Source organism: Rhizobium sp. BK602, assembly GCF_014195095.1.
Taxonomy (GTDB): Bacteria; Pseudomonadota; Alphaproteobacteria; order Rhizobiales; family Rhizobiaceae; genus Rhizobium.
The window spans coordinates 57,672-285,352 of record NZ_JACIBC010000003.1; the positions used below are offsets into that span (position 1 = coordinate 57,672).

Genomic DNA, 227,681 nt, shown 5'->3' on the forward strand with positions numbered 1-227,681 from the left:
CAACCCGATCTTCGTCGCCGTCAGCGAGGCGATGCTGGCCTGGCTGAAGGCCTATCATACGGAGATGCTCATCTGGACGGGCAAGGAAAAGTTTACCCTTGTCGAGCATGAGGAGATTCTGGAGCGGCTTGCGGCCAATGACGCGGACGGCGCGGAAGCCGCCGTGCTGAAGCATCTGGAACGGTCACGGGCGCTATACACCAAATAACGAATGTTTCTTTCGCATTGCAGCATTGCCGTCGCGCAATTTTCAGCGCCGGTTCAGCTTCATGCAATACCTCGTGGCTGAATGTTGCTGGAGGTTTCCGGCTCGGCCTGTCCGAATTCGCCGGCCATGTGCCGCCGTCCGGACATCGGAAGAAAGAGGTGTGTGATGGCTAGATTCAATCATCGGAACATGGCGCTCGTTCTCGCGCTGGTCATGACGGCAATTGCCATCATGACCTACAACATCCTGTCTCTCGCCTTGCGGCATCATCACGCGATGATGCACGACATTCATCATGTCATCGCGGCGCTCATCCTGTGTGGCGCCTTCTACGGCGTTATTCGCTATATGCAGGCCCTGCCGGACGAAGACGAGTAGAGTTCAGGAAAGCCACAGAAAGCTAACTCCGGCTCTCGACCGGGCCGGCGCCCCGCATCGATCAGTTGCGCCTTGCCGGCCTCGTGGGAGCGAAAGACGAGGTAACGAAGATATGGCGGATGTTTGTACGCAGGGCGTCGATACGGGCTTCGTGGCCCTCGGCTATGCCAAGATAGCCATACTTGGCGTGGTTCAGGGCCTGACCGAGCTGTTGCCGGTGTCGTCGACCGCCCATATGCGGCTCGTTCCGGCCTTGCTCGGATGGCAGGACCCAGGCTCCGCCTTCTCCGCGGCGATGCAGCTTGCCGCCCTGGCCGCCATCGTCTCCTATTTCTGGAGCGACGTGCGTTCCGTCACCGTCGGCTCGGTGGATGCCATACGGCATGGGGACTGGCGCTCGCCATCGCTGCTGCTGGCGCTTGCCATCGTGATTGCGACGGTTCCGATCGTCATCGCCGGCCTGTTGCTGTCCTCGACCCTGAATGCCTGCGGGACCTCCCTGCGCAGCCTCTGGGTCATTGGTGTCGCCTGTCTGGTCATGGCGCTTCTTCTGGCCCTGGCGGAGCTTTCCAGCCGGCACCGCAAGGATACCGGGCAAATGCGCATCATGGATGCGGTGATCGTCGGCATTGCCCAGGTCGGCGCTCTGATCCCCGGGGTATCGCGCTCCGGCTCGACACTGACGGCCGCTCTTTTCCTCGGTCTCAAGCGTGAGGAGGCGGCCCGTTTCTCGTTTCTCCTCGGGCTGCCGGCGATTGCGCTCGCAGGCTTGCGGGAGCTCTTCGTGCTCTACAAGGCGCATATCCCGGCCGAAGCATGGTCGGTGCTTGCGGTGGGTCTGATCGTTGGCGCGATCTCGTCCTTCGTGACGATCTGGGGTCTGATGCGCTTTCTGGAGCGTTTCTCCACCTGGCCTTTCGTCATCTACCGTGCCGGCCTCGGCGTGGTCATCCTGTTTGGTGTGCTTGCCCTCGGCTGGAATTGAGCTTCCCCATCCGGCCATAGCGCATGAAAATGCTGGACAGGCCCATGACCGCTGCCGACCGAAAGCGTGTCGGCGGCTGCGACAGCGCCGGCGAGATACTGTTTGGCGACGGCAACGGCCTCCGCCAACGTCGCGCCCTTGGCGAGCTCAGCGGCCAGGGCGCTGGACAGAGTGCAGCCGGTGCCATGCGTGTTCTTCGTCGGGATGCGGCTTGCCTCGAACCAGGTCAAACCGGTCGAGCTGGCCAACACATCCGGGCTTTCGCCGCCTTCAAGATGTCCCCCCTTGATCAGGACGGCCAGTGGGCCGAGCCGCAATAGCGCTTTTGCTTGACGAGCCATTGTCTCGCGGTCCGTGGCTTCTGGCTCATGCAGAAGTGCAGCGGCTTCGGGCAGATTGGGTGTCAGCAAGGCCGCAAGCGGCAGAAGCCGTCGGGTCAGCACATCGACGGCATTTGCCGCGAGCAGCGGTGAGCCGCCTTTGGCGATCATCACCGGATCGAGCACGATGGGAATATCTCGATGCGGCACCAACGCATCCGCGACGACTTCGGCGATTTCGGCAGTTGCGATCATGCCGATCTTGACGGCATCGACGCGCACATCGGCAAAAATCGCCCTGATCTGCTCGGCAACGAACTGCGCCGGCACCGCATGAACGCCGGAAACCCCCTGTGTGTTCTGGGCCGTCAGCGCGGTCAACGCTGCCATGCCATAGACGCCGCGCGCCGAAAAAGCCTTCAGGTCGGCCTGGATGCCGGCGCCACCGGAAGGATCGGAGCCGGCGATGGAAAGAACGTTTCTGATCATGGCCGTGCCTTTCTGATTGCTATCGCGATCTCGGCTGTCGCCGCTCGAGGATCGGGCTTGCCGCATATGGCGGAGACCACGGCGATGCCGTCGGCACCGGCCGAAAAAGCACCTGCCGCATGTTCGGCTTTCAGGCCGCCGATCGCGACGGAGGGAACCGGGCAGAGATCGATGATGCGGGACAGGCCGGCCATGCCGATCGGCTGCTTGTGATCCGGTTTCGTCGCCGTTGCGAAGACGGGGCCGATGCCGGCATAATCGACGATGGCGGGATCGATCGCGGCGGCAAGCTCCGGCGTTTCCACGGAAAGGCCGAGGATCATATCGGGGCCGATCAAGTGGCGGGCGGTTTGCACGTCCATGTCTTCCTGCCCGATATGCAGGCCGTCGGCACCGATCGTAACCGCTGTCTCGACATCGTCGTTGACGATGAGGCGAACACCGGTGCCGGCGAGTACCGCCTTCAGCGCGCGGCCGGTTTCGATCATGCTTGCCGTCGTGGCCCGCTTGTCGCGCAATTGCACGATGGTCGCACCGCCGGCGACAGCGGCGCGCGCTGTCTCCACCATGCCGATATCGGCGCAAAGCGCCGGATCGAGGACGAGATAAAGCGAAAGATCGAAGGTTTTCATGCCGGGATTATCCTTGCGTGCGCGTCGAGCGCTGTTCCATCGAGTGCCGCCAGCGCGTCGAGAAAGTGCCAGGAAAACGAGCCGGGTCCGGCCGCCTCGTTGCCCGCTCGCTCGCCGGCGACGGCGAAGACGGCAAGGGCCGCAACCGTGGCCTCGAGCGGGCTTTGCGGTCTTGTCGCGGCGAAGGCGCCGATGAGGCAGGTCAGCGCGCAACCGAGCGCGGTCACCTTTGGCATCAGGACCGATCCGCCTTCGATCCGCCATGCCTTGTTTCCGTCAGTGACGAAATCCGTCTCGCCCGTGACCGCGACGACCGCCTGATACTGGCTGGCCAGGTGCCAGGCCGAGTCTGCCGCCAGTTCGACGGGGTCCCGGCTGTCGACGCCCTGGCCACGGCTGACGCCGCCGGCAAGCGCGATGATTTCCGAGGCGTTACCCCGGATGATCGTTGGTCTCAGTTCCAGAAGTTCAATGACCGCTTTTCGCCGATAGGCGGTGGCATAGTGGGCGACGGGATCGAGAACCCATGGCTTGTCCGCCTTAGTCGCGGCCCGCGCTGCCACCTTCATACCGGCCAGCCAGGCGGGCGACAAGGTGCCGATATTGATGGTCAAGGCGCTGGAGATCGTCGCGAATTCGCCGGCCTCCTCTTCGCTGTGAACCATCGCGGGCGAGGCGCCGGCGGCCAGCATCACATTGGCGGCGATGTTCATCGCCACGAAATTGGTGATGCATTGCACCAGCGGTGGGTCGGCCCGCATGGCGGCGAGCAGAGAGCCGGGAGTGATCTGGTTTTGCATAGTGCCCCTTTCGGGCGGGGCAGGACGCGAAGGGGCGGCACCGGTAGCAAGGCCCCGAGCGACTCCCTCCGCCAGCATTATCTGGTTCAGGTTCGAAGGGTTCTTCTCAGCCCGTCACGCGACGGGCGCCCCTGTCTCTCAATCACCACCCTTCTCGCAGAGAACGGCTCACCTGTCATCCGAAAATCGTCGGGCGCGTTTCGATGGGCGGCGATCGAGACAGGCGCGAGTGCCCGGCAAGCTCGATAATCTATGCGTGAATTGCATGGGTGGAGTGATGTCTTAGCTATGCAAATCACAACGGTTTCGCACTATATCCAACCCATCGAAGCGGACGGAGCGCCAAGCACGGCAGCCCAGCTTCGAATGCCCAAGAAAGGGGATCATCATGAACGTAGCACGCTCTTTCAACAATTGGCTCAAGTATCGTCAGACGGTCTCCGAGCTGGGCCGTATGTCTACCCGCGAACTGCATGACCTCGGTATCGGCCGTAGCGAAATCCGCAACGTCGCCCGGGCTGCCGTCGCCCGCTAACGGCCGCACACGCCGATCTGTACCCATGCCTGCAAGCGCCTGCTTTCCCAGCGGGCGCTTTTGTTTTGTGCAGCTGCCTGATGGGCCTTGGTATTCACAGCGGAGGCATGCAGTGGTCAGCCTCCCGCTTTTCGCATAACGCATAGCTGCCCTGCAAATAAATGCCTATCAAGTGAGCAGTTCTAGTGTATAGTCATATCCATCGAAGCGATGCACCTCCTCCCGCATCCTTCGCTTTGCAGGCGCTCTTCTCCTCCTCCCAAGGTCGCCTGCGGGAACAGCAGCACTCCTCCTCCCAGCTGCTGTTCGGTTCTTCTAGAAAGCCTGCCGCACCTCCTCCCGCGGCAGGCTTTTTCGTTTTTGCCGAGAAGAATCCGCTTGCCGTCGCAGTATTGATGTTCCTGGGTTTGAGAAGACTGCGACTGCGCACAGCCCGGTCGCGACGCCGCTCGAATTTTGACGACAATGTGTTCTCGCCCTCTCGCAAAAACCCATCATGCCCCCTATGTGCGGACGGTAGAACGCGCTAGATCGAGCGGTGCGACGCAATCGTACCCGCCGGATATCAGGAGTTTGAGCATGACCGATTCTGCCGATTACACGCCACCGAAGATCTGGGTCTGGAACAAGGGCAACGGTGGCCAGTTCGCCAACATCAACCGCCCGATCGCCGGGCCGACGCATGAAAAGGAATTGCCCGTCGGGCGTCATCCTCTTCAGCTCTATTCGCTGGGTACACCGAACGGCGTGAAGGTCACCATCCTGCTCGAGGAACTGTTGGCGCTCGGCTATAGCGGCGCCGAATACGACGCCTGGCTGATCAAGATCGGTGAAGGTGACCAGTTCGGAAGCGGTTTTGTCGATGTCAATCCGAATTCCAAGATACCGGCCTTGCTCGACCGCAGCGGCCCAACGCCGATCCGGGTCTTCGAATCCGGTTCGATCCTGACCTATCTCGCCGAGAAGTTCGGCGCTTTCCTGCCGACCGAGCAGCCGGCTCGCGCCGAATGCCTGTCCTGGCTGTTCTGGCAGATGGGCAGCGCGCCCTATCTTGGCGGCGGTTTCGGTCACTTCTATGCCTATGCGCCGACGAAAATCGAATATGCGATCGACCGCTTCGCCATGGAAGTCAAGCGTCAGCTCGACGTTCTCGATCGTCGTCTCGCCGAAAGCGAATATCTGGCCGGCAAGGACTATACCATCGCCGATATCGCCGTCTGGCCCTGGTATGGCGGTCTCGTGAAGGGCTGGCAGTATGGCGCGGCCGAATTCCTGCAGGTACAGGATTACAAGAACGTGCAGCGCTGGGCCGATGCGATCTTCGCGCGGCCGGCCGTCAAGCGCGGCCGGAAGGTCAATCGCCTGTCCGGCGATCCCGCCGACCAGCTGCATGAGCGTCACGACGCCAGCGATTTCGACACCAAGACCCAGGACAAGGTCGCGGTCGCGGGCTGAGCGCATCATCTCCAGACGCATCTTCGAGCCCGTCGCCGTCAAGGCGGCGGGCTTTTCGTATCCGCTTTCGTGCCGGCTCTTCGGTCGCCACGTCAGCCTCGCTCCATCTTGTCTTGCCTAATGTCGATCGCCAGCCGTCGCCATCGCGATGGCTCCATGGGGATCGATGCGCTCGTCCTGAGCGATTCATTTCCGGCACGGCAAGGGGAATGCTTAACATGCTGAACATCTCGGACGATCACGTCTCCATCCAGGCCCTGAACGGGGAGGGAGGAAGTGCGCGTGCATCCGAGAGCGTGGGCCGGCATGATCGAGCGTTTCTCGATTGCCTGATTTCCGGCGGAGACGAGAGGCTGGATTGCGACCCGGTGACCGGCCTCAACATGTATGGCCATGGACCGTCGCCCCGGCCGCTCGATCTCGCCTTCGGTTCCTCGACCGCATCGACCATTTCCGCTGCGGCTTTCGACGTCGTCGGCGCCTATTACGATCGGTTGCAGCGCGATCTGGATATCCATCCCGCCGCCGACATCTACGCGCGGGAAATGGCGCGCATGCGCGCCGATCTCCTGCATCTGCTCGGCCTCGACGCCGGCGAGCGGCGGATCGATGCGGTCATGGCGACCTCCGGCACCGACATCCATCTTTTCGCGGCGTCACTTCTGGCGCGCGAGAATGATCAAACCCTGATGACCATCACGCTGATGGGCAACGAGACCGGGAGCGGGGTCATGGCCGCCGCCGCCGGCCGGCATTTCATGACCCGTGTCAGCAGCGAGCGGCTGGTCGCAAAGGGCGAGGAACTGAGCCCCGGCCATGCGACGCGAAACACCACTGTCCCGGCGCGCCATGCCGACGGCACGTTGCGAAGCGAGGAGGAGGTCGAGCAGGAATTGCGCGGGCTCATCGAGCTTGCCCGTGCCGCCGGCCTTCGATGCCTTCTGGTCGTCACGGATGTGTCCAAGACCGGCCTGCTGGCGCCGGGTCTCGAAACGGTCTTCCGCCTGCAGGCACGCTTCGGCGCCATGCTTGACATCATGATCGACGCCTGCCAGTTCAGACTTTCCGCCGCCACGATCCGCGCCTATCTCGATCGCGGTTTCCTGGTGGCGCTGACGGGATCGAAATTCCTGGCCGGCCCGATTTTCAGCGGCGCGCTGCTGTGCCCGCCGCAATGGTCGGCGCGGCTGAAGCGGAAGCAACTGCCGGCGGCCCTTGCGGATTACTGCGCGAAGGACGATTGGCCGGAGGGTTGGACAGCCCGCGAAGCGCTGCCGCGCCGCGCCAATTTCGGGCTGCTTCTGCGCTGGAAGGCGGCTCTGTTCGAACTCGAGCGCTTTGCCGGTCTACCGCAAGACAAGGTGAGAGCCGTGCTTTCGACATTTGCGGGAGCGGTTAACGCCCGCCTCAAGCAAGACGGCGCTTTCGAGCCACTCGATACACGGGTGCTGGATCGGATGTGTTTGCGTCCGCGGAGCGATGCGACGCATTGGGACGACATACCATCGATCTTCTCATTCTACCTCCGCGATCCTCATCGAGGCGGCTTTTTGCCTGCGGCGGAAACGGCTGATGTCTACAAGGCGCTTGCCATGGAAGAGCCCGGCGTGGCGCCGGTGCGCCTCGGCCAGCCCGTTCGCTGCGCCGATTTCGGCGATATGCCGGCCAGCGCCTTGAGGATATGTCTCAGCGCGCCATTGATCGTGCAAGCGAGTGAGAGTGCCGAAGCACTCGACAGCCTGGTCTCCGATGCGATGGCAGCGCTGGACCGGACAGCCCACGTCGCTGCGCAATTGGCCTGCGGACCAGTCGCAATCCACGCTTCGGGTTCCTGAGGCACGGACGCTGGAGCGGTTCAGCTTTCCACGGAAACTCTGAACCGCACTTTTCCTGAAATTGCTCTAGCCGTTCGCCTCGAATCCCGCAAACTCGCTTCTGACGATGCCGTGGCGCTGCAGCTTGTCGTAGAAGGTCTTGCGGGGAATGCCGAGCGCCTCGATGGTGCGGCGGACGTCGCCCGCATTTTGTGCGAGCGTTTCGCGAATGAGGTCGGCCTCGTAGCGCTCGACGCGGGCAGGGAGCGGCAGCGTCGTGTCGCTGGCTGGTGGCTCGCTCGGCGCCTGGGTGACCGCTGTTTCCAGACCGAGCACGAAGCGTTCGGCAAAGTGAGACAGCTCGCGCACATTGCCCGGCCAGCTATGCTGCAGCAAGTGGCGGCGCACGGCTGCGGACATGGTCGGCACATCGCGCCTGAAGCGGCTGGCGGCCCGCTCGGCGAAATAGCCGAAGAGCAGGGGAATATCGTCTCGCCGTTCGCGCAGCGGCGGGATGGAGATGGTGACGACGTTGAGGCGGTAATAAAGATCCTCGCGGAAATCGCCGCGCTGCTGCGGATCACCAAGATCGACCTTGGCGGCGGCGACGACGCGAAGGTCGACCGGACGCACCTCGTTGGTGCCAAGCGGCGTCACCTCGCGCATTTCCAGCACGCGCAGCATCTGCACTTGAATGGCGGGCGGCATGCTCTCGATCTCGTCGAGAAATAGCGTTCCGGCGCTGGCATGTTCGATGCGGCCGACGCGCTTCTTCTGCGCGCCGGTGAAGGCACCGGGTTCGTGGCCGAAAAGCTCGCTCTCGATGACGGTTTCCGGCAAGGCACCGCAATTGAGCGCGACGAAATTGCCCTTCGCCCGCCGGCTCCAGCGATGCAGCAGGCCTGCGACCACTTCCTTGCCACTGCCGGTCTCGCCGGTCACCAGCACATCGACATCTGTATCGGCGATCTGCCGCAGCGTATGGCGCAGCCGCTCCATCGCCGGCGTCTGGCCGATCAGCGGCAGGTCGCCCTGCGCCTGTTCGGCCGCGATGCGAAGCGACCGGTTTTCCAGAACGAGGCGGCGTTTTTCCGCCGCGCGCCGTACGCTCTGCACCAGGCGGTCGGTGGCAAAGGGCTTTGCGATGAAATCATAGGCGCCGTCCTGAATGGCTTTGACCGCCATCGGAATATCGCCATGGCCGGTGACGAGGATCACAGGCAGATCGGCGTCCCGTTCCTTGACGCGATCAAAGAGCTGCTGTCCGTCCATCTGCGGCATGCGGATATCGGAGACGATGACGCCGGCAAAGCCGGGCTCCAGCGCCGCGAGCGCGTCCAGCGGCGTGGAAAAGGCCGAGACGGCGAAGCCGGCAAGCTCGAGCGTCTGCTTTGTGGCCTTCAGCAGTTCCTTGTCGTCATCGATGAGAAGGACTGGGGACGCGTCGCTCATGACATTGCCTTGCGCAGGTGGATGGTGAAACGGGTGCCGCTTTCGCTGCTTTCGACGTCGATACGGCCGCCATAATCGGCGACGATATCCTTGGAAATGACCAGACCCAGGCCAAGACCCTGTTCTTTCGAGGTATTGAAGGGCGTGAACAGCGATTGCAGAATGGCGGCGGGGATGCCGGGGCCGTTATCGGCGACGATCACTTCGACGCCGTCATCCGTTTCCCGCGCCGACACCTCGACTTTGGCGTTGTCGCGCCCCTCCAGCGCCTCCAGCGCGTTCTGGAACAGATTGATCAGCACCTGCTCGAGACGGATGCGCGTGCCGATGACCGTAAGTCCGACCGGCGGGAGGTCAATCACCAGAGCGTCCAGCCGCCCCGCAAACCGGCTCCTGAGCAGGACGACCGCGCCTTCGATGACGCTTCGGAGTTCCACCGGCTTCGGCGCGCTGCGGCCCTTGCGGGCGAAGGCCTTCAACTCCTCGGTGATCGTGCCGATCCGCTCGGTGAGGGCAGCGATGGAGGATAGGTTTTCCTTGGCCGGTTGAAGCTGCGACCTGTCCAGGAAGATATGGGCGTTGTCGGCATAGGCGCGGATCGTGGCGACCGGCTGATTGATCTCATGGGCGACACCGGCGGCGACCTGGCCGAGAATGGCGAGGCGGTTGGCCTGCACCAGTTCCTGCTGCACGACCTGCAGCTTCGCCTCCGTCGTCCGATGATCGGCGATCTCCGCCTCCAGGCGATCGCGGGCCTGGCTCAGATCCTCGGTTCGCTCAAGCACGCGCCGTTCCAGCTCCTCGCGCGCAAGCCGGCTGATGGCGATCTGCATGGCCGAGACGTGGCGGCGCCAGAGCAGGAAGGCGGCGATCGCGAGGATCGGCACGAGCGCGGTCAACGTCAGGAAACGGGTCTCGCGAACGGCCGAAGCAATCGCCTGATCGGTCGGAACGAGATAGGTCAGCCGCCAGGGCGTCGACGGAATGGACGTCGTCAGCTGCAGATATTCGGCAGCGCTGCTGCCGGGCAGTATGGCCCGCACGATCGAGGCATCCGGGCCGACAGGCTCGGGCCGCGAGATCGGCAACGGCGCCAGGGGCGCATCGCCGAATTGCCGGCTTCTGCGGATGGCGGCGAGATCGGCGGATGCCAACGGCTCCGCCGTCATGAAACGCCACGAGGGAATGCTGGTGATCAGCACGATGCCGTGCTCGTCGGTGACATAGGCGGGACGGCCGGTCTCGCTCCAGTCGGCCTCCAACTGGTCGAATTCCATTTTCACCACGACGACGCCCAGCGGCGAGGCGGCATCGCCCACACGACGGGAAATGTAGAGGCCGGGACGATTGCTGACATTGCCGAGCGCGAAATGCTCGGCGGCTCCCCATTCCATCGCCCGGCTGAAATAGTCACGGAAGGAATAGTCGTTGCCGACGAAGCTCAAGGGTTCGCGCCAATTGCTCGAGGCGATTGCGATGCCGTCTTTTCCGGTGACGTAGAGCACCGAGGCCTTGGTGCCTGAAACGAGGCTTTCCAGTTTCCGGTCGACGGTGTTGACGGCTTCGCCCTTGGAGGCGAGCGCATTCTGCACCTGCAGATCGTCCGCCAAGAGCAGCGGCAGGGCGCGCGGCCGCTCCAGGACCGCTCGCAACAGCGCGACCTTCAGGTTCGCATCGGTATGACCCTGCACCTGCAGCGTCTCCATCGCCTTGATGCGGCCGTAAAGGCTTGCACCATAAAGCGCGGCCGCAATGATGACGGCGCAGAAAAACGCGAAGACAAGCCAGACGCGGCGGGAGCGCCGGCCCAGTTGCTCTGGCGTTGAAAATTGTTCCGTAACCGGCCGTTGCAGCATGCGCATATTGTGCATGATTTCGCGCGCGCTGCAAATCAATCTGTGCGGATAATCGCACAAATCTCTGGCCGCAATCATACCCATTAGAAAAGAGCGTTTTGAATCAGTGCGTTGCAATTCGCACTGCATTTGGCACGCATGTTGCAACGACGAGCCGAACAGTCGGAGGCTGTTAAGGTTTAGTCTTTGCCCGGAGGGCCGAGAGATCGGTTGGGCACAACGGAGGACATCATGATTGCTCCCATCGCTGCCGCCGAGACTCGCGGCAAACTTCCCTTTTACCGGCACCTCTATGTGCAGGTTCTCACCGCTATCGCCGCCGGCATCCTGCTCGGCCATTATTATCCGCAGCTCGGCACATCGCTGCAGCCGCTCGGCGATGCCTTCATCAAGCTGGTCCGCATGGTCATCGCGCCGGTCATCTTCCTGACCGTTACGACCGGCATCGCCGGCATGTCGGATCTGAAGAAATTCGGCCGTGTCGTCGGCAAGGCCTTCATCTACTTCCTGACCTTCTCGACGCTGGCGCTGATCGTCGGCCTGATCGTGTCGAATGTCGTGCAGCCGGGCGCCGGCATGCATATCGATCCCGCGACGCTCGATACCAAGGCGGTCAACAATTATGCCGCCCAGGCCCATGATGCCTCCGTCGTCGGCTTCCTGATGAACATCATTCCGGACACCATCGTCGGCGCCTTCGCCAAGGGCGACATCCTGCAGGTGCTGTTCTTCTCGGTCGTCTTCGGCATCGCGCTGGGCGCTGTCGGTGAACGCGGCCGCCCGGTCGTCGACTTCCTGCAGGCGCTGACCACGCCGATCTTCCGCATGGTTTCGATCCTGATGAAGTTCGCGCCGATCGGCGCCTTCGGTGCCATGGCCTTCACCATCGGCAAGTACGGCATCGGCACGATCGCCAATCTGGCTTTCCTGATCGGCACCTTCTATCTGACGTCGATCTTCTTCGTGCTCGTCGTGCTCGGCGCGGTCGCGCGCTACAACGGCTTCTCGATCCTGGCCCTGATCCGCTACATCAAGGAAGAGCTGCTGCTGGTCCTCGGCACCTCCTCTTCGGAAGCGGCGCTGCCGGGTCTGATGAACAAGATGGAACGCGCCGGCTGCAAGCGCTCCGTCGTCGGCCTCGTCATCCCGACGGGTTATTCCTTCAACCTCGACGGCACCAACATCTACATGACGCTGGCCGCGCTCTTCATCGCGCAGGCGACCGACACGCCGCTGTCCTTCGCCGACCAGATCCTGTTGCTGCTGGTGGCGATGCTGAGCTCCAAGGGTGCCGCGGGCATCACCGGCGCCGGCTTCATCACGCTGGCCGCCACGCTCGCTGTTGTGCCTTCGGTTCCGATCGCCGGCATGGCGCTGATCCTCGGCATCGACCGCTTCATGTCGGAATGCCGCGCGCTCACCAACTTCGTCGGCAACGCGGTCGCGACCATCGTCGTTGCCCGTTGGGAAAACGAACTCGATCAGGCGAAGTTTGCCGACGCCATGGCGGGCAGATTGACCTCGGACATCGAGACGCCCGCGCTGCAGGCTGCCGAATAAGGCCGACAACTGCTTTCCGACCGCTTGAAACGGCCTCCCAACGGGGGCCGTTTTCAATTTCAGCGCCCCGATAGTGGCCATGTTGCGCCAGGAGCGACTTCTCAGCCTCCGACGATCCATTGCGATTGCTCGAAGGCAGGAACAAAACCGACAGGATTTCGTTCCGCTCGCGGGAGGATGGGGCCGCGGCTTCGACAATTCGGGAGAACGAGCATGACCATAACCGCACAGGATATCGCTGCCATACTCGGTCCGGTCGACCAGACCTTGATGGCCGCTCTGTCTGCGACCGGCGCGACGCCCGGTGAGCTCGCCGAGGCCTGGGCTTGGGTCAACAGCGATGAGGCCTTGATCGGCGAGGGCCGAAGCCTGCCACGCGGCAAGGTGGCCGAGCTGGTGGAGCTGCTTTCCGCCGACGAGGATGACGAATACGAGATGTAGACGAAAATATCGACGGGATCATCGGAACCGTTCGGCGCTTTGTTTGTTGTCGTATCAGGCCCTCGGAAGGGGCATCGCGACAGCGGGGAAATGGGCGCCGCCCGACGCTGACGCGTCACCGGTCGCACACGGCGTCCGACGATGGAGGAACCGATGAAAGTTCGCGACGCCATGACGCATGATGTGCGCATGACCAATCCCGACGAGACGATCCTGCAGGCCGCTCAGGCTATGGCGGATCTCGACGCGGGCATCCTGCCCGTCGCCGACCATGACCATCTGGTCGGCATGATCACCGATCGCGATATCGCCATTCGGGCCGTTGCCATGGGCAAGGGACCGGAAGCCAAGGTGCGTGACGTGATGACCTCGGACGTCAAATATTGCTTCGACGACGAAGAGATCGATGATGTCTGCCGCAACATGGGCGACATCCAGGTCCGGCGGTTGCCGGTGCTGAATCATAGCAAGCGGTTGGTCGGCATCCTGTCGCTCGGCGATATCGCCGTCGCCCATGCCAATGGCAGTGCCGGCGAGGCGTTGAGCGGTATTTCGCGCCGTGGCGGAGAACATAACCAGACGGTATGAGCCGGTATCGTGCATCGCCGCTTGTCGAACGCATGGGAACGTCTCCGTAGCACGACATGGATCGCCGGGTACGCGCTCGCGGCCCGGCGATCTCTCTCATGATGCCATCAGCTGGCTTGCGCGCGACCGCTCATTGCCAGCCGCAGCGGGATGCGCGTTGCCGCCACCGCAGGCAAGGCACCGCCGACGGCGCCGATCACCAACGACAGCCAGACCGCCTTCATGACAAGTGGAAGAGACAGGGCGAGCTGAAAGCCGATCCTGGTGCGGTCCTGGCTCATCGTGGATGCGGCCCAACCATCGAGCACGAGGTAGGAGAAGGCGATGCCGAGGGCACAGCCGAGGCAGGTGAGGGCCATTGCCTCGATCCACGTACCGGCAAAGGCCGCGCGCCGGCTGAACCCGATCGCCCGGACGGTGGCGATCTCGGTGCTGCGGTCGGATACGGAGCTGAACATGGTGGTCATGGCGCCGATGACGGCGCCGACGGCCATGGTGATCGCCAGCGGCCAGCCGAGAAGCAGGACCAGCCTCGACGTATGTTCGGCGAGTCCCGCGAAATAATCCTGTTCCGAGCGCAAGGTGAGCCCGATCTGCGGCATGCCTGCCGCCAGGGCCTGCAGCGCCGGCAGGGCTTCCGGCGTCGCAAGCTTGAGCCGGACGCTCTGGATGAGATTGGGCCGGTTGAACAGGGTCCGCACCACCTCGATATCCGCCAGCATCTCCGATTCGAAGACCGATCCGCCGGCATCGAAGATGCCGACGACGGTCCATTTCGATGTGCCGAGAGCGAGCTGCTTGCCGATCTCCAGCCCCTCATAATCGAGGCTCAGCCGGCGGCCGACGACGATTTCGGCTGCGCCGGGATGGAACATCCGGCCTTGCGTGATGCGCATGTCCAGGCGCACGGCGAGGCCGAATGGACCGATGCCGCGCAGCGACAGTGTCGAGAGCATGCCGTTGCCCTTCTCCGCGACCTCGACCGGCATGACCATCTCCGGCGATATCACCCGGGCGCCCGTCCGATCGATTGCAATAGCGGCGGCGCCGTCGAGGAAATGGAGCTGGGAGGGCTCGATCCGGCTGGTAAGCTCGGTTGCAGCTCCTTTGCCGAGGCCGATGGCAATGTCCCTCGAACCGGCCTGCAGGGATGTCCGGAATCCGTTGGACATCGCCAGGAAGCCGAGAAGGACGATGACGACCATCGCCACGGAAAGCACCAGGGAAAGCGAGATCCACAGTCGCCGGCGGATCGATTTCAGATTGGAGAGGGTCAGAGCGAGGGACTGACGCAGGATCGTGCTCATATCTTATCTTTCTCTCAAAACGGCACTTGGCGGGATGCGCATGGCGTTGAATGCCGGTGCTGCACCCGTTGCCAAGGCCAGCAGGGCGGCGAGGGCGACGGCTTCGACAATGACCTGGGGCGTCAGCATCAGGTCGGGCACGATGGTGCGAAGCGGTTCGCGCAGCATCGAGATCGCCGTGTAGGCGAACCCGAGAGCGAGGCAGAGGCCGGCGGCAAACAGGGCGAAGGTCTCCAGCAGCACCGCGCCGAGAATCGAGCGCCGCGAAAAGCCGAGCACCTTCAGCACGCCGATCTCCCTTGTTCGCTCGCGAATGGCGAAGAACATGGTGTTGGCGACGATCATCAGGATGGTAACGAAGGCAACGCCGACCACCAGGCGCACGATGGTCGCGACATCGGCGAACTGCGCGACGAAGGCTCGCATGAATTCGGTCTCGGTCCGCGTCCGGGTCTCGAAGGCGGAATTGGCGAAGAGCCCATCGACCGCTCCGATGACATCGTCGGCGCGGACATCCTTCTTTGGCACGATGCCGAAGGCGCTCACCGTGTCGCGATCGGCGTCGCGATCGGCGTCGATGTAATCATAGCGCGCCATGACGAAATGCGTGTCGGCGGACTGCTTGCCGTCCAATATGCCGACGATCTCGAATTCGAAGTCCGAACCGCCGCCCGCCTTGATAAAATTCGACGCATGCAGCGTGATCGTTTGACCGGTCGCCCAGCCTTCCTGGGCGGCGATGCTGCGGCCGACGATGGCGCCGTTGCGCAGTTCACCGAAGCGGGCGAGGGCGGTGGCGGGGATGTCGTATTGATCGTCGATGAAGGCGGCGAAAGTCTGCGGCTCCACGGCCGTCAAGCCGAGGAAGTTCGTCGGGTCTCGGTAAGTCGCGCGGCTGCGCGCCATGTAGGTTGCAGCAGCTATGCCGGGCAGAGCCTGGATCTTGTCGTAGTAGCTGATCGGCAGGGGGAGTGCGTCGCCGACCTTGTTGGTGACGATTAGCCGCTCCGAGACCACGGCGCCGCCGAGGAAGCCGCGTTCGAAGCTCGTGAGTACAAGCTGGATGGAAAAGGCGATGGCGATGCTGGCGATCAGGAGCAGGCTGCGCACCGGTTTGCGTGCGATGGTCCGTTTGAGGAGAGTGAAGCGGTTCATGGGCTTACGCAGCCTCCCGTTCAACGAATTTGCCCTTGTCCAGCCGCAGGATACGCTTGGCGGAACGCGCGGCGCGGTCGTCATGCGTGACCATGATGATGGTCTTGCCGAGGTCCGCGTTGAGGATGCGCAGCATGGCGAGTACGTCCTCGGCGGAGTCTCGATCGAGATCGCCTGTGGGTTCGTCGCAGAGGAGCAGTTTCGGATCGCTTGCCAGCGCCCTTGCAATCCCGATGCGCTGTTGCTGTCCGCCAGAAAGTTCGGAGGGCAGGTGCTTGCGTCGGTCGGCAAGGCCGACGAGCGACAGGATCGTTTCGACCCGTTCGCGACGCTGGCGGGCGGTGAGCTTCGTCAGAAGCAGGGGAAGCTCGACATTCTGTTCGGCCGTCAGCATCGGCATCAGATTGTAGAACTGGAACACGAAGCCGACATTGGCGCCGCGCCATTTCGCGAGCGCGCTTTCGCTCATATGGCTGATGCGTGCATGCCCGAAGCCGATATCGCCACCATCGGGACGGTCGATGCCGCCGATGAGATTCAGCAGCGTCGATTTACCGGAGCCGGAAGGGCCGATGATCGCGACGAAATCGCCGGCATCGATGCTCATGTTCAGTTCGGAGAAGATCGTCACGACATTGCTGCCGATCCGGTAGTTCTTGCGCAGATCGCGGATCGAAATGCCGTCGTCTTGCATGGGTGTTTCACTGTCCATCTGTCGCTCCTTTTTCGTTTGTGCTCGTTTCGAGATCGGCGGTGTTGAGAGTGACTTTCGCCGCCATGTTCGGGAGTAGGCCCGTAGGGGGTGCCGTGAATTCAAGCCGGGCGGTCACTGTGCCTTTCTGCAGCGATGCCGCCGGCACGATCGTGCGTACCCGCATCCTCAAGGGCCGGTCGGGGAAAGCATCGAGCACGGCTGTTGCCGTCTGACCGGGCTTGATCCGTACGGCATTGGATTGTGCGACATCGACGTCGATCACCAGGGAGGCCGGGTCGAGAAGGATTGCGATCCCGTCGCGTGGTCCGCCGCCGTCCGTGCCAGAGGCAACCATATCTCCGAGGCCGACCAGCCGGTTGACGACGATGCCGTCGAAGGGTGCGACAATCCGGTGGAGAGCCATGTTTCTCTCCTGCGTCGCCACCTGCAGGCGGGCGGTTTCGGCCGATTGGCGGGCGACATCGAGATCGCTGGTCAGCTGCAGAACGGCGAGGTTGTCGCTGTCGAGGCTGCTGACCGATGCCGCGCCGCGTTCGGAAAGCAGCCGCGTGCGCTCCAGGGTCTTGCGGGCTTGCGCGAGAGATACCTCTCCGCGGCGCACGGATGCCTCTGCACCCATCGCCTGCGACCGGGCAATCCTGAGTTCGATCTCGTCCGTCGTCGTATCCAGGCCTGCAATCAGCTGTCCGGCGATGAAACGGTCGCCGACATCCAGCGGCAGCTCGCTCACCTTGCCGCCGATCTCCGGCCTGAGCGTGATCATCCTTTCGGCGATGACATAGCCGGAACCGATCACGGTTCGGTTTGCCGTGGGTGCGGGAGCGAGGTCGCGTGGCATCGATGCGGTTGCCGGCGCTGCCTGTGGCACCGAAGCGACATGCTCGGCCGTATCCTTCGAAAGCCCGTTGATGATCATGGGCGACGTATAGGCGGCCAGAGCGGATCCCACGGCCACGACCGCCAGCATCGTCCGGCGCCGGGGAAGGCGATGGGCTGCCAAAGGTGCGGCCGGCGGTATTTCGTTGCGCTCGATCGACAGTGAGCGAAGCCGGTTCGCGATAGTCGCTTCTGCATTCATGGCTGGTCTCCAGGCGTTGACGGCGTGATTTTCCGCCGCCGGGGCGCCCGGTGCGACCTGGATCGCGATTTAGGACGTCCCGGATCGCGATCTGGATCGCCGGATGCCGCGAGTCAGGCCATAGTGACGGCGGATATGACCGTTCAAGGAAGGTTCCATGCTGTTCGTGCCATTGCCGTTCGTCGTTGCGCTGCTGCTTCTGCTGTTATTTGCGGTCGTGGCGCGGCGCGATGATGAATTGGCGGCGAACCGGCCCTTCCTTGCCCTGCTTCTGCTGTGCGCGGTGCAATCGGTTCTCGTCGGCCTGCGCCTGGGGTATGGCCTGCAGTGGTTCGGTTATGTCGCGCTCGTCATTCCGACGGTCATGCCGCCATTGATCTATGCCGGCGTACGCAAGCTGGGCGCGGATACGCCGAGACGAGGCCCCGCGCTCGTTGCTTTCTACAGCTTTCCCGCCATCGTCATCGCGGTGCTGGCCTTCGCCTGGCGGGAGGCCATCGATATCGCGATGATCCTTATTCAGATCACCTATGCCCTGGCCCTGCTATGGCTCTTGCGCGCCGGTCCCGACATATTGCGCCTGGCGCCTTTCGAAGCGGCGCAACCGGCTCATCGCGCGGTGGTCTTCGCCGCTGCCGCCCTATGCTTCTCGGCCGTGATCGATGCTGCCGTGCTGTTTGATTTCGGGTGGAATCGCGGCACGCATGTCGGCCTGATCGTCAGCGTCGCCAATGTCGTCGGCCTATTCGTACTCGGCACGGCCGCGGCCGCCGCCAGCCGCAATTCGGCGGCCGGCGAGATGGCGGAGATGCCGCCTGCGATCGATACGGCCGAAGACAGGGATACGGCTGCGAGGATTCATGAGCTGATGCAGGAAAAGAGGCTGTACCGGGATGTCAATCTCACCCTCGAGCGTCTGGCTCGCAAGGCCGCCATCCCGTCACGCCGCATCTCGGCGGCCATCAACCGGACCACGGCCAAGAACGTCTCGCAATATGTCAACGACTACAGGATTGCCGAAGCCTGCCGCCTGCTTGCCGAAACGGATCTGTCGGTCACCGAGATCATGCTCGAATCCGGCTTCCAGACCAAATCCAACTTCAACCGCGAATTCCGCCGCGTCACCGATATGACGCCGGTCGCCTGGCGGGAAAAATGCGCCTATTCCGCAAATTCCGTGTAGCACTTGCGCCGGGACTGCTTACTATCCGACGTCGCTCACCCGCCCGTATTCTCACACCCGGACATCTTCATGACCCTTGCTATTTCCGCCGATGACATCGACCAGACCGCGCTGCTTTCGGAACTGCGGCGCTGGGTGGAGATCGAAACCCATACACCGGACGCCGAGGCCGTGAACCGGCTGGTCGATCGTGTCGAGGCGTTAGCCAGGGAAGCCGGCCTGGTGACCGAGCGCACTCCCGGAACATTGGGTTTCGGCGATATTCTGGCGGTGCGTTCCCCACGCCCCGCCGGCAGCAACCAGAAAAGCACGCTCATTCTAGCCCATCTGGACACGGTTCATGCGGCCGGCACGATCAAGAACCAGCTGCCCTGGCGCCAAGAGGGCGACCGCCTCTATGGGCCTGGCATCTACGATATGAAATCCGGCGCGCTGATGGCGCTGGAGGCGATGAAGCTCGCGGTCAAACACGGCTCGAAGCTTCCTGTCGATCTGCTGTTCATGCCCGACGAGGAAATGGGCAGCGTCAGCTCCCGCGCGCTGATCGAAGACTACGCCCGCAATGCCGGCTCTGCGCTGGTGGTCGAGCCGGCCCGCGATGGCGGCAAGATCGTCGTCGCGCGCAAGGGCGTGGCCATGTACGACATCGTCCTGCGCGGCCGCGCCTCCCATGCCGGCACCAGACCTCAGGATGGCCGCAGCGCCATCCGCGCCGCGGCAAGGCTGGTGCTGGAACTCGAGGCGCTCAACGATCCCGATCGCGGCGTCACCGTGACGGTCGGCACGATCCAGGGCGGAACGGGACGCAACACCGTACCGGCCGAATGCCGGATGCAGGTGGATGTGCGCCTGCCGGACGCCGGGGCGGCGACGGAGATCCTCGGCAGGATCGAGGCGATGAAGCCGGTCGATCCGGATATTTCCATCGAGATCAGCGGCAGCTTCAACCGGCCGCCATTCGCACAATCGGAAGAGGGCAAGCGGCTCTTCGACCATACCGCCGGCATCGCCGCCGAACTCGGGATCACGCTGGTCGGCGTCAGCACCGGCGGCGGTTCGGACGGCAATTTTACTGCGGCACTCGGCGTTCCGACACTCGATGGGCTGGGTGCCGACGGTGCCGGCGCGCATACGTTCGACGAATATATCTATGTCAGCAGCATCGCGCCGCGGACAGCGCTGCTCGCCAATCTGATGCTGACGCTTGGCTGACGAAGGCTTGCTTCGTCCTTTGTCACGATGAGACGCGATGCCCGGCGCACCAAAGCCCTTGCGGACCTGTCTCAGCGTGAGTTCGGCCAGGTCGTTAACCCTTCACCGCGCCGGCCGTCATGCCCGCCACGATCTGCCGGTTGAAGAAGATGAAAACGATCAGCGGAGGGATGGTGACGAGCAGGATGTTCATGAAGAGCAGATTGTACTGGCTCGTATACATGCTCTGGAAGTTATAGAGCGTGAGCTGCACGGTGACGTTCTCCTTGCCGGGCAGATAGTAGAGCGGATTGGTGAAGTCGTTGAAGATCGCGATCGACTGTACGACGATGTTGGTGACCGTCACCGGCTTCAATAGCGGCAGGATGACCCGGAAGAAGATCTGCCATGGCTTGGCACCGTCGATCCGCGCGGCTTCATCGAGGTCGCGCGGGATCGTCGCGATGAAGGAGCGGTAGAGCAGCGTGGAGAAGGAAAGATTGTAGGCGACCTGGATCAGGATCATGCCGGTGATGGTCTTGAACAGGCCGAGTTCCTGCAGCAGCCCGATGGTCGGTACGACGGCGGGCGGCATCATCAGCCCCATGAACAGCGCCACCGACGCGACGGCATTCCAGCCCGTCCTGCGCCGCTGCATGATATAGCCGACCATGGCCGACAGCAGGATCAGGATCGCGACCGAGACGATGGTGATCAGCGTGGAGTTGAAATAGGCGAGAACGAGCTGATAATCGCGCGCCTTGAACACCGCGACCAGATTGTCCCACAGCAGCCATTGTTCCGGCAGGCCGAAATTCAGCCGGGAAGCTTCGGATTTCGATTTTGCCGCCTGCAGCAGGACGAAAACGAAGGGCAGGACGAAGATCACCATGGCGACGGCCAGCGAGATCACTCCGACGATATAGGGCCGCATCTTTCTCATTCTTCGACCTCGCGCCGGTTGAACCACAGGGTAAGGGGCAGGATGATGATGGCAATCAGCGCAAACAGGATGACGTTGCCGGCGGTCGACAGGCCGTAGAAGCCGGCCTGGTACTGCTTGTAGATGACCGAGGCGATGACGTCGGATGAAAAGCCCGGTCCGCCGCGTGTCATGGCCCAGATGAGATCGAATGACCGGAGCCCGCCAATCAGCGAGAGGGTGACGACGGTGACGGTAGCCGGGCGCACCAGCGGCAAGGTTATGCACCAGAATTGCTGGAAGCGCGTCGCGCCGTCGATGCGGGCCGCTTCGTAATAATCCGGACTGATCGCGGTTATGCCGGCGATGAAGATCAGCGTGGCGAGACCGACGCCTTTCCAGAGGTCGACGAGCGCCACGGAAAAGAGCGCCAGTGCCGGATTGGTGAGCCATCCCGGACCGGGGATGCCAAGGGTTTCGAGCGCGACATTGATGATGCCCCGCGTCGGATGCATCATCACCGTGAAGGTGATGCCGATGCCGATGGTCGAGACCAGCACGGGAAAGAAGACAACCGTGCGCAGGAAACCTCGGGCGAAGATATTGCCGGTGAGAAGCACGGCCAGCAGCAGGCCGCAGACCGTCTTCAGCCCCGAGGTCGTGACGGCATAGATCAGCGTGTTCACCAGGCCCTGGACGAGGAAGGGTTCGGAAAAGAACTGCCGGAAGTTCTCCAGTCCGATGAATTCCGCCGTCGTAAGATCCCAGCGCGTCAGGCTGAACCACAGCGACGAGATCGTGGGCACGAGGAACAGCACGCCGTAGATGGCGGCGGCCGGAAGGAAGAACCACAAGGGGTAGGGCGATTTATGCGAGCGTCGGCTTGTCTCGGTCATGGCTCCCTCTGCGTTCGGGTGAAGCCTCGCCTTCGAAAGGCGAGGCCGGTATTCCCGAAGAGGGCTACCAGTTGGGGATACCGAGCTGTTTTGCCTGCTTGCGGACGTCATCATCATAGAGTGCTGCGGCATCCGCCGGCTGGCGAATGCCGGAGCCGACCTCGACGGTGATCTGTTCCAGTGACGGTCCCTTGATGGGCGAGGAAAATTCCAATGCCGGCGTCGTCAGGCCTTTCGTCTCGAAATAGGGAAGCATGTCCTTGACCGAGGGCGGCACGTCGGCGGGCAGGGGGCAGCCATCGACCAGGGATGGACCCTGCACGGTATTGGTCGCCATCATGATCTTGCAGCCTTCGATGCTGCCGACGAAATCCGCGAACTTCTTCGCTTCCTCGACATGCTTGCTGGCGACGGGGATGTAGACGGCCGCTGGCATCCAGACGGTCAGGCCGTTCTTCGAGGCGTCGTCTCCGGGCTGGGCAAAAAAGCCGACGTCGCCGAGATTGTCGGCGTAGTCCTGCTTGAGAGCACCGATCGCGAAGGTCAGCATCGGATAATGCGCCGCCTCGCCCGTCGCCACCATTCTCAGCCCGTCATCATAGCTGGCGGCGCCGAAATCGTCATTCATCAGACCGGCGTCATGCACCTCCTTCAGATGCTCGAAGCCCTTCATCGCCGCCGGCGTCGTGGCGTATTTGACTTTGTTGCTGGTGTAGTCCTCGGCGAAATTCGGCACGGCGGCATTGAGATTGTAATAGTCGGCGAGAACGAAAAGCTGCGATGTCCAAGTGTCGCGATAGGTCTGTGCGACCGCCACCTTGCCGGCTGCCTTCACCTTTTCGTTGTTGGCCATGAACTCGGCCCAAGTCTTGGGAACGGAGAGCCCGAGTTCCTGATAGATCTTCCTGTTGTAGAGGATGCCGCCTCCCTGGGCCGTGCCGAAAGGAACGCCGTAAACCTTGCCCTCGGCGCGCACCACCGCCTTGAAGCTCTCGTTCACGTTCGCCTGCGACGGCAGCCCGCTCAAATCGACCAGCGTCTGCCCCGGCTTGAGTGCCTGCATCAGCGAGCCGGAATTGTAGAGGAACACATCGGTCATCTCGCCGGTCGCAAGGCGCGTCTTGATGATGTTGTCGCCTTCGCCGCCGCCCGGCCGCTGTTCGATGTCGATCGACACATCCGGGTCCTTCTTCTCATAGGCTGCAACAAGCGCCTCGGCGGCCGCGACCGTGTCGGGACTGTTGTCGATCAGAAAGGAAAGCTTGGTTTCCGCTTGTGACGGGCCTGCTGCGATCAATGCCACGAGCGCCGATGCGCCTGCGAGAATGACGCCGATATGCTTTGTCATGACGTTCCTCCTCCGAACGATGAGACATGGACTCCAGTGTGCGGCTTAGAACTCGGGAAGCGTGAAGACGATCTCGTGCGTTCCCGAACCCAGAACCTCCTCCCCGAGGATCTGTTTTCCGGCGATGGATGCATTGCGATGCCGTTGCCCCGGCTTGAAGCGCCCGGTGCAGCCTTCCGGCAGCGTCAGCCTGTAGCGTATCTCGTTGCCGTGGCACTCCCACGCGGCTTCGATACGACCCTGACGCACATCATGATAGGCACTGACCGGCGAGATCGCCGGAATGGGTGCGGGATCGACGATCACCTCGGCAAAGCCCGGCGCCTGCGGGCTCGGTGAAATGCCGGCGACGCTTTCGAACAGCCATTGGCAGACCGCGCCATAGGCATAGTGGTTATAGCTGTTCATGTCGGGATCGTAGATTGTGCCGTCGGGCGCCAGCGCATCCCAGCGCTCCCAGATCGTCGTTGCACCCTGTGCCACCTGATAGAGCCAGCCCGGCACATCCTGTTGAAGGAAGACCTTTTCGGCGAGATCGTCCATGCCGAGTTTCGTCAGTGCCGGCAGCAGGGCAGGCGTGCCGATGAAGCCGGTACCGATCTTGTAGTCGGCATCGATCACCACCTGTCGGAAATGCCGCTTGGCCGCGTCCCGATGCTCGGCGGGAATGAGATCGTACAGGAAGGCAAGCGCATAGGATGTCTGGTCGTTATGGGCAAGGCGACCCGAAGGCGCAATGAATTCATTCGCGAATGCCTGCCGGATCTGTTCGGCGCGTGCCTTCATGCGCTCTTCGAGTGGGCGATCGCCGAGGATGGCAGCGATTTTGGCCAGAAGATCGCTTGAAATAAAGTGATAGAGCGTTGCCGCGCAATCGTCCGCGATGGTCGGGCGCGGCTTGCGGTTGTCGCCGATCGGCTGCAGCCAGTCGCCGAAGGTGAAGCCGCGATCGCCCCAATGCGAGGGCGGGCGCACGAGCGGGCCGTCCGAGATCGACCAGACGAAATCCACCCAGCGCACCATGGCGTCCAGGCATTCGGAGAGAACCGCGCGATCGGCATAATGCGTGTAAAGCACCCAGGGGATGACGACGATCGCGTCGCCCCAGCCGGTGGAGCCGGCAAAGCCGGGGAAGTTTTCCGGATGCAGGCGCGTCGGGTCCGGCGAAAAATGCGACACCGCGCCATCCGGGCGCTGGTCCGCCATCACGTCGCGCAGATATTTCCGGAGGAACGACTGGCTGTCGGTCAGCCAGCAGGCGGTTGCGGCAAACACCTGGGCGTCGCCGGTCCAGCCGAGGCGCTCGTCGCGCTGCGGGCAATCCGTGGGTACCTCGATGAAGTTGGCGCGCTGCGACCAGATGGTATTCTCGACCAGCCGGTTGACGAGAGCATTGCCCGAAGTGAAGTTGCCGGCAGGCTTGGGAACCGACGAAATCGGCACCGAGGCGATCTCGACGATTTTCGCATCGCCCTCGATCGTTATCCGGGCATAGCGGAAACCCTGGAAGGTGAAAGAGGGCGCGTAGGTTTCATCGCCGCTGCCGCGCAGCGTATAGATCGTGTGCGCCGGGGCGGTACGATAGTTGCGGTTGTCGAAATAGCGATCCGGTCCCAGAACCTCGGAATGCTCGACGCGCACTTCGGCGCCAGCCGAGCCGCGAACCGTATAGCGTACATAGCCGCCGGCATTCTGGCCGAAATCATAGATCGTCCGGCCTTCCGCGTCGGTCCATGTCTCGATCGGGGCGATGGGCTGCAGTTCCTTGACAGGCGCCGTCTCGTGGGCAACGAGCAATCCCTTGTCGAAGGCGAGCTTCTCGGTTCCGTGGGTTTCCGAAAGCGTCTCCCGGCGGGCATCGTAGATTTCGCCGAAATAGATACCGGATTTGCGGATCGGCAGCAGGCCGCTGCGCCAGCTCGTATCGGTGGCAAGAACGACGCCGGCCGGTCCGACCATATCGGCGATCGCCGCGGTCCTGTCGCCCCAGCAATCGGGAATGGCCTTCCACATCAGCGGCGAGCGATACCAGCCGTCGGCAAGCCAGATTTCGATGCGGTTTTTGCCTGACGTGAGGAGATCTGTCACGTCATAGCGCTGATAGGCGATGCGGTCGTCGTAATTCGTCCAGCCAGGCGTCAGCAAATCGTCACCGACGCGCCTGCCATTGATGAAGCAGCGATAGAGGCCCTGCGCCGAGATGAAAAGCTCGATGGGCGCCGTCGGGCCGTCAAGTTGGAAGGTCTTGGCGATGAAACTTGCCGTCGTTCCCTGACCGCCATCCGAAAGCGGCGCGATCATCTCGCCGGCCCATTCGCGCGATATCCGCTCACTCCTGATGGCCGATGGCTGAAAGTTCATCAAATCCTCCCATTTGTGTAGAACGTTCTCCGTATAACGTTCTACATTTTTCTCGGCCACGCAATAGAAAATTTGCTATCCTTCTGTCATGGTGGATTTGCATGGGGTCGCGTGACTCGCTGGGGAAGTCTGGGAATTTATGTCGGTCGACAATCAAAAGAAGCCCGAACGGGCCGAAAGGGTGACCATCCGAACGGTTGCTGCTCATGCTGGCGTATCGGTCGCCGCAGTCTCGAAGGTGATGCGCAATGCCTATGGGGTGAGCGAGGGCCTGCGCGCCAAAGTGACTGGGTCGATCGAGCAGCTGGGATATCGCCCGTCGCGGGCGGCGCGCGGACTGCGCGGGCGCACCTTCACCATCGGCTTGCTCCTCGTCGATATCCGCAATCCCTTCCTGCCGGAAGTCATCGATGGGGTGAATGCGGTTCTCGCGCCCTCGCACTATCAGGCGATGATCGGCGTCGGCGAAGCGCGGATGCAGCTCGAGACGTCGCTTATCGAGTCGATGATCGACTACAAGATGGATGGTCTTATTCTTGTCGCGCCTCGCCTGCCATCAGAGATCATCGCAAATTTCGCCGCGCAGATTCCGATTGTCGCGGTCGGTTATCACGATCCGGCGGCGGAAGCCTTCGATACGATCAATACGGATGATCAACTTGGGGCCGAGATCGCCGTCGAGGCGCTCGTCGAGTGCGGTTATGGCAGCATCGAAATGCTGAGCGCGTTCAAGCACGAAGGTCACAAGGTGTCCGTCGTCCGGCAGCGCGAAATCGGATATCGCCGCGCCATGCAGCGCGCCGGATTTGGCCCCGCCGCGCGCATCAATAATATCCCCGTGGAATCCCCCATGCGCGAAGAGGCCATGCGTACGTTCCTGATGCGGCCGGACAAGCCGCGCGCCGTTTTCTGCTGGAGCGATCTGGATGCCATTACGGTGCTGAGCATGGCCAGCGAAGTGGGAGTTAGGGTGCCCGAGGAATTGGCGGTCGTTGGCTATGACAATTCTTCGGTCGCAGCCCTTGGCCTCGTCAATCTCGCCAGCATCGATCAATCCGGAAGGGAGCTTGGCCAAGCCGCCACGCGCGCACTCCTGACCCGGATCGAGGGGCGCCGTCAGCCGGAACATGTCTTGCTGTCGCCGTCGCTGGTGCGCCGGCGCAGCCTGATGGCTTGAAGGGCTACATCCGGTTCAGGCCGTCAGTGCGGCGATGTGATCCCTGGCATAGGTTTCGAGCGAGCGGGCCGGGGTGCCGGTCAGCCTCTCCACGGCATCCGTCACGGCGGCAGTCCAGCCCTCGCGGACTGGATAGAAGATCGACGCCAGCATGAGCGCGTAATCCTCCGGAACGCCGGCGCCGATCAGGATGTCGACGAAGGCACCGTCGTCGATGGCCCTGTAGGCGATTGGCTTGCCGATGACGTCAGAGAGGATCTTTGCGGCGTCGGCATAGCTCAATGGCTCTGGACCGGTCAGGTTGAAGGATTGACCGTCGAACGCCGAGGTCGTGAGAGCCGCCGCGGCGCTTGCTGCAATGTCGCGCGCGTCGATGAAGCTCGACTTGCCGTCGCCTGCCGGAAGGGCGATCTCGCCGTGATCGATCCCGACCTTCCAGAACGTATGGAAATTGTCGGAAAACCAGTTCGGCCGCAGGATGACATAGGGCGTGCCGGACTTTTCCAGCGCCAGTTCCACCTGCCGATAGGGAATGGAATCATCCGCATCGACGCCAAACACGCTCTGGAACACGACTTTGACTTTCCGTGCCGCGGCGGCCTCGATCACCGGCAGGAGCAATCCCTTCGAATCCGCATAACCGGCCGGCAACAGGACATAGGCACGGTCGACACCGTCGAATGCCTGGGAAAATGTAGAGCGATCGGCATAATCGAAGGCAACGCCTTCCGCACCGCCGATGGGCTTGCCGGCGCGCGACGCCGCCTTCACCTTTTCTCCCTTTGCCAGAAGCGCTTCGACGAGCGGTCTGCCGACATTGCCGGACGCGCCGAGAACGAGAATCTTGCCTGTCATGCCCAATCTCCTTAGTATCTATTGGAAACCATGTAACGGCTGTATACATAGCTGCCTTCAGAAAACCGCAAAAGAGAGCACTTTTTCATCACCTGGTTTCACGCGGGAAACCAGGTGATCGAAGACGGGAAAGGAAACGATGAACTCGGCCTATGACGTCTATGAGGACAAATGCCCGACACGCCAGATGCTCGAGCGCCTGGCCGATAAATGGACGCTTCTGATCCTCGACCGGCTTGAGAGCGGTCCGATCCGCTTCAACCGTCTGCGTCGGGACATCAAGGGTATCTCACAGAAGGTGCTGTCGCAGACCTTGAAGAAACTGGAACGCGACGGCCTGATTTCACGCCGGGTCTTCGCGACCGTGCCGGTCACGGTCGAATATGATCTGACCCCGCTCGGGCGGACGCTGACGGAGACCGTGCGCTCTCTGGCCCATTGGGCCGAACATCATATGGACGCCATTCTGGCGTCGCAGTCAGCCTATGACGCCGCCGTCCTCTGACGGACTTATGGCTCGAAGCGGCTGATTTCGAGCCCGCTGCCCACAGGCAACAAGATGCTCGTTATGCCCGCCTTGGCGCGGATGGCGCGACCATAGGCCTGCACGTCCTCGTTTCCGGGACGGATCATGTTGTCGGCGATGATGATGGCGCCGGGATTGAGCTTCGGATAGAAGGCCTCCAGGCAGGGCACGTAAAGATCCTTCCACAGATCGACCAGCACCAAATCCAGGCCGACGGAAAGTTCCGAGATCATCTGAACGGCATCGCCGACCTTGAAATCTATATGGTCGGCAAGTCCCGCTTTCGCAGCCATTTCCTGGGCATGAGCGGACTTGTAGCCATGCAGCTCCATGGTGATCAGCCGGCCGCCGGTGGCGCGGGCGGCTTCCGCCAGCCAGATGCCGGAATAGCCGAAGGATGTGCCGAGTTCGAGGATGTTCGGTGCGTCGAGGCTCCTGGCGATGATGTTGAGGAGGCGGCCGGTTTGCGGCCCGACAGCGCGCATCCGGCGATCCTGCCCACCGTCGCGTCCGCCCGGCGGCGTCTCGCGCGGCTTGTTCTGCTCCTCGCGGATCAGCGCGTGGTATTCTTCGAGCACTGCCAAGATATTAGCGTCCATATCCAATCCTTTATCTTCAGCGAACACACAGCCCTGCAGGCCTATGCTTGCCGTCACAACGGCGAGCGAAATACGCTTTTGAGACGCTCGACACCGCCGACGATAGGAGCGAATTTTATGGCCGTCGAGCCGGGAAAGGAATGCTCCGCCGATGTCACCGCAATGTGATCGTCTCGCCAGCCCGATCAGATCGCGCCGTCGACGATCACCATCGGGCTGCCGCGCGAACAGGTCTCGACACGGGCGTCGATCTTGTAGATATCGCGCAGCATCTCGGTGGTAATGACCGAAGACGTGTCGCCGCTCGCCGCCATCTTGCCATTGGCGATGACGATCGTGTTCTCGCAGTAGCGCAGCGCATGGTTGAGGTCGTGCAGCGCGATCAGCACGATCATGCCGTCCCGCTTGGCGAGATCGGAAATGAAGCTCAGCACTTCGATCTGCCGATGGAGATCGAGCGCCGAGGTCGGTTCGTCCATCAGCAGGACTTCCGGCCGCCGGATCAGCGCCTGTGCCAGCGACACCAGCTGGCGCTGGCCGCCGGAAAGTTCGCCAAGGCCGCGAAAGGCGAGGTTTTCGATGCGCAATGCCTTCAGGATGGCATCGATCTCCGCCAGTTCGTCATCGGCGACACGCCAGCCGCTGCCCTGCTTGGCGGAGAGCAGCACCGATTCGTAGACGGTCAGAACGGCATTGGCGCCGGTGTCCTGCGGCATGTAGCAGATCGCGCGGGGACCTCGTGCCGTGTCGGAAAGTTCGACCAGCCCAGGTCCCTTGATCAGTCCGGCGATGCGCTTGAACAGGGTGGACTTGCCGGCGGCGTTCGGGCCGATGATCGCGGTGACGCTGCCGCTGGCGAGATCGCTCATGGTCACATCGGACAGCACCTTCGCCTTGCCGTAGGAGGCGCCGATATTGTCGAGTGCGAGGGCTACCATGCACGCCTCCTGTTGCTGAAGATCAGAACGAAGAAGAAGGGAACGCCGACCAGCGCGGTGATCACTCCGATCGGCAGGATGGCGCCGGGGATGAGGATCTTGCTGATGACGGAGGTGGCCGACAACAGAAGCGCGCCGCAGATGACCGAGGCGGGCAGGAAGAAGCGTTGATCTTCGCCGACGATCATGCGGGCCATGTGCGGGCCGACCAGGCCGACGAAGCCGATAGTGCCGACGAAGGAGACCGGGATTGCCGCGAGCAGGCTTACCAGCAGCATTGTCCTCAGGCGCAAGCCACGTACATTGACGCCCATGCTGGCCGCCTTGTCGTCGCCGAGGCGCAGCGCCGTCAGCGCCCAGGCATCCCTCATGAACAGAGGTACGACCACGACAAGCATGGCGGCGATGGTCGCGACCTTCGGCCAAGTGGCCTTGGTGAAGCTTCCCATGGTCCAGAACACCACTGCGGCAAGCGCCTGTTCCGAGGCCAGATATTCGAGCAGCGACAGCGCCGCATTGAAGCTGAAGACGAGGGCGATGCCGAGCAGCACGATCGTCTCGACGCTGACGCCGCGCATCGTCGAGGCGAAATGGATGAACAGCGCCGCCGCCATCGCCATCAGGAAGGCGTTGACCGGCACCATGTATTCGACGGCGCCCGGATAGAGCGCCACGCCGCCGACAAGGGCAAGGGCCGCGCCGAAGCTCGCCGCCGCCGAAATGCCGAGCGTGAAGGGACTGGCCAGCGGATTGGCGAGGATCGTCTGCATCTCGGCGCCGGCCACCGACAGCGAGGCACCGACGACGACCGCCATCAGCGCGATCGGCATGCGGATGTCCCAGATAACGACGCGCAACTGGAGTGCCGCCCCCGCCGGATCGAAGATCGCGGACAGAACCTGTTGCAGCGTGTAGTTTGCCGGCCCCAGCGCCATGTCGAGCGCAATGCTCATGCACATGAGGACGGCGAGGAAGACTAGCACGACGAGGCGACGGAAGACGCGGGAGCGATATTGTTCGCCTCCGGTCACGATTGCTTGAACGGTCCCAACGGACATCGCGGCTTGTCCTTCGGCAAATGCGATAATCGACCGTGATCGGCGCCCGGCGCCGAAAGCGTCGCCGAGGCTTGAAGCATGGTCTTGCGAAAACTGAGATCGTCTATGCTTTTATGAGTAAAGCAGTCAAGTTCATTCTGGCGGCGGGCGGCAATATGCCGGATCAATTCGCCGTGGGGATCAGAAGTCGGCGACCTTGCCCCAGACCGAGCCGTTCAGGCGATCCGGATAATAGGGCTTCGGATCGACGATCGGCTCCGCGCCGGTGACGAGATCGGCGACGAGATGGCCAGCGCCGGGGCCAATGCCGAAGCCATGCCCGCTAAAGCCAGCGGCCAGAATCAGGCCGGGCAGTGCGGGTATCTCGCCGATTGCCGGAACGCCGTCGGGCGTGCTGTCGATATAGCCGGCCCAAGCCGCCGTGACCGGGGTATGGACGAGCGCCGGCAGCAGCGCGCGGGCCCGTTCCAGCGTCAGATCGATCTGGGTGCGATCCGGACGCGGATCGAGAATGCGGTTGCGCTCCATCGGCGTCGGCCGGTCGAGCCGCCAGCGCGACAGGGTTTCATGTCCGCCCCTCACACCCTCCAGCCCGCCCGGCGCCAGGCTGCGCCGGCGCTTGATGAACATCGGCACGAAATGACGCGCGAAACGCAGCTGCTGCGGGGTGGGATCGACACGGGCGCGGCCGCTGATGGCGAGCGTATAGCCGCCGTCAGCGCGGCGCGTTGCCGAAACCGCGGCGGTGTGCAACGCCGCCGGCAGGCCCTCGGCGCCGGGGCCGACCGAGAGGATCGACGAGCGGATCGCGGCTTGCGGGAAACGAATACCAAGCTGGCGGCAGAAGGAGGATGCCCAGGCGCCGCCGGCCATGATGACGGTCCGTGTGCGGATCGTGCCCGCCTCGGTGACCACGCCGCTGACATGGCCGCCCTCGATCTCCAGCCCGCGTGCCGCGCACATCTGATGGACGCTGCTGCCGAGCGCCATGACAGCGCGGGAGACGACAGGGGCTGCCCGCGACGGATCGGCGGTGCCGTCCGTCGGCGAGAAGACGCCGCCTTTCCACTGCCGCCCCGTTGCCACCCCGAACTCGCTCGCCTTCTTGCCATCAAGCATATGGGTGGTGACGCCGACCCCGCGCGCGAACTCGCCCCAGCGGGCCCAGCCGGCAAGCTCGGCATCGTCATTGCTGAGATAGAGCAGGCCGCAGCGGCGAAAGCCGGTATCCTCGCCGCTGTCCTTGCCAAAATCCTCCCAAAGCGCCAGGCTCTTGGTGGAGATCGGCAGTTCGCGGGCATCGCGGTTCTGCTGCCGGCACCAGCCCCAATTGCGGCTCGACTGTTCGGCACCGATCCGCCCCTTCTCGATAAGGGCCACTTTCAGGCCGCGCCGGGCGAGATAGTAGGCGGTGAAAACGCCGACTATGCCGCCGCCGATCACCACCGCATCCGCCCGTTCCGGCAGGCTGGGCGTGGTTTCAATGTGCAGAAGGGGGGCAGGCATGGCTTTCTCCGGTTTCAGACAGGCATTCTAGTCGAGCTTTCACCACGCAAATGCTGCAAATCGCCCGAAGACAGCATTTCCTTTGGTGGTGCCCATCTATCACGGACGCTTGTGCTAAGGTCAGGATTTTATGAGGTTATATCGTCATAACCACAACCGATTCCGCTTGCTAACCGAGGCTTTCCGCCTAAAATGACGGAAGATTATTCCGTCAAGGCGGCGTGCCGCTGCCGACAAGAGGAGAGCACGCCGATGAAGCTCGACCGGATCGACATCAAGATTCTTTACGAATTGCAGAAGAACGGCCGCATCACCAATGTCGAGCTGGCCGAACTCGTCAATTTGTCGCCCAGCCCCTGCCTGATGCGGGTCAAGAAGCTGCAATCCGAAGGCTATATCGCCGGCTATTCGGCGCAGATCAACATCGCCAAGCTCGGCCAGACGCTTACCGTTTTTACCGAGGTGACGCTCAAGAACCACCGCCAGATCGATTTCGCCCGCTTCCTGGCGGCGGTCGAGAAGGTGGATTCGGTCGTGGAATGCCATCTCGTCTCCGGTGGCTACGATTATCTGGTGAAGTTCGTGACCGCCGGGATTGCCGAATATCAGACGACGATGGAACGGCTGATCGACATGGAGATCGGCATCGACAAATATTTCAGCTTCGTCGTGCTGAAATCGCCGATCGTCAAGGCGCATATGCCGCTGACCAGCCTGTTTCCGGTCTGACGCCTTGGCGGGTTGGTGTTCGCGAAACGCATTTCAGCGCTTCGCGAAAGCTTGCATCAGCTCCGGGTCCTGCTGAAGGCCGTCGAGCCAACCGGTGTCGAGCTTGGGCACCGAGGAGAACAACAGCTTGGAATAGGGATGCTTGGCGCCGTCGGCGAGGTCGGCGGAGGCCAGCTGCTCGATTTTTTCGCCGCCATACATGACGATGATCTCGTCGCAGATCGCCTGCACGGTCGACAGGTCGTGGCTGATGAAGATGTAGGACAGGCCGAGTTCGCGCTGCAATTCCTTGAGCAGGTCGATGATGGCGGCAGCGACCACCGTATCGAGGGCCGAAGTGATTTCGTCGCACAGAATAAGCTTGGGTTCGGCTGCCAGCGCGCGCGCCAGGTTGATGCGCTGCTTCTGGCCACCGGATAATTCGGGTGCGCGGCGATGCTTCAGGGCTTTCGGCAGATGGACCATGTCGAGCAATTGCTCGATACGCGCCTCGCGCTGCTTGCCGCCGAGATTGTGATAGAAGCCGAGCGGCCGCCCAAGGATATCGCCGATCGACTTGGCCGGATTGAGTGCCGTGTCGGCGAACTGGAAGACGATCTGCAATTTGCGCAGCTCTTCGCGCTGGCGCTTGCGGGCGTCGGCGGCGAGCTGCCTGCCATCGAAGATGACGTCGCCAGAAACCGGTGGCAAGATCCCGGCGATGGCCCGGGCGAGCGTGGACTTGCCGCAGCCGGATTCGCCGATAACGCCAAGATTGCGGCCGGTCTCGAGCCTGAGGCTGACGGATTTCAGGGCGGTCGCCATCGGCAGGCCGTTCGGCTGGATCGGGCCGTAACCGGCGACGATGTCGGTGACCTCCAGGAGCGCCGGCGTCTTATGCTGTTCGACCGCCGCCGGGGAGGCATAGAGCTTGGGCTCGAACGCGCCGAGCAACTGGCGCGTATAGGGGTGCGAGGGTGCCGAAAGGATCTGCTCGGTCGTGCCGATCTCCTGGATCTCGCCACCTTTCAGGACAACGATCCGATCTGCCACCTGGGCGACGACCGCGAGATCGTGCGACACGTAGACGCCGGCGATGCCGCCCTTCTTCATCACCGACTTGAAGGCCCGGAGAACCTCGATCTGCGTCGTCACGTCGAGCGCAGTCGTCGGCTCGTCGAAGATCACCAGTTTCGGGTCGCCGATCAGGGCCATCGCGGCCGAAAGACGCTGCAGCTGGCCGCCGGACACTTGGTGCGGATAGCGCGAGCCGATCGTCTCCGGGTTGGGAAGGCTCAGTGCCTTGAAGAGCTCGACGGCGCGCGCCTTGGCTTCTTCCGCGGGCATGAGATCGTGGATGCGGGTGATTTCGATCACCTGTTCCATGATGGTCTGGGCCGGGTTAAAGGCGGCGGCGGCGCTCTGCGGGATATAGGCGACCTCGGTGCCGCGAATGCGGGCGCGCGCCTTTTCCGGCAGGCTTGCCATGTCCTTGCCGGCAAGCAGAACCTCGCCGCCGCTGATCCGACATCCGGTGCGCGCATGCCCCATCAGGGTCAGCGCGATCGTGGTCTTGCCCGAGCCGCTTTCGCCGATCAGGGCGACGATCTCGCCTTCCTCGATATCGAAGCTGACGCCACGGATGATCTCGACGAGGCGGCCCGCATCGGTTTTGGCTTCGACCTTCAGGTCGCGAATTTCGACGAGCTTGGCCATCAATTGCTCCGGTCTCGGATTTTCTGGGGCAGGTTGTCGATCAGCAGGTTGACGCTGATCGTCAGGCTGGCGATCGCGATGCTTGGGAAGATCACCGCCGGCGCACCGAAGGGCAGGCCGCCGATGTTTTCACGCACCAGTGCGCCCCAGTCCGCGTTCGGCGGCTGCACGCCAAGCCCGAGGAAGGAGAGACCCGACAGGAGCAACACGATGAACACGAAGCGCAGGCCGAGATCGGCCATGACCGGCCCCAGGATATTGGGAAGGATTTCCGAGCGGATGAGGTAGAGCGCGCCTTCGCCGCGTGCGCGGGCGACCGTAATGAAATCCATCGTGTTGATGTTGACCGAGAGCGCTCGCGAGAAGCGGTAGGCGCCGGGCGTATAGATGATGGCGAGCGTCATGATCAGCACCGGGATCGAGGAGCCGATGCCGGCGACGACGACGAGGCCGAACAGCTTGCTCGGAATGGAGTTCAAGGCATCGAGAAAACGGCTGAGCGCGCTGTCGAACCAGCCGCCGATGACGGCCGCGATCATGCCGAGCGCGACACCGGTGAAGCAGGAGATGCAGACGGCCGCCAGCGAGATGCCGACGGTATAGCGCGCGCCCATCAGGATGCGCGAGAAGATGTCACGGCCGAGATAATCGGTGCCCAGCCAGAACTTCGCCGAGATCGGCCCGAAATAGTCGAAATCGACGATTTCGCCGATCGGGTAGGGGGTGAGCAGCGGGGCAAAGATGGCGACAAGAGCCCAGGCAAGGATCACGGCAAGGCCGATCATGCCGACGATGTTGAAGCGGAAGCCGAGCTTGCGGGGTGTGAACGCGGTAAGAGCCATGGTCAGCGCAGCCTCGGATTGGATATGATGGCGATGATGTCGGCAATGGTGATCAGGAGCAGATAGACCAGGCAGAAGATCATGGCGCAGGTCTGGATCAGCGGCAGGTCGCGGGTGGCGACCGCATCCACCATCAGCTTTGCGATGCCCGGATAGTTGAAGATCGTCTCGACGATGATCACGCCGCCGAGCAGATAGGACAGCGACAGTGCGACCGCATTGACGATCGGGCCGAGCGCATTGGGAAGCGCATGCTTCAGCACCATGCGCGGCCGCGAGGCGCCCTTCAGCAGCGCCATTTCCACATAGGGCGTGTTCAGCGTCTCGATGACGGCGGCGCGCGTCATGCGGATCATCTGCGCCGAGATCACGAAGCTCAGCGTTATCACCGGCATCGCGAAGACGCGCAGCATCTGCGAGAAGGAGTGAATTTCATTGGCGAAGGCAAGCGCCGGCAGCCATTTCAGATAGACGGCAAAGAGCAGCACCGCCGATGTCGCGACCATGAATTCCGGCACCGAAATGACGCCGATGGAGATCACCGTGACGATGCGGTCATAAAGCGAACCGCGCAGCATAGCGGCCGTAATGCCGAGCGTCAGCGCGATTGGCACGGAAAACAGCGTTGTTGCCGCTGCGAGCTTCAGCGAATTTCCGAGCCTGGAGCCGATCAGCTCCGCGATCGGCATATTGTTGGCGTAGGAAATGCCAAGATCGCCGGTGGCAAGGCCGGCAAGCCAGCGGAGGAACCGCAGGATGGCCGGATCGTTGAGGTGCATCGCGGCGCGCAGGCCCGCGACCGCTTCCGGGGTCGCGGCCTGGCCGAGCAGAATTTGCGCAACGTCGCCCGGCAGCATTTCTGTTGCCGCGAATACCGTGAAGGACACGATGAGCAGCGTGATCAGGGCCACGATCACACGGCCGAGCACGAGAGAAAGAACGTGGCGGTTCATATCAGATCCCCATCGTGAGAACGAATGTGCCGATGATACGGCAATGTACCCGACAAGTGGCGTCGAAACACCACCGGTCGGGTACGAAGGCGGGGATCAGGCATCAAGCCAGACATATTCCGCGAAGGCATAGCCCATCATGCCGCCGAGCGGATTGGCTTCCAGGCCGTGCAGCTTCGAGGAGATCGCATCGACGTTGGAAATATAGGCGGGAATGGCCGTGCCGGCCTCTTCCGCGATCATCGCCTGCATGTCGCCGTAGATCGCCTTGCGCTTGGCCTGGTCGAGCGAGCCGCGTGCTTCCAGCAACATGCTGTCGAACTTCTCGGACTTGTACTGGCTCTCGTTCCAGGGGGCCTGTGAGGAATAGAGCAGCGAGAAGAGGATGTCCGGCGTCGGGCGCGGGTTGATATTGCCGAAATGCATCGGCGCCTTCAGCCAGTAGTTCGACCAGTAGCCGTCGGACGGTACGCGCTGCACGTCGAACTTCATGCCGATTTCCGCGCCGGCCTGCTGCAGCACCATCGCCATGTCGATCGACGATGTGGCCGCGTCGGAGGCGACGACCGGGACGGACTGGCCGAACAGGCCGGATTTCTGCAGATGGAACTTGGCCTTGTCCGGATCGTAGGCCTTCGGCTTCAGATCGGCATTGTGATAGATGTTGGACGGCGGCACCGGCTGGTCGTTGCCGATTTCGGCAAGGCCGCGCAGGGCCGATTTCTGGATGATCTCACGGTTCAGCAGATATTTGACGCCGGTCACGAAGTCCTTGCTGTTGCCGGGGCTCATGTCCAGACGCATGTTGAGGTCGGTGTAATTGCCCGAGGTGGTCTTCGACAGCGTCACGCCCGGCTGGCCATCCAGAAGCCGCATGGAGCGCGGATTGATGGAGGCGGCGAGCTGGATGTCGCCGGAGAGCAGCGCATTGACGCGCGCCGAATCGTCGGCGATCGCGAAGAACTCGAAGGAGTCGAGGTGCGGGCCGCCCTGCTTCCAATAGTTCTTGTTCTTGACGGCGACGGAACGGACACCGGGTTCGAAGGTCTCGCAGACGAAGGCGCCGGTGCCGTTGGCCTTGCTGAAGTCCGTGGTGCCGTCAGCGACGATCATGAAATGATGCATGGCCAGAATCGTCGGCAGGTCGGCATTCGGCGCAGCGAGCGTGATTTCGACCGTAAGCGGATCGACGGCCTTGAAATCGGTCATCTGCTTGGCGATGGCATTGACCTTGGAGCCGACGGCCGGGTCGAGATGGCGCTTCAGCGAATAGACGACGTCGGCCGAAGACAGGCTCTTGCCGCTATGGAAGGTGACGCCCTTGCGCAGCTTGACGGTCCAGACCTTGGCATCGGCGCTTGCGATGCTTTCGGCCAGCTCCATCTGGGTGACGCCATCCTTGTCGAGGAAGGAGAGGCGATTGTAGAAGGCGCAGCAGCGGACATAGTCCGTCGACAGCGACGCCTTGGCCGGATCGAGCGTGTCGGCGGTCGACGATGACCAGCCGGCCGCCTTCAGCGTACCGCCCGAAACCGGGGTGGCCGCAAGAGCCGACGAGGCGCGTCCGAAGATCGCGCCGCCGGCAGCCGCCGCAATGCCGCCTGCCAGCAGCATCTGCAGAAGATCGCGGCGGGTCGCGCCACGGCGAATGGCATTCTCGACCATGGCATCGTCTGCGCTGGTCCAATTCGTGATCTTGTCGTTCATTGCGTTCCCCTTTTTGTTAAGGTTGGTTTGGCGTCCCGTCTTTTGCTGCGGGATCAACACGGAATGTCGCTTGTCAGGCGGCCTTGACTGCCTCCACTGCGTCGGCAAGCCCGGCCATGGAGGTGAAATGGTAATCGGGCTTGGTGAACTCCTTCGGCTCGATCGTGCCGCCATAGCCCTTCTGGGCGTGACGCCGCTCGATCCAGCAATTGGTCATGCCGAGCTGCCGCGAGATGCCGATGTCGTGATACTGGCTCTGTGCCACATGCAGGATGTCGTCCTTCGATGCGCCTTCCTTGCCGACAAAGGCGAAGACCTGCTCGAAGAAAGCCGGATCGGGCTTTTCCGTGCCGGTATCGTCGGCGGTGAATGCGGCATAAAACGGGTTGCCGAGTTCCTTGGAGAAATGCTCGAAGGCCCAGCGGCGCGCGTTCGTCATGGCGATCAGCTTGTAGCGCTTCGACAGGCGATTGAGGGCTTCGGCGCTGTCGGGAAAACCTTTCCAGTTCTTGCAGGAATCGCGCAGGCGCTCGCCATAGGCCCGCTCCGCCGGCAGGCCCAATTTCGGGGCAATGGCCAGATAGACGCGAAGCAGATCGTCGGGAAAGAGACCGGCATCGTCCGAATAGCGTTCAGCGCGATAAAGGGCGAGCGCTTCCTCGCCATCGACGGCAACACCGGCCTCGCCGGCGATCTCAGCCAGGCAATCCTTGATGCCGCCCTCGAAGTCGATCAGGGTTCCCACGACGTCAAAGGTGAAATATTTGAAGTGCGCTAAGTTCTTAGCCAAGTCTCTGTCCTCGAATGGTGCAATCGGTACCGATTGCGCGGCTGAATGCAGAAGAAAATGCTGTTCCGATCCTGCCGAGGTTTTTCTTATATCTCCCTGAAATCCCGGTTTTTCGGGGATTAAGGGCCTTCAGCACGCTCAGTTTCGCAGTTAAGGCTCGCTGGATTCTCTGAAAGGAAGAGCCGTGGCGGCACAAAATTGCGAATATGGAGGCAAAGCGGTATTTCACCCGTGCCGCCTGCTGACCGATATCGGACGGGTTGGCGGCATCGGGGATCAAGCCGAACTCAGGCGAGCGCCGCACGCACATCCGGATCATTCAGTGTCTGGTCGAGCGTCTTCAGGGTTCGCTCGATAATCGCATCGATTTCCGCTTCGGTGCAGCAAAGCGGCGGCGCATAGCCGAGCACGCCATTGCCGAAGGCGCGGATCACGAGCCCATTGTTCCAGGCGCGATCGAAGATCCTCCGCGAAGGATCGGCCGCGGCCGGCAGGGGCGTCTTGCGCTCCTTGTCGATGACCAGTTCGATGGCGGCAAGCATGCCGCGGCCGCGCACGTCGCCGACCAGCGGATGTGATGACAACGATTGAAGGCCGGCCATCAGCCGCGCGCCCGCCTTGATACCGTTTTCCAGGAGACCGCTCTCATAAAGGCGCAGAACCTCGAGGCCGACAGCCGCGCTGACCGGATGGGCCGAATAAGTATAGCCATGACCGATCGCCGCGGCACCCGCGCCATCGGCGATCGTCTGATAGACCTTCTCCGACAGGAAGACGGCGCCCATCGGCACGTAGCCGGAGGTCAATCCCTTGGCGGTGGTCATCAGATCGGGAACGATGCCGTCGTCCGAACAAGCGAATAGCGGGCCGGTGCGGCCGAAGCCGGTGATGACTTCATCGGCGACGAACAGGATGTCGAGTTCGGCGCAGGTGTCGCGCATCGCCTTCATCCATCCGGCCGGCGGCACGAGTACGCCGCCGGAACCCTGGATCGGTTCGGCATAGAAGGCCGCCACGCGCTCGGCGCCGATCTCCTCGACCTTGGCACGCAGGGCGGCGACCGATGCGGCGATGATCGCCTGCGGATCGGTGCCGACGGGGTTGCGGTAGGCGTAGTGCGTCGGAATCTTATGCTGCCAGTCGAGCGGCATGCCGAATCCGGCATGGAAGACGGGAAGCGCGGTCAGACCGGCGCCCACGGTGGAGGAGCCGTGATAGCCCTGCTCGAGCGAGATGAACTGATCCTTCGCGGGCTTGCCCAGCGAATGATAGTAATAGCGGATGAAGCGCACCGTGCTGTCAACGGCGTCGGAGCCGCCCAGCGTGAAATAGACATGATTGAGATCGCCAGGCGCCCGCTCGGCCAGTTCGGCGGCGAGCCGGATGGCCGGCTCGGAACCGAGGCTGAAATAGCCGGTCGCATAGGGCAGCTCGCGCATCTGGCGGGCGGCAGCCTCCACGATGCTCTCATGGCCATAGCCGGCATTGACGCACCAGAGGCCGGCGAAGCCGTCGAGCATCTGGTGGCCCGATGCATCGGTGACGGTCGCGCCCTTGGCGGATTTCAGCACGCGGACGCCGGCCTGCTCATGGCCGCGATAGGAGGCGACGGGGTGAACGAGGTGGGCACGATCGAGTTCGACGAGGGAATTGCTCAGCATGATGTCTCTCTTCAGCCCAAAGCCTGGCTGGCCAGGGCAAATGTGTGAACGCTGGAAACGGATGAGGACGTCGCGGGACTGCGGCGCATGGAAATGCCGCCGCCGACATGGGCGAGGCCATGATCCAGAAGGAAGGGGGCAAGGCCGGTCTCAGTGCCGGTATCGACGCGCATGAAGACGCCGGGCCGGGCCGAAAACAGGAAGGCGAGCAGGTCCTGGGCCGCGCGGGTCGTTTCCGCGATGACCGGTCCGCAGAGTTCGCCGCGTCCGAAGGGCCGCCAGGCGGCATAGCCATGAATGACGCCGGCTTCGCGCTGAACCGCCAGCCGGCCGGCCTGGAAGAGAGCCTTGATGAGCTGGGCGCGGTCGGCGCGATAGGCGATGCGGTCGAGGGCCGCGATCTCGTCAAGATCGGCCTCCGTTGCCCATTCGACCGCCTCCGGGGCGGTGCAGGCGGCGAGTGTTCCCTGATGCTGGACGATCGTGCCCGTCTTCCTGAAACCGAGGCTTTCATAGAGCGGCAAGCCGTCCGCCGTTGCCACCAGGCGGCATTCGCGCTGGCCGACGATGTCGAGGGCGGCCTGCATGATGCGCCGGCCAATGCCGCGCCCGCGCATCGATTCATCGACGATCACCATATTGATGGTGGCAACCTCGTCGCCATAAGGGGTGACGAAGATCGTCGCGACCACCTTGTCGTTCTCGATCGCCACGAGGCCGTTGCTGAGTTCGAGCAGCATCTGCCATTCTTCCAGCCGATGCGGCCATCCTGCCTGGCGTGACAGCGCCAGCGCCGATTCAAGGTGAGACTGGTCGAGGGGCCGAAGGTCGATCGCGGTTGCCTGCACAGGCTGTGTCTCCCGTCCGTTGCTTTTCTTTTTTGATAGACCCGCAACGGAAGAAGATCGTCCCGACGACGGCGCCGCGACGGTATCTTTCACCGTCCGTCGCCATGCTCGCCGCATCTTATGCCGGCTGTTCGGTCCGGAAAGGGCGTGTTTGGAGCCTTTATCGTCCCTTTTTCGGCAATATGCGCGGGTTTGACGCGCAACTCTCTGCCAAAGCGGCATATGGATACAAAACTTTCTGCTTCCCGGCGGTGCAAATGCGGTGAACCGATGGGGAAAGGCTGCCTATGATGGTGTCATCAACAGCGCCAGCGCGCCACCCTGTGAGGATCTAAAGACATGACGACCTTCCGGCCGAAATACATCACCTTCGATTGCTACGGCACTCTGACGAATTTCCAGATGGCCGAGGCTGCCCAGAAGATTTACGGCGAACAACTCGACCAGCCGCGCATGGCGCAATTCATCAAGAATTTCGCCGCCTACCGGCTGGATGAGATTCTGGGGGACTGGAAACCCTATAATGAAGTGATCCACAATGCCGTCGAGCGCACCTGCCGCAAGAACGGCGTCACCTTCCGCGACGAGGATGCCCGTTCGATCTACGACACCGTGCCGAGCTGGGGGCCACATGCGGACGTGCCGGCGGGGCTTGCCAAGGTCGCCAAGGAAATTCCGCTGGTCATCCTGTCGAACGCGATGAACGAGCAGATCATGCACAATGTCGAAAAGCTCGGCGCACCTTTCCACGCTGTCTTCACGGCGCAGCAGGCCAATGCCTACAAGCCGCGCTTCAAGGCCTTCGAATATATGTTCGACATGCTCGGCTGCAATCCGGAAGACGTGCTGCATTGCTCTTCGTCCTTCCGCTATGACCTGATGTCGGCCTATGATCTCGGCATCAAGCACAAGGTCTGGGTCAACCGCGGACATGAACCGGCCAATCCCTACTACGAATATACGGAAATCAAGGATATTTCCGGCCTGCCCGGCGTCGTCGGGCTCTGACGGGGAGACCGCCATGCAATTCAAGTCCTATTGGCACGACACCGCCCCCCGCTTTGAAAAGCAGAGCACCGCGCCGGTCGAAGGTCACTACGATGTCGCGGTAATCGGCGGCGGCTTCAGTGGACTGGGGGCAGCACGCCAGCTTGCCAAGGCGGGCGCCAGGGTCGTCGTGCTGGAGGCGGGCACGGTCGGCTGCGGCGCATCCGGCCGCAATGGCGGTCACCTCAACAATGGCATCGCCCATAGCTTCATCGCCGCCAAGGAAGAGCTCGGGGTCGAACGGGCGAAGGCGCTCTATCGCGCCTTCGACGATGCCGTCGATACGGTCGAGCGGATCATTGCCGAGGAAGGCATAGACTGCAATTTCCGCCGCGCCGGCAAGCTGAAGCTTGCATCGAAACCGGCGCATTTCGACAGCATTGCCCGCAATTTCGAGGCGGTCCATCGCGAGATCGACTCGGATACCGCGCTGCTGACGGCCGCCGACCTCAAGGGCGAAATCGGATCGTCATCCTTCCATGGCGCGATGCTCTCCAAGAAGAGCGCCATGATGCATATGGGCCGCTATGTGGTTGGCCTTGCCGAGGCGGCGGTGCGCAGTGGTGCGGTGATCCATGAGAATGCCGCCGTGACCGACCGGAAGGTCAATGGCGGACGGCATGAATTGACGACTGCGCGCGGCAAGCTGACGGCGGACAACGTGTTTCTGGCAACCGGCGCCTATACGCCCAGCATTTTCAGCTATTTTCGCCGCCGTATCATCTCGGTCGGCAGCTTCATCATCGCGACGCGTCCGCTGACCGAGGCTGAAGTGGCTGCAACCATGCCCGGCAACCGCACCTGCGTCACCTCGCTCAATATCGGCAATTATTTCCGGCTTGCTCCGGACAATCGCCTGATCTTCGGCGGCCGAGCGCGGTTTTCGGCGACGTCGGACCAGCAATCCGATGCCAAGAGCGGTGAAATCCTGCGCGCCAGCCTGGCGGAAATCTTCCCGCATCTGGCCAAGATCGAGATCGACTATTGCTGGGGCGGTCTGGTCGACATGACGAAGGACCGCTTCCCGCGCGCCGGCTATGTCGACGGGCTGTGGTACGCGATGGGCTATTCCGGCCATGGCGCGCAGATGGCGACCCATATGGGCATGATGATCGCCGATGCCATCCTCGGCAAGGCCGACCGAAACCCGGTCAAGGATCTCGCCTGGCCGGCGGTCCCCGGTCATTTCGGCAAGCCCTGGTTCCTGCCGCTGGTCGGCGCCTATTACAAGACGCTCGACCGGTTCCAATAGTCGGAGATTTCCAAAATCATGCCGCTGCCGGGATGCGGGCAATGACCTTGATCTCGAAGTCGAAGCCAGCGAGCCAGTTCACGCCGATTGCGGTCCAGTTCGGATAGGGCGGCTCGCTGAAAACCGTCTGTTTGACGGCCATGATTGTCGGAAACTGGTTCTCAGGATCGGTGTGGAATGTCGTGACATCCACAATATCATCAAGCGTGCAACCTGCCGCGCCCAGCGTCGCCTTGAGGTTTTCGAAGGCCAATTGCACCTGGCGTTCGAAATCCGGTTCGGGCGTTCCGTCTGAACGGCTGCCGACTTGCCCCGACACGAACAGAAGATCACCGGACCGAATGGCGGCTGAATAGCCGTGCTCTTCATAAAGGGCATGCCGGTCGGCAGGGAAGATTGCTTGGCGTTTGGTCATTGCTGCTCTTTCTTCATCGACGTTAATGGGCGCCAGACAAGTGCGGCGCGAACTGTGGGCTTCACAGGCTGCAGCATCATCTGATATACGGAACGTATGTGAAATATCCATATACGCTCCGTATGTCAAATTCATATACGAGGCGTATATGAATTTGAGGACAAAATGGCGAAACGACGTGTCGAGACGATGGAGGAGAATCGCGCCAAGCTGATCGCGGCCGCGCGAAAGGCCTTCGCTGAAAAAGGGTATTCGGCCGCCTCGATGGATGAACTGACCGCCGAAGTCGGCCTGACTCGGGGCGCGCTCTACCATAATTTCGGCGACAAGCGTGGGCTTCTGGCGGCTGTTGTCGATCAGATCGACTCGGAAATGGCGTCACGCGCCCAAGAGATCGGCGTGCTCGCGGATGATGATTGGAAGGGTCTGCTTGCCGAAGGCGCGGCCTATATCGAGATGGCGCTTGTTCCGGAGGTCCAGCGCATCGTTCTGCTTGACGGACCGGCAGTACTGGGCGATCCGTCGAAATGGCCCAGTCAAAGCAGCTGCCTTCGGGCAACCAAGCAGACGGTGGAACGTCTCATTGCCCAAAAGACCCTAAAGCCGGTCGATGCGGAGGCGGCCGCCCGGCTTCTCAGCGGCGCGGCACTCAATGCCGCTCTCTGGGTCGCGGCCAGCGACGAGCCGCGGCATGTGCTGCCTAAGGCCGTCGAGACCTTCCAAGCCTTAGCTTCGGGCCTTCTTATGAAGGCGTGAATTCGTGACGGCGCGGAAGCCGCCACGATGTTTGTGCTGCACGTCGATAAGGGCGCGGCTTTCGCCGTCGCCCTTTCCAGCCGCCATGTCAGGCAAGTCCGCCGATGTGGAAGGTCTTGATTTCGAGATATTCCTCGATGCCGAGCTGCGAGCCTTCGCGGCCGAGACCGGATTGCTTGACGCCGCCGAAGGGGGCGACTTCCGTGGAGATCGCGCCGGTGTTCAGGCCCACCATGCCGAATTCCAGCGCTTCGCCGACTGCCCAGGAGCGCTTGAGGCTCTGGGTGTAGAAATAGGCCGCCAGTCCGAAGGGGGTGCCGTTGGCGATGGCGATCGCTTCCTCGTCGGTCTTGAAGCGGAAGAGGGGGGCGACCGGCCCGAAGGTTTCTTCGCTCGCCAGTAGCATATCAGTGGTGGCACCCGACAGGACGACCGGAGCGGCATATTGGCGGCCGTCCGGCAGGCTCGAAGCCGTCGCGATGATCTTGGCGCCCTTTTCGACCGCATCACTGACGTGGCGCTCGATCTTGTCGATGGCGGCGGCATTGATCATCGGGCCGATATCGACGCCCGCCTGCGTACCCGGACCGACCTTCATGGCGGAAACACGGGCAGACAGCTTTGCGGCAAAGGCATCGTACACGCCGTCCTGCACCAGGATGCGGTTGGAGCAGACGCAGGTCTGGCCGCCATTGCGGAATTTCGAGGCGATGGCACCTTCGACGGCAAGGTCGAGATCGGCGTCGTCGAAAACGATGAAGGGGGCATTGCCGCCGAGCTCGAGGCTGAGCCGCTTGATACTGTCGGCTGCGCCACGCATCAGAAGCGAGCCGACGCGGGTGGAGCCGGTGAAGGAAATCTTGCGGACCGTTTCGTTGCGCAGCAACTCGTTGCCGATCTCGGTCGGCAGGCCGGTGACGATGTTGATGACGCCGGCGGGAATGCCGGCGCGTTCGGCGAGCACACCCAGCGCCAGCGCCGAATAAGGCGTGAAATCGGATGGCTTGATGACGACGGTGCAGCCGGCGGCCAGTGCCGGAGCGACCTTGCGGGTGATCATCGCGTTCGGAAAATTCCAGGGCGTGATGATGCCGCAGACGCCGACCGGTTCCTTCAGCACGACGATGCGCCGGTCCGGGGTCGGCGAGGGGATGGTACCGCCGTTGATGCGGCGAGCTTCCTCGGCAAACCATTTGACGAAGGAGGCGCCGTAACGGATCTCGCCACGTGCCTCGGCGAGCGGCTTGCCCTGTTCCGTCGTCAGGATCAGGCCGAGATCGTCGCAATGCTCGATCATCAGATCGTGCCAGGCTTCCAGCAGTTTCGCCCGTTCGGCATGGGTCTTGGCGCGCCAGGCGGGAAAGGCGGCGTTCGCGGCCTCGATCGCGGCGCGGGTCTCCGTCCCGTCCATATCGGGAACCGTGCCCATCACCGTTTGCGTGGCCGGGTCGATGACGTCGACGGTCTTGCCGGAGCCGGCATTGCGCCAGATTCCGTCGATGAGGCCCTGCTGGCGAAACAGGCTCTTGTCCTTGAGGTCGATCATGATGGTCGTTTCCTTGTCTGTCAGGCGAGTGCGTTCAGCACGGCATGGGTGATGGTGTCGGTCTTGTCCTTGCCCGGCACCGTGCCGATCCCGCTCTCGGTCGCGGCGGCAATGGCGCGCATGATGGCATCGGCGGCGGTCTTTTCGCCGAGGTGCTCCAGCATCATGGCGCCAGACCAGATTGCTGCGATCGGATTGGCGATGCCGAGATGGGCGATATCGGGCGCGGAGCCATGCACCGGCTCGAACATCGACGGCGCATTGCGGTCTGGGTTGAGATTGGCGGAGGCGGCGAAACCGAGGCCGCCCTGGATGGCAGCGCCAAGGTCGGTCAGGATATCGCCGAACAGGTTTGAGGCGACGATGACGTCGAGGCTTTCCGGCGCCATCACCATGCGCGCCGCCATGGCGTCGATATGGTAACTGGTCACGGTGACATCGGGATATTCCCTGGCGAGCCGGGCGGTGATCTCGTCCCAGAACACCATCGAATATTTCTGCGCATTCGACTTGGTGACGGAGGCGAGCTTGCCGCGGCGCGCGCGGGCCTGTTCGAAACCGAAGCGCAGGATGCGCTCGACGCCGGTCCTCGTGAAGATCGAGGTTTCGACGGCGACTTCATTCTGTGTGCCCTGATGCACGCGCCCGCCGGCGCCGGAATATTCGCCCTCGGTATTCTCGCGAATGCAGAGAATATCGAAGTCGCGGGCCTTCAGCGGCCCCTCGACGCCCGGCAGCAGCCGGTGCGGGCGGATATTGGCATATTGCTCGAAGGCCTTGCGGATCGGCAGAAGCAGGCCGTGCAGCGAAACGGAATCAGGCACCTCCGCCGGCCAGCCGACCGCGCCGAGCAGGATGGCATCGAAGCCGCGCAAGGTCTCGATGCCGTCAACCGGCATCATCGCGCCGGTTTCCTTGTAGTAGGCGCAGGACCATGGGAAGCTGGTCGGCTGAAGCCCGAAGCCAGCGGTTGCGGCCACCTTTTCCAGCACCTGCCATGCCGCTGAAATGACGTCCTTGCCGATGCCGTCACCGGGGATGAGAGCGATGCTGTAGGTCTTCATGGTCTTTCCTTAGATGTTGATCAGCACGGACTTGCTGCGGCGATTGGCGAGATAGGCGTCGCGGCCGAGATCCTTGCCGATGCCGGAGCTTTTGTAGCCGCCGGTTGGCAGGATATGGTCGCGTGAGCGCCCGTAGCGATTGACCCAGACAGTTCCCGCCTGAAGTTGACGCGTGACGCGGACGGCGCGGGAAAGATCGCGCGTGAACAGCCCCGCCGCAAGCCCATAGGTCGGATGATCGGCTAGGGCGAGCGCTTCATCTTCCGTTTCGAAGGTCTGTAGCGTCAATACTGGCCCGAAAATCTCCTCGGTGACCGCCGGCGATGCCTGGTCGACGCCGGCAAGCAACGTCGGGGCATAGAAATAACCCGGCCGGTCGAGCCGCGAGCCGCCGGTCAGGCATTCCGCGCCAGCGTCGATCGCGGCCTGAACGAGGCGGTCGATCCGCCCGATCTGGCGCTCCGAGATGATTGGCGAATATTGGCTGTTCTGGTCCCAGGTCGGGCCGGGCTTGATGTTGCGCATATGCGCGAGGATCGCTTCCGCCAGAGGCTCGGCGATCGAGCGCTCGGCAATCAGCCGCGAGCCCGCGACGCATGCTTGGCCGGCATTGGACAGAATGTTGCGGGCAATCGCGTCGGCGGCCAGATCGAGATCGGCGTCGGCGAAGACGACCTGCGGGCTCTTGCCGCCAAGCTCCAGCGTCATCGGCTTAACGCCGGTGCGGGCGATATTCTCCATGATCGCCGAGCCGGCGCCTGTGGAACCGGTGAAGCTGATCTTGCCGATGCCGGGATGGCCGGTGATCGCAGCGCCCGTCGTCGGGCCGTCGCCGAGAACGATGTTGATGAGGCCGGCGGGGATACCGGCGCGCACCGACAGTTCCGCCATATAGAGGGTCGAAAACGGTGTCATTTCGGACGGTTTCAGCACGATGGCGTTGCCGGCCGCAAGCGCCGGACCGATCTTCCAGCCGGCCATGGAAATCGGAAAGTTCCACGGTGTGATCGCGCCGACCACGCCATAGGGTTCGGTCATGATCATGCCGAGGCTGTTGGCGTCGGTCGGCACGAGGTCGCTGCCTTCCTTGTCGGCAAATTCGGCGAAGAAGCGGATCTGTTCGGCGGTGATCGCGATATCGCCAGCGATGAGGTGCGCGACCGGGCGGGTCGAGGATATGGCTTCCAGGCGCGCCAGCGTCACGGCCTCTGCTTCCATGAGGTCCGACCAGCGCACCAGGGCCTTGGTCCGCTCACGCGGGCGAAGATTGGCCCAGCCACTCGTCTTCAGCGCCCTGTTGGCCGCTTCGACAGCCTGATCGACGATATCCTTCCCCGCGATCGGGCAGTCTGCGAAAGCGGCGCCGTCCGACGGACGATGCATGGTCATTTCGCCGCTTGCCGCGATATAGCGGCCATCGATGAAATGTCCGCGTGGGAGGTCGAGCGAATCTGGGTCGAAACTGAGGGTCATGACTGGTCCTTACCGCCGGGTGCGGCTAGAGTATCGCCTGGCGGCTGGCAGTTTCGGTCGAGTGCTGGCGATGTCGCGACGGAATATCCCGTTTGCCGCCATTGTTTCAGCGCAAGATTCGGTGCGTCAGAGAACGGCGCGCAGGGCGGTCAGGAACGGCGCGACAAATCGGGAGGCGGGGCGGGCATCGTTGGTCGCCGCCAGCATCTGCATGGTGAGGCGCGGCTCGAAGGGGCGGGCCGTCAGACCGTCGAAACCGTGCCAGGCACCCAGACCATCAACGAGGGCGATGCCGAGCCCTTCGCGCACCAGGGGAACCGCGCCGACGGAGGAGGCGATCTGGATGGCGACGTCGCGCTGGCGACCGTAGCTGGCAAAGGCCTTGTCCATCGCCGCGCCGATCTCCGCATGACCGCCATAGGAAATCAACGGCAGGCCTTCCAGGTCGGCCGGTCCGACGCTTGCTTTCGATGCCAGCGGATCGTCCGTCCGCATGACGGCCATGATCGGTATTTCGCTGAGGATTTCGCTTCGAACGGTCGGCGCATCGATCAAGGACAAGGTCACCGCGAGATCGATGTCACCCAGAAGCAGCGCTTCGGCTATCTCGCGCTTGGGCAGGGCATGGAGATGCAGCTTGACCTCCGGATGCTGCCTGCGGAACCGCGACAATGCCTTGGGCAAGGCGGAGTAGGTGACGGGAAAACTGACGCCGAGTCTCAGCAAGCCGATCTTGCGCGCGCCGATATCCCTGGCCAGTGACTTCAGTGCTTCGATCTCGCGAAATACCCGGTCTGCATCGGCAAACAGCAGGTTCGCCTCCATGGTCGGCACCAGCCGCCCGCCGATCCTGTCGAATAGCGTATAGCCGAGCTGATCTTCCAGATGATGCAGGAACTTGCTGGCCGCGGGCTGTGATATGCCGAGGGAGTTGGCGGCGGCGGTCAGCGTCCCGTCGCGCATGATGGCCCGGAAGATTTCTAACTGGCGTGGGTTCATCGATCGACTTTCAAGTTATGGAAGTCATAACCAATTGCCTCAGGCTGTCAAACGCCATAGCGCTCCCGCATCTGGGCGAAGATGGCATGCATCTCATCGGCGACGTCCGCTTTTTCCGACGGCTGAGACGCAACCGCCTCGAAGATCCTGTGCTTGAGGAAAAACCGCCAACCAACTGGAACATTGGCAAGAAAATCCGTCAGTAGGGCGTAGCGTTCTTCCGTCCAAACCGTCTCGAAAGCGATCCGCTCGGCGGCATAGGTGACAGGATCGCTCCTGAGCGGACGGCTCTTCCTCAGCAGGGTCGTTGCCTCTTCGTCGACCGCGCCATCGCGCATCACGACGCCGTAATCCCGGCGCGCGCATTCCGGCGAAACCGCACCGCGGCGCACATCTGCGGCAACGCTTGCGGCCGGCCGTTCGAATGGATCGCCATAGCCGCCGGCTCCCGGCCCGATGACGCGGATCACGTCGCCCGGATGGCAATGCACGATGTCGGTGTTGCCGAGCGACACTTCGTCCGCGCGGCCGGGATTGCGCAGGAAGCGCGATATCGTGCCGGCATGGCCGCCGCTGAGCCCCCAGGAGGGCATGACGGAGCGATTGCGGTTGCGGGCGGTCACCACGGTTTCGGGCGCCGAGACCTGAAACTCCATCACCGCCGACAGGCCACCGCGATAGCGGCCGGGCCCGCCGGTATCCTTCTCCAATCCGTAGCGCAGGAAACGGATCGGTACTTCCGCCTCGCTGATTTCGATCGGCGTGTTGCGCAGGAAACCGGTGGCGCCGCCGGCACCATCGTTTCCGTCGCAGATCGGCGTTCCGCCGCCACCGCCGCCCACCGGGCCGATCGATGCCATGACGGGCCTTCCGTTCCGGGCACTGGTCTTCACGTTCATGATGGCGTTACCGCCGGGAGAGGCGACCGGCATCAGCGCGGGGATCGCTTTCGCAAAGGCGCCGACCGTGACGATCTGGGTCATGGCGCAGGTCAGCGAACGCATGCCGACGGCGGCGGGGCGCTGGCAATTGACGATGCTGCCTTCCGGCAGCACCGCCCGCGCCGGCCGGAGCGTTCCGGCGTTGAGCAGCAGGGAATTGTCGAGCGTGAACAGGACATAGGTAAGCCCCACCATGACCAGCGGATGGCGCTCGCGCCCTCCCGTGGGCATGTTCAGCGACGATCCCAGTTGCGGGTCGCTGCCGGTATAGTCGAGTTCGATCTCGTCATCGCGGATGCGCAGGGTCAGTGCAACACGGCAAGGCTTGCCGCCGACCGAATCCTCGTCGGCATAATCGGCGAAGAAATAGTCCCCGTCCGGGATGCGCCGGAGAATGGCGCGCGTCTGTTCCTCGGCATAATCGAGGATCTGGCCGACGCCATCGATGAAATCGTCAAGACCGAAGCGGGCGACGATATCCTTCAGCTTGCGCTCACCGATGTTGACGGAAGCGATCTGGGCGTTGAGGTCACCGATATTCTGATCCGGCAGGCGAACATTGGCGCGGATAGTGCGCAGCACGAAATCGTTGAGCACGCCGTTCTGGACGAGCTTGACCGGCGGAATGCGCAATCCTTCCTGCTCGATCTCGGTGAGCGAGCGCGACAGCGAGGCCGGCACGGCCCCGCCGACATCGGTATTGTGGATATGACCGACGACGAAGCAGGCGATCTCGCCGCCATGAAACACCGGCTTCCAGATATGGATATCGGGCGAATGGGTCGCGACGAAGCCGTCATAGGGGTCGTTGGTGATGCAGATGTCGCCGTCGGCATAATCGTCGAACATGGCGAGCAACGGGCCGTAGTCGATGCCGCTATACCAAGGGGCGCCGAACTGGCGCGGGCTTGCGAAGGCGAGCCCCTCGCGCGTCACCACCTGGCAGGAGAAATCCTCGGTTTCCTTGACGAAGGCGGAATGGGCCGTGCGCATCAGCGTGAACGCCATGGCATCGGCGGCGGCGGCACAGAAGTTGGCGAGAACTTTCAGATTTCTGCGATCGATCGCCATGTCAGGCCTCCGCGCGGGTGATGACGAGATTGCCGAACCGGTCGACATCGACGGCAAAGCCGGGCGGCACCACCGTCGTCGTGTCGTCCTGGGCGATGATCGCCGGCCCGCTTAAGTGATGTCCGGCGGCGAGGTCGTCGCGATGATAGATGGCGGTTGAAGTGGGCCGGCCATCGAACCATGCGTCGACCGACAGGCGGGGCCGGGCCGGTTCGGATGTGGGCGTGCGCTCGCCGAGATAGGGCTTCGGCGTCGCGCCCGATATGGTCAGGCGCAGATTGATCATCTGCACCGGCTGATCGGCCGAAGCATGGCCGAAAAGCCGTTCATGCTCGGCATGGAAGGCATTGGCGATCGCATCGGCATCGCTCTCTTCCAGCCACTCGCCCCGCAACGCGACATCGATTTCATAGGACTGGCCCTGATAGCGCATGTCGGCAAAGACCTGGACACGAGCCGGGCCGGAGAAGCCCTGTTTTTGCCGCAGCCAATGCTCGGCCTCGGCTTTCAGCTCCCGGTAGGGGGCTGCCGTGCCGGCCATCGCCTCCGGTGTCACGTCGCAATAGACGGTGCGGATGAAGTCGTTCTTCAGATCGGCGATGAGGCCGCCGAGTGCGGAAACGACGCCGGGGGTCGGCGGAACCACGACGCCCTTCATGTCCAGTTCGCGGGCGAGGAAGCAGGCGAGCATGGCGCCGGCGCCACCAAAGGCGAAGAGATGGAAATCACGCGGATCGATCCCGAAGCGGGAGATCAGGCCGCTGACCTCGGCATACATGCCCGAGACGGAGATATCGATGATGTCGCTCGCCGTCGCTTCGATCGTGCTGGCGAGCGCAGTGGCCAGCGGGGCGATCGCCGCGCGCGCGGCTGCCCGGTCGACCTCAACCGCGCCGTAACCGAGCGGCATGTGGCCGATCAGATTGCAGGCCGCGACCGCGTCGGTGACGGTTGCTCGCGTGCCGCCGCGGCCGTAGCAGGCAGGTCCGGGCGTCGAGCCGGCGCTTTCCGGTCCCACCTGAAGCATGCCGAAGCCATCCACCCAGGCGACGGAGCCGCCGCCCTGTCCGACGGAGCTGACCGAGACGGAGGGAATGTGGATCTGGAAGTCTCCGATCAGCTCGCCGACGCCATATTGCGGCAAGCCGTCGATGATGACGGCGACATCGGCGCTGGTGCCGCCGATGTCGAGGCTGAGGATGCGGTCGAAACCGCTTGCCTTGGCGAGATAGCCGGCGCCGATGACACCGGAGGCGGTCCCCGACAGGATCATCTGCACGCAGTCGGCCCTTGCCTGGTCGATGCCCATCACGCCGCCATTGCTCTTGGTGATGAGGAGGGGGCAGGCCAGCCCTTCCTGCCGGAGCACCGTCTCGAAACGGTCGAGATAGCGGGAAACGCGCGGCTGCACGTAACCGCTGATGACCGCCGTAATGGTGCGCTCGTACTCCCGGATGATCGGCCAGGTCTGCGCGGAGGAGAAGACCGGCAGACCGGGCGCGAGCCTCTCGATCGCCGCCTTGGCCGCAAGCTCGTTGGCGGGATTGCGATAGGCGTTGAGGAAGGCGATGACGATGCCCTTGCAACCGGCCGCCTGTGCCGCGCGCAGTGCCGTTTTGATATCTTCGTCGCGGGGCGCTGCGAGGATGTCGCCGGTCGCCAGCGTTCGCTCGTCGATCCCGAAGACGCGATCGCGTGCGATCAGCGGCTCGGGACGGACCGAATAGAGATTGTGTATCTGCGGTATCTTCAGGCGCGCGATCTGCAGCACGTCCTCGAAATTGCGCGTGGTGAACAAGGCAAGGTCATGGCCGTTGCGCTGGATGACCGTATTGACGCCGACCGTCGTGCCATGGGTGAAATAATCGACTTCGGCGGGATCGAGGCCGTCCCGCGCCTTCAGTGTCGAAAGGCCCGCCGTTATTTCCGCTCCCGGCTCATCGGGACGGGAGAAGACCTTGAGAGTGGTGATGCGCCCGTCCGTTTCGTCAAACACCGCGAAATCGGTGAAAGAGCCGCCGACGTCCACGCCGATGCGATAGCCCATGTGCTGTTCCCTCGTGCTGTTGCCGCAGAGAATGGCAAGGTCTCATCGCCGCTGCCAGCAACAAGACGAGGGCCGTCCATAACCTGCGGTTATGGACGCTCATCGGGCTTGCGGATGCTCATATAATATTCCGGATGCGGGACCGGCGTGTAACCGGCCTTGGCGTAGACGCCATGGGCATCCCGAGTCGCCAGCATCCAGGAACTGATCGTCTTCAGCTCGGGATGGCTGCGGATCGCCTGCGCGAGAAAGGTCGCGAGCCCTTGGCCACGGTGTGCGGGCAGCGTGAAGACATCGCGCAGATAGGCGAAGACGGCAAGATCGGTGACGATGCGTGCGAAGGTGGCAAGCTCGCCGTTCCGCGCATAGATCGCGACCGGCAGCGAGCCGGCCAGCGCCCGCTCGAAAAGGGCGCGGTCAAGACCACGCGCCCAGTAGGAATCGTCCGCCAGATAGGCGTGAATCCGGTCGATATCGAGCCGGGCACGATCCGTGCTCAGTGTGTAGCCCTTATGCTCGGCCTCGAAGATCGGCAGGCTCGCAAGATCGGTCATCCGGTGACGGTAACATAGATCTTGCGGACGGTCTCGATCGTTCGCCAGACGCCCTTGAAGCCCGGCTTCATGACGAAACTGTCGCCGGCACGATAGGTGACCGGCTGCCCGCCGTCCTCGGTCAGTTCGATGACACCCTGGAGGATATGGCAGAATTCGAAGGTCTCGCCCTTGATCGAGCGGGTCTCGCCCGGTGTCGCCTCCCAGACGCCCGTATTGACCGTTCCGTCACGGGCATTGTCCTGCGCCCAGGTCTTGAAGGACGGGTCCCCGGAGATCAGCCGCTCGGGCAGGGCCTTGGACTGCTTCGGTTCGAATGTCGGGTTCGGGTCGATGGTTTTCAGCAGCGACATGGAGTTCCTTTCTGGATGTTGATCAGTAGCCGCGTCCGCGGTCGACGAGACCGACCGGGTCGAGCCCGGCCTCATGGCGGCGAATATTGGCGATGACGGTGTGAGCGGCGGTTTCCGGCTGGGTAACGCTGGCAATATGCGGCGTCAGAATGATGCCTGGATGGTGCCAAAGCGGATGGTCCGATGGCAGCGGTTCCGGGTCCGTGACGTCGAGCACCGCGCCGCTCAGATGGCCGCTGTCGAGCGCTTCGATCAGGGCTTCCGTATCGAGTTGCTGACCGCGGCCGGCATGGACCAGCCCAGCCCCTTGCGGCAGCATCCTGAAGAGATCGGCATTCAGGATGCCGCGGGTCTCAGCTGTTAGGGGCAGGAGGCAAACGAGAATATCGGTGCCCGCCAGAAACGCCGGCAATTGCTCCTCGCCGTGGTAGCAGGCAACGCCATCGAGCTGGCGCGGCGAACGGCTCCATCCGCGCAGCGGAAAGCCGAAGGGGCGCAGCCGTTCGAGGACGGCAAGGCCGAGATTGCCGAGGCCAAGGACGCCGACCTGTCGATCTGGCGCCTGGTGGATCGGCCGCGAGGCCCATTTGCCGGCTCTCTGCTGTTGCAGATATCCAGTGAGGTCGCGATGCAGCGCAAGCACGCCGAGCGTCACATATTCCTGCATCATCCGGGTAATGCCGTCCTCGACCATGCGAACCAGCTTGACCTTCTGAGGCAAGGCGGCGAGCGAGAACTGGTCGACGCCCGCGCCGATCGAGAACAGGATTTCGAGATTGCGATAGCGGTCGATGTCGGCGGGCGCCGTCCAGGTGATGAGATATTTGACCTGCGCAGGGTCGATCTCGGCGGGATTGGTGACGAAGGGGAGAGCGGGCAGTTCGCGCGCAAAGGCGGCGGCGAAGATCTTCGCCCGCTCCGCATCGGAATTGAACAAAAAGGCCATGGCGTTCCCTTGTACTTGCTTTAACTATCCTGCCGATCGGCCCCGGCAGGATACATCGAACGAAGGTCGATCGACCGCATATCGAACTGTTTTTGTTACACTGGGCAATGCCGGCGCGGCGCTACCGGGCCAGACGGGCTCCGAGCGCTTCGATCATCGCGACGCAGGCCGAGAGTTCGTCCGCCAGGATGAATTCATTGGCCTTGTGCGCCCGCCCAATATCGCCGGGGCCGCAGATGATAGCCTCCATCCCCGCCGCCTGGTAAAGCCCGGCTTCGGTGCCGTAGCTGACGGCGGCAAGCGGCGTCTTGCCCGTCAGCTCTTCCATCAGCAAGGCAAGCGGCGCATTGGCGGCAAGGGACAGGGCCGGATAGCTGCCCGTCATCTCCCAATGCGTCGACAAGCCCTTGTCCCGAAGAACGTCCAGCCGGCCTTCGATATCCGCAAGCAGGCTGCGCGGATCGACACCGGCGATTGCCCGAGCCTCGACTTCGATGGCGCAGCGTTCGGGAATGACATTGACGGCCTGTCCGCCCTGAATGGTGCCGACCTGCAGGGAAGAGTAGGGCGGCTCGAAATTTGCGTCGAACGGTCCCGCCGTGAGCCGTTCGGCGGCGGCGACCGCATGGGCGAGAATATCCGCCATGGCGTGAATGGCATTGAGGCCGAGATCGGGTCGCGACGAGTGGCCGGCGCGGCCGCCAAGCTCGATCCTTGCCGCCGCTTTTCCCTTATGGGCGCGGATGGCGCGCAGTTCGCTCGGCTCGCCGATGATGCATCCGGCGGGCGTCGCGCAAAGATCGGGAATTCTGGCGATCAGGTGCGGCACGCCGCGGCATCCGGCCTCTTCGTCATAGGAAAAGGCGAGATGCAGCGGCCGCGCAAGGGGACGCCGGGCAATGGTAGGCAGCACCGCCAGCACGCAGGCCAGAAAGCCCTTCATGTCGCTCGTGCCGCGCCCGACGAGCTTTGGCCCTTCGCGCCGCAGGCGGAAAGGATCACTGTCCCATCCCGGCTCGTTTGCCGCTACCACGTCCATATGGCCGGAGAGCAGGTATCCGGGGCGATCCGCCGGCCCGATAGTGGCAAAAAGGTTGGAGCGATCCCCCTCGGGACCGGCAAGAATATGGACGCTGGCCCCGGCGCGCTCCAGATAATCGGCAATCCAGCCGACGATTTCGCCGTTCGCGGAACCGACCACGGAAGGAAAGCCGACCAGCGTTTCCAGGATCTCTTCTGCGTTCATCCCGCTCATCACAGCATCCCCGGTTTTCCAAGGTCGGTTCCGTCGATCATGCGTTCATAGCGGAATGGCTTCGGATCGACGCAAGGCTTGTCGCCGCGAATGAGATCGGCGGCGAGCATGCCGCCAGCCGGGCCGATCCCGAAACCGTGACCGCTATAACCGGCGGAAATGAACAGGCCGGGCCGCGAAGCAACCGAAGAGATCACCGGTATCGCGTCCGGCGTGGAATCCACCATGCCGCCCCAGCTCTGCGCCGCGCGAATGCCGGCTAGCACGGGATAGGTCGCGACCAGCCGGTCCAGGCCGCGTTTCACCAGATGCGCATCCGGCTCCGGATCGAGCGTGCGGATACGCTCGAAGGGAGAAATGCTGTCCGCCTTCCAGCGCGTCAGCGCCTCCGGCCCTTCGAAGAACTGACGGCCAAGCGCGAAAGTCAGGCCCTTTCGCCGGATCTGGAACGTGCGCCAGAATTCGCGGGCCTGCAGCAAGCCGTAAGGCGTGATCTGCAATTGGCCGAGGCCGCTGAGGCCGACGGTATAGCCGCCATCCAGACGCCGGCGCATCGTGACGTCCTGCATGGCGATGCCGCCCTCGGTCACCGCCGGTGCGGCGGTGGTGTAGAAGGAGGTGGATTTGACACAGGCCTGCAGGAAGCGCAGACCGTGATGACGCAGGAACATGCCGCTCCAGGCACCGCCGGCGACGAGGACGGCCGAGGCGCGGATCCTGCCTTTTTCCGTGACGACGCCGCTGATACGCCCAGCCTCCACATCCAGCTCACGGGCGGCGCAGTTCTGCAAGAGGACGACGCCGAGCCGCTGCGCGGCCCGAGCCAGGGCCGGCACGGCAAGTTCGGGCTCGGCACGCCCATCCGTCGGAGAATAGACGCCGCCGCCCCACTGACGGCTGTTGCCCTTCAGCATCGAACTGCATTCGGCTGAGGTCAGCATGCGGGTATCGACGCCGAAATCCCTCGCGATCCGTCCCCAGCGCTCCCAGGTGTCGAGATCCGCCTTGCGGGTGGTCGCATAGATAAGGCCGGTGCGGCGAAAACCGGTTTCCTCGCCAAGCTCCGCATTGAGATTTTCCCACCGGCGCACGGCAAGTTGCGCCAGCGGCAGCTCGCGCGGATCGCGGTTTTGCTGGCGGCACCAGCCCCAATTGCGGCTCGATTGTTCGCCGGCTATCGTTCCTTTTTCGACGATAACGACGGAACTGCCGCGCCGGGCAAGTTCGTAAGCCGCCGCGACACCGGCCATGCCGCCACCGAGGACAACGACATCGGCTGATTTCGGAAAGTCCGGATTGCTGGCCACGCGGCCGACGGGAGGAGACATCGATCAATCTCTGGAGCGAATGGAGGAAATCACGTCCCTGACATGCGACGCTTATCGTCAGAATAAAGCCATGCCTGCCGTCCGCTTGCCGAAAGTTCGGCCGCTTTGGTGGAATCTTTCGAATTTGCAGGGATCTCAAGCTTATTCTGTTGCGTAACCGAGGCTACAACCGAAACGGGGCGTCGATGCCCGCGACCATCCGAAAATGCCCGGTGAGCGGATCGGCATTTCGGATCATGAGGACGACACATGGCAGGAGAGGAGACAGTTATGGCCAGATCCGATTCGATCCAGCTGGATTCCTTCGAGTTGAGCATGGGCGAGATAAAGGACGCCGATCTCGACGCGCTGCATGCGCTCTCCCTCTCGGTGGGCTGGCCGCATCGGGCAGAGGACTGGCAGATCGTCCGCGAGCTGGGGCGGGGTATCGTGGCGCATGATGCCATCGGCCGGGTGCTTGGGTCCGCCATGCTATTCGACTTCGCACCGGACTTCAGCATCTTCGGCATGGTCATCACCTCGCCAAGGCTGCAGATGCTCGGAACCGGCCGCTGGATGATGGAGCACATCATCGCCCAAAGCGGATCGCGGGCGCTTGGCCTGAACGCGACCCGGTCGGCCAAACGCCTCTATGAATCGTTTGGATTTCGCGCCGAAAAGATTGTGTATCAGTGCAATGGCGAGGCGGTTCAGCCGCCTGCCGTCCCTCTGCCGTCGGGGGCGTCGCTGCGCTTGATCGAAGAAACCGACCTTACCGAGATCGCTACGCTCGATCTGGCGGCCTATGGTGCCGACCGCAGGCCGGTCTTTGCACGCCTTCTCACGGTTTCGAAGGGAGTGGCATTGATCCGGGACGGGAAGATTGCAGCCTTTTCCCTGTGTCGCCGGTTCGGACGCGGTCACGTGATCGGCCCGGTAGTGGCATCCAGGGACGAGGACGCGATCGCCGTGACGCGTCCGCATGTCGCCGATCACGCCGGCAGCTTCCTGCGGCTCGACACGCGCCAGCAGAACGGCGCCTTTCCGCAGTTCCTGATGCAATCGGGATTGCCGATCTACGACACCGTCACCAGCATGTCGCTACGCCGCAACTGGCTGCGCGGCGACGGCAATCCGCCGACGGACGGGCTGCCGTTGACCTATGGGCTAGTCAGCCAGGCGCTCGGGTAGCAGGCACCCATCCGCAACGTTGCCGGCGAGAAATTCTTCGCCGGTTCGAACGAACTCCCGTTCGACGCGTTGAGCGAGGTGCGAATGCTCAAGGAGAAATCTGATGAAAAAGCTCGCTCTCATCGTCGCCGCAGCCTCGCTGGCCATCGCGGCTCCGGCGGCGGATGCCGCATCGGCGCATCGTTCTCATAAACAACCGCAGCAGACGGCGGCCGAACCAAGGGAACGCCTCGGTACACTCTCCTGCCAGGTCGCCGGAGGCGTTGGAATGGTGATCGGCTCCAACAAGTCGGTCGATTGCCTGTTCAAACGCAGCTCTGGACCGGCGGAGCGCTATACCGGGTCCATCGGCAAGCTCGGCCTCGATATCGGCATATCCGGAAAATCCTATCTGAGTTGGGTGGTCTATAACCTACATGCCGCGCGGGCCGGCGATGGCGCTTTGGCCGGCAGTTATGTGGGCGCGTCTGCGGGCGCTGCCGTCGGTGTCGGTCTGGGCGCCAATGCCCTTGTTGGCGGCAATTCAAAGAACTTCGGCCTGCAGCCGTTAAGCGGCGAGGCGGGGACAGGGCTGAACGTCGCCGCCGGCGTCTCGCGGCTGCAATTGCGTCCCGTCATGCGATAGCATCCTATAGCAGATCGGAAATCTTTTCTCGCCGCGCGCCTCGGACTGCGCGCGGCGGCTGTGGAAGAGGTCGTACACCACGTCAGAAACGGGTAAAATCATCGCGCCCTCACTCTCCAGATTCCTTCCAATAGGCTGGGACCTTGCTTACTAAGCATCCGTGACTATATTGGCCGGGCGCTCGGCTGCGTCTGTTTAGGTCGAGATAGCTCTTGGCTGCAATAGCTGCCTTCACCCGGCATTTGGCTTGCCGGTGGACTTTGGAAGGAGAAATTTCATGTCCATTACTCCCAGCGACCTCAATAGCTCGAAAGCATCGGTCGTTCCTCATTCTGAAATCGGTACTGCCGTCAGGCGTTCCCGCGAGGCGATCGGATACACGATCGACGATCTTTCCGAGACCTGTGGTCTCACCAGCGAGGAGATCGCCGAAATCGAGCTCGGTGCCGATACCGATCCGGCAAAACTTCGGCGGATCGCCGCGGCCTTGCAGGTTGCTCCCTCAACCTTTCTGGTCATGTGAAGATGCGGCGCACCCGTTCGGGTGCGCCACCTCCCGATTGTTTGGTGAAGCCCCCATCGCTCCAAGGGCGACCGGGCCGATATGATGACCTCGTCCCCGGCCCATCCATTGCCCTCCTTTTTGACGATCTACGCGATTTTGCCCCGCTGCCACAAAAGGGCGTTCAAAGCGGGCTTGTGCGCCTTGTCAGGTCCGCCTGCATCTGTTCGAGAAGCTGCCCGATCATCTGCTTGAATTCGTCCGTTGCCAGGCTCTCCGGGTAGGAGACCGCGACGCCGATAATCTCCCCACTGTCGGGGTCACGCATGGCGATACCCTGCGAGCAAGCGCCCGGCATGGTTTCGTTGCAAGAATAGGAGCGGCTCGTTTCCCGTATCGTTTGAATGAGATGCTCGAGCGCCATATGGCTGAGCGGGCTGTTCGGCGATACGAAAGGCAGCGGATCAGCGATACGGCGTCGCCACTCCTCATCGCTTAGCAAAGCCAGCATGGCGCGGCCGCTGGAGGTCGCATGCGGCGGCACGCGATAGCCCGGGATGGTTGAAATTGCCAGCGGGCTGGAGCCGCGGACGATACGCAGCACGACCATGTCGGTACCGTCGAATACAGTAATGTAGCCCGTATGCCCGCCGACCCGGCAGATATCTTCCAATCGTTTCTGGATCATATCCAGGAAGTTGTGATTGGTGCGACAGATTTGTCCGAGTTCGAAGAGCCGGAGGCCGGGGGAGTATAATCTGCGCGTCGGCTCGAATTCCAGAATTCCGCTCTCTCGCAATGTGCGCATGACACGGGAGATCGTCGCTTTCGGGCGCCCAAGTCGGCGCGTCAGTTCGGCCTGCGTCAGAGCTGGCTCTTTCAGCGAAAAGCAAGCCAGAATGGCGACGGCATCCTCAAGGGAGCTCATTGGTCGATCCTCGAAGGCGAGGGATCATCGTTCCATTATTGGAACACAATGTCAAATATGAGACTTAGACTGGACTTTACAACCAAAAGCTCGTAAAATATACAAATCTAGAGCGAAAGTTAGCGGCTTGACACGCATTAGGCGAATGGCTTCTTTCAGAATAAGATATGTAAAATAGTGTTACGGCCCTAATTGAGCCAAAATAAATGTCTCTGTGTGGCGGGAATTATTTGGAAAGCACTGTATCACGGTTGTGCAGATTCGCTGAATAGGGCGGGTTTGGTGCCCAATTTTTAGGAAATTTTGGCATGCGGCAGATGAACAAAAGCTTTCGCGCCGGCATCAATAGCGGCAACATCGTTGCAGCCACTCCCGTTGATGTTTCCACCCATCCTCAACAGCATTTGACGACACCGGAAGATGCCTTGGTCGGTGGATTGGGGGATTTCATTGTCGAGACCGATACCGCAACGACCAGGCACGGTGAGGTCAAGCGCGCCGCGGCACGCGTGAACAGCACGAGGATCGAGCGAATCGGCAGGGTCACCGCCAGGCGTTTTCGCGAAATGCTAGAAATTGGCGCTGATCCGACGGGCGCCGACGTCCCCGGCTTTGCGCCGGTCCAGATCGCCATCCGAGCCAGTGGCGACTATCTTGTCGTCGATACCATCGAAAAGGCCATCGAGTGCCTGACGGAGCTCTGGCCGGGCCGAAAGGGCGAGGCCTTCGAGGAGGCTCTCCAGGCTTGCATCGACGGGATCAATCACCGGATTCCGCCGGAAGACGTCCGACAAGCCTTCATCAATGCCGCCAATGAGGCAGGCATCCGCATTCTTCTCTGACACCCAGCCGTCTTTTCCGATCGGGGAAGGGCAGGTCCACGCGTTATAGTGACGGACGCGTGCAGATCGTCAATTGTCCTGACGCATGCAGGACATGGGTTTGGCCGCCGAGCAGGGGAAGTTTCCTCCAAGAGGAGGCCCGACCATTGCTCCGAGCAATTGACCGGACCTCCCGCCATCGCAATTTGGCGGTTGCGACAGCGGCCCAGATGTGAACCGCCTATGGCGGGCAGTCCATGCCGGAAACGACAGCAGAGGTCTGATTGCGTCCGGTGGACCAGATCCGCACCCTTGGATATTGACCGGCCTGTCGATATCGCTGCGCGAACCGAAGCATGGCACGGCTTATCGACAGCCGAAATATTCCAGGCTTGGTGATCCAACCATTACGGGGCGAAACGCTGATTGTGTGTTCAGGCGGGCGATTCTTAAACCCGACGATCAAAGTGACTGAGGGGAGGCTCAACGACCCAAAAAAGTGGTCCGCCCCGTTGAGCCTCCGGCTACTGCGACTCTTGATCCGCAACAGCCAGGCAAGCCTGACGACCGAGGCAAGGCCGGTCTATTTGAAAAGCGACAGCACCAGCCCGATGACGTCAGAATATGGGCCGGTCGCCGCAAATGGCGGAGCTTTGGAAAAATACGATGCCGCTGGAGAAGCTCAAATCCCGGATCCAGCGCCTTGCTCAAATCGCAATTGCGGTTTCCTCTTTTGCGGTGCGGATCACCATCATGGTCACGAAGCGCAAGGCGGCCTTCATTGCACCTTGACGAAGGCTTATGTGCCCTTCCTCGTCCCAGAGCCAATTCGAGGCCGGATCTGTCGCCTCGACCGGTATTCCCGATTCGTTCTCTTCGTGTTGTTTGGCGGCAAATCAACGCGATTCTCTCTGATCGCCCGCCCGGCGCGACACAAAATGTCTGAAAGAGAACATTGCGAAGCAGCGCGATGAAGAACAGCGCAGCACGGTTGCGGAATATCAAATCAGTGATCGCTCTATAAGTACAGCAACCAGTATTTTTCAATACAAATTGCGACACGACTATACAGATAAAACATCCATGGTGAAAATATTTATTCGAATGTTCGTATTTACACATATAATCAAGTCTATATTATGGCCGCGACGTCAACTTGCTGAAGTTGCATGTTAATCCGTGAATACCTTGAGGAGAATATAGAATGTTTAAGCTACTTGGATCTGCTGCATTCCTTGCCGCAATCGGTCTGGCGAATGCGGGCTATGCCGCGGATCTCTCGGTTTCGACTCCTCCGCAGGCACCGATTGAATCGCCGGTCTTCACATGGACCGGTTTCTACGTCGGTGTGAACGGTGGCGGCGCCTTTGGGGGCAAGGATGATTTTGGACTGCATTCCGGCGATGTCTTTCTCGGCAAGTTCGGCAAGCTCGAGGGGTCCGGTTTCTTCGGCGGTGGCCAGATCGGCTACAACTACCAGGTCGATCAGAACTGGGTGATCGGTCTCGAAACCGATTTCCAGGGTGGCAACATTCGCGACTCCCTCAGCAACGATGGCGCACACGCAACCTCGAAGGTCAATTGGTTCGGCACTCTGCGGCCGCGCGTCGGCTATGCCTATGACAACACGCTGTTCTACGGCACCGGCGGTCTTGCCTATGGCCACATCGACTACAAGGCCTCACTCGAGGGCGTGGGCAGTTTCGATGAAAGCAAAACCAAAGCCGGCTGGGTACTCGGCGCCGGCGTCGAGCACGCCTTCACGGATCATCTGACCGCGAAGCTCGAGTACCAGTATGTGGACTTTGGAAAGTTCAATGCAGGGGGAGATGATCTTTGGAGCAAGGCAACCGTCGACTTCCACAGCATCCGCGTGGGGTTGAACTATAAGTTCTGACAAGTGGCTCGTCTTAGAGAGAGGACAGTAACATGGCGTTGATCAATATTGATCTCATCAATAACGGTACGACTACCATCGACAGCAGCAATGCTGGCACCAGTTCCGATACCATTCAGCTCGGACTTGTCTCCAACGGCACCGTGATTGTCGATGGTGTCGATGTAACCCTCAGCAGCCTGGTCGGCGGTGGCGTGATCACGAGCACGACGATCGAGGCCATCAATGGCGCAAACGTAACGATCGATGCCGGCCTGGCGGGTGTCGCGGCCGGTTCGACCTTCACCTATGCTATCGGCGCCAACTCCAGCATCGAAGTCGATGCAAGCCTGGTCAACGTTGGCTTGCTGAACGGTGTGACCGTCGACTTCGCAGATGCCAATGGCACGGGCACCTTCATCTACGATTCCGGCCTGATCAACTTGAACCTTTCGACACCGCCGAATGTCATCAACGTTCAAACGGGCGACAAGATCGAGGTCGTGGGGTCCAACTATATCGGACAGGTCGGCAATACCGTGACCTTCTATACGGACGCGCTGCATCTGCTGCCCGTCGGCTCTTATACGATACCCGCCGGCGTTACCTATACATATGATGGCGGCACCGATACGCTCACCTTCACGAGTTGCTTCCTGCGCGGTACGCTCATCCGGACGCCCGAAGGGGATGTGCCTGTCGAGGATCTGCGCGTCGGCGATCTTGTCGTGACCCACAAGGGGGTTTCGGAAATCAAGTGGGTCGGCCGGCGGCGGATCGATCCCAAGGCCGTCGACAAGCCGCGCGATACATTGCCGGTGCGCATGAAGGCGGGTTCGATTGCGGAGAATGTGCCGGAGCGCGATCTTTTCATCTCTCCGGATCATTGCATGTTCCTCGAGGAAGCGCTCATCCCAGCGAAATTCCTCATCAACGGGACCACGATCACGCAGGAAACCGGTCTCGCTCCCTTCGAGTATTATCATATCGAACTGGAGCAGCACAGCGTCGTTCTGGCGGAAGGCGCTCAGACCGAAACCTATCTTGACCTTGGCGGACGCCTGTCCTTCCTGGAACCGGGCATCCTGCGCTTCGGCGCGAATTCGGCGACGCGCACCTGGAATGACTGGTGCTATCCGCCGGTCTATGCCGGTCCGGTTCTGGAAAAGGCGCGTGATCTCCTCAACGCACGCGCCGAGGAGCTGGGCTACATCATCGAAGACGCCAAGGCCTCCTAAGACCGCTGTAACATGGAGCGGACGGCCTTTGGTCGTCCGCTCGATCCGATGAATGGAGGTTCGAGGCGGCGTCCAGCATTCAAGTCTTCGTATAATGGCGAAGCTTTGTTCGGTGTGGCATCCCGCCCGTTTCTTTTGTTACAGGGGCCTGGGAGTGGTGAATGCGTTCTGAAGGTGTTGGATCACCCTATTCACTCGATGCCTCCGGCATCGACGAAAAATCTCTAGTTGAAAAATTTGCCGGCAAGTCCGTCTTTTACGACGGTGTTTTCAAGGGCGACTACAGCCTTGCGATCGTCAATCGACACGTCGCGCGCGCACTGATCAATCTCGGCGTCAATCTGGTCTGCCACACACCCGAACATGATTGGCAGACCGATGCCCGCCTCGTCGCTTCGCCGGATATTCTGCATCATATGCGCGAGGACTATCCTGCCAACGAGCGTTTCGACATCCATTTGAGGAACACCTGGCCGCCGGCGACCCATGATATGCTTGGTGACGTCAACGCCTATATCGCCTTCGCATGGGAAGAGCTCGAGTTTCCGCAATATCTCGTCGACAGCTTCAACCGTGACCTCGATCTCGTCATGGTAACGGCAAACTTCATCAAGGAAGGCTTCATCCGTTCCGGAGTGACGATTCCGATCGAAGTCATCGGCGCCGGCTGTGACCATATCTCCAAGGCCAGCAGTCAGTTGCCGCCCCGGCTGCCGGACAATGGGCGCAAACGTATCCTGCATGTGTCCTCCTGCTTCCCGCGCAAAGGCATCGACGTTCTGGTCGAGGCCTTTCTGCGCAGTTTTCGGCGGGATGATCCGGTGGAGCTGGTGATCAAGACTTTTGCCAATCCGGACACCATCCTGCCATCCGTGCTGGCGCAAGTGCAGGATAGGCTCGCCGACGCGGCACCGATCACCGTTATCGACCAGTTTTATGACGAAGAGCAGCTTCGCGCTCTATATCGTTCTTCCGCCATGGTGGTGGCGCCCAGTCGGGGCGAGGGGTTCGGCCTGCCTTTGGCCGAGGCGATGTTGCTCGATGTTCCCGTTGTGACGACCAATTACAGCGGCCATCTCGATTTCTGCCGACCCGAGACGGCCTGGCTGGTGGATTATCACATGGCGGCATCGCAGGCGCATGTGGCCGGTTCCTACAGCATGTGGGCGGAGCCGTCCGTCGAACATCTGGGTTTGCAGATGCGGGCGGTGCTCGACCATCCCAAGGAAGCGCAGGCGCGCAGCGCTCAGGCACAGAAGCTGCTCGCCCATCATTTCACCTGGCATCTGGTGGCGGTCCGTGCCCTGGCAGCCTTGGCCAAGCCCGCGCGTCTTGCCGCCGAGGCCAAGCTCGACTGGACGCTGGATGTCGTTTCCTCCTGGCAGCAGCAATGCGGCATCGCCACCTATTCGCAGCATCTTTATTCGCAGCCGGCCTTTGCGAACAAGGTGGATCACATCTTTGCGCGCCGCATCATGAACGATGCCCTGCCGGAACAGGCACCCGAGGAGGCCGATGCCTCGCCTCGCGGCATATCGCGCCTCTGGGGCTATGATCTCGCATCCCTGAAGCGGTTTGCCGGGCGATTGGAGCAGGGGCACGCGGATGTCTTGTGGATGCAGCATCATCCCGGCCATTTTTCGACTCCGGACATGGAGTTGCTGGCGCAGGTCCTGCCATCGACGAAATATCGGCTGCGCGCCCTGACGATGCATAGCGTAAAAGAGGCGATGCGTGGTGGTTCGTTGCGATGGACGAAGGCCTTCGACATCGTCTTCGTGCATTCGGCCGAAGATGCCGGAACGCTGTCGGCGGCGGGACATCCGAATGCGGTTGTCATTCCGCATGGCGTCCTTCTGGAGCCGAAGAATGCACCGAGGCCGGATCAGTCGCATTTTACGATCGGCTCCTTCGGTTTCCTGATGCCGCACAAGAATATCGATCGTCTCGTCCTCGCCTTCGCCGAAGCGCACAGCTACGATCCGCGCCTGCGGTTGAAGCTGCTCAACTGCATGGTGACCAATGATGAATCGCGCGCGGCGCGGGCAACCGTGGAAAACCTGATCGAATATCTCGGGCTTTCGGACTATGTGACCGCGCGCTTCGATTTCATTCCGGAGGAAGAACTGCGCCGCGAGCTCATGAGCTGCGATTTGCTTTCCTTCCTTTACGGCCATTCCACCGAAACGGCGACAGGTGCAGCCCGCATCGCGATGAGCGTGAACAGGCCGCTCTTGTGTTCCCGCTCGCCGGTGCTGCGCGACATGTGGCCAATCAGCCATGTCGTCAAAAGCACCGAGGTCGAATGCATTGCCGAGGCTCTGCTGAGCCTCGCCCAGAACCCGCTGCTGCTGCAGATGCGCGATAACGAACGCATCCAGGCAGCCGAATGGTATTCCTATCCGCGCACCGCCGCGCGGCATGTTGTTGCGATCGAACAAATGTTAGGGGGCAATATTGACAGTCGCCGAGTTGCATAGACAGCCCTTGAACGTCCTTCCCAGGGACATCTTCTCCTTGCCGGCCGAATCCTTCGTTGATGCCTGGGCAAAGGCATTGGATCTGACGGAAAGCGATCTGACGCCGGACGACAGGCTTTCGCTTGCGGATGCCATTCGGGGCGGCACCAATCGACTGCGTGTCGTCGATGCCTTGAAGGCGCGACGCCCCGTGCCGTCAGCGCTCAACGAACGCTCCGGCATTCAGGCGCTGCGCCGGGAGCCGGATCAGTTCGCCATATTGGAGAACTTCATCCGGTTCGCGCCAGGCGATGATCCAACCTTTCTGCGCTATGCCTTTTCGCGCATCTGCGGCCGTGATCCGTCATCGGCGGAGCGTCTTGGATTGGAATTCGACCTGCGACGCGGGGTCACGACGCGAGCAGCCGTGGTCAAGAAGATCGTCGCTCTCGCCCGTCGCGATGGCCAGACAGCCTTCTGGGACACGCTGCTACCCGAGGAGGAGAACGAGGTTCGCGGTGGCCTGGATTCATCCAACGCCCGAATTACGCCGGCTGGCATGTCGGTCAGCATGGAAGGACAGCCAACGGCGATCTTTGTGCGCGAGGTCGAAAATGTCGGATGGATGATCGCGCCTGACCTGCTGCGTCAACCGCTTCAGATCCAAAATGGCAACTGGAATGTACATTCCGGCTGGCTCCTGACCGGTCCCAAACGCAGCTTCGCGGAAGGGGAGTGGCTGTTGGACCTGGATCTAATCCAGGCGGCGAATGCCAAGCTGGATGTCGAAGTGGTGGCGAATTCCGGCCTGGATTTCCTGCAACATCTCACTTTGACGGGCTCGTTTTCGGGAACGCTGTCCATTGCCATCAAACGCGAGCACCGGTTCATCGAACTGCGTATACGGGTGCACGAGCGTAGCCCGGAGGATTCCTGGCTGCGCCCTCGCAACATTTCCATGCGGCAAGCGTCATGAGGCGAGAACTCCGATTGGCAACCACACTCCTGCGCGTCGGCCAGACGGCGGAGCCCGCATCCGATATCACGATCAATGCGCTGGAGGCCGCCGACGCCGCCCGCGACCGTCGCGACTGGGCCAATGCGGCGTTCTATTATCATGAGGCGCTCGAGCAGGATCCAGCGCGGTCGCCTCTGTTCGTCCAGCTTGGTCACGCCTATAAGGAGCTCGGGGATTATGACGCAGCGTTGGAGGCTTATCGGCACTTCCTCGACAGGGAGCCGCACGACGCCGACATCCATCTGCAGCTCGGCCATCTCCATAACCGGATGAACGATCCGGAGGCGGCGCTCGAGTGGTATAATCGCGCGCAAGCCTTGGCGCCGGACGATGCCGAGATCGCCCGGCATGTCGATGTGGCGGGCCTGCGCCTGTCTCGCTTCGGTATTGAGCGCAAGCGGCAAAAGGCCCTGGAACTCGTGCAGTCGGGCCAGTGGCAACAGGCGCGGGATATCCTGCGCAATTTGGTCGCCGTCGACGGGGAGATCGACCTGATCGCCGTTTACGCGAATGTGACCAAGGAGGCCGGAGATTTTGAGGAAGCGCTACAGCTCTACGAAGTCTATCGCGACTATGCCCAGGCCAACGATCCGAAATCTCTCGGCGATGTCGAGATACAGCTCGGACATCTCTATAAGGTCAAGCGCGATCTGAGTTCCGCCTTGCAGCATTATATTCGCGCCCGAGATGCCGAATTCCGCCTCTACGGTCATATCGCCGCAAACTCCATCCCCGAGCGCGAAATTCAGGCATGCATGGGTGAAATCTATACCTGCTTCTGGCGGGCGGACTGACAAGCATGGCCGGCGAAAGCCGGCCATTTCTCATCGAGATCAGCCATTATCATGGTCTCGTATTGCGGTCAGCAGCAGCCAGCCAAGCAGATAGGCGAGGCTTGTCGCGAGGAAGACGACCAAAATGTTCTTGAGCGCCAAGGGCAGCTCGGCCTCGTCAGGCAAATGCGGCGGCACCACCACTTCGAGATAGAGCTGTTGCCGGCGCGCGTCGGCTCTCGCCACTTCGAGTGCATCGAGAGCGGTGACCAGCGACTTGTTGGCGAATTCCCGCATCAGCGCCAAGCTCTCGTAATCCGCTATTCTCGGAGCGATCGAGCTGTCGGTCCCGACCATCTTGCCGCGCTCCGTTTCGATCTGCTGTTCGAGCGCGGTGATCTGGCTGGTCAGGTACGGTATCGAATTGCTATCCGGCGCGGTCTTGCGCGTTTGCTCGAGACGAGCGCGTGTCGTCGCCAGTTGGGCGGAGAGCTGAGTGATGAGTTCGACCATCGAAGTGGAACTGGCGTTCGGATCGATCATCAGTTCCTTGTTGCGAAAGATCGTGATCTTTTTCTGCGTATCGATAACCTGCTGCTGCGCTTCCTTTACCTCATTATCGGCAAACTGGACGGCGTCGTTGCGGGCTCGATCGTTCATGCGCAGGAGCAAATTGCCGCCAAGCGCAATCAGCGTGTTGTTCAGATCGTAGGCATCATGGGCGTGAAAGGCGGTGGTGCGCAAGACTGTAATGCCGGTCGTGTCGTTATGGATGACGTCGACGCGGCCGGAGTAGTAGCGATAGAGTTCCTCCTCGCTATTGTTCTCCCAGAAGCGCGGATAACGCATCAGCCAATCGGCCTGCGGACTCCCGAAAATCGCCCGTACGGGCAGTTGCTCGCCGAGCTCCTTCAGCGCTTCGCGAGACCGCATATATTCCTGAACGGAGAAGGTATCGTCCTGCGAGCGGGTTATGCCGCTATTCTGGAGCAGGGAACCGAAGGCGTTCGAAGAGGGCGGCGCGGCCATGCGAACGACGAAAGACGATTCCGAGACGAAGATGGGGGCTGCGAAAAACGCATAATAGACACTCGTCGCCAAGGTCGGAACCAGGACGACAAGCCCGAAAATATAGCGCTGCATGGAGCGCTTTCGGCGCTTGCCGGGTCTTGCCTGCCCAAAGGCTATCGGCGCGATCTCTCGATTGAAGGGCCGCCGACGCTGCTTTTCGGCGGGTTCGGCGGTCCGCGCTTCCGGAGTTATGAGAGCCATGGCAGCACCTTTCCATTTGATTGCTTGCGCACGCGGCCGGACATAGGCCCACGATGTGCCGTAATTGTCCGAAGCTGGCGTAAAGAACATTGAGCGGCGCGCCTCCGCCGGTATCGTGAAACAGCCCGCCGGCATTGGACGGGTGACGACAGGGAGGCCGACGCGTGAATCGGATGCAAAGTGAAGCTCATGGTCATGGGCAATTCGTCACCGGATTGAAAATCCAGGCTCGCGTTCTCGGCGCCATGATCATGCGCGAAGTGGTCTCGCGCTACGGCCGAGAGAATATCGGCTTTCTTTGGCTTCTCCTTGAGCCGATGATCCTGACCGGAGGCGTCATGCTGATGTGGACGCTCCTGAAGCATGAGGCGCATGGGCTCACGCTCGTCGCTTTCGTTCTCAGCGGATATATGCCGCTGACACTCTGGCGTCACGTGACCGGCCATGCCGTCTCCTGCCTTCGACAGAACTTGCCCTTGATGTATCACCGCCAGATTCGCCTGCCCGATGCGCTCATTTCCAGAGGACTTCTCGAAGTCGGTGGCACGACGGCGGCCCTGGTCGTCGTCTACACCATCGTACGGCTCGCCGGCTTCATGGAGCCCTACAAGGATATGGGCCTGTTGCTGGCGGGCTGGCTGTTCATGGCGTGGTTCTCCTTTTCCGTGGGCCTGATCTTCGCTGCCGCGTCCGAACGCTTCGAGTTCGTGGAGAAGCTGGTTCAACCAATGCAATATCTCATGCTGCCGATTTCCGGCATGTTCTTCATGGTCGCCTGGTTGCCGAGCGGTGCGCAGAAGCTCGCGCTTTATGTCCCGCTCGTTCATTGCTTCGAGATGTTCCGCGCCGGCGTATTCGGGGATACTGTGAAGGTCTATTATGACGTCGGCTACCTTCTCAAGAGCTGCCTCTTCACCACCGCCATAGGACTTTACCTGGTCAACCTCGCACGCCATCATGTGAAGTTCGAATAGAGCTTCCGGGCTCGCATGCCGGGTCGCATCACTGCTTGGCATAATGTTGCACCTGATTCTGGAATTCGAATGAGCGCAGCAGCGTTTCTCGCAGCTCCTTGCGATTGGTCAGGGCGTAGTGATTGAGGAATGTCAGGGCTGATTCCGGTTCTCTTCCCAGTATCCAGCGAAAAGCGGCAACGACATCATGCGATTCGATCGGATCGCCCAGAGGACTATGGCCGGGATTCTGGATCTTTGCGTAGAGATAGGGCAGGGCGCCGTGCAGGATATCGAGACTGAACCGCTGCAGGTTCGGCTTCGACAAGGCGGTCTTGCAGAACGCATCCATCAGACCGGAGTAATTGGTGAGCGTCGAGACAAGATCGCACGAGCGCGCCAGACCTTTGAAACCACCATTGGCGTGGAAGTTTACCGCCGTTTCCTTCCAGATATCCGCGGCGTAGTGCATTGGCGCCGGGCCGTACAGAGCCGCATCATCAGAATAAAGGGGACCTGACGGCGTCAGTACGCGACTGTTTTTGATGCGCGCAAGGCAGAAGTCGATCAGCATGCGGCAGATCGGATAGCGCATCTGCCAGCGGCAGAAGTCCAGCATGTAGGTATTGCTGTCGATCAGGGTCCCACGATAGTCGGCGGTGGGCGGGACATCGAGGAAGATGACATTCGTCTTCGGCAATTGCGATGTCAGGAAGTCGCAGAATTCCTGCAGGGCACGGGTTACCAGCTCCCAGAATTCGCCACTGCCGAAAGGAACGACCTTGAAAAGGCTGAAGGCCTCCAACTGCTGGTTCGGTCGGGCATCGAGCAGTTCGTATGGAACCGTCAGCAGGCTTTTTCTATAACGCATGACAGACACCCGCGACGTGCGGGAGAAGTCGACCACAAGCGTCTGGGGAGCGGCCTCTTTCAGCCTTTCACGGAAGCCCCTCCGAGCCTCGAACAGCAGCTTCTTTTTGATGGGCTCGGGCCAGCTCTCGATGCCTTTGATGCTGACAGGCTTCTCCTCCATGAAGCTGGCAACGTTTATTCCATAGCAGAAGAAACCAACCCTGCTTTCAGGAAAGGCATATTTTACGAATTCCTCACTTGGGCATGAGCCATAATAGGCGATGACGCTCATGCGATTGACCCGTTCATTTGAGTGATCCCCCGATCAAATGCCTGTAAACCACCGCTCCCGATGAACCCCGACGGAGTTGATGATCAGACGGCGGCCTCCTTCACGCTGTTAGGCTTGGCTTTCGACTTGACCGCCTTCTCGGACGCCTCTGCCTTTGCTGGCGCGGCCTGTTTCGCCACGAGCTCCACGCCAAAGGCCTGAACACGCTCGCGCACCTGGCTGAAGCGATCTTCGTGAACCGCGAGAATGTTGGCGACCTTGCCGATGGAAAAATCGATATCGAGCTCGGACGGCGTATTCACGCGGGTGAGCTGATCGCGGTGACTGCTCCAGATATTGTAGCCTCGTTCGGTCAGTTGCCGGAAAATGGCGCCGGGCGTCGTCTTCGACAGAACGGCGAGCATGTCGCGGTTGATCTCCATCAGCAATGTCGGCTTGTGCGCGGCGATGGTCTGCTGCGCTCCCTGGAGGAACAGGCCTTCCGCTCCTTCGATGTCCACTTTCATGGCATCCGGCCGCATATCTCCGATGACCCGATCGAGCGTTTCGACCTTTGCGACCCGACCGATATTCTTGTCGCGACTATCGGTGACAAGCCGTGTCGCGCCGGCATTGTTGGTGTCCTCGGCATCGTTGAGCTGCAGCTCTCCGGGCGTATCGGCAAGGGCAAGCTGCCGGACGCTGACGTGATCCGCCCAGCCGTTTTCATGGATGGAGCGGTTGAAGAGATCCCATAGTTTCGGCAGTGGCTCGAAGGCGACTATCTTGCCCTTGAAGGAAGGGCGCGCCGCCACCGAAAGCGAATAATAGCCGACATTGCCGCCGACATCGATGAACTGCCCATCGTCCGGTACGATCGACTTGATGAGGCCGATGTCGAATTTCTCATATTCGCCGCTCATGATCCCGAAGGAGATATGATATTGCCGGAGATCCAGATACAATTTGAAATTGTATTTCGTCTCGAAAAGCACGACGATCGTTTTCGGAATGAAATTGTTGAAAAGCAGTTCGCCGTGGCGATTGTGAAATTCCGCCGAGGTCAGGAAGCGCCTGCGATGCTCCTCCAGCGGGATATCCGTGAGCTGAAGAAGATTGCGCGCAATGGCATCCCGTTCGTCTTCGTTGAGCGAACGACCGAGGATGAACTTATAGCAATTTTCAATGTCGTAATAACTGGTCACGTTGCTGGCCCTTCCTCCTGTTGGCGATGTCAAAACGGTCTGTTCCCTTATGTGGACATCGCCTTTTGCTGATGTGATATTTGTGTTCACGAGATTGCTCCGATTGGCATGGTTAGGGCGCGGCGCGGGGCACGCTGCGCGGAATAGCGGCGGGCGGCGACGTCGCTTTCGATCAAGGCCTCGAGGTCGCCGAAATGCATGTCCCAACGGTGTGCGACGCTGCCCCTGTTGCGTCGCGGCGGTGAAGTCGTGATCGCATCCACCGCCGCGCGCCAGTTGAGGCCATCGAGCGGGTCGAGAAAGATGGCATCATCTATCCCAGCCGCCTCGCGATGCGATGCGATATTGGAGGCGATGACTGGCGTGCGCAGCGCCAGAGCTTCGGTGATCGGCATGCCGTATCCCTCGGCGAAGGAAGGCGCGAGCAGCGCCGCGGCGCCGGAAACGAGCCGTGCAAGAGCGGCATCTTCCAGCCCCGGCACTTCGATCACCAGCCCCGGCAAGGCAGGGCAGCGCTCGAGCATTGCCAGTATGTGGCTGTTCTCCCATCCTCTCTTGCCGACGATGACGAGGCGAGGCGCCTTCGGCCCATCGCGCTCCGCCAGATATTGCCAGAGACGCAGCAGCAATATGTGGTTCTTGCGCGGCTCGATGGTGCCGAGCGTGACGAAATAGGGGGTCCGTGGTCGCGCCATGTCCTGTGGGCTGTCCAGGAAGCACTGTTCGACACCAGGCGGCAGCACGGCAATCGAGGGCGGCGTCCTATTGCGTTCCTGGGCATAGGTGCGAAGGGCGCGGGCGGTCACCTGAGAATTGCAGAGGACGAGTGCGGCATGCTGAAGCACCGTATCCATCCTGCGGCGATGCCGCTCCGGCTCCTCGGGCCGGACGAACTCCGGATGGGAAAGCGGGATCAGGTCGTGCACGTAGAATATGCCGTTTCGCCCAGTTTCCTTGAGCCAGGAAAATGCCGAGGTCCGCTCCAGCCTGCTGTGGGACACATGCATGAAGGAGGTGCCATGCGGCACTCTCGGCCGATCGGCGAAATGGGTGGTCACCATATGGGCGAATTTGCGCAGCTTGTGCGAACGGCTTTTGCCGCCCTGCATGGCCGTATCCGCCTGCCAGTGAATTTTGCCGTCGATGGCGGCGAATATCTTTTCCAGAAGCGCGGCCTGGGAGACGGACAGTTCCGTCGTAGCCCAGCGGTTGTTGAGAGTGGAAATCAGCTTGTCCGCCCGATCCGTCCCCACCGACACCGCGCCACGATAACCGGTCTCGATGAAGGGCGGAGTTTCCATAAGCTGCAGCGCATCCGATGACGCGGTCCGCTTCCGCCGTTCGTTGAGCCACAGCGCATAGTGGAGCTCGTAGCGATCAATACCGGTCGGTGTCGGGCAATGCGCCCGCTCCACAAGCCGGGAAATATCCATGACAACAGCATTCATCGCAGTCTTTTCACTCCGGACATATGGATCAGATGCGCAAGCCAACGGCGTTTGGATGGGTTGGGGGCTATGCCCTGGCGTGCGCGATACAGTTCGGCAACGACGTCCTCCACCTCGCAAGGCAGATCGGCGATATTCGACCAGTAGCTCGGGTAGAGAATGAGCGTGCCGGCCACGAGCGCATCGAGACTAAGAAGCCGCTTGCGCCGAAGCGAAACGACCGCATCGTTGGTCAGGCCCCAGCCGGCATAGAATGGCAGGCCGTAGCACCATACCGGCCGCTCCCTGAGGAGCGCCTCGAAGCCGATCTGCGAGGTCGCCACATGGACCTCGTCGACGGTGTTAAGAAGCTCGTTCAGATCGACATTTCCAACAATGAGGTCGGCAGTGCCGTGCCGCCGCCGGATGTCGGAATGATGGATGGAATTGGCGGCGAGCAGATCCGGATGCTGCTTGTAGATGATGAAGGCTTCAGGACGCGACCGCCGCACCGCTCTCAGCAACTCGCCATCGGAATCGTGACTTGCCATGCCGAGCTTGAGAGATGCGTCGTTCGGAACCTGACCCGCCACCAGAACGATGCTGCGCCCGTCCGCTTGTGCGCGATAGTCGGGCGATGATTGCGCCGGTAAATTATATTTGGTGATGCCCATCGCGACGATCGCCTGGCGAAGCCTCTTGGCCCGTTCAAGCAGCGCGGCGTCGAATTCGGCGGTTCGCAGAATAGTCTCAAGCCCGCTCGGCTTGGAAGCGTCGAAATAGATCCCCTCCCTGTCGAAGCAGAGGGATGACGGCGGGATGAGCGCCGTGCCGAGGCCGGCGGAGCGAATGAAACCATCTTCGACCCGGACGATCTGCCGTCTTCTTCCCTGCTTCCACAGAGTGCTTTCATCGGGTGACGCGCCGTTGCCCCACAACACGATCTTGTCTGCCCGCTGGATCTGGGCGACCGTCGGCCTGCGGGAAAACTGGATCCGTGAGGAGGGGCCGGACAGATAGCGCTTGAGAACGGAGCGCTTATGCAGGGAGAAATTGACGCAGAGATAATTGCCGGAAAGCGAGGCGGCGCGATGGCGCCATTGCAACAGCCGTTCGATCGCTTGTTCCGCCGCAATCGGCTCGCGCGTCACCGGATCGACATAGAGCGAATATTGAAGAAGCATCGCGTGAGCGAGTTCGTCGATATCGACGCTGCGGGTACGGCGGGCACGGGCGGCCGTTGCGACGGGGCCGGTCGCCCGATCCTCCGTCAGGCCCCAACCGGCATAGGCAGGCATGCCGAAGGTGACGACGGTCATGCCGCGCAACAAGGCGTCCAGGCCGAGCTGGCTCGAGACAGTCCAGACCTCGTCGACACTATCCAGGGCCGAATGCGGAGAGATGGCACCGTCGATGAGCTGCACATGGTTTTCATGTGCATGCGATGCAAGATAGCCTTTCGCGCGGCCGGCAACCACGTCGGGATGGCTTTTGATGATGATATCCGCATTGCTCTCGGCGCGCGCCGCGCGCCACATGGCCTCGAAGGTTCCGGCATCGGCGCCCGAGCCGGCAACGGAGTGATCGCCCACCACCTGGTCCACCAGAAGGATACGCTTGCGACGGGTACGGCGAAGCGGGATGCCGCTCTCGGGCAGGTGATTATATTTAGAAAGCCGCTCCCGGACGATCCACTCGCGCAGCATCCTTGCGCGTGCGAGATCCGCGCCGGCCGCGCCAGCTTGCAGCAATGTTTCCAGTCGCGACGGCGTGCGAGCGGAGAAATGAATGCCAAGATCATCGGCGACCAGGGATACGGAAGGAGCTCCGGCCTTGCCAAGGCCGACGGAGCGCAGAAAACCGTCCTCCAGGGTCCAGTAGGGGAGCGCGCGCATTTGCGCATAGCGATGCGCAAGACGCGCAAGCGGCTTGTGACCCCAGCCGACCACACCATCGGCGGTCCCCCTCGCAAGTTCGATCGGACGAAGCGATGCGCAAAGCGTCGGACCGATCAGCGGGAAGCGCAGGCGCGTCGGCAGGAATACGAGCAATCGGGCATCCGCGGGTGGGAGCCAGGGCGCGCGCCGATCCGGCTCCGCCGGCGGGAGCCGCTTCTCGTCGGGAAAAATCGTGAAATCCGAAAACATCCGCAAATCCCCCGACCCCAACTACGATCTGCCTGGAACGCCGACATCCGGCTGGTCCAGCAAAATGGCCTGGTCCGGGCGCAGGAAGACGACTGGCTTCGCATCATTGGAAGGAAATTGCAGCGCGATACGCTCGACGACACGCTCGGCGGTGCCCTCGACATAGTTGCGGAGATAGAAGCTGCCATTGATCAGGCTCAGCCGGTACATGTGGCGAATGAATTGCAGCACCCGCTCCTTTTGCGGTGCGACCGGATTCTGCCAGAAGTCGTCTATGGCGGAGGCCGACAGGACATCGGTCTTGGGCAATGTCGCCAACCCTTCGGCACCGTAAAAGGTGTCGCCGAGCGCCAGTAGCGGCTTTCCGTGATTGAGCGCGAGCAGGCCGGATGTGCTGTTGACGGTGACGAGGCCGAGCGAATGGCGGATCAGAAGGCCGATCGATCCATCGTCGAGGACGTGCACGCGCTCCTCGCATTTGCTGAGCAGGGCCAGCTGTTTCACGAAGGGCCGATAGCTCTTGTGGCCGCGATCCATGGGATGGATCTTGAAAACCAGATGATGCTTCGCATCGGCGCCTCGGGCGAAGGATCTGACCGTCTCGATGATCAGCCGCTCCATCGTCCAGCCGCGACCGTTGCTGAGAAGCTGCTGGTCGTCATGGACCTGCAGGGCGACGACGAAATAGCGACCTTCGAGGTTTTCGATGAGATCGACCGTCAGATTGTTGTTTCTCGGATAGTAGCGCAGCTTGCGATAGAAATTGCGCGCCCAGAGGATCGTTTCCGAGGTGATGGCACGATCGCGATGATGTTCGTTGCCGAAAAAGAAGGGAGCTCCCAGCGCTTTCGCGACGTAATAGACGACGCCGTCCATCGCCATCGAGCGGAAGAGGTTGCCCCTGACCATTTCCGCCGGCTCCAGCGGTATGTCTGTATCGGCATCCGTCGGTATCTCGGTGCGCAGCGGCGAACGGGCATTGTTCCCGCCCCATTCGCAGGAAATGAAATGAGGGCGGGCATAGCCTTCCTCGAAGCAGAGCACCGGTATGCCCAGCCGGCCCGCGACATCGATGGCCTTGCGGTGGTAAGGGCGGCAGTCGCCGAAGAGAACGATCACCAGAGGCGCGCCCCGCTCGATGAAGGCTTTCAGCCAATCGGCCCAGGCATCGGTTGAACCGCAGAAATTCAACGCGCCCTTGCGATGGGAGAACAGCCAGTCGCCGCCGTTGAAATTGACCTTCAGCGTGTCGTAGCCACGGGTGGACAGGGTCTTGGCGAGCGTATCGAAGAAAGGACCGACCGGCCCCTGCAGGAGAAGAACGAGGGGTTTGGCCGCCGACGCTCTGCCAATGGGCACGCGGGTCCGGTCGACCGACCTGAAGCTCTTGTGATCGCGCAGATTGACGAAATTGCTGCCACGGTCAGAGATACCTCCGAACTTTCCCATTCCGAATTCCTTGAACAGCAATGCAGGAGCAGCGGCGAAGTAATTGGCATTTATTGCCGCCACATTCCGCCCGCGCCATACCGATCACGCCGCCAAAGTATTAATTGCGACAGGAGGCTAGGTATTTGAATTCATAAGGAGAAAAACGCTGCCGTCTGAGAAATATATTTGACTTTAGAAAGATATATGGGAATCTTTCGCGCAACGGCATGTCTTGTTTGGCGCTGTACAGGCGTCAGAGACGATGAGGCGACATATGCGAGATGGGAGGCTCTCTAACGTCTTGGTGATGGCTCCGAAAAACTACGGATATGTCTTCTCTATTCTCTATGAGAGAGATTTGGTGACACTCAAATGGCCCGCATAGAGAACAACAAGGAGTTCACCGACTTCGTCACGCTCGTGAATATGCGCGCGTCGGTTACCGAAACCCGCGGGCGTTTGAGTTGGGCGGTGGCATTGGCGCGGCGGCTGCGATCGAATCTGTTGCTGCTGCTCATGGTCGTGATTCCCGGATTGCTCGGGGCCGGCTATTACGCCTTCATCTGCTCCGATCAATATATCTCCGAGACGCAATTCGTGGTTCGCAGTCCCAACCGCAACGCGGCGGGATTGCTGAGCGGCTTCCTGCAAAGCACCGGCTTCGTGCGCGCACAGGACGACAGCTATATTGTCAGCGAATTCATCAAGTCGCGCGCCGCTGTCGATGAACTGGCCGAGAAAAACGGGCTGAAGGAGATCCTGTCGCGTCCGGAGGCGGATTTCCTCAATCGCTATCCCCTTCCATGGCACGAGGCGAACAACGAGGAACTGTTCCAGCACTACAAGGATTTCGTCAGTGTCGAAACCAATAGCGGCAGTGGTGTAACGACGCTCGAAGTCTATGCTTTCCGGGCAGAGGATGCCTATAACCTGGCAAACGCGCTGGTTCAGCATGCCGAGGAACTGATCAACCGCCTCAATGATCGGGCGCGGCAGGATGCCATCCGCTATACTCAGGTCGAGATGGCCGACAGCGAGGCGCGGCTGGCGGCGATGCAGAAGCGGCTGACGGATTTCCGCAACCGGGAAACGCTGATTGATCCAAGCAAACAGTCCGCCGCGGCACTCGACCTGATCGCCAGGCTCTCCGACGACGTCGCCGACAACAAGGCGCGGCTCGCCGCGCTCGAGGCTCAAGCGCCCCAAAGCCCGCAAGTGGAAGCGTTAAGGACGCGCGTCACCGCGATGGAGCGGCAGGTCAGTGACGAACGGGCGCGGATCGTGGGGAGCGACAGCTCCATGGCGCCGCGCATCGCTCAATATGAACAGCTTTTGCTGGAAAGGGAAATGGCGGCCAAGATGCTTTCATCGGCGACCACGTCGCTGGAAAATGCCAAGATCGATGCGCAGCGCCAGCAGCTCTATCTCGAGCGAATTGCCAATCCGAACCTACCCGACCATCCTCTCTATCCCAAACGGATCAGGTCCTTCCTGTTGTTCCTGGCCATATGCGGAGCCTGCTACTGGATCGTCCGGTTCTTCATCAATCAAGTTCTTGAACACGCGGCGTCGCAATGAACAGCATTCCGGCCAGCCTCGCAGAATTTACACCGCCGAAGGAGCCGAAGCGTGACGACTCCGAGGGCATCGTCGGTGTGTTCGACCTCGTCAAGGAGTACGAGGTCAATGGACGCATGCGTCGCGTGTTGGATGGCATCAGCTTCAAGATCGCGCGGGGAGAGAAGATTGCCGTTCTCGGCCATAACGGCGCCGGTAAATCCACGCTGGTGCGCCTGATCGCCGGGATAGAGGAACCGACGTCCGGCAGGGTCGTCCGCAGCATGTCCATGTCCTGGCCGATTGCGCTGAGCGGCGGCTTCGGCGGCTCGATGACCGGCTTCGACTGCATGCGGTTTCTATCGCGCATCTACGACAAGCCCTTCGACGAGATCAGGGACGTGGTGGAGGATTTCAGCGACCTCGGCAAATATCTGCGCATGCCGCTCAAGACCTATTCGTCGGGCATGCGGGCGCGATTAGCCTTTGGCATGTCGCTCGCCATCGATTTCGATTGCTATCTTATCGACGAGGTGATCGCCGTCGGCGACAAGCGCTTTCAGACGCGCTCGTTCCAGGAGCTTTTCGTGAAGCGGAAGGATCGCTCGATGATCGTCGTCGGGCATAACTTAAATGTGATCGGCGACATCTGCACCTCAGCCCTGGTTTTGAAAAACGGCCGCGGGCGTGTATTCGACGATATCGAATATGCATTTCGCATCTATTCGACCTTGTGATCGAATCGTTTCGGGAATGATCGACGTTCAAAACAGGGCCTGGTGGTTAAGGCCTTCGTGCATTTTCCCACAATGACACAATAACGGTCCGCCGATGGTTATCGGTCGAATGGCGATGCGTCGGCAATGGAAGTTCATTTGCGCGGCACACAAGCTGTTCATGATCGATTTCAATTGATTCTTCTAAATTAGAATAACTTAAATAATTTGGCATTATGAACTGTTGCTCAAGGCAAGTCTTGTCTACGGAGCGCGACTCTAGGGATGTATCTTGATCAATCGGTCGATAACTGGTCACGATGCAGATTTGATCTTGTAATTTAGCAGTTCATTCTGCAACCATAAACACTTGTCCGCGATATGAACTCAAAGCGGATAGACGTTTTTTGTCCTATGTCGTCTTAACGAAAAGTTCACGTCTTGCGGGAGCGTCGGGGTGGCGCAAATCTGTATAAGATTGTCATTATATGTACTGTTCGGACGAAATATGCTGTGCTAATTTAACTGCGCTTAATGTAATTTAAGCTGAATGATTATGCCGCGTTAGGACGAATGAAGGAGTGCGCCTATGGCCTCACCCTTAAATGGAATGCGCGAAATCTGGCCTAAATGAAAATCGAGTGCTTGCAGATGTTGGGGTGCAACTATAGATTTTGAGTAGGGTGGCAGATGACTATGTTGGGAAGAGTTGTCGAGCAATGCGTAGGCACCTTTGAGGTGTATTCTCGTGATGCGATTGTTCGCAATCTCGATGTTCTTGAACCGAATTGGAAATGGGCGGTGCCGTCCGATTCCACTGGGGATTATTCGTTTAAATTCAGCAAGCAGCCGCTGCAGTCGGCATCCATCGTCAGTGCCGAGCACTCCGGTGGGCTTGAGGGTGTGGGCAAGCATGACATGCCTCGCGTCAGCATCGTTTTCGTCCTGGCGGGAGAGGTCGAGGTGCAGGACCGGCGGACACGCAAGACGGTGCGCATTTCCGCCAATAGTGTCGCAAGCATCAGCGACCGGATGGGAAAACGGCTCGAGATCAAGCCACGGAGCTCCTGGTTGATGTTTCAGGTGCCGGAAGCGGTGCTGCGACAGCATTTCGAAGAGCTGACCGGCCGGCCATATGTGCAGGAATTCGCCCTGTCTCCGGTGAGTTTTCGCCAGGGTGGCGCGCAGGGTCTTTATCAGACTTTGCGGCAAGCCGAAAAAGACCTGACGTCGGCTCGGCCGGCGGAAAGGGTGATGCTGGCAAAGGCTTATAATGAGCTGGTGCTGGTCAAGCTTTTCGCCAAGCTGCCGCATAATCTGTCCGATGCCTTCAGTCGCGGCGCATTGGAAACGGCGCCCCGCCAGCTCCTGCGGGCCGAAGCCTTCATGCGCGACAATCTGCACAATGCGATCATGCTGGAAGACCTCGCCAATGCGGCGAGCTGCAGCCCCAGGGCGCTTCAGCGCATGTTCCGGACCTATCGCGGGGACACGCCGATGGGGATATTGTGCAACTATCGGCTTGCAGCCGCACATGGTGCTATCAAAGGTGGTCAGGCTGAGAGTATAACTGATCTCGCGATGAGTCTGCAGTTCTCGAATCCGGGACGTTTCTCGGTTTTGTACAAGCATGCATATGGTTTCAGTCCCTCGTCGATCCTCCGCTTTACACGGGAACGGAGCGATGAGGCGGGAACGGCATGATGCTTCATTTGCGCTAATACAACTACAATCGCCTTGTGCCGTTCAGGATGGGTAATGCAGCTAAAAGTTGGGATTTTTTTTGTTCTCGCATGCTTTTTGACAGGCTGCGCGTTACCTGAGTCTGGTCCAAAGACCGCACGGGTTCTGGAGGAGGCGTCCAAACAGGCCGCCCCCCCATTTGCATTGATCGACGTCACGTCGCAGTCGATGGTCAGAAATATGGAACGGCCGCGGCCAAGCCTCGCCGGCTATTTTGGGCAAGGGCCGCGCGATCCTGGTTTGCGAATCGCCGTGGGAGACGTGGTCTCGGTTAGTCTCTGGGAGGCGCCGCCAGGCAGCCTGTTCGGGACGGCTGCCAGCGTTTCCGGCCAACAACAGGCGACCGGAAGTTCGGTGACCATTCCGCCTCAAGTCGTCAGCAGCGACAAGACGATCGGCATTCCCTATGTGGGCCGCATCAATGCGGTCGGTCGCACGCCGGCGCAGGTGGAAAGCCTGGTGGTTGCCGCACTGGCCGGAAAGGCGGTGCAGCCGCAGGCGCTGGTGACCGTGCAACAGAGCACGGCCAACACCGTGACGGTGACCGGTGAAGTGGCTGGCGGCGCGCGGGTGACGCTGTCGCCGGCGGGCGACCGTATATTGGATGTGATCGCAATGGCGGGTGGCTTGCGTGCCGGCGTCAACGAGAGCGTCGTCTATTTGACGCGCAAGGGCGCGACGATGGCGATGCCCTTCGACGCGATCGTGCAGTCGCCGCGCGACAATATCAGACTGCGTCCGGAGGACGTCGTGACGGTGGTGCGCGAACCGAAGACCTATACGATCCTTGGTGCTACGGGCCAGAATGGCGAAGTGGCCTTCAGTTCCCAGCGCGTCACCATGTCGAACGCCGTGGCGCGCGCAGGAGGGTTGCTGGACAGCCGCGCCGATGTGGCCGGTGTGTTCCTGCTGCGTTACGAGCCGCTCGACATCGCGCGGCGCATCCTACCGCCGAGCAATCCGCTTCTGCGTAGGGGAGGCGCGGTTCCGCTCGTCTATCGCTTCAATCTGAAGAATGCGTCGACATTGCTGGTCATGCAGAATTTCGAGATTCAGCCGCGCGACGTCATCTACGTTTCCAACGCCAACTCGGTCGACCTGCAGAAGTTCATGGGCATATTCCAGGGTATCAGTTCGCCGGCGCTGTCGGCCACGTCGATTGGCATAAGCGCAGCCGCAGTGAATTGATGAAGACGCGTGGTATTCGGTTCGCGCATGAAGGAGGTAAAATGCGTGTAGGAGCGGAAAGGGGCTATCGGTATGATGTTAGGCTTGCAGACTGCTCTGCGTGCAAATCGATTGTGGAGAGCTGATATGGGTTCGACACAGCTCCTTCATCTCCATGAACTCATGGCGTTTGATCGGCACCAAGCCGAGGCTGCGATCATGGAGCGCGTGACCAGCGCCTATCTTGGCGATCATACGGCTTTGGTGCGCGCACTTGGCCGCTACAAGCTATATATCGATACGCGAGACAGGGGCTTTGGCTCGCACCTCATTCTCGATGGCTTCTGGGAAATCTGGCTTACGCTGTTTTGCGCCCGCAATGTCAAGCGTGGCATGACCGTCGTCGATGTCGGTGCCAATTTCGGATATTATTCCGTGCTTTTGGCCGAGCTTGCCGGAGATGACGGTCATCTGATCGCAGTCGAACCCAACCCTCATGCGGTGGACTTCCTGCGCCGCAGCGTCGATCTCAACGGTTTTTCCAGACGAGCGCGGATCGAGAGTGTTGCGGTGGGCGCCGCCGACGGCGAGGCGTCACTCTATATTCCCCATAGCGAGCCGAAGAACGCATCGATCGTGTCCGATGCGTTCACTCCGCGCGCCGAAAACGGCAGGGTGGTCAAGGTTCCGGTCACGACGCTCGACCGGTTGTGCAATGCCTCCGAGCGGGTCGATTTCATCAAGATCGATGCCGAGGGGGCGGAGGAAGCCATAGTCGAGGGAATGCGTGAGACGATCGACCGCCACCGACCGATCATCGTCGTCGAATTCAATGCCGGCCGCTATGCCGACGCCGGCGGATTTCTCGATCGGTTGGCCGCCATTTATGGCTCGATCCGACGGCTCGATTTCAGCGGCGAGTCGCTGCCCGTGTCGCGGGAAGAATTGCTGAGCGTGCATGGGGGTGACGATTCACTTCTTGTCCTGTCCCGCGACAAGCCGGCTTGAACCCGAGGTCGTAGTCCAGATCAGTCAAGAGTAAAGGGAGACGAGAGTGGGACAGACGATTCTTTATGACGGTCTCAATCTTTCCCTGAAGAAGGGCACGGGTGTCGCGACCTACACCCGAAGCCTCATGTCGACCGCGCGCGCACTCGGCTATCAGACCGGCGTCGTGCATGGCATTCAGGGAAATATTCCGCGTGATCCGATGCTGCGCGAAGTCGTGCTGTTCGATGACAGCAGCGAACGTGCGACGGGGCCGTTATTCATGGCGCGCCGCTGGTTGCGCCGTCGCCTCGCCGCTCCCTTCGGCGTGAAACCCGTTCCCATTCCGCTGAACGGCACCGTCATCTTGAAATCGCTGCAGGCGCAGCTTGGCGAATCCGGGTTGCTTTACGCATCGAACGACCTGTTCAATCTCGCCCGCCACCATTTCAAACGCTATGGCAGCAATCTCTCGTTAAGCTTTGAAAATCAACCGGATCTCCTGCACTGCACCTATCCGATGCCTCTGGCGGCGAAGAAAGCGCAGAACATTTACACGATCCATGATCTCGTGCCGCTGCGCCTGCCTTATCTGACCGAGGACGACAAGCGCTATTACTACAAGATGCTGCGGTCCCTGGCGCGCCGGGCGGATCACATCATCACGGTCTCCGAAACCTCCCGCGCCGACATCATCAAGGTGCTGGGTGTGGATGAGAAGCGCGTGAGCAACACCTATCAGGCGGTTCATGTACCGGATAAATTGCGGGAGAAACCGCCGGAAGTCGTCGCCGATGAGATTGCTGGCATCTTCCATCTCGACTGGAAAGGCTATTTCCTGTTCTTCGGCGCCTTCGAGCCGAAGAAGAATATCTCGCGCCTGGTCGAGGCCTATCTTGCGAGCAAAGTGGATCTGCCGCTGATCATCGTCGGCGCGCCGGGCTGGAAAGGCAGCGAGACACAGCAATTGATCGATGACGAACGCTTTCGTTTCTTTCGGCGCGCCGAGGACCGCATCCTTCCGCAGCGTCAGATCCAGCGTTTCGATTTTGTCTCCTACCCCTTGCTCATCAGCCTGATCAGGGGCGCGCGGGCGGTGCTGTTTCCTTCGCTCTACGAGGGCTTCGGATTGCCGGTGCTGGAATCCATGCAATTGGGAACTCCGGTTCTCAGTTCGACCGAAGGATCCATTCCCGAGATCGCCGGCGAGGCGGCTTTGCTTGTCGATCCCTACAATACGGACGAAATGCGCAAGGCGATCTCGAGCCTTGCTCAGGACGAAGGGCTTTGCGCGCATCTGGCTGAGGTGGGGCCGAAACAGGCGGACCGTTTTTCCACCGACCGGTATCACCAGAGGGTCGGCGAGCTCTATGATACTGTCTTTCACGGATAGATCGGGGAGGCTTCTATCATGACGATCCTCTTTGCTTTCGGCATGCCCGGCGTGATGTCGTCCTGGGGCGTGGCCGCACTTCACGCGGCGGCGCGCGAGGCATTCGGCGACTACACCGTCATTTCGACCGATACGATCGAGGAGCTGAGGACGCATGTGCAAAACAGGACGAAAGCGCATGCCGTTTTCGTCTCCCAGTTCCCGGAGGCGAGGCTGACGGAGCTGATCCTGCGCGTGAACTTGCCCTTCATACTCTTCCTCGAAAACCCGGTGGACGCGGTTTCCTATCTGGCGCGCAGTACCGAGCAGGAGGACCTCGCACTGGTGCGAGCCGTTTCAGCGAGCCTTGCCTGTCTCGAACCCTTTGCCCATGCCCCTTCGGCGCTGATCATGCGCCGCAACGATGCCGGCGAAGGAAGCGGCATTGATGCGTTGCTGAAGAGAATTGACGAGCATTTCAATATCGATCTGACCGTCGACCAGATAACCAACGCCATGCAGCATGTCGGCATGACGGTATCCGAGGAAAAGCTGCTGGCGCCAAAGCTGGAAGAGGCTGCCGCGGCCGTGATTGCCGGATATGCGCCGCCCCAGGAAGACGGAAGCGAATTGAGCGAGGCTCTGCATGAGACGATCAGGAAGGTGCTTCTTCCCTTCGAGATCGGACGTGCCGACGCTGCAAGACACGCTGTCTCCTGGCCCCGCGGCACATTCCTTTCCGGCGACAAGCCCGGGGAGAGCCTGGATAATTCCATCGATCTGACCGGCGGCGCACGCTGCCTCGTCTATGGGCCCTATTTTCATCTTCCGCCCGGCCACTGGAATGCGCGGCTGTTCTTCGACATCGACGAGGACTGCTACGGTCAGATCTTCACCATAGAAATTCACTCCGCCGATTTGCTTGGCAAGCTCAGGGTCTGCCCGGAGGGGACAGGTTCCTTCGAGGCGACGGTTCCAATCGAAATCGTCGATCCGCGCAATCCGATCGAGATTCGTCTGCTGATGGATACAGGCGCCATCGAGGGGCGCTTGTCGGGCTGGGGCGTCGAATGGCAGCGCGCGGCATAGCCGAACATCCATTCCCTTGGCGCGGATCGCGCCTGTTTCTTTGCTCAATATTTCTCCGGGTCCGGAATTTTGTAAATCAATGTTTCCCGCCGGAAAAATTGCGCGCTTAGCCCGCGAAAAGCCTTCTTTTGGAAAGGACTTTGTATAAAAGTCTAGAAAATGGAAGGAAGTTCATGAGTTTTACCACCGCGTCCGATATTTTGATCGTCGATGACGATCACGAAATTCGTGCGCTCCTCAGCCGATACCTCGAGGAGCAGGGTTTTCGTGTCTCGACGGCAAGCGACCTGCGCGGTTGCAACGATGCCCTCAACCGGCGCACGCCCGATCTTCTTGTCCTCGACGTCATGCTGCCCGACGGCTCGGGCCTGGATCTGTGCCGCGATCTCAGAAACCGTCGCCCGCGCGTTCCCGTCATTCTGCTGACCGCGCTGAAGGAGGATATCGACCGGATTCTCGGACTTGAGATCGGGGCGGACGACTATCTGGGCAAGCCGTTCAACCCGAGAGAGCTGGCGGCGCGCATTCGAGCCGTTCTTCGCCGGGTAAACGAGGATTCATCGCCGGAGCCCGAGCAGCGGCGTTTTCTGTTCGCCGATATGACGCTTGATCCGCAGCTTCGCCGCGTCACCAGGGATGACGGCGAGATCATTGCGCTGACGGGCGCTGAATTCGATTTGCTCAAGGCGTTTCTCGAGCGGGCGGGCCGGTTGCTCTCGCGTGACCAGTTGCTGGATTTGACCCAGGGCCGAGATCGCGATCCGGCGGACCGTTCGATCGACGTGTTGATGAGCCGGCTGCGCCGCAAGCTGGGGGAGACGGCCGAAGATCCGATCTTCCGAACGATCCGCAACAGTGGATATCAGCTTGTCGTTCCGGTCACCGCCGTTAAGGGCGATCCATGAAATCGCTGGGCGCACGTCTGGCGCTGCTTTTGCTGACCGCCATCGTCTTGGTCGTCATCACCTCGTCTTTCGCGGCGAGCCTGGTGATGCGAGGGCCGCGACCCGACATGGCGATGGAGCCGGTGGCGCGCCAGCTGTCCATGTTGGCGACCTTTGCGGAAAAGGACAGAGATGCGGCGATCGCCAGCGGCCTGGATATTATCGCCATGCCAGTGGCCGGCCCAAGCGACGAGCATCTTTCCGGAGTTTTGATGGATGCACTGAAACGTGTCTCCGAGGCGCGCCAGGCGATGATTTCGCGTCCGCCGACCGGAGAGGCGATCGCCTCCCTCCGGCTCTCCGACGGCAAGTGGATGGTCATGCGGATGCCGGAATTCGGCCCGCCGCCCGGGGGATGGAGGATCCTCATGGGCTGGCTGGGCCTTATCATCATCGGCAGCGTGCTGGTCTCCATATTTGCCGCCTCGAAGATCATGATGCCGCTGCGCATGCTGGAGCGGGCCGTGGCGGAGATCCGGCCGGACGGGACCCTGCCGCATGTTCCGGAAACCGGGCCGGGCGAGATTCGCGCCACCGCCCAGGCGCTCAACGGGCTGTCAGCAAGGGTAAAGGCCGCAACGGAAAGCCGGATGCGGCTTGTGGCCGCCGCCGGGCACGATCTCCGAACGCCGATGACCCGCATGCGGCTGCGCGCCGAATTCATCAAGGATGACGAGGATCGGCTGAAATGGCTTGCCGATCTCGAGGAACTCGACAGAATCGCCGACAGCGCCATCGGATTGGTGCGCGAGGAGATCTCCACGGACGGCCTGCAATGCGTGCGGCTGGATACGATCGTTGCCGATATCGTGCGGGAACTCTCGGCAATCGGTATGAACGTCAGGAGTGACGAGCTGCAGGCGGCATCGATTTCGGCCGGCCCCCTGGCGGTGACGCGGGCATTGCGCAATCTTCTCATCAACGCGGCAACGCATGGGGAATCGGCGACCGTTTCCGTCGCCCGCTTCGGCGACCGCGCCGTCGTCAGAATTATCGATACCGGGCCGGGCATACCCGAGGAGCGGCTGAATCAGGTCTTCGAGCCCTTCTTCCGCATCGATATCGCCCGGCAACGGTCCTTTCCAGGCGCCGGCCTTGGAATGGCCATCGCCAAGGAAATCATTTCGAGGTTCGAAGGCGAAATCGTCGTGCGCAATCGTGAGCCACGGGGTCTGGAACAGCTGATCACCTTCAAGAGCCCTGGCAGAGGTGCGGCCGCATGAGTTTTGTCGGCTAATGTCTTAGTTGATAGCCGTATATCGGCGGTCATACTGTTTCAATCTGAACTATAATATTGCACTTTGCAGGATAATTCGCTTGCCGCAGGCAAGAGAAACTGCTTGAATTTGTTTTCCATAACAACTTTGCAATTCTTACTAAATATATCTGGCAAAACGGCAATGTCGGGACAATAAATTTCTCGAAAATGCCTTCTTTCGGAAACATTCGGAAATATTTGAGCGGCCGGTTCATGTAGAATTGATCTCGGTCGCAAGCTTTGCTCGAGCAAGCTTTTGACCGCCCCCGCATACCGGCTTCGCCATGACGCCCCCCAACACGGATGGCGAAGCCGGATCATCCTCCCAAATCCGACTATATTTTCAGGCCGCAATTGCTGCTGCGTGTTTTCCTGTCTCGTGATAGCGAGGTCGGCGCCGGTGAAGCATCGATGGCCAGCGGTAGCGATTTAGACACTTGTGGAGATCATTCTAGTCACGCCGGGTAATCGTCCGCGCCGAGTCCCACCTGCGCGAGATAGCCCTCCAATATCTCCAGCTTGCCAGTCGGCAAAATCGCGCCGATGTAGCCGTCCGGACGCACCAGCATCCAATCGCCGGCTGACAGGGCATAGGTATCGCGAAGGTGGCTACCATCGTCGATCATGTCTCCGTGCGGCCCGACGATATGAACACGCATGTTCGGACGAGGCGACGGCATGGAGCCGCGCCCGACTTCGTAGCCGACCAACGTCCAGTGCGTCCCTTTGAGCAAATCGAACAACCGTGTTGATTGACCGGCCGCGCCGCGGATTGGCGCATCGGGCGCGCGGTCGCCCGCAGATGGGCGGCCGATGCGCCGAGGCTGTTCCAACGCCAGCGAGGATCCGGGATAGCCGATATCCAGTTGATGCACTTCGCGGCCACGACGCATCTCGCCCTGCTTTTGAGCGTCGAGAAGTTTTGTCGCCAGGCCCAGCATCGCCGCGGCAACCGGCCGGCGCTCCTCCTCATAGCTGTCGAGGAGGGTATCGGGCGCTCCATTGGCGACGGCTGCGAGCTTCCAGCCCAGATTATAGGCGTCCTGCACGCTGGTATTGAGACCCTGGCCGCCGGTCGGCGGATGGATGTGCGCCGCGTCCCCGACGAGGAAGACACGGCCGATCCGGTATCGATCGGCCAGCCGCGCATTCATGGTGTAAGCCGATGACCAGGACACCGACTGGATATGAATATCGTCGCGGTTGGCGCGCGCCGCCACCATGGCCGCCAGCCCTTCGGCCGACAGGTCGATATCGCCATCAAGGGGAATCGGTCCCTGTATCTGGAACATTTCGGTCCCGGCGAGCGGGCAGAGGGAAATCTGCCGCGCCATGTCGCCATCGCTGAATCGGTGCCAGACATCACGCGTCAAGCCTGTGAGGACGACATCGGCCACGACGGCGCGAACGCCGAGCGTCTTGCCGGGAAAGTCGATACCGAGGGCATGGCGCACAAAGCTGCGGCCTCCATCTGCGCCGACAAGCCAGCGCACGCGGAGGGCTTCTTCGCCGCCGTTGCCGGCAAGACGCGCCGTCACGCCGCCCGAATCCTGCTCGAACCCAACCAGTTCGCAGCCGAATTCCGGCCGATGGCCAAGTTCGAGCAGACGCTCGCGCATCACAGCCTCGGTCAGGAATTGCGGCAGCATCAGCGGCAACTGATAGGGCTCGGCTGAAGTCGTGTCCGCATGCTCCATGACTTCAGCGTCGGTGTAGCTGCCATGGTGATCATATTTGCGCTCGGGCGGATAGGCTCCACCGGCAGCGACGATCCGGTCGAGAATGCCTAGATCCTCGAAGATCTCCTGGGTTCGTGGCTGAATGCCCTTGCCACGCGACCCATGAAATGGATGGGCCATCTTCTCGATCAGGCGGAAGGAAATCCCTCTTCGTGCCAGGTCGATCGCCAGAGCGAGCCCTGCCGCGCCGGCGCCGCAAATCAGCACGTCGGCTGCAAATTTCTCTGTCATGTTCGTCTCCATATGTGTAATATGCACATATTAAAATGGAGATGGCCTGACGTCAATGAAAAAGGTGCAAAATACACATATCAGCAGACAGCTGCGCGAGCTCCATGGTGCGCTGCTCGAAATCGTTGGTGTCATGAACCGGCCGCAGCGAGACGAGGCGATGGTTCGCGAGGCGGGGATATCCCTCGACCGGGCGCTGTTCCCACTATTGGTCCTTGTTGAGCGTCTCGGTCCCATCGGTGTTGTCGAACTGGCCGACCGTGTCGGGCGTGATTACACCACCGTCAGCCGCCAGGTTTCGAAGCTGGAAAGCCTCGGGTTGGTCGACCGGCAGGAAAGTGCCGTCGACCGCCGCATCCGCGAGGCTGTCATCACCGAGAAAGGCAAGGCGATGACCGATCGTGTCGACGAGGCGCGCGAGAGGATCGCATTGTCCATTTTCGCCACATGGGACGAACGGGATGTCGAGGACCTCGTGCGGCTGATGCGCCGGTTTGCCGACGACATCAAGGGCGACACACCGGCTGATCCGATAGAATGACGGCTTTGGCCGGACGCCTCGCGACAGGATCAGTCTCTCGAAAGAGCCGCGACGGGATCGAGCCTGGAGGCGTTGCGCGCCGGCAGGTAGCCGAAGGTGAGGCCGATCATGCATGAGCAGGTGAAGGCGAGCGCGATCGAGCTTATCGAATAGACGAGGGCAAAGTTCGAGCTGAGCCGGTTGAAGGCGAAGCCGAAACCGAGCGCCGTGGCGATGCCGAGCGCGCCGCCGAGCAGGCAGACCAGCACGGCTTCGATCAGGAACTGTTGCAATATATCCTGCCGGCGGGCGCCGACGGCCATGCGCACGCCGATCTCGGCAATGCGCTCGGAAACCGAAACCAGCATGATGTTCATCACGCCGATGCCGCCGACGAGCAGCGAGATGACGGCGATGGCGGAAACAAGCAGGGTCATCGTCTGGATCGTGCTGGTGATCGCCTGGCGGATGTCGTCGGTGTTGAGAACGAAGAAATCCTTGGTCTTGTGGCGATGTTCCAGGAATTGCGTGACCGCCGCCTCGGCGACGGCGCTTTCGGCATCATCGCTGACGCGCACTGTGATGCTGCGCAGCGACATGTCGCCCAGGAATCGTGCCTGCACGCTGGTATAGGGAAGATAGACCGAGAGATTGTCGCTGCCCCCGAAGCCACCCTGTTGCGATGCGATAACGCCGATGACGCGCACGGGAACCTTGCCGACGAAGATCGTCTGGCCGATGGGGTCGAGACCCTTTTCCGTAAACAGCGTCGTCGCCGTGTTCTGGTCGATGACAGCGTCCTGCGCCATCCCGCGCACGCCTTCGCCGTCGAAGAGCCGGCCGGCGGTGAGCTTCGAGCCCTTGACCGAGAAATAGGCGTCGCCGACGCCGTTGACCAGCGCATTGGCCTCCGTCGAGCCGAAGCGCACCGTGCTGCTGGTCGAGACCGTTGGCGTAACGGCGGCGACATAGGTGAGTTTGGCGAGCGCGTCGGCATCGGCGACCACCAGGGTCTTGATCCGCCCCGAGCGAATGTCGCCGAAGCTTTTGCCGGGGAATATCTCCAGCGTATTCGTGCCGAGATTGTTGATGTTCGCCAATACCTTGCGCTGCGATCCCTCTCCAAGGGCTATGACGCAGACGACCGAGGCGATACCGATGATGATGCCGAGCATGGTGAGAAAGGTACGCAGCCGATGCGCCTTCAGCGCAAGCAGCGCCATGAAGAAGGCTTCAGTCAGCCGGCCGGCCAATTCCCGCCAGCCGGCCTTTTCTGGAACCGTCTTTGCCAGCGAGACGCGCCTTTGCCGATTTCCATCGGAAGAACGCCTGTCGGCGATGATGTGGCCGTCGGAGATTTCGATGATGCGTTCGGCGCGGGCCGCCACCTTCATGTCATGGGTGACGATGATGACGGTATGGCCCTCGGCATGCAGTTCGGCGAGGATGCGCAGCACCTCTTCGCCGCTCTCGCGGTCGAGCGCGCCGGTCGGTTCGTCCGCGAGGATGACATGGCCGTTGTTCATCAGGGCGCGGGCAATGGACACACGCTGCTGCTGGCCGCCGGACAGCTGGCCCGGACGGTGGCCGGACCGTTCGGCCATGCCGAGGCGCCGCAGAAGGGCGGCGGCGCGTTCGTCCCGCGCCTGGCCGGCCTGGCCCGCATAGATCGCCGGTATCTCGACATTGCCGAGCGCGGTCAGTTCCGACAGCAGGTGATAGCGCTGGAAAATGAAGCCGAAATGCTCGCGCCGCAGCTGCGAAAGCGCATCGCTGTCGAGACGATGCGTTTCAGAGCCGGCGATGGCATAGGTGCCGGACGTCGGGCGATCGAGCAGGCCGATGAGATTCATCAGCGTCGATTTGCCGGAGCCTGAAGGGCCGACGATGGCGACCATCTCCCCTTCGGCGATCGACAGATCGATATCCTGCAGCACCGCGATGGTGCGCTCGCCGGATTGATATTCGCGGCGAACGCCTTTCAGTTCGAGAAGTGGAGCGGTCATGGCTCAGAACCCCATCGGCGGCGGGCCGCCCATGCTGGTTTTCGTCGTCGTTGTGCTTGCCTCGCCGATCACCACGCGTTCGCCTTCCGAAAGGCCGGATTTGATCTCGACGGTGACATTGTTGTTGAGCCCGATCGCGACCTGCCGGGAGACGGCCTTGCCGTCGTCGCCCATGATCTGAACCTCATAGGACCCGTCGGCATGTCTTGCGCCGAGCGCCGAGGACGGAATGGTCAGGGCATTCCTGGCCGCGCCCAGCACAATATGCACTTCCGCCGACATATAGGTGCGGAAATGATTGTCCTGGTTCGGCACGGCGAAGACGCCGTTATAATAGATCGCCGATGAGGATGACGACGATGTCGAGCTGCTGCTAGTGGAGGTGGTCGAGCTGGTGGAACTGACGCTGCTGTCGCTGGTGATCGATTCCGGCGCCGGTTCGATCGATTGCAGCACTGCATCATAGCGCTTCGCCGGCTCGCCGAGGATGGTGAAATAGACCGGCTGGCCTTCCTTGACCTTGACGACGTCGGCCTCGGAAATCTCGGTCCGCACAACCATCGTGTCGAGATCGCCGAGAATGACGATCGTCGGCGCGGATTGGGCCGCATTGACGTTCTGGCCCTGCTGGTTGACGATTGCGAGCACGGTTCCATTCATCGGCGCGGTGATGCGGGTATAGGACAGATTGGCCTGAGCCGTCGCGACCGAGACTTCCGCCGAGATGATCTGCGCGTCGAGGGCGGCGATCTGGGCGGTGATCTTCTTGACGTTGGCTTCGGCCGTGTCGAGGTCCGCCTTGGAGCCGGCCTGGCTGCGGAAAATGGTCTGTTGCCGCGTCAGGGTGAGCTGCGCATTCTCGAGATCGGCTTCGCTTTCCTGGCGCTGCGCCCTGACATTGGCAAGCGACGCCTGCGCGGTCTTCAGATCGTTGCTTTGCGTCGTGGAGTCGATTTCCGCAATCAGCGTGTCCTTGCTCACCTTGTCGCCGAGCTTGACGTTCAGCGATGTGATGCGGCCGGACACCTGCGCGCCGACGGCGACGAGCTTGAGCGGCTTGAACGTGCCGGATGCCAGCACCGCCTCCTCGACATCGCCCCGCGTGACCGGCGCGGTGATGGCGGACGAACTTTGCTTGGGAAACATTTCTTCCCGAAACAGAAATGCACCGGCTCCGGCGATCAAGGCCAGCACAGCCAAAGTCAACACCGGACGCCGAAACCGCTTGTTTCGCGTCACGCCCGATGGCGCCGCGCGCAGCACGGTTTCGTGCACTGGCTCGGCTTCGGTTTGTATGGGCATCCTGTCTGTGACGTTCAACATGATATCTTCTGGTTATAGTCGGAGTGGGACGAGCACGGCGAACTGGAATAGTCGATCTCGCCGTCCGATCACTCGCCAAGGGGAGCCGTATTGCTCCGGATTCGGTGGGCGCTCATCGCCCAATGCGAGACATGGTGGCCGTACCCTAAGGGACAATCTGACACGGATTGGTCCGGGAGCGCCGGGCGGGGCGTTCCCGGACCTGTCGGCCCTTTGCGGGGGCCGCTCCTTCCGCGCGATAGGGATCAGAAAACCGCGTCCGGCTGGGGGCAATCCTTATCGTGTGGAGGCGGAGACAAGAACCTTGGCATGCCTTAGTGGAACGGGCGAGGGCCAGGTACGAGCGATCGTTCGGCATCCTCGAGCTTGGCAAGCTGGTCCGGAGCCAGAACGTTGCGAAGCGCCGTGACCTTGTCTTTCAGGATGCGCGCCTTGGCGGCGCGATCTAGGGCGCGGTCGGCAGCCTCTTCACCGAACAGGCCCTGCGGCTTGCCCGCGCCATTTTCCGCATTGGCCGGCTTTGCGGCATCCGCAGCAGGCGGTCCCGGCGGCTGATGCTTCGGGAAAGCGAGGAAGTCCGTGAGAGCGCTCGTATAGTCGCGCCAGGCGTCGAGCTGGGCGGATCGGATACCGATCAGCGTCTCCACGGCCGACAATTTGCCTGCGAGTTCCAGGGCTGGATCCGGTCGATGGAAACCATCCGGTCCGCCAGGCGGGGGCGGTGGACCGGGCAGTTCCTTGTCGAACGCAACCATGGGGCCATCACCGCGAGGGTCGTGGCAAGAGACCGGGCAGGGCGATCCGTCCGCTGGCATCGGATGAGCCTCAGGTCCAGCCTCCTCGATGCCCGCCGGCTTCTGCTGGATGGGAAGGGTTACCGCGTCCCCGGCAAAGACGGGGGCGCTTATTCCGCCGATCGTTGTCATCAACAGAGTGGTGACGAGACTGAGTTTCCTCATGATCAGAGCCTTTGATTTCAGTTCAATTTACTGAACGGAATTTAGTAAGGTCACATGAACGACGTGCGTCTTTGTATTTCCGAATGTTGCTGCGTGAAGCGTCTATTGCGAATGAAGTTTGCTGGGATCGGCCCTGCGATAATTCATTACAATTTTTTTCCGAAGGTTTTCGGACCTATAGCAGCTTGCGCCAGGCGCAATCGAATCGCGTGCGGCGAAGAAAAGCTGTTGGAGGAACACATCCGCGTCAAAACGCACTTGAATGTGATCGCGGATGCGGAGGAAGATCGCGGCAAAGGGTGGAAGCATTCGGTGAGCGGCGCAAGGCGGCCTTCGACGGCCCAATAAATGCGAAAAGATAGCGATCAATTGACCGAGGTATTCAGATGACATTCGATGAGCAGAAGCTAAGCGCGCTGCGCGAGAAGTACGGCGAAAGCCATGGTGGGGAGCTTTTCGATGCCAAGTTCCGCAAGGTTGCGGACAAGATCTTCTCGAAGAGCGGCACGCGGCTTGCGCCCTATGCCGGCGTTCCGACCTTCCTGACGGCACCTTATATGCCCGTCGATGCGGAAAAGCCGGATTTCGGCAACTTGCAGGTCGCGATCCTCGGCGTGCCGATGGATCTCGGCGTCACCAATCGGCCGGGTTCGCGCTTCGGACCGCGCGCGCTGCGCGCCATTGAGCGCATCGGCCCCTATAACCACGTCCTCGGCTGTGCGCCGGTCTTCGATCTCCGGGTTGCCGATATCGGCGACGTTCCCTTCCAGAGCCGCTATCGCCTCGAGCTCAGCCATGACGACATCGAAAAGCGCGTCAACCAGATCGTCGATGCCGGCGTTCTGCCGCTGTCGGTCGGCGGCGATCATTCGATCACGCATCCGATCCTCAAGGCCGTCGGCAAGAAGGCACCGGTCGGCCTCATTCATATCGACGCCCATTGCGATACCGGCGGCTCCTTCGACCAGACGAAATTCCATCATGGCGGTCCCTTCCGAAATGCCGTTCTCGACGGCGTACTCGACCCGACACGCACCATCCAGATCGGAATCAGGGGATCGGCGGAGTATCTCTGGGAATTCTCCTACGAATCCGGGATGACGGTCATTCATGCCGAAGAGGTGACCGGCCTCGGCATTCCCGCCATCATCGAAAAGGCCAGGCAGATCGTCGGCGACGGCCCGACCTATCTCTCCTTCGATGTCGACAGCCTCGATCCAAGCTTTGCGCCGGGCACGGGGACGCCCGAGATCGGCGGGCTGACCACCCGCGAGGTGCTGGAACTCATTCGCGGCCTGAAGGGCATCAATCTGGTGGGCGGCGATGTCGTCGAAGTGGCCCCCCAATATGATGCGACGACCAATACGGCCCATGCCGGCGCGCAGACGCTGTTCGAGATCCTGAGCCTCATGGTCTTCAGTCCATCGGTGAAATAGCGGAGGCTACGTCACCCTCCAGGGCGGTGGACCTGTCCGCCGCCGTTCTCATGGTCTTCGACAAAGCGGTTGAGACGACGAGCGAAATCGGTGTAGCAATCGGTTTCAACAGGATAATCGATATGCCAATCGCTGCCCCCAATTCTCTCGTTTCCCGTCTTTCGCCCCCGCCCATTCCCTCCGTCGTTGCCTGGAGCCGCGATTATGCCGGCGCGAAGGGGCCGCTCATCGATCTCTCGCAAGCAGTGCCCGGCTATCCCGCGCATCCGCAGATGCTGCGACTTCTCGGCGAGGCGGCGGCATCGCAGGCGATGACCGGCTACGGACCGATCGAAGGGGAGACGGCATTGCGGGAGGCCTATGCGCGGCATGTGAGCGAGGTTTACGGCGCGACCGTCGATGCCGCGAACGTCCAGATCACCTCCGGCTGCAATCAGGCCTTCATGTGCGCGGCCATCGCGCTTGCCGGCGCCGGCGAAACCGTCGCGCTGACCAATCCCTTCTATTTCAATCATGATACGACGCTGGCCATGCTCGGCATCGAGCGCGCGCTGGTCGAATGCGATGCGGCGAATGGATTTCTCCCCGATCTTGCCTCCGCCGAACAGGTGCTGGCGGCCGGAGCGCGGGTGCTCGCGGTCGTGACACCGAATAATCCGACCGGCGCCGTCTATCCGCCGGCATTGCTGCATGATCTCTTTCTGCTGTGCCGGAAATACGGGGCCTGGCTGATCATCGACGAGACCTATCGCGACTTCCTGGCCGAGGGTTACGGGCCGCCGCATGCGCTGCTCTCCGAGCCGGATTGGGAGGAGACGCTCGTTCTCCTTTACAGCTTTTCGAAATCCTTCTGCATTCCCGGCCACAGGCTCGGCGCGATCACGGCCGGGCCAAAGCTGCTCGCCGAGATCACCAAGGTCATGGACAATATGCAGATATGCGCGCCGCGCTCGGCGCAGCATGCCGTCGCCAGGGCTCTGCCGGTGCTGGCCGGCTGGCGGGCCGACAACCGGCTGGAGATCGCGCGGCGGGCGGATGCGTTGAAGGCGGTCATGGCCGATCTGCCCGGCTGGGATATCGCCGCGATCGGCGCCTATTTCGCCTTCATCCGCCATCCCTTCGCCGATCTGCCCTCAACAGCGGTCGCCGAACGGCTTGCGAAAGAGGCAGGCGTCATCTCGATCCCCGGCGCCTATTTCGGGGAAGGGCAGGAGCGCTATCTGCGCCTAGCCTTTGCCAATGCCGATGCGGCTTCGATCGGCCTGCTTGGCGAACGCCTGCGCTGATCAGGCCGAGGTCTTCGCGAAACGGTTGGCGGGCATCGACAGCCCGAGATTTTCGCGCAGCGTCGAACCTTCATACTCCTCACGGAACAAGCCGCGGCGGCGCAGTTCCGGCAGGACGAGCCTGACAAAATCGTCGAGGCTGGCCGGCAAGGTGGGGAACATCAGGATGAAGCCGTCGGCGGCGCGTGTCTCGAACCACTCTTCCATGAAGTCGGCGATCTCCGCCGGCGTACCGGTCATGCCGTTGCCGGTGTGCTTTTCCGCATAGTGGCGGATGAGTTCTCCGACGGTGCGGCCGCTTTTGACGAAATCGACCAACTCGTCGAAAAGCGCGCGCGAGCCCTTCGGCGCGGCCGGCAGCCGGTCCATCGGAAAGGGCTTGTCGAGCGGCACGCCACGCAGGTCCGCTTCCAGGAATTCCGAAAGCATCAGGCGGCCGACATCGGGATGCATCTTGTCGATCAGGTAGTCGACCTTCGCCTGCGCCTCGGCCTTGGTCTCGCCGACATTGATGACCACGCCCGGCATGATCTTCAGGTCGTTCGGATCGCGCCCAAAGGCTGGCATGCGCGCCTTCACATTCTCATAGAAGGCGCGGTTGCGGTCGATGTTGGAGGCGAGGCTGAAGACGATCTCCGCCGTGCGCGCCGCCATCTCCATGCCGGGCTCGGAACCACCGGCCTGCGCGATGACCGGCCGTCCCTGCGGCGTCCGGGCGATATTGAGGGGGCCGCGCACCTGAAAATGCTTGCCCTTGTGGTTCAGCGTGTGATGCTTCGTCTTGTCGTAATAGACACCGCTTTCCCGGTCGAGAAGCAGGGCACCCTCTTCGAAGCTGTCCCACAGGCCGAAGACGACATCGACGAATTCGTTGCCGCGCTCATAGCGCAGCGCATGCGGATCGAGGCCCTCGCGGTTGAAATTGTAGCCGGTCTCGTCATGGTCGGAGGTGACGACATTCCAGCAGGCGCGGCCGCCGCTTAGATGATCTATCGAGGCGAAGAGGCGCGCGACGTTGTAAGGCTCGTAATAGCTCGTCGACAGCGTTGCGACGAGGCCGAGGTTCTGTGTGGTGACCGAGAGTGCCGACAATAGCGAGAGCGGCTCGAAGCGGTTCATCTTGGTGGGAATGCGGGCGAGAGCATCGGGGTCGCCGACGGCGGCGGCCGGCGAATCCGCCATGAACATGAAGTCGAACTTCGCCGCTTCCGACCGTTTGGCGACATCAAGAAGATGGGAGAAGTCATTGGCGCCGTTGACATTGCTGCCGGGATGCAGCCACGACGCCGGATGGAAGCCGAAGGTGTAGACAAAGGTGCCGAGCTTCATCTTGTCGGTGCGCGCCATGAAATCTTCCAGCCTCCAGCGTTTGACGATTGCGTAAATTATCGCCGCGCCGGTTTTTTGAGCAATATTGCTGATCTGTCTTTCGTTTTAGTTTTTCTAAAAGATTACCACGATCATCATTGCGGGGCGGACATCCGCGCCTGCTGTCGGGAAATTGCCAGGAGCCAGTCGCGGAAGGCGGCGCCATGCGGTTTCTGCAGCGCCGACCGATCCCAGGCCAGGAAATAGCTTTCGCGGAGCGGGATGCGGATATCGATGGGGATGACGAGCGTTTGCGCTTCCAGCTCATCGGCGATCATCGACATCTGCGCCAGCACGATGCCACGCTTGTTGACGGCGGCGTCGATGGCGCTGCTCGACAGGGTGAACGACAATCCGGGTGTGGTTTCCTTCAGGGGCACGCCCACTTTGGCGGCGAAATCGGCCCAGCTGGGGTAGGGGGTGAAGTGCCTTTCCCATTCGACGTGCAACAGCGGATAGTCGAAAACTTCGAATGCCGACGGCGGACGTTTTTGAATGAGCGACGGCGAGCAGGCGGGCACGACCCAGTCGCGGAAGAGCTCGCTGTAATGCTCGTGCTGTAGCACGTCCGATCCGTAGCTGATGCGGAAATCGACGTCGTCGAAGCCCATGCGCGGCTCCTTGTCGCGGCCGATGATGCGGACATGGGCGTCCGGATGAAGTGCCTGCCAGTCGAAGATGCGCCGGCCGATCCATTTGTTGACGACGGAAGACAGGGCGCTCAGGACGAGGGCATTTTCATTGCGCGCCCGCTCCAGCACGCGTTCGGCAATCGCGAATTGCTCGAAGCCTTTTGATATTTCCTGATGATAGAGCCGGCCCCAGAGGGTGAGTTCGGCGGTGCGGCCATTGCGCTCCAGAAGCGTGACGCCGAGAAAGCTTTCGATCTTGCGGACCTGCTGGCTGATGGCGCCGGGCGAGACCTTCAGTTCCAGCGCTGCCGCCGTCACGCTGCCGCAGCGGCCGACGGCTTCGAAGGCCTGCAGGCCTTTCAGGGGAATGGCCTTGAAGGGGCGGGTCTCGCTCACGTCGCATGTCTCCGGGGCGAATGGTCTGATATGTCCGGCTCGGCCGGCTGAAAGTCGCCGGCGAATTGAAAGCGGTCACCGGGATGGGTGATTTCGACATAGGTGACGGTGCGACCATTCTGCCATGTCTGTCGGATCAGCGTCAGGCAGGCGTCGCCACGCTCGGTCTCCAGCAGCCGGGCCGTTGCCGGGTCGGCGGAAACAGCGCGAATGATGTGCCTCGCCTTCGACCATGGCACCTGCGCCAGCAGCCATTTGGCCGGCGGAACGGATGCGAAGCTTTCACTCCTGGCCAGCGGTACGGCATCCAGCATGATGATGCGCCGCTCGATGGCGTTCGGCTTGCCGTCGACGAGATGCAGGCATTGCAGCCTGAGGATCTCCCCGCCCGGTTTTTCGCCCAGCAAGGCGGCGCCGGAGGCGTCCAGCCTCTCTATCCGCCGCTTCAGGATACGGTGGTCGTGCTCGTGTCCGGCCAGCTCCGCCTCGGTGCTGATATCCTGAATATCCATCACCGTGCGGTCGATCTGCTGCGCGGCGACGAAGGAACCCGCCTTGCGCCGCCGCAGGATCATGCCGCGCTCGGCAAGCGCCGACAGCGCCTTGTTGACGGTCATCCGCGAGCATCGGTATTGTTCGGCCAGTTCATGTTCGATCGGGATGCGCTGGCCAGGCTTCCAGTCGCCATTCATGATCTTCGTCTCGATATCTGCGAAGATTCTGTGATGAATTGAGACCAATATCCACCTCGATCCCGCGACAACGTCCTGATCCGGACAGCGCTATCCGGCAGCTTTTAGCATCGTCCGGCACAATTTTTGCGTTCCAAGACTTTTACATTGACACTGTAGGCCCGCCTATATCTATTTGTATAGACAAAAACGGGCCGCAGAAGCTCGTTCGGCGGGAATACGCTGGGGAACCTGGACTCTTCCGCTGGAAGGGCAAAAAAACTGGAGAGAAGACCATGAAGACGAATTCATTGCTCAAAGGGTTGGTGGGCGCCGCATTGCTGTTCGGAGCGACGCTTTCCGCGCATGCCGCCGATACGCTGGCAGCGGTCAAGGCAGCCGGCACCTTGAAGGTGGGCACCGAAACGGCTTTCGCCCCCTTCGATTTCATCGATGCCGGCGAACATGTCGGGTTGAACGTCGATCTCTTCAACGAGATCGGCAAGGAACTCGGCGTGAAGATCGAATGGGTAACGCTGCCCTGGGATGGCGTTTTCCCCGCTCTCGAGGCCGGGAAGTTCGATGTTGTCGCCGGCCCTGCGACGATCACCAAGAAGCGCATGGAGCGTTACCGCTTTACGCCGCCGCTTGCCGAAGCGACCATCGCCATCCTCAAGAAGGCGGGCGACAAGACGATCAGCAAGCCGGAAGATATCGCCGGCAAGAAGATCGGCGTCGGCAAGGCAACGTCGCAGCTCGACCAGCTCAAGGAATTCTCCGAGACGTTGCCGACCAAGGCGGACATTCGCGAATATCCGGCCTTCACCGAATCCTATGCCGATCTGGCCGCCGGCCGCATCGCCGGCGTGGCGAATTCGCTGCCGAACATCGCTTTCGTCGCCAAGCAGCGTGAAGGCGTCTTCGAAGTCGTGCTGCCGCCCTTCGGCAAGAAATCCTATTTCGGCTTCATTGGCCTGAAGGATGCCGATCACGCGCCGCTGATGGACGCGATCGACGCCGCCATGCTGAAGATCAAGGCGGACGGCCGTATGGCCACCTTGCAGAAGAAATGGTTCGGCGCGACTTTCGACACCCCGGATTCGGTCAAGGACCCGGCATTCTGATCGATTGATCGTCATCACCGGTCATGTCCCGGATTTGCCGGGGCATGACCGGAAGCCGATCCGGTTCATGACCGCCAAGTGGACGACATCCAAGCCCCATGTCCTTCAAACTCTTCGAATTGCTGCTGCAGGCGTCGATTTATACGGTTACGATCAGCGTCGTATCGATCCTGATCGGTTTCGCGATCGCGATCCTGCTGTCGGGAATGCTGCTTTCGGGGCGGCGCCACCTGATGCTGCCTGCCCAGATTTTCATCAGCTTTTTCCGCGGCGTGCCGCTGCTCGTGCAACTGCTGCTGATCTACAATCTTCTGCCCGTCATCGGCATCAATGTCCCGAGCGTCGTCGCCGCGGTCATCGGTCTGTCGCTCTGCACCGCTGCCTACCAGGCGGAAAACCTGCGCGGCGGATTCGCCAGCGTGCCGGTCGGACTGGTCGAATCCGCTGAAATGGTGGGCTTGACGCCCAGCCAGATTTTCCGGCGCATCAAGGTTCCGACCGCCCTTCGCCTGACCTTTCCCGCGCTCGTCAACGAGGCGATCCTCATTCTCAAGGCATCCTCTCTCGTCTCCGTCGTCGGCATCGTCGAATTGACGCGTATGGCGCAGGATCTCGCCGGCAGTACGTTCCTGCCGCTGCAGCTCTTCGCCTCTGCCGGCCTGATCTATCTGGTGATCAACTGGATCGTAGCCCTGGCCGGCGGCCTGATCGAGCGCTCTCTTCCCGGAGCGCCACGATGACCTTCGACATCAATGTCCTCTTGGAGCAGTGGCCCGCGATCGTCAGCGGCGCCGGCGTCACGATCATGATCTGGGTCCTCGGCACGATTGCCGCCGCCATCCTCGGCTTTCTGCTGGCCGTCGCCCGGCAATATGGCGGCCTGGTGCTCGACAAGGCGCTCGGTCTCGTCGTCGCGGTGCTGCGCGGCACGCCCTTTCTCATCCAGATCTTCCTGGTCTATTATGGCGGCCCCTTCGTCGGCCTGTCGCTCGATCCGCTGCCGGCTGGCCTGATCGGCATCTCCATCTATGGCGCGGCCTATTTCAGCGAAATCTTCCGCTCCGGTTTCCAGGCCGTGCCGAAGGGGCATATCGAGGCCGGCGAATGCGTCGGCCTCTCGCAGGGCCAGATCGTCAGGCGCATCCTGTTGCCGGAGATGACCATGCTGGTGCTGCCGCCGTCGGTGAACATGGCGGTCATCCTCATGAAGGAAACGGCGGTGCTGTCGATCATCACCGTGCCGGAACTGACCGCGACATTGAGCGCCATAGGCTCGCAGCAATATGCCTTCGTCGAGGCGCTGTCCGCGCTCGCGCTCTTTTATTGGGTGCTGGTCGAATTCACCGGCTGGCTTGGCAATCTTGCCGAAACGAAACTTTCCAGATTCAGGTTTTTCAACGCATGAGCGTTCCCGCAATCGCAGTCAAAAATCTCGTCAAGAAGTTCGGGGACAGCACCGTCCTGCACGGCATCGATCTCGAGATCGCGCCCGGTCAGGTCTCCTGCCTCATTGGCCCGTCGGGCTCCGGCAAGAGCACGCTTCTGCGTTGCATGGCCTTCCTTGAGGAGGCGACCCGCGGGACGATCGCCATCAATGGCGAAGTGCTCGGCTTCAGCGAGACCGCCCAAGGCGTTCGCGAACGTATCCCGGCCGCCACCAATCGGGCGATCCGCGCACAGATCGGCATGGTCTTTCAGCAATTCAATCTCTGGCCGCATATGACGGCGCTCGGCAATGTCAGCGAGGCGTTGAAGACGGTTCACAAGATGGGCCGCAAGCAGGCGGAGGACCTGGCTTTGGCGCAACTCGTCAAGGTCGGGCTGGAAGCGCGGGCCGGGCACTATCCCTCGCAGCTCTCCGGCGGCCAGCAACAGCGTGTCGCCATCGCCCGCGCCTTGGCGCTGAAGCCGAAGATCATGCTCTTCGACGAGCCGACCTCCTCGCTCGATCCGGAACTGACCGGCGAAGTTCTGAACGTCATGCGCGATCTGGCGGCCGAAGGCATGACCATGGTCGTCGTCTCCCACGAGATCGGCTTCGCCGCGACCGTCGGTCAACAGATCATCTTTCTCGACCATGGCAAGGTGCTGTTCACCGGCACGCCGCAGGAGGTGTTCAAGAAGCCGCGCAACCCGCGCCTGGAACAGTTCCTCGACACCTATCTCGATCGCGGCGCCTCGATGCTTCTCTAGGCGCGAGCGTGGCTACAGCGAGAAGCTCCGATACCGGCCCGCCTCGATCGGCGCTGGTTGCGGCAGCACCGGCTGCCTCCTCGGTAGCGAATGTCTGCCGGGGCGCGATGCCGAGGGACAGTATTCCAGCTCGATGGCGAACAGCGCGACGGCTTCCGCAAGCTCTTTCTCGGCGTCCGAGAAGGGAAGCGTCAAGCCTTGCTCTCTCGCCCGGCTGTATATTTCAGCCGCGGTGATGACCCGCTCGGCGTGATAGCGGCATTCAGGCGTCGGTTCGACGAGCTTCAGCGCCAGCCCGATATTGACCGCAACCTGAAGGGCGAAGGCCGCGGCCGAAAAATCCGCGACGGCGCCGGGCGGCCGTACCTGGTCGAGATAGGTCTTCCAAGGTTTGTTCCTATCGACATCTTTCGCATCGAGCGGATTCGGAACGGGCGATATCGTGGTCCGATATTGTTCCCTGTCGCGCCTGCTCAATGCCTCGTCTGCTACCGCAGCGCCGCTGACGCGCGGATTGTCCAAGATGCCCATGACAGATTGTCCCGTGTTTATCGGCGGCAGAGAAAATGAGAACTCTCGTCCTCATCCGCCTGCCGATCCATCCGCTACCCTTCGATGCAGTAGTAACCGCTCGCCGAAGGCCCTTTCAATCGCGCTCTTTGCCGTTCGGGCTTCAGTCGGGTCGGTCTTCAGACTTTGGTCTGATGCCGGACGGGACGAACGTCCAGCTTGGGGATTGCAAAAGCCCAATATATGCGTTTTAGCCTTGGCGACAGTTGACGCTCGTGCCGTCCAGGCGATCTGATGTCGGTGCGAGGTCGCTGTCGGCGAAGCAATGAACAGCGAATCGCTCCCGACTGCCTGATGCGCCTCAAGAAGTGCCCCGGAAAACCCTTATGCCTTTCTTCAAGAAATCGACCGCCGTTCTTCTCGGCACCCTGTTCACCTTGGTGCTTGCCGCAACCCCTTACCGTGTCGAAATCCACGGAGCGTCGATTGCCGTCGTGCCTCAGAAGGCGGAGGCGAAAGGCGGCAATGGCAATGGAGGCGGCAATGGGGGTGGCAACGGTGGCGGGAATGGGAACGGCGGAGGAAATGGTGGGGGGAATAGCGGAGGAAACAGCGGCAACGGCGGAGGAAACGGCAACGGCAAGGGAAACAGCAGCAGCAATAGCAGCAAGAACACGAAGCAAGATCAGGACGATACCGACGATTCCTCCAGTTCGGACGATACGTCGGTAACGGTTCAACATGCCGACGGCATGAGCGAAGCGATCCAGAATGGCCGCTATGTCATGAAGGATTCGAAGGGCCGCACCATCGTCAACCGCAGCGCGACCTCGGCCGACCAGAAGCGGCTGAAATCCTTCCAGCATTGAAATACCGGACCTGCAGTCCGTCAGGGATCAATTGTCCTGGGCAGTCGAAGATCATCAATCATCCGTCAGCCAATGAAATGCGCGGCGGACGAAATCCCGACTGCCTTCCACCACCGGCTCTCCATGTGCCATCAGCACTTTTTCGGCTGGCCATTCCAGTACACGGTTGATGGCGGCGCGTGCGGCGCGCTTGTCGGTGAAAGCAGCACGGAATTTTCTGGGTACCGACGGTTCGGCGGCGACCATCAGGTCCAGTCTGGCGACGATTGCCCGCCAGCCCTTGAACCAGCGGGGGCGGAAATGCTGGATAAGATCGGTGAACAGCACCGTGCCGCTCTTGCGGTGGAAAAAGACGACCTCTGTCGTAATCAGATTGCCCCGGATGACGACTTGATCGATGTCATCAGCCCAATCCGCAATCGGCGTGTCGCCGAGATCGCCATCAAATTCGAGATCCTTGCGCTTTCGTCGCAAGCCCGGCGGGGCATAGGCCCCGGCATCGGGATAGGCCTGCCGCCAGGCGCCGAGGAAAAGATGATGAAGCGAGTTGGGAGCGACCAGGTAGCGCACCGCGCCCAAACGATCCACTTCGGCACGAAGATCGTCCGCAAGTGGCGTCGGCGACCAGAGGAAGAGGCTGCCATCGGACAATCTGATGATGGCCATGCGTGTCGGGTAGTGGAAACCGGCCGCCGCCGTGACGGTCGGGCCGTCGGCAATCCATATGTCCGGTCCGAATTCCCGCAGCACGCCTGCCATGTCACATAGCCTTGCCCCGATCCTAGCCGTTCCTGTCCAGCGCGTCGCGAAACGCCATTGCCGCTTCCGTTCGGTTCGCAACGCCGAGCTTGGTAAAGATCTGCGTCATGTGATGCTTCACCGTCTTTTCATGAAGGTCGAGCTTCAGGCCGATCTGCTTGTTGCTCAAGCCCATCGCCACGAGTTGAAGCACTTCGCTTTCCCGATCCGTGAGTTCACCGATAAGATCAGCCTTTGCCGGGGTTCCGTCGCCCTGAGCGGAGATCAAGCGTGCCGAAAGGGTCGGCGCGACATAGGTTTCGCCCGAGGCCACCGTGCGAAGGATCTCGGCAAGTGTTCTCGAGCCGACACCCTTGAGCACGTAACCTTTCGCGCCGCTTCTCAGCGCCGTCGTCACGTCGTCGCTCGCCTCGGAGACCGTCAGCATGACGATCTTCTGATCGGGCACGCGCTCGAGGATCAGCGGAATCGCTGCGAGACCGCCGCCCGGCATGGAAATATCCATCAGCAGCACATCGGGACGTGCATCCTCGGCGATGCGCACGGCATCGTCCTTCGTGTTGCCTTCACCGACGATCGAAAAGCCGCCGATTTCAGCGAGGCTGCGGGTGACCCCTTCGCGAAACAGCGGATGGTCGTCGATCACCGCCAGGCTGATTGCTGTCATCATGTCTGTTCCATTTCCATGACATTGAGCGCCATTTGAACACGCGTCCCTTCCTTGGACGATCTGAGCTCGAACGTGCCGCCAAGGCTCTCCACTCTTTCCCGCAGGCCCGCCAGCCCGAGGCTGCTTGGAGGAATACGGGACGGATCGAACCCTGGTCCCCTATCCGATACCGCAATCGTAACGTGTTTGCCATCCATGGCCTGATCGACGCGCTGCGCCGCGCCTTGGCCATGACGATAGCCGTTGTTCAACGCCTCCTGAACGAAGCGGTATATGCAGATCTTCGCGGATGTCGATAATTCCTGTGCCATGCCGGAAAACGACAGGCCGACCTTGGTTCCGGTCCGCTGCTCGTGGGCGCGGATAACGCGATGCAGCAGCTCGGTCAGGTTTTCCGACTCGATATGCGGTAGCACGAGGCCGCTACAGATGCTTCGAATATCCGTCATGGCATCGTCGAGGCTCGCCTTGATAGCTGTAAGAGACTGTTCCCGCTTGTCGGCCGGGGTGGACGGATTGACCAGGGCCTCGCTGTCGAGCCGCAAGGATGCATATGCGACGAGCTGCGCGGGGCCGTCGTGCAGATCGGCACCGATACGCCTGAGATAACTTTCGTTGAGGGCGGCGGCGCGTTGCGAGGCTCTTTGCAGGCGCGAGCGCAGGATTTCGTTCTGCTGCAGGAGCGTCGACAATTCGCCGATCCGGGTCTTGAGCGCACCGCGCTGGCTCTCGATCGTGCGGCTGCCGCGAAGGACGATTATCGACAGGACAAGGAAAAAGGTGATGGTGAACAGCCCGACGGCCAGCCAGCTTCTGAACCGCGCCTTGTTCAGGCTGCGCTCGAAATCATAGGCGACCTCATGGAATTCCGAGACGGCGACGACCTTGCCGGACCAGGGCTGAAGGACCGGATTGTAGATCTCCAGCAGCGGCTTGCCGCTATTGCGCTCCGCAATGCTTTCCACATCGCCGATCTGATTGAACTGCGCCACCATTGTGCCGGAGAATGCGGTCTTCAGGTCGTCGCTCAGCGGGAATTGCCTACCCATCAGATCCTTGTCGTTGGAGTAAAGCACGGTGCCGTCGCTGCGCCAGAGGCGGAAAGACAGGAGCCGGCTGCCGAGCGCACCTTCGCCGAGCGTTTCATCGAGCGCGCGCGTCACCGTGTCGTCCAGCACCTCGGTCGTCTGCATGTCCGGCAGAAGCGGTGCGATGACGCTATCGACATAAAGCGCCGTGCTGGCGGCGGAATTGCGCGTGACGGCTTCCTCGATAAGGCTGGTGACGAAGGCACCGACGACGATCATGGCGCAGGCCGCGACCAGACCGCCGATCAGCAGGAATTGCCTTGCCAGGGATTGCGAATTCCAGCCGGCGACCAGACGCACCGGCGACAGCATTGACGTGAGATTGGTCGGCATGTCTGGCTACTTTCCGTGGGTATCCCCGATGTCCGGCATGATCGCTCAGCCGGAAAATGCGTCAAAAGACGGTTTGCTTGCCCGCAATCCGTCGACTTTCGGCCGTGGGCCATCGGGCTAAGGTCTGATGGCCCACGGCATTGGTCCGTCCCCCGTGGAAACTTCCATTTCCAGCAATATTATGGCGAGCAGCATGATTGCTCCTTCCGCGCCGCAGTTGCACGCAGCGGCGAGAGCATAGTCTGGAATGAGAGGAATACGCATATGAAATTTGGTTCAGCTTTTGGAACGACCGTCGTTGCCCTGACCTTGGCCGTGGCTCCGGTGGCCGGAACAGCGCTCGGCTTCGTGGACATGGCCTATGCCAAGGGTGGTAACGGCAATGGCGGAGGCAACGGTGGCGGCAATGGAAATGGTAACGGCGGGAGCCACGGCAGCAGCAACTCCAATTCCGACCACGCCAAGTCCAGTGCAGCGCAATCGGATGACAGCGATGACAGTGATTCCACCAATGGAAGCCTGAAGCGCGCCGGGCATTCCTCCAAGTCCGCGGCCCACAGGCATGAAAAGGCGGCCGTTGCCAAGGCAAAGACGTCCGCGTCGGAACTCGGCAGCCTCAACTCGCTGAAGCGGAACTATCACGCCTATATGAATTCGAAGGACCCGAAGATGGCGGCGATCCGGGCCTATGTCATGGATTATGCCGAGTTCGAACTTCAAAATGGAACCGATGCGGTTCCGACGGACCCGGCTCTGAGCGACGAGGCCCTGCGCTCGGCGTTGGCCGAGGCATCCAAAACCGGCGTCGTCACCGACAAGACGCTGGCCGAAGCCAAGGACATATTGGGCGTCGGACCCGCCGTCGGCAAGATCGACCAGGTCCGAGACGCGCTGGAACAGTCCACGACGACGACCACCACGACGCCAGCGGAGTGACGCAGTCGCTCGTAACGAAATGAAGCCGGCAATCGTTTTGAAGCGATTGCCGGCTTTTTATTGATATCAGGCAGCCTGACGCGCCTTGGATGGGCGGGTGGCGGCGGCCTTCTCGACCATGGCGGTGACTTCCGCGCGGCGGGCTCCCGACAAGGGCAGGCGCGGCATGCGCACGCGCTCGGAACCGCGCCCCATGATCTGCTCGGCAAGCTTGATCGACTGCACCAGATCGTGCTCGGCATCGAGATGCAGGAGCGGCATGAACCAGCGATAGATCCGGCGAGCCTCTTCCCAATCGCCGCGTTCGGCGGCGGCGACGAGCTGCACCGATTCCTGCGGGAAGGCGCTCGTCAGGCCGGAGACCCAGCCCTTGGCGCCGAGCATCAGCCCCTCGAGCGCCACATCGTCGAGGCCGGCGAAAATATCGAAGCGGTCACCGAAGGCATTGATGAGATCGGTGAAACGGCGCGGATCCGGCGCGCTTTCCTTGACGGCCTTGATGTTCGGCACGTCGGCCAGCGCCTGAAGCACATCGGCGCCGATATTGACGCGGTAGGCGGGCGGGTTGTTGTAGAGCATGATCGGCAGCGACGTCGCTTCGGCGACGGTGCGGAAATGCGCGATCAACTCCTCTGGCTTCGGCACATAGACCATGGCCGGCAGCAGCATCAGGCCATCGGCGCCGAGCTTCTCGGCATCGCGGGCATAGGCGACGGCGCGGCGCGTATCGAATTCGGAAACGCCGGTGACGACGGGAACGCGACCGTTGACCACCTCGACCGCAGCTTTCAGGATCGTGCGCTTTTCTTCAGGATCGAGCGAATTGTTTTCGCCGCAAGTGCCCATGACGATCAGGCCGTTGACGCCGTCGTTGACGAGCGCATCCTGTACGCCCTGGGTGGCGGAAATGTCGATCGACAAATCCTCGTTGAACTGCGTCGTTACGGCGGGAAATACGCCCTTCCATCCTGTCGTCATTCTCAAAGTCCTCGGTTGCGGTGGCCGAGTTATATACAAACTGTCGACAAAGCTCAAGAAGCATGGCATCAAGTTATGCGAGCAGGGCCGACATCGCCGGAACCTGGCCAGGATGAGAGGTGGGGATCACGCCATGCAGAACGATACGGAACAGGTGCGGGTGCGCGGTTCGGGTACGCAAAGCGTCTATGCGGCGCTGCGCCGAGAAATCCTGTCGATGGCGCTGGAGCCCGGCAGCCCGCTCGACGAGGTGCGGCTGTCGGAGCGCTTCAAGATGTCGAGAACACCCATCCGCGAGGCGCTGCTGCGGCTTTCGGGCGAGGGGCTCGTGACGACGCTGCCGAACCGGAACACCATCGTCGCAACCATCGATTTCGCCAGCCTTCCTACCTATTTCGAGGCGCTGACGCTGATGTATCGCGTCACCACGCGCGGCGCGGCCGAACGCCGGGATGCCGGGGGCATGGCGACCATCCGCGCCCATCAGCGGGATTTTGCCGATGCGGTGACGGCCCGCGATGCCTATGCCATGATCGAGGCCAATCGCGAATTTCATGTCGCCATCGCGGAACTGGCGGGCAATGCCTATTACACGACCTTCTTCGCCCGGCTGCTCGACGAGGGACGCCGCATCCTTCGCCTATATTATTCGACATTCGATGACCGTCTGCCGCGGCAATATGTCGACGAGCACGAGGATATGATCGCCGCGATCGAGGCCGGCGATATCGAGCGCGCCGACCGGCTGGCGATCGACCATGCCGCCCAGATCGTGCGGCAGATCCAGGACTATGTCGCGCGCGACCTCGATCGGTCGGTGGCGATCGGGCTAGCCTGATCGCCTGCGGCGCAAGCATCATCATCCCTATGACCGAACGGATTGGAAACAGAATGACCTGGCAGCATCCCGTACCCCGCATCACCCAGGAGGAAAGACAGCTCCGCCTTTCGAAGCTTCGTCAGGCGCTGGAGGCGAAAGGCCTTGCCGGAATGCTGCTTGGGCCGAGCGAGAGCCTGCATTATTTCACCGGGCTCGTCTGGCATGTCAGCGAGCGCTTTCTCGGCGCCCTGGTCACACCAAGCGGTCTCTACTACATCGTGCCGGGTTTCGAGCGCAGCAGGGTCGAGACGCTGCCCCATCTGCCCGGCGACATCCTCGAATGGCAGGAAGAGGAAAGCAGCGCCGCCCTCGTCGCCCGCCGTCTCGGCGGCTCCGGCACGCTCGCCCTCGATGACAGCATGCCGCTCTATTTCTATCACGCCTTGGCGGCAACGCTCGGAACTGACCGGCTGGCCGATGGCGGGCCGATCGTCCGCAGCCTGCGCCGGATCAAATCGCCGGCGGAGATCGCGCTGATCCGGTATGCGATGGGGCTGACACTTGATGTCCATAGGCAGGCACATGCGCTGATGAAGCCGGGAATCCGGGCCTCCGAAGTGGTGGAGTTCATTGATCGAAAGCATCGGGAGGCCGGCGCCGACGGCTCGACATTCTGCATCGTTTCCTTCGGCGCGGCGACCTCGTTGCCGCATGGCGCCGATGGCGACCAGATCCTGGCCGACGGCGACGTCATCCTGGTCGATACCGGCTGCCGTATCGACGGTTATCATTCCGATCTCACCAGGACATACACGCTGGAGAGTGGCAACGAGGCATTCGAACGGGCCTGGGCCATCGAGCGCGAAACGCAGCAGGCCGTCTTCGACGCGGCGCGGCTGGGTGCCGCCTGTTCAAGTCTCGACGATGCGGCACGGGCGGTGCTGGCCAGGCACGGGCTCGGACCGGACTATCGGCTGCCGGGCCTGCCGCATCGCGCCGGCCATGGCCTCGGTCTGGAAATCCATGAAGAGCCCTATATCGTCCGCGGCAATTCGACACCGCTTGCCGCCGGCATGTGTTTTTCCAACGAACCGATGGTCGTTTTTCCCGCGGCCTTCGGCATCCGGCTGGAAGACCATATCTACATGGCCGAGGACGGTCCGCACTGGTTCACCCAGCCGGCCAAGGGGCCGACCGAACCTTTTTCCGATTGAGAGTTACGCCGGCGGCCGACGCCGTTCGGCGTCATCAGCGGGCCGTTCCACTTACGTCGCCCTTTTCCCGTCCTCGTCGAACATATGCAGATGCTGCGCCGGAAAGGTAACGCCCACCTGCTTGCCGGCGCTCAGCGCGCTGCGGTCCAGCGTGAAGACCTTGAACGGCAGGCCGTGCAGCGACAGATGCAGGATGATGCCGAAGCCCGTGGGTTCGATAAGCTCTACCTCGGCGCGAATCGCGGTACCCTCCGACGACAAGACCACATGTTCCGGCCGGATGCCGAGGGTTGCCTTGGCTCCATCGGGCAAATTCAGCGGCGCCGAAAGCGGGATGACGGTTCCATCCTTCAGCCTCACGCCGCCCGCCTCATAGGTCGCGTCGAGGAAATTCATGCCCGGCGACCCGATGAAACCAGCGACGAAGAGATTGGCGGGGCGGTCGTAGAGCTCGAGCGGACTGCCGACCTGCTGCACCACCCCGCCATGCATGGCGACGATCCGGTCCGCCAGCGTCATCGCCTCGATCTGGTCATGGGTGACATAGATCGAGGTCGCCTTCAGCTCGCCATGCAATTTCTTGATCTCGGCGCGCATCTGTTCACGCAGGCGCGCGTCGAGGTTGGAAAGCGGTTCGTCGAAGAGAAACGCTTTCGGCTGGCGCACGATGGCGCGGCCCATGGCCACGCGCTGGCGCTGGCCGCCCGAAAGTGCCTTCGGGCGACGTTCGAGCAGCGGATCGAGCCCAAGTTTCGATGCGGCGGCTGCGACGGTGCTCGCGATCTTGTCTTTCGCGGTCTTCCGGAGCTTGAGGCTGTAGCTCATATTGCCGGCGACGTTCATGTGCGGATAGAGCGCATAGGACTGGAACACCATGGCGATGTCGCGGTCCTTCGGATGGAGCTCGTTGACGCGGTTGTCGGCGATGCGGATCTCGCCGCCGCTGATATCCTCTAGGCCGGCGATCATCCGGAGCAGGGTCGACTTACCGCAGCCGGATGGGCCGACAAGGACGACGAATTCGCCATCCTTGATTCGAAGATCGATGTCGTGCAGCACCTGCACATGGCCGTAGGCTTTCTTGACGTTCTGAATATCGATCGATGCCATTTGACTAACCCTTGACCGCGCCGGCCGTCAGGCCCTGCACGAGATAGCGCTGGATGAGCAGGAAGAAGAGGCCGGCTGGAATGAGCGCCATGACGCCCGCCGCCATCATCTGCCCGAAATCCACCGAGAATTTCGACACGAAGGTGAGAAGGCCGACCGGGAAGGTGGCGGCCTGATTGCCGTTGATCAGCATCAGCGCGAAGAGCAGCTCGCTCCAGGCGGCCGTAAAGACGAAACCAAGTGTGGCGGCGATGCCCGGCAGCGTCAGCGGCAGGATGATCTGCCGGAAAGCGGTGAACTGCGTCGCACCGTCGATCATCGCCGCCTCCTCCAGGTCCTTCGGGATACCATCGAAGAAGGATTGCATCAGGAAGGTGGCGAAGGGCACGTTGAAGGCGGTGTAGACGATGACGAGGCCGGTCAGGCTGTTGGTCAGATGCAGGGGCGTCAGGATCTTGAAGATCGGCGCCACCAACATGACCAGCGGGAACATCTGCGTCAGCAGCATCAGGGCCACGATCCAGTATTTGGCGCGGAAATTGAAGCGTGAGAGCGCATAGCCGGATAGCGAGGCGCAGACCGTCACGACGATCGCCGTCGATGCGGAAACGATCAGGCTGTTCTTGAAGAAGGTCGGGAAATCGCTGTGCTGCAGCACGAAGGCGTAGTGTTCCCAGGTCGTGCGCGACGGCCACATGCGCACGCCTTCCGTATAGAGCAGATCATTCGGCGTCAGCGAGACCTTGAGCAGCCAGAAGAGCGGGAAAAGCGCGAAGATCACGTAGCAGAGGATGGCCAGACGATGCGCGATGATGGGGAGGATGGATCGTCTCATGGCTCAATCCTTGTTCAGCAGGGTCTGCCGCAGCAGGATGATCAGCATGGAATAGGCAAGCAGCAGTATCAGCAGCACGAGAGCGATGGCCGAGGCATAGCCGAAATCCAGCCGCTTGAAGGCCTGGGTGAAGATGTAGCTGGCGACGATCTGCGTGCGGTCGGCCGGTCCGCCGCCGGTCATGACGACGATAAGGTCGGCGAAGTTCGAAACCCAGACGGTACGCAGCAGCACGGTTATGGCGATGGTCGGGGCGAGGAAGGGAAGAGTGATCGAGCGAAAACGCTCGAACCAGCCGGCGCCGTCGATGGAGGCGGCCTCATAGAGATCGCGCGGGATCGCCTGGAGAGCGGCCAGCAGCGTGATCGCGAAGAAGGGAATGCCCCACCAGACATTGGCGACGATCGGCCCCCACATCGCATATTGCGGATCGGAGAGGATATTGCCGGGCTCGCTCATCAGCCCGAGCGCGAAGAGCCAATGCGGAATGGGTCCGATCACCGGATTGAAGAGCCAGGACCAGTTGAGGCCTGCGAGGAAGGAAGGCACCGCCCAGGGCAGGAACACCAAGGCCTGCACGAGCGCCCGGCCGAAGAAGGGCTTGTCCAGCAGCAGGGCCAGGATCAGCCCGAAGACGAACTGCAGGATGACCGAGGCGCCTGTCCACCAGAGCGTGTTCCTGAGCGCTCCGTAGAAGGCGGCATCCCTGGAGAGCTCGCGAAAATGCTCCAGGCCGATGAAGCCGCCCGAAAACGGGTTCAGCAACTGGATATCGCGGAACGCATAGGAAATGCCGATCGCCAGCGGCACCAGCATGACCGCGATGATCAGGATGAGGGCAGGGGCGCTGTAAAGATAAGGCTCCGAAGCATCGGCAAGGCGTTTCAGCCACGGCCTGCGGTCGTGACGCCTGCCTCGCGTGTCGGCGGTCATGGTCATCTGCAAGAGTTCCCGTTCGCGGCGTTCGAACGCCGTCTGTGTCATAGGTAAAAATACGGCGGCGGATCGCTCCGCCGCCGGCAATGCGGACTTACTTCTTGGCGAGGAATTTCTGCTGCGCCTTGGTCAGATAGTCAGCCCATTGATCGGCGAGATCCTTGGCCGAGATATCGCCGAGCAGCGCCTGCTGCGAAGTCTTGATGGCGAGCGAATCCTTGAAGAAGGCGAATTCCTCAAGATAGGTCGGCATCACGGTCGGAACCGTGTTCTTGTCCGCCAATTCCTCGAACCAGCCCTTGAACTGATCGCCTGCATAGAAGGGGTCCTTCTCGGCGGAGCTATAGGCCGGCAGGGCGCCGATCTTCTTGTTCCATTCGAGATTGCCTTCCGGTCCCTCAAGCGTTGCTATCAGTTTCCAAGACAAGTCCTTGTTCTGGCTTGTGGAAAACATCGACCATCCCGCATAGCCGATCGTGGGGAAGGATTTCCCATCCGGGCCTTTCGGCAGCGGCGCAACGCCGAAATCGTCCTTGTTCATGCGCTCGGCGATGGCGATCAGAGCGTCCGGATCCTGGTCGAGGAAGGCGCAGGTGCCGGAATAGAAGCCGGCGACGACCTCGTTGAAGCCCCAGTTGACGCTGTCCTTCGGCGCGTAGCCCTTCTTGTAGAGATCGACCATCCATTCGATGCCCTTGGCCCAGCCGGGGCTGTTCATCGTCGAGGTGCCGTCGTCCTTGAAGTATTTGTTGTCGCCGGCCATGGAGGCGGCGAAGATCATCCAGCCGTTCAGGCCGCCAGGACCGCCGCGCATGCAATAGCCGTATTTGCCGGAGAGCTTGGAGACCGCCTCTGAAGCCTTGGCGAAATCGTCCATCGTCTTCGGCGGCTCGCTGATGCCGGCTTCCTTCAAGAGTTTCTTGTTGTAGAACATGGCACGCAGATAGAAGCCGTAGGGCAGCATGTAGGCCGTCTTCTTGACATCGCGGCCGAGTTCCAGGGCACGCGGCGTCAGCTCTTTCGTCTGGTCCCATTTCGCAAGATAGGGCTCAAGGCTTTCGAGCATGCCGTTGTTGCCGTAGAGCGAAAGCCAGGTGTCCGGCATCTCCATCACATCGGGCGTATCGCCGGCCGAGACCATGGTGGCGAATTTCTGAAAGGCTTCGTTCCAGGGCAGCGAGATGATGTCGACCTTCGTGCCGGGATTGGCGGCCTCGAATTTGGCGACGATCGATTTCAGCGTCTCGGTGCGTTCCGGACTGGTGATGACCTCGACGAGCTTCAGCGTCGTGTCGGCGAAAGCCGTGCCTGCCATCATCGCGGTGAAGAGTGCGGCGGTTATCAGTCTTTTCATGCTCAGTTCCCCCTTTTCGGTTTTTCTCTTGAGGTTGACGATTAAGAGGCGGCGGCGATCGCCGCCTCGATGTCTCTCCACAGGGCCTCGGTTCCTTCGAGACCGACATGGAGACGCACGGATCGTGGGCTGATGCCGAAGCTGTGCGCGGAATTCGGTTGCGCCTTCTGCTGCAGCACCACTTCGCCCGGTACGATCAGGCTTTCATGCCCACCCCAGCTCACACCCAGTTTGAAGAGCTCGAGGTGGTCGGCGAAGGCGCGGATATCGACGCCCTCGCGGAAAATGAACGAAAAGAGGCCCGATGTGCCGTTGAGACCGGCGGGCAGGCGGTTGGCAAGGCCCGGATGGCAGACCTGCTCGACGACATCGAGCTCCTGCAGCCGCCGCGCGATCGTGAGCGCCGCGGCTTCATGCGCCTTCATGCGGATCGGCAGGGTGCGAAGGCCGCGGATCAGCAGCCAGGCATCGAAGGGCGAGAGCTTGCCGCCGAGATAGGGATAGGCCTCGGCCTTCAACCGCGCGATCATCTCCTTCGATCCAGCGACCACCCCGGCGACGACATCGCTGTGGCCACCGAGATATTTGGAGGCGGAATGAATGACGAGATCGACGCCGAGCTTCAGCGGCTGCTGGAAATAGGGCGTCGCCCAGCTATTGTCGATCATCGAGACGACGCCGTGGCGCCTGGCGAGAGCGGCCAGCGCGCCGACATCATGGGCTTCCATCACCCAGCTCGTCGGGCTTTCCAGGTAGAGGACCTTGGCGCCGGGCAGCGCCTTGGCGACGGCTTCCTCGTCGCGGCCGTCGACATAGGTGACCTCGACCTTCATGCGCTTCAGGATCGTGCCGAAGAGGCGGAAGGCGTCGGGATAAATATGCTTGACCGCGACAATGCGGTCGCCTGGCTCGACGAAGCTCAGGACGGCGGAGGAGATTGCCGCCATACCGCTGGCAAAGCCGATCGCATCCTCGCCGCCCTCAAGCTTCGCCAGCATCTCCTCGAACATGCGCACGGTCGGATTGAGGCCGCGCGTATAGATCGGCCGCACCTTTTCGCCGCGATAGCAGGCGATCATCTCGTCATAGCTGGAAAAGGTGAAAAGCGATGTCTGGAAGATCGGCGGCACCACGGCTTCGGCGAAATTGCCATCGTCATGGGCGGTAATGAGGGAAGCGAGTTCGAACGGCTCTAGCCCGTCAGTCATTTGGACATTTCCTTGATGTCTTCCTCGACGACGTCGAGAATTTTCAGTGTTTCGGCGCGTGCCGCTTCCGGGTCCTGGGCGACGATCGCGTTGAACAGCGTGCGGTGAAAGGGAAAGGAGCGGCGGGCGAAATCCTGCCGGTCGAAAGGATGCGACCAGAAGCGCTCGAAGGTCTCGCGCATTTGCTCCAGAAGCTGCCGGAACAGCGGATTGTGGGTAGCGTCGTAGACGGCGAGGTGGAAGGCCAGATCCTCCGGGCCGGACGTGCCCTTGGCGATGTGAACGCGCTCCATCTCGTCAAGCTTTTGCTCGATGACGACAATGTCCTTTGCCGTGCGCTTACGCGCGGCGACCATTCCTGCCTCGCATTCGATGCCGCGGCGGACCTCCAGCGTCTGCAGGAGCGCATCGCGCAGATGCGTCGTGTCGAGCGACAGCGGCATATGGATGGTCGCCTTGGAGATCGGCTTCAACAGATAGGTGCCGCTGCCCTTGCGGGTCTCCATGACGCCCAGCGCCTGGAAATGCGTGATCACCTCCCGGATGGTCGAGCGCCCGACGGAGAGGGCGACCATCAGCTCGCGTTCGGTCGGCAGTCTCTCGCCGGCCTTCAGCGCCGATGACTCGATGAAATCCGACAGGGCGTCGATCACCTGCCGGGTGCGGTCGATGGAGGGAAGCGGCGTGAGCATGGCTTTGCTTGTCATAATGACAAAATTGGTCTGACATCTGCCATCAGGTCAATCTCTTTTTGCAGCAGTTGCCGATTTTTATGGATTGCGCGGCAGGGTAGCTCCGGCGCTGCCGCTCTTTTGAGGCTGACGGGAGAGCCGCCAACGCTCTTCAAGAGCGGCGGCGGCGCTGCTAGAAGAGATCAGACTGAGTCCTGGAGTTGAAAAATGGCGGCGCGAGATCGGTATTCACGAAAGCTGGAATGTTCGAAGTGCGGCCATATGGGCTTTGCGGAAGTGTCCGAGAGCGACGATCGCTTGAAGGCGAATCGGGATTTCAGGATCGACGAAATGCCGCGGGGCTTTTCCACCGAGCGAGCCTCGGCCGACCCACGCAAGCATATGGTCCGCTGTGGCTGCGGCACCGTCTTCCGCTTCGAAAGGGATACCGTCTACGCCCCGGGCGGCGAACCTCGCCGATAGTGAGTCTGCCGGATAATAGGGCGCTCAAAAGAAAAAAGGCCCCGCGGAGGCGAGGCCAAGCTTGAGCCGCTCCGGGGAAATCGGAAGCAGCGTGGCGTTGTTTATCTCCGGTGATCGGGTGCGACTAGGCCAGATTGAGCCTTAGCGGTACGGCTGGAAGAAAAAGCTTGTCTGGAAGACAATTTTTCTGACCGCGTTGCGGCGTGAATTTCTCGCTCGATAGGCGAAACCGACAGGCTCCCTGGCCGCCTCGATATGCGGCCGTAAATATATGTTCTCGCTTATAAAGTAGGTCCATGTTCAGCTGCCGTTCATTTAGCGAAAGGCAAATAGGCAATTGCCGCAACGCCTTGCGGTTGTTTGAGGCTCGGCCATTGTCATGCATCTCGATGCTTATGGTCGGGCCTCTCACGTCTGAAAGAACATGGATATTCGCATGCGCCTGTTTTACGCTTTGATGGACTGGATCTTGGGGCGGCGCCGGCAGCGGGTGGATCAGGAGACGATTCAGTATTCCGCCGATGATCCATGGGTCGTCCAGCAGATCGAGGAATTCGAGCGGGAATTGAAGAAGAAATAAAGCTCCATGCCCAGACGAAGCTCTATTTCGGGCCGATCTCATTTTCCTTTCTTTTGATATCCCGATTGTCGTCCCGTCCTGCCAAGGAGCGGGCGCGATTTCCCGATAAGTGAGGAGAGGACTTGCCCTTGAAACGCCGCTATAAGGCGTGAACCATTTACGGCTCGGATCGTTTCAAGGACAACAATGCTGACACGTCGATCCATATTGGCGGCAATGGGAGCTGCTGCGCTTTCCGGCAAAACGCTGGCCGCTCCAACGCCCATCCACGCCACCGCCTCGCTGCCGCTTTGGCCGGTACAGCCCCCCGGCGGCGGCGGCCCCGCCGGCCCGACCGTGGAAAATGCCTGGGGTGCGCTCACGGATATCGCCATCCCGTCCATCCATGTCTATACGCCGGCGCGTCCCAACGGCGACGCCGTGCTCGTGGCGGCGGGTGGCGGCTACAAGCGCATCGAGGAGGGTCAGGAGGCGTTGCCTGCCGTTTCCTGGCTGAACGAGCGCAATATCACCGCCTTCGTCTTGCGCTATCGGCTGCCCGGCGAGGGCTGGACCAACGCTCCCCTCGCACCGCTGCAGGATGCCCAGCGCGCCATTCGCCTCATTCGCGCCAATGCAAAGAGCTTCCGTATCAACGCGAAGCGGCTGGGCCTGCTCGGGTTCTCGGCGGGAGGCCATCTGTGCGGCCTTGCCGCAACATGGTCAGCCTTTGCCTCCTATGATCCGCTGGACGAAGCGGACGCTTTTTCGGCGCGTCCGAATTTTGCCGCGCTGATCTATCCGGTCATCACGCTGGAGCCGCCTTATGATCATACGTCGACGAAGCGCATCTTCGTCGGGGAGCATCCAAGCCCCGAGATGAGCGCCAAATGGTCGGTTCAAACGCATGTCGGCAGCGATTGCCCGCCGATTTTCCTGGTTCAGGCGCAGGATGATCCGATTTCCAATCCCGCCAATACGCAGATCATGCAGGCCGCATGTGAGGAAGCCGGCGTACCTGTCGAACTTCACCAGCTTGTCAGCGGCGGTCATGGGTTCAACATGGGCAAGAAAGGCACACCCTCGGGTGAGTGGCCGGATTATTTCGACACGTGGCTGCGCAGGACCCTTCGCGGCTGAACACTCGGCTACGACGCTTCAGCCCTCGGGATAAAGCAGCCGGGCGCGCGGGCGGGTGAAGGTCTTCCGGCCACCTTTCCAGCCGGCGACCGGCTGGCGGACTTCGCGGATCGCGGAGAGGGGATCGGCGGCATCGAGGACGATTATGTCGGCCGGCGCTCCGAGATCGAGGCCATGGGGACGTCGCATCAGCCGGGCGGCATTGCGGGTGACCATGTCGAAGGCGGTCGCGATATCGTCATCGCGTGAGAGCTGGGCCGCATTGGCAAAGAAATTGGCCATGCGGCCGAGCGAGGCGTCGCCATAGGGCGTGAAGGGGTTGAGGACATTATTGGTGGCGGCCGTCACCGTGACGCCATGGGCTGCAAGAAGCAGCGCTGGCGCTATGCCGCGCGGGACAAGATAGTCGCGGTCGCGGCCGAGCAGAAACATATCGGTGGCCGGAAGAACGGTGACGGCAATGCCGGCATCGGCCAGTCGCGCCGCAATGTCGCTTGCAGCCTCTTTCGGCATGGCGGAAAGCTTGGTGGCATGGCCGATGGAAACGCGGCCGCTGTAGCCGCGACGACGCGTCTCCGCGATCACCATTGGAATGGCCGAATTTGCCGGATCAAGATCGAAATCGAGATGGAAATCGACATCGACGCCATGGCGTTCGGCGAGATCGAAGATCCAACGAATATGGGTCTGCGGATCGGGATCGGTATAGGGACAGCCGCCGATCAGGTCCGCCCCTTCGCCGAGCGCTTGATCCAGCATCGCCGCCGTCGCCGGTTCGTTGGTGAGGCCTTCCTGGGCGAAGGCGCAAATCTGGATATCGATGGCCCAGCGATAAGAGCGCTTGATCTCGAGGATCGCTTCGAACGACCGGAAGCCCGCGCGCGGATCAATTTCCACGAATGTCCGCATGGCCGTGGTTCCGTTGACGATGGCACTTTCCACGACACGGCGCGCGCGGGCATGCACATCCTCGACCGTGAAGGCGGCCTTTGCCCTTGCCGTTTCGCGCACAGCCTCGTCCAGCGTGCCCTCGCAGATCCGGCAGCGATCGAGGATACATGCCTTGTCGAGATGGATATGGCTGTCGACAAAACCGCCAAAGGCGAAGCAGCCGCACATATCCTCATGCGGCCCATCCGAGACAAGATCAGCGTCCAAGGCCGCGATCCGGCCGTCCTTGATGCCGATATCGAGGGGACGGTCGCGGCCGGCGATGCGGATATTCGAAATGACAAAATCGAGCATCGCACGCCTTTTCAATATATTAACGGTAAATTCTAATGTATGATATTAGGTTTTCTAGGTCCGAATGACCGTTCCGTTCCTTGCGACCAGCCTGCCGGCCTTGTAGACCGAACGCTCCTTCGGAACGGCAACGACCGCTTCGGGCACATGCTCCGCCTTCAGCGTCACAAAATCTGCTTTGGCGCCGATCTTCAACCCATAACCTTCGAGACGCAACGCCTTGGCACCCGCTTCGGTGACGACGTCGAATGCGGCCTTCAATTCGTCGTCGGTATAGAAGCCGGAGCGATATCCGATCATCATCGCCCGGCCGAGCATGTCGCCATCGCCATAGGGCCACCAGGAGTCGCGGATATTGTCGCTGCCGCTGAAGACCGTGACGCCGGCGGCCCTGAGCATGGCGACGGGAGGAAAGGCGTGATTGCCGGGCGCGTTGGTCATGATGGAGACGCCACTATCGGCAATCAGCCCGGCGGCCCGTTTTGCCGCATCGCCCGAGAGATCGCCAAGCCCATAGGCGTGGCTCACCGTGACGTGGCCCTGCATCGACAAGGCACGTGTGCGGGCGCAGATCTGTTCGATGGTGAAGAGGCCGAGCGTGCTGCCGTCGTGAAGATGGATATCGATATCGACGCCGTGTTTCTCGGCGACACCGAACACGACATCCAGATGCTTTTCCACATCGCGGTCGAAGCTCGCCGGGTCCAGCCCGCCGACCAGATCCGCACCCAGCGAAATGGCCTCATCCATCAGCTGCGGCGTGCCCGGGCTTTTCAGAATGCCGCTCTGCGGGAAGGCCACAAGCTGGATATCGATGAGATTACGATATTCTTCCCGGACGGCGAGAATGGTTTCCAGCGATTTCAGCCCGACGGAACCGTCGACCATGACGTGGCTGCGCATATGCGTGCTACCATTGGCGATGCAAAGGTCGAGCTGATTGCGCGCCCGCACGTCCATGGGAGCCGCCTGCGCCATATTCTGCGCCTGGAAGGCGACGCGCTCATGAACGTCGAAGCCGTTGGTGCATGGCTTGTGCGGTATCCAGGCGTCGCCATAAAAGCTGGTGTCGAGATGGATATGGCCCTCGACAAAGCCCGGAACCGTCAGCGCTCCGCCAAGGTCGACGGTCTCGGCCAGTGGGGTTTCGAGACTCGATGGCTCGATCGAGACGATGCGGCCGCCGGATACGCCGATATCCTTGACGGAGCCATCGGCGAGCTTCGCGCGGGTGAACAGGGTTTCGATCGGGCTCAAATCCATCTCCATGACAATGTGATCGCCGATGAGCCCTTGGGAGGTGGCCGTGCCGCCGGGCGCATTCTAGCGTTCGAAGGCTTCTCTCAAGCCGAAGCTCTTGTGTTCCCGCAGGTCGAGATCGGCTTCGATATGGGAAATATGGTGCAGCATGAGACCGCACGCCGTCTCGATATCCTTGCGCTCGATGGCGGCAATGATGTCGCCATGTTCGGCATGACCGCAGCTCGATACGCTCGACTGGCCGTAAAGCGCGATGACCAGCGAGGAACGGGCGACGAGCTCCTCCATGAAACGCTGCATGATCAGATTGCCCGAGATCGAGGCGAGCATGAGATGGAAATCGCCGGATGCCTTGATCTCGGCACGGCGCGCGGACTGGCCGCGCTCCCCCATCAGCCTGCCTTCCTCCAGCAGAAGCTGTTTCAGATGCTGGATCTGCGACGGCGTAATTCTTGTCGCCGCTTCCTTTAGAATGCCGGGCTCCACCAGCCTGCGGGCGGCGAAGATCTGCCGCGCCTCCTCCGGCGAGGGATAGGCGACGAAGGCGCCGCGGTTCTTCTCGACGCTGACGAGCCCCTCGTAGGACAAGGCCTGCAGGGCGGCACGCGCCAGCGTGCGGCTGACGTTGAAGAGATTGCCGACATCGCTTTCCGAAAGCTTGGTGCCGGGAGAAAGCCTGCGCTCGACGATGGCATCGCGAATGGCGTCGCGAATCTGCTGTGCGCCGGTTTCCGCAGAATCGGTGTTTGTCTGGAGCGCGTCGGCTGTGGAGTTCATGACATCGGATACCTGATAATCGCCGAAACCATATCCGTGTTCGCTGCAAAAGTTAAACGAAATCTGCCACAAAAATAAAGCCAAATTGTATACGATCATGTGCTTATATCGCAGACAATAGCCTATTTCATGTGCAGACACCTGTATTGCCCTGATGAAGCGATGAATGGAACATTCCGCAAAAGATGATGTTTCCCAAGGTTTTGCCGTCTCGCAGCGCATTTGGCACGGCAGATGCATTGCCTTTCCTCAAACAGAGGGAAGTACCATGTCGAAAGCCGCAGAAATCGATATAGCATCCGTTTCGAAGGTCTATGGCACGACAACGGCCGTGCATGCGATCAGCCTCAAGATACCGGCGGGCTCCTACTGCTGCTTCCTGGGGCCGTCCGGTTGCGGCAAGACCTCCACTCTTCGCATGATCGCCGGCCATGAGACCATTTCCTCGGGTGATATCCGGCTCGGAAACGTGGTCGTGACGGATTTTCCGCCGGCGAAGCGCGGCACGGCGATGATGTTCCAGTCCTACGCGCTCTTTCCGCATCTCGACCTGATCGACAATGTCGCCTTCAGCCTGAAGATGAAGGGCGTCGCCAAGGACGAGCGTCGCGCCAAGGCTTTGGAAATGCTGAAACTGATGCAGATGGAGGCCTATGCGACGCGGCGTCCGGCGCAGCTTTCGGGCGGTCAGCAGCAACGCGTGGCGCTCGCCCGCGCGCTGATCACCGATCCGGAGGCGCTGCTGCTCGACGAGCCCTTGTCCGCGCTCGACCCCTTCCTGAAGATCCGCATGCGTGCCGAGCTGAAGAAGCTGCAGAAGACGCTGGGCATCACCTTCGTGCATGTCACGCATAGCCAGGAAGAGGCCATGGCGCTGGCCGATATCATGGTGATCATGAATGACGGCCGGATCGAGCAGGCGGCAGCACCCCGTGAGGTCTTCGAGCGTCCGGCGACCGCCTTCGTCGCCCGCTTCATGGGCGATCACAACGTGCTTTCCGGCCGGGTCACGTCCAGCGAAGACGGCGTGCTGACCATGACCGTGCCCGAAGGGCAGAGCTTTTCGGTGCGCGGAACCGGCAGAGAGGTCGGCGAGCCCGTCGATATCGGCATCCGCACCGACCGCGTCCGCCTTGCCGCAACCTCCGAAAAGGGTCTCGGCTTCAACGGCGTCGTTTCCAACATCGAATATCGCGGCGCCTCGGTGAAGATCACCGTCATCGGCGCCGGCAGCGACGATTTCACCGTTATCGCCAGCGACGATGATTATGCCGCTAAATTCGTATCGGTGGGCGACGCCGTGTCTCTGAGTTGGGCCCTGGGGGATGCGACCCTCCTTGGCCGCGCTACCGCATGACTATCCAAGCATCACAAAAGGGGAACTGACATGACGACTGAAACCAAGACTTCCAAGACGGCAAAGGGGATTTCCCGCCGTTCACTGCTGAAGACCGGCGCCGCCGCTCTCGGCGCAATGGCCGGCTCCGGTGCGATCACCGGCTTCCCGACCATCTGGGCGCAATCGAACATCACGCTTCGCCAGTTCGGCACCGGCGTTTCCAACATCAATGCCATCGCCGAGAAGTGCAAGGCCGATCTCGGCATCACGCTGGAGATGACGGCGACCGATTCCGACGCCGCCGCCCAGCGCGCCGTTACCCAGCCGAACAGCTACGACATCGCCGACATCGAATACTGGATCGCCAAGAAGGTATTCCCGGCCGGCGTGTTGCAGCCGATGGACGTCAAGAAGCTGAAATACTACGACAAGATCGTGCCGCTCTTCATCACCGGCAAGCTGAAGCCGGACAGCGTCATCGCACAGGGCACGGCGCCGCACACGGTCGGCTTCGTGGAAGGGCAGACCTCCAAGAAGTTCGCCAAGGAACCGACCCAGTGGATGACGATGGTTCCGACCATCTACAATGCCGACACGCTCGGCATCCGCCCGGACCTGACCGGCCGGCCGATCACCAGCTGGGCCGACATTCTCGATCCGGCCTTCAAGGGCAAGACCTCAATCCTCAACATCCCGTCGATCGGCATCATGGACGCCGCGATGATCATGGAAGCCGCCGGCAAGATCAAATATGCCGACAAGGGCAACATGACCAAGGCGGAAATCGACAAGACGATCGAGTTTCTAATCAAGACCAAGGGCGAGGGCCAGTTCCGCGCCTTCTGGAAGTCGTTCGACGAAAGCGTCAACCTGATGGCGTCGGGCGAAGTCGTCATCCAGTCCATGTGGTCGCCGGCCGTCGCCGCGGTCCGCTCGAAGGGCATCCCCTGCACCTTCCAGCCGCTCAAGGAAGGCTATCGCGCCTGGGGCGGCGGTCTCGGCCTCGCTTCGCATCTCAAGGGCGCGCAGCTCGATGCCGCCTATGAATATATCAACTGGTACACGTCCGGCTGGGTCGGCGGCTACCTCAACCGCCAGGGCTACTATTCCGCCTGCATGGAAACCGCCAAGGGCTTCATGTCGGCCGACGAATGGGGCTACTGGATCGAAGGCAAGCCGGCGCAGGGCGATATCCTGTCCCCGGAAGGCAAGGTTATGGAGAAGGCCGGCGCCGTCCGCGACGGCGGTTCCTTCGAAAACCGCATGGGTGCGGTCGCCTGCTGGAACTCTGTCATGGACGAAGACCGTTACATGGTTCGCCGCTGGAACGAGTTCATCGCCGCCTGATCGGTATCGCCTCTACCCATCACATCCTCTCCCCGCACAAGCGGGGGGAGGAAACCGCTAACGGAGACACCGGACCATGGCGACGATCGCTTCATCAGAAACGGACCAGGCAACAGCAAAGTCAGGGCGCGGGTTTCGCTTGCCCCTGGGGCTCGTTTCCTATCTTCAGGCGGCGCCGCTCTTCCTGATCCTCGGTTTCTTCTTCCTGCTGCCGATCGCGATGATCGGCGTCGTCAGCTTCTGGGACTATGATTTCGCCGGCCTCTATCCGGATTTCCTGACGACGAATTATACCGACACGCTTGGCTCGTGGGTGACTTGGAAAACCTATCTCAACACATTGAAATTCACCGCTATTGTCTGGGCGCTGACCCTGTTCATCGGCTTCTGGGTTGCCTATTTCCTCGCCTTCCATATCCGCCGCACGTCGATGCAGATGGTCCTTTTCCTCGTCTGCACCGTGCCGTTCATGACCTCGAACATCATTCGCATGATCTCATGGATTCCGGTGCTCGGACGCAATGGCCTGGTGAATTCAACCCTGATCGAGATGGGGCTCATTCCCAAGCCGATCGAATGGCTGCTCTATTCCGATTTCGCCGTCGTGCTGGCCATGGTGCATCTCTATACGCTGTTCATGGTGACGCCGATCTTCAACACGCTGATGCGCATCGACCGCTCGCTGTTCGAAGCGGCGCGCGACGCCGGCGCCAGCGGCTGGCAGATCCTCTGGAACGTGGTGATCCCGCTTGCCAAACCGGGGATGGCGATCGGCACGATCTTCGTCGTCACGCTGGTCATGGCGGATTTTTCGACCGTGCAGGTCATGTCCGGCGGCCAGAGCGCCTCGATCGCACTGATGATGAAGAACCAGATGTCGCTGCTGCAATATCCGGCCGCCGCCGCCAATGCCGTGGTTCTCCTAATCCTCGTCCTGCTGATGGTTTCCGCCATCCTGCGCGTCGTCGACATCCGTAAGGAGCTTTGAGATGCACCGCGAAAAACGCAGTCTCGAATTCTATGTTCTGGCGATCTTCTTCACGATCTTCGTGCTCTTTCTCTACGGGCCGCTTTCGGCGATTCTCATCCTTTCTTTTCAAGGACCGGATGGCGGCCTGACCTTTCCGTTGAACGGCGTATCGCTGCACTGGTTCGCGAACCTGTTCGAGAAGCAGGCGGTCGGCGATTTCGGCGCCTCGTTCCAGCGCTCCTTCGTGCTCGGCCTGATGGTCATGCTCGTCACCGTCGTCGTGTCCCTGCTGGCGGGTCTTGCCTTCCGCCGCCGGTTCCGCGGCGCGACCTTCCTGTTCTATGCGACCGTCGCCAGCCTGGTGGTTCCGTCCATCATCATTTCGCTCGGCATCGGCGTCGTCTTCCAGCAGGGAGGCCTCCAGCCCGCCTGGTATTCCTCGGCCTTCGGCGCGCATCTGACCTGGACGCTGCCCTTCGGCGTGCTCATCATGTTTGCCGTCTTCAACCGTTTCTCGCCAGCTTATGAGGAAGCCGCCCGCGATCTCGGCGCCAGCTCCTGGCAGACGTTCCGCCACGTCGTTCTGCCGATGATCGCGCCGAGCCTGATCGGCGTCGGCCTGTTCGGCTTCACGCTGTCCTACGACGAATTCGCGCGAACCCTGATGACATCCGGCACCTACAACACCCTGCCGCTGGAAATCTACGGCATGACCACCAACGTCACGACGCCGGTGCTCTATGCCTTGGGAACGGTGACGACGGTCTTTTCCTTCACCATCATTCTCGCGGCGCTCGGCATCATGACCATGCTCGGTCGCCAGCAGGCCAAGAAAAGCTGAGATCATGCGCCTATTGCTCGTCAATCCCAACACCACCGCTTCGATGACGGAAAAGGCGGCGGTCGCGGCTCGCGCCGTCGCCGCAGCCGGCACACAGATCATTGCCGCCACGTCGCGGATGGGACCGCCCTCCATCGAGGGATATTACGATGGCGCGCTCGCCGTGCCCGGTCTGCTGAGCGAGCTCAAGGAACGGCGAGCCGAGGGCTACGATGCGGCGATCATTTCCTGCTTCGACGATACCGGCCTCGAGGCGGCGCGCGCCTTTTCGGATGTGCCGGTTCTCGGGCTTTGCGAGTCGGCCGTCGTCACCGCCGGCCTGCTGGCGCAGCGCTTTACTGTGGTGACGACACTGGAGCGTTCGCGCGTGCTGATCGACAATCTCGTCAGGCATTACGGCATGGGAGCCCGCGCCAAGGTGAGAGCCTCCGATATTGCCGTATTGGAGCTTGAGGATGGCGCCTCCGGCGCCATCGGCAAATTGCGGGCAGAGATCGAACGGGCACTGGACGAGGACGGGGCGGAAGCAATCGTGCTCGGCTGCGCCGGCATGGCGGATCTGGCGCGTAAGCTGCAGGAGATCTACGGCGTGCCCGTGATCGATGGCGTCGCAGCCGCGGTCAAACAGGCCGAGGCGCTGGTCTCGCTCGGTCTCTCCACCAGCAAGCACGGCTCCTACGCCGCACCGCTCGCAAAATCCTTTACCGGCGCGATGAGTGGTTTTTCTCCGGCCTGAAGGTCTTATGCGATAGAGTCGCAAATCGGGCCGTGGATTGCGTTCATCGGCGCACCGCGCCCACCCGTGCCAGCACCTCATTGGGGATGGCATAGCGCTGGATGATATCGCGATTGTTCCTGAGGCCGCAGATTTCCCGCTGGATGAAGAAAGCCCAGACGGCATCGGAAGCCTTGTTCAGAAGGTTTTCGCGCTCGTCCCCACTATGACGCTCCGGGTTCCACGCCCGCAGATCGGCGAGCGCGGTTTCCAACTTCAGCCCATGCCGGCCAAGGGAGCTCGCGCGCTCGGCCATGAGCTCATATTCAAGCACGTTGAAACCGCTGTCGGTCGAATGAAACTGTCTAAGAGATTGCGGCGGGCGAACACTCATCGGGACCGATCCTCCAGATTGGAGACCATGTTAGCCGATCATTCCGGTGAGGGCGATAGGCTTCGGAGCCGCCATGCGGGTGGATCGGTGTTCCCAAAGCCTCAAGGAGCTGGCGAGCCGACGAGCTGAAAATATCCCCAGGCCGCCGCGAACACCGCCAATATGGCGAGGACGACAAGCAGCTTGCGCAGCCCAGGGCGCGGCGGCTTGGGGGGCGCCGGTCTTCGAAATTGGATGACGTTGTCGTTCATTTGCCCTCAGCGGCCGAATATCATTCCTCCTCCTAGTTCGCGCAAATCCTCCCGGCGATCAATAGAATCGTCCGTCATCCCCAGGCAAAATCGGATGGCATTCCGGTTCCCATCTGTGCGTATCGGCTCGCCCACGACTTCTCAGCGAAAAGCGTGCGTCGAGCACGCTCATGTGTTTCGCAACTTATTTCCTCACTTTGGCGCGTGAAGAGAAAGCCGTTTCTTATAATCCTTTTTGTCTACGTATTTTATAGATTACTGAAGCGGTGCCGCGGCGCCGATACGACAATCGGATGACCCCATATGTCCTATCTCTTGAGCCTTCTCGACAAAAGCCCCATCGAAGCCGGCAAAAGCGCGACCGATGCGCTGCGGGCGACCGCAACGCTGGCGATCAGGGCCGAGGAGCTTGGCTATCACCGTTTCTGGGTGGCCGAGCACCACAATATGGCGAGCCTGGCAAGCTCGGCGCCGGAGGCCTTGATCGGCTATCTCCTTGCCAAGACATCGAAGATCCGCATCGGCTCCGGCGGCGTGATGCTGCAGCATTACAGCGCCTACAAGGTGGCCGAGACCTTCAATCTGCTTTCCTCGCTGGCGCCTGGACGCGTCGATCTCGGGGTCGGCAAGGCGCCGGGCGGCTTTCCCTTGTCGACTCGGGCGCTACAGGCAGCGGTCGATCCGGAACGCAAGCCGAATTTTGCCGATCAGCTCACCGACATCAACACCTATCTCTCCGCCGAAACTTCGGCCGATGTTGCCGTCGCCACGCCGCTCCCGTCAACCGCGCCGGAGCGCTATCTGCTCGGCGCCTCGGTCGATAGCGCCAAGCTGGCGGCGGAGAAGGGCTGGGAACTGGTATTTGCCGGCCATCTGAACGGCGATCCCGACAATCTGCGCAAGACCTTCGAGGCCTATGAGCAGGCCAGCGGCGGCAAAAGCCCGATCCTGGCGCTGGCCGCCTTTGCCGCCGAAACCGAGGAGCAGGCGCGCGTGCGCGTCGGCGATCTGCGCATCGTCAAGCTGTTCCTTCCCAATGGCCAGACCGTCAATGTCGGCAGCGAGGAGCAGGCGGCGGAATTCGCCCGCCAGGCCGGGGTCAGCGATTACCGGACCGAAGAGAAGGTGCCGAGCGTGCTGCACGGCACGGCGCAACAGATCCGCAAGGAGCTGGATGAGCTGCACCGCCACTACGGCGTCAAGGAATTCATCCTCGATACGCCAGCGCTGACGGCGGCCGAACGCCTCTCCTCCATCGAGCTGCTCGCCAAGGAGCGGCTTTCGCTTGCCGCCTGATATCAAACCCAAGAGGACTGATCCCATGGCTCAAAAGAACATCACTTTCGGCATCATGCTGCATGGGCCTGGCGGCCACATGAATGCCTGGAAACATCCGAGCGGTCCGGCGGACGCCAGCGTCAATTTCGGCTTCTTTGTCGATACCGCGCGCAAGGCCGAAGAGGCGGGCATCGCGTTTGCCTTCGTCGCCGACGGCCTTTATATCAACGAGCAGTCGATCCCGCATTTCCTCAACCGCTTCGAGCCAATCTCGATCCTGTCTGCGCTCGCCGCCTCGACCTCGAAGATCGGTCTGGTCGGCACGGTCTCGACCTCCTACAGCGATCCCTTCACCATCGCCCGCCAATTCGGTTCCATCGACCTGATCAGCGGCGGCAGGGCCGGATGGAATGCCGTGACGTCGCCACTGGAAGGTTCCGGCCGCAACTATAGTCGCGAGCATCCGGATCATGAGCTGCGTTACGAGATCGCGGAAGAATATATCGACGTCATCAAGGGCCTGTGGGATTCCTGGGATGACGACGCCTTTGTCCGCAATCGCGAGACCGGTGTGTTCGTCGACAAGACCAAGCTGCGGCGGCTGAACCACAAGGGACGTTTCTTCCGCGTCGAAGGGCCGTTGAACATCGGCCGATCGAAGCAGGGCCAGCCGGTCGTGTTCCAGGCCGGCGCCTCCGATTCCGGTATCAGGCTCGCGGGCAAGCATGCCGACGCCGTCTTTACCAATGGCGGGCCGATCGAGGAGGCGAAGGCCTTCTATCGCCAGCTCAAGGATAGCGTCATCGCCCATGGCCGCAGCGCCGCGGAAGTCGGCGTCTTTCCGGGCATCGGACCGATCATCGGCGCGACGAAGGAGGAGGCCGAGGCCAAGTATCAGGCGATCCGCGATCTCGTCACCATCGAAGAGGCGCTGGCCTATCTCGGCCGCTTCTTCGATCACCATGATTTCAGCGTCTATCCGCTGGACGAACCTTTCCCCGATCTTGGCGATATTGGCCGCAATAATTTCCGCGCCACCACCGATCGCATCAAGAAGACGGCTCGCGAGAAGGGCCTGACGTTGCGTCAGGTCGCGCTCGATTCCGCAACACCCCGCACCGCCTTCATCGGCACGGCGGAGCACATCGCCGACGAGATCATCCGCTGGGTGGATCAGGACGCCGCCGATGGCTTCATCCTCGGCTTCCCGGTGATCGCCGAAGGCTTCGACGACTTCGCCAGGCATGTGCTGCCGATCCTGACCGAGCGCGGCTACTTCGATCCCGTGCTGAAGGGCACGACGCTGCGCGACCATCTGGGGCTGACCTATCGCGAAAGCCGCTATGCCGCCTCCAAGGATGAGGCCGAACAGGAAAGGGCGATCCGCGCCTGAGGCGCGGACGGGCGGATCATGAACGTCGTAACCCAGCATCATCGACCGGCGGATGATATCGACAAGGGGATCGCCTCCTTCATCGAGGAGATCATCGAGCTTCGTCACGATCTGCATCGCTATCCGGAACTGGCTTTCCAGGAGCGGCGGACCAGCAAGATCGTCGCCTCCCTGCTTTCCTCCTGGGGCTATGAGGTGACGACCGGTGTCGGCGGCACCGGCGTCGTCGCTACCCTTCGGGGCGGCGACGGCGAGAAGCGCATCGGCATCCGCGCCGACATGGACGCGCTGCCGATCGAAGAAGCCACCGAGCTTGCCTATGCCAGCGACAATCCGGGCGTCATGCATGCCTGCGGTCATGACGGGCACACGTCGATCCTGCTGGCCGCCGCGCGCTATCTCGCCGAAACCCGCCGCTTCTCCGGCGTGCTGACGCTGATCTTCCAGCCGGCCGAGGAGATCGGGGCAGGGGCGCGCAAGATGATCTCGGACGGGCTTTTCGAGCGCTTTCCGGTCGATGCCGTCTTCGGTCTGCACAATTGGCCGGGCGTGCCGCTCGGTCAGTTCGGCTTCGTCGCCGATGCGGCCATGGCCTCGGTCGATCAGGCCATCATCCGCTTCGTCGGCAAGGGCGGCCATGGCGCCGAGCCGCACAAGTCGGTCGATCCGGTCTTGACCTCGGCGGCCTTCATCACGGCGGTCCAGAGCGTCGTATCGCGCAATGTCGATCCGCAGGACATGGCGGTGGTGACCGTCGGTTCGATCCATGGCGGATCGGCCTCGAACGTCATTCCGGAGAGCGTGGAACTGAAGCTGACCATGCGCGCTTTCAGCGAGACGGTGCGCCAGCGCCTGCAGGAGCGCATTCCGGCGCTTGCCCGCGCCCAGGCCGAGAGCTTCGGGGCAGAGGCGGATGTGAACTACCGTCTTGGCTTTCCGGCTCTGATCAACCATCGCGGCGAAACCGCATTCGCGCAGACGGTGGCACAGGAGGCTTTCGGGGAGGGGCAGGTCGCCAGGGATTTCCGGCCGCGCACGGCGAGCGAGGATTTCGCCTTCATGCTGCTGGAGCGGCCGGGCAGCTATCTCTTCGTCGGCAATGGCGACAGCGCACCGCTTCATAGCGCCCATTACAATTTCGACGACCGGATCATCGCACCAGCCGCCCGCTATTGGGTGCGGCTGGTCGAAACCTTCCTTTCATGACCATGACAACAGGATGGCTGACGAGATGAGTGACAGCTTTCTCTACACGACCCCTCTCGATCCCCGCGCCAAGCCGCTGATCGACGAGCTGATCCATGAATATGACAGCCGCTACGGCAACTATTTCAGCGACGAGGGTGCGGCGGCCGAGCTCAACCGCTATCCGCCCGAGTTCTTCGCGCCGCCGGACGGCAATTTCCTGCTGCTGATCCGCGATGGTGAAACCATCGGCGGCGGCGCCTTCAAGCGCTACGACGAGTACACCGCCGAGTTCAAGCGCATCTGGACCCGCCATGACCTGCGCCGGCAGGGGCTGGCGCGCAAGGTGCTGGTGGAGTTGGAGGCGCAGGCGGCGCGCCAGGGCTATTCCCGCATCTACCTCACCACCGGCTTTCGCCAGCCCGAGGCTGTCGGCCTTTATCTCGGCTACGGCTACACCGCGCTCTTCGACCAGACCGTCGATCCGGAGATCCACAAGACGCTGCCTTTCGAAAAGGACGTCAGCCATCTGGCCGAACCGCAATTGCTGGCGGCCGGCGGCAACAGGTGAAACGGCGCGAGACCGATAATCCATAAAAGGGAAACATCATGGCACTGACGACAGATTTCGCCGGCATCGACCCCGGCAGCAGGAGCGCCGAGCAAAAGCAGGATTATTCCCGCTACCGGATCGTTCCCGCCCGCCATCCCTGGCGGTTTGCGGGCACCATCTTCGCCGCCCTCGTCATTGCAGCCGTGCTCTATTCCACCTTCACCAATCCGCGCTGGGGCTGGGGCGTCTTTGCCGAATGGTTCTTCGCTGAACCCGTACTCGTCGGCCTCGGCAGGACGCTGCTGCTGACCGTACTCGCCGCCATTTCCGGCTCGATCCTCGGCACGGCGCTGGCGCTTGCCCGTGTCTCCAAATCGCCGCTGCTGTCCGGCCTGTCCTGGGGCTATATCTGGCTGCTGCGCTCGATCCCGATGATCGTGCTGCTGCTCGTGCTGAACAATCTCGGCTATCTCTACGAGACGATCCGGATCGGCGTGCCCTTCACCGACACGGTGCTTCTCGATTACCCGACCGTGCAATTGCTGACGCCCTTTGCCGCCGCCTTCCTGGGCCTGACGCTCAACCAGTCGGCCTTTTTCGCGGAGATCGTGCGCGGCGGCATTCTCTCGGTCGATCAGGGTCAGCTCGAGGCCGCCTCCGCGCTCGGCCTGCCGCGCCGCCGCCAGGCCTTCCGCATCGTCCTGCCGCAAGCCATGCGCACCATCCTGCCCACAGGCTTCAACGAAATCATCGGATTGGCGAAAAGCACGTCGATGGTCTATGTCCTCGCCCTACCGGAACTCTTCTACACGGTCCAGGTCATCTATCGCCGCAATCTGGAAGTCATCCCGTTGCTGATGGTCGCGACCGTCTGGTATCTGGTTATCATGACGGTGCTGTCGATCGTGCAGCACTATATCGAACGCTATTTCTCCAAGGGTGCGTTGCGCAATCCGACGCCGCTGCCCTTCCAGTCCTTCTTCGCCCGCTTCCAGCGCCCATTGCCGGTGATCGAGATCTCGACGGATGTCGCGCGCAAGGCCGGTTTCAGCGATGCCGCAAGCTTTCGGGCAGCCGGCGGCGCCGTACGCATTCATGGCATTTCGAAAAGCTTCGGCACGCTGAAGGTACTCGACAACGTCGAACTCAACCTTCCGCCGGGCAGTGTCACCGCCATTCTCGGCCCTTCGGGTTCCGGCAAGTCGACGCTGCTGCGCGCCATCAATCATCTGGAACGCGTCGACAGCGGCTTCATTTCCATCGACGGCGATTTTATCGGTTACAGCCAGAAGGGCGACACGCTCTATGAGCTGAAGGAAAAGGACATTCTGAAGAGCCGCGCCGATATCGGCATGGTCTTCCAGAGCTTCAACCTCTTTCCGCATCTGACCGTGCTGGAAAATCTGATCGAAGCACCGATCCAGGTTCGGGGCGCAAGCCGCGAGGAGGCGGTGAGGCTGGCGCAGGAACTGCTGGCACGCGTCGGCCTCAGCGACAAGATCAATGCCTATCCCCGCCAATTGTCCGGCGGCCAGCAGCAGCGTGTCGCGATCGCCCGCGCGCTGGCGCTTCGCCCCAAGGTGCTGCTCTTCGATGAGCCGACCTCGGCGCTCGATCCGGAACTTGTCGGCGAAGTGCTCGATGTCATCAAGGAACTTGCCCGCACCGGCACGACGCTCGTCATCGTCACCCACGAGGTCGGGTTTGCCCGCGAGGTTGCCGATACGGTGGTTTTCATGGAGGGCGGCCACATTCTCGAAGTCGGCCCGCCATCCCGAATCTTCAATGACGCCGAACATCCGCGTACGCGCGCGTTCCTGGCAAAAGTTCTCTAGCGAAAACCGGCCCCACGTCGCGAAAGGAAGAAACTATGCGCAACCACAACCATAGAGAGAACAAGAGGTAGATACATGACTATCTTCAAGAAGACGACTTCCCTGGTGGCCGGCATGATTGCCGTGGCTGTCCTCGGACTCGGCTCCGCCCACGCGGCGGAAAAATTCAACCTCAGCCCGGATATCTCAAACCGGCTGCGCGCCGAAAAGGACGAGGCGGCGATCAAGGCGATTGCGCCGGGCTTCAAGTTCGTCAATCCCGGCAAGTTCACGGTTGCGATCAGCCCCTGGGACCCGCCGGTCTCGACCTATGCCACGGACGCCAAGACCGTGGTCGGCACCGACCCCGATCTCGCGCAGCTGATTGCGGATTCGCTCGGGCTGCAGCTGGAAATCGTTGCCGTCGCCTGGGAAGACTGGCCGCTCGGCGTCTCCTCCGGCAAGTATGATGCCGTCATCAGCAATGTGACGGTCACCGAGCAGCGCAAGGAGAAGTTCGATTTCTCCACCTATCGCAACGACGTTCTGGGCTTCTACGTCAAGAAAGACAGCAAGATCACCGCGATCAAGGAACCGAAGGATGTCGCCGGCCTGAAGGTCATCACCGGCGCCGGCACCAACCAGGAAAAGATCATCCTGGAATGGGACCGGGAAAATGTCGCCGCAGGGCTGAAGCCGATCGAAGTGCAATATTATGACGACCGCGCCGCCGCCGATCTGGCGATCCAGTCCGGCCGCGCCGATGTCGAATTCAATCCCAACGCCTCGCTTGCCTATAGCGCATCCATCAAGGATGCGACCAGGCTGGTCGGCACCGTCAGCGGCGGCTGGCCGGTATCCGCCGAAATCGCGGTGACAACGCGCAAGGGCGCGGGTCTCGCCGACGCCGTCGCCATCGCCATCAACGACCTGATCAAGCAAGGAAAATACGGCGAGGTGCTGAAGCGCTGGGGCCTGACCTCCGAGGCCATTACCGAATCCCGCACCAACCCGCCGGGCCTGCCCAAGAGCGGCTCTTAATCGGTTCCGAAGGAATATGCGGCCGGCTCGCCCTCACGGGCCGGCCTTCATGAAAATGACTAGGGAGAACCACATGACAGGCATACCGGCCATCCGGGCATGTTCATTCGTTCTGATGATGGCGGCACTCACGTCCGTCAGCACGCTTCATGCCGCCGATCTGACCTTCGACCTCAGCCCGGAGCAGCCGAACCGTCTTCACGTCGGACGAGACGAAAAAGCGGTTGCAGCCATCCCCAAGGGCTTCAAATTCGTAACGCCGGGTGTGTTCACCGTTGCGGTGGCGCCCGGCGGCCCGCCGCTTGCCACCTATGCGACGGACGCCAAGACCGTCGTCGGTGCTGATCCGGATATCGCCTCGGCCATTGCCGACAGCCTCGGCCTCAAGCTCGAGCTCCTCCCGGTCGCCTGGGCGGACTGGCCGCTGGGCCTGACCTCGGGCAAGTATGATGCCGTCATCTCCAATGTCGGCGTCACCGAGCAGCGCAAGGAGAAGTTCGATTTCTCCACCTACCGCCAGGGCCTGCACGGCATCTATGTGAAGGCCGACAGCAAGATCGGCCCGATCAAGGAGCCGAAGGATGCGGCGGGTCTGCGCTTCATCGTCGGCGCCGGCACCAATCAGGAACGCATCCTGCTCGAATGGAGCAAGGAAAACGTCGCCGCCGGCCTGAAACCGTTGGAGCTGCAATATTACGACGACGATGCCGCGAGCCTGCTGGCCCTGGCGTCGGGCCGCGCCGATGTGATCGTCCAGCCGCATGCGCAGCTCGTCTATATCGCCGCCCGCGACAAGAACATCAGGAGCGTGGGAACACTGAGCGCCGGCTGGCCGGACCGTTCGGATGTGGCCGTCACCACGCGCAAGGGGAGCGGGCTCGCCGACGCGCTGACGGTCGCCACCAACGACCTGATTGCCAACGGCACCTACGGTAAGATCCTTGGCCAGTGGCATCTGGCGGAAGAAGCGCTGCCGAAATCGGAGACCAATCCGCCGGGTCTACCGAAATACTGAACGGCGACGAGCATTAGAATCGAAGGAGTGACGAGATGAGCGGCCGCAAGGTTTCAATCAGCCATATCGGCTTTCTGACCCCCGGCAACTATCCGGACGACGACCCGTTGTTCGGCCTGGAGCAGACGCTCCAGCAGTTGCGCTATGGCGAAGAGCTGGGTTTCGACAGCGCCTGGGTCCGCCAGCGGCATCTGGAACCCGGGATTTCGTCGGGCAGCGCCTTTCTGGCCGCGGCGACCCAACGCACCAGCCGCATCCAGCTGGGAACGGCCGTCATTCCCATCGGCTATGAAAGCCCTTACCGGCTGGCGGAGGATCTTGCGACCGTCGATGTCCTGTCCCGTGGACGACTGAATGTCGGCGTCAGCGCCGGCCGGCCGCTGCATGCCGATCTGATCGCGCCGCTGGTCTTCGACAGCGGCTGGGAAAACAACGATTTCTCCCATGATCGCGTCCTGCGCTTCGCCGACAATCTGCGCGGTACTTACGTTGGCGATGACGACACCTTCATCAAGACGCCGTTCGGCCCGATCCGGCCGCGTCTGCAGCCCTATGCCAAGGGTTTGGTCGACCGGATCTGGTATGGCAGCGGCTCGCAGCGCTCGGCCGAATGGGCGGGGCGTAACGGCTTCAATCTTTTGACGGGCAACGTGATAACCGGCGAGGGGACGGACGATTTCTTCGTTGCGCAATCGCGGCTGATCGAGACGTTCCGCGGCACCGCAGGCCCGCGGCGCCGCGTCGCGCTCGGACGCGTCATCGTGCCTTTCGACAGCGCCGACGCCACGACCCGCCGCCGCTATCAGGACTATGCCGCCGGCCGCAACGGACGGACGCTGACACCGCAGGGTGAGAAACGCACCCTGTTCGCCCGCGACATCATCGGCACTTCGGAACAGATCCTTGAACAGCTTTTCGCTGACCCGATCCTGCCGAAGGTCACCGAATTGCGGCTGGAGCTGCCATACGAGTTCGAACATGAGGAATACCGCCAGATCCTCCACGATTTCGTGACGCGGATCGCCCCGGAGCTTGGCTGGACGGGTGCGCTTACGACAGCAGACCGGCGCTATGGCTGAACCTGCGGCCAGGCGTTCTGTGGACGCCTGTGTCAATCGATGAAATTGCCGTCCCCACATCAAGGCAGACCCCATGGCAGATGACAATAAGGATGCTTCGCCCGCTCTCGGTCCCAATACCAAGCTCGTCCGGGCCGGATACGATCCCTTCGACTATCACGGCTTCATCAATCCGCCGGCAGTGCGCGCCTCGACGGTTCTCTTCCCGACGGCCGAGGCGATGGAGCGGCACGAGCAGAAATACACCTATGCGACGCGGGGAACGCCGACAACCGATGCGCTCTGCGATGCGATCAACGAACTCGAGGGTGCGGCAGGAACCATCCTGGTGCCATCCGGGCTTGCCGCCGTCACTCTGCCGTTCCTGACCTATCTCTCACCAGGCGGCCATGCGCTGATCGTCGATTCCGTCTACGGCAACGTCCGGCATTTCTGCGACACGATGCTTGCCCGTTTCGGCATCGAGGTGGAATACTACGATCCCGGTATCGGCGCGGCGATCGAAACGCTTTTCAAACCGAATACAAAGCTGGTGCATCTGGAGGCGCCTGGTTCCAACACCTTTGAGATACAGGATGTGCCCGCCATCACCGCCGTTGCCCAGCGGCATGGCGCGATCACGACCATGGACAATACCTGGGCGACGCCGCTCTATTTCCGGCCGCTCGATTTCGGTGTCGATGTCTCGATCCAGGCGGCAACGAAATATCCGGCGGGCCACGCCGACGTCCTCATGGGCACCGTCTCGGCCAATGCAAAACAGTGGAAGCGCCTCAGGCAGGCCAATGGCGCGCTCGGCATCTGCGGAACCGCCGACGACGCCTACCAGGTGCTGCGCGGATTGCGCACGATGGGCGTCAGGCTTGAGCGCCATCAGGCGAATGCTCTCGACATCGCGACCTGGCTGGAGGCGCGCGACGATGTCGCGCGTGTGCTGCATCCGGCCTTGCCGAGTTTTCCCGGCCACGACATCTGGAAGCGGGATTTCAAGGGCGCAAGCGGGGTCTTTTCCTTCGTGCTTTCCGTTGGACGGCGGGAGGATTTCAAAGCCAAGGCACGGGCCTTCCTCAATGGCCTTTCACTGTTCGGGCTCGGCTATTCCTGGGGCGGTTTTCCGAGTCTGGCGCTGGAGGTCGATCTGAGCGACCGAATCCTGTTGAAGCCACCGGAGGAGGGGCCTCTGCTGCGCCTTCAGATCGGCTTCGAGGATGTCGCCGATCTCAAGGCCGATCTCGAGAAGGGCTTCGCGGCGGCGAAAAGGTCTGATGGCCCTTCAGACGGTCCCGCGGCCGTTTCTCCACGAGGTCTCGGTCCATTGATGTGATGCACGCCGCCGGGCTCCACCCGGCGCATTGTTGATATTGCAACGTGGCGTCATTCAAGCCGGTGGTGGTTTCAGCTTTTTATTGCAATTTTGGCCATTCCTATATAGGGCCACATCTCATTAATGGGTCTCAAATTTCAAATCTAAAATTTCAAAAATGAATTTCGAGCAGGCAATCATTCGTAAGTCCCCACCGCGTAAGAAACATAGTGCGCTATTCCGGTTGCTTCTTCGCCACATCGTCAGGGGTGTGGTCGCGGGAAAGCAAGGAGAGAAGGAGCATTCTCTCTTTTCCAAAAGCATTTCCGGAGATTTTCCGAGTAGCGGCAACGTCATACTGGCGGCCTGCAACGACGATTATTTCAGAAGGTTTGCGATCGACCTTGTGCGTTCGGTCGATTCACATGGGGTTCCTCAGAAGCTACATCTTCATTTGCTGGAGCCGTCTCAAGCTGTCCTTGAGGAGGTCGCTCAGTTGCAGACCACTCTCGGGCACGTCCAGCTTACGACTACCATCGATCCGTGTGTTCTCGCTGAAACGATACCCTACCGTACCGTCTACTACACGGCAGCCCGTTTTCTCTTGGCGCCCATGCTGCTTAGGGAAGGTGTCGATCGACTGCTGATCATCGATGTCGACGCCGTCATGAACAAGTCGCCGTGGCAGTTCTTCGGCAATCAGGCGGCCCTGCGAAGCGGTGGATTCATTTTCCGGCGTGAAAAACGCAAGCACTGGTATCGCGTGCTGGCGTCGGCGGTTTTCCTGAACAGCTCCGTCGGATCCGTTCGTCTCGCGGAAAGCCTCGCTTGCAGTCTGGCTCGAACCCTGAAATACAAGCCCCGGTATCACATCGACCAGATCCTGCCGTACTATATCTGCGAACTGGCCAAGCACCGGTTCTGGGATTTCGCGACCTTCGACATTCCAAAGGAAATCATGGGTTATTCCTATGAGAGCGAAGCCGCGTTCTGGACGGTGAAAGGAAAATCCAACATCGATCAATTCCTTACGGAACGTCACAAGCTCCTCTCCTCTCGCGAGGCATCCTGACTTCGCGAAAGCGGATTAGCGACGGTGACGAGGGGCTTGACGGCCTCCGACAGCGGCCGAGTGTATAAGGCGAATATGCCCCGGGGCCATTCTAATGCCACAAAGCTGGCGAGGCTCGCGTTTCTACAGACGATACAAGCTCATCTTCGCCACCCGTGGGTAGCATGTCTGTAGCGGCCGCTTCAGCATCTGGAGGGCTGTGCTTCCCGAACGGGCTTTCCACAGGACCTGAATGAGAAGGTTCGCCGCGACCAAAGCAGAATTGCGAGGTTCAATGCGATGCAGTCCATCCCAGACCGTGCGCCAGTTTCCATCATCATCTCGAATTACAATTACGCACGCTTTCTCCGCCGCGCTGTCGATAGCGCGTTGGAGCAGACTTACGACAATGTCGAGGTCATCGTCGTCGATGATGCGTCGACCGATGAATCGGCCGACATCATAGCCTTCTACGGATCGCGAATCCGGGCCTGCCGAAAAAAGACCAATGGCGGGCATGGCGCGGCGTTCAATACCGGCTTTGCCGAAAGCCACGGCGATATCGTGCTTTTTCTCGATGCCGATGATTATCTCTATCCGAACGCGGTGGCGGACATTCTCGATGCCTGGGACGACGAGATCGCCCAGATGCAATTCCGATTGCACATCGTCGATGAGGACCAGGAGATCAAGGACGTGTTTCCGCCCCCGGAAATGCCGTTCGATTCCGGCGACGTCATGCCGAAGCTTCTGCAAAGAGGGCGCTACCAGACAACCGTGACCAGCGGCCTGGCGTTCAGGCGCGCGGCGCTGGAGGCGGTCATGCCGGTTCCAGAGGCCGATTTCCGCCAGGGCGCGGACGGCTATCTGGTCACTGTCGCGCCGCTTCACGGCAAGGTGGCATCGATCGAAGCCTGCCTCGGCGCCTATCGCATCCATGGCGCCAACCATTCGGTCTTTGCCGAAAAGCTCGGCCAGCGCGCGCGCTGGCGCATGGAGCATGATTTCCATCGGGTGGAAGCCCTGTCGGAGCAGGCGGCCGAGGTCGGACTGGTCGTGCCGCCGGATGTCACGCTTCACGATCCCGTGCATCTGGAGGAGCGGCTGGCATCGCTTTGCATAGACCGGGCACACCATCCCATGGTCAGCGATTCCAGATTTGCGCTGGGCCGGGCCGGCGCGGTCGCCAGCATGGAAATGAATGCTTCGCTGCGCCGCCGTACTATGCTTGCGGCATGGTTCCTGTCCGTCGGCGTGCTGCCGCGGCGCATGGCGCAGGCGGTCCTATCCTGGAAGCTCGTTGCCTCGTCCAGGCCCGCCTTCCTGCTGCGGATTTCAAAAACCATCCGCCATGCGATCGGCTAGGGCAACAGGAATAGCGGCGCAATCGCGCCGCTATTCCGCAGCCCCCCTGATGGCCGGTGCCTCTCCGAGATTGCGGTAGCTGGCGCCCGGATGCGGGGCTTGCAGCCTTGGCCCCTTGCCGCCGAGCTTTTCCCGCAGCGTTCCCTGACGGTACGCCGTCTTGTAGACGCCGCGCTTCTGCAGTTCCGGCACGAGCAAATCGACGGCATCCTCAAAGCTTTCCGGCGTCACCGCATAGGCGAGGTTGAAGCCGTCCACATCCGTATCCTCGACCCATTCCTGCAAGAGATCGGCGACCGTCTGCGGCGAGCCGACGAAGACCGGGCCGAAGCCACCGATGCCGACCCAGTCCGCCATCTCGCGCACGGTCCAGACCTTGTCAGGGTCGATGGTCGTAAAAGTCTCCACAGCCGATTGCACGGCGTTGGTATAACGGTGCCGAAGTGGCTCGTCGGGCGCGAACTGGCCGAAATCGATGCCCGTCCAGCCGGAAATCAGGGCCTGCGCGCCCTCATAGGAGACATATTTCCGGTATTCGTCGAATTTCCTTTTCGCCTCGGCGTCCGTCTCGCCGAGGATCACGGTCTGCAGGTTGAAGGCGAGGATTTCACGGGGATTGCGGCCGGCCCGTTCCGCCGCCTCGCGGACATTGGCGACGTAACGCTTCAGGACCGGCTTCGAGGGTGCGGCGACGAAGATGCATTCGGCATGCGCGCCGGCGAAATCCTTGCCGCGGCTGGAGGCGCCGGCCTGATAGAGCACCGGTGTCCGCTGCGGCGAGGGTTCGCTCAGATGAATGCCAGGCACGGTGAATTGCTTGCCCGCATGACGGATCGGGTGAACCTTGTCCGGATGGGTGAAGATGCCGGTCTCGCGGTCGCGCACCACGGCGCCATCCTCCCAGCTTCCTTCCCATAGCTTGTAACAGACTTCGAGATATTCCTCGGCGAGATCATAGCGATCATCATGCTTCGTCTGCGCGGCCTGGCCGATATTCAGCGCACCGCTGTTGAGATAGGAGGTGACGATGTTCCAGCCGACCCGGCCCTTGGTCAGGTGGTCGAGCGTCGAGATGCGGCGGGCAAAGGTGTAGGGATGCTCGAAGGAGAGCGACGCCGTCAGCCCGAAGCCGAGATGTTCGGTGACATAGGCCATGGTCGGAATAAGCTGCAGGGGGTCGTTGACCGGCACCTGCGCCGAATGACGCAGGGCCGCGTCGACATTGCCGTTCAGCACGTCATAGACGCCAAGCACGTCGGCGATGAACAAGCCGTCGAACTTGCCGCGCTCCAGCGTCTTGGCGAGATGGACCCAATAATCGAGGTCCTTGTATTTCCAGGACTGGTCGCGCGGGTGCCGCCAGAGGCCAGGCGACTGGTGACCGACGCAGTTCATGTCAAAGGCATTCAGCCTGATTTCGCGGCTCATTTTCAGCTCCTTGTGGGGTCGGAGGGTAGGCGGGATGTCAGGAATTGGAGCGGCCGAGGCCGTAGGTCAGCGCAAGCGCCCCGACGAGCACCGCGCCCTTGACGAAATCCTGGGTGTAGTAGGGGGCGTTCAGCATGGTCAGCCCGTTGAGCAGCACGCCGACGAAAACCGCGCCGACCAGCGTGCCGAGCACATTCGGACGGCGCAGGCCGAGTACCGCAAAGCCGATCAGCGAGGCAGCGACGGCATCCATCAACAACGAGCCGCCGGACGAGACATCGCCACGGCCGACGCGGGCGGCGATAACGATGCCGCCGAGCGAGGCCAGCGTGCCGGATATGACATAGGCGAGGGTCTTCAGCCGCGTCGTGGAGGCACCGGCGAGCCGCGTTGCCACTTCATTGCCGCCGGTCGCAAACAGCAGCCGGCCGATGCGCGTCCGCTCGGTGAGCACGAACAGTGCCAACGCGACAAGGATCATGAGGATGACCGAAACCGGCACCGTTCCGAACAGGCTGTAGCGTCCGATCAGCAGGAAGCTGGGATCATAACTGCCGGCCGCCTTGGAGCCATCGGGCAGGATCAATCCGGAAGAGATCGAACGTCCGGCAGTCGGAATCAGCTGCAGGCCGGACAGCAGGAACATCATCGACAGCGTCGCCAGCAGGTCCGGCACCTTCAGACGGACGATGATAAAGGCATTGATCAGGCCGACCGCCGCGCCGAAGGCCAGCACCAGCGGCACGGTGGCAAAGGCATCGAGCTGCCAGACGATCATCGCATAGCTCGCGGCCATGACGCTGGAGGCGGCGACCGCGCCGATCGAGAGATCAAACCCGCCGACGGCAAGCGTCACGGTAACGCCGGCGCCAAGAATGGCGACGACAGAGACCGCCTGCAGGATGCTCATGAGATTGCCGACATTGATGAAGGCGGGCTGGGCGGCGGTGAAGCCGACGATGAGCAGGGCGAGCAGGATGAAGACGGCACCCGACCGCAGCACGGCGCTGACGCCGGCGAGCCAGCCGCTGGCCGGGTCAGCAGCAGACGTCGGCTCGGTGCGCTCCACCGGTTGCGAGAAACTGTCATTGTCGACGGATGTCATGCGGGGATGTCCTCGATAGTATGTGGGTTTGCCGCCTCGCTGAGGGGCGTCAGGCTGTGCCGGTCGATCACGAGAATGCGGTCGGCTACCTCATAGGCCTCCTCCGGATCGGAGGTAGCGATCAGGGTGGCGCGGTCGCTTTGGCGGCGGATGGCCTGGATGATGTCGTGCCGGGCGCCGACATCGACGCCCTGGAAGGGTTCGTCGAGCAGCAGAAGCCGGCTGCGTTCCGCTTCCCAGCGGGCGAGTACAACCTTCTGCTGATTGCCGCCCGATAGCGTCCAGACGGAGGCGAGGGGGCCTGGTGCCTTGATCCTGAGGCGGTCGATTGCCTTTTCCGCCTCCCGCCGCTCGCGATCACCCCACAGGAAGCCGCTCGGAAACCAGCGTGCGAGATGCGGCAGGCTGATGGTGCTGGCGACGGAATTGCCCGGCCAGGCGAGCGGCATCAGCGATGAGCGATGGCGGTCTTCCGCAGCCATGGCGATACCGGCGGCAATCGCCTCAGCCGGATTTTTCGGATGATAGGCCTTACCGTCGAGCTGCATGTCGCCCTCGGCGAGTTGCGTCAGACCGAAAATCGCCGACAAAAGCCGGCTCTTGCCGGCGCCGAGCACGCCGGTGATAGCGACGACTTCGCCTTCTCGCAGCGAGAGATCGAGCGGGGCGGCATTTACCAACAGACGCGCATTGCGCATTTCGAAGACCGGTCTGCCGCCAATACTGCGCACGTCAGGCCGCGCCGATTGCAGCTTGCGGCCGATCATGGTTTCGATGGCGGCGGGAAAATCGATCGGCCGCTTGAAGGCGCCGACGACGCGGCCACCACGCATGACCAGCGCCCGATCGGCGATCGCGTCCAGATCCGCCGTGCGATGGGAAATATAGAGGATCGCCAGTCCCTGGCTCTTCAGCCGCAGGAGGATATCGAAGAGACGACGGCTTTCCTGGCCGGAAAGGCTCGCCGTGGGTTCGTCGAGGATCAGCAGGTCGGCCCGGTCGGCCAAAGCGCGCGCCACCGCCACCAGTTGCCGATCGGCGGCCGGGAGATCGCCAAAATCCCGGTCGAGGGGCAAGGAAAAGCCGGCGATCTCCAATATGGCTCGGGCCCTGGCGCGAAGACCGGCACGCGAAACAAAAAACGGAACCCGCCGGTCGGCGAAGCGCGGCAACAGCAATGCGTCGGCGACGGTAAGGCCGGGAGCGCCGACGAGATCGGTCGATTGATGGACGGTGACGATCCCGGCGCGCGTTGCCTCCGCCGGGGTTGCCGGTGTGAAGCCGTGCCCCTTGAAGCGGATGGCGCCGCCGTCGGCCTCAAGCGAGCCGGACAATATCTTCACCAGGGTCGATTTGCCGGCGCCATTGGCACCCATCAACGCGACGATTTCACCGCGCTCGATGGAAAGGCTCGCATCGGCGAGCGCGCGCGTCGAACCAAAGCTGCGCGTGAGATTTTCGACTTGAAGCAGGGGCATGCGATGTCTTCCGGTTTCTCGGAATAATGCCCCGGCGCGTAGCCGAACTTCCAGGCACGGCATTTCCGGGACGAAGGCGAAGGTGGAACAAAGAATCTCCGGAAGGGGCAAAAATCAGATCATTTACTCTACTAAAAACATAGATATTATTTCTAATAGATTGACGCGTCGCCGGGCAACCCTGTCCGTCAGACGACGCTTTTCGATCGACCATAAGGAACACGGCAATGAAATCTCTCGTACGGCTTGCCCTGTCTGCTGCCGTCATTCCCTTCGTCCTCTTGCAGCCGGCCCATGCGGACGGCATCGCCGGCGCACCGGCTCCCTTCGATAAAGGCGGCGTCAAGTTGGCGCTGATCAGCTATATCTCCGCCGGCGACTTCTTCCAGGCCTATCAGGCGGGCGCGGAGGCGCAGGCCAAGGCGCTGGGCATCGATCTTCGCGTCTTCCCGGGCCGCCAGGACGCCGCCGAGCAGCGAGAGCAGATCCTGCAGGCCGTCAATCTCGGCGTCAGCGGCATCGTCATCGATCACGGCCTGCCGGAATCGCTTGGCGACGTCGTGCAGCAGGCGCTCGACAAAGGCATCAAGATCGTCGCCTTCGACGTCAACCTCAACAATCCAAAGATCCCGCAAGTCGAACAGAGCGACCACGAACTGGCGCAGCAGGCGCTCGACCAGGCGGCGAAGGATAATGGCAAGAGCTTCGCCGCAGGCTATGTCTACGTCGCAGGCTTCGCGCCGCTCGACCGCCGCAACGAGATCTGGGACAAATTCAAGGCCGCCAATCCGGGCGTCGTCGAAAAGGCGCGTTTCGGCAATGTCAGCGACACGACGGCCACCAGCACGGCCGATCAGGCAAAGGCGGCGCTGACGGCCAATCCGGATATCAAGGTGGTCTTCGCGCCCTATGACGAGTTCGCTCGCGGCGTGAAGCTGGCTGCCGGCGACCTTGGCGTCTCCGACAAGATCAAGATCTATTCCGCCGATGTCTCCACCGCCGACATCCAGGAGATCATCGAGCCGGGCAGCCCCTGGGTCGCGACCGCCGCCACCAATCCCGCCGTCGTCGGTGCCGTCTCGGTGCGCGCCGCCGCCCTGCAGATCGCCGGACAGGACGTGCCGCACCAGATCACCGTCAAGCCGACGCTGCTGACCCAGGAAAGCCTGCGCGCTGCGGGCGTGAAGACCATCGAGGATCTGGCTGCCAAGATCCCGGCCTTCAGCACCAGCGACGCGGTGACGGCGAGCTGGATCCCAGCCAAGCTGTTCTGAGCTTCACGATAGGACGTGTGCGGCGGGTCATCTTCGGGCCCGCCGCATCATCACTTCAAGCGATCGATGGATCGGGAGTTCCCACATGAGCAAATCCAATGTCGTCTTCGCCGTCAGCCATGGCACCGGGCGGGATGCGTTATTTTCAACTGCGACGGAGATTTCGGCCGATTTCGCGAAGCGCGCGGCTGAACTCGACCTCGAAGGCCTGCCACCGCTGAAAGAGATCATCCGGCTGAAGAACTCCGGTCTCCTCAATGCGCTGCATGCCCCGCAGATCGGCGGCGGCGGCCTGAACTGGGTCGATGCGTTGAAGCTGGTCCGCATCATCTCACGCGGCGAAAGCTCACTCGGCCAGCTTCTCGGCTACCACTTCGTCAACAGCCAATATATCTATTGGGCGATCGAAGACGCGGCCCGCGCTCATGCGCTTGGCGCAGAGACGGTGGCAAAGAATTACTATTGGGGTGCCGCCGTCAATCCGCGCGATCCGGGACTGGAACTGACGCGACGCGGCAATAGCTATGTGCTCAACGGTCGCAAGTCCTTCTCGACGGCCGCCCATATCTCCGACTACATCAATGCCAATGCCGCGCTTGACGGCAAGGTCGCGAGCTTCGCGGTGCCGACCAACCGTCCCGGCTATATAGCCAATGACGACTGGGACAATATCGGCCAGCGGCTCTCCGACAGCGGTACCGTCGAATTCCGCGATTTCCCGGTCTACGAGGAGGACTTCATCGCGCCGCCCGTCGCGCCGGATGCGGCTCCGCCGGTGCTTTCGACCTTCAACACCCCGTTGATCCAGCTCGTCTTCGTCAATTTCTACCTCGGCACCGCAGAAGGCGCTCTGCAAGCCGCACTCGATTATGTACGCACGACGACGCGGCCCTGGATCACCTCCGGCGTCGAGAAGGCCTCAGACGACCCCTATATTCTTGAGCGGGTGGGCGAATTCACCGCGGCGTTGAAGGCTTCGGTCGCACTCGCCGACAGCGCCGCCGAGGCTGTCCAGGCGGCTCTGTCGCGCGGCCGCGATGTGACCGCACGGGAACGTGGCGAAGCAGCGGCGGAAGCCTATGCGGCAAAGGTCCACGCCACCAATGTTTCGCTCGATATCACCTCGCGCGTCTTCGAGCTGACTGGTGCCCGCTCCACGGCGTCGAGCTACCGGTTCGACCGCTTCTGGCGCAATGTCCGCACCCACACGCTGCACGATCCGGTGTTCTACAAGGCAAAGGAAGTCGGTGAATTCGTCCTGAACGACAAGATTCCAGCGGTCAGCCTCTATAGCTGACCGGCATCCTCCCAAGATGCAAGAAAAGCCCGCTCCGGCGTCGGAGCGGGCTTTTTCGTTGGGAGCTTACAGCGCGCCGTTCTTGGGTGGCGTCACACCGTTCAGATGATAGTTGCCCACCACATGATATTTCCAGCGCACGGGGTCGTGCAGCGTGTGAGTACGCGCATTGCGCCAATGGCGGTCGAGATTGAGGCCGACGCGGACGGATGATGTGCCGGCCAGCTCGAACAGCGTGTTGGATGCCTCCAGCGCGATTTCCGTGGTCAGCACCTTGGCGGCCGCCACGGCAAGCGTTGCCGCTACGACATTGGCCTCGCTAGGATCGATCTGGGCGATATCGACCTTCAGTCCCGCGCGCTCGACAAGAGCGGTTGCCGCCTCGATCCGGATGGCGATCTGCCCGATCCTGGCGATGGTCAGCGGATCGTCGGAGGCGCGCTCGACGCCGCTATCCATCCAGGGACGCGAGGTGTTCCTCACGAAGTCGAGCGTCTCGGCAAAGGCGGCGCGGGCTATGCCGAGATCGACACCGGCATGAATGATCTGCCCGACGGAGCCGATCGTCGTGGGACGTTCGAAGCCCTTGTGGTGAGAAACGACGGCGTCGGCGCGAACATAGACATTGTTGAGGATCGTCGTGCCGCTGCCGGTCGTCCGCTGGCCGAAGCCGTCCCAGTCGTCGACGATCTCGATGCCTTCGGTGCCGCGCGAGACGAAGGACATGGTCAGGTGGTCGTTCTCGTCGAGCGCGAAGATCGTGATCCAGTCGGCGAAGATGACGCCGGTCGAATAATATTTGCGGCCGTTGATGCGGTAACCCAATCCTTCGCGGGTGATGCGGGTATTGTAATGGCCGACGGTTTTGGTGCCTTTTTCGGACAGCGCATTGCCGAAGCGGTCGCCGGCAAGCGCCCGGCCGAAGAAGAAGCGCTTCTGCTCCTCGCTGCCGTCAACGCGCAGCGCTTCGAGAATATAGAAATGGTTCTGCGGTATCTGCCCGATCGAGCCGTCTGCCTCGGCGAGAATGGCGGTAACCTCGGCCAGAACCGCGTTGGAGACATCGAGCCCGCCATATTCGGAGGGAACGGTGATCGACAGCAGGCCCGATTGCGACAAGGCATCGAGCTCCTGATGAGGCAGCAAGCGGTCGATGTCGCGGCTGGAGGCCGCCGTGGCAAACTGCTTCGCGAGTGCGCGCGCCGCTGAAATTGCCTCCTCTTCGCTCGCCAGTCGGGCCGCCACTGGGCGAATTCGATCTGTCTGTTGCACGGCTAGATCCATCTGCGCTCTCCTAATTCCAGCGGCCTATGGGTGCCGGATGTCGATGCGGAAGATAAGGGCGTAAATTCTATAGATAGACTCTATTATAAAAAGTTTTTCGGCCATGTGGCCGCGAGGCCGGCGGTTCGGAGCGCAGCAGGGCGCCGCCAATGAAATCGCCGCATGGCGCAATCCGGCGTCAGCGATTACAATGCCTTTTCCTGAGACGGAGACTGATGAACTTGGTGCAACGCGCTGGCAATGCTGATCTTCCGCTGCATGGCGGGAGGGTGCCACAATGGCTCGGCCTACGGATGACGCGCCTCGGCGCCGTCATCACCGAAGCGATCGTGCAGCATTACGGGCGCGACGAATTCCTGCGCCGGCTTGCCAATCCTTTCTGGTTTCAGTCCTTCGGCGCGGTCATGGGCATGGACTGGCATTCATCCGGGATCACAACCAGCGTTCTTGGCGCGCTGAAGCGCGGATTGACGCCGCTTGCCGGTGAGCTTGGCATCCATGTCTGCGGCGGCCGCGGCTCGCATTCACGCAAGACTCCGGAGGAACTGACCGTGATCGGCGAGCGCGTCGGCATCGATGGTGCGGCCCTTGCGACGACCAGCCGGCTGATCGCGAAAGTCGACAGCGCCGCCCTGCAGGACGGCTTCGATCTCTATCTGCACGGTTTCATCGTCACCGACGACGGCAAATGGGTCGTCGTGCAACAGGGCATGAATGACGGCAGGCGGCAGGCGAGGCGCTATCACTGGCAATCCGAGGGGCTGACGAGCTTTCTCGATTCGCCGCATGCGGCGATCGAGGGGCGGGAGCAGGGAGAGATCATCAATCTCGCCGACCGGCGCGCCGAACGCTCGCGCAGCGGCCAGCTCGATCTGCTGGCGTCGCTCGGGCCGGACCGGATCGTGCGCGAGGTTGCCGCGCTGGAAGGCCAGCCGGCAACCACCGCCAACGCGGATGCGCAGCCCATGCTGCCGCACCTGATCATGCCCGCGCATCACGACGTGCGCGAAAAAGACGTCAATATGCGCCGGCTGCACGGAAACCTGGCGGCCGCGGCCGATCGCGGGCCGGCGGATTTCAGTGAGCTGCTGCTGACGCCCGGCGTCGGCGCGAGAACGGTCAAGGCATTGGCGATGGTTGCCGAAGTCGTGCATGGCGCGCCCTGCCGCTTCTCCGACCCCGCCCGCTTTTCGCTCGCCCATGGCGGCAAGGATCGCCATCCCTTTCCCGTGCCGCTGAAAGTCTATGACGAGACCATCAGCGTCATGAAATCCGCGGTGCGCAAGGGCCGGCTGGGCCGGGACGAGGAATTGCAGGCGCTGAAGCGCCTGGACGATCAATCCCGCATGCTGGAACGCTATGTCACGGGTCCGGACCTCAAGGAGATCGTCGCCGGCGAATTCGACAAATCGCATCTTTTCGGCGGACGCAGCGTGTTCGGCTGGGAGCCTCCTCCCTTGGGAGAAGATGAGGCGATCGGAAGACCTGCGCAGCCACCCAAAGGCTGATGTGTTGCCCATTGGCATGTCCTTCCTCCACGCTCAAAATCGATTGGAAGATGCGTGCGGCAAGCGACGATGATCCAAGAGACCGGACCGCCATAGCGCCGAAGGGAACATAATCCTCGCCCACTTGTTGAAGCGTCAGGCGATCGACACTCAGGAGGATGGAACCTATGAGCATCATGAAAGCCGTGCGTATCCACTCGTTCGGCGGTCCGGAGGTTCTTCGCGTCGAGGAGATCGAGCGTCCCGAGCCCAGGATAGATGAGATCCTGATCCGGGTCGAAGCGGCCAGCGTCAATCCGATCGACTGGAAAATGCGCGAGGGACATTATCCCGCGGTCCAGGAAGAGGACTTGCCCTATGTGCTTGGGCGCGATGTCTGCGGCACGGTGGAGAAGGTGGGTGAAACCGTCGCCGCCTTTCGCCGCGGAGACGCGGTTTTTGCCTTTCTCAATCCAAGACACGGCGGCTATGAACAATTCGTCATTGCACGGCCCGAGGAAGTGGCGCCGAAACCGCGTGCCATGAACCCGGTAGAGGCCGCGGCAATCCCGCTCGCCGGGATAACCGCCTGGCAGGGGCTGTTCGAACATGGCGAGCTTCAAGCCGGTCAACGCGTCCTGATCCATGGCGGCGCCGGCGGCGTCGGCCATCTAGCAATCCAGTTCGCCAAGGCCAAGGGCGCCTGGGTGGCGACGACCGTCTCCGGCGACGATCTGGAATTTGTCCGCTCCCTCGGCGCCGACGAAGTCATCGACTATAGACGGGAGCGTTTCGAAGACAGGCTCGAGCCTGTGGACCTGGTGTTCGACCTCGTTGCCGGTGAAACGCAGCACCGATCCTTTGGCGTGGTGAAAACGGGCGGCGCGCTAGTCTCGACGCTCTCCCAGCCCGACAGGACCCAGGCAGCGGCCCTCGGCATCCGCGTCCTGCGCTACACGGCGCAGCCGAATGGCGCCCAGCTCGCGGAGATCGGCCGCCTCATCGAAGACGGTAAGGTGCGCGTGGAAGTCCGGCGGGTCTACCCGCTGGAGCAGGCGCCCGCCGCGCAGGAGGCCATTCGCATGGAACACAACCGCGGCAAGATCGTCCTGCGCGTCGAGCATTGAGCAGCCTGCGACAACCGCAGAGAGCCGATGCCATCGGCTCTCTCCGTATCCACATCAAGGCAGCCGGTAGGCGATCACATAGTCGCCGGGCTTGGTGCCGACAGATCCGTGACCGCCGGCGACCATCACCACGTACTGCTTGTCGTCGCTGCCGGTATAGGTCATGGGCGTCGCCTGGCCGCCCGCCGGCAGGCGTGCCTCCCAGAGCTGGCGCCCGCTGGTGACGTCATAAGCACGCAGATAATCGTCGACCGCGGCCCCCAGGAAGGCGACGCCGCCCTTGGTGACGATCGGGCCACCGATGCCGGGAACGCCGACCTTGAAGGGCAGGGGCAGGGGCGTCATGTCGTGGACGGTGCCGTTCTTGTGCTTGTAGGCGATCTTGCCGGTCCTGAGGTCGGCGCCGGCGACATAGCCCCATGGCGGCGCCTGGCAGGGAATGCCGAGCGGCCCGAGGAACGGCCCCATATAGACCCCGTATGGAGCACCTTCGTTGCGGTTCAGCCCCTGCTCGCTGCCCTTTTCGCCCTGGCCCTTCGGCGGGATTTCCGCGCGCGGCACCAATCTTGAGGTGAAGGCGAGATAGGTCGGCATGCCGAACATGATCTGGCGTTCCGGATCGACGGCGACGCTGCCCCAGTTGAAGGTGCCGAAATTGCCGGGATAGATGATCGAGCCCCGCAGCGACGGCGGCGTATAGCGTCCTTCATATTGATGCCGGTGGAAGGAGATGCGGCAGGCGAGCTGATCGAACAGCGAGACCCCCCACATATCCTTTTCCTGTAGCGGAGGCGGCGAGAAGGTAAGGTCCGAGATCGGCTGCGTCGGCGCTGCATGGTCCTCGGGAATGGTGCCGCCCGGCGCGGGTATCTCCTTGAAGGGGATCAGCGGTGCGCCGGTGCGCCGGTCGAGCACGTAGATATCGCCCTGCTTCGTCGACGCGACGAGCGCGGGGACGACGGAACCATCAGCCTTGGTCATGTCGAAGAGCACCGGCTGGGCCGGCACATCCATGTCCCAGAGATCGTGATGCACGAATTGCTGCACCCATTTGAGCTGGCCGGTATTGATGTCCAGCGCCACGACCGAGGAGGAGAAGCGCTCGACATTGGCGCTGCGGCCCATGCCGAGCTGGTCAGGCACCTGATTGCCGAGCGGCACGTAGATCAACCCGAGCGTCTCGTCGACGCTGGATACGGACCAGCTGTTCGGCGAGTTCGTCGTATAGGTTTGTCCGGCCGGCAGGGGGGTGGTCTGATCCGGATTGCCCGAATCCCAGTTCCAGATCAGCGCGCCGGTATTGATGTCGAAGGCGCGGATCACGCCGGATTGCTCCTGGGTCGAATAGTTGTCGTTGACGGCGCCGCCGATGATGATCTTGCCCGCCACCGCGACCGGAGGCGAGGTCGAGTAGTAATAGCCGGCGGGATTGTATTTCATGCCGGTTTCGAGACGCAGCACGCCCTGGTCGGCGAAGCTCGTGCAGACTTTGCCATTGGCGGCATCGAGCGCGATCAACCGGGCATCGGATGTCGGCAGATAGACACGCTCGGCGCAGGGGGCTCCGGCGGCGGCGGCCTGATCGCGGTAGTAAGTGACGCCACGGCAGGTCTGGTGCTGGCGGTCGGGATTCATGCCGGGATTGGAGTCATATCGCCATTTTTCCTTGCCGGTCTGGGCATCGAGGGCGATCGCCAGATTGTGCGGCGTGCACAGATAGAGCGTGTCACCCACCTTGAGGGGCGTCACCTGATAGGTGGTTTCGCCGATATCGTCGGGACGCTTCACGTCGCCGGTCTGATACCGCCAGACCTCTTTCAGATTGGCGACATTCTGGACATTGATCTGATCGAGCGGCGAATAGCGCTGGCCGTAGGGCGTGCGGCCATATTGATGCCATTCGCCGCTCGGCACATCGCCGCCCGTCGGCGCATTGGCCACGGCATCGGCCGGCAGGTCGCCGGAAAGATCGTGCGGATCCGTGGTCATCGAATAGCCGGCAACGCCGATGGCCGCGATGAGCGCGATCGCCAGCGGCCAGGGATTGGCGCCGTAGTGCACGCCATCCAGGCTACGGAAACCGAGCGGCCTGCGAATCCAGGGCGTGATCAACCAGAGGCCGATCAGGATGATCAGGCCACCGCGCGGCCCGAGCTGCCACCAGTCGAAACCGACCTCCCATATCGCCCAACCGAGCGCCGCGAGCACGAAGATCGCATAAAGCCAAAGAGCGGCCGGCTTGCGCAAGGCCAACAAGATCGCCGTCACCAGGAATGCGAGACCGGCGAGCAGATAAAAGACGCTGCCGCCGAGCAGGACGAGCCACGCTCCGCCGCCGCCGAGCGCCAGCCCGATGAGCGCCAGAATGAGCGATGTGATTCCAATGGCCATGATCTACTCCAGTCTATTCGCCGAGTTGACAGTGTTTGATCGAGGACGCGCGGCACCGATCGGCCATGAACTTCATGGAGAACGGATATCCGGCCAAGCCGAAGGTCGGGAAGGGTATAAAGGTCGTAACTCGAGTGTGACGGCTCTTTGCGCTTTCGAAGCGATTCATCGAGTCCCCCAAAAGAGCGAAACCGGAGCCTGAACGCCATGATTGCAAAAATGTTCCGTTCCCGCGAGCGGTTCAGGCGCACAAACAATTCATTAACGGACGTAGTTAATTTTTTAACAACTTTTGCAGATACTAATGGAAGTGGATGCAGGATCAAGGGGTTCTGCGTCGCGGCAGGAGGAAACGCGATGAATTTCAAGATTGTCACCGCCCAGTCGGAAGTGGAAACCGACGATACCGGCACCTATCCGGATGGCTTCGTGGAACACAATCGCGTCGACGTATCGGCAAGCCGGGAAAGGCCGCAGCGCAGGGCATACGAGCGCGACTATGGCGCCGGCAAGAGGAAGGCGCCGGTTCCGGTCAGCCTGATGTAGTAGGGCGGCCTGCTGACCGGCTTCACAGGAGCACGGTCAGCCGAAGCGCGCGACCAGAAAATCGATCGCGCTGCGCAGCATCGCGGTCGGGCGGCGATCCGGTGCGTAGACGAGATGCATCGGCGTCGGCTGATACGACCATTGCGGCAGAACGGCTTCGAGCCGGCCGGCATCGAGGTCGCCCGCCAGCAATATTTCCGGCTGCAGCACGATCCCCGCGCCATGCAGCGCCGCCACGCGAAGGGCCGCTCCCTGGTTCGTCGTGAAGCGGCTTTTCACGGCAACTTCGCAGGCCTCTCCCTCCGGGCCGACGAGATGCCATAGCCCCTGCAGGCGCCAGTAGGAATGGCCCAGGCACATGTGCTCGCTCAGTTCCTGCGGTGTGCGCGGCCTGCCGGCACGCTCGAGATAGGCCGGAGAAGCTGCGAGAATCCGTCGATATGGCCGTAAGGGACGCGCAACCAGGCTCGTATCCTGCAGATCGCCGATGTGGATGCCGAGCTCATAGCCTTCCCGGATCAGATCATGTGCGCGATTGTCGAGAGCGAGATCGATGCTGACCTCGAGGTTCCGATGCAGATATTCGACAAGGGCCGGTACGAGGCTCTCGCTGCCGAAGCTGACCGGCGCGACAAGCCGCAATCGGCCGCGCGGCGTGGCCTGCAGCTCGGATGCGCTCGCCTCGGCAAGATCCACCTCTGCAAGAGCGCTCCGGCATCTCTCATAATATAGCCTTCCGACTTCCGTCAGCTGGTGCCTGCGCGTGGTGCGATGAAGAAGCCGGGCGCCGAGGCGCTGTTCGATAATGCGGATATGCTTGGCGACCATGGTCGCGGATACCTGGCTGGCATCGGCGGCGGCGGCAAAACTGCCGAGCTCGACCACCCTGACAAACATCGCCATGCCCGCCAACTTATCCATGATTAAACACCATATGGTTTGGAGTGAAGCAATTCAGGCATTATTTATCACCGTTTCGGTTTGCAACATACTCCCGGTGCCTTTCATCCAAGGCGTTTTGTCAAAGGAGTTCTTATGCCCATCCTACGTTTGGAAATGCATCCGGGACGCACGCAGGAACAGAAGCGTGCCTTCGTTCGCGAGGCGACCAGGGTTGTCGTCGAAACGCTCGTCTGCCCGCCGGAATCGGTGGAGATCGTGATCAGCGAAGTTTCGAAAGAAGCCTGGGCGACCGCCGGCAAGTTGAAATCCGACAGTTGATGTCGATGACGGAAGCGGGGCGACCGGGGCCATGATGAGGAAACGGGCGGGCTGACGGATTTCGTCGGCACGCCCGCTATCGACCGCTTGTCCGGCTTCTATGCGACGGAAGTCTTTGCAAGCGCCTCGCTGCTTGCCGATGTTCCGCCCGATGTTTCGAAATCGAAAAACTTCTGCGTGACAAGAGCGGCGGCGCCGCGTGCCCAGGAATTGTCCTCCCAATCCGGGAGCAGCGGCGGAGCAGTGCGAAAGGTATGAGCGGCCAGGGTTGATCGCAGCGGCCCGAACAGTGCATCGCCGAAGGAAACGGCTTCGCCTCCGACGACGATCACCTCGGGATCGGTGACGTTGACGAGATTGGCGAGTGCCTTGCCGATGCCGGTCCCGGCTTCCGCGAGAATATTGACGGCGGCGGGCTCGTCTTCCTTCGATGCTTGAAGCATCTCCGCTAAGCCAAAGTCATCATTGCGGTTTGTTCTCTCTCTCCATGTGCGGAGCATTGAGACCTGCGAATGGTAGGCCATCAGGCAACCGCGTTTGCCGCATTCGCAAAGGCGGCCACCTTCCTCGTGCAGCACATGGCCGAACTTGCCGGCAGCGCCATTGGCGCCGCGATAGAGCTTGCCCTCGATGATCAGGGAACAGCTGATGCCGACGCCGATCGCCATGACGGCCATGTTACGGTGTTGTCTCCCCAGCCCGAAAAGCTGTTGGGCGATAGCATAGGCGTTCGTATCGTCTTCGAGCCAGACCGGCACCTTGACCTTCTGCGCCAGAATGGAGGCGAGGGGAACATTGTTCCAGGCGAAACGATGGCTGCGCACGCAGGTGGTCTGATCATTGTCGATGACACCGGGCATCGAAATGCCGATGCCGGCAAGCTGCGCGTTCGGCCGCGCGGCATATTGGACGAGCAGGGGGACTGCCGCCGCAAGCGTCTTGGCGACATTTTCCGGATCGCGGTCCGCAAGGGTCAGCCGCATGGAGCCGAGCGGGCTGGTGGCAAGGTCGGTGACCACGCATTCCACGGAATCGACCATCAGCTTAAAGCCGATCGCTAACCCATTGGCATAATTGATTTCCACAGGAATCGGACGCCGGCCGGCGAGCCCGGCCACCGCCTTGCCCTCGCTGACATGACCTTCCTCGATCAGATCCGCGATGACGAAGGTGACGGCGGCCGGGCTAAGGCCGGTAATCGTTGCAATCTCCGCACGGCTTTTCGGCCCTTCCTGTCGCAGAAGGTTGAGAATGAGCCGCCGGTTCAGGGCGCGCGAGGTGCTCTGGTCGCCTTTCAGCTTCACGATGTCTCTTTCTTAATTTTGTAAATTAATTATTGCGTCTGTTTCGAACTTATGCATAACTTCCCTTGTCGATCAACATCCGGCCCGTGCGCAAGCACGAAGAAGTCAGAAAAAGGGACTCATCGTTTCTCGAAGCCGTTCATCCGGGCAGCCGCATCGCTGCCTCGGCGGGTTCGTTGCGACCATGTGTCCGAAGGCAAGACGCTGGGGGGCGTTCTGCAGGCTCACAGGCTGAGGGTGAAGATAGGTGTTACAAAGGGAGGATTTTCAAATGACTTTCAATTTGCTTGGAAGGCAAGCAAGCCGTCGTAGCTTTCTCAAGGGAGCAGGGGCGGCCTCAGCCGCCGCGCTGGCCGGTTTCCCGATGCCGGCGATCGCGCAGGCGCAGGACATCAATATCATTTCCGACGAGAACAATGCCGATGCGCTGGCGATCCTGCGCAAAATGGCGGAGGATTTCGGCAAGCAGGCCGGCGTCAAGGTCGTGATCAACAATATGGACCATGAGGCCCATAAGACCGCCATCCGCAACTATCTCGTCGCCGGTGCACCGGATATCTGCTTCTGGTTCTCCGGAAACCGCATGCGCGCCTTCGTCAAGCGCGGTCTTTTCGACGATATCTCCGATCTTTTCGAGAAAGAGAAATACAAGGATGTGCTCGGCGCGGCGGCCGGTTCGGTTACCGTCGACGGCAAGCAATACGGCCTGCCGACCGGAGGCACGCTCTGGGGCATGTTCTATCGCAAGGACGTCTTCAGCCAGCTCGGCGCCACGGTGCCGGCAAGCTGGGACGATTTTCTCGCTTTCGGCGCGAAGTGCAAGGCCGCCAATCTGACGCCGATCGCCATGGGCACCAAGGAACTTTGGCCGGCAGCCGGCTGGTTCGACCAGATGAACCTGCGCATCAACGGTCTCGACAAGCATATGGCGCTGATGAACGGCGAGATGAGCTATCTCGACCCGGCGCTGAAGCCGGTGTTCGACCAGTGGGAAACCCTGATCAAGCAGGACTTCTTCACGCCCAACCACACGTCCTTTGGTTGGCAGGAAGCGGGCGCACTACTGGCGCAGAAGAAGGCCGGCATGATGAACCTCGGCGCCTTCGTCCGCTACGCCTTCCCGAAGGAGGACCTCGATCAGCTCGCCTTCGCGCCGTTCCCGACGATCGATGCGAAGGTCGGCCGTTTCGAGGAGTTCTCGCTGAATTCCGTTCATATCCCGGCCAACGCCAAGAACAAGCAAGGCGCCCGCGAGTTCCTGAGCTATTTCTATCGCCCGGAAAATCTCGGTCCCTATCTCGAACCCGGCGGCAATGTTCCGCCGCGCAACGATCTGCCACCGAGCAAGGACCCGCTGGTCAACGCCGCTGTCGAAGCACTGAAGACGGTGCAGGGCACCTCGCAATATTACGACCGCGACAGCGATCCCGACATGGCACAGGCCGGCCTCGTCGGCTTCCAGGAATTCATGGCGAAGCCCGAACGGCGGAGCGCGATCCTGCAGCGCCTCGAAGGTACGCGTAAGCGTATCTACAAGCTCTAACCTTTCCTCCCGGCGGCCGGGAGGCGGGGCCGCTGCTCCGCCTCCCCATTTCGAAAGAGGATTTCAAATGATGATATTCTGGCGCCACCATCGCTGGTGGCTGACCCCCGCTTTGCTGATTTTACCCGCGGCCGTCCTGTTTTCCGTCGTCATCCTGTGGTCGGCGCTGGAGAGCATCTGGATCAGCCTGCATGAATGGGATGGTTTCAGCCCAATGACCTGGATCGGCCTCGGCAATTACGTCGAGCTGTTCAACGATCCGCAATTCTACGTATCGCTGAAGAACAACCTTATCTGGCTTGTCATGTTCATGGCCGCGCCGCCGCTCGGACTGGCGATCGCGCTTCTCGTCAACCAGAAGATCCGTGGCATGCGGCTGATGAAGTCGCTGTTCTTCATTCCACTGGTGCTGGCCTCGGTTGCCGTCGGTGTCGTCTTCACCTGGGTCTACACGCCGCAGCTCGGCCTGCTGGCGTTGATTTTCGGCTTCTTTGGCGCGACCGCGCCGGCTGTCCTGTCGGACGAGCATTTCGTGACCTTCGCCATCGTCATCGCAGCACTCTGGCCGCAGATCGCCTTCTGCATGGTGCTTTATCTCGCCGGCCTCAACAATTTGAGCGAGGAGCTGATCGGCGCCGGCCGGGTGGACGGGGCGAGGGGCTGGAACATGCTGCGCCACATCGTCCTGCCGCAGCTGACGCAAGTCACCTTCATCGCCATTGCCGTCACCGTCGTCGGCGCGCTTCGCTCCTTCGACATGGTCTCGGTCATGACCCAAGGCGGGCCGTTCGGCTCCTCGCAGGTGCTGGCCTACCAGATGTTCGAACAGTCGATCTTCTCCTATCGCTTCGGCTATGGCGCGGCGATCGCCTCGGTGCTGTTCGTGATCATGGCAGCGTTCATCGTCTGGTATCTCTCGCGCATCATCCGCATGGAAGAAAGGGGGGCCTGATGTATCCGCGCCCGATCCCCGAAGATGCCATCTGGCATCGCCGCTTCTATTTTACCGCCGTGCTCGCCATCCTGATCCTCTGGCTGTGCCCGCTCTTTGCCGTCATCCTCACCTCCTTCCGTTCGACGCAGGATGTAATGGGCGGCAATCTCTGGGGGTGGCCGACACAGTTCGGCCTGGTGGAGAATTATACGTCTGTCTTCACCCAGACGCCGATGGCCCGCTATTTCCTCAACAGCCTGATGATCACGATCCCCGCCGTCGCCGGCGTGCTGGTCCTGAGCACGCTCGCGGGCTTCGTGCTGGCGCGTTATCGGTTCCGTGGCAACATGCTCGTCTTCGCGCTCTTCGTCGGCGGCAACTTCTTGCCCTACCAGATCATGATGATCCCGGTGCGCGACTTGATGGTTCGCGTCGGCCTCTATGATACGCCGGCCGCGCTGATCATCTTCCATATCGCCTTCCAGACCGGCTTTGCGACGCTGTTCATGCGCAACTTCATCGCCGCGCTGCCGGACGAGCTGTTCCAGGCGGCGAGGGCGGAGGGGGCTTCGCCCTTCCAGACGCTGGTTCATGTCGTCGTTCCGCTGGTTCGCCCGGCGCTGGCCGCGCTCGCGATCCTGATCTTCACCTTCGTCTGGAACGACTATTTCTGGGCCGTGGTGCTGACGGTCAGCGACACGGTCAAGCCGGTGACCGCCGGTCTTGCCAACCTGCGTGGCGAATGGGTTTCCGCCTGGAACCTCATCTCCGCCGGCACGATCGTCGTCGCGGTCCCGCCCGTCATCATGTTTTTCCTGATGCAGCGGCATTTCATCGCCGGGCTCACCATGGGGGCGGTGAAGGGATGATGACCTTGTCCAACGCGTTCGCCAATCGCCCCCTTTGTGCCAATCCTTCTTTTGCGAGCCTAGAAGCATGACCAGTCTCGAACTTAGACACGTCAACAAGAATTACGGTGCCTATCATGCCTTGCGCGGCATCGATCTTTCCGTGGAACAGGGCGAATTCATCGTCATGGTCGGCCCGTCCGGCTGCGGCAAGTCCACGCTCCTGAAATCGATCGCCGGCCTGGAGACGATCTCATCCGGCCAGATCATGATCAACGGCCGCGATGTCAGCACAGCGGAGCCGGGAGATCGCGGCATCGCCATGGTGTTCCAGTCCTACGCGCTCTATCCGCATATGACGGTCGCCGAGAACATGGGCTTCGGCCTGCGCATGGCCAAGCGGCCAAAGGCGGAGATCGATGCCGCCGTGGCACGCGCCGCCAAGATCCTGAGGATCACCGATCAGCTCGACAAGCGGCCGAAGCAGCTTTCGGGCGGCCAGCGCCAGCGCGTTGCCATCGGCCGGGCGATCACCCGCTCGCCGGACGTCTTCCTCTTCGACGAGCCCTTGTCGAACCTCGACGCCGCCCTGCGCACGCAGATGCGCGTGGAACTGAGCAGCCTGCATGCCGAACTCGGCGCGACCATGGTCTATGTCACGCATGACCAGATCGAGGCCATGACGATGGCGAGCCGCATCGTGGTGCTCAATCGCGGTATCATCGAGCAGGTCGGCTCGCCGCTGGAACTTTACAGAAACCCCGACAATCTCTTCGTCGCCGGCTTCCTGGGTGCACCGCGGATGAATTTCTTCACCGTGACCGTCGACCAGGTTGCCGGAAACAGCGCGACCGTCTCCGCACCGGGGCTAGCGCCGGTCACAGTCGAACTTGCAGCCGGCGTCACGGTGCAAAAAGGCGAGGGGCTGACCCTCGGCATCCGGCCGGAAAGCATTTCCGTTACGGACGCTCAAGCTCCGGGTGCGGCGATCTCTGGCCATGTCCGCCTCGTCGAGCATCTCGGGCGTGAAACCATTCTCTATGTCGATGCCGGCGCGCTGCAATGCATCGGCTCGGAAAGCGGCACGGGCAGCATCACCGTGCAGATCGGCCATGTCACCGGCATTGCCAACGATACGCCGATCAGCCTCAGCCTCGATCCCAGCGAAATCTACCTCTTTTCCGCCACTGACGAGCGGACCATCACGGCCCGCAAATCCATTCTCGATAAATGATCCTTCAGGAGCTCGATACCGTGTCAGTCAATACCAGTCCCAAAGACCTTTCCGTATGGCGCACCATCAAGACCGACCGTTTTCTGGTCGGCGCCCCGCATTATCCGGAACATGTCGATGAAAGCTATTGGGAGCGCGATGCCAGGCGCATGGCCGAGGCCGGCTTCAATGTGGTGCGCCTCGGCGAATTCGCCTGGCATATCTTCGAGCCGAAGCTCGGCACCTTCGACTTCGATCTGTTCGACCGCGCCATCGCCGTACTGGCAAATCACGGCATCAGCACGATCATGTGCACACCGACGGCCACACCGCCGCGCTGGCTGACGGCAGCCCATCCGGAGGTCCTTCGCGTCGACGGCAACGGCCGAAAAATGAGCCACGGCTCGCGCCAGCATGCCGATACGGCCAGCCCGGTCTATCGCGAGCACAGCAAGCGCATCACCAAGGCGATGGCGGAGCACTATCGCGACACTCCGCATGTCATCGGCTGGCAGACCGACAACGAGCTCAACACCAGCATGCCGGAATCCTTCTCCGACGCGACGCTTTCGGAATTCCAAGCCTATCTCGCTAACAAATACGGCACGATCGGCAAGCTCAATTTTGCCTGGGGCGGCGACTTCTGGGCGACAGCCTACGACGATTTCGGCCAGGTGGTGCTGCCCATCGATTTCGGGCCGACCTTCCCGAGCCCGGGGCATGTGCAGGACTACCACCGCTTCCTCGCCTTCTCGACCGCGCGCTTCCAGCACGATCAGGTGGAAATCCTGCGGGCGACGAAGGCGGACTGGTTTATCTTCCACAATCTCGGCGGCCTGCGCGATATCGATTTCCGTGGCCAGTTCTCCACCGATCTCGATTTCGTCGGCTACGATATCTATCCGATGCTCTATGACGAGTTCCAGCGCATCGGCAATCACGCCAAGGTTCAGGCGCTGCATCTCGACATCTGCCGCGGCTTTTCGGGCAACTACATCATCCCCGAACAGCAGTCCGGTTTCGGCAGCCAGCCCGGCTTCTGCACGCTGACGCCGGAGCCAGGCGAGATGCGGCGCATGGCGATGTCGTCGGTGGCGCGCGGCGCCGACGGCCTGATGTTCTTCCGCTGGCGGCCGGCGCATTTCGGTGCGGAAATCTACTGGATGGGCATCATCGACCATGACGACGTGCCGCGCCATCGCTATGACGAGGCCAAGCGTTTCGCCAGCGAAATGACAGCGCTCAAGGACAAGATCCTCGGCACTTATGTCCGCATGGATGTCGGCATCGCCGGCTCGGATTTCGACAATCAGGAGGCGCACAAGACCTATTCGATCGGATTGCCGAGCCCGCAGGACGACGCCGTGCTGTTGCATCAGCATTGCTACGATCGCGGCATCGCCTGCGGCTTCATCCATCCCGAAGACGATCTTTCGCGCTTGAAGCTTCTCTATGTTCCGCATTGGGTGATGTGGAAGGACGGCTGGACGGAACGGCTGGAGACCTTCGCGCGGAACGGCGGCACGGTCATCATCGGCGCCCGCACCGGCACGCGCGACGAAAACAACCATGTGATCCGCGAGGCAGCGCCCGGTACCTCTCTCGCACGGCTGACCGGCGTCACGGTCGAGGATTTCGGCCGGCTTGCCGCTCCGGGCGCCAACGGGCTCTTCGACGTCATGTCGCGTTCCGGCGGGCTGATGGTGCCGCCCAACCGGCCGGCTGAATCCCATCGCCGCGTTCGCCGGTTTACGATCGGCAATCGCGAACTGGAGGCCGCGCATTTCTACGAAAACCTGGCGGTTGCCGGCGATGTCGAGGTGATCGCGACCTGGTCGAACCGTTATGCCGAGGGTGTACCGATGGCGACATCCCGCAAAGTCGGCAAGGGCAGGGTGCTCTATCTCGGCACCTACCTTACACCCGAGCTGACCACTGCGCTCACGGATCGGACCTTCACGGACGCGGGCGTTGAGCCGCTGATTGCCGATCTGCCCGCCGGCGTCGAGGTAACCATGCGCCAGAACGACGATCGGCGTCTGCTCTTCATCCAGAACTACACGGACCAGAGGGCTGAACTGACAAGCGTTCCAAGTGGTATCGATCTCCTCGACAACGGCAAATCGGTTTCCGGCGCCCTGTCGCTCGACGCCTATGGCTGCGCAATCGTCGAGCTTGGCTGATGACGAACGATGTGTGGCGCTCGCAATTGGCGAGCGCCATCCATGTCGGCGGGAACAGTCGCCAAGGTTTACACGGACACCTTTAGCCGTTAGAGGTTCGCAAATGCCCGACCACTGCCGGCGAATGGTGGTATGGATCGCACCGCATCAAGACACAAGAAATGACAAATATGAACGACCAAGACGACGACTATATCTATGACGAGGCAACCGGCGAGTGGCGGCCCGCTTCGGAAATCGCTGCGGAGAAGGCGAAGGGCGCGGAAGTCCGCGACGCATCGGGCAATGTTCTCGCGGACGGGGATTCTGTCGTCCTGATCAAGGATCTCAAGGTCAAGGGCGCCGGCCAGACGCTGAAGCAAGGAACCGTGATCCGGTCGATCCGGCTTACCGATAACCCGGAAGAGATCGATTGTCGGCACGACGCGATCAAGGGTCTGGTTCTGCGCACCGAGTTCGTGCGCAAGCGCTGATTTCAGCCGCGCGCGTCACGCCGGCGCTTCTTGGTATCGCCAAATCAGACCCGGTGCTTCGGGTTTCTAACTGCGTAGGGCGCGGTTATTGTGGCAGCATACAAGGTGATCGACGCGCGCAAGCTCCGGTGCTCCCGGCGGCGATAAGTCGCCTCGATGCAATTATTCCGCAGCTATCCTTGGGGTTTTGGGACGCTCTGCAGCTCTATCGAGATGAAGACTGCTGTTTGAGTGTTTTGATGAAGTCCGCCAACGGATGGATCGGAGGCGTCGTCGTCAACAGCCGTTCAAGAGCGGCCGCGATCGCCCGACAATCATCCGCGGAAAGAGGCCGGAGGCTCGATACGACTTTGTTGTATGCGGGCGTCCCGCGTGAAGCGAGGGAGCGATTGATCACAAATTGCTCCACCTCTCCGTCAAATCGCTCCACAAACAGGGCGAGCGAACCGCCGTCAGCAGCAGCCGCGCTGTCCGATATCGATTTGAACATGGAAACTCCATCCATTAGACGTATGGTAAGCTATCCGATCGATGCCCCGGAGCAAAAGGGGAGCAAGGCATCCGGCACGCCGAAGCCTTGAGAATGAGGCACGAGATCGACCTTCGACTATATTGGAAAAGCGTTGCAGGCAGTCAATCTTCTTGATCGTGGGGACCGGCATGGAGATCAGCGGTAACTCGATTGATATCTGGACGGAGACGAGAGCGGTGGCGGTCATCCTTGAATAGGCAGGTCATTTCATGAAACTGGCACCCGATGTCATAGAGACTGTGAAAGCGGTGGTGAGAGACGCATTCGCTGGTGTCACCCTGGGTGACGGCGTCGGCCTCCATGAGACGCAAGCGCTCGACGACTATGCAAGCAACGAGGTTCGCGCCGCATATCGCGCTGACGATGAGAAGAATGATTGGGCGGCAATCAAGGTGGAAGACCTCAACAAGCACTCAAGCAGCCCAGCGTTCATGGATGCTGACGGAATGCGATTTCATCTGCCCGCATACATGATTGCCGATCTCGACGGTGACTATAGGCACGAGTTTGCGCCTTACCTATGCGGATGCCCGGGGAAATTTTCCTTACTCACCGCACATCAACGAGATGCAGTGACGCTGTATCTGCATGCTGTTTGCCAGAAGGAAAACGTACCGTCTTATCAGTACGACATAGAGCGCGCGCTTGAAGAATGGGGACCCGCATAGGCAAGCCTCGGCGGCAAGCTAAAGCGGAACGAGGCCGTCGCACAGAATTCTCGCAGACCGTATTGAGCATCGGGAACATAGAATGTACCCCGGCTACACACCAAAGATGCATAACGTACATTATGGAACTAAAAGGCCATCGCACATATGCTGGGTTTTATGGCGATGGCCCGCTACTCTCTCTTCGAGCCCGGGTTTTGCACGGTCAGTTGCGCAGGCATCTGGGCTGAAAAAAGGCACTTTGTCCGCAGCAAGGTATGAGACTGTGCCTTGCTGCGACCCCATTACCAGCAGGTGAACCCCGCATCGACGTTGACGATCGCGCCGGTCATCAGGCTGGCCGCACCGGACGCCAGGAAGAGAACGGCGCTCGCGACTTCTTCCGGAGCACCCATCCGGCCCATTGGCGTGTCCGCCAGCCAGATCGGAATGCGCTCCTTGTTGGCTTCGACCGCGGCAACCATCGGCGTCTCGATATAAGTCGGAGCAACCGCGTTCACCCTGACACCGTGGTGCGCCCATTCGGCGGCAAGCGAGCGGGTGAGATGATGGACTGCTGCCTTGGAGACATTGTAGGCGGTCTGCGGCTGCGGTCGGTTGCAGATGTTTCCGGACATCGAACCGAGATTCACGATGGCACCCCGTTTCAGCGCCACCATATGGCGTCCGAATGCCCGCGAGCACCAGAAGACGCCGTTGACGTTGACATCCATCATGCGAAGCCAGTCGGCGTCGGTAACATCTTCCGCTGCGATACCGCTCTGACCGATGCCGGCATTGTTGACGAGGATGGTTGCCGGCCGGCCAGAGTCGGCGAGTTCCGATGCGATAGCCTCCATGCGGGCGGAGTCGGTTACGTCGCCGACCCGGATTTCGATCTCGTAGCCTTTGCCGCGGAGCGCGACCGCCTCCCGGGCGTCCTCTTCGCGCCTCTCGACGACGACAATGGCAGCCCCCGCCTCCGCCAAGGCTTCGGCGCAGCATAGTCCGATCGCGCGCCCTCCCCCTGTCACGACAGCGCGCTCGCCATCCAGGCGAAATTTCTTCTGGTAAGACATGTGCCTCTCCCTAGATGTCGAATGCGCTGGGAAGGACGACAACGTCGCGGATCGTCACATTCCTCGGGCGGGTCAACATGAAGATGATGGCGTCGGCGACTTCCTTCGGCTCGATGAGCGCCCCGGCCTCCTTGGCCTTCCGGAGGTTCTCTTCCGGCCAATCGGCGAGCAACGCACTGATCACCGGCCCCGGCGAAACGGAGCCGACACGGATGCCGTTCTTTAGAAGCTGCCGTCGCATCGTCTGGACGAAGCAGTGCATCGCCCATTTCGACGGCGAGTATACGGGCTCCCAGGGAATCGCCGAATGTCCTGCGACGGAACTGGTGACGACGATGTCCCCTGTGCCGCGCTCGATCATGTGAGGCGCGACGGTGCGGACGTTCTTGATGACGACGTTGACATTGAGATTGAGCATGCGATCTATGCCATCAAGATCGGCATCGACGAGATCGCCGCCTATATAGGTTCCCGCATTGGCATGAAGAATGTCGAGATGCCCGACCTTCGACAGAATCCCATCAAGCAAAGAAGCGCATTTCTCGGCGTTCAGAAGGTCGAGCACCAATGGTATCGCGCCCGCTCCCAGCCGCGCGCAGACCTCGTTCAATGCTCGCTCGTCGCGGTCGACGAGCACGACCGTTGCCCCGGCCGCGATCATCGCCTCGGTCGAGGCAAGCCCTATCCCTGACGCGGCGCCCGTGACGGCCGCGATCTTCCCATTCAACTCGTTCATGCACTCCTCCTTTGTTTCCTAATCGGCTTTTCCAACCCCACATGCTGCGTGGTAGTCCGCAATGCTGCGCGTGACCCTCCAGATCAGTACCGCCTCGGGGTCCAGCGGCGATCCCGCGAAGTCCTGCGCCGACGGCAGATACTGCCAGAAGAGCGGAAGCGGGACCGACTGGCCGCGCAGCGCAGCGCAGAGACGCCCGACCGCCGCCTGCGCCTCCGGCGCCGCCCAGTAGTAGCGGATCCGGTCCGACAGCGAATAATGGCGCAGCCACCGCATCTCCGCATCGCTGCCGTGGTAATGGCGGCTCCAGTTGCCGGGCTGATCCAGCATCAGGGATTCCATGGCCGCGTAGAGCGGCCGGCTCCCGTAGTCGGGCAGCAGGTCGGATGCGATTGCGTCGAGCGCATAGAGCGCCTGGCGCAGCACGAATGTAAGCTCGGGACCGACCTTCAGGATTGGAAAGCCGTCTTCGACCAGAGCGGTCAGAGGTCCAGGCCCTTGATAGTCGGTCGAATGGGCTTCGAACACGAACTGCGGCTCTTGAGCGAGCACGGACTTCAGCGCATCGATCTTGCTCCGGTCGTAATAGATGACGTTGTGATTGCCGAACTCGACGCCGGGTTGGACGACCAGACCAATCGCGCGTGCGAAGGCTTTGTCGAGGCCTTTGTCTGCAAAGACGCGTCGATGAACATCGATCGTCTTCAACGCCGCGGCTGCCGAGGTCGGCTCTATGGTATCGAGGGCATGGTCCGCTCCGCCCGGAGGCGGCACTTCGGTTCCAATGATATACACAGGCATCTCGCCGCCGGCCGTCTCGGCGCGGGCCTCGGCGACTGCGGCTAGACGCGCCGCGCGGTGAGCTGTCGTTTCATCATCGAGCGCAACGGGCTCGCCCTTGCAGCCCATCGAAGCATCCAGATGTATTTTGCGGAACCCCGCGTCGATGTAAGCGGCAACCATCTTCTCGGCCTGGGCCATGGCCTCGTCCGCCGGCTGGTCGCGCCAGGGATTCGGCCCGAGGTGATCGCCCCCGAGAACGATCAGCCTCTCGGGGCAGCCTTCCTCGGCGGCGATCTTGCGGACGAGCGCTGCGAAGTCGCTCGGCGTCATGCCGGTGTAGCCGCCGAGATGGTTGACCTGATTGCAGGTTGCCTCGATGAGTACCGTGCTTTCATGCTGCCTGCCATGGCGCAGCGCGGCGCGAATGACGATCGGATGCGCGGAGCAAACGGAGGTCACACCCATCGGGCGGCCTCGCTTACGCAGCGAGGCGAGCTGTCTGAGATCGATCTGCATCACGAGCGCCTTTCAGTGGAGGAGATGAACGCGTCGAGTTCCTGCCGGGTGCCGGCTCCCTCCATGGGGCCACGGACGGTGACATTGCGTGCGCCGGCGGCCGACGCGTAGGTCAGAGACTCCTCAGGTGACATTCCCAGACGGCGGCATGTGAGATAGGCCCCCCCGAAGCAGTCGCCGGCTCCTGTCGGATCGACCTCCTCGACAATGAAGGCCGGCGCGTCGATGCGGTTGCCATCCTTGTCGAAATAGGTTGCTCCGTCAGCCCCGCGCTTGAGGACGATCTCCTTCACGCCGATTTCGAACAGGCGGCGGATTGCGTTGGCTTCCCCTTCCACGCCCGCGGCCCTTTCAAGCTCCTCGCCGGACGGCAGGAGCAGGTCCGCGGCGGCAACCAGCGTCGCGAACCGTCGCTCGGTCGCGGCATCCAGCTTCAACTCCTTGCGGATGTTCGGATCGACGGAGAGGCTTCCGCCTCTCGCCTTGACGATATCCACCGCCTGATCGATCACCTCGCGCGCGCTCGGTACGGACAGAGCCGATCCCATGACGTGAAGATGCCCCGTGCGCTCGATCAGGCGCCTGACGTTGTCGGACCATCCGAAGCGCGCGGCGGCGGAGGTCGCGATGTTGTAGACGAAATCTCTCGAACCATCCTTGCGGTAGCGAACGAAAGCGCTTCCCGTCGGATAGTCGCTATCGATCGCGATGGTCGAGACATCCACGCCGTCTCGCTTGAGCCTGTCCGTGTTGACGCGGCCAAAGTCATCGTCGCCGACGGCGCCCACCATGGCGGACGAACCACCCAGGCGCCCGCACTGCGAGATGAAGATTGCGGGCGCACCGCTCGGATAGGGTCCAACGAGAGGCTGGGCTTCTTTAAATCCATCGCCGACGGTCGTTGCGACGATCTCGACAAGGATCTCGCCTACGCAGACGGTGGGACCGAGCCGGTCAGGGGCAAGTATTGACGCCATTGCAATCCTACTTTCGATATTTGGTCTCCGGCGCATTTCCGCTTTTCCTCGAATCGCGAAAACGCTCCATCTCTTTGTTTCAACGCAATTCCGGACGGAAAACCGCTGCGCACTTTTCCTGGAATTGCCCTAGGTCGCCGCCAGTCGCGGCAGCGATCCGTCTTCACTTCCAAACTCTTCGTTCTCGAGAGAGAGAAAGCGCTGGTGCAGCATGCAGGCCGCACCGAATGCCGATCCGAACTCCGCGTCGTCGTCGACGACGATTTTGGGAGTCGGAAATGGAATGTTCTGCCCTTCCGACATGTGGACCGCGACGCGCGCGGCCACCATCGGGTAGAGCGAGGCGACCGAACCGCCGAGAACGATCCGATCCGGGTCGATCAGGCGGCAGGCCTGCAGAAGAGCATAGGCCAGATGTTTCGACCACGTCTCCGCAATGTTCACGGCGTCCGGGACCCGATCGCGGACGTCGGCCAGGAAGTCCTGGATGTCCGTGCTCTTTCGACCGGTCGCCGCCTCGTACTGCCTTATCAGCACCTCACGGCCGATGAGCTGCTCGAATTTCTGTCCACCGCTTCCAGGCACGAGCGTGTGGCCGATTTCGCCCGCCAGCCCATGGCCACCCCGAAACAGCTTTCCATCGATCATGATGCCGCCGCCGACACCCGTTTCCATCGTCAGGAACAGCGTCACGCGGGTAGACCCGTGGCGGTAGCTGTCACCAATGGCGAACGCGTTCGCGTCGTTCTCGACAAGGATCGGCACGTCCACCGGAAAGACCTGCCGACCGATGTCCTTCAACGACACGTCCCGCCATCCGATGATCGGCGCCAGGCTGACGCTTCCGTCCGGGCGAACATGCGCCGGAGCCGAGATGCCGAGCCCCTTGCAGCGCCGGATCATGCCTTTGGACATTGCCCCGACGATAAGCTCCACACCTTCCGCCACCGCCTGTTCGACCGTCGACGCTGGCGTGTCGAATGCCATTTTCCGACAGACCCGAACCTCGGCCGAAAGATCAATCACAGCGGCCGAGATGTGCTCGACGCCGATCTCGATGCCGACGAAGAAGGCGGCGTCGGGCACCAGCTCAAGCATAATCCCCGGCCGGCCCAGCCTCGCGTGGTCCGAGCGCTGCTTGCCGCTTGCCTCGGATTCCTGGACGAAGCCGCCCTCCACCAGCTCAGCCACGATCTCGCCCGAGGACGAACGGTTCATCCCAAGCTTCCGCGCCAGGTCGGCCCGGCTCATCGAGCGATGGCTATAGATCGTCTGCAGGGCAGCAACGATATTGTTCTGACGAATCCTGCGTGGCGAACTTCCGGTCGAGGCGGTTTCGTTCATGGTCATTTCCCTTCAAATCAACCTGCCCCAACCCTTACACAATTGGAACATGCCGCCAGAAGGATAATTAGGGCCGCGCGTTCGTGACGCGGCGACGCTTGGCCTCCTCGTGCTTGAGCTCGATATACTTCTTTGCGTGCGCCGCAAGCGGATCGTTGTCCGTCCAGGTGTCACGCCAGATTGCACAGGCAAGCGAAAGCCCCTCGTCGACCACCGCGGTGGAGAAGCTCTCGAACACGATGTCGCGCTTGTAGTCGATATCGAGCAGCGCATCGAAGATCAGATCAAAATTGATGGTGCCGTCGCCCAGATAGCCACGATTGCTTTCTCCAATGTGGAAGTAGCCGATCTTGTCGCCGGCAAGCCGGATAGCCGCCGCCGGGTTTGCTTCCTCGATATTCATGTGGAATGTGTCGAGGTGGAGACGGACATGATCGGACCCGGTTTCGGAAATGAACTTCAAGCCCTGGGCGGCGGTGTTCAGCAGGTTGGTTTCGAAACGGTTGACGACTTCGAGAACGAGATCGACATTCGCGGCCTTGGCGATTTCTGCCGTGCCGGCGATCGCAGCGACGCTATTGTCCCATCCCTTCCTGGTGGGCGCCCGGTTGTACTTGGTATGCGCGGAATAAAGGATGCCACCGAGCTTGTTGCCGCCGATATCCCGCACGGCATGCACCGCATCCGAAAGCGTGCTCTTGCCGGCCCTAACGGCAGCGTCGTCCTCGCTGGAAATATCGTTCTGGTGTCCCAATCCCATCGTCACGCCGATCTCGACGTCGAGTGACTGCGCAAGCTTTGCCAGGCGATCGAGATTGAATTTCTCCGGCCTGAGATAGGCGAACTCGATGGTGCGATAGCCGTGTTCCGCTGTCTTGTTGAGGGCCATTTCCAGACCCTCCTGAGTTTGGCCGCCCGTCCATACAAATGAGTGGATACCCAATCGACGCATAACCATTTTCCTCCGCCATATACTTTCTTTCGGCAAGAGCTAAGTCATTTAGTATGGTAAAGCAACAAATAATTTCGCACCTCAGGATTTTGGCAACGCGACAAAAAGACATTGCAACGCAGCATATTATAACTGTCCTTGATCGGAACGCACGCAGAGCGCCCCGATCGATGAAATAAGTTTCCGGATAAATCAAACACATAGGCATCATATTTGCAGGTTTAGCCAACAAATATTGCGCGAATTGCTCTTTTCGTCTACACAAAGGCCCGGTGAGATGATCTCGCTGTTATCTGGGAGGATAGAAATGACGTATGCACTGAAGGCCAGCGCGCTTGCGCTGACGGTTAGTCTCGTGACCGCCGCATCGCCGGCATGGGCTGACTTCTGGTCGGACGCAGGCGCCAAGTTCAAGGGCGTGACCCTTCACGGCGTGACCGAATCCACTCCCCCGTCCAACTACATCAAGAACGTACTCGCTCCGGAGTTCGAAAAGAAAACCGGCATCAAGGTCGAGATCGAAACGACCTCATGGGACCAGATGTACGACAAGGCCATCAAGGACATGGAAGCCAAGACCGGCATCTATGACATGGTCTACATCGAGCAGGACATCATCTATTCGTATCTGGCCCGCGACTTCCTCGTCGACGTGACAAAGACGCTGAAGGACCAGCCGGACCTCAAGGCGCCGACCTACGACGACAAGAACTTCACCAGCTTCGCCGACTACTTCAAGGGGGCGAACGGCGACCTCTACGGCATTCCGATGGAGGCATTCCTCAAGACGTACCTCTATCGCAAGGATCTCTTCGATGATCCGAAGATCAAGGAGGCCTTCAAGAAGGAAACCGGCAAGGACCTGAAGCCGGCGACAACGCACGAGGACTACACGCAGATTGCCGAGTTTTTCACCAAGTGGGGTAAGGATAACGGCGAGCAGCTCTGGGGCACGACCGCACAGGCGCATACCGGCCATCCGGCATCCTGGTACGAATTCTTCGAATCCATTGTGCCGACCTTCGGCGTCTATAACTGGGGCATCGACGCCAAGAACAATTACGCGGCAACCGTCAAGAACGGCGGTTCGATGAACAGCGACAAGTCGAAGGCCGCGCTGAAATACTGGCTGCATCTGCGTGACATCGCGCCGCCGGAATCGACGCAGTCCACCTGGACGGAAACCGCGACGACCTTCGCCGCCGGCCGCGTCGCCCAGGGCCTGATCTACGGTGAGAACGCTGCATGGATCGAAAGCGATCCGGCGCAGTCCAAAGTCGTCGGCAAGGTCGGCTTCGCCCTGCCGCCGCTCGAACCGGGCGTGCTCGACGACGCGAAATCAGGAAAAGGCTATATCGGCTATTACGACGGCGGCGCCTTCGGCCTGCCGGTCACCTCGAAGAACAAGGAGGCGGCCCTGCTCTTCCTGCAATATATCGGTCAGAACGACGTGCAACCGGACTGGGCCATTGCCGCGCCGCGCATCACCAATACGGCGACGTTTGACGACCCGAAAGTCAAGGCGATGGACATCAAGCTCGGCGGCTTCTACACGATGCTCAAGGAACAGGGCAAACTCTTCGCCGGCGCTCCTCCATATCCCTTCCATGCCCAGGTCCGCGAAGCGACGGCTCCGATTTTCTACGAAATCCTGACCGGCAAGATCGCCCCTGACGAAGGGCTCGACCAGATGGCCGCGAAGGCTGAAGAAGAGCTCACCTCGCTCGGTTATCGCAAATAAAACGTCCTCTCCAACTTGGCGGGTCGCCTTCGCTTGGCGACCCGTCTCTTTCCGGCACGAAAGGCGCCCGAGGGCTGCCAGAGGATGAGGCCATGCATTCGCAAAAGCTCGGATGGCTGTTGCTATCCCCAACGATCATAATCCTTGGGCTCTTCGGCATATTCCCGTTCCTATACGTCGTCTGGGTCTCTTTCCATCAATGGAACCCGTTCGCCGCCAACCCCAGCATGATCTTCAACTGGGCAACGAACTACCGCACCCTGGTCTTTGATCCACTGTTCTTGGCCTCACTCGGCATCACCATTGCCTTCGTGTTCTTCGCTGTCGTGACAGAGTTGATACTCGGTTATGTGCTGGCGCAGGCCCTGATGAAGGACTTCCCCGGCAAGGCGGTCTTCCGCACGATCCACACACTTCCCCTGATCATGGCCCCCATCATCGTCGGCTCCGTCTGGAAACTGATGACGACACCGTCGATCGGCATCATCCCCTATCTGCTCCGCAGCTGGTTCGGCTACGATCTCAATATCGGTCAGAGCGCGGTCGCCGCCTTCACCATGACGATCATCATGGACGTCTGGCATTGGACGCCGCTCGTGACCCTGTCGCTCATCGCGGCGCTCGTTTCCCTGCCTTCGGACCCTTTCGAACAGGCTCAGATCGATGGCGCGGGCAAGAGCCAGATCTTCTGGCATATCACGCTGCCGCTGATCCGCCCCGCCCTCATCGCCACCGTGTTCATCAGACTGATGGACGCCTTGCGAACCGTCGACGAAGTGCTGATGCTGACGGGCGGCGGACCGGGTTCGTCCACCCGTTACATCGGCGTCCACATCTTCAAGGAGGTCTTTCCGAAGACGAACTACGGCTACGGCTCGGCGATTTCGGTCGTCGTCCTCTACCTGACCATCGTCGTCTGCTGGCTGCTTTACGTCGGCTTGATTGCACCGCGTGTGAAGAGGAGCTGACCCGATGAACAGACAAAATCCATGGCTTTCACTCCTCCTCTGGACGCTGCTCAGCGTCGCGACACTCTTCCCGATCTACTGGCTATTCGTCATATCCGTGAAGCAGCCGTTCGATCTGTTCTCGACGCCCGATGTCGTCCTCAAAAGCTTTTTCTGGAAGAACTATCAGGACGTGCTGACCAACGAGACACTGCGGCGCTACATGTACAATTCGCTGATCATCTCCTCGGGAAACGCTCTCCTCGTGACGACGTTGGGCTTTCTTGCCTGCTACGCCCTGACGCGCTTCGACCTTGCCGGCAAGGAAAGCATATTTTTCTGGACGATCACCAACAGAATGGCGCCGCCGGCGGTGTTTCTGCTTCCCCTCTTCCTGCTGCTCACGCAGATCTACAGGATCGGCGACTTTTCACTGCTGGATACCCGGGTCGGAATGATCCTGGTCTATTGTTCCTTCAACCTTCCGTTCGCGATCTGGACGCTGCGTCCGACCGTCGAAGGCATCCCCAAGGAGCTTGACGAAGCGGCATATGTCGATGGGGCGAGCCCTTGGACCGTTCTTTACGATATCGTTTTTCCCCTGGCGCGGCCGGGCCTGGCGGTGACGTTGATCCTCACCTGGGTGTTTGCCTGGAACGAATATCTGCTTGCCGCGACGCTGACCAACTTCAACGCCCGCACCCTGACCACCGGCCTGTCGGAATACGTCACGACCACTGGAACGGCCTGGGGGATCATGGCGGCGATCTCGATGCTGACGCTGATCCCGGCCCTGATCGTCTTCTCGGTGGTCCAGCGCCACATCGTCGCCGGCCTGACCTTTGGCGCAGTGAAAGGATAGCAAATGAATTCCGAGTCCCAAAAAAACGAAAAGCAGCCGGGCTTTCTACCGATCGAGACGAACTGGTTCGATCGGCTGTTCATCTCCGTGGTCATCTGGGTGGCCATATCACTTTTATGGATGCGCTTCCTCGAGCCGATCGGGCTGTCGATATGGATTGCAGTCGCGATTTCAGTCGTCCTCGCCGCCTTCATCATCCGAAAGGGATGAGCCGATGACCGCATTCGATCAACACAATAGGCAAGCCGTGCTGGCTTAGGGAGGAACGACATTGGCAAACGTACAGGTCAGCGGGGTCACCAAGAAATATGGCGCGCTTCAGGTCATGCATGGCGTCAGCGTCGATATCGAGGACGGCGAGTTCGTCGTGCTGGTCGGCCCTTCCGGATGCGGGAAGTCCACCCTGCTGCGCATGATCGCCGGCTTGGAGACCGTCAGCGAAGGCGACATTCGGATCGGTGGCCGCGTGGTCACCCATGCGCCGCCGAAAGACCGGGACATCGCGATGGTGTTTCAATCCTATGCGCTTTATCCGCACAAGACCGTCGCCGAAAACATGGGCTTTCCCTTGAAGATGGCGAAGCGCCCCAAGGCCGAGATCGAAGAGAAAGTCCAAAAGGCGGCCGAAATCCTCGATCTCACCCGCTACCTCGACCGCTATCCGAAGCAACTGTCGGGCGGGCAACGGCAGCGCGTGGCCATGGGTCGGGCCATTGTCCGCGACCCGCAGGTCTTCCTGTTCGACGAGCCTCTTTCCAATCTGGATGCCAAACTGCGTGTGACGATGCGCGTGGAGATCAAGGAGCTTCACCAGCGCCTTAAGACCACGACGGTCTACGTCACGCACGACCAGATCGAGGCCATGACGATGGCGAACAAGATCGTCGTCATGCGCGACGGCCGCGTCGAACAGGTCGGCAGACCACTGGATCTTTATGACTTCCCGGCGAACATCTTCGTGGCCGGCTTCATCGGCAGCCCTTCGATGAACTTCCTGCAGGGAAAGGTTGCCACCAGGGATGGCAAGAAGATAGTCTTGACGGAGGACGGCGTGACGCTTCCGGTCGAGAACGTCAGCGCGGAAGAAGGCCGCGCCGTGACCTACGGCATCCGCCCCGAGCACATCACCATCGGCGACAACGGCGTTCCCGTGGAGGTCTCGGTGTTCGAACCGACCGGCTCCGAAACCCTGATCTTCGGTCGGGCAGGCGGAACGCCGATCGACGCGCTCATTCGCGAGCGCATCGAAGCCGTGCCGGGACGGACAATGTACTTCCGGATCGACCCACGCCGCGCTCACATATTCGACCGCGAGACAGGCAAAAGACTCTGAAAGGAATTGCTATGAGCCTTCAAGGCAAGACAGTCATCGTCACGGGCGCGGGCAAAGGTATCGGCAGGTCTACCGTTGACCTGCTGATTTCCCGGGGAGCGACCGTCGCCGCGCTTACGCGAAGTGCTGATGACGTGAGGGAACTAAAGGAACTGGGATGCCGTGCCATTCAGGTCGATCTTTCCGACGCCAAGGCGACACGGGAGGCGGCCAGGGCCTCCCTGCCCGCAGACCTGCTCGTCAATTGCGCCGGGACAACAGAACTCCAGCCGTTCCTCGAGACAACGGTTGAGGCATTCGATCATCTCTACGCGGTCAATACTCGCGCGCCGATGATCGTCGCCCAGGAGTACGCCCGGTTCATCATCGATACCGGACGGAAGGGAGCGATCGTCAATGTATCGTCAGTCGCGTCCTTCGTCGGCATACCGGATCACGCCGCATACTGCGCTTCAAAAAGCGGGCTCGACGGCCTGACGCGGGTAATGGCGAAGGAATTGGCGCCGCATGGCATTCGCACGAACGGCATTCACCCGACAGTGACCTTGACCCCGATGGCGGTGAAGGCGTGGAGCGATCCTGAGAAGGCCGCCGGAATGCTGGGCCGCATCCCGGTCGGGCGCTTCGCCGATCCCATCGACATCGCAGAAATCATCCTGTTTCTTCTGTCCGACGAGGCTGCGATGGTGAACGGGATTTCCATGCCTGTTGACGGCGGATACATGGTCGCATGAGCAGGTCACCAAGTGTTCAGGACCCGAGCGGCATTCAGAACAAATGCATCACGAATGGATCGCGCCATCGCGATGAGAAATCCGCTCCGCCTGTTCATTCACGGCGTCCGTTTTGGCCGCCAGCGCAGCAGATAGGCTTCAAGGGCATGCGCCAGACGGTTCAGTGAAAAGCCGACGAGACCGAGCACGAGGACACCGACCATTACCAAGGCCATGTCGAACCGTTCACGGCCGGCAATGACCAGACCGCCGACGCCGCGGCCGACGGCGAGGAAATATTCGGCGCCGACCGTCGCGAGCCATGCATAGATCAGGCCGAGATGCACGCCGGTCGCGATCGACGGCATGGCGGACGGAAGATAGATGCGCAGCACCCGTTGCCGGGCGTTGAATTTCAGGGCGCGCCCGACCTCGATCAAATCGGCGGGCGCATCGCGCATGCCATCATAGGTGTTGAGCGTGATGGGGATGAAGGATGCCAGCGCCACGAAGACGATCTTCGCCTGCTCGCCGAAACCGAACCAGACGGAGATCAAGGGTATCCAGGCCAGCAGCGAGATCTGCTTCAATCCATTGAAGGTCGGCGTCAGCAGCGTGTCGGCGATGCGTGAGAGCGCCAGAAAGGTCCCGAAGCCGATCCCGAAACCGCAGCCGATCAGAAATCCGGCGATATTGCGCATCAGGCTGAAACCGAGTTCGCCGATCAGATCGTTGTCGAACAACTCGCGCTTCGCGGTGCGGGCAATATCTTCCAGCGACGGCAGAAAGCGCGGGTCGGCAAGGCCGGTCCGATTCGACACTTCCCAGGCAACGAACAACAGGATCGGCAAGGTGATGCCGCGACGAAACCGCACTGCCCTGCTCGCGGTGGCCATGGTCAGATCTCCTGCCGCTTCCAGCGCTGGATCAGCGTCTCGGTGCGATCCAGGCTCTTGTCCATGATGAAACCGACAAGGCCGATGGCAATCATCGCGACGATGACGGTGTCCAGCCAGAACATCTGCCGACCCCAGATCAAGAGATAGCCGAGCCCTTCCGAAGAGGCCAGAAGCTCTACGCCGACGAGCGAAGTCCAGGAATGCGTGAGACCATAGCGAATGCCGGTGAACATCGACGGTACGGCGCCGGGCAATACGATCAGCCGCAATGTCTGCCAATGGCTGAACCGCAAGGCGCGGCCGACCTCCAGATATCGAGGCGAGACGCCGCGAATGCCCGTGAGCGTGTTCAATGTCATCGGCACGATCGCACCCTTGGCGATGACGATGATCTTCAGGGTCTCGTCGATGCCGACGAGCAGCATGAGGAGCGGTATCCAGCCAAGCGTCGGGATCTGCGCGAAAGCGATGAACAACGGCTTCACATAGTCTTCGACCCGCTCCGAAAGCCCCATAGAGACCCCGAGCACGAGGCCGGCGCCGGCACCGATGGCAAAGCCGATGACGACGCGGCGGAGGCTCACGCCCGTATGATACAGAAGCTCGCCGCTGAGGATCATGTCCCGCGCCGTCTGGTAGACATAATCCGGCGCCGGCAGGATCTGCTGCGGCAGCCAGCCCCTGGCGGAAGCAACCCACCAGAGGACCATCAGCCCAAGCGGAACGACCAGGGCCGTGGCCCCGACGGCAAGACGCTTGCGCCATGCATCGGAAAACCGGATGCCGGCATGCGCGGCTGTTTCTGAAAACGCGGCCATGCCCGCCCCTTCATTCTGTTTCGATGCCTCGCTCAGGACGCGGCTGGCTTTCCATCCGCGCCATAGGGCTGCCAGAAGGTCTTCAGGCCGAGCTTTTCCAGCGCATTGTTGAGGTATTTTGGCTCGAACCAGCCGTTGAGATCGACGTCGCGGCGAATGAGGCCGTATTCCTTGCTCTTCGCCGCCTGCTCCTTGTACTGCGAGACAAGCAGCTCATCGATCAGCGGCGAATTGCGATAGGCGAGCTTGTCGTTGCGGAAATATTCCTCGAGGATCGGGATCTCCGTGCCGGACTTGTGCCAGAGTTCGAACAGGGCTGCCCGGTTGCTCTCCTCCGACGACCATTGTGCCGCCTTGACGAAAGCATCGACGACGCGCTGCGTGATCTCGGGATGGGCGTCGATGAAGGCTTCGCGACCGATGATGCCGGCATTGCGGCCGAAGCGCGGATCGTCGCCCTTCGTCGTATAGATGACATCGGCACTGCCCTTGGCGGCGAGGTTGATCAGTTGCGTGTCGCCGAAGGCGGCATCGATATCCTTGCTGCTCAGGGCGGCGACCGTACCGGCGCTATCGAGATTGACGACCTGGACGTCACGTTCGCTGAGACCATGTGCCTGCAGGATCTTGATTGCGGAAAGATGCCCGTTGGTGCCGCGCTGCAACGCGATCTTCCGGCCCTTCAGATCCTCGATCGTCTTGATGCCGGAATCCTTGGCGACTGCCAAGTAGAGCGGCTTGCGCGCACCGCTGGCGAGAAGATACTTGGTCTTCAGACCGGTGGCACGGCCGATCAGCGACGGCAGGTCACCCTGATAGGCGAAATCGAGCTGGTCATTGGCAAAACCCTCGTTCACGGCCGGGCCTGCGCCCTTGAAGAAGGTCCATTCGATCTTGACGTTGGGATCGTTGGCGAATTCCTTTTCCAGATATTCGCCGGCGCGCGCGGTCGCTGCCGAGGTTCCCTCCGCATAGGGACGATTGTCGACGCCGATCGCGGCATAGCCAACATGGATGACCAGCGGCTGCTCAGCCTGGGCGGCTGTTGCAAGCATGCCCAGGGCGAGAGCCACGCCCGCGGCCAGGCGGGAAAGAGATACGAGTTTCATAAAGCTACTCCGTTTTTCTGATTTATCTGACGGCGGCGATCACCGGCCTGATGTCGGCCGGGCGTTGCCCTCCCCCCGGCAAGATCGCGCGGGGACTTGGCGTGGGAAGCGTCGTCGTATTGAGGCTTTCCAGGACGCGGTTGCGTATCTCGGTCAGCGCCGGCGAGGTCCTTTCGCGCAGGCGTGGCAATCCCACCGGGACGATCTCGCGGATCCGGCCGGGCCGCGGCGACATGACGACGACGCGGTCGCCGAGATAGGCAGCCTCATCGACATCATGCGTCACCAGAACCATGGTGATGCGCTCCTTCGCCCAGATTTCCTGCAGCTCGTCCTGCAGCCGGGCCTTGGTGATCGCGTCGAGCGCGCCGAAAGGTTCGTCGAGAAACAGCACGTTCGGGCGATTGACCAGACCGCGGGCAATGCCGGCGCGCTGCGCCATGCCGCCCGAGAGCTGGTGCGGATAGGCATTGGCGAAGCCGGAAAGTCCGACAAGTTCGAGATGCTCCTCGACGAGCCGCCTTTTGTCCGCCTTACCGTGGCCGGAATTCTCCAGGCCGAGCGCGATGTTGCGGGCGACCGTCAGCCACGGAAACAACCGGGGCTCCTGGAAGACGATGCCGCGATCGAGGCTCGGTTCGGTGACGGGCCTGCCCGCATGGGTGATCGAACCGGAGGTGGCGGTATCCAGCCCGGCACCGAGACGTAGCAGCGTCGATTTTCCGCAGCCGCTGGCGCCAACGATGGTGACAAACTCGCCTTCGGCAATGTCGAGGCTGACATCGTCGAGCGCCGTCAGGCTTTCGCCATTGACCTGGAACCGCCGTGTCACATGGCTGATCTTCAGATACGAAGGATTGCTCATGTTCGTCCGCCTCCTATTCGGTTGCGATGACCGGTCATCGTTTTCTCCCCAATCAGAGTCACGAGAGGCTAGCAGTAAATATTATAATCTATAGAAATTATATTCTATTTAGCCGGACCACCTCGAATTTGTCATCGCTCACGATGCCCGCGGCGCGGACAACGTTCCGCAGGGAGCAATCGCGCGGCTGGAGCAAGCGCGTCTCTTGCGGGCGGTCTCGCCAGAGACGCTCGCCGGCGAAAGATTTTCTTCTCATGAGATCAAATAGATATTGCTGGACTTGCGGCAGCAGTCGCCGAACCCTTGACGCCAGATGCGAAGCAAGGCCGCCACGGCCGGATGCATGAGGCGAATATGTCCTTCGAAGCGGATACAACAGATCCCCTGATCGCCAGGGCCGTCGAGCTGCGGCAGATCTTTGATCGTGACGCTATCCAGCGCGACAAGCAGGGCGGCCGGCCGATCGAGCAGATCCGCCTGCTGAAGGAAAGCGGGCTGCCTTCGGCGCAAATTCCCCGGCATTATGGCGGGCAGGGAGTCTCCTGGCTCTCCATCCTGCGCGCGGTGCGGGAATTCGCCCGCACCGACGGCTCGCTGGCGCATCTTTTCGGATATCACCACCTCCCGCTCAATCTCGTTCTCTTTCGCGGTTCGAATGCGCAGAAGGATCGCTGGCTGCGCGCATCGGCGGCGGGAAATCTGATCTGGGGCAATTCCGGCAATGCCATGTCAAAGACATCGTCCGGACGGCGGATCGACAACGGCTGGATCGTCAGCGGCAAACGGCCGTTTTCCTCCGGCTCTCATATCGCCGACTACATTCAGATTTCCTGGGAGAACCCGGAAAGAGAGCGCCTCACCGCAGCCGTGCCCGCCGGCCGCGACGGCATCGTCATCGAGGACGACTGGGACGGGATCGGCCAGCGCCAGACCGGCAGCGGCACCGTCAGCTTCCACAACGTCGAAATTCTCGACGAGGAGGTAATCAACTCGCCGCATGTGCCCTTGACACCCTATACGTCGCTGACCTCCCTGTTGCAGCAGAGCGTGCTGCTCAACGTCTTCGTCGGCAGCGCCCAGGGCGCACTCGACGAGGGCCGAAATTACACGACGGCATCCTCGCGCCCATGGATCTATTCCGGCGTCGACAAGCATACCGACGATCCATGGATCAAGCGGCAGTATGGCGATCTCTACATCAAGACGCTGGCCGCGACCGAGCTCGCCGACAAGGCGGCGCGGAGCCTGGACGAAGCCTTCAACCAGGGACCGGGCCTCTCACATGACGACAGAGGCGCCGCCGCCATCGATATAGCAACGGCGAATGTCTATGCCGGCGAAATCGGCCTCGCCGTCTCCAGCGAGATTTTTGAGGTCATGGGCGCCCGCTCGGCGACCAACGCCAATGGCTTCGACCGCTTCTGGCGCAATGTCCGCACCCACAGCCTGCACAATCCCGCCGAATACAAGAAACGCACCGTCGGCACCTGGCTTTTGACCGGAGAGTTCCCGGTTCCCGCCATGTACCGCTGAAAGGACCTTCCATGGCAAGACGCAAGGACAAGATCAAGCTTGGCGCCTTCCTGCTGTTCACCGGCCACCATGTCGCCGCCTGGCGACATCCGCAGGCGTCGATCGGCACGGAATTCGAGAATTATCTCGAGCTGGCCAAGCTGGCGGAGGCGGCGAAATTCGATGCGATCTTCTTTGCCGACGGCGTCGCCGCACGTTTGAAGGATGTCGATGCGGCAAGCCGCAAGGCGCATAGCGGCGTCTATCCCTTCGAGCCGATCACCCTGCTGTCGGCGCTTTCCAGCGTGACCAAGAATATCGGCCTGATCGCCACGGCCTCCACCAGCTACTCCGATCCCTATAATCTCGCCCGGCAGTTCGGATCGCTCGACAGGTTGAGCGGCGGGCGGGCCGGCTGGAACCTCGTCACCTCATCCGATCCCGACGCCGCCTATAATTTCGGCCACGATACACAGATCCTGCATGGCGACCGCTACGATCGCGCGGAGGAATTCGCCGATGTCGTGCTTGGCCTCTGGGATAGCTGGGACGACGACGCCTTCATACGCGACCGTGAGAGCGGCCGCTATTTCGACCCCGAGAAATTGCATCGGCTCGATCACAAGGGGCAACATTTCAAGGTTCGCGGACCGCTGAACATTCCGCGCTCGCCGCAGGGCCGGCCGGTCCTCGTGCAGGCCGGCGCCTCCGAGCCCGGCAAGGAGCTGGCCGCCCGCACGGCGGAAGCGATCTTTGCGGCACAGATCACCCTTGAGGAAGCCACGGCCTTCTACGCCGACGTGAAAGGAAGGCTCGGAAAATTTGGCCGCTCCCCCGACGATCTGAAGATCCTGCCGGGCATCTTCCCCGTGATCGGACGAAGCGAAGCGGAGGCGCATGAGAAGTTCGAGGCGCTGCAGGAGCTGATCCAGCCGGAGGTCGGCCTTAATCTCCTGTCGCAGCTGAGCGGTGTCGATCTCCGCTCCTATCCGCTCGACGGCCCGGTGCCACTCGACCCGCCGGCAACCAATGCCGGCAAGAGCCGCCAGGAATTGGTGCTCGATCTCGCGCGCCGCGAAAACCTGACGATCCGCCAGCTCTATCTGCGCATCGCCGGCGCGCGCGGCCATTGGCAGGTCGTCGGCACACCGACGCAGATCGCCGACGTGCTGGAAGAGCGCTTCGAGAACTACGGCGCCGACGGCTTCAACATCATGGCGCCGATCATGCCGGGCGGACTGGCCGATTTCATCAATCTCGTCGTGCCGGAACTGCGCCGCCGTGGTCTGTTCCGCCAGGAATACGAGGGGTCGACGCTACGCGAAAATCTCGGGCTGAAGCGCCCGTCCAACCGTTTTTCCGCAGGCAATGCGGTCGCAGCAGAATAGGAGAAGACCAATGGCGCGTGACAAGCTGTTTCTGATTTCGTCGGGGTTTTCCGATCCCAAGCACCCCGGCATCACCTTCGTCTGCCCCCATTGCAACGCAATCGAGGGCCTGCTCGCCAGTTTTCCCGATCTTGCCTCGGCCATCGACGTCGAGCGTGTTCCCTTCGCGCGGCCACGCCAGAAGGTGATCGAGGCCATCGGCGAGGAAAACCAGTCGCTACCGGTGCTCATTCTGGCGGACGAGGCACCCGCCGATGCTGCAAACCGGAATGGAACCCGCTTCGTCAGCGCGACGGATCGCATTCTTGAACTCCTGTCCGAGCGCCACGGCTTTCCGCGCCTCCACAAATGAAGGGGAATGAAGGATGACCGTCAAACCCAGCGGCTTCGAGACGACGCTACCCTCGCCCACTCTCTTCGCGCCGGATACGTCAAATCCGCACCTGGCGAAAGCGGCGGAGCTGCGGGACATCTTCGCGCGAGACGCGATCGAGCGCGACCAGCAGGGCGGCAGGCCTGAGGAGCAGGTCCGGCTTCTGAAGGAAAGCGGCCTCGTCAATCTGCTGATCCCCACGGAATTCGGCGGCCTCGGCGAGCGCTATTCGACGGCGATGCGGATCGTGCGCGAATTCGCCAAGGTGGACGGGTCGATCGGGCATCTCTACGGCTATCATTTCAGCCCGTTGCAGAACGCCGTCACTGCCGGCCCCGATCCTCGCTCCGAGGACATCCTGCGCCGTTCGGCGGCGGGCCGATGGTTCTGGGGCAATACCACCAACAGCTTCTCCAAGAGCCTTTTCGGCCGGCGTGAGCCGGATGGCGGCGTCATCCTCAACGGCTTCCGGCCCTTTGCTTCCGGCTCGCATGTCGCCGATTACCTGACGGTCGCCTGGGAGGACGAGGAGACGAATGAGCGCAGCGTCGCCTATATCCCGCCGAGCCGCGAAGGGATCACCATCGCCGACGATTGGGACGGCATCGGCCAGCGCCAGACCGGCAGCGGCAAGGTCTTCTACAAGGATGTAAAAATCCGGGCCGCCGAGATCCTGCCGGAGCGGCCGCGCGATCCGATCACCTTGCTGACGCCGATGCAGCAGCAGAGCGTGCTGCTCAACGTCTTCATCGGCAGCGCCCAAGGTGCCTTGATCGCGGCGCGCGACTACACCGTCACCAAATCGCGGCCATGGATCTATTCCGGCGTCGAACGCCATCAGGACGACCCCTGGATCAAGCGGCAATATGGCGAGCTCTGGATCAAGGTGCAGGCGGCAACGGCGCTTGCCGACCGGGCACTGACCGTGCTGGACGAGGCCTATGCCAAGGGTCACGAATTGACCGAGGAGGATCGCGGCAGGACGGCAATCGCGGTCGCCTCCGCCAATGTGCTGGCGGGCCGCGTCGCCCTGGAGGTGACCAGCGAGATCTTCGAGGTGATGGGCGCGCGCTCCGCCGTCAGGCCCTATGGCTTCGACCGCTTCTGGCGCAACGTCCGCATCCACACGCTGCACAATCCCGCCGAATACAAGACCCGCAATGTGGGGCACTGGTTCCTGACGGGAGAGTTTCCGGAACCTGGGATATTTCAATGAGTTTGGAACGACAGCTTCACCTCAACATCAATATCCTGCATTCCGGATTCTCACCGGCGGCGTGGCGGATGGAAGGAAGCGACCCGCGCGCCTCCTTCGACATCAACCACTATATCAACGTCGCCCGCATCGCCGAGCGCGGTACTTTCGATGCGATCTTCCTCGCCGACCAGGCGGCCATTTCCGACCGCGTCGATTTTCGGCCGCTGACCTCGCTGGAGCCGACGATCGTGCTGGCAAGCGTCGCCGCTCATACCGACCGCATCGGCCTCATCGCCACCGCCTCGACCACCTATAACGAGCCCTACAACATCGCCCGCCGCTTCGCGACGCTGGACCACGCGAGCGGCGGGCGCGTCGGCTGGAACATCGTCACCAGCGCCGATCTCTCGCAAAGCCGGAACTTCGGCCTGGAAAAGCCAGTGGCGCATGGCAGCCGATACGAGCGGGCCGCCGAATTCACCACAGTCGTAAAAGCGCTGTGGGATAGCTGGGAGGAAGAGGCCTTCATCGGCGATGTCGCCACCGGGCGCTTTGTCGATTCCGCGCGAGTGCATGCGATCGCCCATCGCGGCAAGCATTTCTCCGTGCATGGTCCGCACAATGTCCCGCGCCCGCCGCAGGGTCATCCGGTCCTCGTTCAGGCCGGCGGCTCCAACGATGGTCGGGAATTGGCGGCCGAGCATGCCGAAGCTGTCTTTTCCGCATCCCAATCCTTCGAGGAAGCGCTGGACTATGCCCGCGATCTGAGAAGCCGCGCGGCGCGCTTCGGTCGCGGACCGGACAGCCTGCTGGTGCTCGCCGGTCTCGCCACCATCATCGGCAGCACGGAAGCCGAAGCCAAACGGCGGCAGGAAGAGCTGCGCGAGCTCATTCCGCTGGAATATAGCCTCGCGCGGCTGTCGGGCGTGCTGCAGGTCGATCCGAAACGGCTGAAGCTCGACGAGCCGCTGCCGGACGACATTCCGCAGCCGCCGGATGGTGGGCACACCTTCTTTCAGGCGACCCTTGCGCTGGCGCGGCGCGACCGGCTGACCGTGCGTGGTCTCATCCGGGCCCTCAACGGCGGCACCGGGCATCGCACCATCGTCGGCACGCCGGAAGCGGTTGCCGACGACATCGAGACCTGGTTTCGCGCAGGCGCCGCCGACGGCTTCAACCTGATGCCGGATGTGCTGCCGCATGGGCTTGAGGTTTTCGTCGATGAGGTCGTGCCGATCCTGCGCCGGCGTGGCCTTTTCCGACAGGACTATACCGGCCGGACGCTCCGTGATCATCTCGGGCTTGCCCGCCCCGCCAATCCCTATGCCATAGCCGCCGAATGAAGGAGACTATCCGATGACAGCCCTAGCCCCCGTCATACCCGAAGACGATGATCGCCTGACTGCCCTTGCCAGTGAGCGCTATCGCAACGATCAGCGCCTTTCCGGCGATTGGAACGAGACGCTGGATACGCTGCTGTCGCATCGCAGCGTGCGCAATTATCTCCCCAAGTCGGTTCCGGACAGCGTGCTCCATCTGACGATCGCCGCCGCCCAGTCGGCACCCAGCTCTTCCAATCTGCAAGCCTGGAGCGTGATCGCCATCGAAGACGAGGCGCGCAAGGCAAGGCTGAATGCGGTCGCGGGCACCCAGCGGCAGATCGCGCAGGCTCCGCTCCTGCTGATCTGGCTTGCAGATCTCAATCGGCCACGCAAGATCGCGACGGATGACGATGCGCCGGCGGAGGGTCTCGATTATGTCGAAAGCTTCTTGCTCGGCGTCATCGACGCGGCGCTCGCCGCGCAGAATGCCGTTTCGGCGCTGGAATCGCTGGGGCTCGGCACCTGTTATATCGGCGCGATCCGCAACGATCCGGAATTCGTCGCCCGCGAACTGGAATTGCCGGAGGGCGTGTTCCCGGTCTTCGGCCTCACCGTCGGCTATCCCGATCCGGCCGTGCCGGCCGGGATCAAGCCGCGACTGCCGCAGTCAACCATCTTCCATCGCGAGCGCTACGATACGACCCCTCGTCCCGGCGATCTCAAGGACTACAATGCCGCGCTCGGCAGCTTTCAGGCGGAGCAAGCCATACCAGTCATTGACTGGACCGAGCAAGTGAAGAACAGGATCGGCACCGTCGAGGCGCTGAAGGGCCGCCATCTTCTCGCCGCCGCGGCGCGCAAGCTCGGCTTCCAGCTGAAATAGAGACGCCTCTATTCGGCGGCGACAATGCTGAGGTCCGGGCGTGTGTTCCACGTCAGGACCTCATCGATCGCTTGCAGCGCCTTGGCCTCCGCCTGAAGCCAGTTGCGGAAGAGATCGACCCGCATCAGGCGCGCCTTGGTGGCCGTCGTCGCGAAGAAATAGGAAAAGCTGACCGGCTGAGGACTGCCGAAGGGGCTGATGAGCCGCCCTGCCCTGAGCTCTGCTTCGGCCAGCCGGACTTTGCCAAGCCCAAGTCCCTGCCCCGCCAGCGCCGCGTCGATGACCAGGGACGATTGATTGAGACGGAAGCCGCCACCCTGCGACAGCCGATAGGATAGTCCTTCGGCTCTCAGCCAGGTATTCCAGTCCGGGCAGGAGTGATCATGCTCGGCGCCATCCTCATGCAGCAAGGGCACGCCTTCGATCGCCTTCGGACCGTTGCGGAGCCAATACCGCTCGGCGAATTCCGGACTGCAAATCGGGACGACCGCCTCGGAGAACAGATGATCGACCACGAGGCCGGGATAGGCACCGCTGCCATACCGGATGGCGCAATCCGCGTCGCCCGTATCGAGATCCGTCAATTGCGCCGACGCCTCGACGAGGACTTGCAGACCCGGCGCCGCACGGCGCAGGCCGTCCAGCCGCGGGATCAGCCATTTGCTGGCGAAGGACGGCGCCACGGAAACCCGCACCGGCAAGTCGTGATCGCTCGCGGCAAATTGCGTCATCGCGGCCAGAACCGCGTCGAAGGCATCCGTAAGCCCTGGCACCAGGGCGAGCCCGGCCGGCGTCAGCTGCAATTGACCGCGCGCGCGATGGAAAAGCGGCTGGCCGAGATAGTCCTCGAGCAGCCGGATCTGCTGCCCGACCGCCGCCGAGGTCACATGCAGCTCCTCCGCCGCACGCAGGAAATTCAGGTGCCGCGCCGTGGCGACAAACGCGCGAAGCGATGTCAGCGGCGGCAGGCGCGCCAGCGTCGGCTGAATGGATTTTTTTCGGGCGGTCGCGATCGTCATCATGAGATGATTGCACCACAATCAAGCCGGCTTAGACGAGAACGAGCTTTGCGTTTGCCTAAAGCGATGGAAACATTTTCTTCCCCGCGACCACCGCTTTGCGGAAGCAAAAACTAAAACTGCGAAATAGTCTATATTTTTGATGGATTACTATCTCTCGCCCGATGGCGACGCACGAAGCTTTCCTTTCCGATATGAAGAGAAAAACATTCTTCCGAATTCCGCGTCTCCGATCCGAATATGGCCGGAAGGCATATGCCGCGTGATCAGATCCGGGGGAATTCATGGACATCAGGAGACGCCATTTCAATCAAGTCCTCGCCTTTGCCGCCATCGGCGCCGTGACGCCTTTCGGCCGCATCGCCGAGGCCGCCGAGCCGATAGCGGGCGGAACGCTGAACCTGCTCGTTCAGCCTGAGCCGCCGACCCTCCTGACGCTCGCCCATACGGCCGGTCCGACGACCCGCGTCAGCGGCAAGGTGACCGAGGGTCTGCTGGCCTATGGGCTGGGGGACTTCAAGCCCATTCCGCAGCTCGCGACGGAATGGCATGTCAGTGATGACGGCCTGCAATATACGTTCAAGCTGCGAGAGGGCGTCAAATGGCATGACGGCAAGGATTTCACCTCCGCCGATGTCGCCTTCTCGATCCTGGCGCTGAAAGAGGTCCATCCGCGCGGCCGCGCCACCTTCTCCAGCGTGACGGAAGTCGCGACGCCGGACGACCATACCGCCATCATCAAGCTCTCCAAGCCTGCGCCCTATCTGCTTGGCGCGCTGCAGGCGAGCGAGTCGCCCATCGTGCCGAAGCATGTCTATGAGGGCAGCACGGATCTGCCGGGCAACGCCAATGGCCGCGCGCCCATCGGCACCGGCCCCTTCATCTTCCGCGAATGGGTGGTCGGAAGCCACGTCATCCTCGACCGCAATCCCGACTACTGGGACAAGGGGCGGCCCTATCTCGATCGCATCGTGATCAAGTTCATTCCCGATGCCAGCGCGCGTGTTGCGGCGCTGGAAACCGGCGAGGTCGATATCGCCCCGGATACGCCGGTATCGCTGAGCGAGATCGATCGCATCAAGACGCTGCCGACGCTTGCTATCGAGGATCGCGGCAACGACTATTCGCCGACCGTCTACCGCATCGAATTCAACCTGGCGAACGAGTATTTCAAGCACGACAAGATCCGCCAGGCCGTCGCCCACGCGATCGACCGGCAGAAGATCGCCGATATCGCCTTCTACGGCTACGCCATTCCGGCCCCGAGCCCGATCAGCCCTTATCTCAAGACCTTCTATAATCCCGACGTTCCGGTCTATGCCTTCGATGCCGCAAAAGCCGAGAAGCTGCTGGACGAGGCGGGCTTCCCGCGCGGGGCCGACGGCATCCGCTTCCAGGTGCCGCACGACGTCATGCCCTATGGCGATACCTATACCCGGATCGGCGACTACCTCCGTGACGCGCTGTCGAAAATCGGCATCAAGGTCGATCTTCGCGGCCAGGATGTGCCGACCTGGCTGAAGCGCGTCTATACCGACCGCGATTTCGCCTTCGTGACCGGCGGCATGGGCAACACGTTCGATCCGACCATCGGCGTCCAGCGTCTCTACTGGTCGAAGAACTTCAAGAAGGGTGTGCCCTTCTCCAACGGCTCCGGCTACAACAATCCCGAGATCGACCGTATCTTCGAACAGGCCGCCGTCGAGAACGACCATGCCAAGCGCGTCGAACTCTTCAACCGGATGCAGGTCATCATCGCCACCGACCTGCCCGACATTACGCTCGTGTCGTTCCGGCAGCTGACGATCTTCAACAAAAAAGTCCAGGACCACACCGTCGTCGCCGACGGTCTCTCCGGCAGCCTCTCCAGCGCCTATCTTCTCAAGAATGCCTAGGATTGCCTCGGCAAGGATATCCGCATGACCTTCAATCGTCGCCAGTTGCATCGATTGCTATCTGTCAGATCCATATTCCTCGACGGCATCCCATTGAAGAAATTCAGCGATCCTGGCGGCTAGCTCCTCATACCATTGGCGAGGCTCATTGTCGGAACAAACCATTTCGACCCGGTTGAACTGAGGGTTGAATAGGCCGTCGCTCGCCCAGCTATCCGGCGAGTTTGCTTTCAGAACCGCGATCTCGACCCATGGCCGATCATCCGCAGCGCCAAAGCTCATGGCATTTCTCTGCTTGAGCTCTGGTTGCTCTTTCAAGAACGCGATCAAACGCTCAGTGTCGGAGAGCGTATTCCATCCGGACGGTGGGAGAATTGAGATGTACCGATACATCGGAAGATCAGCGCCTCGCTATTTCGCCGCTGAACTCTATGCGACAAACGCCTGCGACCTAACAAGCCCTAGGAGTTTTGCGAGGCGTAACTGATGTCTGCCGATCTTGCCTGCCATATCGCGAGGCCAACCCAAAAAAGCACGAACAGCGGTAGGGGAAGCAAGGCCCGGAGGGCAAACCATGTATCGGTATTCAAGGTCAGCGCGGCAACGCAGCTGATGATAACAACGATGAAAGCGCATGCCGATAATCCTGCATATGTCTGTCGCCATTTCGCGATCGGCATCGCCGACCGTTGCTCGAGCAGGAAATTCCGGATTTCATTGGTCCGCATGGCCAATAGTGCAAACATGATGGAGGCCGGAAGAAAGCTGAGCGAGAGCCGAAACTTGATGGAAAATTCAGACTGGACGAACAGAGAGCGAAACAGTTCGGACAATCCCCAACTGATGCCGGCGCCTAGCGTGATCATGACGAGAGAACGCCAGACGATGCTCCAAAAAACGCGGACGACTCGGGCCATCGGCTTGTATCCCCTTCAAGCGACGTCTTGCGACAACCGAGCCTCCAGAGTGCCTTACGAGAATAGTTTCAGCAAGGCATCCGCTCGCAACGTGGTAGCGACGCTGACGGCCGGGGTGATTTTCGCAAGGATTCGTTCGGCCAGCGCAATTGCCTGCGCACGCTGCTCGGTGATCGAGCTCGATTCCCAGGCAACCCCGCGCAGGGGATGACCGATGGCGCTGAAATTGCGGTGGATACGCCCCTCGTCGGAAATGATGTCGCCTTCCGGCGTGGCATCGATGCCGAAACCCGTGCTGTGGGGATGTACTTCGCCGCCATCGAGCAGGCTCTTCACGAAGGGATCACGGATGCGGCGCCAGTCATGCAATTGGTGCCCCCGGCAATCGATAACGCCGTCGAATAGCTGCTCCTCCGTACCCTTTCGCGTGCGAAGGGTGGCAGCGATACGATCCCGGCGGCGCACCAAGCCTAGGAGCCTTGCTGCCCCATGCGTAAGGCGGCCTTCCGCAATCACATTCTGAAGCGTGCCATTGCTTTCCGGTGCGGATCGATGTGCCGTAACGTCCCAGAAAGCCCTGAGATGCCGGCCAAAGCGCAGGCGTTCCCGGTCGTTCGCCGCCTGCCAGAGCGGCAGCACGTAGGGGCGGATGGCGAGCGGCAGTCCCTGCCAGTCTCCTCCGGCGGTAGCGATCGCGCGCCGCTCGGCCTTGACGGCCGACAGCAATGCGCGGGCCGTTGCCGGCAGCGGCCGGTCCGCCAGGAAGTCGCGGGCCGCCTCCGCCGCCCTTCGGCCTTCCACGAACTGGCCGCGCCGCGAAATCACATGATATTTGCCGCGATAGCCCCGCGCTTCCATGCCAGCAACTGCGTCCACCATCGACAGGCTTGAGCCGATCAGCAAAAGCTCACCGCAATCCACCAGCCGATCGAGCGCGGCCGGCTCCCAGGGATTTGCGGCAAAACGGAAATGGCTGGCGACCGCCGCCTCCTGTTTTTGAAGCTCCGCCTGAAAGACGCCAAGCGCCAGAACAGCCTCGTCGGCCTCGATCATGGTTCCGTCAGTCGTGGTGATACTGATCTTGTGTGGTGCGGAGATCAGTTTCGCCGCAGCCGAGCGGACGTGGCGAAACGTCGAAAGGGAATGCGCCTCACGCACGGCGCGGTTCAGCTCGTCACGAACGTAGGTTCCATAGAGATAGCGCGGCGGGCTGCTCGCTGCGATGTCCGAGGGCGGCTGCCAGCCGTTCGCCGCGCCGTTCTCGGCCAGCCAGCGCACCAGATGATCCGGCTCCTCGGGATAAAGCGAGAATATCTCGGCCGGGCCATTTACGAGATGGACCGGCTCCGTCGTACTGTAGGCAACCCCGCGCCCAAGCTCCTCGCGTGGCTCGATAATGGTGATCGCAAGCGGCACTTCGGCGCGGTCGAGCAATTTCAGGGCGGTCAATGCGCCGGCAAAACCGCCGCCGATGATGGCAATCGAATGTTTGGCGCAATAGTCGATATGCATGCGGTTTTCCGGTGTGCTTGCTGTTTGCGGAATGGCGCCGGTCACGATGGCCTGGCTCAGAAGACTTTGCCTTCTTCCAGATGCGTCGTCGTGCCGTTGATGTAGTAGTCGCCGATCACCCGCGCCTTGTGCAGCAGCGGGTTGTGATTGAGGACCGTGCGGATGTTGCGCCAGTGGCGATCGAGATTGAGGTGGCGGGAGGTCGCGGACCCTCCGCCCAGTTCGAAGACATTGGTCGCCGCGGCGAGGGCGAGTTGCGATGTAACGACCTGCGTGCGAGCCGTCGTCAACGCGCTTTCGATGAGAGCCGCTTCCAGTTTTTGCGGATCGTTTGCGGCGAAGGCGGCAACGGTCCGGTCGAGTGCCCGCGCGCTTTCGCGGATCAGTGTGTCCACGGCAAAGGAACCGGCGGCGATTTCGCCCAGGATCTTCTGCACGAAGGGATCGGCATTTGCCGTTTCGGCGGCGCTATGTGCCGTCGAGCGCGCCTGCCGGCGCACATAATCGGTGCCCTCCGCAAGAACGCCGCGCACCGCACCCGCCATCGAGGCGGCAAGATGCAATTGCCGCAGCGTCGAGGCGTGACGGCCGACGAGCGTGTTCAGACCCCGGTTGGAAATCTCGTGCGGCAGGACTTCGACATCTTCGAGCAGGACGCCGCCGCTCGCCGTCAGCCGCTGCCCCATGCCATCCCAATCATCGAGGATGCTGATCCCCTTGCGATCGACGGGAAGCAGCACGCTGACGAGCTCGTCGTCATCATTCTTTGCGCTGAACGAGGCGAAATCGGAAAAGGCCGTGCCCGTCGCATACCATTTGCGGCCATTCAGCCGATAGGTCTCGCCGGATCTGCTCAGTCGTGCGGTGACCTCGCCGGGGCGCTTGGTACCCTGCTCCGTATGCGCGCCGCCGAAAAGCTTGCCCGAAAGGACACGGCCAAGCTGAGTGCGATCCACAGCCGTATTCGGGTTGAGCAGCAGACCCTCGGTGAAGTTGAAATGACTTCTGAGCGCGTGGGCGACATTGGAATCGGCCGCGCCGATCGCCATGATCATCTCGATATAATCGACCACCGAGCCGCCCGGCCCTCCAAGCACAACGGGGATGCGAAGCGTTCCGAGACCGGCTTCCTTGAATAGCCGAAACGCCTGATATGGGAGCTCGCGCTCCAGATCGCGCTTCGCCGCATCCTTGGCGATTTCCGCCGCCAGCTCCGGCACCCTGGCAAGCAGCGTTGCCAGATCGGTCGCGTCGGATGCGGCTTCGGAAGATGACAGGGCGACGGGGGCTATTGTTGGCATGGATGGGCTTTCTCGACGGCGGATGAAAGTCAGGGCTCGCGATGAACGAGCCCTGACGGAGATCGTCAGGCAACCGCTCGCGCAAGCGGCACCACATCGCCGGATACCGATCCGCTGTTGCGCGGCACCCGGCCTTCGACGGGGTGGCTCGGATCATTGAAGCCGGGCGTAGAAGGATGGCCCGTCGTGACCAGCCGATCCACCAGCGCCTCGTCCTCGGCGTCGAGCGTCACATCGAGCGCGCGGATATAGCTGTCCCAATGCTCTTCCGTTCTCGGCCCGGTAATGGCGGCGGAGATGAGCTTGTTGTTCAGCACCCAGGCGAGCGCGAATTCGGTCGGAGTGATGCGCTTGCGCGCCGCATGTGCCGCAATCTCCCTGGCGAGTTCTATCGATTCGGGCCGCCATTCGGTTTCCAGGATACGTTTGTCGCCACGGCCGGCGCGCGTGTCGGCCGCCGGTGCCTGGCCGGGCGCATATTTGCCCGTGAGCACGCCCCGCGCCAGCGGCGAATAGGAAACGACACCGAGACCGTAGCGATGGGCGGCCGGAAGCTGTTCCGCTTCTGCCGTGCGGTTGACGATATTGTAGAGCGGCTGGCTGGCGACCGGACGATCGATGCCGAGTTGATCGGCAAGATGCGAGATTTCCGCAATGCGCCAGCCACGGAAATTCGAGACGCCGAAATAACGCAGCTTGCCGGCGCGAATGAGATCGGCAATGGCGCGCACCGGCTCTTCGAGAGGCGCATCGAAGACGGCACGATGGAAATACAGGATATCGATATAATCCGTATTGAGCCGGCGAAGCGAATTCTCGACGGTCTCGATCACCCATTTGCGGGAATGGCCGCCGAGGTTCGGACCCTTCTCGCGCGAATTCACGAATTTGGTGGCGAGAACCCAATGATCGCGATGCGCCTTGATGCCCCGACCGACAACCTCCTCGGATTTGCCGTCATTGTAGACGTCGGCGGTGTCGATGAAATTGATCCCCTGCTCGCGCGCCTTGTCGATGATACGGAAGGCAACATCATCCGGCGTCGGCCCGCCAAACATCATCGTGCCGAGGCTCAGCGGCGAAACCTTGAGGGCGCTGCGCCCGAGATAGCGATAGTCAACCATTTCATTCTCCATTCTATTGGGCGTGATGACAGGCGACGGCATGGCCGCCCTGAAATTGGCGCAAGGCGGGATCGTCCACCCGGCAGATCTCGGTGGCGAGCGGACAGCGCGTGTGGAAACGGCAGCCGGACGGTGGATTATGCGGGCTCGGCAGATCACCGGTGATGGGAGCCGCCTGCTTGCGGCGGGACGGATCGGGCACGGCGGCGAGCAGAGCCTGCGTATAGGGGTGCCTGGCGCCGGTCCAAAGTGCTGAGGTCGACGCACTCTCGACGATCCGTCCGAGATACATGACGAGAACCCCGTCGGCGAAATACCGGACGACGGAAAGATCGTGCGAGATGAACAGATAGGAAAGCGACAGCTCCGTCTTCATCTCGACGAGGAGATTGAGGATCTGCGCCTGGATGGAGAGATCGAGAGCCGATACAGGCTCGTCGCAGATCACCAGCTCCGGCTGTAGGATCAGGGCGCGTGCGATGCCGATACGCTGGCGCTGGCCGCCGGAAAACTCGTGGGGATAACGGTCGAGCGCATCCGGTGGCAGTCCGACATGCTCGACCATGGCTTCGGCGATCGCATCGCGGCGCCTGCGATCGCCGACGCCGTGAACCGCAAGCGGCGCGGTCAGGACGGCGCGGATCGTCTGGCGCGGATTGAGCGAGGCGAACGGGTCCTGGAAGATCATCTGGATGTTGCGGCGGATGGAGCGCAGCTCCTTCGCCGACATGGCCGAGACATCGCGCCCCTTGAAAGTCACGCGGCCGGATGACGGATTGACGAGCCGCATCAGCGACTTGCCAAGTGTGGACTTGCCACAGCCAGATTCACCGACGAGCGCCACCGTCTCGCCCTCGCCGATCTCCAGCGAAACATCGTCGACGGCCCGAACCGTCCCGACCGTGGCGGAATAATGCGTCGAAAGCCTATCGACCGATAGCAACGGCATGTGCGGCCTCCGTCAATGTGGAACCAAAGGGGCACGCAACCTGCCGCCCGGCCGGCAGATCGAGCAGCGGAGGCACGGAGGAGGCGCACGAAGCACGCGCCAGCGGACAGCGCGGCCGGAACGAACAGCCCTTCTCCCCCGCAGCCGACACCACCGAACCGGGAATTTCGGACAGCGGCCCGTCGCGATAATGGTAGTCGGCGTTCAACCGCGGCGAGGCGGCGAGCAGGCCCTGCGTATAGGGATGGTAGGGCGTCTCGAAGACCCCGTCCGGCAGTCCCTCCTCGACCTTGCGTCCCGCATACATGACGACGACGCGGTCGGCCCATTGGGCGACGATGCCGAGATCATGGGTGATGAGAATGACCGCCATGTTGAGCTTGCTGCGCAGATCGTCGAGCAATTGCAGCACTTGCGCCTGGATGGTCACGTCGAGCGCGGTCGTCGCCTCGTCGGCGATCAAGAGCTTCGGGTCGCAGGCAACGGCGATGGCGATCATCACGCGCTGGCGCATGCCGCCGGACAGCTGATGCGGATAGTCGTCGACGCGGCGGGCGGCATCGGGAATGCTGACGAGATCGAGCAGCTCGATGGCGCGCGCCCGCGCCTGCTTGCGGTTCAGGTCTTCGTGAATGCGCAGGACTTCGACGATCTGGTCGCCGATCGTCAGCACCGGATTGAGCGACGTCATCGGCTCCTGGAAGACCATGGCGATGTCCCGGCCGCGAATGCGGCGTAATTCCCTTTCCGGCAGTGCCAGGAGATCCTGATTATCGAAAAGGATCTGGCCGCCGGTTTTCGCCTGACGCGGCAGCAGGCCCATCAGCCCGAGCGCCGTCAGCGATTTGCCCGAACCGGATTCGCCGACGATCGCCAGCATCTCGCCCGGCGCCACGGAGAAGCTGACGCCCTTTACGGGCTCCGCGGCAGCAAAGCGGACGGAGAAATCCCTGACATCGAGAAGCGCCGGCATCAGCGTTCCTCCGAAAAGCGGGGATTGAGTGCGTCGTTCAATCCATCGCCGATCAGGTTGAGCGCAAGGACGGTGAAGACGATGGCAAGGCCGGGCAAGGCGGTGAGATACCAGGCGGTACGGATGACGTCGCGGCCGGCACCGATCATCGAGCCCCAGGAAACCTGATTCGGATCGCCGAGCCCCATGAAGGAGAGCGCCGATTCCATCAGGATCGCGCTTGCGACCATGACCGAGGAGGTGACGATCAGCGGCGGCAGAGCATTCGGCAGAATTTCGCGGAAGATGATGCGCGCGTGCCCGAAGCCGAGGCTGCGGGCGGCAAGCACGTAATCCTTCTCGCGGATAGCGCGGAATTCGGCCCGCGTCAGGCGTGCGACCGTTGGCCAGCTGACAAGAGCGATCGCTACCGTGACGGTCGCCGTGGTCGGCTGCGCGATCGCCACCAGCACCACGAGAAGAACGAAACTCGGTATCGTCTGGAAGATCTCGATGAGCTTGACGAGCAGATTATCGACCAGCCCGCCGAAATAGCCGGCAAGCGCGCCGATCGTAATCCCCGCGCCAAGCCCGAGCAGGGTCGCGGTAATGCCGACCAGCAACGATATCCGCGCACCATGCAGGATGCCGGCAAGCACATCGCGCCCCATGGAATCGGTGCCGAGCGGATAAGAGGCGTTCTGGCCCGGCCAAAGGAAGGGACGCGAGACCATTTCCATCGGGTCGCCTGGATAGAAGACCGGAGCCAGCAGCGCCGCAAAGGCGACGGCCGCGAGGAAGGCTAAACCGAACAGCGCGTTGGGATTGGCAAGGAAAACCTTTACCTCCCGGCGTGCACCGCGCCACCGTTGTTTGCCGACCGAGGCGATACGGGCATCGGGTGCATGAATATGGGTCCAGCGGCCTACCGCGCGCGGCTGAGCGACGTGTTCTGGCTCTGCCTTTATCGCGGTGATCTCGATCGGCTGCTCATCGGCAAAGGATCCAAGCATGTGCGTATTCATCGGCTTGCTCCGATTCTGGGGTCGAGCCAGGCTTGCAGGAGATCGACGGCTGCATTTGCGACGATGACGAGGAAGGAGGAGAGAAGCAGAATCCCGAGCAGCACGCTGAAATCGCGCGCCATGACGGCTTCGAAAGCCAGACGCCCGAGCCCCGGCCAGCTATAGACCGTCTCCACCACCACGGCGCCGCCGAGCATGCCGCCGAAATGCATGCCGGCCATGGTGGTGATCGGGATCAATGCATTGCGTAGCACATGGCGCGTCGTCACGAGAAACGGAGACACACCCTTGGCGCGGGCCGTGCGGATGAAATCCTGGGACTTGACCTCCAGCATGGAGGCGCGGGTCAGCCGTGCGTAGATCGCCAGATAGAACAGTGACAGGGACGTGGCCGGCAGGACCATATAGCGGGCGCGGTCGAGAAGTGCCGGCAATCCCGTCAACCGCGAGCCGATCGTACTGTCGCCGCCGCTCGGCAGCCAGCCGAGCGTCACCGAGAACAGCAGGATCAGCATCAGGCCGATCCAGAATCCGGGGATGGAATAGAATAGCAGCGATACGATCGATATCAGCCTATCGGGGATCCGCCCGGCGAAGGTCGCCATCAGTGAGCCGAGAAGCAGGCCGATAGCGATGGCGATGGTCAGCGCCGCCAGCATCAGGACCAGCGTACCCGGCAGGCGCTGGCCGATCAGCTCCGCCACCGGCATGCCATAGCGCGGCGAGAATCCGAGGCTGAAATGGGCGAGGTTGTTGAGGTAATCTACGAGCTGCACCAGGATGGGATTGTCGAGGCCGAAGCGCTCGCGCAGCGCCGCCATCGTCTCGACGGTCGCCGAGCCCGCTTCAGCCGCCATGACATCGGCGGCATCGCCCGGCGCGAGCTTGAGCAGGAAGAAATTGAGGATGACGATCCCGAGCATCGTTGGCACCGCCTGGATCACCGTTCGCCGGATGCTCCGGACGACACGTCCATAGGCTGACATTGGGTTCCACCTCACAACTTCTATCGTTGCCGCTTCATTGCATCGCAATAATAGTTGACTAAATCTGTGTGTTTTGTCAAATATGATTTAGCAAATAATTCTCACATTAATCAATAAATGCGAATTTTTTGCGATAAAAATTCATTAATTCGGGTAAATTGAGCATATTGTGCTGAAACGGACTTCTCCGAAGGTAAAAAGCTCTACCGCAAGAAAATTCCACAGAAAATGAAATCAGCAAGGGGCGGCTCGAGAGAACCCGGCCCGCGACAAGAAGGTTTGACGATCATGACCCCATTCCCGGTGGCTACCCGCCGCAACTTCCTTCTCGCCTCGGCGGCCATCGGCGCGACCATGATCGCGGGGCGGCCCGCATTGGCGGCCGAGCCATCACGGGGCGGCAGCGCAACCCTGCTGCTATCGGCGGAACCTCCGGTTCTGACGACGATCGCGCACACCGCCTATAATTCCGTCTATGTGTCGCCGAAGGTGACGGAAGGCCTGCTCACCTATGATTTCGATCTCAATCCGCAGCCGCTTCTGGCAAAGGAATGGTCCGTCAGCGACGATGGCCTGCGCTATACCTTCAAGCTTCGCGACGGTGTGAGGTGGCATGACGGCAAGCCGTTCACTTCCGCCGACGTCGCCTTTTCCATCAAGACGATCAAGGACGTCCATCCGCGCGGACGCAACACCTTCCTGAACCTCATCGAGGTCGAGACGCCGGATGCATTGACCGCCGTGCTGACGCTCTCCAAGCCGGCGCCCTATCTGATCACGGCGCTTGCCGCTTCCGAAACGCCGATCGTGCCCCGGCATATCTATGAAGGCACCAAGGTCACGGACAATCCCACCAATCTCGCCCCGATCGGAACCGGCCCCTTCCGGTTCAAGGAATGGGTACGCGGCAGCCATATCGTCTACGAGCGGAACCCGGATTATTGGGATAAGCCAGGGCCTTATCTCGATCAATTAATCGTACGCTTCATCCCCGACGCGGCGGCTCGATCCATCGCCATCGAGACCGGCGAGATCGATCTTGCGCCTTCGACGCCGGTTCCGCTGAGCGATCTCGAGCGCTTCAAGAGCCTGCCGGGGATCGCTTTCGAGACACGCGGCTATCAATATGCCAATGGCATCAGCCGCATCGAATTCAATCTGGAACGCCCCTTCTTCAAGGACCGTCGCGTCCGCCAGGCTTTCGCGCATGTGATCGATCGCAAGGTCATCCGGAACACGATCAACTACGGCTATGGCGAAGCAATCCCCGGTCCGATCAATCCCAACCTGACGAAATGGTACGTGGCTGACCTGAAGACCTATCCGATCGATCTTGCGGCGGCGGAAAAGCTGCTGGACGAGGCTGGCTACCCGCGCGGGCCAGACGGTATCCGCGCCCGCATCAATCTCGATTACGTGCCAAGTGGCGAAAGCTATAGCCGTGGCTCCGAGTATATACGCCAGGCGCTTGCCAAGGTGGGGGTCGATGCCACCGTGCGCAGCCAGGACTTCGCCACCTATACGAAACGAATCTATACCGATCGCGACTTCGATTTCGCCTTCGAGGGCATGAGCAATCTCTTCGACCCGACCGTGGGCGTACAGCGCCTCTATTGGAGCAGGAACTTCAAGCCGGGCGTGCCCTTCTCCAACGGCGCGGCCTACAGCAATCCGAAGGTCGACGCGCTGCTGGAGGCTGCCGCCATCGAGATCGATCCCGGCAAACGCGGCGCGCAATGGCGGGAAATTCAGGCGATCCTGGTGGAGGACCTGCCGGCGATCGACATCGTCAGCCAGCCTGAACTCACCATCTACAACAAGCGTATCGCCGACCATACGCGCGGCGGCGAAGGCATCGCCGGCAGCCTGGCCTATGCCTATGTCGCGACTGCCTGACGATAGAAAGCAGGAAGACGCCATGTCCATTCAACATCAACCGGGCTCCTTCGTCGGACTGCCGAAATTCGCCGCCCCTACAGATTTTCCCGAAAGCCCACTCTCCCTGGCACTCAAACAGCCGGTGCTGCTTGGCCTCTTCCTGCCGATCCAGGCCGGCGGCTGGACGCAGTCGACACTGGAACGCTCAACCGATTGGCGCTTCGACTACAACAAGGCACTGACGCTGAGAGCAGAGGAGCTCGGTTTCGATCTGGTCTTCGCCCTGTCGCAATGGCTGCCGAAAGGCGGATATGGCGGCGTCTTCGATGGTCAGGCGCTGGACAGCTTCATGTCGATCGCGGCCCTTGCCGGCCTGACGAAGAGGATCATGCTGATCTCCACCCTGCATGTGCTCTACGGCCCCTGGCATCCGCTGCATCTCGCCAAGTTCGGCGCCACGCTCGACCACATCACCGGCGGCCGCTGGGGCATCAATGTCGTCACCGGCCACCGCGCCGTCGAGCACGAAATGTTCGGCTGGCCGCGCATCGAGCATGACAAGCGCTATGATCTCGCCGCCGAATTCCTCGAAGTCGTGCAGCGGCTCTGGAGCGATACCGAAAACTTCTCCTATGAGGGCGATAGCAGCTGGAAACTCGGCGGCGGCTTCGTGACGCCAAAGCCGAATTACGGCCGGCCGATCCTAGTGAACGCGACCGGTTCCGATGCCGGTATCGCCTTTGCCGGCCGCTATTCGGACATCGTCTTCATCACCAGCCCGACCGGCGCCGACATCGACAGCGCCTTGCAGGCCCTGCCCGCCCATACCAGGCGGGTCAAGGACTCTGCCATCGGCGTCGGGCGCAGCGTTCGCACCCTTCTCAACCCGATGGTCATCTGCCGGCCGACGGAGAAGGAAGCCTGGGCTCTCGCCGACAGGATCGTCGAGCATGCCGACCGGCGCTCGCCGCAGGGCTTCCAGTCGCTGAATTCCGACGCGCATGCCTGGAAGGGCCGCGACGCCGAGGATCCCTATCGCTTCATCGGCGGCAATATCCGCGTCATCGGTTCGCCGGAACAGGTGGTCGATCAATTCCTCCAATTGAAGGCCGCCGGCGTCGACGGCCTTCAGCTCAGTTTCTTCGATTTCCGCGACGATCTTGAATTCTTCGGCAGCGACGTCCTGCCGTTGATGAAACAAGCGGGCCTGCGCAACTGAAAGGAACGATCATGACGGGCAATGCCATTTCCGAAATCTGGTACACACGCTGCCCCGTTCCCACGCCGGTCGGCCTTGCCGCGCAGCTCGGCTATCTGGAAAAGACTTTCCGCAAGGATGGCGTGACGCTGAAATCCATCATCGACTCTCCGGACCGCAACATCCGCCAAAGCCACTTCAACCACACGCTCGACTGGTCGTTCCGCCATGGCGGCAACGTGCCGCCGATCCGCGCCCGGTCGGAGGGCCGCCGCACGCGCCTCGTCGGGATCACCTGGACGGATGAGTTCCAGGCGATCATCACCCTGCCGGGAACCGGCATCAAAACCATAAAGGACCTGAAAGGACGTCGTTTCGGCATTCCGCGCCGCCCCGAAGGCATCGTCGATTTCATGCGCGCGACAGCGCTGAAAGGGCTTGTTTCGGCGCTGTCGCTTGAGGGGCTCAAGCATACCGATGTCGACATCGTCGAGATTGCGTTGGCGGATTCCGTTCTGGCAAGCCAGGAAGGTCCTTCTCTGTTCGGCCTGAAGCGCCGACAGGCCTTCGGCGAGGAGGTGATGGCGCTTACCCGTGGCGAGGTCGATGCGATCTACGTCAAGGGAAGCGCCGGCATCAATGTCGCCAATCTGATCGGCGCTGTTCAGGTGGCCGAATTCGGATTCCATCCCGACCCGAAAATCCGCATCAATTCCGGCTCGCCACGGGTGCTGACGGTGGACGACCGGCTGGCCGAGGAGCGTCCCGATCTCGTCCGCCGGTTGCTGGAGGCAATCTTCAAGGCGAGCGTCTGGGCCGAAGCCCATCCGGAGGAAACACGCCGCTTCGTCGCGCGCGAGGCCGGCGCCACCGAAGAGCAGATCCTCGCCGCCAATGGCCCGGAGATCCATCGTCATCTCGGTCTCGGCCTTCAGCCGGAGCTCGTCGAGGCAGTCGGACATTACAAGGATTTCCTGCGCGACTGGGGTTTCCTCGCCGAGGATTTTTCCATCGCCGAATGGGTGGACCGCCGTCATATCGATGCCTTCGACGCGCACGCCGTGGCGTAAGGTGCGATTGCCGTGATCTGATCGGCAAGGCAGGAAAGCCTCGCCGACGATCTGCCTTTGCGCCGCCATCACGATGCCGCTGGCGGCCTCACTTTCGTCAGAGCCTCAAGCCGGCCTGCTTCATCAGCGGCAGGATGCATTCGCCGAAATGTTCGAGATCGACCTGAAAATCGTGGAAACCGAGCTGGATCCCGTCGATACCTGCCGTCTTCAGGCCGAGCAGTTGCTCCACCACCTGCTCCGGCGTGCCGATGATTTCGATATTGCCACCAAGGCCATAGCCCTGTTTGTTCGCGCTGTTCTGACGGCCGCGCCAGGCATGCGCGTCGCTGTCATAGGTCGCTCGCCCGAACTGTTGCCCGCCTGGCGCCGGCTTATTGGAGACGATGGCATCGAGATAGCGCGCCGTCTCCTGCTCCGTATCGCGGCTGACGATGAGCGGATTGATCAAGGTTCGAACGGTGCGCCCTTTCGAGGCCGCGGCCTCACGAATATTGGCGATATGGGCCGGCAAGGTCGCAAGCGCCGAGTCGATATGCGCGCCGCCCGGCGAAGTGATGAAGACGATATCGGAGTACCCGGCCGCGAAATCGATGCCCGCCGGCGAGCCGGTGGCATTGACCAGCACCGGCCGACCATAGAGCGGCTTCGGCGTCACATAGGCGTTGTTGAGTTTCCAGGGAGACAGTTGGCCCTCGTAAGAGTAGTTTTCGTCATCCGCCCATAGACGCTGCACCACGTCGAAAAACTCGGCCGCCATGGCATAGCGCTTGTCGTGCTCGATACGCTGCCATCCGAACATCTCATGCTCGACGGCGCGGTGGCCGGTGACGATATTCACGCCCCAGCGGCCCTTGGCGATGTGATCCAGCGTCGCGCCGAACTTGGCGAAGTGCAGCGGATGCCAGGGACCGTAGAGGACGTGGACGGTGGAGATCAGCAAAATCCTCTTGGTGATCGCCGCCATGGCGCCAAGCGCCACGAAAGCATCGAGCGAGGCATCGCCATCATACCCGCCCTTCGGCAGCCATTGCGTACGGCTGAAGGCAAGCTCGAAACCCAGTGCCTCGCCCTGCTGCACGATCCTGGCATTGTAGTCGAAGGTCCACGTGTTGCTGGTCGGCAGATTGGTGACCTTGATATCCTGCAGATTGAGGAACAGGCCGAGCATCAGCGGCTGCTTTACCGCCTGCGAAAGAGGACTGTCGGCATAGTCGAGTGGCGAGGTGAGCTTGACCGGTTGGGTCTGCGTAAAAGCTGGTTGCGACATCGGACGGCCCGTCACGCGACTTCGCCCAGCCGGCCGGCGTCGAAATCGACCAGCAGGATCGCGATTTCATAACCTCGGCGCTGGAGCCAATGGGCGACAGTTCGAGCCCGCACGCCCAGCGGATCGTCGATCAACACCACGCGGGCACCGCGAACGGCGATCGTCCGATAGGCGACACCGAGAAGCTGGCCACCCTCGGAGGAGAGGCTTCCCTCGAGATGACCTTCGGCGAACTCCTCCGGCGTGCGGACATCCAGCAGATAGGTGGTGCGGTTCGCATCGGCGGCCCACTGGCGGGCCGTCGCGATATCGATGGCCGGAAAATCATCGCCCTTGCCGAGCGCCTCGATATGCTTACGGGCAAATACGCGGGCCGTCTCCGTGACGGCTCCATAGGTCCGCGTCCTGCCGCTCTCAAGCTCCCAACCGGCCTGTGTCCAAGCCTTGGTGCCGTCATGCAGATAGGAGACAGGGTTCGGCACTCCGGCGTCGATCAGCGTCTGCGCTCCCAGAATGGCGCGCGGCAGGCCGGCGCAGGAAACCACCACCTTGGTATTCTCGGAGGGCACGACATCCTTGAAGCGCAGCACAAGTTCGGCACCGGGAACGCTGACCGCACCCGGAACGTGATCCCGGAGGAATTCCGGCACAGTACGCGTATCGATGATGACAACATCCTCGCCGGCCTTGCGCAGCGCCTCAAGTTCCTCGACCGACGTAGCGGGCGTGTTCTTCTCGTTCTTGATGGCGACAGAGAAATCGACACCCGGAATATCGAAGGTCGGAAGGTCTTGGCCAGTGGCGACCCAGGCGGGAATGCCGCCGGCGAGCGCAAAGACATTACGGCGGCCCACCGTTTTCAACTCCTCTGCCAGACGTTCGCCATCACCATCACCGCCATCGACAAGCACGGTGCGCACGACGTTGCGCGGGATGAAGCGGTCGATTTCGCCGAGGACACGTTCTGCCGGAAGATTGGTTGCGAACAACGGCGAGGCATAACCAACGACCGAGGGGTCGCGAATATCCAGGACCGCGAGCTCCTCTCCGTCGGCAAGCCAGCTTCGGAAAGTCTCGATCGAAATCACGTTCGTCCCCATGATAAGCTCCTGTGTCCCTGAGATCCATGAACCCCAGACTAAGGATCGGCTCTACATTTACGAGGGCGGCCACATGTTCCCATTCCGCAAGAAAGGGAACTCATTTCTATAATACATAAAATCTATAAACTAAATTTACTTACGTATCCCTCCGTCGTTCCATAGGCTCCCTGCAAAAGATGCATCTCAACAGGCGGATGGAATACCGATGACGCAAATCGATTCGGCGTGGGGCTCAGGCCCGACGTCTCGCTATGATGAATTGGCGGAGCGGTTCAGGCCGGTTTTCGACCGTATTCGCACCTCAGCCATAGAACGCGACCTCGTTCGCGAACTTCCGCACGAACAGATCGGCTGGTTGAGGGAAAGCGGCTTTACCACGCTGCGGCTCTCCACCGATAATGGCGGCTTTGCTGCCACCCTGCCCGAGCTCTTCAATCTACTGATCGAACTTTCGGCGGCCGATTCGAATGTAACGAATGCGCTTCGCTCGCATTTCGGCTTCACGGAAGACGTTCTGAATTCAACCGTTGCCGCCTGGCGCGACGAATGGCTTCGGCGGATCGCCGCGCGCGATCTGATCGGCAGCGGCTTCTCGGAGGTCGGAGATGCGAAGGTGGGAACCTTTTCGACCAAGCTGACCCGCAACGGCGATCATTGGCTGTTGAACGGTGCGAAATATTACACCACCGGCTCGCTCTTCGCCGACTGGATCAATCTCGGCGGCAATGACGAGAACGGCGAACCAATCGGAGCGCTGGTGCCGCGCCAGGCACCCGGCGTCGAGGTCGTCGATGACTGGGACGGTTTCGGGCAGTCGCTGACCGCAAGCGGAACGGCGCTGTTTTCAGATGTGATCATCAAGGCGGAACTGGTCACGCCTCCCGGCGGCCGGTTCAAATATTCCTCCGCCTTCTTCCAGCTTGTGCACCTCGCCACGCTCGCCGGCATCGGCCGCGCCGCCGCCACCGATGTCGCCAGGCTGGTCAGCGAGCGCAAGCGCATCTACAGCCACGGCAATGCCCCGAGCGTCAGCGAAGACCCGCAGATCCTCCAGGTCGTCGGCCGGGTGCGGGGCGCGGCTTATTCGGCGGGCGCGATCGTCCTCAAGGCGGCAGACGCACTCCAGCGGGCCTATGAACAACGCGCCGCCGACACGGCTGTCAGCGAGCGCGCGAACGCCATCGCCGAGATCGAGGTCAATCAGTCGGTTCACGCCGTCACCAGCCTGATCCTCGAAGCCACCACGCTGCTCTTCGATGCGCTCGGCGCGTCGGCAACCAAGCGCGGTCTTGGCCTCGACCGCTATTGGCGCAACGCAAGAACGATCTCGTCCCATAATCCGCGCATCTATCGCGACCGCATCGTCGGCGATTTCGCAGTGAATGGGACACCGCCGCCGGCACAATATAAGATCGGCCAGATCTAAGCGGCCGAGCCTCGCAAACATCTCTTCCAACAATCAGGGCCGCAGGATCATATCCTGCGGCCCTCGTGTTTTATCAGCGATGCGTCAGGCGCTTGGACTGAGCCATATTTGCCCGAAGCTGTTGTTGATGCCCTGCGCTCCGGGCGCAAAATTTCGCACCTTCTTGTTGGCGACGATCTGCGCGCCGGCTGCGACCAGGTCGACGGAGACGACATCCTCGTGGATGATACGCTGGAACTGATACCAGAGCGCCCGGCGCTTGGCTTCGTCCGGTTCCGTCGCCGCCGCCTCGAGCAGACGATCCACCTCAGGGTTTGAGTAGTGGCTCGCATTGGAGAAGACGAGGCCGATCTTGAAGTTCTTCGACCAATAGGCGCGCTGTACGCCCAATGACGGATCGAAGGTATTGGAAAGGGATTCGATGACGATATCCCAGGCGCGGTCGGTATAAACAGTCTTCAGGAAGGTCGCGAGGTCAAGCTTCAGGATTTCGGCGTCGATGCCGACGACTGCGAGCGATTGCTTGATGAAATCGGCATAGGCCGGCGTCAGGAAGGAATTATAGGCGAGACGGAGCTTGAAGCGTTTGCCGGCCGCGCCGCGCGGATAGCCCGCCTCGTCCAAAAGCTTTTCCGCAAGCTTCGGATCGGGTTCCCTGGCCTTGATGCTCGGATCGTACCATTTGGGCAGCGCCGTGCTGATCGGACTCGGCGAAACCTGCCCGTATCCGTAAAGCGCGATATCGAGCAGCTTCTGCAGATCGATGGCGTGCGCGATCGCCAGCCTGACCTCGCGCTTGTTCAGGATTTCGTTCTCATAGTTGAAGAACAGCTGCTGCTGCGGACCGGAATAGGCGTAGGTGGTCGTGTCCACGACAAGGTTCGGATTGGTTTTCAGCCGCTCGATATCGGAGAGCGGCACGGGATTGGCGCCGATGTCGATCTCCCCGGTTTCGAGTGCCGCCGCGCGCGCCGCCGGGTCAAGGATGACACGCAGCACCACACGGTCGAGATAAGGCTTCGGCGCATCCCAGTAATTGGGATTGCGATCGAAGATCAGATGGCTGCCCGGCACCCATTCCTTCAGGATAAACGGCCCGGTGCCGATCGTCTGCGCAAGATTAGGCTGCTGTTCCGGCTTGAATTTTTCATAGACATGCTTCGGAACGATGGGCGATTCCGAGCTGCTGAGCGCCGAGATCAGATAGGGCGCCGGCTTCGAGAGAACGATGATCGCCGTATGCGGATCGGGCGTCTCGACGGCCGTCACATTCTGATAGGTGATCCGCCCCCGCGGATGCGCCTCCCTCAGACGGAAAATCGTGAAGTTGACGTCCTCGGAGGTAAAATCCTCCCCATCATGCCATTTCACCCCCTGGCGCAGCTTGAATGTATAGCGCAGGCCGTCGTCGCTCACCGACCATTCGGTTGCCAGCAACGGTATCGGATTGAGGTCATAGTCGAAATCGAACAGGCCTTCGTTGATCTTTGGCCCGATCGCCTGTCCGGTGCCGGAAGAGGTATTGATGGCAATCAGCGCCGTGGGATCGGGATAATAAGCCCAATTGAGCGTGCCGCCACGGACAGGCGTTTCCCCGGCCGCCGCCCCGATATCCGGAAAGCCGGCCAATGCCAGGCTTGTGCCGCTGAGCAGCAAGAGTTGATTGAATTGACGACGATTGATGGTCATGCCTTCTGCTCCGCAAAGGTCCGAGCGGCGATAGCCGCGAACGGGGCCCCACCCCGCACGGGAATGATCCTGTCGGCGCGGCGCAATTGAAAGGCAGAATTTCTACCCGTGCTGGAAAGCCATGCTTCTTCAAGGGGCTGGTTCAGGCCTTGGGAGCCTTTGCGACAGGCTGCCATCCGCTCGTTGGACGCGGTCACGCCAACGTGGCCTTGATCAGACGCACGATCTCTTTGAGGTTCGGGCTCTTTGAGGTCCGGGTACTCCCGCCTTTTGCGCCTTTCCCCGCAAGCCCTCGCCCGACAGTACCGCCGATGGTTGAAATTCGCGCTGCATTCACGCTACAGATCGAGCGCACATAGCGCCGGATTCGGTTCGGGTCATGGACATGCCCTTTGATGGGGCTCCATCGAACTGAATTGAGACCGCCATGCTGAACATATTTGAGGAGCCGCCATGCAGACCGTCACAAGCTCGCCTCCCCTGCCCCTGGATGGCCCCGACTGGGCTCGCTTTCGCCGGCGGGAAGACCTGCGAAGGGCGATGCTTGAACGGCGCTTCGAAGACGTCGAGCGCATGATGACGGCGCTTGAAACTGCCTGGTGGCAGCCGGCCGGCAGCGCGGAGGACCACTACACATTTCTCGCAAACGGCTCCGGCCTGTTTGACTATGCCGGCATCGATGCGGCGCGCAGACTGGAATTGCTGAATGCCTGGAGCCAAGCCTATCCGAATTCGTATCATGCAAGGCAAATCATCGGTGATTATTATTTCCGACGGGCCGGCGACATTCGGACGGCGGCCTGGTCATCGGAGGTCGGCGAGGACCAATGGGTTGCCGCCCGCATGGCTTGCGTGACCGCGGCCGAACATCTGCTGAAGGCGATGGCGCTCTCGGAGCGGCCGGCGCTTGCCGCCGAAACGATGATGCAGATCAGCCTTTATCTCGGCCAGCCGGATTTTGTCGATGCGCTGTTTCGCGGCACGACTTTGGAAAAAACCATGCAGCGCGAGGAGTTCGAGCCGGATCTTTACGAAGCTGCGTGCGCCCAGCTTGCCAGACATGGATTAAAGCCACCCGGCATTGTGACGGCGGCTCTTCCCGCTTCGCTTCCGCCCGCAAAGGAAGAAGACGTCGAAAACCCTGGCTATTACTGGCTGCGCTACTGCCTTTCGCTCAAGCCCCGATGGGCCGATATCCTGGCAACCTATGCGCAGTATCTAAGCCCCCGCTGGGGCGGCGGCGATGGCGAGGTCGAGAAATTCGCCGCTGGCCCTTTGTGCTCCGCGCTGAACGAGCAGGAACGCAACGACGTCCGATGGCCGGGCGTTCTGGATGCATTGACGCTGTCCGGTTATCCGCAGCCGGGCGACACTCGCGAGATCGCCGCCAAGCAGAAGATTTTCAAGACTTGGCTGGCCCGGGACCTCTCCGACCGCCTGCGTTTCATTTCCCTCGGGCAATACGCCAATTTTACGAATTATTCGCTCGCCGACGCGGAACTGGCGCGCCAGCGCCATGTGGAATCCATCCGCTACTGCAAGCCGCCGGGAACCTATCCCGCCATCGATGGCCCGTTTCGGGATTTCACCTATTTGATGCTGATCAAGCATTTCGAGGATCATGAAGGCGCCTATGTGAAGGTGCTGCAAACCGCCGTCCGCCGTTTCGAGGAGCCGACGATGCTCACCGTGGCGGCGTTCGCCTGGCAGTTCGGCATGTGGGGGATCAAGGCCGATCCTGCCATTGCAACCCGGTTGATCGAACGGGCGGTACAGCTCGAACCGCTGCATGAACCGGACGAGTTTACACCGATGCATGCCTGCCGGATGATGTGGGACGGCGGCTTCCAGAAGGAAGCGACCTATTTCACCCGCGCATTTGCCGAAAGACGCGCCTATTCCGCCGCTGCGAGCATGTACGATATTACAAACGGAATCCGGCCCGATACCGACCCGGAACTGCTTGACGACGAGGAAGCGGGTCGCTGGCTGGAGCTGGCCGTTGACGACGGCGAACCGGTCGCGTTGTACAACTACGCCTGGCGCCTTGAAAACGTCGACAGTTTGGATCTACAGGAGCGCAAAAATTTCGAGCGCGTTCGCAATTTTTACGTCGGGGCAATGAATGGCGGCGTGGAAATGGCAATGATCAAGGTTGCGAGCGTCGACCGCCGGCACGGAACTGCGGAGGAAAAGCAGCAGGCCGTTGCCGATATGAAATCCCTCGTCGACTACCATGACGACCACATTGCCGGCGAAGCTTATGGCCAGGTCGTCCTGGCGTATAAATACGGCGACGGCGTTCCCCAAAGCGACTTTGTCGCGATGCAGTGGTTCGACCGTTACAAGCAGCTTTTCCCCAACCATTCGGCACTGGAGTGGATGGAGACGCAGGTCTACGGATCGACAGGAATGCAAATGGCCGGCCGGGCGTTGAAAGCCTTCTTCCTCGGCAAGAAACTGTCAAGCGAGCATCTGCCGCCAAAATAAGTGTCCGCCATGGCCAGTCCACTCCCGTCGCCGCGCGAAGGCAGATGGCGAGCCTTGCTCTGGCTCGCCTTTGGCGACCTGTTCCTGCTTGTCTGCGGTTGCACGCTGATGCTGTCGCCGCTTCTGCTCGCGCTGCTGGTGCACTCTTGGCTTCTGTCGGTGCTCCTTGCCGTACCGGCGCTGTCATGGGTCTTCTACGGACTGATGGTGTTGCGTGCCTATGCCTCCGTGCCGCCGGCACCGATCTCGAACGGAATATTGCTGGAGCCCGGCAAGGTTCCGGCTCTCGCCGAGGAGCTTGAACGGTTGCGCCTTGCCTGCGATGCGCCGGCTTTCACGGCCGTTCATATCAATGCCGAACTAAACGCTTTCATCTACCAGACGGGCTCTCGTGCCGGTCAGCCGAAGCATGTTCTGGTGCTCGGCTTGCCGCTTCTCGCCCTATTGACGGGAAAGCAGGCCGCTGCCGTCATTGCTCATGAATATGCCCATATTTCCCGGTTGCACGGCCATTTCGCGCGCTGGGCCTATATGGCCCGCCAACGCTGGGCGGCGCTCGGTGAACTGCACGAGCGCAATCATCGGCTGATCACCGCGCCACTTAGAGTGTTTCTTTCCTGGTACGTGCCTCGCATGATGCGCGAGACGCTGGAGTTCTCACGCCGTTGCGAGGTGGTTGCCGATGCGCAGGCAATCGAGGTTTGCGGCGCCGATACTGTATTCGAGACCGAAGTCGCCTTGGCATTGCGGCAAAAGGCGATGTCCGGCCAATTCTGGCCGGATATATTTGGCCAGGCAGGCAAGAATGGCATCGCGGAAATACAGCCATTTTCGCAGCTTTTGACCGAGCCTGCGAACAGCCGTCCACATGACGAGGCACAAGCGGCTGTTTGGCTGCACGAAAGCCTCTGCCAGGAACCGGATATTCACAGCACGCATCCGGTCTTTTTCGAGCGTGTCGCCGCCACTGGATTTGACCGGGCTGGCCCGCTCCCCGATCACCTGCCCTGGCACCTCGAAGGAATCTCCGCTGCCGTCGACTGGCTGCAAGGAGAAGCCTCCGGCATCGCCGCGCAACTGGATGCCGATTGGCGAGAGAATGCCGTTCAAGGCTGGCAGGAGGCAGGAGACTGGCATGCCCATCAATGCAACGAGTTCTCAAGGCTCCTGCGGCGGCGCGAGCAACAGGTGTTTGACGAACAGGACTGGCTGCAACTGGCGCAACTGGCAGAGAAATTCGACCTGACGGGAACGCTTCGCGCCGAGGCGATTGCGGAGGGATTGCGCTACTCACCCAAAGACCCGGCGCTTCTACGGCTAAGGGCCGGCGATCTGGAGCGAGGCGGCGATATTCACGCGGCGATTTCCATCTGGCAACGCATCGGCCAATCCGCCTCTTCCTCCGCGTATCAAGCGCATCGCCAGCTCTGCGAACTCTACCTGCGGGTGGGCGACAAGGCGGCAGAACACCATCGGCAGATCGCCGACCAGCTATGGACAAGCGAGGATGCAAGGCAATCTTCAGCGAAGGGTCTCCATCCACATGGAATGGAGGCGTCCGAACTTGCCTTGCTGCAAGGCACGCTTCAGCCGCTCTTTCAGCACGCACGCGCCATCTGGCTCTGCCGCGACACGCCAGCCGCGACGCCGGATCCACCGCGATGGTTCCTTTATATACAGGCCTATGACAGCTGGTTCATGCGCCTGGCCGGCAAGTTGACCGGCGAAGAGGACGTCAATACAGCCGCCTGCAAGCGGTTGCTGGAGCGCTTGCGAACGCGGCTGCATCTCCATCCCGAGGTCCGCTTTATCGGGCCGAACGATCCGGTGCCGGCTCATTGCACGCAGAGCAGCCTGATCACCGAGGCAGGCTCCGCCGCTGCGCCACTCATTGGCCACGATGAAAACTCGTAGGCCGGGATATCCAGACGAGCCGGAGAGGGCCTGCCTTACGCCGCATCGCGACTTCCCTATCTCGGTGTCAACGCGGCTACACGATCGAGAGCGGCCGAGAAGCCCTGGAGCGACACCGGAAAGCTCAGGGGCTTGTCCGCATCGGCGGTTACCCTGAGGTTCAGGCGCGATCCGGTCCGCAACTTGGCAAGCGTTGCGGCATCGATCGGAAGCAAGGCGATGCATCCTGTCGGCAGGCAGGTGCGGAAACGCACCGGTTTCAGCGGCGGCTGGTCATCGACATTGGGCGTCACGCCGGAATCAAGGACTATGCCGAACGGGAGGAGAAGCGTTGCGACCGCACTGCCATCGGGACGCATCTGCATCTCGATGGCCAGCAGCCTTTGGCCGTTCTGCTGGGTCTGATCCTGCGAGATCGCGCAGGCCGGCGCCTTATCGCGCTGGCTGCATGCCACGCGCCAGTCCTGATAGGTCTCCTGCAGAGTCGATGCGCCGTTCGGCAGAGCCGTTTGGGCAAAGGCTGCCGGAGCGAGCATGATGCCTGCACAAAGAAGGGCGAGCCGCGTACGGGTCATGCAGCCGCTTTTCTGAAAAGATGAGATGGATGTCGAGATCGGCAAGGGCTCACGTCTTTCTGCTTGGAAGAAGACAGTTATTCGGAGGATTCTGTAAAATGTCGGGCGGCATGCCGTCCGGAAACGACCACTGCGGGATGAACGTCCATCCCCGTAGCCGTCCTGGTGCTGGCTGCGTCAGGTGCATACCCACTCGCGAACCTTGCATTGCGTCCCGGAGGCCTCGCATGCCTTCAGCGCAAGATCTTCGGCTTCGCGGCGCGTCGGTGCCGAATTCGCGCCCCATGGCGTCACGCGACTTTTTTCTTCCTTGCCGATGGCGAGCGCGCCGCAATGCTTATAGGGAAAGCCGGTATTGTCGTCGTCATCCCAATGCCGGTGATTGCGGAAGACGGTGACCACGGTGCATTTGCTGCCGCCGTCCCGTTCGCAATGCTTGAGCGCGATATCCATGGCTTCCTGCCGCTTGTCGGCGCCCCAGAAGAAGCCATGCTTTTCATCCGGCGTGGAATAGGCGATTGCCGCCCAGATGCCACGCTCCTCCTGAGGCGGTGGAGCCGGCGGCTCCTCGGCTGTAAAGAGATCGGCCGCGCCGAGCTGGCCTGTCGAGACGACCAGCATGCCGATTGCCGCAATGGTAGATCTGAATATCATCTCGTGCTTCCTTGTTTTCCTGCTGCCGAGGCGACGGAAATGACGACGCAACCGTTTCCGGTCGGCAAGAGCATCGCGTTGCCTCCGTCATTGCCAAGTTCGTAGACGCCGATCGGCCCGAGATTGTTGACGAGCTTGCTGCCGTTCGGAAACCTGGTCGAAATATCCGGGCAGGAGGCGGTAAACGGCGCGACGCGAACCATCGCGCCTTCACAGCCGGATGCGAGGGGCGCCGCAAAGACGATGCCGGCCGCCGGGCCGCTATAGCCTTGCGTGGCATAGTTCATGCCCACAAGCGCCTGGACCGCATGCTTGTCCGCCGCCTCGTTGTTCCAAACCGACTGGACATTGTATTGGGTGCCGTTCGTCAGCAATTCGCCGAGAACCGGAAAGACGGTGGAGCAGGATTGCAAGCCGGCCTGTTTGGCGTGCTGCAGGAATGGTGTGTTCGCCAGCGCCGGATTGGCGTCATTCGTCCCGGCAACCGCCGGCTGCGATATGAAATTTTCCACCAGATTGTATCGCAAGGCGGCATAGCCGACGGCACCGACAACGGCAATTGCGAATAGCGAGAGGATCGTCGCTTTCCGCCAGCTTCGTCTCGGCTTTGCCTGGTCTTCGACCCCGCTCTGGACAACAGCGGTGCCCTGGCCCCTGGACATGATCCGATCATGGATTGATTGCTGGTTCATTGAAAATCTATCCGTCACTTGATTGCCTTAACGGCCGTGGAAAGACCCTTGAGGGTCGCGGTTACGCTGATCGTCTGCCCATCCATCGTCGGGTAGGAGATTGTGGGTGCCGAGCTTTTTGAGATCTGTTCACGCAGTATCGGTCCCACCGGCAGCATGCCGACGCAAACGGTCTTGCTGCATCCGTCGAGCCGAACCTGTATCGGCTCCTTGCGCCCGTCGAACTTCAGCAAGATCCGGCCATCGCTTTTGGCAACCGGTGCCGTGCGCAGGATCATATAGGGGTCGCCTCCTTTGGTGGCCGCGAGCGACCAGCTGAATGCAATCTGTCCCGCCGCGTTCTCTATGATCTGGGTAACGTTGCAGACCCGCTGGCGAACCTTCAGGTTTTCGTCGCAGATCAGTGTCCAGTTTTCGAACGGGCGGATGGTCCTTTGATATTCGCCAAGCTTGGCCTCGGCAGGCACAGCGACTTCGGAAGGCTTTATTCGAAAGTCGGAAGGGATTGCCTCCTGTCCGGCCGCGTGGGAGCCGGACAGGAGCAGGCAAGCCATGAAGACCGGGACGCCGGGAAGCGCTCCTTTGATCATGACTGGCTCAATTCAAAGTAAAGCTGAGACCGGCGCCGATACCCACCTGCCCGCCAGCTGCGGTACCCGACAGGTTCCCGCGAACCCGGCCGTTTTCGCTGGTATAACCCGCGCCGAAGGCCAGAGCGCCCTCGCCTCGCCACAGGCCGCCGCCGACCGCGACACTGAGTTTGCCGGGGCGATCGTCATAGCGAAGCGATGCCGCGGCAAGCCCGATTGCCGCCGCCTGCCGCGCCTCCGACCGTACGTCGCCAATCTCCCGGTTCAACTGACCGAATTTCTGGTCCGTATAGTTGTTGGCCGAGGTCAAGCCATTGGCAACAGCCGTGTCCGTATAGGAATTGGCCTGGGTGATACTGTCGCCCAATTGCGCGACATTGACGGCATCGGTCGGGGCTACACCCTTGCCGACGTTGGAGATGACCACCGGCGCATTGACGTCACCGCCCTGCAGGGTGATGCTGTTCTTCTTGCTGCCATCCGGATTGAGGTCATAGGTAACGGCATTCTTGGTAATGGTCCCCACGCCGGTCTGCAGAGCATCAACCGCCGAATTGGTCGCGGCAAGCTGTGATCCGTTGATCGCGTCGGTGCTGTCGGCGGAAATGCGGCCGGCAGCGACGTTGGTGATGGTCCTTTCCGCACCTTGGGAACCGACACTGACAGTGCCGACGGGCGCGGTGCCGGCAAAGTCATAGGTCTTGCCCTGAATGGTGGTTCCGGAGGTGCCGACAGCCGCTTGTGTCACTGAGCCAGAGCCCAAGGCGACGTCATTGGCATTGTTGGCTTGCGCTCCTTGGCCGAGAGCGACAGCGCCCTGTCCTGCCGCCGTCGCTCCATTGCCGGCGGCGAGACTGTTCGTTCCACTGGCCACGCTTGCCGGACCAATCGCGACGCTATCAGTGCCTGAGGCCTGAGAGTCCGCCAGCGTCGAATTGGCATGGAAATACTTGATCCCGCCGCCATTGGTGATGTTGGTCAGCGTGTTATCAACCGCACCGAAGGCGTCATAGACGGTCGAATAGTTGTTGCCCTGGATGTTGTAGGTGGGACCTGTGATCGTTCCATCCGGGTTTACCGTCGTGTTGCCACCGATTAGGCTGGTGATGTTGGTGCCAAGCCCCTTCAGCTGGCTGACATTCACGGCGTCGGTGTCCGCCGAACCGGCTGCGAGATTGGTGAGCTTGCGTTCCGATCCAGCCGAGCCGATCGACACTTCGCCGACAGAGGTCTGCGGGCTCGCAAGGGCAAAGCCGGTATAGTTCGTCTGCGCCCCCACGGAGGTTATGGATTGCGCGCCGAGCGCCACGCTATTGATGTTGTTGCTCTGCGCACCAGCGCCGAGCGCCACCGATTGGATGCCCGCGGCCGTCGAATTCGTGCCGAGCGCCACGCCGTCCGCCAGCATGACATGGGCATTCTGACCGATGGCCGTGCCGCCCGGTGCGACCTGATCGACGATCGCGCCATTGCCGATGCCGATGCCATTGTCGCCGTTGACCACCGTCGTCGGGCCGACCGCCACTGACTCGGCGCCGACGGCGAGGGAGTCCCCGGCGGTCGAATTGGCGTGGAAATATTTGCTCGGCGTCGCGGCAACGGATGCGATAGCACCCTGCAACTGGCGAACCGTGACGGCATCCTGCGCGCTGGTACCGTCAGCGACATTGGTGATCTGCCGGTAAGACGTGTCCGAACCGACCGATACAGCGCCCAACAGCGTTTTGTCGGTGGTGTTGTACTCGATGAAGTTCGATGGGCCGGCCGCGATCTGACCGGTGGCCGGCGCCAGGGCACGATTGGAGATCGAGCCGGACCCGAGCGCTACGCCGCCATCGATGGTGGCCTGGCTTTCTCGTCCCAGTGCCAGCGAGCTGTCGGCGACAGCGGTGGCATTATATCCGACCGCGGTGGAGCCGATGCCCTGCGCGGAGGAGTCGCTGACGGCAAGGGTCCGGTCATTGGTGCGCACATAGCGGATGCCATCGCCATTGGCGTCGGTGTAGGCCGTCGATGTGTCGCCGGCAATATTGTTGATCGTATTGCCGAGGTTGCTGATGTCGGTGGTATTCTGCGTGACCTGGCCGTTAAGAGTATCGACCGCCTGATTGGTGGCAAAGAGCTGCGAGCCGTTGATCGCGTCGGTAGAACCGGACGAGATCTGTCCTGCCGCCACGTTCTGGATCTGGCGCTCGGCGCCAGCCGAGCCGACCGAGAATGCGCCGGCCGGCGTCGTACCCGCGAAGTTGTAGGTGGTGCCTGCGATGGTGGTATTCGAGACCGCCGTCGTCGCGCCCGATGCGGAATTCAAGCCGATCGCCACATCACCAGCATTGTTGGCCACGGCGTTCGGGCCGACCGCAACCGAGTCTGTCCCGAGAGCCTGTGAATCCGGAAGCGTGGAGTTGGCATGGAAATATTTGATGCCGCCGCCGGTGTTGATGTTGGTGACAGTGTTGTTGAGATTGGCAATGTCGGTCGTGTTCAGGTCAACCTGCTGGTTGGTCGCAAAGAGCTGCGATCCGTTGACCGCATCCGTCGAACCGTTGTTGAGCCGGCCGGCCGCGACATTGGTGATGGTGCGCTCTGCACCGGCTGCACCCACACTCACCGTCGAGCTCGGTGTCGTGCCGGCGAAGTTATAGGTATTGCCGCCGATCGTCGCGCTGGCCGTGCCGACCGCTGCGAGGGTCGACGAGCCCGAACCCAGGGCCACATCGCCGGAACTCGCTGTTGCCGTCGCGCCGTTACCCAAAGCGACATTGCCGACGAAGCCGGAAGCACCCGCGGTCGAACCGTTGCCGAGCGCAACCGAGCCCTGACCGATCGCCTTGTTGTTGTTGCCGATCGCGACAGCACCGGCCGCCTGGTTGGCGGCAGTGGCAGTCGCTGTGCCATCGCTGTTGGCGATGTTGTTGGCGCCGCCGGTGAAGGCGCCCGTGCCGCTGGCATAGCTCGGATCGCCGATGGCGACCGCGCCGTCACCGTAAGCGGTATTGCCCGCACCGATGGCGACCGCCTTGCCGCCATCAGCCACTGCACCCGTGCCGATGGCGACGGAATCGGCGGTGATCGAGCTGGCGGCCGTGCCCATCGCGATTCCATTTACATCACTTGCCACCGCGCCTGCTCCGAGCGCTGTCGAGCTTGCCCCTGAAGCGACGGCGGTCGTGCCAATGGCAACGGAATCATCGCCTGAAGCCGTGACTGAACGGCCGCCCGCAAACGCGCGGGCACCTGTGGCCTGGGCGGCGGAACCAAGCGACGTGGAGTCCGCCCCCGTCGCGCTGGCCTGAAAGCCCATGGCTGCCGAGTCGCCGCCGCTAGCGACTGTGCCGATGCCGAGTGCGGTACTGCCGGCTCCGCTGGCATTGGCGCTGACGCCGGCCGCGAGAGAATTATCACCTCCCGCATTTGTTCCAGATCCGTAGGCGGAGGCGTTTGTGCCGCTGGCGACGGCCTGGCGTCCCGTGGCGGTGGAATTGTCGCCGCTGGCACTGGCACCAGCGCCGGCAGCCACCGATAAAACACCTGCGGCATTTGCATTGTTGCCGAGCGCGACGCTGGACGTCGCGGTGGCGGCAACGGTTGCGCCCGAGCCTATCGCAACGGCACCGCCGCCAGCGAGAGCCTGCGACTGGTTACCCAAAGCAACCCCGAAGGCTCCCGATGCAACAGTGGTCGGGCCGATGGCGAGCGAGTTGGTCCCCGAGGCAGCGGCTGTCTTGCCGAGGGCAATGGCGCTCGTGCCCGTAGCCTGGCTTTGGCGGCCGATCGCGGTGGCGTCGACTTGAGAGGCCAATACGTCCGTGCCGATGGCGATGGAGCTCTCTTGAAGGGCGCCCATTCCCGCAACAGTTCGGTTACCAAGGTTGACGGCGTTGATCGCTGTCGCGGTCGCTCCGAAGCCAATGGCTATGGAGTTCTGGTTGCTTGCGGTAGCGCTATTACCTTGGGCAATCGAATCCAGCCCGGACGCGGTTGCCCCGAACCCGAGCGCGGTGGCGCGCAGCCCGGTCGCCCGAGTCACATAGCCGATCGCCGTCGAGTCCGTTCCGTCGGCACGCGCGTTCAGGCCAAAGGCGGACGCGCCTGCGGCTGCGACCGAATTGACCCCAATGGAGCTTGCTCCGTCCGCGGTGGCCTTTGCGTTCCCACCTATGGCGAGCGCATTGACACCGGTCGCGCCCGCGAAGACGCCTATGCCTATGGAATTAAGGCCATTGACACTCATCGAATAGCCGATGGCGATCGAAGCATCGCCCGTTGCGCTATTAGAGGTGCCCAACGCCACGCTGTTCGCACCATTCGCTTGGGTACTGTTACCGATGGCGACGGAGTTGCCGCCTGTCGCGGTTCCGCCGCCGGCGGCATACTGCGCCAAGGCCGGCGTGGCGATGCCCCCGAATACAATCGCACCCAGTGCCACTGCCCCGCCCATTCCCAACGGCCCAAGCCCCAACCGCTTGCGCTTCATGCCCAGTGCCCGATGCGCCATGCGCAGCACGGCTATCAGCCGTCGACGAAGCGAACGACTATCGCTCCCCCCCGAAATCCAATTTTCGACAAATCCAGTATGAGATTTAAACTGCAGATGGTCCCCAACGCATTTCATCATGCTGCCTTCTCCTCGCTGTTGCTTGAACGACCAAGCGCGCCCTGATCCGCATCCGCGCCTGCGTCGTCGTCGAAATTGTGCATTTCCTGAAGTGTGTGCCCCATCCTGATGGCCTGGCTTTCGATCTGCTCGCGGGCATCCACGACCCATGGCTGCGTCGGTTCCGGAACCGTATGCAGCGCGGCATCGGCGCGATCGGCGGGAAGCTTCATCGCGACCAGCGCGCGGCAAATATCGAAATGAAGAGCCGGTTCCCGTTCGGCATAGGCCGGAGAGGTCACCCCATAGACAAGGCAGGCAAATAGATGATCGAGTTCAGCGCCGGTGAGACGACCGGCATATTGCCGTTGCAAGGCGGTCCAGGCCACCTCGACTTTCGGAGCAAAGATTTCAAAACCTGAGAATTGAGTGTCCATAGCGCACCGAATGGTTACTGGTGCGAACATGGCCTTATTTGCGACAACGGTATTTTAGAAAACTACGGACTATTTTTAGAAAATTACGGTTTTTTGCTTAGCCAGCGACAGGTGTATCCGCTTTGCCACACTGACTTCAGGCGGCTAATATTTCAATGATATGGCGAGGGTAGCGCCAGCTTTGCTCCGCCAATCGCGCTTCCGCCGCGCAGGGTCATCCCTGAGCATGCGTTTTGGCGACATGTTGGGAAAAAGCGGCCGCGGCCGTACCTATTCGGGACTCTGCGGCGAAGGCTCGCAGCGATTATCTCGCAAATCGCAGCTCCGTCGGCGTCTTTCCCCTGTATCGCTTCATGGTGGTGGCCAAATGGCTTTGGTCGGAAAAACCGGCCATGTAGGCGATCTCGGCAATCGCGATCTCACCTTCGATCAGCAGCTTCTCCGCGAAATCCAGGCGCAGGTTGATCAGATAGCGATGCGGCGGCATGCCAAACGTTTTGGCAAACCGCAGGATGAAGTGGTTCGGCGAGATGCCGGCAACCGCGGCAAGCTCGGCGATGTGCACCTTCTGGGTAAAATGTTCGTGGAGATACTCCTCCACACGCCGAGCGCTTTTGGCGGAGAGCCCACCCTTAGACAATGGAAGCTGTTTCATGGGGCTTGCGTAGGTACGAAGCAGATGAACACCGAACAGGGTAACCAATGAATCCAGATAGAGTTCATTCGGAGTTGCCTTCCCAGTTAACTCTACGGAAATCCTCTGGGCTATCTCGAGCGCGCGGAGGTCAACGGTGCCGAAAGCAGGTGGCTGAAGCTCGACATTGGCGAGATCAAGCTCCTGAAGAGCCAGCTCGGACAGCGCTTCCGGAGGTATCGCTATGACGAGATTTTTTCTCGTTTCCGACCAAGCGAGGCTGCTATCCACGCCCGCGGGATTGACGGCGACACAGCCAAGCGGTGCATCATATTCCGTGATCCTGTCGCTGCCGAGCGAAGCCCTCAACTTGGGTGTGGGGGACAGTACAATTCCAACAGCATGTTCCTTGGCCAGAAACGTCTGTGATCCGGGGTTGCGGATAGAGTGTATCACGCTCCCCCGCGTCGTGACCTTTCTCGGCCCCGCGCTTTCGGGAATTATATCGAAGACATATCGATCGGCCCGTTCCCGAGGCTCGTTCGTCTCTCTCATTCTGCATCGCCCCGCCCGAACGAAATACTGTGCGCACGAACATGCAGCAGGACCTCAATCGCTCATGAAGTCCTTTTCCCAACACTGCTTGCTCAAACGCTGCCGCAAATCAGCGTATTGCCACGAACTTAAATAGGGCAAAATATTTGGTTGTGAAGAGGAGTTGTGCGCATGGTAAAGAAACAATAGCTATGAGGGAATTTGGCCCGATTTCACTCGGGATGGCTATCGCACCATACGCCACCTTGAAAATAATCAAGTAAATCCAATAGCATATGCACACTATTCGTCAGTTGATCGATCTCGCCTAACACGCCGGTTCGCAAGGAACCGCTGGCCGCTCGATCGCCATGGCTAGAGATCACCACGTCGTTTTTCGTATAAATCCCAGGCAGTCTCCACCAAGGCCAGAAGCACGTCTTTTTGATTCCATCCGGCTGCAACCGCGGCTTGAACGATCTGATTGATAATGGGCTGCAATTGGCGCTGGCATTCCGTCGAAATGTCGTCTGCAGCGTCTCCCACCGGAGGTTCACCAAATTTGAATTCCACCATTAGCGCTCCCACGCGATCAATATATATCGGCTATCACATTCCTAATATAAAATAAATCCAGGATGATGCGAAGAAATCTCGCGGAGCGATCCGAAATCAACAACGTTACGCTGCAATCAATCGGACTTTGGATCGTAGTGAGCCTTCATATATGACTTCACGCTCAATGAAGTATCCACTCATAGATACCAGAGAAGATAGAATTTAATTTTGGCACACGGATGACGTCATACTGTCCGCGACCGGCAACGGCACTCCCGCGCCAAACATGCCACAAGGAGATCGGCGTGCCATAGTTCCGCTATTGGAAGCCGGTTTTGGCGGGCTCCGAGAACAAGGCATGCAGACCAGCTTTCGCCCACGATAATAGTTGCATTTGCAAAACAAATAAATCCACAAATTGCAACATTTGCTTTTCCTGATAGCCAAAGCGTCAGCCGATTTAAAAATTTTGAGAAAAGCTTTTCTCATCTTGACTCCTGACCTGAGAAAAGCTTTTCTCACGACAAATAATTCGGGAGAGGACATCTGGAAAATCAGCGTGTCAGAAGTGGGCGTGCGACGATTCGCGATGTTGCGGCTGCCGCGGGCGTCAGCATTTCGACGGCGTCGAAGGCATTGAACAACACCGGTCGAATGGGCGACGAGACCCGTGAGCGGGTCAAGCGGATCGCCGCCGAGATCGGGTTTCGGCCGAATGCGCTAGCGAAAGGATTGCTGAGCAATCGCAGCTTCACCATCGGCCTTCTGACCAACGACACCTACGGCCGTTTCACCCTTCCGGTGATGGCCGGCATTACGGAAGCGCTCGTCGATCACGGGGTCTCGGTGTTCCTCTGCACGATCGAGGACGATCCCGCGCTTGGAAAGGTTCATGTGGACGCCATGCTCGACAAGCACGTCGATGGCATCATCGCCTCGGGAAAGAGGATCGACCGCAGGCTGCCGGTGGATCTGTCCAACCTGCCCGTGCCGGTCGTCTACGCCTTCACCGAGGGGACGCCTGACAGCGTCACCTTTTGCGCCGACGATTTT

General features: G+C 61.4%; 205 protein-coding genes and 1 riboswitch (2 of these 206 cut by a window edge). Of the genes, 99 read left to right on the forward strand and 106 right to left on the reverse strand.

The genetic code is table 11. The features are described from left to right. The 3 genes from FHX11_RS10685 to FHX11_RS10695 form a co-directional block, all read left to right on the forward strand. Positions 1-208 carry the 3' portion of a transcriptional regulator NanR gene (locus FHX11_RS10685; protein ID WP_184357600.1) on the forward strand. It extends 497 nt beyond the left edge of the window, so 208 of the gene's 705 nt are visible here — the last part of the coding sequence; its start codon lies beyond the left edge, outside the window; it ends in the stop codon at positions 206-208. 165 nt (positions 209-373) lie between these two features. Continuing rightward, positions 374-586, forward strand: a complete 213-nt coding sequence (locus FHX11_RS10690; protein WP_184357601.1) for a hypothetical protein — start codon at positions 374-376, stop codon at positions 584-586. Between the two features lie 112 nt (positions 587-698). Then, positions 699-1,571 carry an undecaprenyl-diphosphate phosphatase gene (locus FHX11_RS10695; protein ID WP_184357602.1) on the forward strand — a complete coding sequence of 291 codons (873 nt, stop codon included), beginning with the start codon at positions 699-701 and terminating at the stop codon, positions 1,569-1,571. Here FHX11_RS10695 and thiD read toward each other — a convergent pair. Genes thiD through thiM form a run of 3 tightly spaced genes read right to left on the reverse strand, consistent with a single transcriptional unit; the run spans position 1,511 to position 3,812 of the window. Beyond that, a complete protein-coding gene (gene thiD, locus FHX11_RS10700) occupies positions 1,511-2,380 on the reverse strand; it encodes a bifunctional hydroxymethylpyrimidine kinase/phosphomethylpyrimidine kinase (RefSeq protein WP_184357603.1) in 870 nt (289 codons plus the stop codon). The genes FHX11_RS10695 and thiD overlap by 61 nt on opposite strands. Then, on the reverse strand, positions 2,377-3,012 hold the full coding sequence (gene thiE, locus FHX11_RS10705; RefSeq protein WP_184357604.1) for a thiamine phosphate synthase: 636 nt from the start codon (positions 3,010-3,012) through the stop codon (positions 2,377-2,379). Before thiE ends, thiD begins: the two co-directional genes overlap by 4 nt. After that, positions 3,009-3,812 (reverse strand): hydroxyethylthiazole kinase, encoded by an 804-nt coding sequence (thiM, locus tag FHX11_RS10710; protein WP_184357605.1) that lies wholly within the window; start codon positions 3,810-3,812, stop codon positions 3,009-3,011. Before thiM ends, thiE begins: the two co-directional genes overlap by 4 nt. A 46-nt stretch (positions 3,813-3,858) precedes the next feature. Then, positions 3,859-3,955, reverse strand: a riboswitch (TPP riboswitch). Between the two features lie 245 nt (positions 3,956-4,200). Between thiM and FHX11_RS10715 the strand changes: the two genes are divergently transcribed. The 3 genes from FHX11_RS10715 (at position 4,201) to FHX11_RS10725 (ending at position 7,637) form a co-directional block, all read left to right on the forward strand. Then, positions 4,201-4,347 (forward strand): DUF1127 domain-containing protein, encoded by a 147-nt coding sequence (locus FHX11_RS10715; RefSeq protein WP_184357606.1) that lies wholly within the window; start codon positions 4,201-4,203, stop codon positions 4,345-4,347. Between the two features lie 579 nt (positions 4,348-4,926). Continuing rightward, complete coding sequence (gene yghU, locus FHX11_RS10720; protein ID WP_184357607.1) at positions 4,927-5,802, forward strand: glutathione-dependent disulfide-bond oxidoreductase; 876 nt, start codon at positions 4,927-4,929, stop codon at positions 5,800-5,802. A gap of 218 nt (positions 5,803-6,020) precedes the next feature. Next, positions 6,021-7,637 (forward strand): hypothetical protein, encoded by a 1,617-nt coding sequence (locus FHX11_RS10725; protein ID WP_246780954.1) that lies wholly within the window; start codon positions 6,021-6,023, stop codon positions 7,635-7,637. A gap of 66 nt (positions 7,638-7,703) precedes the next feature. Here FHX11_RS10725 and FHX11_RS10730 read toward each other — a convergent pair whose 3' ends face one another. Both FHX11_RS10730 and FHX11_RS10735 read right to left on the reverse strand, forming a co-directional pair. Next, positions 7,704-9,068, reverse strand: a complete 1,365-nt coding sequence (locus FHX11_RS10730) for a sigma-54 dependent transcriptional regulator (protein WP_184357608.1) — start codon at positions 9,066-9,068, stop codon at positions 7,704-7,706. Then, positions 9,065-10,939 carry a sensor histidine kinase gene (locus FHX11_RS10735; protein WP_184357609.1) on the reverse strand — a complete coding sequence of 625 codons (1,875 nt, stop codon included), beginning with the start codon at positions 10,937-10,939 and terminating at the stop codon, positions 9,065-9,067. Before FHX11_RS10735 ends, FHX11_RS10730 begins: the two co-directional genes overlap by 4 nt. A gap of 216 nt (positions 10,940-11,155) precedes the next feature. On the opposite strand from FHX11_RS10735, the gene FHX11_RS10740 reads away from it, so the two are divergent. The 3 genes from FHX11_RS10740 to FHX11_RS10750 all read left to right on the forward strand — a co-directional run bounded on the left by FHX11_RS10740 (position 11,156) and on the right by FHX11_RS10750 (position 13,513). Beyond that, positions 11,156-12,484, forward strand: coding sequence for a dicarboxylate/amino acid:cation symporter (locus FHX11_RS10740; protein ID WP_184357610.1), 1,329 nt, complete (start codon positions 11,156-11,158; stop codon positions 12,482-12,484). Positions 12,485-12,697: 213 nt separating this feature from the next. Then, on the forward strand, positions 12,698-12,925 hold the full coding sequence (locus FHX11_RS10745) for a hypothetical protein (RefSeq protein WP_184357611.1): 228 nt from the start codon (positions 12,698-12,700) through the stop codon (positions 12,923-12,925). A 153-nt stretch (positions 12,926-13,078) separates the two neighbouring features. Then, positions 13,079-13,513, forward strand: coding sequence for a CBS domain-containing protein (locus FHX11_RS10750; RefSeq protein WP_184357612.1), 435 nt, complete (start codon positions 13,079-13,081; stop codon positions 13,511-13,513). A 107-nt stretch (positions 13,514-13,620) separates the two neighbouring features. Here FHX11_RS10750 and FHX11_RS10755 read toward each other — a convergent pair whose 3' ends face one another. The 4 genes from FHX11_RS10755 to FHX11_RS10770 are packed head-to-tail and all read right to left on the reverse strand — an operon-like array spanning position 13,621 to position 17,768. Further along, the gene (locus FHX11_RS10755) at positions 13,621-14,820 is read right to left on the reverse strand and encodes an FtsX-like permease family protein (RefSeq protein WP_184357613.1); all 1,200 of its coding nucleotides are present in this window, start codon (positions 14,818-14,820) and stop codon (positions 13,621-13,623) included. 3 nt (positions 14,821-14,823) lie between these two features. Then, positions 14,824-15,975 carry an ABC transporter permease gene (locus FHX11_RS10760; RefSeq protein WP_184357614.1) on the reverse strand — a complete coding sequence of 384 codons (1,152 nt, stop codon included), beginning with the start codon at positions 15,973-15,975 and terminating at the stop codon, positions 14,824-14,826. 4 nt (positions 15,976-15,979) lie between these two features. Continuing rightward, a complete protein-coding gene (locus tag FHX11_RS10765; protein WP_184357615.1) occupies positions 15,980-16,687 on the reverse strand; it encodes an ABC transporter ATP-binding protein in 708 nt (235 codons plus the stop codon). Further along, a complete protein-coding gene (locus tag FHX11_RS10770) occupies positions 16,677-17,768 on the reverse strand; it encodes an efflux RND transporter periplasmic adaptor subunit (protein WP_184357616.1) in 1,092 nt (363 codons plus the stop codon). The genes FHX11_RS10765 and FHX11_RS10770 overlap by 11 nt, the downstream gene beginning before the upstream one ends. 157 nt (positions 17,769-17,925) lie before the next feature. Here FHX11_RS10770 and FHX11_RS10775 point away from each other — a divergent pair, with 157 nt between their 5' ends. Both FHX11_RS10775 and FHX11_RS10780 read left to right on the forward strand, forming a co-directional pair. After that, positions 17,926-18,951 carry an AraC family transcriptional regulator gene (locus FHX11_RS10775; RefSeq protein WP_184357617.1) on the forward strand — a complete coding sequence of 342 codons (1,026 nt, stop codon included), beginning with the start codon at positions 17,926-17,928 and terminating at the stop codon, positions 18,949-18,951. 69 nt (positions 18,952-19,020) lie between these two features. Continuing rightward, entirely contained in the window at positions 19,021-20,163 is a 1,143-nt protein-coding gene (locus FHX11_RS10780) for a M20 family metallopeptidase (protein ID WP_184357618.1), read from the forward strand. 94 nt (positions 20,164-20,257) lie between these two features. On the opposite strand, the gene FHX11_RS10785 is transcribed toward FHX11_RS10780, so the two are convergent. The 4 genes from FHX11_RS10785 to FHX11_RS10800 form a co-directional block, all read right to left on the reverse strand. After that, entirely contained in the window at positions 20,258-21,085 is an 828-nt protein-coding gene (locus FHX11_RS10785) for a carbohydrate ABC transporter permease (RefSeq protein WP_184357619.1), read from the reverse strand. Beyond that, positions 21,082-21,960: a sugar ABC transporter permease gene (locus FHX11_RS10790; protein ID WP_184357620.1), complete on the reverse strand. Its 879-nt coding sequence runs from the start codon at positions 21,958-21,960 to the stop codon at positions 21,082-21,084. The genes FHX11_RS10785 and FHX11_RS10790 overlap by 4 nt, the downstream gene beginning before the upstream one ends. A 64-nt stretch (positions 21,961-22,024) precedes the next feature. Beyond that, positions 22,025-23,308 carry an extracellular solute-binding protein gene (locus FHX11_RS10795; protein ID WP_184357621.1) on the reverse strand — a complete coding sequence of 428 codons (1,284 nt, stop codon included), beginning with the start codon at positions 23,306-23,308 and terminating at the stop codon, positions 22,025-22,027. A 45-nt stretch (positions 23,309-23,353) separates the two neighbouring features. Then, positions 23,354-25,669, reverse strand: coding sequence for an alpha-L-rhamnosidase (locus tag FHX11_RS10800; RefSeq protein ID WP_184357622.1), 2,316 nt, complete (start codon positions 25,667-25,669; stop codon positions 23,354-23,356). 139 nt (positions 25,670-25,808) lie between these two features. Between FHX11_RS10800 and FHX11_RS10805 the strand changes: the two genes are divergently transcribed. Further along, positions 25,809-26,846 (forward strand): LacI family DNA-binding transcriptional regulator, encoded by a 1,038-nt coding sequence (locus tag FHX11_RS10805; RefSeq protein ID WP_184357623.1) that lies wholly within the window; start codon positions 25,809-25,811, stop codon positions 26,844-26,846. A gap of 15 nt (positions 26,847-26,861) precedes the next feature. Here the strand turns inward: FHX11_RS10805 and FHX11_RS10810 are convergent, their stop codons facing one another. Further along, entirely contained in the window at positions 26,862-27,701 is an 840-nt protein-coding gene (locus tag FHX11_RS10810) for an SDR family oxidoreductase (RefSeq protein WP_184357624.1), read from the reverse strand. A 139-nt stretch (positions 27,702-27,840) separates the two neighbouring features. Between FHX11_RS10810 and FHX11_RS10815 the strand changes: the two genes are divergently transcribed. After that, entirely contained in the window at positions 27,841-28,206 is a 366-nt protein-coding gene (locus FHX11_RS10815) for a helix-turn-helix domain-containing protein (RefSeq protein ID WP_184357625.1), read from the forward strand. Between the two features lie 5 nt (positions 28,207-28,211). Here the strand turns inward: FHX11_RS10815 and FHX11_RS10820 are convergent, their stop codons facing one another. The 4 genes from FHX11_RS10820 to FHX11_RS10835 all read right to left on the reverse strand — a co-directional run bounded on the left by FHX11_RS10820 (position 28,212) and on the right by FHX11_RS10835 (position 32,328). Then, positions 28,212-28,826 carry a class I SAM-dependent methyltransferase gene (locus FHX11_RS10820; RefSeq protein WP_184357626.1) on the reverse strand — a complete coding sequence of 205 codons (615 nt, stop codon included), beginning with the start codon at positions 28,824-28,826 and terminating at the stop codon, positions 28,212-28,214. Positions 28,827-29,011: 185 nt separating this feature from the next. Continuing rightward, positions 29,012-29,764, reverse strand: coding sequence for an ABC transporter ATP-binding protein (locus FHX11_RS10825; protein ID WP_184357627.1), 753 nt, complete (start codon positions 29,762-29,764; stop codon positions 29,012-29,014). Next, entirely contained in the window at positions 29,758-30,822 is a 1,065-nt protein-coding gene (locus FHX11_RS10830) for an iron ABC transporter permease (RefSeq protein WP_184357628.1), read from the reverse strand. Before FHX11_RS10830 ends, FHX11_RS10825 begins: the two co-directional genes overlap by 7 nt. A gap of 180 nt (positions 30,823-31,002) precedes the next feature. Further along, positions 31,003-32,328: an FAD-binding oxidoreductase gene (locus FHX11_RS10835; RefSeq protein WP_184357629.1), complete on the reverse strand. Its 1,326-nt coding sequence runs from the start codon at positions 32,326-32,328 to the stop codon at positions 31,003-31,005. A 252-nt stretch (positions 32,329-32,580) separates the two neighbouring features. Here FHX11_RS10835 and FHX11_RS10840 point away from each other — a divergent pair, with 252 nt between their 5' ends. Next, complete coding sequence (locus tag FHX11_RS10840) at positions 32,581-33,057, forward strand: Lrp/AsnC family transcriptional regulator (protein WP_007697831.1); 477 nt, start codon at positions 32,581-32,583, stop codon at positions 33,055-33,057. A 33-nt stretch (positions 33,058-33,090) separates the two neighbouring features. On the opposite strand, the gene FHX11_RS10845 is transcribed toward FHX11_RS10840, so the two are convergent. The 8 genes from FHX11_RS10845 to FHX11_RS10880 all read right to left on the reverse strand — a co-directional run bounded on the left by FHX11_RS10845 (position 33,091) and on the right by FHX11_RS10880 (position 41,553). Beyond that, positions 33,091-34,752 carry an ABC transporter ATP-binding protein gene (locus tag FHX11_RS10845; RefSeq protein WP_184357630.1) on the reverse strand — a complete coding sequence of 554 codons (1,662 nt, stop codon included), beginning with the start codon at positions 34,750-34,752 and terminating at the stop codon, positions 33,091-33,093. Then, positions 34,752-35,594 (reverse strand): ABC transporter permease, encoded by an 843-nt coding sequence (locus tag FHX11_RS10850; RefSeq protein WP_184357631.1) that lies wholly within the window; start codon positions 35,592-35,594, stop codon positions 34,752-34,754. The genes FHX11_RS10845 and FHX11_RS10850 overlap by 1 nt, the downstream gene beginning before the upstream one ends. Before the next feature lie 2 nt (positions 35,595-35,596). After that, positions 35,597-36,547 (reverse strand): ABC transporter permease, encoded by a 951-nt coding sequence (locus FHX11_RS10855; RefSeq protein WP_184357632.1) that lies wholly within the window; start codon positions 36,545-36,547, stop codon positions 35,597-35,599. A gap of 96 nt (positions 36,548-36,643) precedes the next feature. Further along, positions 36,644-38,254: an ABC transporter substrate-binding protein gene (locus tag FHX11_RS10860; protein ID WP_184357633.1), complete on the reverse strand. Its 1,611-nt coding sequence runs from the start codon at positions 38,252-38,254 to the stop codon at positions 36,644-36,646. A 73-nt stretch (positions 38,255-38,327) separates the two neighbouring features. Beyond that, positions 38,328-39,044, reverse strand: coding sequence for an HAD-IA family hydrolase (locus FHX11_RS10865; RefSeq protein ID WP_184357634.1), 717 nt, complete (start codon positions 39,042-39,044; stop codon positions 38,328-38,330). Further along, positions 39,037-39,324, reverse strand: coding sequence for a hypothetical protein (locus FHX11_RS10870; protein WP_184357635.1), 288 nt, complete (start codon positions 39,322-39,324; stop codon positions 39,037-39,039). Before FHX11_RS10870 ends, FHX11_RS10865 begins: the two co-directional genes overlap by 8 nt. A 7-nt stretch (positions 39,325-39,331) precedes the next feature. Continuing rightward, positions 39,332-40,705: an aspartate aminotransferase family protein gene (locus FHX11_RS10875; protein WP_184357636.1), complete on the reverse strand. Its 1,374-nt coding sequence runs from the start codon at positions 40,703-40,705 to the stop codon at positions 39,332-39,334. A gap of 11 nt (positions 40,706-40,716) precedes the next feature. Then, the gene (locus tag FHX11_RS10880) at positions 40,717-41,553 is read right to left on the reverse strand and encodes a GNAT family N-acetyltransferase (protein WP_184357637.1); all 837 of its coding nucleotides are present in this window, start codon (positions 41,551-41,553) and stop codon (positions 40,717-40,719) included. A 339-nt stretch (positions 41,554-41,892) separates the two neighbouring features. Between FHX11_RS10880 and FHX11_RS10885 the strand changes: the two genes are divergently transcribed. Then, positions 41,893-42,561: a haloacid dehalogenase type II gene (locus FHX11_RS10885; protein ID WP_184357638.1), complete on the forward strand. Its 669-nt coding sequence runs from the start codon at positions 41,893-41,895 to the stop codon at positions 42,559-42,561. A 13-nt stretch (positions 42,562-42,574) separates the two neighbouring features. Further along, positions 42,575-43,852 (forward strand): FAD-binding oxidoreductase, encoded by a 1,278-nt coding sequence (locus FHX11_RS10890; RefSeq protein ID WP_184357639.1) that lies wholly within the window; start codon positions 42,575-42,577, stop codon positions 43,850-43,852. Between the two features lie 16 nt (positions 43,853-43,868). Here the strand turns inward: FHX11_RS10890 and FHX11_RS10895 are convergent, their stop codons facing one another. Beyond that, complete coding sequence (locus FHX11_RS10895) at positions 43,869-44,267, reverse strand: RidA family protein (protein WP_184358193.1); 399 nt, start codon at positions 44,265-44,267, stop codon at positions 43,869-43,871. 165 nt (positions 44,268-44,432) lie between these two features. Between FHX11_RS10895 and FHX11_RS10900 the strand changes: the two genes are divergently transcribed. Then, the gene (locus FHX11_RS10900) at positions 44,433-45,023 is read left to right on the forward strand and encodes a TetR/AcrR family transcriptional regulator (protein WP_184357640.1); all 591 of its coding nucleotides are present in this window, start codon (positions 44,433-44,435) and stop codon (positions 45,021-45,023) included. Between the two features lie 88 nt (positions 45,024-45,111). Here FHX11_RS10900 and FHX11_RS10905 read toward each other — a convergent pair whose 3' ends face one another. The 11 genes from FHX11_RS10905 to FHX11_RS10955 all read right to left on the reverse strand — a co-directional run bounded on the left by FHX11_RS10905 (position 45,112) and on the right by FHX11_RS10955 (position 58,600). Further along, on the reverse strand, positions 45,112-46,569 hold the full coding sequence (locus tag FHX11_RS10905; RefSeq protein ID WP_184357641.1) for an NAD-dependent succinate-semialdehyde dehydrogenase: 1,458 nt from the start codon (positions 46,567-46,569) through the stop codon (positions 45,112-45,114). A 20-nt stretch (positions 46,570-46,589) separates the two neighbouring features. Further along, complete coding sequence (locus tag FHX11_RS10910; RefSeq protein WP_184357642.1) at positions 46,590-47,633, reverse strand: tartrate dehydrogenase; 1,044 nt, start codon at positions 47,631-47,633, stop codon at positions 46,590-46,592. A 9-nt stretch (positions 47,634-47,642) separates the two neighbouring features. Further along, a complete protein-coding gene (locus FHX11_RS10915) occupies positions 47,643-49,106 on the reverse strand; it encodes an aldehyde dehydrogenase family protein (protein ID WP_184357643.1) in 1,464 nt (487 codons plus the stop codon). Positions 49,107-49,232: 126 nt separating this feature from the next. Then, positions 49,233-50,105 (reverse strand): LysR substrate-binding domain-containing protein, encoded by an 873-nt coding sequence (locus tag FHX11_RS10920; RefSeq protein ID WP_184357644.1) that lies wholly within the window; start codon positions 50,103-50,105, stop codon positions 49,233-49,235. 47 nt (positions 50,106-50,152) lie between these two features. After that, on the reverse strand, positions 50,153-52,117 hold the full coding sequence (locus FHX11_RS10925) for a hydantoinase B/oxoprolinase family protein (protein ID WP_184357645.1): 1,965 nt from the start codon (positions 52,115-52,117) through the stop codon (positions 50,153-50,155). Position 52,118: 1 nt separating this feature from the next. Then, entirely contained in the window at positions 52,119-54,164 is a 2,046-nt protein-coding gene (locus tag FHX11_RS10930) for a hydantoinase/oxoprolinase family protein (protein ID WP_184357646.1), read from the reverse strand. 89 nt (positions 54,165-54,253) lie between these two features. After that, positions 54,254-54,718 carry a GNAT family N-acetyltransferase gene (locus FHX11_RS10935; RefSeq protein WP_184357647.1) on the reverse strand — a complete coding sequence of 155 codons (465 nt, stop codon included), beginning with the start codon at positions 54,716-54,718 and terminating at the stop codon, positions 54,254-54,256. Further along, positions 54,715-55,071, reverse strand: a complete 357-nt coding sequence (locus FHX11_RS10940) for a cupin domain-containing protein (RefSeq protein WP_184357648.1) — start codon at positions 55,069-55,071, stop codon at positions 54,715-54,717. The genes FHX11_RS10935 and FHX11_RS10940 overlap by 4 nt, the downstream gene beginning before the upstream one ends. 22 nt (positions 55,072-55,093) lie before the next feature. After that, positions 55,094-56,017, reverse strand: a complete 924-nt coding sequence (locus FHX11_RS10945) for a glyoxylate/hydroxypyruvate reductase A (protein ID WP_184357649.1) — start codon at positions 56,015-56,017, stop codon at positions 55,094-55,096. A 121-nt stretch (positions 56,018-56,138) separates the two neighbouring features. Beyond that, a complete protein-coding gene (gene argE / locus FHX11_RS10950; protein ID WP_184358194.1) occupies positions 56,139-57,263 on the reverse strand; it encodes an acetylornithine deacetylase in 1,125 nt (374 codons plus the stop codon). 8 nt (positions 57,264-57,271) lie between these two features. Next, positions 57,272-58,600, reverse strand: coding sequence for an FAD-binding oxidoreductase (locus tag FHX11_RS10955; RefSeq protein ID WP_184357650.1), 1,329 nt, complete (start codon positions 58,598-58,600; stop codon positions 57,272-57,274). Between the two features lie 270 nt (positions 58,601-58,870). On the opposite strand from FHX11_RS10955, the gene FHX11_RS10960 reads away from it, so the two are divergent. The 3 genes from FHX11_RS10960 to FHX11_RS10970 all read left to right on the forward strand — a co-directional run bounded on the left by FHX11_RS10960 (position 58,871) and on the right by FHX11_RS10970 (position 60,918). Next, positions 58,871-59,770 (forward strand): GNAT family N-acetyltransferase, encoded by a 900-nt coding sequence (locus FHX11_RS10960; protein ID WP_184357651.1) that lies wholly within the window; start codon positions 58,871-58,873, stop codon positions 59,768-59,770. A gap of 103 nt (positions 59,771-59,873) precedes the next feature. Next, positions 59,874-60,395, forward strand: a complete 522-nt coding sequence (locus tag FHX11_RS10965; protein ID WP_184357652.1) for a DUF992 domain-containing protein — start codon at positions 59,874-59,876, stop codon at positions 60,393-60,395. A gap of 277 nt (positions 60,396-60,672) precedes the next feature. Then, entirely contained in the window at positions 60,673-60,918 is a 246-nt protein-coding gene (locus tag FHX11_RS10970; protein ID WP_184357653.1) for a helix-turn-helix domain-containing protein, read from the forward strand. Positions 60,919-61,081: 163 nt separating this feature from the next. Here the strand turns inward: FHX11_RS10970 and FHX11_RS10975 are convergent, their stop codons facing one another. After that, positions 61,082-61,825, reverse strand: a complete 744-nt coding sequence (locus FHX11_RS10975; RefSeq protein ID WP_184357654.1) for an IclR family transcriptional regulator — start codon at positions 61,823-61,825, stop codon at positions 61,082-61,084. 308 nt (positions 61,826-62,133) lie between these two features. Between FHX11_RS10975 and FHX11_RS10980 the strand changes: the two genes are divergently transcribed. The 7 genes from FHX11_RS10980 (at position 62,134) to FHX11_RS11010 (ending at position 70,031) form a co-directional block, all read left to right on the forward strand. Then, positions 62,134-62,667 (forward strand): DUF982 domain-containing protein, encoded by a 534-nt coding sequence (locus FHX11_RS10980; RefSeq protein ID WP_184357655.1) that lies wholly within the window; start codon positions 62,134-62,136, stop codon positions 62,665-62,667. Between the two features lie 335 nt (positions 62,668-63,002). Further along, positions 63,003-63,620: a hypothetical protein gene (locus FHX11_RS10985; RefSeq protein ID WP_184357656.1), complete on the forward strand. Its 618-nt coding sequence runs from the start codon at positions 63,003-63,005 to the stop codon at positions 63,618-63,620. Between the two features lie 230 nt (positions 63,621-63,850). Then, positions 63,851-64,543: an outer membrane protein gene (locus tag FHX11_RS10990; protein WP_184357657.1), complete on the forward strand. Its 693-nt coding sequence runs from the start codon at positions 63,851-63,853 to the stop codon at positions 64,541-64,543. 32 nt (positions 64,544-64,575) lie between these two features. Next, positions 64,576-65,760, forward strand: a complete 1,185-nt coding sequence (locus tag FHX11_RS10995; RefSeq protein WP_184357658.1) for a Hint domain-containing protein — start codon at positions 64,576-64,578, stop codon at positions 65,758-65,760. 161 nt (positions 65,761-65,921) lie between these two features. Continuing rightward, positions 65,922-68,240, forward strand: coding sequence for a glycosyltransferase (locus FHX11_RS11000; protein ID WP_184357659.1), 2,319 nt, complete (start codon positions 65,922-65,924; stop codon positions 68,238-68,240). Between the two features lie 190 nt (positions 68,241-68,430). After that, positions 68,431-69,195: a hypothetical protein gene (locus FHX11_RS11005; protein ID WP_348649698.1), complete on the forward strand. Its 765-nt coding sequence runs from the start codon at positions 68,431-68,433 to the stop codon at positions 69,193-69,195. Positions 69,196-69,209: 14 nt separating this feature from the next. Further along, complete coding sequence (locus tag FHX11_RS11010; protein WP_246780956.1) at positions 69,210-70,031, forward strand: tetratricopeptide repeat protein; 822 nt, start codon at positions 69,210-69,212, stop codon at positions 70,029-70,031. A 39-nt stretch (positions 70,032-70,070) separates the two neighbouring features. Here FHX11_RS11010 and FHX11_RS11015 read toward each other — a convergent pair whose 3' ends face one another. Beyond that, complete coding sequence (locus FHX11_RS11015) at positions 70,071-71,282, reverse strand: capsule biosynthesis protein (protein ID WP_184357662.1); 1,212 nt, start codon at positions 71,280-71,282, stop codon at positions 70,071-70,073. 173 nt (positions 71,283-71,455) lie between these two features. Between FHX11_RS11015 and FHX11_RS11020 the strand changes: the two genes are divergently transcribed. Beyond that, the gene (locus tag FHX11_RS11020; RefSeq protein ID WP_210292417.1) at positions 71,456-72,256 is read left to right on the forward strand and encodes an ABC transporter permease; all 801 of its coding nucleotides are present in this window, start codon (positions 71,456-71,458) and stop codon (positions 72,254-72,256) included. A 28-nt stretch (positions 72,257-72,284) separates the two neighbouring features. Here the strand turns inward: FHX11_RS11020 and FHX11_RS11025 are convergent, their stop codons facing one another. The 5 genes from FHX11_RS11025 to FHX11_RS11045 all read right to left on the reverse strand — a co-directional run bounded on the left by FHX11_RS11025 (position 72,285) and on the right by FHX11_RS11045 (position 79,586). Beyond that, entirely contained in the window at positions 72,285-73,379 is a 1,095-nt protein-coding gene (locus tag FHX11_RS11025) for a DUF6270 domain-containing protein (RefSeq protein ID WP_184357664.1), read from the reverse strand. A gap of 83 nt (positions 73,380-73,462) precedes the next feature. Beyond that, positions 73,463-74,563: an FkbM family methyltransferase gene (locus FHX11_RS11030; RefSeq protein WP_184357665.1), complete on the reverse strand. Its 1,101-nt coding sequence runs from the start codon at positions 74,561-74,563 to the stop codon at positions 73,463-73,465. 86 nt (positions 74,564-74,649) lie between these two features. Continuing rightward, positions 74,650-76,011, reverse strand: a complete 1,362-nt coding sequence (locus FHX11_RS11035) for a glycosyltransferase family 1 protein (protein WP_184357666.1) — start codon at positions 76,009-76,011, stop codon at positions 74,650-74,652. Continuing rightward, complete coding sequence (locus tag FHX11_RS11040; RefSeq protein WP_184357667.1) at positions 76,008-78,137, reverse strand: capsular polysaccharide biosynthesis protein; 2,130 nt, start codon at positions 78,135-78,137, stop codon at positions 76,008-76,010. The genes FHX11_RS11035 and FHX11_RS11040 overlap by 4 nt, the downstream gene beginning before the upstream one ends. A gap of 21 nt (positions 78,138-78,158) precedes the next feature. Next, positions 78,159-79,586, reverse strand: a complete 1,428-nt coding sequence (locus FHX11_RS11045) for a capsular biosynthesis protein (RefSeq protein ID WP_184357668.1) — start codon at positions 79,584-79,586, stop codon at positions 78,159-78,161. Positions 79,587-79,940: 354 nt separating this feature from the next. On the opposite strand from FHX11_RS11045, the gene FHX11_RS11050 reads away from it, so the two are divergent. The 9 genes from FHX11_RS11050 (at position 79,941) to FHX11_RS11090 (ending at position 90,366) form a co-directional block, all read left to right on the forward strand. Continuing rightward, positions 79,941-81,146, forward strand: a complete 1,206-nt coding sequence (locus FHX11_RS11050) for a Wzz/FepE/Etk N-terminal domain-containing protein (RefSeq protein WP_184357669.1) — start codon at positions 79,941-79,943, stop codon at positions 81,144-81,146. Beyond that, positions 81,143-81,862 carry an ATP-binding cassette domain-containing protein gene (locus FHX11_RS11055; protein ID WP_281411592.1) on the forward strand — a complete coding sequence of 240 codons (720 nt, stop codon included), beginning with the start codon at positions 81,143-81,145 and terminating at the stop codon, positions 81,860-81,862. Before FHX11_RS11050 ends, FHX11_RS11055 begins: the two co-directional genes overlap by 4 nt. 669 nt (positions 81,863-82,531) lie before the next feature. After that, positions 82,532-83,545, forward strand: coding sequence for an AraC family transcriptional regulator (locus tag FHX11_RS11060; RefSeq protein WP_184357670.1), 1,014 nt, complete (start codon positions 82,532-82,534; stop codon positions 83,543-83,545). Between the two features lie 219 nt (positions 83,546-83,764). After that, a complete protein-coding gene (locus FHX11_RS11065; protein WP_246780957.1) occupies positions 83,765-84,772 on the forward strand; it encodes a polysaccharide biosynthesis/export family protein in 1,008 nt (335 codons plus the stop codon). 126 nt (positions 84,773-84,898) lie between these two features. Beyond that, positions 84,899-85,759: an FkbM family methyltransferase gene (locus tag FHX11_RS11070; protein ID WP_184357672.1), complete on the forward strand. Its 861-nt coding sequence runs from the start codon at positions 84,899-84,901 to the stop codon at positions 85,757-85,759. A gap of 46 nt (positions 85,760-85,805) precedes the next feature. Then, entirely contained in the window at positions 85,806-87,131 is a 1,326-nt protein-coding gene (locus tag FHX11_RS11075; RefSeq protein ID WP_184357673.1) for a glycosyltransferase family 1 protein, read from the forward strand. Between the two features lie 18 nt (positions 87,132-87,149). Beyond that, positions 87,150-88,199 (forward strand): hypothetical protein, encoded by a 1,050-nt coding sequence (locus FHX11_RS11080; RefSeq protein WP_184357674.1) that lies wholly within the window; start codon positions 87,150-87,152, stop codon positions 88,197-88,199. 173 nt (positions 88,200-88,372) lie between these two features. Next, positions 88,373-89,104, forward strand: coding sequence for a response regulator transcription factor (locus tag FHX11_RS11085; protein WP_184357675.1), 732 nt, complete (start codon positions 88,373-88,375; stop codon positions 89,102-89,104). After that, a complete protein-coding gene (locus FHX11_RS11090; protein ID WP_184357676.1) occupies positions 89,101-90,366 on the forward strand; it encodes an ATP-binding protein in 1,266 nt (421 codons plus the stop codon). The genes FHX11_RS11085 and FHX11_RS11090 overlap by 4 nt, the downstream gene beginning before the upstream one ends. A gap of 490 nt (positions 90,367-90,856) precedes the next feature. Here the strand turns inward: FHX11_RS11090 and FHX11_RS11095 are convergent, their stop codons facing one another. Continuing rightward, complete coding sequence (locus tag FHX11_RS11095; protein WP_184357677.1) at positions 90,857-92,371, reverse strand: FAD-dependent oxidoreductase; 1,515 nt, start codon at positions 92,369-92,371, stop codon at positions 90,857-90,859. A 46-nt stretch (positions 92,372-92,417) separates the two neighbouring features. On the opposite strand from FHX11_RS11095, the gene FHX11_RS11100 reads away from it, so the two are divergent. Further along, the gene (locus tag FHX11_RS11100) at positions 92,418-92,912 is read left to right on the forward strand and encodes a MarR family winged helix-turn-helix transcriptional regulator (RefSeq protein ID WP_210292431.1); all 495 of its coding nucleotides are present in this window, start codon (positions 92,418-92,420) and stop codon (positions 92,910-92,912) included. A 29-nt stretch (positions 92,913-92,941) separates the two neighbouring features. Here FHX11_RS11100 and FHX11_RS11105 read toward each other — a convergent pair whose 3' ends face one another. The 3 genes from FHX11_RS11105 to FHX11_RS11115 all read right to left on the reverse strand — a co-directional run bounded on the left by FHX11_RS11105 (position 92,942) and on the right by FHX11_RS11115 (position 96,975). Then, on the reverse strand, positions 92,942-94,897 hold the full coding sequence (locus FHX11_RS11105) for a MacB family efflux pump subunit (protein WP_184357679.1): 1,956 nt from the start codon (positions 94,895-94,897) through the stop codon (positions 92,942-92,944). 3 nt (positions 94,898-94,900) lie between these two features. Further along, positions 94,901-96,220: an efflux RND transporter periplasmic adaptor subunit gene (locus FHX11_RS11110; RefSeq protein WP_184357680.1), complete on the reverse strand. Its 1,320-nt coding sequence runs from the start codon at positions 96,218-96,220 to the stop codon at positions 94,901-94,903. Positions 96,221-96,534: 314 nt separating this feature from the next. Beyond that, positions 96,535-96,975 carry a hypothetical protein gene (locus tag FHX11_RS11115; protein ID WP_246780958.1) on the reverse strand — a complete coding sequence of 147 codons (441 nt, stop codon included), beginning with the start codon at positions 96,973-96,975 and terminating at the stop codon, positions 96,535-96,537. A gap of 590 nt (positions 96,976-97,565) precedes the next feature. Between FHX11_RS11115 and speB the strand changes: the two genes are divergently transcribed. Both speB and FHX11_RS11125 read left to right on the forward strand, forming a co-directional pair. Further along, a complete protein-coding gene (speB, locus tag FHX11_RS11120) occupies positions 97,566-98,615 on the forward strand; it encodes an agmatinase (protein ID WP_184357682.1) in 1,050 nt (349 codons plus the stop codon). Between the two features lie 122 nt (positions 98,616-98,737). Beyond that, the gene (locus FHX11_RS11125) at positions 98,738-99,901 is read left to right on the forward strand and encodes an aminotransferase (RefSeq protein ID WP_184357683.1); all 1,164 of its coding nucleotides are present in this window, start codon (positions 98,738-98,740) and stop codon (positions 99,899-99,901) included. Here the strand turns inward: FHX11_RS11125 and FHX11_RS11130 are convergent, their stop codons facing one another. From FHX11_RS11130 to FHX11_RS11140, 3 genes are all read right to left on the reverse strand, one after another. Next, positions 99,902-101,248, reverse strand: coding sequence for an LLM class flavin-dependent oxidoreductase (locus FHX11_RS11130; protein WP_184357684.1), 1,347 nt, complete (start codon positions 101,246-101,248; stop codon positions 99,902-99,904). It lies immediately after the preceding gene. A gap of 116 nt (positions 101,249-101,364) precedes the next feature. Beyond that, positions 101,365-102,297: a LysR family transcriptional regulator gene (locus tag FHX11_RS11135; protein ID WP_184357685.1), complete on the reverse strand. Its 933-nt coding sequence runs from the start codon at positions 102,295-102,297 to the stop codon at positions 101,365-101,367. Continuing rightward, on the reverse strand, positions 102,294-103,037 hold the full coding sequence (locus tag FHX11_RS11140; RefSeq protein ID WP_184357686.1) for a UTRA domain-containing protein: 744 nt from the start codon (positions 103,035-103,037) through the stop codon (positions 102,294-102,296). The genes FHX11_RS11135 and FHX11_RS11140 overlap by 4 nt, the downstream gene beginning before the upstream one ends. Before the next feature lie 227 nt (positions 103,038-103,264). Between FHX11_RS11140 and FHX11_RS11145 the strand changes: the two genes are divergently transcribed. The 4 genes from FHX11_RS11145 to FHX11_RS11160 all read left to right on the forward strand — a co-directional run bounded on the left by FHX11_RS11145 (position 103,265) and on the right by FHX11_RS11160 (position 106,285). After that, positions 103,265-104,092, forward strand: coding sequence for a transporter substrate-binding domain-containing protein (locus FHX11_RS11145; RefSeq protein WP_184357687.1), 828 nt, complete (start codon positions 103,265-103,267; stop codon positions 104,090-104,092). A 98-nt stretch (positions 104,093-104,190) separates the two neighbouring features. Beyond that, a complete protein-coding gene (locus FHX11_RS11150) occupies positions 104,191-104,832 on the forward strand; it encodes an amino acid ABC transporter permease (RefSeq protein WP_184357688.1) in 642 nt (213 codons plus the stop codon). After that, positions 104,829-105,497, forward strand: coding sequence for an amino acid ABC transporter permease (locus tag FHX11_RS11155; protein ID WP_184357689.1), 669 nt, complete (start codon positions 104,829-104,831; stop codon positions 105,495-105,497). The genes FHX11_RS11150 and FHX11_RS11155 overlap by 4 nt, the downstream gene beginning before the upstream one ends. Continuing rightward, positions 105,494-106,285 carry an amino acid ABC transporter ATP-binding protein gene (locus FHX11_RS11160; RefSeq protein ID WP_184357690.1) on the forward strand — a complete coding sequence of 264 codons (792 nt, stop codon included), beginning with the start codon at positions 105,494-105,496 and terminating at the stop codon, positions 106,283-106,285. Before FHX11_RS11155 ends, FHX11_RS11160 begins: the two co-directional genes overlap by 4 nt. Before the next feature lie 12 nt (positions 106,286-106,297). On the opposite strand, the gene FHX11_RS11165 is transcribed toward FHX11_RS11160, so the two are convergent. Continuing rightward, positions 106,298-106,816: a hypothetical protein gene (locus tag FHX11_RS11165; protein WP_246780959.1), complete on the reverse strand. Its 519-nt coding sequence runs from the start codon at positions 106,814-106,816 to the stop codon at positions 106,298-106,300. Positions 106,817-107,181: 365 nt separating this feature from the next. On the opposite strand from FHX11_RS11165, the gene FHX11_RS11170 reads away from it, so the two are divergent. Further along, complete coding sequence (locus tag FHX11_RS11170) at positions 107,182-107,664, forward strand: hypothetical protein (RefSeq protein ID WP_184357691.1); 483 nt, start codon at positions 107,182-107,184, stop codon at positions 107,662-107,664. Positions 107,665-107,718: 54 nt separating this feature from the next. On the opposite strand, the gene FHX11_RS11175 is transcribed toward FHX11_RS11170, so the two are convergent. The 3 genes from FHX11_RS11175 to FHX11_RS11185 are packed head-to-tail and all read right to left on the reverse strand — an operon-like array spanning position 107,719 to position 110,514. Further along, on the reverse strand, positions 107,719-108,423 hold the full coding sequence (locus tag FHX11_RS11175) for a DUF4336 domain-containing protein (protein WP_184357692.1): 705 nt from the start codon (positions 108,421-108,423) through the stop codon (positions 107,719-107,721). A gap of 22 nt (positions 108,424-108,445) precedes the next feature. Next, positions 108,446-109,093, reverse strand: a complete 648-nt coding sequence (locus FHX11_RS11180) for a response regulator transcription factor (RefSeq protein ID WP_184357693.1) — start codon at positions 109,091-109,093, stop codon at positions 108,446-108,448. Continuing rightward, entirely contained in the window at positions 109,090-110,514 is a 1,425-nt protein-coding gene (locus FHX11_RS11185; protein ID WP_184357694.1) for a sensor histidine kinase, read from the reverse strand. Before FHX11_RS11185 ends, FHX11_RS11180 begins: the two co-directional genes overlap by 4 nt. A 264-nt stretch (positions 110,515-110,778) precedes the next feature. On the opposite strand from FHX11_RS11185, the gene FHX11_RS11190 reads away from it, so the two are divergent. Further along, on the forward strand, positions 110,779-111,450 hold the full coding sequence (locus tag FHX11_RS11190) for a hypothetical protein (RefSeq protein WP_184357695.1): 672 nt from the start codon (positions 110,779-110,781) through the stop codon (positions 111,448-111,450). A 66-nt stretch (positions 111,451-111,516) separates the two neighbouring features. Here FHX11_RS11190 and FHX11_RS11195 read toward each other — a convergent pair whose 3' ends face one another. Continuing rightward, positions 111,517-112,428, reverse strand: a complete 912-nt coding sequence (locus FHX11_RS11195) for a dihydrodipicolinate synthase family protein (RefSeq protein ID WP_184357696.1) — start codon at positions 112,426-112,428, stop codon at positions 111,517-111,519. Between the two features lie 133 nt (positions 112,429-112,561). Here FHX11_RS11195 and FHX11_RS11200 point away from each other — a divergent pair, with 133 nt between their 5' ends. After that, positions 112,562-113,266, forward strand: coding sequence for a GntR family transcriptional regulator (locus tag FHX11_RS11200; RefSeq protein WP_184357697.1), 705 nt, complete (start codon positions 112,562-112,564; stop codon positions 113,264-113,266). A gap of 53 nt (positions 113,267-113,319) precedes the next feature. After that, positions 113,320-114,462 carry a Xaa-Pro peptidase family protein gene (locus tag FHX11_RS11205; protein ID WP_184357698.1) on the forward strand — a complete coding sequence of 381 codons (1,143 nt, stop codon included), beginning with the start codon at positions 113,320-113,322 and terminating at the stop codon, positions 114,460-114,462. A 51-nt stretch (positions 114,463-114,513) separates the two neighbouring features. On the opposite strand, the gene ugpC (FHX11_RS11210) is transcribed toward FHX11_RS11205, so the two are convergent. From ugpC (FHX11_RS11210) to FHX11_RS11235, 6 genes are all read right to left on the reverse strand, one after another. Beyond that, positions 114,514-115,572 carry a sn-glycerol-3-phosphate ABC transporter ATP-binding protein UgpC gene (ugpC, locus tag FHX11_RS11210; RefSeq protein WP_184357699.1) on the reverse strand — a complete coding sequence of 353 codons (1,059 nt, stop codon included), beginning with the start codon at positions 115,570-115,572 and terminating at the stop codon, positions 114,514-114,516. A 4-nt stretch (positions 115,573-115,576) separates the two neighbouring features. After that, positions 115,577-116,407: a carbohydrate ABC transporter permease gene (locus FHX11_RS11215; protein ID WP_184357700.1), complete on the reverse strand. Its 831-nt coding sequence runs from the start codon at positions 116,405-116,407 to the stop codon at positions 115,577-115,579. Between the two features lie 3 nt (positions 116,408-116,410). Continuing rightward, positions 116,411-117,346: a sugar ABC transporter permease gene (locus FHX11_RS11220; RefSeq protein ID WP_184357701.1), complete on the reverse strand. Its 936-nt coding sequence runs from the start codon at positions 117,344-117,346 to the stop codon at positions 116,411-116,413. Positions 117,347-117,437: 91 nt separating this feature from the next. Further along, a complete protein-coding gene (locus FHX11_RS11225; protein ID WP_184357702.1) occupies positions 117,438-118,697 on the reverse strand; it encodes a sugar ABC transporter substrate-binding protein in 1,260 nt (419 codons plus the stop codon). Positions 118,698-118,738: 41 nt separating this feature from the next. Next, complete coding sequence (locus FHX11_RS11230; RefSeq protein ID WP_184357703.1) at positions 118,739-119,905, reverse strand: PLP-dependent transferase; 1,167 nt, start codon at positions 119,903-119,905, stop codon at positions 118,739-118,741. After that, positions 119,902-120,612, reverse strand: a complete 711-nt coding sequence (locus tag FHX11_RS11235; protein ID WP_184357704.1) for a FadR/GntR family transcriptional regulator — start codon at positions 120,610-120,612, stop codon at positions 119,902-119,904. Before FHX11_RS11235 ends, FHX11_RS11230 begins: the two co-directional genes overlap by 4 nt. 871 nt (positions 120,613-121,483) lie before the next feature. On the opposite strand from FHX11_RS11235, the gene FHX11_RS11240 reads away from it, so the two are divergent. Beyond that, entirely contained in the window at positions 121,484-121,639 is a 156-nt protein-coding gene (locus tag FHX11_RS11240) for a hypothetical protein (protein WP_184358217.1), read from the forward strand. Between the two features lie 186 nt (positions 121,640-121,825). Further along, positions 121,826-122,758: an alpha/beta hydrolase gene (locus FHX11_RS11245; RefSeq protein WP_184357705.1), complete on the forward strand. Its 933-nt coding sequence runs from the start codon at positions 121,826-121,828 to the stop codon at positions 122,756-122,758. Positions 122,759-122,776: 18 nt separating this feature from the next. On the opposite strand, the gene FHX11_RS11250 is transcribed toward FHX11_RS11245, so the two are convergent. The 3 genes from FHX11_RS11250 to FHX11_RS11260 all read right to left on the reverse strand — a co-directional run bounded on the left by FHX11_RS11250 (position 122,777) and on the right by FHX11_RS11260 (position 126,040). Then, a complete protein-coding gene (locus FHX11_RS11250) occupies positions 122,777-124,003 on the reverse strand; it encodes an amidohydrolase family protein (protein ID WP_184357706.1) in 1,227 nt (408 codons plus the stop codon). Between the two features lie 54 nt (positions 124,004-124,057). Beyond that, positions 124,058-125,260 carry an amidohydrolase family protein gene (locus FHX11_RS11255; RefSeq protein ID WP_246780960.1) on the reverse strand — a complete coding sequence of 401 codons (1,203 nt, stop codon included), beginning with the start codon at positions 125,258-125,260 and terminating at the stop codon, positions 124,058-124,060. 66 nt (positions 125,261-125,326) lie between these two features. Further along, positions 125,327-126,040, reverse strand: coding sequence for a GntR family transcriptional regulator (locus FHX11_RS11260; RefSeq protein ID WP_184357707.1), 714 nt, complete (start codon positions 126,038-126,040; stop codon positions 125,327-125,329). A gap of 268 nt (positions 126,041-126,308) precedes the next feature. Between FHX11_RS11260 and FHX11_RS11265 the strand changes: the two genes are divergently transcribed. The 5 genes from FHX11_RS11265 (at position 126,309) to FHX11_RS11285 (ending at position 131,273) form a co-directional block, all read left to right on the forward strand. After that, positions 126,309-127,397, forward strand: coding sequence for an ABC transporter ATP-binding protein (locus tag FHX11_RS11265; RefSeq protein WP_184357708.1), 1,089 nt, complete (start codon positions 126,309-126,311; stop codon positions 127,395-127,397). A 30-nt stretch (positions 127,398-127,427) separates the two neighbouring features. Then, complete coding sequence (locus tag FHX11_RS11270; RefSeq protein WP_184357709.1) at positions 127,428-128,726, forward strand: PotD/PotF family extracellular solute-binding protein; 1,299 nt, start codon at positions 127,428-127,430, stop codon at positions 128,724-128,726. Positions 128,727-128,802: 76 nt separating this feature from the next. Continuing rightward, entirely contained in the window at positions 128,803-129,714 is a 912-nt protein-coding gene (locus tag FHX11_RS11275; RefSeq protein WP_184357710.1) for an ABC transporter permease, read from the forward strand. Position 129,715: 1 nt separating this feature from the next. Continuing rightward, on the forward strand, positions 129,716-130,537 hold the full coding sequence (locus FHX11_RS11280; RefSeq protein WP_184357711.1) for an ABC transporter permease: 822 nt from the start codon (positions 129,716-129,718) through the stop codon (positions 130,535-130,537). Between the two features lie 4 nt (positions 130,538-130,541). Then, positions 130,542-131,273 (forward strand): aspartate/glutamate racemase family protein, encoded by a 732-nt coding sequence (locus FHX11_RS11285; RefSeq protein WP_184357712.1) that lies wholly within the window; start codon positions 130,542-130,544, stop codon positions 131,271-131,273. Positions 131,274-131,316: 43 nt separating this feature from the next. Here the strand turns inward: FHX11_RS11285 and FHX11_RS11290 are convergent, their stop codons facing one another. After that, a complete protein-coding gene (locus FHX11_RS11290; RefSeq protein ID WP_184357713.1) occupies positions 131,317-131,646 on the reverse strand; it encodes a DUF6665 family protein in 330 nt (109 codons plus the stop codon). 554 nt (positions 131,647-132,200) lie between these two features. Here FHX11_RS11290 and FHX11_RS11295 point away from each other — a divergent pair. From FHX11_RS11295 to FHX11_RS11345, 11 genes are all read left to right on the forward strand, one after another. Continuing rightward, positions 132,201-133,193 (forward strand): LLM class flavin-dependent oxidoreductase, encoded by a 993-nt coding sequence (locus FHX11_RS11295; protein ID WP_184357714.1) that lies wholly within the window; start codon positions 132,201-132,203, stop codon positions 133,191-133,193. 25 nt (positions 133,194-133,218) lie between these two features. Further along, positions 133,219-134,568 carry an LLM class flavin-dependent oxidoreductase gene (locus FHX11_RS11300; RefSeq protein ID WP_184357715.1) on the forward strand — a complete coding sequence of 450 codons (1,350 nt, stop codon included), beginning with the start codon at positions 133,219-133,221 and terminating at the stop codon, positions 134,566-134,568. An 18-nt stretch (positions 134,569-134,586) separates the two neighbouring features. Continuing rightward, a complete protein-coding gene (locus tag FHX11_RS11305) occupies positions 134,587-135,774 on the forward strand; it encodes a M20 aminoacylase family protein (RefSeq protein ID WP_184357716.1) in 1,188 nt (395 codons plus the stop codon). Positions 135,775-135,787: 13 nt separating this feature from the next. Next, positions 135,788-136,324, forward strand: coding sequence for a GNAT family N-acetyltransferase (locus FHX11_RS11310; RefSeq protein ID WP_184357717.1), 537 nt, complete (start codon positions 135,788-135,790; stop codon positions 136,322-136,324). Between the two features lie 38 nt (positions 136,325-136,362). Beyond that, the gene (locus FHX11_RS30055; RefSeq protein WP_184357718.1) at positions 136,363-138,141 is read left to right on the forward strand and encodes an amino acid ABC transporter permease/ATP-binding protein; all 1,779 of its coding nucleotides are present in this window, start codon (positions 136,363-136,365) and stop codon (positions 138,139-138,141) included. Positions 138,142-138,216: 75 nt separating this feature from the next. Beyond that, complete coding sequence (locus FHX11_RS11320) at positions 138,217-139,161, forward strand: ABC transporter substrate-binding protein (RefSeq protein ID WP_184357719.1); 945 nt, start codon at positions 138,217-138,219, stop codon at positions 139,159-139,161. Between the two features lie 73 nt (positions 139,162-139,234). Next, complete coding sequence (locus tag FHX11_RS11325) at positions 139,235-140,176, forward strand: ABC transporter substrate-binding protein (RefSeq protein ID WP_184357720.1); 942 nt, start codon at positions 139,235-139,237, stop codon at positions 140,174-140,176. Positions 140,177-140,211: 35 nt separating this feature from the next. Next, positions 140,212-141,255 (forward strand): LLM class flavin-dependent oxidoreductase, encoded by a 1,044-nt coding sequence (locus tag FHX11_RS11330; RefSeq protein ID WP_184357721.1) that lies wholly within the window; start codon positions 140,212-140,214, stop codon positions 141,253-141,255. 73 nt (positions 141,256-141,328) lie between these two features. Next, positions 141,329-142,579 (forward strand): cystathionine beta-lyase, encoded by a 1,251-nt coding sequence (locus FHX11_RS11335; RefSeq protein ID WP_184357722.1) that lies wholly within the window; start codon positions 141,329-141,331, stop codon positions 142,577-142,579. Between the two features lie 157 nt (positions 142,580-142,736). Continuing rightward, the gene (locus FHX11_RS11340; protein ID WP_246780961.1) at positions 142,737-143,630 is read left to right on the forward strand and encodes a hypothetical protein; all 894 of its coding nucleotides are present in this window, start codon (positions 142,737-142,739) and stop codon (positions 143,628-143,630) included. 279 nt (positions 143,631-143,909) lie between these two features. After that, positions 143,910-144,974, forward strand: a complete 1,065-nt coding sequence (locus FHX11_RS11345; RefSeq protein ID WP_184357723.1) for a glycosyltransferase — start codon at positions 143,910-143,912, stop codon at positions 144,972-144,974. Between the two features lie 30 nt (positions 144,975-145,004). Here FHX11_RS11345 and FHX11_RS11350 read toward each other — a convergent pair whose 3' ends face one another. Genes FHX11_RS11350 through FHX11_RS11360 form a run of 3 tightly spaced genes read right to left on the reverse strand, consistent with a single transcriptional unit; the run spans position 145,005 to position 148,985 of the window. After that, complete coding sequence (locus FHX11_RS11350; protein ID WP_184357724.1) at positions 145,005-146,402, reverse strand: LLM class flavin-dependent oxidoreductase; 1,398 nt, start codon at positions 146,400-146,402, stop codon at positions 145,005-145,007. A 37-nt stretch (positions 146,403-146,439) separates the two neighbouring features. Then, positions 146,440-147,507, reverse strand: coding sequence for an ABC transporter permease (locus FHX11_RS11355; RefSeq protein WP_184357725.1), 1,068 nt, complete (start codon positions 147,505-147,507; stop codon positions 146,440-146,442). After that, positions 147,504-148,985 carry a sugar ABC transporter ATP-binding protein gene (locus tag FHX11_RS11360; RefSeq protein ID WP_184357726.1) on the reverse strand — a complete coding sequence of 494 codons (1,482 nt, stop codon included), beginning with the start codon at positions 148,983-148,985 and terminating at the stop codon, positions 147,504-147,506. The genes FHX11_RS11355 and FHX11_RS11360 overlap by 4 nt, the downstream gene beginning before the upstream one ends. 227 nt (positions 148,986-149,212) lie before the next feature. Between FHX11_RS11360 and FHX11_RS11365 the strand changes: the two genes are divergently transcribed. Then, on the forward strand, positions 149,213-150,259 hold the full coding sequence (locus FHX11_RS11365; RefSeq protein WP_184357727.1) for a substrate-binding domain-containing protein: 1,047 nt from the start codon (positions 149,213-149,215) through the stop codon (positions 150,257-150,259). A gap of 85 nt (positions 150,260-150,344) precedes the next feature. Then, the gene (locus FHX11_RS11370; protein WP_184357728.1) at positions 150,345-151,556 is read left to right on the forward strand and encodes an acyl-CoA dehydrogenase family protein; all 1,212 of its coding nucleotides are present in this window, start codon (positions 150,345-150,347) and stop codon (positions 151,554-151,556) included. Positions 151,557-151,622: 66 nt separating this feature from the next. Here FHX11_RS11370 and FHX11_RS11375 read toward each other — a convergent pair whose 3' ends face one another. Further along, complete coding sequence (locus FHX11_RS11375) at positions 151,623-152,840, reverse strand: SfnB family sulfur acquisition oxidoreductase (protein ID WP_184357729.1); 1,218 nt, start codon at positions 152,838-152,840, stop codon at positions 151,623-151,625. A 221-nt stretch (positions 152,841-153,061) separates the two neighbouring features. Here FHX11_RS11375 and FHX11_RS11380 point away from each other — a divergent pair, with 221 nt between their 5' ends. Together FHX11_RS11380 and FHX11_RS11385 are read left to right on the forward strand one after the other, a co-directional pair. Continuing rightward, on the forward strand, positions 153,062-154,348 hold the full coding sequence (locus tag FHX11_RS11380; RefSeq protein WP_184358198.1) for a DUF763 domain-containing protein: 1,287 nt from the start codon (positions 153,062-153,064) through the stop codon (positions 154,346-154,348). A 167-nt stretch (positions 154,349-154,515) separates the two neighbouring features. Further along, complete coding sequence (locus tag FHX11_RS11385; RefSeq protein ID WP_246780962.1) at positions 154,516-155,454, forward strand: NADP-dependent oxidoreductase; 939 nt, start codon at positions 154,516-154,518, stop codon at positions 155,452-155,454. A gap of 54 nt (positions 155,455-155,508) precedes the next feature. Here FHX11_RS11385 and FHX11_RS11390 read toward each other — a convergent pair whose 3' ends face one another. After that, complete coding sequence (locus FHX11_RS11390; RefSeq protein WP_184357730.1) at positions 155,509-157,845, reverse strand: glucose/quinate/shikimate family membrane-bound PQQ-dependent dehydrogenase; 2,337 nt, start codon at positions 157,843-157,845, stop codon at positions 155,509-155,511. A 357-nt stretch (positions 157,846-158,202) separates the two neighbouring features. Between FHX11_RS11390 and FHX11_RS11395 the strand changes: the two genes are divergently transcribed. After that, positions 158,203-158,391, forward strand: a complete 189-nt coding sequence (locus FHX11_RS11395; protein WP_184357731.1) for a hypothetical protein — start codon at positions 158,203-158,205, stop codon at positions 158,389-158,391. A gap of 36 nt (positions 158,392-158,427) precedes the next feature. On the opposite strand, the gene FHX11_RS11400 is transcribed toward FHX11_RS11395, so the two are convergent. After that, positions 158,428-159,312, reverse strand: a complete 885-nt coding sequence (locus FHX11_RS11400) for a LysR family transcriptional regulator (protein WP_184357732.1) — start codon at positions 159,310-159,312, stop codon at positions 158,428-158,430. A 114-nt stretch (positions 159,313-159,426) separates the two neighbouring features. Between FHX11_RS11400 and FHX11_RS11405 the strand changes: the two genes are divergently transcribed. Then, on the forward strand, positions 159,427-159,612 hold the full coding sequence (locus FHX11_RS11405; RefSeq protein ID WP_184357733.1) for a 4-oxalocrotonate tautomerase: 186 nt from the start codon (positions 159,427-159,429) through the stop codon (positions 159,610-159,612). A gap of 98 nt (positions 159,613-159,710) precedes the next feature. On the opposite strand, the gene FHX11_RS11410 is transcribed toward FHX11_RS11405, so the two are convergent. After that, positions 159,711-160,916, reverse strand: coding sequence for an ROK family transcriptional regulator (locus FHX11_RS11410; RefSeq protein ID WP_184357734.1), 1,206 nt, complete (start codon positions 160,914-160,916; stop codon positions 159,711-159,713). Positions 160,917-161,187: 271 nt separating this feature from the next. Here FHX11_RS11410 and FHX11_RS11415 point away from each other — a divergent pair, with 271 nt between their 5' ends. The 6 genes from FHX11_RS11415 to FHX11_RS11440 all read left to right on the forward strand — a co-directional run bounded on the left by FHX11_RS11415 (position 161,188) and on the right by FHX11_RS11440 (position 168,110). Then, on the forward strand, positions 161,188-162,459 hold the full coding sequence (locus tag FHX11_RS11415; protein WP_184357735.1) for an extracellular solute-binding protein: 1,272 nt from the start codon (positions 161,188-161,190) through the stop codon (positions 162,457-162,459). 67 nt (positions 162,460-162,526) lie between these two features. Beyond that, complete coding sequence (locus FHX11_RS11420; protein WP_184357736.1) at positions 162,527-163,411, forward strand: sugar ABC transporter permease; 885 nt, start codon at positions 162,527-162,529, stop codon at positions 163,409-163,411. Further along, positions 163,411-164,262 (forward strand): carbohydrate ABC transporter permease, encoded by an 852-nt coding sequence (locus FHX11_RS11425; RefSeq protein ID WP_184357737.1) that lies wholly within the window; start codon positions 163,411-163,413, stop codon positions 164,260-164,262. The genes FHX11_RS11420 and FHX11_RS11425 overlap by 1 nt, the downstream gene beginning before the upstream one ends. Positions 164,263-164,329: 67 nt before the next feature. Beyond that, positions 164,330-165,475, forward strand: a complete 1,146-nt coding sequence (locus tag FHX11_RS11430) for an ABC transporter ATP-binding protein (protein WP_184357738.1) — start codon at positions 164,330-164,332, stop codon at positions 165,473-165,475. Further along, positions 165,472-167,637, forward strand: a complete 2,166-nt coding sequence (locus FHX11_RS11435) for a beta-galactosidase (RefSeq protein WP_184357739.1) — start codon at positions 165,472-165,474, stop codon at positions 167,635-167,637. Before FHX11_RS11430 ends, FHX11_RS11435 begins: the two co-directional genes overlap by 4 nt. A 170-nt stretch (positions 167,638-167,807) precedes the next feature. Continuing rightward, complete coding sequence (locus FHX11_RS11440) at positions 167,808-168,110, forward strand: alkylphosphonate utilization protein (RefSeq protein ID WP_184357740.1); 303 nt, start codon at positions 167,808-167,810, stop codon at positions 168,108-168,110. A 205-nt stretch (positions 168,111-168,315) separates the two neighbouring features. Here the strand turns inward: FHX11_RS11440 and FHX11_RS11445 are convergent, their stop codons facing one another. Next, the gene (locus FHX11_RS11445) at positions 168,316-168,600 is read right to left on the reverse strand and encodes a hypothetical protein (RefSeq protein ID WP_184357741.1); all 285 of its coding nucleotides are present in this window, start codon (positions 168,598-168,600) and stop codon (positions 168,316-168,318) included. Positions 168,601-168,851: 251 nt separating this feature from the next. Here FHX11_RS11445 and FHX11_RS11450 point away from each other — a divergent pair, with 251 nt between their 5' ends. Further along, complete coding sequence (locus FHX11_RS11450) at positions 168,852-169,310, forward strand: DUF6714 family protein (RefSeq protein ID WP_184357742.1); 459 nt, start codon at positions 168,852-168,854, stop codon at positions 169,308-169,310. Between the two features lie 284 nt (positions 169,311-169,594). Here the strand turns inward: FHX11_RS11450 and FHX11_RS11455 are convergent, their stop codons facing one another. The 6 genes from FHX11_RS11455 to FHX11_RS11480 form a co-directional block, all read right to left on the reverse strand. Then, the gene (locus FHX11_RS11455) at positions 169,595-170,368 is read right to left on the reverse strand and encodes an SDR family oxidoreductase (protein ID WP_184357743.1); all 774 of its coding nucleotides are present in this window, start codon (positions 170,366-170,368) and stop codon (positions 169,595-169,597) included. 10 nt (positions 170,369-170,378) lie between these two features. Next, complete coding sequence (locus FHX11_RS11460) at positions 170,379-171,104, reverse strand: SDR family oxidoreductase (protein WP_184357744.1); 726 nt, start codon at positions 171,102-171,104, stop codon at positions 170,379-170,381. Between the two features lie 18 nt (positions 171,105-171,122). Next, positions 171,123-172,403, reverse strand: a complete 1,281-nt coding sequence (locus FHX11_RS11465; protein ID WP_184357745.1) for a D-tagatose-bisphosphate aldolase, class II, non-catalytic subunit — start codon at positions 172,401-172,403, stop codon at positions 171,123-171,125. After that, positions 172,403-173,380 (reverse strand): sugar kinase, encoded by a 978-nt coding sequence (locus FHX11_RS11470; protein WP_184357746.1) that lies wholly within the window; start codon positions 173,378-173,380, stop codon positions 172,403-172,405. Before FHX11_RS11470 ends, FHX11_RS11465 begins: the two co-directional genes overlap by 1 nt. 129 nt (positions 173,381-173,509) lie before the next feature. Beyond that, a complete protein-coding gene (locus FHX11_RS11475; RefSeq protein ID WP_184357747.1) occupies positions 173,510-174,724 on the reverse strand; it encodes an ROK family transcriptional regulator in 1,215 nt (404 codons plus the stop codon). A gap of 67 nt (positions 174,725-174,791) precedes the next feature. Continuing rightward, on the reverse strand, positions 174,792-175,676 hold the full coding sequence (locus FHX11_RS11480; protein ID WP_184357748.1) for a sugar phosphate isomerase/epimerase: 885 nt from the start codon (positions 175,674-175,676) through the stop codon (positions 174,792-174,794). A gap of 307 nt (positions 175,677-175,983) precedes the next feature. Here FHX11_RS11480 and FHX11_RS11485 point away from each other — a divergent pair, with 307 nt between their 5' ends. From FHX11_RS11485 to FHX11_RS11510, 6 genes are all read left to right on the forward strand, one after another. Next, positions 175,984-177,417, forward strand: a complete 1,434-nt coding sequence (locus tag FHX11_RS11485; RefSeq protein ID WP_184357749.1) for an extracellular solute-binding protein — start codon at positions 175,984-175,986, stop codon at positions 177,415-177,417. 92 nt (positions 177,418-177,509) lie between these two features. Continuing rightward, the gene (locus FHX11_RS11490; protein ID WP_184357750.1) at positions 177,510-178,385 is read left to right on the forward strand and encodes a sugar ABC transporter permease; all 876 of its coding nucleotides are present in this window, start codon (positions 177,510-177,512) and stop codon (positions 178,383-178,385) included. A gap of 4 nt (positions 178,386-178,389) precedes the next feature. Further along, positions 178,390-179,226 (forward strand): carbohydrate ABC transporter permease, encoded by an 837-nt coding sequence (locus tag FHX11_RS11495; protein WP_184357751.1) that lies wholly within the window; start codon positions 178,390-178,392, stop codon positions 179,224-179,226. A gap of 3 nt (positions 179,227-179,229) precedes the next feature. Beyond that, positions 179,230-179,436: a DUF2160 family membrane protein gene (locus FHX11_RS11500; RefSeq protein WP_184357752.1), complete on the forward strand. Its 207-nt coding sequence runs from the start codon at positions 179,230-179,232 to the stop codon at positions 179,434-179,436. 61 nt (positions 179,437-179,497) lie between these two features. Beyond that, positions 179,498-180,559 carry a sn-glycerol-3-phosphate ABC transporter ATP-binding protein UgpC gene (ugpC, locus tag FHX11_RS11505; protein WP_184357753.1) on the forward strand — a complete coding sequence of 354 codons (1,062 nt, stop codon included), beginning with the start codon at positions 179,498-179,500 and terminating at the stop codon, positions 180,557-180,559. 11 nt (positions 180,560-180,570) lie between these two features. Continuing rightward, complete coding sequence (locus FHX11_RS11510; RefSeq protein WP_184357754.1) at positions 180,571-181,293, forward strand: SDR family oxidoreductase; 723 nt, start codon at positions 180,571-180,573, stop codon at positions 181,291-181,293. A gap of 98 nt (positions 181,294-181,391) precedes the next feature. On the opposite strand, the gene FHX11_RS11515 is transcribed toward FHX11_RS11510, so the two are convergent. The 4 genes from FHX11_RS11515 to FHX11_RS11530 are packed head-to-tail and all read right to left on the reverse strand — an operon-like array spanning position 181,392 to position 184,963. Beyond that, positions 181,392-182,168, reverse strand: coding sequence for an ABC transporter permease (locus tag FHX11_RS11515; RefSeq protein ID WP_184357755.1), 777 nt, complete (start codon positions 182,166-182,168; stop codon positions 181,392-181,394). 2 nt (positions 182,169-182,170) lie between these two features. After that, positions 182,171-182,989, reverse strand: a complete 819-nt coding sequence (locus FHX11_RS11520) for an ABC transporter permease (protein ID WP_184357756.1) — start codon at positions 182,987-182,989, stop codon at positions 182,171-182,173. Positions 182,990-183,021: 32 nt separating this feature from the next. Then, a complete protein-coding gene (locus FHX11_RS11525) occupies positions 183,022-184,098 on the reverse strand; it encodes an ABC transporter substrate-binding protein (RefSeq protein WP_184357757.1) in 1,077 nt (358 codons plus the stop codon). Between the two features lie 22 nt (positions 184,099-184,120). Further along, complete coding sequence (locus FHX11_RS11530; RefSeq protein ID WP_184357758.1) at positions 184,121-184,963, reverse strand: ABC transporter ATP-binding protein; 843 nt, start codon at positions 184,961-184,963, stop codon at positions 184,121-184,123. Positions 184,964-185,317: 354 nt separating this feature from the next. Between FHX11_RS11530 and FHX11_RS11535 the strand changes: the two genes are divergently transcribed. From FHX11_RS11535 to FHX11_RS11560, 6 genes are read left to right on the forward strand one after another with little or no spacing between them, the layout of a single operon-like run. Beyond that, on the forward strand, positions 185,318-186,496 hold the full coding sequence (locus tag FHX11_RS11535; protein WP_184357759.1) for an acyl-CoA dehydrogenase family protein: 1,179 nt from the start codon (positions 185,318-185,320) through the stop codon (positions 186,494-186,496). Positions 186,497-186,507: 11 nt separating this feature from the next. Beyond that, a complete protein-coding gene (locus FHX11_RS11540) occupies positions 186,508-187,863 on the forward strand; it encodes an LLM class flavin-dependent oxidoreductase (RefSeq protein ID WP_184357760.1) in 1,356 nt (451 codons plus the stop codon). A 10-nt stretch (positions 187,864-187,873) separates the two neighbouring features. Then, on the forward strand, positions 187,874-188,215 hold the full coding sequence (locus FHX11_RS11545) for a DUF3088 domain-containing protein (protein WP_184357761.1): 342 nt from the start codon (positions 187,874-187,876) through the stop codon (positions 188,213-188,215). A 13-nt stretch (positions 188,216-188,228) separates the two neighbouring features. Then, positions 188,229-189,452, forward strand: coding sequence for an acyl-CoA dehydrogenase family protein (locus FHX11_RS11550; protein WP_184357762.1), 1,224 nt, complete (start codon positions 188,229-188,231; stop codon positions 189,450-189,452). Next, entirely contained in the window at positions 189,449-190,777 is a 1,329-nt protein-coding gene (locus FHX11_RS11555) for an LLM class flavin-dependent oxidoreductase (RefSeq protein WP_184357763.1), read from the forward strand. The genes FHX11_RS11550 and FHX11_RS11555 overlap by 4 nt, the downstream gene beginning before the upstream one ends. Positions 190,778-190,790: 13 nt before the next feature. Beyond that, a complete protein-coding gene (locus FHX11_RS11560) occupies positions 190,791-191,639 on the forward strand; it encodes an NADPH-dependent oxidoreductase (protein ID WP_184357764.1) in 849 nt (282 codons plus the stop codon). Between the two features lie 8 nt (positions 191,640-191,647). On the opposite strand, the gene FHX11_RS11565 is transcribed toward FHX11_RS11560, so the two are convergent. Further along, positions 191,648-192,661 (reverse strand): LysR substrate-binding domain-containing protein, encoded by a 1,014-nt coding sequence (locus FHX11_RS11565; RefSeq protein ID WP_184357765.1) that lies wholly within the window; start codon positions 192,659-192,661, stop codon positions 191,648-191,650. Between the two features lie 281 nt (positions 192,662-192,942). On the opposite strand from FHX11_RS11565, the gene FHX11_RS11570 reads away from it, so the two are divergent. Further along, positions 192,943-194,553 carry an ABC transporter substrate-binding protein gene (locus FHX11_RS11570; RefSeq protein ID WP_184357766.1) on the forward strand — a complete coding sequence of 537 codons (1,611 nt, stop codon included), beginning with the start codon at positions 192,943-192,945 and terminating at the stop codon, positions 194,551-194,553. A 57-nt stretch (positions 194,554-194,610) separates the two neighbouring features. Here the strand turns inward: FHX11_RS11570 and FHX11_RS11575 are convergent, their stop codons facing one another. From FHX11_RS11575 to FHX11_RS11615, 9 genes are all read right to left on the reverse strand, one after another. After that, positions 194,611-194,946: a hypothetical protein gene (locus tag FHX11_RS11575; protein WP_184357767.1), complete on the reverse strand. Its 336-nt coding sequence runs from the start codon at positions 194,944-194,946 to the stop codon at positions 194,611-194,613. A 68-nt stretch (positions 194,947-195,014) separates the two neighbouring features. After that, positions 195,015-195,470, reverse strand: coding sequence for a hypothetical protein (locus tag FHX11_RS11580; RefSeq protein WP_184357768.1), 456 nt, complete (start codon positions 195,468-195,470; stop codon positions 195,015-195,017). Between the two features lie 54 nt (positions 195,471-195,524). Then, positions 195,525-196,982 (reverse strand): FAD/NAD(P)-binding protein, encoded by a 1,458-nt coding sequence (locus tag FHX11_RS11585; protein WP_184357769.1) that lies wholly within the window; start codon positions 196,980-196,982, stop codon positions 195,525-195,527. A gap of 56 nt (positions 196,983-197,038) precedes the next feature. After that, positions 197,039-198,283 (reverse strand): acyl-CoA dehydrogenase family protein, encoded by a 1,245-nt coding sequence (locus FHX11_RS11590; protein ID WP_184357770.1) that lies wholly within the window; start codon positions 198,281-198,283, stop codon positions 197,039-197,041. Positions 198,284-198,348: 65 nt separating this feature from the next. Beyond that, positions 198,349-199,407 (reverse strand): aldo/keto reductase, encoded by a 1,059-nt coding sequence (locus FHX11_RS11595; RefSeq protein ID WP_184357771.1) that lies wholly within the window; start codon positions 199,405-199,407, stop codon positions 198,349-198,351. 13 nt (positions 199,408-199,420) lie between these two features. Continuing rightward, a complete protein-coding gene (locus tag FHX11_RS11600) occupies positions 199,421-200,356 on the reverse strand; it encodes an oligopeptide/dipeptide ABC transporter ATP-binding protein (protein WP_184357772.1) in 936 nt (311 codons plus the stop codon). Next, positions 200,334-201,329, reverse strand: coding sequence for an ABC transporter ATP-binding protein (locus FHX11_RS11605; protein WP_184357773.1), 996 nt, complete (start codon positions 201,327-201,329; stop codon positions 200,334-200,336). The genes FHX11_RS11600 and FHX11_RS11605 overlap by 23 nt, the downstream gene beginning before the upstream one ends. Beyond that, complete coding sequence (locus tag FHX11_RS11610; RefSeq protein ID WP_184357774.1) at positions 201,329-202,333, reverse strand: ABC transporter permease; 1,005 nt, start codon at positions 202,331-202,333, stop codon at positions 201,329-201,331. Before FHX11_RS11610 ends, FHX11_RS11605 begins: the two co-directional genes overlap by 1 nt. Then, the gene (locus FHX11_RS11615) at positions 202,330-203,319 is read right to left on the reverse strand and encodes an ABC transporter permease (RefSeq protein ID WP_184357775.1); all 990 of its coding nucleotides are present in this window, start codon (positions 203,317-203,319) and stop codon (positions 202,330-202,332) included. Before FHX11_RS11615 ends, FHX11_RS11610 begins: the two co-directional genes overlap by 4 nt. Positions 203,320-203,607: 288 nt before the next feature. Between FHX11_RS11615 and FHX11_RS11620 the strand changes: the two genes are divergently transcribed. The 3 genes from FHX11_RS11620 to FHX11_RS11630 are packed head-to-tail and all read left to right on the forward strand — an operon-like array spanning position 203,608 to position 207,465. Then, positions 203,608-205,215, forward strand: coding sequence for an ABC transporter substrate-binding protein (locus FHX11_RS11620; protein ID WP_184357776.1), 1,608 nt, complete (start codon positions 203,608-203,610; stop codon positions 205,213-205,215). 22 nt (positions 205,216-205,237) lie between these two features. After that, on the forward strand, positions 205,238-206,416 hold the full coding sequence (locus FHX11_RS11625; RefSeq protein ID WP_184357777.1) for an LLM class flavin-dependent oxidoreductase: 1,179 nt from the start codon (positions 205,238-205,240) through the stop codon (positions 206,414-206,416). An 11-nt stretch (positions 206,417-206,427) separates the two neighbouring features. Beyond that, positions 206,428-207,465 carry an ABC transporter substrate-binding protein gene (locus tag FHX11_RS11630; protein ID WP_184357778.1) on the forward strand — a complete coding sequence of 346 codons (1,038 nt, stop codon included), beginning with the start codon at positions 206,428-206,430 and terminating at the stop codon, positions 207,463-207,465. 97 nt (positions 207,466-207,562) lie between these two features. Here the strand turns inward: FHX11_RS11630 and FHX11_RS11635 are convergent, their stop codons facing one another. Further along, complete coding sequence (locus tag FHX11_RS11635) at positions 207,563-208,735, reverse strand: LLM class flavin-dependent oxidoreductase (RefSeq protein WP_184357779.1); 1,173 nt, start codon at positions 208,733-208,735, stop codon at positions 207,563-207,565. Between the two features lie 11 nt (positions 208,736-208,746). After that, complete coding sequence (locus tag FHX11_RS11640; RefSeq protein ID WP_184357780.1) at positions 208,747-209,835, reverse strand: rhodanese-like domain-containing protein; 1,089 nt, start codon at positions 209,833-209,835, stop codon at positions 208,747-208,749. A 208-nt stretch (positions 209,836-210,043) separates the two neighbouring features. Between FHX11_RS11640 and FHX11_RS11645 the strand changes: the two genes are divergently transcribed. Beyond that, the gene (locus tag FHX11_RS11645; RefSeq protein WP_184357781.1) at positions 210,044-211,264 is read left to right on the forward strand and encodes a monooxygenase; all 1,221 of its coding nucleotides are present in this window, start codon (positions 210,044-210,046) and stop codon (positions 211,262-211,264) included. 84 nt (positions 211,265-211,348) lie between these two features. On the opposite strand, the gene FHX11_RS11650 is transcribed toward FHX11_RS11645, so the two are convergent. Continuing rightward, positions 211,349-212,953, reverse strand: a complete 1,605-nt coding sequence (locus FHX11_RS11650) for an ABC transporter substrate-binding protein (protein WP_184357782.1) — start codon at positions 212,951-212,953, stop codon at positions 211,349-211,351. 453 nt (positions 212,954-213,406) lie between these two features. On the opposite strand from FHX11_RS11650, the gene FHX11_RS11655 reads away from it, so the two are divergent. Together FHX11_RS11655 and FHX11_RS11660 are read left to right on the forward strand one after the other, a co-directional pair. Continuing rightward, a complete protein-coding gene (locus tag FHX11_RS11655; RefSeq protein ID WP_184357783.1) occupies positions 213,407-215,443 on the forward strand; it encodes a DUF4034 domain-containing protein in 2,037 nt (678 codons plus the stop codon). Between the two features lie 9 nt (positions 215,444-215,452). Beyond that, the gene (locus FHX11_RS11660; RefSeq protein ID WP_184357784.1) at positions 215,453-217,357 is read left to right on the forward strand and encodes a M48 family metallopeptidase; all 1,905 of its coding nucleotides are present in this window, start codon (positions 215,453-215,455) and stop codon (positions 217,355-217,357) included. Positions 217,358-217,413: 56 nt separating this feature from the next. On the opposite strand, the gene FHX11_RS11665 is transcribed toward FHX11_RS11660, so the two are convergent. The 8 genes from FHX11_RS11665 to FHX11_RS11700 form a co-directional block, all read right to left on the reverse strand. After that, positions 217,414-217,932, reverse strand: a complete 519-nt coding sequence (locus FHX11_RS11665) for an invasion associated locus B family protein (RefSeq protein WP_184357785.1) — start codon at positions 217,930-217,932, stop codon at positions 217,414-217,416. Positions 217,933-218,109: 177 nt separating this feature from the next. After that, positions 218,110-218,586 (reverse strand): DUF4189 domain-containing protein, encoded by a 477-nt coding sequence (locus FHX11_RS11670; RefSeq protein ID WP_184357786.1) that lies wholly within the window; start codon positions 218,584-218,586, stop codon positions 218,110-218,112. Further along, positions 218,583-219,278, reverse strand: a complete 696-nt coding sequence (locus FHX11_RS11675; protein WP_184357787.1) for a hypothetical protein — start codon at positions 219,276-219,278, stop codon at positions 218,583-218,585. Before FHX11_RS11675 ends, FHX11_RS11670 begins: the two co-directional genes overlap by 4 nt. A gap of 14 nt (positions 219,279-219,292) precedes the next feature. Further along, complete coding sequence (locus tag FHX11_RS11680; RefSeq protein ID WP_184357788.1) at positions 219,293-219,868, reverse strand: invasion associated locus B family protein; 576 nt, start codon at positions 219,866-219,868, stop codon at positions 219,293-219,295. A gap of 7 nt (positions 219,869-219,875) precedes the next feature. Beyond that, positions 219,876-224,486 carry a YadA-like family protein gene (locus tag FHX11_RS11685; RefSeq protein ID WP_184357789.1) on the reverse strand — a complete coding sequence of 1,537 codons (4,611 nt, stop codon included), beginning with the start codon at positions 224,484-224,486 and terminating at the stop codon, positions 219,876-219,878. Then, positions 224,483-224,854, reverse strand: coding sequence for a hypothetical protein (locus FHX11_RS11690; RefSeq protein WP_348649699.1), 372 nt, complete (start codon positions 224,852-224,854; stop codon positions 224,483-224,485). The genes FHX11_RS11685 and FHX11_RS11690 overlap by 4 nt, the downstream gene beginning before the upstream one ends. 352 nt (positions 224,855-225,206) lie before the next feature. Next, positions 225,207-226,091 carry an AraC family transcriptional regulator gene (locus tag FHX11_RS11695; protein ID WP_184357791.1) on the reverse strand — a complete coding sequence of 295 codons (885 nt, stop codon included), beginning with the start codon at positions 226,089-226,091 and terminating at the stop codon, positions 225,207-225,209. Between the two features lie 354 nt (positions 226,092-226,445). Continuing rightward, the gene (locus FHX11_RS11700) at positions 226,446-226,646 is read right to left on the reverse strand and encodes a hypothetical protein (protein ID WP_184357792.1); all 201 of its coding nucleotides are present in this window, start codon (positions 226,644-226,646) and stop codon (positions 226,446-226,448) included. Between the two features lie 528 nt (positions 226,647-227,174). Here FHX11_RS11700 and FHX11_RS11705 point away from each other — a divergent pair. After that, a protein-coding gene (locus tag FHX11_RS11705) for a LacI family DNA-binding transcriptional regulator (RefSeq protein ID WP_184358200.1) crosses the window boundary here: on the forward strand, positions 227,175-227,681 show its 5' portion. The gene runs 492 nt beyond the window's last position; 507 of the gene's 999 nt are visible here — the first part of the coding sequence; it begins with the start codon at positions 227,175-227,177; the stop codon falls past the right edge of the window.

Excerpts from the sequence above, each read along its gene's own strand:
- FHX11_RS10960 (WP_184357651.1), top strand. The coding sequence starts at position 58,871 with ATGGCCAGATCCGATTCGATCCAGCTGGATTCCTTCGAGTTGAGCATG.
- FHX11_RS11050 (WP_184357669.1), top strand. The coding sequence starts at position 79,941 with ATGGCCCGCATAGAGAACAACAAGGAGTTCACCGACTTCGTCACGCTC.
- FHX11_RS11600 (WP_184357772.1), bottom strand. The coding sequence starts at position 200,356 with ATGCCGTTGCTATCGGTCGATAGGCTTTCGACGCATTATTCCGCCACG.
- FHX11_RS11215 (WP_184357700.1), bottom strand. The coding sequence starts at position 116,407 with ATGAGACGATCCATCCTCCCCATCATCGCGCATCGTCTGGCCATCCTC.
- FHX11_RS11180 (WP_184357693.1), bottom strand. The coding sequence starts at position 109,093 with ATGATGACAGCAATCAGCCTGGCGGTGATCGACGACCATCCGCTGTTT.
- FHX11_RS10975 (WP_184357654.1), bottom strand. The coding sequence starts at position 61,825 with ATGAGCTCCCTTGAGGATGCCGTCGCCATTCTGGCTTGCTTTTCGCTG.
- FHX11_RS11590 (WP_184357770.1), bottom strand. The coding sequence starts at position 198,283 with ATGCCAACAATAGCCCCCGTCGCCCTGTCATCTTCCGAAGCCGCATCC.
- FHX11_RS11290 (WP_184357713.1), bottom strand. The coding sequence starts at position 131,646 with ATGAGTGTTCGCCCGCCGCAATCTCTTAGACAGTTTCATTCGACCGAC.
- thiE (WP_184357604.1), bottom strand. The coding sequence starts at position 3,012 with ATGAAAACCTTCGATCTTTCGCTTTATCTCGTCCTCGATCCGGCGCTT.
- FHX11_RS11015 (WP_184357662.1), bottom strand. The coding sequence starts at position 71,282 with ATGGCTCTCATAACTCCGGAAGCGCGGACCGCCGAACCCGCCGAAAAG.
- FHX11_RS11660 (WP_184357784.1), top strand. The coding sequence starts at position 215,453 with ATGGCCAGTCCACTCCCGTCGCCGCGCGAAGGCAGATGGCGAGCCTTG.
- FHX11_RS10855 (WP_184357632.1), bottom strand. The coding sequence starts at position 36,547 with ATGAACCGCCACGTTCTTTCTCTCGTGCTCGGCCGTGTGATCGTGGCC.
- FHX11_RS10945 (WP_184357649.1), bottom strand. The coding sequence starts at position 56,017 with ATGGCCTTTTTGTTCAATTCCGATGCGGAGCGGGCGAAGATCTTCGCC.
- FHX11_RS10755 (WP_184357613.1), bottom strand. The coding sequence starts at position 14,820 with ATGAGCACGATCCTGCGTCAGTCCCTCGCTCTGACCCTCTCCAATCTG.
- FHX11_RS10920 (WP_184357644.1), bottom strand. The coding sequence starts at position 50,105 with ATGAACCCACGCCAGTTAGAAATCTTCCGGGCCATCATGCGCGACGGG.
- FHX11_RS11090 (WP_184357676.1), top strand. The coding sequence starts at position 89,101 with ATGAAATCGCTGGGCGCACGTCTGGCGCTGCTTTTGCTGACCGCCATC.
- FHX11_RS11345 (WP_184357723.1), top strand. The coding sequence starts at position 143,910 with ATGCAGTCCATCCCAGACCGTGCGCCAGTTTCCATCATCATCTCGAAT.
- FHX11_RS11585 (WP_184357769.1), bottom strand. The coding sequence starts at position 196,982 with ATGCATATCGACTATTGCGCCAAACATTCGATTGCCATCATCGGCGGC.
- FHX11_RS11550 (WP_184357762.1), top strand. The coding sequence starts at position 188,229 with ATGACCGTCAAACCCAGCGGCTTCGAGACGACGCTACCCTCGCCCACT.
- FHX11_RS11065 (WP_246780957.1), top strand. The coding sequence starts at position 83,765 with ATGGAACGGCCGCGGCCAAGCCTCGCCGGCTATTTTGGGCAAGGGCCG.
- FHX11_RS10995 (WP_184357658.1), top strand. The coding sequence starts at position 64,576 with ATGGCGTTGATCAATATTGATCTCATCAATAACGGTACGACTACCATC.
- FHX11_RS11175 (WP_184357692.1), bottom strand. The coding sequence starts at position 108,423 with ATGGCAGGCGTGCTGCGGGAATTCGGACCGGACATATGGATTGCCGAC.
- FHX11_RS11515 (WP_184357755.1), bottom strand. The coding sequence starts at position 182,168 with ATGGCCACCGCGAGCAGGGCAGTGCGGTTTCGTCGCGGCATCACCTTG.
- FHX11_RS11240 (WP_184358217.1), top strand. The coding sequence starts at position 121,484 with ATGGATATTCGCATGCGCCTGTTTTACGCTTTGATGGACTGGATCTTG.
- FHX11_RS11635 (WP_184357779.1), bottom strand. The coding sequence starts at position 208,735 with ATGTCGCAACCAGCTTTTACGCAGACCCAACCGGTCAAGCTCACCTCG.
- FHX11_RS11085 (WP_184357675.1), top strand. The coding sequence starts at position 88,373 with ATGAGTTTTACCACCGCGTCCGATATTTTGATCGTCGATGACGATCAC.
- FHX11_RS11695 (WP_184357791.1), bottom strand. The coding sequence starts at position 226,091 with ATGAGAGAGACGAACGAGCCTCGGGAACGGGCCGATCGATATGTCTTC.
- FHX11_RS11580 (WP_184357768.1), bottom strand. The coding sequence starts at position 195,470 with ATGGCCCGAGTCGTCCGCGTTTTTTGGAGCATCGTCTGGCGTTCTCTC.
- FHX11_RS10985 (WP_184357656.1), top strand. The coding sequence starts at position 63,003 with ATGGCACGGCTTATCGACAGCCGAAATATTCCAGGCTTGGTGATCCAA.
- FHX11_RS10905 (WP_184357641.1), bottom strand. The coding sequence starts at position 46,569 with ATGATCGACCTCAAGGACAAGAGCCTGTTTCGCCAGCAGGGCCTCATC.
- FHX11_RS11445 (WP_184357741.1), bottom strand. The coding sequence starts at position 168,600 with ATGTTCAAATCGATATCGGACAGCGCGGCTGCTGCTGACGGCGGTTCG.
- FHX11_RS10795 (WP_184357621.1), bottom strand. The coding sequence starts at position 23,308 with ATGACAAAGCATATCGGCGTCATTCTCGCAGGCGCATCGGCGCTCGTG.
- FHX11_RS11425 (WP_184357737.1), top strand. The coding sequence starts at position 163,411 with ATGTATCCGCGCCCGATCCCCGAAGATGCCATCTGGCATCGCCGCTTC.
- FHX11_RS11495 (WP_184357751.1), top strand. The coding sequence starts at position 178,390 with ATGAACAGACAAAATCCATGGCTTTCACTCCTCCTCTGGACGCTGCTC.
- FHX11_RS11390 (WP_184357730.1), bottom strand. The coding sequence starts at position 157,845 with ATGGCCATTGGAATCACATCGCTCATTCTGGCGCTCATCGGGCTGGCG.
- FHX11_RS11500 (WP_184357752.1), top strand. The coding sequence starts at position 179,230 with ATGAATTCCGAGTCCCAAAAAAACGAAAAGCAGCCGGGCTTTCTACCG.
- FHX11_RS11575 (WP_184357767.1), bottom strand. The coding sequence starts at position 194,946 with ATGTATCGGTACATCTCAATTCTCCCACCGTCCGGATGGAATACGCTC.
- FHX11_RS10760 (WP_184357614.1), bottom strand. The coding sequence starts at position 15,975 with ATGAACCGCTTCACTCTCCTCAAACGGACCATCGCACGCAAACCGGTG.
- FHX11_RS11605 (WP_184357773.1), bottom strand. The coding sequence starts at position 201,329 with ATGCCGGCGCTTCTCGATGTCAGGGATTTCTCCGTCCGCTTTGCTGCC.
- FHX11_RS11570 (WP_184357766.1), top strand. The coding sequence starts at position 192,943 with ATGGACATCAGGAGACGCCATTTCAATCAAGTCCTCGCCTTTGCCGCC.
- FHX11_RS11170 (WP_184357691.1), top strand. The coding sequence starts at position 107,182 with ATGCCTTTCTTCAAGAAATCGACCGCCGTTCTTCTCGGCACCCTGTTC.
- FHX11_RS11535 (WP_184357759.1), top strand. The coding sequence starts at position 185,318 with ATGTCCTTCGAAGCGGATACAACAGATCCCCTGATCGCCAGGGCCGTC.
- FHX11_RS11310 (WP_184357717.1), top strand. The coding sequence starts at position 135,788 with ATGGCTGACGAGATGAGTGACAGCTTTCTCTACACGACCCCTCTCGAT.
- FHX11_RS10895 (WP_184358193.1), bottom strand. The coding sequence starts at position 44,267 with ATGACCAAACGCCAAGCAATCTTCCCTGCCGACCGGCATGCCCTTTAT.
- FHX11_RS11280 (WP_184357711.1), top strand. The coding sequence starts at position 129,716 with ATGCACCGCGAAAAACGCAGTCTCGAATTCTATGTTCTGGCGATCTTC.
- FHX11_RS10750 (WP_184357612.1), top strand. The coding sequence starts at position 13,079 with ATGAAAGTTCGCGACGCCATGACGCATGATGTGCGCATGACCAATCCC.
- FHX11_RS10725 (WP_246780954.1), top strand. The coding sequence starts at position 6,021 with ATGCTGAACATCTCGGACGATCACGTCTCCATCCAGGCCCTGAACGGG.
- FHX11_RS11595 (WP_184357771.1), bottom strand. The coding sequence starts at position 199,407 with ATGGTTGACTATCGCTATCTCGGGCGCAGCGCCCTCAAGGTTTCGCCG.
- FHX11_RS11375 (WP_184357729.1), bottom strand. The coding sequence starts at position 152,840 with ATGGATCTAGCCGTGCAACAGACAGATCGAATTCGCCCAGTGGCGGCC.
- FHX11_RS11620 (WP_184357776.1), top strand. The coding sequence starts at position 203,608 with ATGACCCCATTCCCGGTGGCTACCCGCCGCAACTTCCTTCTCGCCTCG.
- FHX11_RS10970 (WP_184357653.1), top strand. The coding sequence starts at position 60,673 with ATGTCCATTACTCCCAGCGACCTCAATAGCTCGAAAGCATCGGTCGTT.
- FHX11_RS10690 (WP_184357601.1), top strand. The coding sequence starts at position 374 with ATGGCTAGATTCAATCATCGGAACATGGCGCTCGTTCTCGCGCTGGTC.
- FHX11_RS11475 (WP_184357747.1), bottom strand. The coding sequence starts at position 174,724 with ATGAACGAAACCGCCTCGACCGGAAGTTCGCCACGCAGGATTCGTCAG.
- argE (WP_184358194.1), bottom strand. The coding sequence starts at position 57,263 with ATGAACGCAGAAGAGATCCTGGAAACGCTGGTCGGCTTTCCTTCCGTG.
- FHX11_RS10805 (WP_184357623.1), top strand. The coding sequence starts at position 25,809 with ATGTCGGTCGACAATCAAAAGAAGCCCGAACGGGCCGAAAGGGTGACC.
- FHX11_RS10875 (WP_184357636.1), bottom strand. The coding sequence starts at position 40,705 with ATGCTGAGCAATTCCCTCGTCGAACTCGATCGTGCCCACCTCGTTCAC.
- FHX11_RS10900 (WP_184357640.1), top strand. The coding sequence starts at position 44,433 with ATGGCGAAACGACGTGTCGAGACGATGGAGGAGAATCGCGCCAAGCTG.
- FHX11_RS11560 (WP_184357764.1), top strand. The coding sequence starts at position 190,791 with ATGACAGCCCTAGCCCCCGTCATACCCGAAGACGATGATCGCCTGACT.
- FHX11_RS11200 (WP_184357697.1), top strand. The coding sequence starts at position 112,562 with ATGCAGAACGATACGGAACAGGTGCGGGTGCGCGGTTCGGGTACGCAA.
- FHX11_RS11055 (WP_281411592.1), top strand. The coding sequence starts at position 81,143 with ATGAACAGCATTCCGGCCAGCCTCGCAGAATTTACACCGCCGAAGGAG.
- FHX11_RS10810 (WP_184357624.1), bottom strand. The coding sequence starts at position 27,701 with ATGACAGGCAAGATTCTCGTTCTCGGCGCGTCCGGCAATGTCGGCAGA.
- FHX11_RS10885 (WP_184357638.1), top strand. The coding sequence starts at position 41,893 with ATGACGACCTTCCGGCCGAAATACATCACCTTCGATTGCTACGGCACT.
- FHX11_RS11610 (WP_184357774.1), bottom strand. The coding sequence starts at position 202,333 with ATGAATACGCACATGCTTGGATCCTTTGCCGATGAGCAGCCGATCGAG.
- FHX11_RS11245 (WP_184357705.1), top strand. The coding sequence starts at position 121,826 with ATGCTGACACGTCGATCCATATTGGCGGCAATGGGAGCTGCTGCGCTT.
- FHX11_RS10965 (WP_184357652.1), top strand. The coding sequence starts at position 59,874 with ATGAAAAAGCTCGCTCTCATCGTCGCCGCAGCCTCGCTGGCCATCGCG.
- FHX11_RS11680 (WP_184357788.1), bottom strand. The coding sequence starts at position 219,868 with ATGATCAAAGGAGCGCTTCCCGGCGTCCCGGTCTTCATGGCTTGCCTG.
- FHX11_RS11415 (WP_184357735.1), top strand. The coding sequence starts at position 161,188 with ATGACTTTCAATTTGCTTGGAAGGCAAGCAAGCCGTCGTAGCTTTCTC.
- FHX11_RS10935 (WP_184357647.1), bottom strand. The coding sequence starts at position 54,718 with ATGACCGATCTTGCGAGCCTGCCGATCTTCGAGGCCGAGCATAAGGGC.
- FHX11_RS11455 (WP_184357743.1), bottom strand. The coding sequence starts at position 170,368 with ATGTCTTACCAGAAGAAATTTCGCCTGGATGGCGAGCGCGCTGTCGTG.
- FHX11_RS10775 (WP_184357617.1), top strand. The coding sequence starts at position 17,926 with ATGCTGTTCGTGCCATTGCCGTTCGTCGTTGCGCTGCTGCTTCTGCTG.
- FHX11_RS11205 (WP_184357698.1), top strand. The coding sequence starts at position 113,320 with ATGACCTGGCAGCATCCCGTACCCCGCATCACCCAGGAGGAAAGACAG.
- FHX11_RS11070 (WP_184357672.1), top strand. The coding sequence starts at position 84,899 with ATGGGTTCGACACAGCTCCTTCATCTCCATGAACTCATGGCGTTTGAT.
- FHX11_RS10785 (WP_184357619.1), bottom strand. The coding sequence starts at position 21,085 with ATGAGAAAGATGCGGCCCTATATCGTCGGAGTGATCTCGCTGGCCGTC.
- FHX11_RS10695 (WP_184357602.1), top strand. The coding sequence starts at position 699 with ATGGCGGATGTTTGTACGCAGGGCGTCGATACGGGCTTCGTGGCCCTC.
- FHX11_RS11320 (WP_184357719.1), top strand. The coding sequence starts at position 138,217 with ATGACTATCTTCAAGAAGACGACTTCCCTGGTGGCCGGCATGATTGCC.
- FHX11_RS10925 (WP_184357645.1), bottom strand. The coding sequence starts at position 52,117 with ATGGCGATCGATCGCAGAAATCTGAAAGTTCTCGCCAACTTCTGTGCC.
- FHX11_RS11480 (WP_184357748.1), bottom strand. The coding sequence starts at position 175,676 with ATGCGTCGATTGGGTATCCACTCATTTGTATGGACGGGCGGCCAAACT.
- FHX11_RS10860 (WP_184357633.1), bottom strand. The coding sequence starts at position 38,254 with ATGAACGACAAGATCACGAATTGGACCAGCGCAGACGATGCCATGGTC.
- FHX11_RS10765 (WP_184357615.1), bottom strand. The coding sequence starts at position 16,687 with ATGGACAGTGAAACACCCATGCAAGACGACGGCATTTCGATCCGCGAT.
- FHX11_RS11145 (WP_184357687.1), top strand. The coding sequence starts at position 103,265 with ATGAAGACGAATTCATTGCTCAAAGGGTTGGTGGGCGCCGCATTGCTG.
- FHX11_RS10850 (WP_184357631.1), bottom strand. The coding sequence starts at position 35,594 with ATGGCTCTTACCGCGTTCACACCCCGCAAGCTCGGCTTCCGCTTCAAC.
- FHX11_RS11430 (WP_184357738.1), top strand. The coding sequence starts at position 164,330 with ATGACCAGTCTCGAACTTAGACACGTCAACAAGAATTACGGTGCCTAT.
- FHX11_RS11335 (WP_184357722.1), top strand. The coding sequence starts at position 141,329 with ATGGCAGATGACAATAAGGATGCTTCGCCCGCTCTCGGTCCCAATACC.
- FHX11_RS11325 (WP_184357720.1), top strand. The coding sequence starts at position 139,235 with ATGACAGGCATACCGGCCATCCGGGCATGTTCATTCGTTCTGATGATG.
- FHX11_RS11675 (WP_184357787.1), bottom strand. The coding sequence starts at position 219,278 with ATGAACCAGCAATCAATCCATGATCGGATCATGTCCAGGGGCCAGGGC.
- FHX11_RS11080 (WP_184357674.1), top strand. The coding sequence starts at position 87,150 with ATGACGATCCTCTTTGCTTTCGGCATGCCCGGCGTGATGTCGTCCTGG.
- FHX11_RS11020 (WP_210292417.1), top strand. The coding sequence starts at position 71,456 with ATGCAAAGTGAAGCTCATGGTCATGGGCAATTCGTCACCGGATTGAAA.
- FHX11_RS11650 (WP_184357782.1), bottom strand. The coding sequence starts at position 212,953 with ATGACCATCAATCGTCGTCAATTCAATCAACTCTTGCTGCTCAGCGGC.
- FHX11_RS11470 (WP_184357746.1), bottom strand. The coding sequence starts at position 173,380 with ATGGCGTCAATACTTGCCCCTGACCGGCTCGGTCCCACCGTCTGCGTA.
- FHX11_RS11230 (WP_184357703.1), bottom strand. The coding sequence starts at position 119,905 with ATGACTGACGGGCTAGAGCCGTTCGAACTCGCTTCCCTCATTACCGCC.
- FHX11_RS11185 (WP_184357694.1), bottom strand. The coding sequence starts at position 110,514 with ATGCCGACCAATCTCACGTCAATGCTGTCGCCGGTGCGTCTGGTCGCC.
- FHX11_RS11405 (WP_184357733.1), top strand. The coding sequence starts at position 159,427 with ATGCCCATCCTACGTTTGGAAATGCATCCGGGACGCACGCAGGAACAG.
- FHX11_RS11095 (WP_184357677.1), bottom strand. The coding sequence starts at position 92,371 with ATGACAGAGAAATTTGCAGCCGACGTGCTGATTTGCGGCGCCGGCGCG.
- FHX11_RS10980 (WP_184357655.1), top strand. The coding sequence starts at position 62,134 with ATGCGGCAGATGAACAAAAGCTTTCGCGCCGGCATCAATAGCGGCAAC.
- FHX11_RS11285 (WP_184357712.1), top strand. The coding sequence starts at position 130,542 with ATGCGCCTATTGCTCGTCAATCCCAACACCACCGCTTCGATGACGGAA.
- FHX11_RS11555 (WP_184357763.1), top strand. The coding sequence starts at position 189,449 with ATGAGTTTGGAACGACAGCTTCACCTCAACATCAATATCCTGCATTCC.
- FHX11_RS11260 (WP_184357707.1), bottom strand. The coding sequence starts at position 126,040 with ATGAACTCCACAGCCGACGCGCTCCAGACAAACACCGATTCTGCGGAA.
- FHX11_RS11645 (WP_184357781.1), top strand. The coding sequence starts at position 210,044 with ATGACGCAAATCGATTCGGCGTGGGGCTCAGGCCCGACGTCTCGCTAT.
- FHX11_RS11530 (WP_184357758.1), bottom strand. The coding sequence starts at position 184,963 with ATGAGCAATCCTTCGTATCTGAAGATCAGCCATGTGACACGGCGGTTC.
- FHX11_RS11435 (WP_184357739.1), top strand. The coding sequence starts at position 165,472 with ATGATCCTTCAGGAGCTCGATACCGTGTCAGTCAATACCAGTCCCAAA.
- FHX11_RS11370 (WP_184357728.1), top strand. The coding sequence starts at position 150,345 with ATGAGCAAATCCAATGTCGTCTTCGCCGTCAGCCATGGCACCGGGCGG.
- FHX11_RS11060 (WP_184357670.1), top strand. The coding sequence starts at position 82,532 with ATGACTATGTTGGGAAGAGTTGTCGAGCAATGCGTAGGCACCTTTGAG.
- FHX11_RS11700 (WP_184357792.1), bottom strand. The coding sequence starts at position 226,646 with ATGGTGGAATTCAAATTTGGTGAACCTCCGGTGGGAGACGCTGCAGAC.
- FHX11_RS10990 (WP_184357657.1), top strand. The coding sequence starts at position 63,851 with ATGTTTAAGCTACTTGGATCTGCTGCATTCCTTGCCGCAATCGGTCTG.
- FHX11_RS11190 (WP_184357695.1), top strand. The coding sequence starts at position 110,779 with ATGAAATTTGGTTCAGCTTTTGGAACGACCGTCGTTGCCCTGACCTTG.
- FHX11_RS11110 (WP_184357680.1), bottom strand. The coding sequence starts at position 96,220 with ATGTTGAACGTCACAGACAGGATGCCCATACAAACCGAAGCCGAGCCA.
- FHX11_RS10955 (WP_184357650.1), bottom strand. The coding sequence starts at position 58,600 with ATGTCTCCTCCCGTCGGCCGCGTGGCCAGCAATCCGGACTTTCCGAAA.
- FHX11_RS11220 (WP_184357701.1), bottom strand. The coding sequence starts at position 117,346 with ATGACCATGACCGCCGACACGCGAGGCAGGCGTCACGACCGCAGGCCG.
- FHX11_RS11150 (WP_184357688.1), top strand. The coding sequence starts at position 104,191 with ATGTCCTTCAAACTCTTCGAATTGCTGCTGCAGGCGTCGATTTATACG.
- FHX11_RS11465 (WP_184357745.1), bottom strand. The coding sequence starts at position 172,403 with ATGCAGATCGATCTCAGACAGCTCGCCTCGCTGCGTAAGCGAGGCCGC.
- FHX11_RS11385 (WP_246780962.1), top strand. The coding sequence starts at position 154,516 with ATGAGCATCATGAAAGCCGTGCGTATCCACTCGTTCGGCGGTCCGGAG.
- FHX11_RS10820 (WP_184357626.1), bottom strand. The coding sequence starts at position 28,826 with ATGGACGCTAATATCTTGGCAGTGCTCGAAGAATACCACGCGCTGATC.
- FHX11_RS11355 (WP_184357725.1), bottom strand. The coding sequence starts at position 147,507 with ATGACATCCGTCGACAATGACAGTTTCTCGCAACCGGTGGAGCGCACC.
- FHX11_RS11275 (WP_184357710.1), top strand. The coding sequence starts at position 128,803 with ATGGCGACGATCGCTTCATCAGAAACGGACCAGGCAACAGCAAAGTCA.
- thiD (WP_184357603.1), bottom strand. The coding sequence starts at position 2,380 with ATGATCAGAAACGTTCTTTCCATCGCCGGCTCCGATCCTTCCGGTGGC.
- FHX11_RS11265 (WP_184357708.1), top strand. The coding sequence starts at position 126,309 with ATGTCGAAAGCCGCAGAAATCGATATAGCATCCGTTTCGAAGGTCTAT.
- speB (WP_184357682.1), top strand. The coding sequence starts at position 97,566 with ATGACATTCGATGAGCAGAAGCTAAGCGCGCTGCGCGAGAAGTACGGC.
- FHX11_RS10930 (WP_184357646.1), bottom strand. The coding sequence starts at position 54,164 with ATGGGCTATCGCATCGGCGTGGACGTCGGCGGCTCTTTCACCGATTTC.
- FHX11_RS11400 (WP_184357732.1), bottom strand. The coding sequence starts at position 159,312 with ATGGATAAGTTGGCGGGCATGGCGATGTTTGTCAGGGTGGTCGAGCTC.
- FHX11_RS11105 (WP_184357679.1), bottom strand. The coding sequence starts at position 94,897 with ATGACCGCTCCACTTCTCGAACTGAAAGGCGTTCGCCGCGAATATCAA.
- FHX11_RS11540 (WP_184357760.1), top strand. The coding sequence starts at position 186,508 with ATGGCAAGACGCAAGGACAAGATCAAGCTTGGCGCCTTCCTGCTGTTC.
- FHX11_RS11510 (WP_184357754.1), top strand. The coding sequence starts at position 180,571 with ATGAGCCTTCAAGGCAAGACAGTCATCGTCACGGGCGCGGGCAAAGGT.
- FHX11_RS10940 (WP_184357648.1), bottom strand. The coding sequence starts at position 55,071 with ATGTCGCTGCTGAAAACCATCGACCCGAACCCGACATTCGAACCGAAG.
- FHX11_RS10745 (WP_184357611.1), top strand. The coding sequence starts at position 12,698 with ATGACCATAACCGCACAGGATATCGCTGCCATACTCGGTCCGGTCGAC.
- FHX11_RS11625 (WP_184357777.1), top strand. The coding sequence starts at position 205,238 with ATGTCCATTCAACATCAACCGGGCTCCTTCGTCGGACTGCCGAAATTC.
- FHX11_RS11250 (WP_184357706.1), bottom strand. The coding sequence starts at position 124,003 with ATGCTCGATTTTGTCATTTCGAATATCCGCATCGCCGGCCGCGACCGT.
- FHX11_RS10715 (WP_184357606.1), top strand. The coding sequence starts at position 4,201 with ATGAACGTAGCACGCTCTTTCAACAATTGGCTCAAGTATCGTCAGACG.
- yghU (WP_184357607.1), top strand. The coding sequence starts at position 4,927 with ATGACCGATTCTGCCGATTACACGCCACCGAAGATCTGGGTCTGGAAC.
- FHX11_RS10915 (WP_184357643.1), bottom strand. The coding sequence starts at position 49,106 with ATGACCCTCAGTTTCGACCCAGATTCGCTCGACCTCCCACGCGGACAT.
- FHX11_RS11160 (WP_184357690.1), top strand. The coding sequence starts at position 105,494 with ATGAGCGTTCCCGCAATCGCAGTCAAAAATCTCGTCAAGAAGTTCGGG.
- FHX11_RS10770 (WP_184357616.1), bottom strand. The coding sequence starts at position 17,768 with ATGAATGCAGAAGCGACTATCGCGAACCGGCTTCGCTCACTGTCGATC.
- FHX11_RS11615 (WP_184357775.1), bottom strand. The coding sequence starts at position 203,319 with ATGTCAGCCTATGGACGTGTCGTCCGGAGCATCCGGCGAACGGTGATC.
- FHX11_RS11125 (WP_184357683.1), top strand. The coding sequence starts at position 98,738 with ATGCCAATCGCTGCCCCCAATTCTCTCGTTTCCCGTCTTTCGCCCCCG.
- FHX11_RS11655 (WP_184357783.1), top strand. The coding sequence starts at position 213,407 with ATGCAGACCGTCACAAGCTCGCCTCCCCTGCCCCTGGATGGCCCCGAC.
- FHX11_RS10780 (WP_184357618.1), top strand. The coding sequence starts at position 19,021 with ATGACCCTTGCTATTTCCGCCGATGACATCGACCAGACCGCGCTGCTT.
- FHX11_RS10835 (WP_184357629.1), bottom strand. The coding sequence starts at position 32,328 with ATGCCTGCCCCCCTTCTGCACATTGAAACCACGCCCAGCCTGCCGGAA.
- FHX11_RS10800 (WP_184357622.1), bottom strand. The coding sequence starts at position 25,669 with ATGAACTTTCAGCCATCGGCCATCAGGAGTGAGCGGATATCGCGCGAA.
- FHX11_RS10740 (WP_184357610.1), top strand. The coding sequence starts at position 11,156 with ATGATTGCTCCCATCGCTGCCGCCGAGACTCGCGGCAAACTTCCCTTT.
- FHX11_RS11295 (WP_184357714.1), top strand. The coding sequence starts at position 132,201 with ATGTCCTATCTCTTGAGCCTTCTCGACAAAAGCCCCATCGAAGCCGGC.
- FHX11_RS11165 (WP_246780959.1), bottom strand. The coding sequence starts at position 106,816 with ATGGGCATCTTGGACAATCCGCGCGTCAGCGGCGCTGCGGTAGCAGAC.
- FHX11_RS11450 (WP_184357742.1), top strand. The coding sequence starts at position 168,852 with ATGAAACTGGCACCCGATGTCATAGAGACTGTGAAAGCGGTGGTGAGA.
- FHX11_RS11630 (WP_184357778.1), top strand. The coding sequence starts at position 206,428 with ATGACGGGCAATGCCATTTCCGAAATCTGGTACACACGCTGCCCCGTT.
- FHX11_RS10830 (WP_184357628.1), bottom strand. The coding sequence starts at position 30,822 with ATGTCCGTTGGGACCGTTCAAGCAATCGTGACCGGAGGCGAACAATAT.
- FHX11_RS10790 (WP_184357620.1), bottom strand. The coding sequence starts at position 21,960 with ATGACCGAGACAAGCCGACGCTCGCATAAATCGCCCTACCCCTTGTGG.
- FHX11_RS11490 (WP_184357750.1), top strand. The coding sequence starts at position 177,510 with ATGCATTCGCAAAAGCTCGGATGGCTGTTGCTATCCCCAACGATCATA.
- FHX11_RS11350 (WP_184357724.1), bottom strand. The coding sequence starts at position 146,402 with ATGAGCCGCGAAATCAGGCTGAATGCCTTTGACATGAACTGCGTCGGT.
- FHX11_RS11360 (WP_184357726.1), bottom strand. The coding sequence starts at position 148,985 with ATGCCCCTGCTTCAAGTCGAAAATCTCACGCGCAGCTTTGGTTCGACG.
- FHX11_RS11000 (WP_184357659.1), top strand. The coding sequence starts at position 65,922 with ATGCGTTCTGAAGGTGTTGGATCACCCTATTCACTCGATGCCTCCGGC.
- FHX11_RS11640 (WP_184357780.1), bottom strand. The coding sequence starts at position 209,835 with ATGGGGACGAACGTGATTTCGATCGAGACTTTCCGAAGCTGGCTTGCC.
- FHX11_RS11305 (WP_184357716.1), top strand. The coding sequence starts at position 134,587 with ATGAACGTCGTAACCCAGCATCATCGACCGGCGGATGATATCGACAAG.
- FHX11_RS10845 (WP_184357630.1), bottom strand. The coding sequence starts at position 34,752 with ATGGCCAAGCTCGTCGAAATTCGCGACCTGAAGGTCGAAGCCAAAACC.
- FHX11_RS11520 (WP_184357756.1), bottom strand. The coding sequence starts at position 182,989 with ATGGCCGCGTTTTCAGAAACAGCCGCGCATGCCGGCATCCGGTTTTCC.
- FHX11_RS11340 (WP_246780961.1), top strand. The coding sequence starts at position 142,737 with ATGAATTTCGAGCAGGCAATCATTCGTAAGTCCCCACCGCGTAAGAAA.
- FHX11_RS10735 (WP_184357609.1), bottom strand. The coding sequence starts at position 10,939 with ATGCACAATATGCGCATGCTGCAACGGCCGGTTACGGAACAATTTTCA.
- FHX11_RS11045 (WP_184357668.1), bottom strand. The coding sequence starts at position 79,586 with ATGGGAAAGTTCGGAGGTATCTCTGACCGTGGCAGCAATTTCGTCAAT.
- FHX11_RS11225 (WP_184357702.1), bottom strand. The coding sequence starts at position 118,697 with ATGAAAAGACTGATAACCGCCGCACTCTTCACCGCGATGATGGCAGGC.
- FHX11_RS11035 (WP_184357666.1), bottom strand. The coding sequence starts at position 76,011 with ATGAATGCTGTTGTCATGGATATTTCCCGGCTTGTGGAGCGGGCGCAT.
- FHX11_RS11025 (WP_184357664.1), bottom strand. The coding sequence starts at position 73,379 with ATGAGCGTCATCGCCTATTATGGCTCATGCCCAAGTGAGGAATTCGTA.
- FHX11_RS11040 (WP_184357667.1), bottom strand. The coding sequence starts at position 78,137 with ATGTTTTCGGATTTCACGATTTTTCCCGACGAGAAGCGGCTCCCGCCG.
- FHX11_RS30055 (WP_184357718.1), top strand. The coding sequence starts at position 136,363 with ATGGCACTGACGACAGATTTCGCCGGCATCGACCCCGGCAGCAGGAGC.
- FHX11_RS11485 (WP_184357749.1), top strand. The coding sequence starts at position 175,984 with ATGACGTATGCACTGAAGGCCAGCGCGCTTGCGCTGACGGTTAGTCTC.
- FHX11_RS10730 (WP_184357608.1), bottom strand. The coding sequence starts at position 9,068 with ATGAGCGACGCGTCCCCAGTCCTTCTCATCGATGACGACAAGGAACTG.
- FHX11_RS11270 (WP_184357709.1), top strand. The coding sequence starts at position 127,428 with ATGACGACTGAAACCAAGACTTCCAAGACGGCAAAGGGGATTTCCCGC.
- FHX11_RS11685 (WP_184357789.1), bottom strand. The coding sequence starts at position 224,486 with ATGATGAAATGCGTTGGGGACCATCTGCAGTTTAAATCTCATACTGGA.
- FHX11_RS10840 (WP_007697831.1), top strand. The coding sequence starts at position 32,581 with ATGAAGCTCGACCGGATCGACATCAAGATTCTTTACGAATTGCAGAAG.
- FHX11_RS11115 (WP_246780958.1), bottom strand. The coding sequence starts at position 96,975 with ATGGTTGCGTTCGACAAGGAACTGCCCGGTCCACCGCCCCCGCCTGGC.
- FHX11_RS11155 (WP_184357689.1), top strand. The coding sequence starts at position 104,829 with ATGACCTTCGACATCAATGTCCTCTTGGAGCAGTGGCCCGCGATCGTC.
- FHX11_RS11130 (WP_184357684.1), bottom strand. The coding sequence starts at position 101,248 with ATGGCGCGCACCGACAAGATGAAGCTCGGCACCTTTGTCTACACCTTC.
- FHX11_RS11300 (WP_184357715.1), top strand. The coding sequence starts at position 133,219 with ATGGCTCAAAAGAACATCACTTTCGGCATCATGCTGCATGGGCCTGGC.
- FHX11_RS10825 (WP_184357627.1), bottom strand. The coding sequence starts at position 29,764 with ATGGTAGCCCTCGCACTCGACAATATCGGCGCCTCCTACGGCAAGGCG.
- FHX11_RS11330 (WP_184357721.1), top strand. The coding sequence starts at position 140,212 with ATGAGCGGCCGCAAGGTTTCAATCAGCCATATCGGCTTTCTGACCCCC.
- FHX11_RS11460 (WP_184357744.1), bottom strand. The coding sequence starts at position 171,104 with ATGAACGAGTTGAATGGGAAGATCGCGGCCGTCACGGGCGCCGCGTCA.
- ugpC (WP_184357699.1), bottom strand. The coding sequence starts at position 115,572 with ATGGCATCGATCGATATTCAGAACGTCAAGAAAGCCTACGGCCATGTG.
- FHX11_RS11195 (WP_184357696.1), bottom strand. The coding sequence starts at position 112,428 with ATGACGACAGGATGGAAGGGCGTATTTCCCGCCGTAACGACGCAGTTC.
- FHX11_RS11235 (WP_184357704.1), bottom strand. The coding sequence starts at position 120,612 with ATGACAAGCAAAGCCATGCTCACGCCGCTTCCCTCCATCGACCGCACC.
- thiM (WP_184357605.1), bottom strand. The coding sequence starts at position 3,812 with ATGCAAAACCAGATCACTCCCGGCTCTCTGCTCGCCGCCATGCGGGCC.
- FHX11_RS10890 (WP_184357639.1), top strand. The coding sequence starts at position 42,575 with ATGCAATTCAAGTCCTATTGGCACGACACCGCCCCCCGCTTTGAAAAG.
- FHX11_RS11365 (WP_184357727.1), top strand. The coding sequence starts at position 149,213 with ATGAAATCTCTCGTACGGCTTGCCCTGTCTGCTGCCGTCATTCCCTTC.
- FHX11_RS11665 (WP_184357785.1), bottom strand. The coding sequence starts at position 217,932 with ATGACCCGTACGCGGCTCGCCCTTCTTTGTGCAGGCATCATGCTCGCT.
- FHX11_RS11440 (WP_184357740.1), top strand. The coding sequence starts at position 167,808 with ATGAACGACCAAGACGACGACTATATCTATGACGAGGCAACCGGCGAG.
- FHX11_RS10910 (WP_184357642.1), bottom strand. The coding sequence starts at position 47,633 with ATGAAGACCTACAGCATCGCTCTCATCCCCGGTGACGGCATCGGCAAG.
- FHX11_RS11545 (WP_184357761.1), top strand. The coding sequence starts at position 187,874 with ATGGCGCGTGACAAGCTGTTTCTGATTTCGTCGGGGTTTTCCGATCCC.
- FHX11_RS10815 (WP_184357625.1), top strand. The coding sequence starts at position 27,841 with ATGAACTCGGCCTATGACGTCTATGAGGACAAATGCCCGACACGCCAG.
- FHX11_RS11395 (WP_184357731.1), top strand. The coding sequence starts at position 158,203 with ATGAATTTCAAGATTGTCACCGCCCAGTCGGAAGTGGAAACCGACGAT.
- FHX11_RS11525 (WP_184357757.1), bottom strand. The coding sequence starts at position 184,098 with ATGAAACTCGTATCTCTTTCCCGCCTGGCCGCGGGCGTGGCTCTCGCC.
- FHX11_RS11670 (WP_184357786.1), bottom strand. The coding sequence starts at position 218,586 with ATGATATTCAGATCTACCATTGCGGCAATCGGCATGCTGGTCGTCTCG.
- FHX11_RS11565 (WP_184357765.1), bottom strand. The coding sequence starts at position 192,661 with ATGATGACGATCGCGACCGCCCGAAAAAAATCCATTCAGCCGACGCTG.
- FHX11_RS11420 (WP_184357736.1), top strand. The coding sequence starts at position 162,527 with ATGATGATATTCTGGCGCCACCATCGCTGGTGGCTGACCCCCGCTTTG.